Source organism: Agrobacterium sp. 22-214-1 (assembly GCF_053522465.1).
On record NZ_JBNWCK010000002.1, the window covers coordinates 283,221 to 512,438 of the forward strand.

207 protein-coding genes, 1 tRNA gene and 8 pseudogenes (2 of these 216 running past the window's edge) are annotated in these 229,218 nt (G+C 59.4%); 145 read left to right on the forward strand and 71 right to left on the reverse strand.

The genetic code is table 11. The annotated features are described in order from the left end of the window. The 4 genes from ACQZ5G_RS11090 to ACQZ5G_RS11105 all read right to left on the reverse strand — a co-directional run. Positions 1 to 1,155, reverse strand: partial view of a polysaccharide biosynthesis tyrosine autokinase gene (locus tag ACQZ5G_RS11090; protein ID WP_448737687.1) — the 5' portion only. The gene continues 1,104 nt to the left of window position 1, outside the view; only the first 1,155 of its 2,259 coding nucleotides appear in the window; its start codon is at positions 1,153 to 1,155; its stop codon lies off the left edge, out of view. A gap of 131 nt (positions 1,156 to 1,286) precedes the next feature. Continuing rightward, positions 1,287 to 2,138, reverse strand: a complete 852-nt coding sequence (locus tag ACQZ5G_RS11095) for a hypothetical protein (RefSeq protein ID WP_448737686.1) — start codon at positions 2,136 to 2,138, stop codon at positions 1,287 to 1,289. A gap of 181 nt (positions 2,139 to 2,319) precedes the next feature. Further along, positions 2,320 to 3,432 (reverse strand): acyltransferase family protein, encoded by a 1,113-nt coding sequence (locus ACQZ5G_RS11100; protein ID WP_448737685.1) that lies wholly within the window; start codon positions 3,430 to 3,432, stop codon positions 2,320 to 2,322. 144 nt (positions 3,433 to 3,576) lie between these two features. Further along, positions 3,577 to 4,905, reverse strand: coding sequence for a hypothetical protein (locus ACQZ5G_RS11105; protein ID WP_448737684.1), 1,329 nt, complete (start codon positions 4,903 to 4,905; stop codon positions 3,577 to 3,579). Positions 4,906 to 5,399: 494 nt separating this feature from the next. Here ACQZ5G_RS11105 and ACQZ5G_RS11110 point away from each other — a divergent pair, with 494 nt between their 5' ends. The 4 genes from ACQZ5G_RS11110 (at position 5,400) to ACQZ5G_RS11125 (ending at position 10,819) form a co-directional block, all read left to right on the forward strand. Further along, positions 5,400 to 6,635 carry a glycosyltransferase family 4 protein gene (locus ACQZ5G_RS11110; RefSeq protein WP_448737683.1) on the forward strand — a complete coding sequence of 412 codons (1,236 nt, stop codon included), beginning with the start codon at positions 5,400 to 5,402 and terminating at the stop codon, positions 6,633 to 6,635. 152 nt (positions 6,636 to 6,787) lie between these two features. Next, entirely contained in the window at positions 6,788 to 8,266 is a 1,479-nt protein-coding gene (locus ACQZ5G_RS11115) for a lipopolysaccharide biosynthesis protein (RefSeq protein WP_448737682.1), read from the forward strand. Then, positions 8,259 to 9,596 (forward strand): polysaccharide pyruvyl transferase family protein, encoded by a 1,338-nt coding sequence (locus ACQZ5G_RS11120; protein WP_448737681.1) that lies wholly within the window; start codon positions 8,259 to 8,261, stop codon positions 9,594 to 9,596. The genes ACQZ5G_RS11115 and ACQZ5G_RS11120 overlap by 8 nt, the downstream gene beginning before the upstream one ends. Beyond that, positions 9,593 to 10,819, forward strand: coding sequence for a glycosyltransferase family 4 protein (locus tag ACQZ5G_RS11125; protein WP_448737680.1), 1,227 nt, complete (start codon positions 9,593 to 9,595; stop codon positions 10,817 to 10,819). Before ACQZ5G_RS11120 ends, ACQZ5G_RS11125 begins: the two co-directional genes overlap by 4 nt. 70 nt (positions 10,820 to 10,889) lie before the next feature. On the opposite strand, the gene ACQZ5G_RS11130 is transcribed toward ACQZ5G_RS11125, so the two are convergent. From ACQZ5G_RS11130 to ACQZ5G_RS11140, 3 genes are all read right to left on the reverse strand, one after another. Next, the gene (locus ACQZ5G_RS11130) at positions 10,890 to 11,681 is read right to left on the reverse strand and encodes a metallophosphoesterase family protein (protein ID WP_080854411.1); all 792 of its coding nucleotides are present in this window, start codon (positions 11,679 to 11,681) and stop codon (positions 10,890 to 10,892) included. A 195-nt stretch (positions 11,682 to 11,876) separates the two neighbouring features. Beyond that, positions 11,877 to 12,482, reverse strand: a complete 606-nt coding sequence (locus tag ACQZ5G_RS11135; protein WP_003520892.1) for a transglutaminase-like cysteine peptidase — start codon at positions 12,480 to 12,482, stop codon at positions 11,877 to 11,879. A gap of 152 nt (positions 12,483 to 12,634) precedes the next feature. Continuing rightward, the gene (locus tag ACQZ5G_RS11140; protein ID WP_080854883.1) at positions 12,635 to 12,934 is read right to left on the reverse strand and encodes a hypothetical protein; all 300 of its coding nucleotides are present in this window, start codon (positions 12,932 to 12,934) and stop codon (positions 12,635 to 12,637) included. 349 nt (positions 12,935 to 13,283) lie between these two features. Here ACQZ5G_RS11140 and ACQZ5G_RS11145 point away from each other — a divergent pair, with 349 nt between their 5' ends. Further along, a complete protein-coding gene (locus ACQZ5G_RS11145) occupies positions 13,284 to 13,841 on the forward strand; it encodes an HNH endonuclease (RefSeq protein ID WP_003585610.1) in 558 nt (185 codons plus the stop codon). A gap of 30 nt (positions 13,842 to 13,871) precedes the next feature. Here the strand turns inward: ACQZ5G_RS11145 and ACQZ5G_RS11150 are convergent, their stop codons facing one another. Next, positions 13,872 to 14,387: a disulfide bond formation protein B gene (locus ACQZ5G_RS11150; protein ID WP_035264342.1), complete on the reverse strand. Its 516-nt coding sequence runs from the start codon at positions 14,385 to 14,387 to the stop codon at positions 13,872 to 13,874. A gap of 506 nt (positions 14,388 to 14,893) precedes the next feature. Here ACQZ5G_RS11150 and ACQZ5G_RS11155 point away from each other — a divergent pair. From ACQZ5G_RS11155 to ACQZ5G_RS11180, 6 genes are all read left to right on the forward strand, one after another. Further along, positions 14,894 to 16,306, forward strand: coding sequence for a tyrosine-type recombinase/integrase (locus ACQZ5G_RS11155; protein WP_448737678.1), 1,413 nt, complete (start codon positions 14,894 to 14,896; stop codon positions 16,304 to 16,306). Positions 16,307 to 16,670: 364 nt separating this feature from the next. Continuing rightward, positions 16,671 to 17,039 (forward strand): type II toxin-antitoxin system RelE/ParE family toxin, encoded by a 369-nt coding sequence (locus ACQZ5G_RS11160; RefSeq protein ID WP_448737892.1) that lies wholly within the window; start codon positions 16,671 to 16,673, stop codon positions 17,037 to 17,039. 1 nt (position 17,040) lies between these two features. After that, positions 17,041 to 17,403 (forward strand): XRE family transcriptional regulator, encoded by a 363-nt coding sequence (locus tag ACQZ5G_RS11165; protein WP_448737677.1) that lies wholly within the window; start codon positions 17,041 to 17,043, stop codon positions 17,401 to 17,403. 105 nt (positions 17,404 to 17,508) lie between these two features. After that, positions 17,509 to 18,747 carry an SIR2 family protein gene (locus tag ACQZ5G_RS11170; RefSeq protein WP_448737676.1) on the forward strand — a complete coding sequence of 413 codons (1,239 nt, stop codon included), beginning with the start codon at positions 17,509 to 17,511 and terminating at the stop codon, positions 18,745 to 18,747. Beyond that, positions 18,747 to 19,277, forward strand: a complete 531-nt coding sequence (locus ACQZ5G_RS11175) for a hypothetical protein (RefSeq protein WP_448737675.1) — start codon at positions 18,747 to 18,749, stop codon at positions 19,275 to 19,277. Before ACQZ5G_RS11170 ends, ACQZ5G_RS11175 begins: the two co-directional genes overlap by 1 nt. Then, positions 19,274 to 21,334: an AAA family ATPase gene (locus ACQZ5G_RS11180; RefSeq protein WP_448737674.1), complete on the forward strand. Its 2,061-nt coding sequence runs from the start codon at positions 19,274 to 19,276 to the stop codon at positions 21,332 to 21,334. The genes ACQZ5G_RS11175 and ACQZ5G_RS11180 overlap by 4 nt, the downstream gene beginning before the upstream one ends. A gap of 42 nt (positions 21,335 to 21,376) precedes the next feature. Here the strand turns inward: ACQZ5G_RS11180 and ACQZ5G_RS11185 are convergent, their stop codons facing one another. The 3 genes from ACQZ5G_RS11185 to ACQZ5G_RS11195 form a co-directional block, all read right to left on the reverse strand. Next, complete coding sequence (locus ACQZ5G_RS11185) at positions 21,377 to 22,045, reverse strand: hypothetical protein (protein ID WP_448737673.1); 669 nt, start codon at positions 22,043 to 22,045, stop codon at positions 21,377 to 21,379. 138 nt (positions 22,046 to 22,183) lie between these two features. Next, the gene (locus ACQZ5G_RS11190; protein ID WP_448737672.1) at positions 22,184 to 23,920 is read right to left on the reverse strand and encodes a phospholipase D-like domain-containing protein; all 1,737 of its coding nucleotides are present in this window, start codon (positions 23,918 to 23,920) and stop codon (positions 22,184 to 22,186) included. Then, entirely contained in the window at positions 23,917 to 27,207 is a 3,291-nt protein-coding gene (locus ACQZ5G_RS11195) for a DEAD/DEAH box helicase (protein WP_448737891.1), read from the reverse strand. Before ACQZ5G_RS11195 ends, ACQZ5G_RS11190 begins: the two co-directional genes overlap by 4 nt. A gap of 518 nt (positions 27,208 to 27,725) precedes the next feature. Between ACQZ5G_RS11195 and ACQZ5G_RS11200 the strand changes: the two genes are divergently transcribed. The 35 genes and pseudogenes from ACQZ5G_RS11200 (at position 27,726) to ACQZ5G_RS11370 (ending at position 55,803) form a co-directional block, all read left to right on the forward strand. Further along, entirely contained in the window at positions 27,726 to 30,038 is a 2,313-nt protein-coding gene (locus tag ACQZ5G_RS11200; RefSeq protein ID WP_448737671.1) for a ParB/RepB/Spo0J family partition protein, read from the forward strand. 116 nt (positions 30,039 to 30,154) lie between these two features. Next, positions 30,155 to 30,493: a hypothetical protein gene (locus ACQZ5G_RS11205; RefSeq protein WP_448737670.1), complete on the forward strand. Its 339-nt coding sequence runs from the start codon at positions 30,155 to 30,157 to the stop codon at positions 30,491 to 30,493. Continuing rightward, entirely contained in the window at positions 30,490 to 30,861 is a 372-nt protein-coding gene (locus ACQZ5G_RS11210) for a DUF2958 domain-containing protein (protein ID WP_448737669.1), read from the forward strand. The genes ACQZ5G_RS11205 and ACQZ5G_RS11210 overlap by 4 nt, the downstream gene beginning before the upstream one ends. A 395-nt stretch (positions 30,862 to 31,256) precedes the next feature. After that, positions 31,257 to 31,496: a hypothetical protein gene (locus ACQZ5G_RS11215; RefSeq protein WP_448737668.1), complete on the forward strand. Its 240-nt coding sequence runs from the start codon at positions 31,257 to 31,259 to the stop codon at positions 31,494 to 31,496. A gap of 332 nt (positions 31,497 to 31,828) precedes the next feature. Next, entirely contained in the window at positions 31,829 to 32,026 is a 198-nt protein-coding gene (locus ACQZ5G_RS11220; RefSeq protein ID WP_448737667.1) for a hypothetical protein, read from the forward strand. A gap of 233 nt (positions 32,027 to 32,259) precedes the next feature. Then, positions 32,260 to 32,571: a DUF736 domain-containing protein gene (locus ACQZ5G_RS11225; protein WP_448737666.1), complete on the forward strand. Its 312-nt coding sequence runs from the start codon at positions 32,260 to 32,262 to the stop codon at positions 32,569 to 32,571. 370 nt (positions 32,572 to 32,941) lie between these two features. Beyond that, a complete protein-coding gene (locus tag ACQZ5G_RS11230; protein WP_448737665.1) occupies positions 32,942 to 33,784 on the forward strand; it encodes a DUF932 domain-containing protein in 843 nt (280 codons plus the stop codon). A 312-nt stretch (positions 33,785 to 34,096) separates the two neighbouring features. Then, positions 34,097 to 34,357, forward strand: a complete 261-nt coding sequence (locus ACQZ5G_RS11235; RefSeq protein ID WP_265613942.1) for a helix-turn-helix domain-containing protein — start codon at positions 34,097 to 34,099, stop codon at positions 34,355 to 34,357. A gap of 156 nt (positions 34,358 to 34,513) precedes the next feature. After that, positions 34,514 to 34,777: a DNA -binding domain-containing protein gene (locus tag ACQZ5G_RS11240; protein WP_153315321.1), complete on the forward strand. Its 264-nt coding sequence runs from the start codon at positions 34,514 to 34,516 to the stop codon at positions 34,775 to 34,777. A gap of 106 nt (positions 34,778 to 34,883) precedes the next feature. Then, a complete protein-coding gene (locus tag ACQZ5G_RS11245) occupies positions 34,884 to 35,198 on the forward strand; it encodes a transcriptional regulator domain-containing protein (RefSeq protein WP_448742664.1) in 315 nt (104 codons plus the stop codon). Further along, positions 35,101 to 35,640, forward strand: a complete 540-nt coding sequence (locus ACQZ5G_RS11250; RefSeq protein ID WP_448737663.1) for a DUF2285 domain-containing protein — start codon at positions 35,101 to 35,103, stop codon at positions 35,638 to 35,640. Before ACQZ5G_RS11245 ends, ACQZ5G_RS11250 begins: the two co-directional genes overlap by 98 nt. A 132-nt stretch (positions 35,641 to 35,772) precedes the next feature. Continuing rightward, positions 35,773 to 36,060 (forward strand): helix-turn-helix transcriptional regulator, encoded by a 288-nt coding sequence (locus tag ACQZ5G_RS11255; protein WP_153315323.1) that lies wholly within the window; start codon positions 35,773 to 35,775, stop codon positions 36,058 to 36,060. A gap of 12 nt (positions 36,061 to 36,072) precedes the next feature. Then, the gene (locus ACQZ5G_RS11260) at positions 36,073 to 37,266 is read left to right on the forward strand and encodes a replication initiator protein A (RefSeq protein ID WP_448737662.1); all 1,194 of its coding nucleotides are present in this window, start codon (positions 36,073 to 36,075) and stop codon (positions 37,264 to 37,266) included. Further along, positions 37,263 to 37,916 (forward strand): ParA family partition ATPase, encoded by a 654-nt coding sequence (gene parA, locus ACQZ5G_RS11265; protein ID WP_448737661.1) that lies wholly within the window; start codon positions 37,263 to 37,265, stop codon positions 37,914 to 37,916. Before ACQZ5G_RS11260 ends, parA begins: the two co-directional genes overlap by 4 nt. Further along, positions 37,913 to 38,671 (forward strand): DNA-methyltransferase, encoded by a 759-nt coding sequence (locus ACQZ5G_RS11270; protein WP_448737660.1) that lies wholly within the window; start codon positions 37,913 to 37,915, stop codon positions 38,669 to 38,671. The genes parA and ACQZ5G_RS11270 overlap by 4 nt, the downstream gene beginning before the upstream one ends. Further along, positions 38,668 to 38,925 (forward strand): ribbon-helix-helix protein, encoded by a 258-nt coding sequence (locus ACQZ5G_RS11275; protein ID WP_448737659.1) that lies wholly within the window; start codon positions 38,668 to 38,670, stop codon positions 38,923 to 38,925. The genes ACQZ5G_RS11270 and ACQZ5G_RS11275 overlap by 4 nt, the downstream gene beginning before the upstream one ends. Further along, positions 38,922 to 39,440: a DUF2840 domain-containing protein gene (locus ACQZ5G_RS11280; protein WP_448737658.1), complete on the forward strand. Its 519-nt coding sequence runs from the start codon at positions 38,922 to 38,924 to the stop codon at positions 39,438 to 39,440. The genes ACQZ5G_RS11275 and ACQZ5G_RS11280 overlap by 4 nt, the downstream gene beginning before the upstream one ends. After that, the gene (locus ACQZ5G_RS11285; protein ID WP_448737657.1) at positions 39,437 to 39,979 is read left to right on the forward strand and encodes a S26 family signal peptidase; all 543 of its coding nucleotides are present in this window, start codon (positions 39,437 to 39,439) and stop codon (positions 39,977 to 39,979) included. Before ACQZ5G_RS11280 ends, ACQZ5G_RS11285 begins: the two co-directional genes overlap by 4 nt. 48 nt (positions 39,980 to 40,027) lie before the next feature. Continuing rightward, the gene (locus ACQZ5G_RS11290) at positions 40,028 to 40,363 is read left to right on the forward strand and encodes a DUF736 domain-containing protein (protein WP_448737656.1); all 336 of its coding nucleotides are present in this window, start codon (positions 40,028 to 40,030) and stop codon (positions 40,361 to 40,363) included. A 5-nt stretch (positions 40,364 to 40,368) separates the two neighbouring features. Continuing rightward, positions 40,369 to 41,289, forward strand: a complete 921-nt coding sequence (locus tag ACQZ5G_RS11295) for a lytic transglycosylase domain-containing protein (RefSeq protein WP_448737655.1) — start codon at positions 40,369 to 40,371, stop codon at positions 41,287 to 41,289. Between the two features lie 243 nt (positions 41,290 to 41,532). Continuing rightward, positions 41,533 to 43,272, forward strand: coding sequence for a relaxase/mobilization nuclease domain-containing protein (locus ACQZ5G_RS11300; protein ID WP_448737654.1), 1,740 nt, complete (start codon positions 41,533 to 41,535; stop codon positions 43,270 to 43,272). A 28-nt stretch (positions 43,273 to 43,300) separates the two neighbouring features. Beyond that, on the forward strand, positions 43,301 to 45,286 hold the full coding sequence (locus ACQZ5G_RS11305; RefSeq protein ID WP_448737653.1) for a conjugal transfer protein TraG: 1,986 nt from the start codon (positions 43,301 to 43,303) through the stop codon (positions 45,284 to 45,286). A gap of 4 nt (positions 45,287 to 45,290) precedes the next feature. Next, positions 45,291 to 45,755, forward strand: coding sequence for a CopG family transcriptional regulator (locus tag ACQZ5G_RS11310; protein WP_448737652.1), 465 nt, complete (start codon positions 45,291 to 45,293; stop codon positions 45,753 to 45,755). 165 nt (positions 45,756 to 45,920) lie between these two features. Continuing rightward, entirely contained in the window at positions 45,921 to 46,922 is a 1,002-nt protein-coding gene (trbB, locus tag ACQZ5G_RS11315; RefSeq protein WP_448737651.1) for a P-type conjugative transfer ATPase TrbB, read from the forward strand. Between the two features lie 89 nt (positions 46,923 to 47,011). Next, entirely contained in the window at positions 47,012 to 47,308 is a 297-nt protein-coding gene (locus tag ACQZ5G_RS11320) for a TrbC/VirB2 family protein (RefSeq protein WP_448737890.1), read from the forward strand. Continuing rightward, positions 47,308 to 47,589, forward strand: a complete 282-nt coding sequence (locus ACQZ5G_RS11325) for a VirB3 family type IV secretion system protein (protein ID WP_448737650.1) — start codon at positions 47,308 to 47,310, stop codon at positions 47,587 to 47,589. The genes ACQZ5G_RS11320 and ACQZ5G_RS11325 overlap by 1 nt, the downstream gene beginning before the upstream one ends. Positions 47,590 to 47,600: 11 nt before the next feature. Next, positions 47,601 to 50,057: a conjugal transfer protein TrbE gene (gene trbE / locus ACQZ5G_RS11330; protein WP_448737649.1), complete on the forward strand. Its 2,457-nt coding sequence runs from the start codon at positions 47,601 to 47,603 to the stop codon at positions 50,055 to 50,057. Continuing rightward, positions 50,054 to 50,806, forward strand: a complete 753-nt coding sequence (gene trbJ, locus ACQZ5G_RS11335; protein ID WP_448737648.1) for a P-type conjugative transfer protein TrbJ — start codon at positions 50,054 to 50,056, stop codon at positions 50,804 to 50,806. The genes trbE and trbJ overlap by 4 nt, the downstream gene beginning before the upstream one ends. A gap of 11 nt (positions 50,807 to 50,817) precedes the next feature. Further along, positions 50,818 to 51,111 carry a putative entry exclusion protein TrbK-alt gene (trbK-alt, locus tag ACQZ5G_RS11340; protein WP_448737647.1) on the forward strand — a complete coding sequence of 98 codons (294 nt, stop codon included), beginning with the start codon at positions 50,818 to 50,820 and terminating at the stop codon, positions 51,109 to 51,111. A 3-nt stretch (positions 51,112 to 51,114) separates the two neighbouring features. Then, positions 51,115 to 52,488: a P-type conjugative transfer protein TrbL gene (gene trbL / locus ACQZ5G_RS11345; protein ID WP_448737646.1), complete on the forward strand. Its 1,374-nt coding sequence runs from the start codon at positions 51,115 to 51,117 to the stop codon at positions 52,486 to 52,488. Next, positions 52,485 to 53,174 (forward strand): conjugal transfer protein TrbF, encoded by a 690-nt coding sequence (gene trbF / locus ACQZ5G_RS11350; protein ID WP_448737645.1) that lies wholly within the window; start codon positions 52,485 to 52,487, stop codon positions 53,172 to 53,174. The genes trbL and trbF overlap by 4 nt, the downstream gene beginning before the upstream one ends. Beyond that, entirely contained in the window at positions 53,171 to 54,190 is a 1,020-nt protein-coding gene (trbG, locus tag ACQZ5G_RS11355; RefSeq protein WP_448737644.1) for a P-type conjugative transfer protein TrbG, read from the forward strand. The genes trbF and trbG overlap by 4 nt, the downstream gene beginning before the upstream one ends. Beyond that, positions 54,187 to 55,356 carry a TrbI/VirB10 family protein gene (locus tag ACQZ5G_RS11360; protein ID WP_448737643.1) on the forward strand — a complete coding sequence of 390 codons (1,170 nt, stop codon included), beginning with the start codon at positions 54,187 to 54,189 and terminating at the stop codon, positions 55,354 to 55,356. Before trbG ends, ACQZ5G_RS11360 begins: the two co-directional genes overlap by 4 nt. Before the next feature lie 7 nt (positions 55,357 to 55,363). Further along, positions 55,364 to 55,480, forward strand: a pseudogene (locus tag ACQZ5G_RS11365) (DUF2274 domain-containing protein); the annotation flags it as partial. A 32-nt stretch (positions 55,481 to 55,512) separates the two neighbouring features. Next, complete coding sequence (locus tag ACQZ5G_RS11370) at positions 55,513 to 55,803, forward strand: DUF2274 domain-containing protein (RefSeq protein WP_448737642.1); 291 nt, start codon at positions 55,513 to 55,515, stop codon at positions 55,801 to 55,803. On the opposite strand, the gene ACQZ5G_RS11375 is transcribed toward ACQZ5G_RS11370, so the two are convergent. From ACQZ5G_RS11375 to ACQZ5G_RS11390, 4 genes are all read right to left on the reverse strand, one after another. After that, positions 55,734 to 56,162: a hypothetical protein gene (locus tag ACQZ5G_RS11375; RefSeq protein WP_448737641.1), complete on the reverse strand. Its 429-nt coding sequence runs from the start codon at positions 56,160 to 56,162 to the stop codon at positions 55,734 to 55,736. The genes ACQZ5G_RS11370 and ACQZ5G_RS11375 overlap by 70 nt on opposite strands. Further along, positions 56,159 to 57,916 carry a hypothetical protein gene (locus tag ACQZ5G_RS11380; protein WP_448737640.1) on the reverse strand — a complete coding sequence of 586 codons (1,758 nt, stop codon included), beginning with the start codon at positions 57,914 to 57,916 and terminating at the stop codon, positions 56,159 to 56,161. The genes ACQZ5G_RS11375 and ACQZ5G_RS11380 overlap by 4 nt, the downstream gene beginning before the upstream one ends. A gap of 369 nt (positions 57,917 to 58,285) precedes the next feature. Further along, positions 58,286 to 60,106 (reverse strand): hypothetical protein, encoded by a 1,821-nt coding sequence (locus ACQZ5G_RS11385; protein ID WP_448737639.1) that lies wholly within the window; start codon positions 60,104 to 60,106, stop codon positions 58,286 to 58,288. Continuing rightward, positions 60,103 to 61,644, reverse strand: a complete 1,542-nt coding sequence (locus ACQZ5G_RS11390) for a tyrosine-type recombinase/integrase (RefSeq protein ID WP_448737638.1) — start codon at positions 61,642 to 61,644, stop codon at positions 60,103 to 60,105. The genes ACQZ5G_RS11385 and ACQZ5G_RS11390 overlap by 4 nt, the downstream gene beginning before the upstream one ends. A 49-nt stretch (positions 61,645 to 61,693) precedes the next feature. Between ACQZ5G_RS11390 and ACQZ5G_RS11395 the strand changes: the two are divergent. Next, positions 61,694 to 61,825: pseudogene (locus ACQZ5G_RS11395) on the forward strand (DUF2274 domain-containing protein); the annotation flags it as partial. On the opposite strand, the gene ACQZ5G_RS11400 reads toward ACQZ5G_RS11395, so the two are convergent. The 3 genes from ACQZ5G_RS11400 to ACQZ5G_RS11410 all read right to left on the reverse strand — a co-directional run bounded on the left by ACQZ5G_RS11400 (position 61,822) and on the right by ACQZ5G_RS11410 (position 65,425). Then, complete coding sequence (locus ACQZ5G_RS11400) at positions 61,822 to 62,772, reverse strand: LysR family transcriptional regulator (protein ID WP_448737637.1); 951 nt, start codon at positions 62,770 to 62,772, stop codon at positions 61,822 to 61,824. The pseudogene ACQZ5G_RS11395 and the gene ACQZ5G_RS11400 sit on opposite strands and share 4 nt — an antisense overlap. A 162-nt stretch (positions 62,773 to 62,934) precedes the next feature. Continuing rightward, positions 62,935 to 64,056, reverse strand: coding sequence for an NAD/NADP octopine/nopaline dehydrogenase family protein (locus tag ACQZ5G_RS11405; protein ID WP_448737636.1), 1,122 nt, complete (start codon positions 64,054 to 64,056; stop codon positions 62,935 to 62,937). Positions 64,057 to 64,243: 187 nt separating this feature from the next. After that, positions 64,244 to 65,425 carry a M24 family metallopeptidase gene (locus tag ACQZ5G_RS11410; protein ID WP_448742665.1) on the reverse strand — a complete coding sequence of 394 codons (1,182 nt, stop codon included), beginning with the start codon at positions 65,423 to 65,425 and terminating at the stop codon, positions 64,244 to 64,246. Between the two features lie 135 nt (positions 65,426 to 65,560). On the opposite strand from ACQZ5G_RS11410, the gene ACQZ5G_RS11415 reads away from it, so the two are divergent. The 6 genes from ACQZ5G_RS11415 to ACQZ5G_RS11440 all read left to right on the forward strand — a co-directional run bounded on the left by ACQZ5G_RS11415 (position 65,561) and on the right by ACQZ5G_RS11440 (position 71,622). Next, positions 65,561 to 66,619 (forward strand): LysR substrate-binding domain-containing protein, encoded by a 1,059-nt coding sequence (locus ACQZ5G_RS11415; protein WP_448737634.1) that lies wholly within the window; start codon positions 65,561 to 65,563, stop codon positions 66,617 to 66,619. A 346-nt stretch (positions 66,620 to 66,965) separates the two neighbouring features. Beyond that, on the forward strand, positions 66,966 to 68,018 hold the full coding sequence (locus tag ACQZ5G_RS11420) for an ABC transporter substrate-binding protein (protein ID WP_448737633.1): 1,053 nt from the start codon (positions 66,966 to 66,968) through the stop codon (positions 68,016 to 68,018). Then, a complete protein-coding gene (locus ACQZ5G_RS11425; RefSeq protein WP_448737632.1) occupies positions 68,015 to 68,914 on the forward strand; it encodes an ABC transporter permease in 900 nt (299 codons plus the stop codon). The genes ACQZ5G_RS11420 and ACQZ5G_RS11425 overlap by 4 nt, the downstream gene beginning before the upstream one ends. Next, positions 68,911 to 69,714: an ABC transporter permease gene (locus ACQZ5G_RS11430; protein ID WP_448737631.1), complete on the forward strand. Its 804-nt coding sequence runs from the start codon at positions 68,911 to 68,913 to the stop codon at positions 69,712 to 69,714. Before ACQZ5G_RS11425 ends, ACQZ5G_RS11430 begins: the two co-directional genes overlap by 4 nt. 16 nt (positions 69,715 to 69,730) lie before the next feature. After that, positions 69,731 to 70,801, forward strand: coding sequence for an ABC transporter ATP-binding protein (locus ACQZ5G_RS11435; protein ID WP_448737630.1), 1,071 nt, complete (start codon positions 69,731 to 69,733; stop codon positions 70,799 to 70,801). 35 nt (positions 70,802 to 70,836) lie between these two features. After that, positions 70,837 to 71,622 (forward strand): SDR family oxidoreductase, encoded by a 786-nt coding sequence (locus ACQZ5G_RS11440; RefSeq protein WP_448737629.1) that lies wholly within the window; start codon positions 70,837 to 70,839, stop codon positions 71,620 to 71,622. 416 nt (positions 71,623 to 72,038) lie between these two features. Here ACQZ5G_RS11440 and ACQZ5G_RS11445 read toward each other — a convergent pair whose 3' ends face one another. From ACQZ5G_RS11445 to ACQZ5G_RS11455, 3 genes are read right to left on the reverse strand one after another with little or no spacing between them, the layout of a single operon-like run. Next, a complete protein-coding gene (locus tag ACQZ5G_RS11445) occupies positions 72,039 to 73,151 on the reverse strand; it encodes an NAD(P)/FAD-dependent oxidoreductase (RefSeq protein ID WP_448737628.1) in 1,113 nt (370 codons plus the stop codon). Then, positions 73,148 to 74,551 (reverse strand): FAD-dependent oxidoreductase, encoded by a 1,404-nt coding sequence (locus tag ACQZ5G_RS11450; protein WP_448737627.1) that lies wholly within the window; start codon positions 74,549 to 74,551, stop codon positions 73,148 to 73,150. The genes ACQZ5G_RS11445 and ACQZ5G_RS11450 overlap by 4 nt, the downstream gene beginning before the upstream one ends. Beyond that, the gene (locus tag ACQZ5G_RS11455; protein WP_448737626.1) at positions 74,548 to 74,997 is read right to left on the reverse strand and encodes a (2Fe-2S)-binding protein; all 450 of its coding nucleotides are present in this window, start codon (positions 74,995 to 74,997) and stop codon (positions 74,548 to 74,550) included. The genes ACQZ5G_RS11450 and ACQZ5G_RS11455 overlap by 4 nt, the downstream gene beginning before the upstream one ends. Here ACQZ5G_RS11455 and ACQZ5G_RS11460 point away from each other — a divergent pair. After that, the gene (locus ACQZ5G_RS11460) at positions 74,996 to 75,919 is read left to right on the forward strand and encodes a LysR substrate-binding domain-containing protein (RefSeq protein WP_448737625.1); all 924 of its coding nucleotides are present in this window, start codon (positions 74,996 to 74,998) and stop codon (positions 75,917 to 75,919) included. The two genes, ACQZ5G_RS11455 and ACQZ5G_RS11460, sit on opposite strands and share 2 nt — an antisense overlap. A gap of 188 nt (positions 75,920 to 76,107) precedes the next feature. On the opposite strand, the gene ACQZ5G_RS11465 is transcribed toward ACQZ5G_RS11460, so the two are convergent. Next, positions 76,108 to 77,220: an ABC transporter ATP-binding protein gene (locus ACQZ5G_RS11465; RefSeq protein ID WP_448737624.1), complete on the reverse strand. Its 1,113-nt coding sequence runs from the start codon at positions 77,218 to 77,220 to the stop codon at positions 76,108 to 76,110. Positions 77,221 to 77,650: 430 nt separating this feature from the next. Between ACQZ5G_RS11465 and ACQZ5G_RS11470 the strand changes: the two genes are divergently transcribed. The 7 genes from ACQZ5G_RS11470 to ACQZ5G_RS11500 all read left to right on the forward strand — a co-directional run bounded on the left by ACQZ5G_RS11470 (position 77,651) and on the right by ACQZ5G_RS11500 (position 84,430). Continuing rightward, on the forward strand, positions 77,651 to 78,424 hold the full coding sequence (locus ACQZ5G_RS11470) for a DeoR/GlpR family DNA-binding transcription regulator (protein WP_448737623.1): 774 nt from the start codon (positions 77,651 to 77,653) through the stop codon (positions 78,422 to 78,424). 55 nt (positions 78,425 to 78,479) lie between these two features. After that, positions 78,480 to 79,748 carry an ABC transporter substrate-binding protein gene (locus ACQZ5G_RS11475; protein ID WP_448737622.1) on the forward strand — a complete coding sequence of 423 codons (1,269 nt, stop codon included), beginning with the start codon at positions 78,480 to 78,482 and terminating at the stop codon, positions 79,746 to 79,748. Next, entirely contained in the window at positions 79,745 to 80,713 is a 969-nt protein-coding gene (locus tag ACQZ5G_RS11480) for a carbohydrate ABC transporter permease (RefSeq protein WP_448737621.1), read from the forward strand. Before ACQZ5G_RS11475 ends, ACQZ5G_RS11480 begins: the two co-directional genes overlap by 4 nt. After that, complete coding sequence (locus ACQZ5G_RS11485; RefSeq protein ID WP_448737620.1) at positions 80,713 to 81,534, forward strand: carbohydrate ABC transporter permease; 822 nt, start codon at positions 80,713 to 80,715, stop codon at positions 81,532 to 81,534. The genes ACQZ5G_RS11480 and ACQZ5G_RS11485 overlap by 1 nt, the downstream gene beginning before the upstream one ends. Before the next feature lie 73 nt (positions 81,535 to 81,607). Continuing rightward, positions 81,608 to 82,438 (forward strand): glycerophosphodiester phosphodiesterase, encoded by an 831-nt coding sequence (locus ACQZ5G_RS11490; RefSeq protein WP_448737619.1) that lies wholly within the window; start codon positions 81,608 to 81,610, stop codon positions 82,436 to 82,438. Positions 82,439 to 82,597: 159 nt separating this feature from the next. Further along, entirely contained in the window at positions 82,598 to 83,377 is a 780-nt protein-coding gene (locus tag ACQZ5G_RS11495; RefSeq protein WP_448742666.1) for an inositol monophosphatase family protein, read from the forward strand. Positions 83,378 to 83,392: 15 nt separating this feature from the next. Further along, a complete protein-coding gene (locus ACQZ5G_RS11500) occupies positions 83,393 to 84,430 on the forward strand; it encodes an aldose 1-epimerase family protein (RefSeq protein ID WP_448737617.1) in 1,038 nt (345 codons plus the stop codon). Between the two features lie 49 nt (positions 84,431 to 84,479). Here the strand turns inward: ACQZ5G_RS11500 and ACQZ5G_RS11505 are convergent. Then, positions 84,480 to 84,564 (reverse strand) — tRNA-Leu (locus ACQZ5G_RS11505). A 381-nt stretch (positions 84,565 to 84,945) separates the two neighbouring features. Here ACQZ5G_RS11505 and ACQZ5G_RS11510 point away from each other — a divergent pair. After that, positions 84,946 to 85,230: pseudogene (locus ACQZ5G_RS11510) on the forward strand (acetyl-CoA C-acetyltransferase); the annotation flags it as partial. Positions 85,231 to 85,377: 147 nt separating this feature from the next. Continuing rightward, positions 85,378 to 85,770 carry a LysR family transcriptional regulator gene (locus ACQZ5G_RS11515; protein ID WP_448737889.1) on the forward strand — a complete coding sequence of 131 codons (393 nt, stop codon included), beginning with the start codon at positions 85,378 to 85,380 and terminating at the stop codon, positions 85,768 to 85,770. A 139-nt stretch (positions 85,771 to 85,909) separates the two neighbouring features. On the opposite strand, the gene ACQZ5G_RS11520 is transcribed toward ACQZ5G_RS11515, so the two are convergent. After that, positions 85,910 to 86,506 carry a TetR/AcrR family transcriptional regulator gene (locus ACQZ5G_RS11520; RefSeq protein ID WP_149622362.1) on the reverse strand — a complete coding sequence of 199 codons (597 nt, stop codon included), beginning with the start codon at positions 86,504 to 86,506 and terminating at the stop codon, positions 85,910 to 85,912. Positions 86,507 to 86,719: 213 nt separating this feature from the next. Between ACQZ5G_RS11520 and ACQZ5G_RS11525 the strand changes: the two genes are divergently transcribed. The 3 genes from ACQZ5G_RS11525 to ACQZ5G_RS11535 are packed head-to-tail and all read left to right on the forward strand — an operon-like array spanning position 86,720 to position 91,395. After that, the gene (locus tag ACQZ5G_RS11525) at positions 86,720 to 88,396 is read left to right on the forward strand and encodes an FUSC family protein (protein WP_448737616.1); all 1,677 of its coding nucleotides are present in this window, start codon (positions 86,720 to 86,722) and stop codon (positions 88,394 to 88,396) included. Continuing rightward, positions 88,389 to 89,861, forward strand: a complete 1,473-nt coding sequence (locus tag ACQZ5G_RS11530; protein WP_448737615.1) for an aldehyde dehydrogenase family protein — start codon at positions 88,389 to 88,391, stop codon at positions 89,859 to 89,861. The genes ACQZ5G_RS11525 and ACQZ5G_RS11530 overlap by 8 nt, the downstream gene beginning before the upstream one ends. Positions 89,862 to 89,904: 43 nt before the next feature. After that, the gene (locus tag ACQZ5G_RS11535) at positions 89,905 to 91,395 is read left to right on the forward strand and encodes a carotenoid oxygenase family protein (RefSeq protein WP_149622365.1); all 1,491 of its coding nucleotides are present in this window, start codon (positions 89,905 to 89,907) and stop codon (positions 91,393 to 91,395) included. 216 nt (positions 91,396 to 91,611) lie between these two features. Here ACQZ5G_RS11535 and ACQZ5G_RS11540 read toward each other — a convergent pair. The 5 genes and pseudogenes from ACQZ5G_RS11540 to ACQZ5G_RS11560 all read right to left on the reverse strand — a co-directional run. Next, positions 91,612 to 91,800 (reverse strand): annotated as a pseudogene (locus ACQZ5G_RS11540) (substrate-binding domain-containing protein); the annotation flags it as partial. Then, positions 91,797 to 92,021: a hypothetical protein gene (locus ACQZ5G_RS11545; protein ID WP_448737904.1), complete on the reverse strand. Its 225-nt coding sequence runs from the start codon at positions 92,019 to 92,021 to the stop codon at positions 91,797 to 91,799. The gene ACQZ5G_RS11545 and the pseudogene ACQZ5G_RS11540, both read right to left, overlap by 4 nt. Positions 92,022 to 92,637: 616 nt before the next feature. Then, on the reverse strand, positions 92,638 to 94,194 hold the full coding sequence (locus tag ACQZ5G_RS11550) for a carboxylesterase/lipase family protein (RefSeq protein ID WP_448737614.1): 1,557 nt from the start codon (positions 94,192 to 94,194) through the stop codon (positions 92,638 to 92,640). Between the two features lie 54 nt (positions 94,195 to 94,248). Continuing rightward, a complete protein-coding gene (locus ACQZ5G_RS11555; protein WP_174056017.1) occupies positions 94,249 to 95,658 on the reverse strand; it encodes a neutral/alkaline non-lysosomal ceramidase N-terminal domain-containing protein in 1,410 nt (469 codons plus the stop codon). 156 nt (positions 95,659 to 95,814) lie between these two features. Then, a complete protein-coding gene (locus tag ACQZ5G_RS11560) occupies positions 95,815 to 97,479 on the reverse strand; it encodes a carboxylesterase/lipase family protein (RefSeq protein WP_448737613.1) in 1,665 nt (554 codons plus the stop codon). Between the two features lie 381 nt (positions 97,480 to 97,860). Between ACQZ5G_RS11560 and ACQZ5G_RS11565 the strand changes: the two are divergent. Beyond that, positions 97,861 to 98,522 (forward strand): annotated as a pseudogene (locus tag ACQZ5G_RS11565) (IS5 family transposase); the annotation flags it as partial. A 240-nt stretch (positions 98,523 to 98,762) separates the two neighbouring features. On the opposite strand, the gene ACQZ5G_RS11570 reads toward ACQZ5G_RS11565, so the two are convergent. After that, positions 98,763 to 99,488: a response regulator gene (locus ACQZ5G_RS11570; protein ID WP_149622370.1), complete on the reverse strand. Its 726-nt coding sequence runs from the start codon at positions 99,486 to 99,488 to the stop codon at positions 98,763 to 98,765. Between the two features lie 225 nt (positions 99,489 to 99,713). On the opposite strand from ACQZ5G_RS11570, the gene ACQZ5G_RS11575 reads away from it, so the two are divergent. The 4 genes and pseudogenes from ACQZ5G_RS11575 to ACQZ5G_RS11590 all read left to right on the forward strand — a co-directional run. Next, on the forward strand, positions 99,714 to 100,469 hold the full coding sequence (locus ACQZ5G_RS11575) for a hypothetical protein (RefSeq protein WP_153315393.1): 756 nt from the start codon (positions 99,714 to 99,716) through the stop codon (positions 100,467 to 100,469). 225 nt (positions 100,470 to 100,694) lie between these two features. Beyond that, positions 100,695 to 101,345, forward strand: a complete 651-nt coding sequence (locus ACQZ5G_RS11580; RefSeq protein WP_149622372.1) for an invasion associated locus B family protein — start codon at positions 100,695 to 100,697, stop codon at positions 101,343 to 101,345. Positions 101,346 to 101,609: 264 nt separating this feature from the next. Next, on the forward strand, positions 101,610 to 103,094 hold the full coding sequence (locus ACQZ5G_RS11585) for an efflux transporter outer membrane subunit (protein ID WP_336509900.1): 1,485 nt from the start codon (positions 101,610 to 101,612) through the stop codon (positions 103,092 to 103,094). A 220-nt stretch (positions 103,095 to 103,314) separates the two neighbouring features. After that, positions 103,315 to 104,002, forward strand: a pseudogene (locus tag ACQZ5G_RS11590) (transposase); the annotation flags it as partial. 117 nt (positions 104,003 to 104,119) lie between these two features. Here the strand turns inward: ACQZ5G_RS11590 and ACQZ5G_RS11595 are convergent. After that, complete coding sequence (locus ACQZ5G_RS11595; RefSeq protein WP_448737612.1) at positions 104,120 to 106,219, reverse strand: TonB-dependent receptor; 2,100 nt, start codon at positions 106,217 to 106,219, stop codon at positions 104,120 to 104,122. Positions 106,220 to 106,489: 270 nt separating this feature from the next. Between ACQZ5G_RS11595 and ACQZ5G_RS11600 the strand changes: the two genes are divergently transcribed. Next, positions 106,490 to 107,266, forward strand: a complete 777-nt coding sequence (locus tag ACQZ5G_RS11600) for an IclR family transcriptional regulator (RefSeq protein WP_448742667.1) — start codon at positions 106,490 to 106,492, stop codon at positions 107,264 to 107,266. A gap of 339 nt (positions 107,267 to 107,605) precedes the next feature. Here the strand turns inward: ACQZ5G_RS11600 and ACQZ5G_RS11605 are convergent. The 4 genes and pseudogenes from ACQZ5G_RS11605 to ACQZ5G_RS11620 form a co-directional block, all read right to left on the reverse strand. After that, positions 107,606 to 107,740: pseudogene (locus ACQZ5G_RS11605) on the reverse strand (IS3 family transposase); the annotation flags it as partial. A gap of 82 nt (positions 107,741 to 107,822) precedes the next feature. After that, on the reverse strand, positions 107,823 to 108,815 hold the full coding sequence (locus ACQZ5G_RS11610; protein WP_236762486.1) for a Bug family tripartite tricarboxylate transporter substrate binding protein: 993 nt from the start codon (positions 108,813 to 108,815) through the stop codon (positions 107,823 to 107,825). Between the two features lie 32 nt (positions 108,816 to 108,847). After that, positions 108,848 to 110,353 carry a tripartite tricarboxylate transporter permease gene (locus ACQZ5G_RS11615; protein ID WP_448738246.1) on the reverse strand — a complete coding sequence of 502 codons (1,506 nt, stop codon included), beginning with the start codon at positions 110,351 to 110,353 and terminating at the stop codon, positions 108,848 to 108,850. Next, the gene (locus ACQZ5G_RS11620) at positions 110,346 to 110,996 is read right to left on the reverse strand and encodes a tripartite tricarboxylate transporter TctB family protein (RefSeq protein ID WP_448738245.1); all 651 of its coding nucleotides are present in this window, start codon (positions 110,994 to 110,996) and stop codon (positions 110,346 to 110,348) included. Before ACQZ5G_RS11620 ends, ACQZ5G_RS11615 begins: the two co-directional genes overlap by 8 nt. Positions 110,997 to 111,098: 102 nt before the next feature. On the opposite strand from ACQZ5G_RS11620, the gene ACQZ5G_RS11625 reads away from it, so the two are divergent. Continuing rightward, positions 111,099 to 112,013 carry a LysR family transcriptional regulator gene (locus ACQZ5G_RS11625; protein ID WP_149622378.1) on the forward strand — a complete coding sequence of 305 codons (915 nt, stop codon included), beginning with the start codon at positions 111,099 to 111,101 and terminating at the stop codon, positions 112,011 to 112,013. A gap of 28 nt (positions 112,014 to 112,041) precedes the next feature. Here the strand turns inward: ACQZ5G_RS11625 and ACQZ5G_RS11630 are convergent, their stop codons facing one another. The 3 genes from ACQZ5G_RS11630 to ACQZ5G_RS11640 form a co-directional block, all read right to left on the reverse strand. After that, positions 112,042 to 112,932, reverse strand: coding sequence for an amidohydrolase family protein (locus ACQZ5G_RS11630; RefSeq protein WP_448738244.1), 891 nt, complete (start codon positions 112,930 to 112,932; stop codon positions 112,042 to 112,044). Next, complete coding sequence (locus ACQZ5G_RS11635; RefSeq protein ID WP_448738243.1) at positions 112,932 to 113,954, reverse strand: amidohydrolase family protein; 1,023 nt, start codon at positions 113,952 to 113,954, stop codon at positions 112,932 to 112,934. The genes ACQZ5G_RS11630 and ACQZ5G_RS11635 overlap by 1 nt, the downstream gene beginning before the upstream one ends. Before the next feature lie 148 nt (positions 113,955 to 114,102). After that, complete coding sequence (locus ACQZ5G_RS11640) at positions 114,103 to 115,380, reverse strand: LysR substrate-binding domain-containing protein (RefSeq protein ID WP_448738242.1); 1,278 nt, start codon at positions 115,378 to 115,380, stop codon at positions 114,103 to 114,105. Between the two features lie 292 nt (positions 115,381 to 115,672). Here ACQZ5G_RS11640 and dctA point away from each other — a divergent pair, with 292 nt between their 5' ends. The 4 genes from dctA to ACQZ5G_RS11660 all read left to right on the forward strand — a co-directional run bounded on the left by dctA (position 115,673) and on the right by ACQZ5G_RS11660 (position 119,906). Then, positions 115,673 to 117,019, forward strand: coding sequence for a C4-dicarboxylate transporter DctA (gene dctA / locus ACQZ5G_RS11645; RefSeq protein ID WP_423752644.1), 1,347 nt, complete (start codon positions 115,673 to 115,675; stop codon positions 117,017 to 117,019). A gap of 41 nt (positions 117,020 to 117,060) precedes the next feature. Continuing rightward, positions 117,061 to 117,732, forward strand: coding sequence for a 4-carboxy-4-hydroxy-2-oxoadipate aldolase/oxaloacetate decarboxylase (locus ACQZ5G_RS11650; RefSeq protein WP_448738241.1), 672 nt, complete (start codon positions 117,061 to 117,063; stop codon positions 117,730 to 117,732). Then, the gene (locus ACQZ5G_RS11655) at positions 117,725 to 118,789 is read left to right on the forward strand and encodes a 4-oxalomesaconate tautomerase (protein WP_448738240.1); all 1,065 of its coding nucleotides are present in this window, start codon (positions 117,725 to 117,727) and stop codon (positions 118,787 to 118,789) included. Before ACQZ5G_RS11650 ends, ACQZ5G_RS11655 begins: the two co-directional genes overlap by 8 nt. Before the next feature lie 106 nt (positions 118,790 to 118,895). Beyond that, positions 118,896 to 119,906 carry a Bug family tripartite tricarboxylate transporter substrate binding protein gene (locus tag ACQZ5G_RS11660; protein WP_149622383.1) on the forward strand — a complete coding sequence of 337 codons (1,011 nt, stop codon included), beginning with the start codon at positions 118,896 to 118,898 and terminating at the stop codon, positions 119,904 to 119,906. A 25-nt stretch (positions 119,907 to 119,931) separates the two neighbouring features. On the opposite strand, the gene ACQZ5G_RS11665 is transcribed toward ACQZ5G_RS11660, so the two are convergent. The 7 genes from ACQZ5G_RS11665 to ACQZ5G_RS11695 all read right to left on the reverse strand — a co-directional run bounded on the left by ACQZ5G_RS11665 (position 119,932) and on the right by ACQZ5G_RS11695 (position 126,684). Then, positions 119,932 to 121,134: a LysR family transcriptional regulator gene (locus ACQZ5G_RS11665; RefSeq protein WP_448738239.1), complete on the reverse strand. Its 1,203-nt coding sequence runs from the start codon at positions 121,132 to 121,134 to the stop codon at positions 119,932 to 119,934. Next, entirely contained in the window at positions 121,131 to 122,015 is an 885-nt protein-coding gene (locus ACQZ5G_RS11670) for an NAD(P)-dependent oxidoreductase (RefSeq protein ID WP_149622385.1), read from the reverse strand. The genes ACQZ5G_RS11665 and ACQZ5G_RS11670 overlap by 4 nt, the downstream gene beginning before the upstream one ends. Before the next feature lie 91 nt (positions 122,016 to 122,106). After that, on the reverse strand, positions 122,107 to 123,279 hold the full coding sequence (locus tag ACQZ5G_RS11675; protein WP_448738238.1) for an ABC transporter substrate-binding protein: 1,173 nt from the start codon (positions 123,277 to 123,279) through the stop codon (positions 122,107 to 122,109). Between the two features lie 40 nt (positions 123,280 to 123,319). After that, positions 123,320 to 124,030 carry an ABC transporter ATP-binding protein gene (locus ACQZ5G_RS11680; RefSeq protein WP_448738237.1) on the reverse strand — a complete coding sequence of 237 codons (711 nt, stop codon included), beginning with the start codon at positions 124,028 to 124,030 and terminating at the stop codon, positions 123,320 to 123,322. Continuing rightward, on the reverse strand, positions 124,023 to 124,778 hold the full coding sequence (locus ACQZ5G_RS11685; RefSeq protein WP_448738236.1) for an ABC transporter ATP-binding protein: 756 nt from the start codon (positions 124,776 to 124,778) through the stop codon (positions 124,023 to 124,025). The genes ACQZ5G_RS11680 and ACQZ5G_RS11685 overlap by 8 nt, the downstream gene beginning before the upstream one ends. Then, entirely contained in the window at positions 124,775 to 125,830 is a 1,056-nt protein-coding gene (locus ACQZ5G_RS11690; protein WP_153315403.1) for a branched-chain amino acid ABC transporter permease, read from the reverse strand. The genes ACQZ5G_RS11685 and ACQZ5G_RS11690 overlap by 4 nt, the downstream gene beginning before the upstream one ends. Next, complete coding sequence (locus ACQZ5G_RS11695; RefSeq protein WP_448738235.1) at positions 125,830 to 126,684, reverse strand: branched-chain amino acid ABC transporter permease; 855 nt, start codon at positions 126,682 to 126,684, stop codon at positions 125,830 to 125,832. The genes ACQZ5G_RS11690 and ACQZ5G_RS11695 overlap by 1 nt, the downstream gene beginning before the upstream one ends. Positions 126,685 to 126,920: 236 nt before the next feature. Between ACQZ5G_RS11695 and ACQZ5G_RS11700 the strand changes: the two genes are divergently transcribed. The 11 genes from ACQZ5G_RS11700 (at position 126,921) to ACQZ5G_RS11750 (ending at position 139,342) form a co-directional block, all read left to right on the forward strand. Next, entirely contained in the window at positions 126,921 to 127,655 is a 735-nt protein-coding gene (locus tag ACQZ5G_RS11700; RefSeq protein ID WP_448738234.1) for a PIG-L deacetylase family protein, read from the forward strand. 21 nt (positions 127,656 to 127,676) lie between these two features. Next, positions 127,677 to 128,630, forward strand: coding sequence for a VOC family protein (locus ACQZ5G_RS11705; RefSeq protein WP_149622392.1), 954 nt, complete (start codon positions 127,677 to 127,679; stop codon positions 128,628 to 128,630). A 415-nt stretch (positions 128,631 to 129,045) separates the two neighbouring features. Then, positions 129,046 to 129,345, forward strand: coding sequence for a hypothetical protein (locus ACQZ5G_RS11710; RefSeq protein ID WP_448738233.1), 300 nt, complete (start codon positions 129,046 to 129,048; stop codon positions 129,343 to 129,345). Positions 129,346 to 130,020: 675 nt separating this feature from the next. Further along, positions 130,021 to 131,382 carry a CapA family protein gene (locus ACQZ5G_RS11715; protein WP_448738232.1) on the forward strand — a complete coding sequence of 454 codons (1,362 nt, stop codon included), beginning with the start codon at positions 130,021 to 130,023 and terminating at the stop codon, positions 131,380 to 131,382. A gap of 98 nt (positions 131,383 to 131,480) precedes the next feature. Next, a complete protein-coding gene (locus ACQZ5G_RS11720) occupies positions 131,481 to 132,494 on the forward strand; it encodes an ABC transporter ATP-binding protein (protein WP_448738231.1) in 1,014 nt (337 codons plus the stop codon). Beyond that, positions 132,491 to 133,435, forward strand: a complete 945-nt coding sequence (locus tag ACQZ5G_RS11725; RefSeq protein WP_448738230.1) for an ABC transporter ATP-binding protein — start codon at positions 132,491 to 132,493, stop codon at positions 133,433 to 133,435. Before ACQZ5G_RS11720 ends, ACQZ5G_RS11725 begins: the two co-directional genes overlap by 4 nt. 4 nt (positions 133,436 to 133,439) lie before the next feature. Beyond that, on the forward strand, positions 133,440 to 134,393 hold the full coding sequence (locus tag ACQZ5G_RS11730; protein WP_149622397.1) for an ABC transporter permease: 954 nt from the start codon (positions 133,440 to 133,442) through the stop codon (positions 134,391 to 134,393). Further along, on the forward strand, positions 134,390 to 135,340 hold the full coding sequence (locus tag ACQZ5G_RS11735) for an ABC transporter permease (protein ID WP_149622398.1): 951 nt from the start codon (positions 134,390 to 134,392) through the stop codon (positions 135,338 to 135,340). The genes ACQZ5G_RS11730 and ACQZ5G_RS11735 overlap by 4 nt, the downstream gene beginning before the upstream one ends. A 21-nt stretch (positions 135,341 to 135,361) precedes the next feature. Then, positions 135,362 to 137,062, forward strand: a complete 1,701-nt coding sequence (locus ACQZ5G_RS11740) for a peptide ABC transporter substrate-binding protein (RefSeq protein WP_448742668.1) — start codon at positions 135,362 to 135,364, stop codon at positions 137,060 to 137,062. Between the two features lie 52 nt (positions 137,063 to 137,114). Then, entirely contained in the window at positions 137,115 to 138,092 is a 978-nt protein-coding gene (locus ACQZ5G_RS11745) for a D-2-hydroxyacid dehydrogenase family protein (protein WP_448738228.1), read from the forward strand. A gap of 47 nt (positions 138,093 to 138,139) precedes the next feature. After that, positions 138,140 to 139,342 (forward strand): MFS transporter, encoded by a 1,203-nt coding sequence (locus ACQZ5G_RS11750; protein ID WP_448738227.1) that lies wholly within the window; start codon positions 138,140 to 138,142, stop codon positions 139,340 to 139,342. Here ACQZ5G_RS11750 and ACQZ5G_RS11755 read toward each other — a convergent pair. Then, positions 139,339 to 140,250, reverse strand: a complete 912-nt coding sequence (locus tag ACQZ5G_RS11755) for a LysR family transcriptional regulator (protein ID WP_149622401.1) — start codon at positions 140,248 to 140,250, stop codon at positions 139,339 to 139,341. The genes ACQZ5G_RS11750 and ACQZ5G_RS11755 overlap by 4 nt on opposite strands. A 123-nt stretch (positions 140,251 to 140,373) precedes the next feature. On the opposite strand from ACQZ5G_RS11755, the gene ACQZ5G_RS11760 reads away from it, so the two are divergent. The 8 genes and pseudogenes from ACQZ5G_RS11760 to ACQZ5G_RS11795 all read left to right on the forward strand — a co-directional run bounded on the left by ACQZ5G_RS11760 (position 140,374) and on the right by ACQZ5G_RS11795 (position 147,274). Continuing rightward, a complete protein-coding gene (locus tag ACQZ5G_RS11760) occupies positions 140,374 to 140,574 on the forward strand; it encodes a rubredoxin (protein ID WP_448738226.1) in 201 nt (66 codons plus the stop codon). Between the two features lie 25 nt (positions 140,575 to 140,599). After that, a complete protein-coding gene (locus ACQZ5G_RS11765) occupies positions 140,600 to 141,811 on the forward strand; it encodes an NAD(P)/FAD-dependent oxidoreductase (RefSeq protein ID WP_448738225.1) in 1,212 nt (403 codons plus the stop codon). Between the two features lie 34 nt (positions 141,812 to 141,845). Beyond that, positions 141,846 to 142,586: a hypothetical protein gene (locus tag ACQZ5G_RS11770; RefSeq protein ID WP_448742669.1), complete on the forward strand. Its 741-nt coding sequence runs from the start codon at positions 141,846 to 141,848 to the stop codon at positions 142,584 to 142,586. A gap of 46 nt (positions 142,587 to 142,632) precedes the next feature. Next, a complete protein-coding gene (locus tag ACQZ5G_RS11775) occupies positions 142,633 to 143,361 on the forward strand; it encodes a transporter substrate-binding domain-containing protein (protein WP_174057913.1) in 729 nt (242 codons plus the stop codon). A gap of 85 nt (positions 143,362 to 143,446) precedes the next feature. Continuing rightward, on the forward strand, positions 143,447 to 144,181 hold the full coding sequence (locus ACQZ5G_RS11780) for a PIG-L deacetylase family protein (RefSeq protein ID WP_149622406.1): 735 nt from the start codon (positions 143,447 to 143,449) through the stop codon (positions 144,179 to 144,181). 22 nt (positions 144,182 to 144,203) lie between these two features. Then, entirely contained in the window at positions 144,204 to 145,166 is a 963-nt protein-coding gene (locus ACQZ5G_RS11785) for a VOC family protein (RefSeq protein ID WP_149622407.1), read from the forward strand. Between the two features lies 1 nt (position 145,167). After that, a pseudogene (locus ACQZ5G_RS11790) lies at positions 145,168 to 145,431 on the forward strand (RraA family protein); the annotation flags it as partial. Positions 145,432 to 145,591: 160 nt separating this feature from the next. After that, the gene (locus ACQZ5G_RS11795) at positions 145,592 to 147,274 is read left to right on the forward strand and encodes a carboxylesterase family protein (RefSeq protein ID WP_448738223.1); all 1,683 of its coding nucleotides are present in this window, start codon (positions 145,592 to 145,594) and stop codon (positions 147,272 to 147,274) included. A 474-nt stretch (positions 147,275 to 147,748) separates the two neighbouring features. On the opposite strand, the gene ACQZ5G_RS11800 is transcribed toward ACQZ5G_RS11795, so the two are convergent. Further along, positions 147,749 to 149,032 carry a HAMP domain-containing sensor histidine kinase gene (locus ACQZ5G_RS11800; RefSeq protein WP_149622556.1) on the reverse strand — a complete coding sequence of 428 codons (1,284 nt, stop codon included), beginning with the start codon at positions 149,030 to 149,032 and terminating at the stop codon, positions 147,749 to 147,751. After that, a complete protein-coding gene (locus ACQZ5G_RS11805) occupies positions 149,032 to 149,721 on the reverse strand; it encodes a response regulator (RefSeq protein ID WP_448738222.1) in 690 nt (229 codons plus the stop codon). Before ACQZ5G_RS11805 ends, ACQZ5G_RS11800 begins: the two co-directional genes overlap by 1 nt. Positions 149,722 to 149,869: 148 nt before the next feature. Here ACQZ5G_RS11805 and ACQZ5G_RS11810 point away from each other — a divergent pair, with 148 nt between their 5' ends. The 4 genes from ACQZ5G_RS11810 (at position 149,870) to ACQZ5G_RS11825 (ending at position 156,962) form a co-directional block, all read left to right on the forward strand. Beyond that, positions 149,870 to 151,318 (forward strand): efflux transporter outer membrane subunit, encoded by a 1,449-nt coding sequence (locus ACQZ5G_RS11810; protein ID WP_448738221.1) that lies wholly within the window; start codon positions 149,870 to 149,872, stop codon positions 151,316 to 151,318. Further along, complete coding sequence (locus tag ACQZ5G_RS11815) at positions 151,318 to 152,391, forward strand: efflux RND transporter periplasmic adaptor subunit (RefSeq protein ID WP_149622411.1); 1,074 nt, start codon at positions 151,318 to 151,320, stop codon at positions 152,389 to 152,391. The genes ACQZ5G_RS11810 and ACQZ5G_RS11815 overlap by 1 nt, the downstream gene beginning before the upstream one ends. Then, positions 152,388 to 155,450, forward strand: coding sequence for an efflux RND transporter permease subunit (locus tag ACQZ5G_RS11820; RefSeq protein ID WP_448738220.1), 3,063 nt, complete (start codon positions 152,388 to 152,390; stop codon positions 155,448 to 155,450). The genes ACQZ5G_RS11815 and ACQZ5G_RS11820 overlap by 4 nt, the downstream gene beginning before the upstream one ends. A gap of 243 nt (positions 155,451 to 155,693) precedes the next feature. After that, positions 155,694 to 156,962, forward strand: coding sequence for a patatin-like phospholipase family protein (locus ACQZ5G_RS11825; protein ID WP_448738219.1), 1,269 nt, complete (start codon positions 155,694 to 155,696; stop codon positions 156,960 to 156,962). 31 nt (positions 156,963 to 156,993) lie between these two features. Here the strand turns inward: ACQZ5G_RS11825 and ACQZ5G_RS11830 are convergent, their stop codons facing one another. After that, complete coding sequence (locus tag ACQZ5G_RS11830) at positions 156,994 to 157,521, reverse strand: MarR family winged helix-turn-helix transcriptional regulator (protein WP_149622412.1); 528 nt, start codon at positions 157,519 to 157,521, stop codon at positions 156,994 to 156,996. A gap of 158 nt (positions 157,522 to 157,679) precedes the next feature. Between ACQZ5G_RS11830 and ACQZ5G_RS11835 the strand changes: the two genes are divergently transcribed. The 16 genes from ACQZ5G_RS11835 to ACQZ5G_RS11910 all read left to right on the forward strand — a co-directional run bounded on the left by ACQZ5G_RS11835 (position 157,680) and on the right by ACQZ5G_RS11910 (position 174,778). After that, complete coding sequence (locus ACQZ5G_RS11835) at positions 157,680 to 158,228, forward strand: flavin reductase family protein (RefSeq protein WP_448738218.1); 549 nt, start codon at positions 157,680 to 157,682, stop codon at positions 158,226 to 158,228. Positions 158,229 to 158,275: 47 nt separating this feature from the next. Further along, positions 158,276 to 159,568: an acyl-CoA dehydrogenase family protein gene (locus tag ACQZ5G_RS11840; protein WP_448738268.1), complete on the forward strand. Its 1,293-nt coding sequence runs from the start codon at positions 158,276 to 158,278 to the stop codon at positions 159,566 to 159,568. A gap of 56 nt (positions 159,569 to 159,624) precedes the next feature. Further along, positions 159,625 to 160,947 (forward strand): MFS transporter, encoded by a 1,323-nt coding sequence (locus tag ACQZ5G_RS11845; RefSeq protein WP_448738217.1) that lies wholly within the window; start codon positions 159,625 to 159,627, stop codon positions 160,945 to 160,947. Then, entirely contained in the window at positions 160,944 to 162,356 is a 1,413-nt protein-coding gene (locus ACQZ5G_RS11850; RefSeq protein WP_448738216.1) for a carbohydrate porin, read from the forward strand. Before ACQZ5G_RS11845 ends, ACQZ5G_RS11850 begins: the two co-directional genes overlap by 4 nt. Positions 162,357 to 162,388: 32 nt before the next feature. Next, complete coding sequence (locus tag ACQZ5G_RS11855; protein ID WP_149622415.1) at positions 162,389 to 162,796, forward strand: nuclear transport factor 2 family protein; 408 nt, start codon at positions 162,389 to 162,391, stop codon at positions 162,794 to 162,796. Between the two features lie 37 nt (positions 162,797 to 162,833). After that, on the forward strand, positions 162,834 to 163,436 hold the full coding sequence (gene gstA / locus ACQZ5G_RS11860) for a glutathione transferase GstA (RefSeq protein ID WP_448738215.1): 603 nt from the start codon (positions 162,834 to 162,836) through the stop codon (positions 163,434 to 163,436). Between the two features lie 194 nt (positions 163,437 to 163,630). Then, positions 163,631 to 164,530, forward strand: coding sequence for a VOC family protein (locus ACQZ5G_RS11865; RefSeq protein ID WP_149622417.1), 900 nt, complete (start codon positions 163,631 to 163,633; stop codon positions 164,528 to 164,530). 58 nt (positions 164,531 to 164,588) lie between these two features. Beyond that, positions 164,589 to 166,145, forward strand: a complete 1,557-nt coding sequence (gene mhpA, locus ACQZ5G_RS11870) for a bifunctional 3-(3-hydroxy-phenyl)propionate/3-hydroxycinnamic acid hydroxylase MhpA (RefSeq protein WP_448738214.1) — start codon at positions 164,589 to 164,591, stop codon at positions 166,143 to 166,145. Then, positions 166,123 to 167,277: an MFS transporter gene (locus ACQZ5G_RS11875; RefSeq protein ID WP_448738213.1), complete on the forward strand. Its 1,155-nt coding sequence runs from the start codon at positions 166,123 to 166,125 to the stop codon at positions 167,275 to 167,277. Before mhpA ends, ACQZ5G_RS11875 begins: the two co-directional genes overlap by 23 nt. Before the next feature lie 36 nt (positions 167,278 to 167,313). After that, entirely contained in the window at positions 167,314 to 168,207 is an 894-nt protein-coding gene (locus tag ACQZ5G_RS11880) for an acetoacetate decarboxylase family protein (protein WP_153315413.1), read from the forward strand. A 13-nt stretch (positions 168,208 to 168,220) separates the two neighbouring features. Further along, a complete protein-coding gene (locus tag ACQZ5G_RS11885; RefSeq protein WP_448738212.1) occupies positions 168,221 to 169,069 on the forward strand; it encodes a fumarylacetoacetate hydrolase family protein in 849 nt (282 codons plus the stop codon). Positions 169,070 to 169,080: 11 nt separating this feature from the next. Then, positions 169,081 to 170,526: an aldehyde dehydrogenase gene (locus ACQZ5G_RS11890; protein ID WP_448738211.1), complete on the forward strand. Its 1,446-nt coding sequence runs from the start codon at positions 169,081 to 169,083 to the stop codon at positions 170,524 to 170,526. 183 nt (positions 170,527 to 170,709) lie between these two features. Then, positions 170,710 to 171,426 (forward strand): CoA transferase subunit A, encoded by a 717-nt coding sequence (locus ACQZ5G_RS11895; RefSeq protein WP_149622422.1) that lies wholly within the window; start codon positions 170,710 to 170,712, stop codon positions 171,424 to 171,426. Position 171,427: 1 nt separating this feature from the next. Next, positions 171,428 to 172,072, forward strand: coding sequence for a 3-oxoacid CoA-transferase subunit B (locus tag ACQZ5G_RS11900; protein ID WP_448738210.1), 645 nt, complete (start codon positions 171,428 to 171,430; stop codon positions 172,070 to 172,072). Between the two features lie 480 nt (positions 172,073 to 172,552). Next, positions 172,553 to 172,909, forward strand: a complete 357-nt coding sequence (locus ACQZ5G_RS11905; RefSeq protein ID WP_448738209.1) for a hypothetical protein — start codon at positions 172,553 to 172,555, stop codon at positions 172,907 to 172,909. A gap of 108 nt (positions 172,910 to 173,017) precedes the next feature. After that, complete coding sequence (locus tag ACQZ5G_RS11910; protein ID WP_448738208.1) at positions 173,018 to 174,778, forward strand: methyl-accepting chemotaxis protein; 1,761 nt, start codon at positions 173,018 to 173,020, stop codon at positions 174,776 to 174,778. Between the two features lie 578 nt (positions 174,779 to 175,356). On the opposite strand, the gene ACQZ5G_RS11915 is transcribed toward ACQZ5G_RS11910, so the two are convergent. From ACQZ5G_RS11915 to ACQZ5G_RS11930, 4 genes are all read right to left on the reverse strand, one after another. Continuing rightward, positions 175,357 to 176,862 carry a tripartite tricarboxylate transporter permease gene (locus ACQZ5G_RS11915; RefSeq protein WP_210247477.1) on the reverse strand — a complete coding sequence of 502 codons (1,506 nt, stop codon included), beginning with the start codon at positions 176,860 to 176,862 and terminating at the stop codon, positions 175,357 to 175,359. A 13-nt stretch (positions 176,863 to 176,875) separates the two neighbouring features. Continuing rightward, on the reverse strand, positions 176,876 to 177,346 hold the full coding sequence (locus ACQZ5G_RS11920) for a tripartite tricarboxylate transporter TctB family protein (RefSeq protein WP_149622426.1): 471 nt from the start codon (positions 177,344 to 177,346) through the stop codon (positions 176,876 to 176,878). Between the two features lie 30 nt (positions 177,347 to 177,376). Next, entirely contained in the window at positions 177,377 to 178,453 is a 1,077-nt protein-coding gene (locus ACQZ5G_RS11925; RefSeq protein ID WP_149622427.1) for a tartrate dehydrogenase, read from the reverse strand. 113 nt (positions 178,454 to 178,566) lie between these two features. Then, the gene (locus ACQZ5G_RS11930) at positions 178,567 to 179,535 is read right to left on the reverse strand and encodes a tripartite tricarboxylate transporter substrate binding protein BugD (protein ID WP_448738207.1); all 969 of its coding nucleotides are present in this window, start codon (positions 179,533 to 179,535) and stop codon (positions 178,567 to 178,569) included. A gap of 148 nt (positions 179,536 to 179,683) precedes the next feature. On the opposite strand from ACQZ5G_RS11930, the gene ACQZ5G_RS11935 reads away from it, so the two are divergent. Next, complete coding sequence (locus ACQZ5G_RS11935) at positions 179,684 to 180,427, forward strand: GntR family transcriptional regulator (RefSeq protein WP_149622429.1); 744 nt, start codon at positions 179,684 to 179,686, stop codon at positions 180,425 to 180,427. On the opposite strand, the gene pyk is transcribed toward ACQZ5G_RS11935, so the two are convergent. The 4 genes from pyk to ACQZ5G_RS11955 are packed head-to-tail and all read right to left on the reverse strand — an operon-like array spanning position 180,424 to position 185,535. Beyond that, complete coding sequence (gene pyk / locus ACQZ5G_RS11940) at positions 180,424 to 181,854, reverse strand: pyruvate kinase (RefSeq protein WP_149622430.1); 1,431 nt, start codon at positions 181,852 to 181,854, stop codon at positions 180,424 to 180,426. The two genes, ACQZ5G_RS11935 and pyk, sit on opposite strands and share 4 nt — an antisense overlap. A 7-nt stretch (positions 181,855 to 181,861) precedes the next feature. Beyond that, positions 181,862 to 183,130, reverse strand: a complete 1,269-nt coding sequence (locus tag ACQZ5G_RS11945) for a glycerate kinase type-2 family protein (RefSeq protein WP_149622431.1) — start codon at positions 183,128 to 183,130, stop codon at positions 181,862 to 181,864. After that, positions 183,127 to 184,215, reverse strand: a complete 1,089-nt coding sequence (locus ACQZ5G_RS11950; protein ID WP_149622432.1) for a tartrate dehydrogenase — start codon at positions 184,213 to 184,215, stop codon at positions 183,127 to 183,129. The genes ACQZ5G_RS11945 and ACQZ5G_RS11950 overlap by 4 nt, the downstream gene beginning before the upstream one ends. 21 nt (positions 184,216 to 184,236) lie before the next feature. Then, a complete protein-coding gene (locus ACQZ5G_RS11955) occupies positions 184,237 to 185,535 on the reverse strand; it encodes an MFS transporter (RefSeq protein ID WP_448738206.1) in 1,299 nt (432 codons plus the stop codon). A 118-nt stretch (positions 185,536 to 185,653) separates the two neighbouring features. Between ACQZ5G_RS11955 and ACQZ5G_RS11960 the strand changes: the two genes are divergently transcribed. From ACQZ5G_RS11960 to ACQZ5G_RS11990, 7 genes are all read left to right on the forward strand, one after another. After that, complete coding sequence (locus ACQZ5G_RS11960; protein ID WP_149622561.1) at positions 185,654 to 186,568, forward strand: LysR family transcriptional regulator; 915 nt, start codon at positions 185,654 to 185,656, stop codon at positions 186,566 to 186,568. A gap of 137 nt (positions 186,569 to 186,705) precedes the next feature. Then, positions 186,706 to 187,725, forward strand: a complete 1,020-nt coding sequence (locus ACQZ5G_RS11965) for a LacI family DNA-binding transcriptional regulator (RefSeq protein ID WP_149622562.1) — start codon at positions 186,706 to 186,708, stop codon at positions 187,723 to 187,725. Between the two features lie 49 nt (positions 187,726 to 187,774). Then, a complete protein-coding gene (locus tag ACQZ5G_RS11970) occupies positions 187,775 to 189,010 on the forward strand; it encodes an ABC transporter substrate-binding protein (protein ID WP_448738205.1) in 1,236 nt (411 codons plus the stop codon). A 94-nt stretch (positions 189,011 to 189,104) separates the two neighbouring features. Beyond that, on the forward strand, positions 189,105 to 190,025 hold the full coding sequence (locus ACQZ5G_RS11975) for a carbohydrate ABC transporter permease (RefSeq protein ID WP_448738204.1): 921 nt from the start codon (positions 189,105 to 189,107) through the stop codon (positions 190,023 to 190,025). After that, positions 190,022 to 190,885: a carbohydrate ABC transporter permease gene (locus ACQZ5G_RS11980; RefSeq protein WP_448738203.1), complete on the forward strand. Its 864-nt coding sequence runs from the start codon at positions 190,022 to 190,024 to the stop codon at positions 190,883 to 190,885. Before ACQZ5G_RS11975 ends, ACQZ5G_RS11980 begins: the two co-directional genes overlap by 4 nt. Positions 190,886 to 190,899: 14 nt before the next feature. Continuing rightward, the gene (locus ACQZ5G_RS11985) at positions 190,900 to 192,855 is read left to right on the forward strand and encodes a glycoside hydrolase family 127 protein (protein WP_448738202.1); all 1,956 of its coding nucleotides are present in this window, start codon (positions 190,900 to 190,902) and stop codon (positions 192,853 to 192,855) included. A 10-nt stretch (positions 192,856 to 192,865) separates the two neighbouring features. Next, positions 192,866 to 193,948: an ABC transporter ATP-binding protein gene (locus ACQZ5G_RS11990; protein ID WP_448738201.1), complete on the forward strand. Its 1,083-nt coding sequence runs from the start codon at positions 192,866 to 192,868 to the stop codon at positions 193,946 to 193,948. A 191-nt stretch (positions 193,949 to 194,139) separates the two neighbouring features. On the opposite strand, the gene ACQZ5G_RS11995 is transcribed toward ACQZ5G_RS11990, so the two are convergent. Then, positions 194,140 to 194,718 carry an FCD domain-containing protein gene (locus ACQZ5G_RS11995; RefSeq protein ID WP_149622439.1) on the reverse strand — a complete coding sequence of 193 codons (579 nt, stop codon included), beginning with the start codon at positions 194,716 to 194,718 and terminating at the stop codon, positions 194,140 to 194,142. Positions 194,719 to 195,227: 509 nt separating this feature from the next. Here ACQZ5G_RS11995 and uppQ point away from each other — a divergent pair. Continuing rightward, positions 195,228 to 195,863 carry a polysaccharide biosynthesis GNAT family N-acetyltransferase UppQ gene (uppQ, locus tag ACQZ5G_RS12000; protein ID WP_080819305.1) on the forward strand — a complete coding sequence of 212 codons (636 nt, stop codon included), beginning with the start codon at positions 195,228 to 195,230 and terminating at the stop codon, positions 195,861 to 195,863. A gap of 54 nt (positions 195,864 to 195,917) precedes the next feature. Here uppQ and ACQZ5G_RS12005 read toward each other — a convergent pair whose 3' ends face one another. The 5 genes from ACQZ5G_RS12005 to secA all read right to left on the reverse strand — a co-directional run bounded on the left by ACQZ5G_RS12005 (position 195,918) and on the right by secA (position 203,701). Next, the gene (locus ACQZ5G_RS12005) at positions 195,918 to 197,189 is read right to left on the reverse strand and encodes a GNAT family N-acetyltransferase (RefSeq protein ID WP_080819304.1); all 1,272 of its coding nucleotides are present in this window, start codon (positions 197,187 to 197,189) and stop codon (positions 195,918 to 195,920) included. An 8-nt stretch (positions 197,190 to 197,197) separates the two neighbouring features. Then, positions 197,198 to 198,613, reverse strand: a complete 1,416-nt coding sequence (uppV, locus tag ACQZ5G_RS12010) for a Wzx-type polysaccharide biosynthesis protein UppV (protein WP_448738200.1) — start codon at positions 198,611 to 198,613, stop codon at positions 197,198 to 197,200. Positions 198,614 to 198,670: 57 nt separating this feature from the next. After that, positions 198,671 to 199,873, reverse strand: a complete 1,203-nt coding sequence (gene mdoC / locus ACQZ5G_RS12015) for a glucans biosynthesis protein MdoC (protein ID WP_448738199.1) — start codon at positions 199,871 to 199,873, stop codon at positions 198,671 to 198,673. A gap of 81 nt (positions 199,874 to 199,954) precedes the next feature. Next, a complete protein-coding gene (locus ACQZ5G_RS12020; protein ID WP_448738198.1) occupies positions 199,955 to 200,848 on the reverse strand; it encodes a DMT family transporter in 894 nt (297 codons plus the stop codon). 135 nt (positions 200,849 to 200,983) lie between these two features. Continuing rightward, entirely contained in the window at positions 200,984 to 203,701 is a 2,718-nt protein-coding gene (gene secA / locus ACQZ5G_RS12025; protein ID WP_003520900.1) for a preprotein translocase subunit SecA, read from the reverse strand. Between the two features lie 242 nt (positions 203,702 to 203,943). On the opposite strand from secA, the gene ACQZ5G_RS12030 reads away from it, so the two are divergent. From ACQZ5G_RS12030 to ACQZ5G_RS12055, 6 genes are all read left to right on the forward strand, one after another. Next, positions 203,944 to 204,807, forward strand: coding sequence for a peptidylprolyl isomerase (locus tag ACQZ5G_RS12030; RefSeq protein WP_035237262.1), 864 nt, complete (start codon positions 203,944 to 203,946; stop codon positions 204,805 to 204,807). A gap of 85 nt (positions 204,808 to 204,892) precedes the next feature. Beyond that, positions 204,893 to 206,134 (forward strand): bifunctional glutamate N-acetyltransferase/amino-acid acetyltransferase ArgJ, encoded by a 1,242-nt coding sequence (gene argJ, locus ACQZ5G_RS12035; RefSeq protein ID WP_448738197.1) that lies wholly within the window; start codon positions 204,893 to 204,895, stop codon positions 206,132 to 206,134. Between the two features lie 18 nt (positions 206,135 to 206,152). Beyond that, positions 206,153 to 206,929: a GNAT family N-acetyltransferase gene (locus tag ACQZ5G_RS12040; RefSeq protein ID WP_448738196.1), complete on the forward strand. Its 777-nt coding sequence runs from the start codon at positions 206,153 to 206,155 to the stop codon at positions 206,927 to 206,929. Next, positions 206,926 to 207,339 (forward strand): 8-oxo-dGTP diphosphatase MutT, encoded by a 414-nt coding sequence (mutT, locus tag ACQZ5G_RS12045; RefSeq protein WP_003522547.1) that lies wholly within the window; start codon positions 206,926 to 206,928, stop codon positions 207,337 to 207,339. The genes ACQZ5G_RS12040 and mutT overlap by 4 nt, the downstream gene beginning before the upstream one ends. A 170-nt stretch (positions 207,340 to 207,509) precedes the next feature. After that, complete coding sequence (locus ACQZ5G_RS12050) at positions 207,510 to 207,824, forward strand: hypothetical protein (protein WP_003522548.1); 315 nt, start codon at positions 207,510 to 207,512, stop codon at positions 207,822 to 207,824. Between the two features lie 94 nt (positions 207,825 to 207,918). Beyond that, a complete protein-coding gene (locus ACQZ5G_RS12055; protein WP_003522549.1) occupies positions 207,919 to 208,107 on the forward strand; it encodes a Flp family type IVb pilin in 189 nt (62 codons plus the stop codon). A gap of 18 nt (positions 208,108 to 208,125) precedes the next feature. On the opposite strand, the gene ACQZ5G_RS12060 is transcribed toward ACQZ5G_RS12055, so the two are convergent. After that, positions 208,126 to 209,007, reverse strand: coding sequence for a methyltransferase domain-containing protein (locus ACQZ5G_RS12060; RefSeq protein ID WP_304983644.1), 882 nt, complete (start codon positions 209,005 to 209,007; stop codon positions 208,126 to 208,128). 143 nt (positions 209,008 to 209,150) lie between these two features. On the opposite strand from ACQZ5G_RS12060, the gene ACQZ5G_RS12065 reads away from it, so the two are divergent. The 4 genes from ACQZ5G_RS12065 to ACQZ5G_RS12080 are packed head-to-tail and all read left to right on the forward strand — an operon-like array spanning position 209,151 to position 211,575. Then, on the forward strand, positions 209,151 to 209,942 hold the full coding sequence (locus tag ACQZ5G_RS12065; RefSeq protein WP_448738195.1) for a ComF family protein: 792 nt from the start codon (positions 209,151 to 209,153) through the stop codon (positions 209,940 to 209,942). A gap of 60 nt (positions 209,943 to 210,002) precedes the next feature. Continuing rightward, entirely contained in the window at positions 210,003 to 210,257 is a 255-nt protein-coding gene (gene grxC, locus ACQZ5G_RS12070; protein ID WP_003522552.1) for a glutaredoxin 3, read from the forward strand. Between the two features lie 32 nt (positions 210,258 to 210,289). Further along, positions 210,290 to 211,150: a carbon-nitrogen hydrolase family protein gene (locus ACQZ5G_RS12075; RefSeq protein ID WP_448738194.1), complete on the forward strand. Its 861-nt coding sequence runs from the start codon at positions 210,290 to 210,292 to the stop codon at positions 211,148 to 211,150. Further along, complete coding sequence (locus tag ACQZ5G_RS12080) at positions 211,147 to 211,575, forward strand: DUF1178 family protein (protein WP_003522554.1); 429 nt, start codon at positions 211,147 to 211,149, stop codon at positions 211,573 to 211,575. The genes ACQZ5G_RS12075 and ACQZ5G_RS12080 overlap by 4 nt, the downstream gene beginning before the upstream one ends. Positions 211,576 to 211,613: 38 nt before the next feature. Here ACQZ5G_RS12080 and ubiG read toward each other — a convergent pair whose 3' ends face one another. Further along, positions 211,614 to 212,366, reverse strand: coding sequence for a bifunctional 2-polyprenyl-6-hydroxyphenol methylase/3-demethylubiquinol 3-O-methyltransferase UbiG (gene ubiG, locus ACQZ5G_RS12085; protein WP_003522555.1), 753 nt, complete (start codon positions 212,364 to 212,366; stop codon positions 211,614 to 211,616). Between the two features lie 257 nt (positions 212,367 to 212,623). Between ubiG and ACQZ5G_RS12090 the strand changes: the two genes are divergently transcribed. Continuing rightward, the gene (locus tag ACQZ5G_RS12090) at positions 212,624 to 213,430 is read left to right on the forward strand and encodes an SH3 domain-containing protein (RefSeq protein WP_035239323.1); all 807 of its coding nucleotides are present in this window, start codon (positions 212,624 to 212,626) and stop codon (positions 213,428 to 213,430) included. Between the two features lie 66 nt (positions 213,431 to 213,496). Here the strand turns inward: ACQZ5G_RS12090 and ACQZ5G_RS12095 are convergent, their stop codons facing one another. Continuing rightward, the gene (locus ACQZ5G_RS12095) at positions 213,497 to 213,754 is read right to left on the reverse strand and encodes a DUF2934 domain-containing protein (protein ID WP_020809610.1); all 258 of its coding nucleotides are present in this window, start codon (positions 213,752 to 213,754) and stop codon (positions 213,497 to 213,499) included. 284 nt (positions 213,755 to 214,038) lie between these two features. On the opposite strand from ACQZ5G_RS12095, the gene ACQZ5G_RS12100 reads away from it, so the two are divergent. The 5 genes from ACQZ5G_RS12100 (at position 214,039) to ACQZ5G_RS12120 (ending at position 219,084) form a co-directional block, all read left to right on the forward strand. Continuing rightward, positions 214,039 to 215,109 (forward strand): enoyl-CoA hydratase/isomerase family protein, encoded by a 1,071-nt coding sequence (locus ACQZ5G_RS12100; RefSeq protein ID WP_448738193.1) that lies wholly within the window; start codon positions 214,039 to 214,041, stop codon positions 215,107 to 215,109. A gap of 169 nt (positions 215,110 to 215,278) precedes the next feature. Beyond that, positions 215,279 to 216,265, forward strand: coding sequence for a thiosulfate ABC transporter substrate-binding protein CysP (gene cysP / locus ACQZ5G_RS12105; protein ID WP_035264351.1), 987 nt, complete (start codon positions 215,279 to 215,281; stop codon positions 216,263 to 216,265). Between the two features lie 57 nt (positions 216,266 to 216,322). Next, complete coding sequence (gene cysT, locus ACQZ5G_RS12110) at positions 216,323 to 217,162, forward strand: sulfate ABC transporter permease subunit CysT (protein ID WP_078053429.1); 840 nt, start codon at positions 216,323 to 216,325, stop codon at positions 217,160 to 217,162. Between the two features lie 3 nt (positions 217,163 to 217,165). After that, positions 217,166 to 218,053, forward strand: coding sequence for a sulfate ABC transporter permease subunit CysW (gene cysW / locus ACQZ5G_RS12115; RefSeq protein WP_448738192.1), 888 nt, complete (start codon positions 217,166 to 217,168; stop codon positions 218,051 to 218,053). 5 nt (positions 218,054 to 218,058) lie between these two features. Next, positions 218,059 to 219,084: a sulfate/molybdate ABC transporter ATP-binding protein gene (locus ACQZ5G_RS12120; RefSeq protein WP_003522562.1), complete on the forward strand. Its 1,026-nt coding sequence runs from the start codon at positions 218,059 to 218,061 to the stop codon at positions 219,082 to 219,084. Positions 219,085 to 219,091: 7 nt separating this feature from the next. Here the strand turns inward: ACQZ5G_RS12120 and ACQZ5G_RS12125 are convergent, their stop codons facing one another. Beyond that, a complete protein-coding gene (locus tag ACQZ5G_RS12125; protein WP_003522563.1) occupies positions 219,092 to 220,189 on the reverse strand; it encodes a DNA alkylation repair protein in 1,098 nt (365 codons plus the stop codon). A 272-nt stretch (positions 220,190 to 220,461) separates the two neighbouring features. Next, entirely contained in the window at positions 220,462 to 221,898 is a 1,437-nt protein-coding gene (locus ACQZ5G_RS12130) for an NAD-dependent succinate-semialdehyde dehydrogenase (RefSeq protein WP_448738191.1), read from the reverse strand. Positions 221,899 to 222,515: 617 nt separating this feature from the next. Between ACQZ5G_RS12130 and ACQZ5G_RS12135 the strand changes: the two genes are divergently transcribed. The 4 genes from ACQZ5G_RS12135 (at position 222,516) to ACQZ5G_RS12150 (ending at position 226,907) form a co-directional block, all read left to right on the forward strand. Then, complete coding sequence (locus tag ACQZ5G_RS12135) at positions 222,516 to 223,022, forward strand: putative pterin-binding protein (protein WP_003522565.1); 507 nt, start codon at positions 222,516 to 222,518, stop codon at positions 223,020 to 223,022. 21 nt (positions 223,023 to 223,043) lie between these two features. Continuing rightward, a complete protein-coding gene (locus ACQZ5G_RS12140; protein WP_003522566.1) occupies positions 223,044 to 224,966 on the forward strand; it encodes a putative bifunctional diguanylate cyclase/phosphodiesterase in 1,923 nt (640 codons plus the stop codon). Positions 224,967 to 225,127: 161 nt separating this feature from the next. Beyond that, positions 225,128 to 225,823 carry an FkbM family methyltransferase gene (locus tag ACQZ5G_RS12145; protein WP_003522567.1) on the forward strand — a complete coding sequence of 232 codons (696 nt, stop codon included), beginning with the start codon at positions 225,128 to 225,130 and terminating at the stop codon, positions 225,821 to 225,823. 247 nt (positions 225,824 to 226,070) lie between these two features. Next, a complete protein-coding gene (locus ACQZ5G_RS12150) occupies positions 226,071 to 226,907 on the forward strand; it encodes an alpha/beta fold hydrolase (protein ID WP_448738190.1) in 837 nt (278 codons plus the stop codon). Between the two features lie 55 nt (positions 226,908 to 226,962). Here ACQZ5G_RS12150 and ACQZ5G_RS12155 read toward each other — a convergent pair whose 3' ends face one another. The 3 genes in view from ACQZ5G_RS12155 to ACQZ5G_RS12165 are tightly spaced (at most 3 nt apart) and all read right to left on the reverse strand, a layout consistent with a single transcriptional unit that may run on beyond the window. After that, positions 226,963 to 228,345 (reverse strand): FGGY-family carbohydrate kinase, encoded by a 1,383-nt coding sequence (locus ACQZ5G_RS12155; RefSeq protein WP_448738189.1) that lies wholly within the window; start codon positions 228,343 to 228,345, stop codon positions 226,963 to 226,965. Then, complete coding sequence (gene rhaM, locus ACQZ5G_RS12160) at positions 228,342 to 228,665, reverse strand: L-rhamnose mutarotase (RefSeq protein ID WP_448738188.1); 324 nt, start codon at positions 228,663 to 228,665, stop codon at positions 228,342 to 228,344. Before rhaM ends, ACQZ5G_RS12155 begins: the two co-directional genes overlap by 4 nt. A 3-nt stretch (positions 228,666 to 228,668) precedes the next feature. Beyond that, a protein-coding gene (locus tag ACQZ5G_RS12165; protein WP_448738187.1) for an ABC transporter permease crosses the window boundary here: on the reverse strand, positions 228,669 to 229,218 show its 3' portion. The gene runs 461 nt beyond the window's last position; 550 of the gene's 1,011 nt are visible here — the last part of the coding sequence; the start codon falls outside the window, past its right edge — the gene reads right to left on this strand; it ends in the stop codon at positions 228,669 to 228,671.

A 229,218-nucleotide genomic window follows, 5' to 3' on the forward strand; every position in this document is an offset into this window, starting at 1 on the left:
GGCCGAGTTGCTGATGTCGGTCGCTTTGGCGACACTTTCGGCGAGCGACTTTTCCCTCGCTTCCGAGACTTCCAGATCGCTTTTGTAACTTTGCGCGATGCGGCTGATTTCCTGGAACATCAGCCGTCGGTATTCCTGCATTTCATTGCGCAGACGTACCGCCTGAATGTGGTTGCTGCCGAGCCGGCCGGTGATTTCCGCCTCGATCTTGGAAGCTTCTAGATATTTTTTGCGCAGGTCGTTGGCGACCGAGCTGTCGAGAATATCGGTAACGACCGCATCGACATCGTCGGTGGCGAGAATATGTTCGATGCGTTGCACCCGCGCTCGCGCCCTGGCGGTTTCCGACTGCGCCAAAATCAGCGCGCTGTTGGATTCCGCCAGCTGCTGATCGGAAAGCAGGCTGTTATTGCCGGTCGAGATCAGATTATGTTCGGCGCGAAACTTCTGCACGGCCAGATCGGTTTCGAGCGCCCGCTGGCGCAGCTCGGCAATACGGTCGGACAACCAGTCGCTGGCCCGTCTCGTTGCCTCATATTTGGAATTCAGCTTGTCCAGCAGATAGGCCGAGGCCACGGCATTGACGATCTGCGCGGCGAGAACCGGTGATGTCGAATTATAGGTGAGTTCCAGCGCGTAGGTTCGGCCGATGCGCTTGACGCTGAGGCCGTTGAGCAGCTGGTCCGACAGCGATCTCTTCAGGGTTCCATCGTCAACCACCGCCTCTTTTTTCTTCGCTGGCGAGAACCATTGCGAAACATTGACGAGTGAACGGATGGTACCGAATATTGAACTCAGAAGCGACGCACGTGTTGCCCTGAATTCCTGATTTTCCGTGAGATTGAGACTATCGACAACGGCAAGCCCGATGGTTTCCGATTGCAGCACCTCGACCTGGCTGAGAATGGAAGCCTCATCCTCTATGACGCCGCCGATCGTCGAAAGCTGTTCGACAATCTGGCTGTTGTTGCGGTCGATCAGCAGCGTCGCCGTCGCCGAATAGATCGGAACGGCCGTTGCGGCAAAGGCGAGGCCGATTGCCCCGGCGACTGCGACGGCGGCGAGCACGATGCGCCACTGCCGGCGGATCATCGCAAGAACGGCGTCGATATCGATAAATTCGGCCGTCAGCCCGTTTTTATCGTAGTCAGCCATCGTCAGGGGGTCGTGCCTTTGTAACAACTGTCAGCCTCGCTCTTTTCGGCGGGCGCAGGGCCCGCCAAGTCACGGTTGGATCACAGAACTGGCGGCAGCCTTCCCCCACGGGAAAGGCGACAAAGCCGAACTCAAACGGGACTTGTGCTCGTCGTCGTGCTGGTGCTGCCGGTCGAGAGCGATCTGCCGCGGCCAGCCGGCGGGCTTCCGCCACCCGCCTGTGCGGTGCCGCCTGCGGCACCTGCCGTTCCCGAACCGCCGATGCTGTTGGCGCTTGCCGGCGAGGAACCGGCGCCGCCGATCGGCGAGGCCGCTGCTGCCGCCGCCGCAGGGGCGGCCGGACCGGCAGCCGTTCCTTCGATATTTTCGCTAAAGGCGATCAGGAGATCGGCGGGTACGTTGGCGCCCTTTGTCTGCAACTGGATGGCGGCTGCGAGTATCGTATTGCCGTTCCTCATCGCGGTGGCGTGGGCAAGCGCCAGGCCTTCGCCGACGACTTCGGAGAAGTCCTTGTTGCCGACCTTCTGGGCCAGTGCGACGATAGTGGGCAGCTGGCCGGAGTCACTCAGGATGAGGCCGGAAAGCTGTTCGGAGAACTGTGCCGCGCTGGTGGAGACGGCGATGATCGGAAACCCGCTCGTCACTTTTCCGGTTACGTCGGCCGTTGCCGCATCCGTGCTGGAAGCGATGGTGACCAGATCCCTGATCATGCCCTGCGTCGGAGACTGCTTGAACAGTTCCGCTGCGGCAATCGAAACCGTGTCCGGATTGGTGGTGTTGACGCGGCTCAGAAATGCAGCGGTGGTTTCATCGGCGGCCTTGACGGGTGCGCCTGTTGCAGCGCTCTCAACCGAGGGCGCCTGTTGCGGTGCGGCCGGCGGTGTGGTTTCCACGTTCTGTGCGTTGGCGACAGCGGAAAAGAGACCCATGCTGGCAATAAACATCGCACCAACGAGCATCGAGCCGTTACGAATGCGGGGCATCCAACTCTCCAAATCTTTTAAAATACGACTTTAAATACATCCAATGCCGGGCAAGGTTACCCAACATCTAAAATTTCTTTTTAAATCGCACAGCCCAAGCAAAGGATCAAGCGCTAAAATAAATCTGCGGCGGAAACCCTCAGCTATTGTTAACGGCCACCCTTGCCTTTCTCTGATTTGTTCATGACACGGCGACTTTCCGTGGCGATGTTATCAGCCGGTCACGCAGCCAGATATTGGCCGGCGTTTCGACAAGGACGTGGAAGGTGTGGGCTATGGCGACGGTGCTGACCACGATGACGAGATAAACGAGGTTGCTCCATTCGGGCGGGAACGTGACGCCGCCGAGCGCAATCTTGAAGCCCCGGAAAATAAACGGGTGCAGCAGGTAAAGCGCATAGGATGAATCTCCGAGTTTTGCCAGCGGCTGTGCGAAACGGGGCAGGGAGATGTCTCTGGTCAAGGTCGCTGCCGCCATCAGCAAAATCGCGCCGCCGCCGAAAACGAGCAGCCGCGAAAACGAGTAACAGCCCGGATCGCACTGGAACCCTATCCTGCTCAGATCGGTCAGCATCCAGATCGCCAGGCCGCACAGGGCCGTTGCAAGCCCGAGCAGGGGCGGCAGGCGAACGCCTCGCAGGAAGAGGACTGCAATGAACATGCCCGCGACGAATTCGAGAATGATCGGCTGAAACCAGAAGCTGAACGGCAGGCCGAGATCGAAGGCGGAGCCGATCATGACGGCGGCAAACAGCACGCCGGCTGTCGTGAATACCGCGCGCTCCAGCGGCAGGAAGATGAACGCGGCGAAAACGATATAAAAGAACATCTCGTAATTCAGCGTCCAGCCGAGATCGATCAGCGGAAACGGATAGGCGTCGCCATAACCCATGCTGTCATAGGGAATAAACAGGTAGGAGGTGAGGATCGACTGTAACGGTGGAAAGGCCTTCGCACTGATAAGGGTCACGCTGGCGGCCATGGCGAGCCGCAGGGTCAGTACAAACCAGTAAAGCGGGACGATGCGGAGAAAGCGGCGCAGCAAAAACGCGGAACGACCGCCTGTCGCTGCGAAATAGGGCCGGGACGCATAAACGATGACGAAGCCGGAAATGACGAAAAACAGGTCGACACCGCCGCCCAGCCGCAGCAGATGAAGTGGAAAAAGCGTGAATTGCCAGTTCACGTCCGCGTGCAGCGCAACAATCATGGTTGCCGCGACGGCGCGCATCACCTGAAGAACATCAAGACGCTGCGCCCCGGCAGCGGGCGCTTCTTTAAAGTTTTTCATCATCGTCAATCTATAAAAATAAAGATATATTTAGTATTATATTACGCCCGCTTTTGCGGGGCGGAAGTTCAGTATTCAAGCAGGCTATCATGCAATAACGCGACGCGATACACACAATTTTGCGATGCGGCATTTCCTCCGCGCCATTCAAAAAACTTCCAGAACCGTAAGCTGGTCGCTGACCGAAAGCCGGTATTGCCCGCTTTCCTGCGTGATTGTCTGTTGGCCCACGGAGCCGTCATCGCGGAAACGGTGCGCGATAACGTGACTATGCTGGCCGGCCACCGAAAATGTCGCAATCCGTTCGGCGGGCGGGTTTTCGATGCGGGCCGGCCATTGCCAGCCGGAAATTCCAAGCCAGACGGGCACGAGCAAAGCACCGTCCGTCCTTGTAAGATGAAGGGATAATCTTTGGGAATCGGTGGTGAGGAAATCAAGCTGTCGTTGCTCCGGTCCGGTTTGCCGTTCTGCCCTGCAGAGGGAAAGAAGGGCGCGAACGGCCTCGAAGGCCGGGGTGCGGCTCAGATCGTGGCGCAGGAGGCCGAAGGAGGATTCCGGGTTTGTCTCATCGGCGGCGAAGCTTGAAACCATTTCATAGATGTAGGACCGGCGGATACCGCTGATGAAGCACCAGAGCAGCATGCGCGGCATATAGCGCGCCTTGATGCCTTCGGTGACGGGGAAATGAAATGTCTTGGTTTGCAGCGAGGTATGGTAGCCCATTTCCGTGGCGAGCACCGGCCTGCCGGCCGCTATATGCGCCGAAGCGGCGACGGATTTCGAGAGTGCCCCCGGACCGGTCGTTTCGGGATGCTCCATCCCGGCGTAAGCGTGGATATTGCCGTAATCGCAGGCATTTTTCAGGTCCAGCGCCAGCGCTCTGTTCGACAGGACATAACTTGGCGCCGCGACGGGCACCGCACTCAGGCGCGGAACCGAGCGGATGGTGTCGTGCAGCGCCGCCTGATGCTCCGCCGAAATACGCGGAGCATTTTGCGGGTCCTTCGTCAGGTTAGGCTCATTGCTACCCTCGAAAATATCGATACCCGCGTCGCACCAGTCGTAGAAATCCGCCAGCCTGTCGAGCGGCGTGGAAACGTAAGGGTTGAGATTGTCGTAACAGATGATGGTGAGGCGAACGCCCGCCGCCACGATGCGGCGCAGCCGCCGAAAGACGGGGCTGTCGCGACTGTCTCTCGCGGTGATCAGCCCGTCATCGCGCAGATGCCGGACACCCAGTGCTTCGAGTTCGGGCACGATCCGCTCGAACTGTTCCGGATAGATGCCCGTGGGACGGGTGAAGTGACCGCACACTCCTACGCTGTCCAGAAAGGCTTCGGTACTGGCTGAAGCAACTGTCTGCGCCCGTGCGGGCATGGCCCGCAAACCGGAAGCGGCGACCAATGCAAATGGCGCGGCTGAAAGCAGGTTGCGCCGTGTCAGGCTGCCCATGGCTATCGGCGTTTTTCCGCTCATCTGCGCCTCCTGGTGTGTCCGGAGAAAATATAAGCCAGACGTCATCACATGGACGTCGCCGTTTAAATGGCGATGATGTCTCTCAACACGTCGAGATCAGAATGTCCTGGAAGTTTTCGGCATCTACAAGCGCCCTGAAATCCATGTGTTTGAAATAAAACGGATATTATAAACTGGAATATGATCACAAGCTGCAACGCAACCGATTTCTCCCGATTGCCTGCACTTTAAAGTGGCTAAACCGTAACACGAGACCGGTTCTTTTCGCAACACCGCATGGCTTTTGCCGCGCCGCGAAAAAAATCACTTGAAATAGCGCCGATTCCCGTGCTTTTTGAAAAGTAGATTTTGGTAATTCATATTTTCAAACATTAGTTCTGCTCCGGCTCTTTTATTTTTGCAGATGTCTCACTGGTCTCCTGGAATGAGGGGAGACGAACGAGCCCGGGATGGACGCCATAGATTTTCGACGAAGGAAAACAGAGCGTATCCGCATGAGAATTCTCCATCTTAGCAGCCTTTATCCGCCGCATATCGTTGGTGGATGCGAACGCTCGGTCGAACATCTCGCCGAGGAACTTGTCTCCATGGGACATACGGTCGGTGCCGCCTGTATCGAGCGGCAGGCCGAACCGAAAACCATGCGCAACGGCGTCTCCGTCTACCGCATGTTCCATAATAACGATTTCTGGCTCGAGGACTGGCCGCAATATTCGCCGCAGCAGCGGCGCATGCAGAAGCTCAAGCAGCAGTGGAATTTCGACGTCGAAAAGCAGTTCGAGGCCGTTCTCGACGATTTCAAGCCTGACGTTCTCAACACCCACTCGCTTCTGGATGTGACGACGCTGGTATGGCGGGCGGCGCATAAGCGCGGCATTCCGATCGTTCACACGATCTGCGAATATGATCTCCTGTGTGGCAACGCCGCCATGTTCAAGGGCGGCAAACCCTGTGAGCACATCCATCTCGGCTGTCAGGCGGTGAATTTCACCAAGAAATTCACCCAGCGTTATATCGCGGCTGTCGCAAGCGTCGGCACGGAAATCCTCAAGACGCATGTCAATCACGGGCTTTTCCACCACATTCCGGAAAGCCTGCGCCGCGTCATCTTTTATTCCTGCACGGTTCCCGAGGGCGATCCCGTCGCCCGCCGGCAGATCGACCGCACTGGCCGGCCGCTGACCTTCGGTTATATCGGGCGCATCAATACGGAAAAAGGCGTCGGCAACATGGTCGATGCCTTCAAGGAAATCGGTCACGGCAACTGGCGCTGTCTGGTCGCCGGCCATGCGATGGACGATTCCATCGAACGCTTCACGGCTCAGGCCGGCGATCTGCCGATCGAATTCGTCGGCTGGGCGAAACCGAAGGAGTTTCTCGAAGAGATCGACGTGCTCATCGTTCCTTCCTTCTGGGCGGAACCTTCGCCACGCACGATCTACGAGGCTTATGCCATGGGCGTGCCGGTCATCGGCGCAGCCTCCGGCGGCATTCCGGAGCTGATCGGCGAGACCAACCATGACTGGCTGTTCGAACCGGGCAACGCCACCGACCTTGCCGCCCGTATCCGCCGGGTGCTGACGCTCTCGCGCGAAGAATTGCCGACGGAGGCCGATTTCGGAAACATCGTCGAGGAATCCACCTCGCGTCGGGTCGGCGAAAATTATGTGAAACTCTATGAGGACGTCCTGACGCGCTACAGGCAAAGCCGAACCCTGCGTGCATCTTAACCGGCAACGGACCCGGTCCGTTGCTGCGGTTTTCTTCGAAGGAGAGAGCATATGGTGGGAAGCAATAAGGGCAGCCTCCGCTTTCACGGTCTGGGCGTCGAGGTCGCTGCGCATGTTGCGTCGACGCGGCCGGCTTTACGGGTGGTGGATTGATGTCCGAAGCTACGTCGATAGGCAATGCCGCCCTGAAAGGCGTGTTCTGGTCCATCGTCCAGAACTGGGGCGGCAAGCTTTTCACCTCCATTCTCTTCATCGTTCTGGCACGTTTCCTCAGCCCTACGGATTACGGCATGGTCGCCACCGCCGGGCTGGTGCTGATGCTGATCCAGATGGTGTCGGAGTTCGGATTCGCAGATGCGATTGTGCAGAAACGCAACCTGGAACCCGGCGACGTCAATCTGCCCTTTTATGCCTCGGTTGTGGTTGCAACGCTGCTGGCCATTGCCGTCTGTGTGTTCTCACCGGAACTGGAACGTTGGTTTGAGGTCGAAGGGCTGGCGCCGGTCATCGTGGCTATCTGCATATTGCTGCCGCTGAACACGGCTTCGATGTTTCAGGAGGTGAATTATCGCCGCGCACTGGCTTTCAAGCCGCTGGCAATCAGAACCTTCATATCGAACATCGTCGGCGGCGGCGTGGCGATTGTTTTCGCGATCATGGGCATGGGCGTCTGGAGCCTCGTCGTCCAGACCTATGTTGCCACCATCGTCACTCTGATCTGGCTCTGGCGAAAGCCGCACTGGCTGCCGGGCACCACTCTCAATCCCGGCACCTTCGTCGAACTGCTTCGCTTCGGTTCGTCGGCGCTCGGCCTTCGCATTGTCGATTTCGCGGCCACGCGCCTGATCGATTTCATGATCCTGGGGCGTTACGGGGTCGCGCTCTTTGGCCTCTACACCGTCGGCAGCCGCCTTTATCAACTTCTCATGCAATTGCTTCAGTCGGCACTTTATGACGTGTCGCTGACGGTGCTTTCGCGCGTCTCGCACGAGCGCGAACGCATGGCGGAACTTTACAAGCAGTTGATCGCAATATCCGCAATTGTCTCGACACCAGCCTTCGTGCTTTTTGCCGCATTGACGCCGGAGATTTGCCGCGTTTTGTTTGGGGCGCAGTGGCAAGGAGCAGATGAGATCGCGAGACCCCTGCTGCTTCTCGGTGCTTTACAATGTGTACAATTTCAAAACGGCCCGTTTCTCTCCGCACGCGGCAGCCCGAACAAGGTATTGATTGCCGGCGCCGTCAAATCGATTGCCACAATTCTGATGATTGTCTTCATACCGACAAGCAGTATCGATGAACTCGTCATTGTTTACGTATTTGGCCAGCTTGCTTCCACGCCCTTTACGTTCTTTTATGTTTCGCGCGAATTGGGCGTGCCGCTCCGAAGAATAATGTCTCTGCTTCTGCCGAGTTTTGCCACCAGCGGTCTCTGCTTTGTCATTGTTCAATGGATGCGCCCTGAAATTGCCGCCCTGGGGTTAGGCGATTTCATGTCTGCAATACTGCTCGGATCCGTTTTCGTCTTAACTTATTTTTTGCTCATAGCGCTGGTTGCCCGAACGCAGGCGCGGTCGGCCGTTCTTTTCGTCACGAGCAAGGTACTCCCACGGAAGGAAGTGAATGCGTAAGCTCATAAAAAAAATCATTCCCGCGCCGCTGCATCGTGAATGGGTGAAGTACAATGAACGCCGCAATCAGGATGTTGCCATTCGTCACTTCTTTCACGCGTTGCAGGAAAAAAAGCGACGTATAAAAAGACTCCCCGGTGGGGATTATGTAAATCGGGTTTTGATTGTCGCCTGCGATCCCTATTCCGTTTTTGGCTCTATCGGCGACGATGCAATGATCACCGCGACCGTTCAGCATGCCCGAGCAAAAAATCCTGATGTTGAAGTCGATATTATGGTGGAGGGAGCAGGTGCCTCGGATTTAGTTCGCCAGAGGGGATTTAATCCCGTGGATCTCTTTGGCGAAATTGATTTTTCCGGAGCACTTCTAAATCACTTTGAAGCGCGGCGATACGATTGCGTCGTGGTGGTTGGGGCGGATGTCATGGATGGATATTACCATCCGTTGGTCAGCGCAAAACTTTTGGCAAGTGCTGATTTGGCTGCGGCTGCCGGGATAAAAAATGTCATCCTCGGTTTCAGTTTCAATCAAGCGCCTCATCCCGCTCTGGCTATGTTTTATAGCGCCCTGCATCCTGACGTCTCGATTAATGTGCGCGATCCGGTTTCCCTCAGCCGCCTGCAATCCTTCGCCAGGACAAACGCGGTACTGGTCGCCGATTCGGCGTTTAGCCTTGTTGCCTCAGAACCGGATGAAGACACCGTCTCCTGGATCAAGCGGAAACGTGATGAGGGATACAGGGTGATGGGCTTCAACCTGCATCCCATGCTGTTCAAAAATGCTGACCGCAGCCAGGTCGATACCATCATCAAGCGTGGAGCTGAGGCATTGCACTTTGTGGCGGATGCACGACCGGTCTGCTGGCTGCTTATGCCGCATGATTACCGGGAGGGATTCGGCGACCAATTTTGCCTTCAGGCGATTGCCGGGCAGGTTCCAGATTCACTGGCAGATAGGGTTCGATATCTGAACGGCAAGTGGTCCGCGTCCGTTCTCAAGGGCATTGCAGCGCAACTGGATGGAATTGTCAGTGGGCGCATGCATCTCGCCATAGCAGGGCTGGGTAAAGGCGTTCCTGTCATATGTATCGCCTATCAAGGGAAATTCGAAGGGCTATACCAGCATTTCGCCCTATCTTCGTCGGAACTGCTCGCTCCCTCCGCCTTTTATAGCGATGACGGTATCAGGAATGCTTTGATGGAGTTCGTTGACAATGTTGATGACCTTCGCGAGCAGGTCCAGCGGAAAGTGCCTGATGTTCTCAGCCTGTCAAAAAATAATTTTCAGATTTTCGAGTCTTTTCCAAAACAGAATCAATCGTTCTCATGAAAGTCGCTTTCGTCTCAGCCATTCCCGCCGTTCCTGCGGCCGAGGGTAACCGCAGCCGTATTCTCCAGCTGACACGTGCCGTTCGCAGCCTGGGACATGAGGTGCATTTCGTCTATATTGATACCCCGATTGCCGCCGATTTCGATCCGGCCGCGCATGAAGCAGAATTCGGTTCCGGACGCCTGCATTTCGTATCACGGCAGCGGAGCCGTTTTAAAACACGGCTTATCGGGGATTTGGGTTTCGAAGCTGAAGTGATCGCGTTTCGAGCCGTTCGAAAGGTCCACCGCCTTCTCGGCCGCGACGGCGCCTTCTACAACCATCTGGACGAGTTCTATTACCCGGAAATCGGCTGGCAGGTTCGGGACCTTCAGCGCCGGCTTGGCATCGATGCCGTCATTGTCGAATATGCCTTTCATTCGCGGGCGTTCCTGGGGTTGCCGAAGGGTGTGCTGCGCATTCTCGACACTCATGATTCCTTCGCCGACCGACACAAGGCTTTCGTCAACACCGCGAACAAATATGGATACTGGTTCTCCGTTCCGCCGGCCGTGGAGAGCAAGGCTTTCCGCCGTGCGGATGTGGTTGTGGCCATTCAGGAGGAAGAGGAGCGGACGTTCAGGCAGCGGCTGGGGGCAGAGCCGCCGGTTGTTGCGACCGTCAGCCATATTCTCGATCTCGGTGGAAGGGTGGAAGACTTCACACCGAGCGACTTCTTGTTCCTCGGTTCCGGCAACGACGCCAACATCATTTCCCTGAAGGGGTTCCTGCAAAATGTCATGCCGCTGGTCAGGGCTGCCCGGCCGGATATTCGTCTGGTTCTGGCGGGCGGCATATGCGGTAAGATCGAAGACGGAGAGGGCATTCTCAAGCTCGGGCGCGTGGATAATCTGAAGGACGCCTTCGCGCGCGCGCCGCTCTCCATCAATCCCATCACGCTCGGAACAGGCATCAATATAAAACTGCTCGATGCCCTGGCCACCGGTGTTCCGACGATCAGCACCCGGACAGGTGTGAGGGGACTTTCGGAGCGATACCGGCGCGGCGTGGTCATCGTGGAGGATAATGACCATCGGGCTTTCGCCGACGCGATCCTGCAGCTCGCCTCCAGCCGCGATCAGCGGCAGGAGTTGGGAAACAGGGCGTTTGAGGACGCCGTTGAATGGAATCGCCAGCAAATGGCGGTCCTCGATGATATTCTAAGCGGCAGGCAGGCTGGTTGAAACTAAGCCCTGACGCCGCTATCGGGCCTTGTTCAGTTAGTGTGGACTGATGCGGGTGGGCAACGCGCACTCAACCGATCAAGTGCAAACCCGCATCCGAAAGCCTGAGAACGGTAAGTCTACCCGTGGTGAATGCACCTGTGTCGATGCCGATCCGTTGTGGGCCGGTTTCCGGTTCCGTTACCGGCGTGTGGCCGTGGATGACGACGAGGTCCAGCCCGGCCCCCTGCGACAGGAACGGTTCCCGGATCCAGAGCATGTCCTCATCCGTCTGCGCCTCCAGCGGCAATCCCGGTCTCAAGCCGGCATGCACGAAAATATAGGGTCCTATTCGGGCGTAGATTGGCAGGCTGGATAAAAGCTGGCGGTGGGTCTGCGGAATTGCGCCGAGCAGGGCGTCCCTGAATGGCTGCAGCCTCAGGCGGCCCTTTTGCAGGAAATAGTCGATATCGACGCCGTAGGATAAAAGCGTCTGGCGGCCACCGAAGTCCAGCCAGTGCATATTTTGCTGCGGATTTTCGAGAAAGTCATGGAAGAGCTGCTCATGGTTGCCGCAAAGCGCAATGCGGCGCAGCGGCGCGGGCGGCGGCTGCAGCAAATGTTCGAGAACGCCGCGGGAATCGCGCCCGCGATCGACATAATCCCCGAGGAGAACGACCAGCGCGGGAGAAGGGTCAGGCCCCAGATCGGCAAGGATTTTCCGCTCCGCCTGCAACAGCAGGTCGAGGCTGCCATGCACGTCGCCAATGGCATAGATGGGAAAGGAGGCCGGCTTGTCGCCAAGGTCAATTCTGCGCCGCCTCCGGTCGTCGCGGGAGGCTGGTTGTTTACGACCGCGAATCCAGTTGAGCACCTTGGGCATAGCTGCCGATACTGTCTCTCCCGCACAAGGTCAAGAGCGTTGAAGGCGGCTGTCGCATCACCCGCCAAAGCTGCGTTGACGCGCCGATTCTGTGGGGAAAGAATACCCGCTTTGATGGTCGAAAGATACGTTGTCTTAAACCGGCAATCGAAATGCCTGCCGTCCGAAAGGGCGGCTTCAGCCTGAAACCGTGTTCTAGAGTTTCAGCCAGACACGCGGGTCCTCGTGCGACTGGATCTTGATCCATTTCAGATCCACCGCTTTCCACGGCTTGACGACATTGGTGCGGTTATCCAGCACCAGATCGCCCTGGCTGGTGCTGACGACCAGAACGGCATGTCCTATGCCATCCGTCGTGCGGGCTGTGGCGATGCGCAGGGCGCCCGAGGGCCAGCCGGCGCGCAGGAGGCGTTGCCGCTTGGTCACCGCGAAATCTTCGCAGTCGCCGCTTGCCGGGTTCAGTTTCCAGTCGTCTTCGCCGTCCTGTTCGCTGGCATAGATTATCGAGGTGTTGATCTCGGCGTTGATGCGCTGGAGTTCCGTGCGCTTCTGCTTGCTCAGTTCCACTGTATCGCGGTCGCCAATCCGGAGGCACTGGTCGGCGGCGCTTTCACAGAATTTCGCGAAGGCAATGGGTGCGATGGTGGGACGGCTCGTGGTCATGAACTGGCCGGGCCGCGAGGCGCCGGGCTTCTGGGCAAGGCCACCGAGCTGGACGGCGGATGCCGTTGTCGCAACGCTTGCCGCCACGCCGGCAGCGACGGCAAAAATCTTTGCCAGACGGATTGTTCTCTTCGCCATGTCCTTGCCCCTGCCCCTGCACAATTGTCTTCTCTTGTGCCTGGCACCATAGCGACCCATTCTTGCGGGCCGTTTAAGTCGATAGATTGCATTTTAATGAAATCTAATTTTGTTACAGCGCGCTGAAAACAGCCGGAAAGCCGGGTTCGCGCTCACCTGCAGCGGGTCCTGCCCTCGGTGTCGACAATACAGGTCTGCTGCGGGACAGCCCGCCTGAGTTCACGCCGGGTCTCGGGGGAGGCGCGGCTTGCCGGCGGCCGGTCGTAATTCCGGTAAACTTCGAAATTGCGCCCGCCGATCGTTCCCTGCGCCCCGCCGCGGCCATCCGGCGTTACTTCGAAATTCTGATACTGCTGGGCATGGGCACCCGCAGAGAGGCAGATCATGGCGGTCAGGACGCCAGCCGCCAGGCCGCCCCGCAATGCTGCCGCTTGCTGCCTGCCCAACCTCATGACCGTTCCTCCATTGACGGAAATGATGAATGCTGCCGCCGCACATTTGCCATGCCCGGCGCGCATTGATTTTCCAGTCGTCCGTCGGGGGTAATCATATCACCGATAGTGCATCCGGTGTGAGAAGGATTTGTGCCTGGCAAAGGCCCGAATCGCCTTCCTGCCGCATCGGCCAGCGGTGTCACAACGCCAGGAGGTGTCACCGTGCCATTCGATCGTCAGGAATGCGAAAAAGGCCATTCTACGGCTCAAAAATTAAGCTCTTCGCCGCTGCATTTATAGGCTTCACAATCCTGTAACAACGGACCTAATATACAAGTGCAGATGCCGAATCGCTCAGGAGAAGCCCTTGACGATTGCAGTTTCACCACAGGCCCTGCCGGCGCTCGTTCTGAACGCAGACTACAGGCCACTGAGTTATTATCCCTTGTCGTTATGGTCCTGGCAGGACGCGATCAAGGCCGTTTTTCTAGACCGTGTGAACATCATTGCAGAATATGATCACGCGGTGTCGTCCCCCAGCTTTTCCATGCGGCTGCCGAGCGTCGTCAGCCTCAAGACCTATGTGCAGCCCACCCGCAACCCCGCCTTCACCCGCTTCAACGTTTTCCTTCGGGACAAGTTCGAATGCCAGTATTGCGGCACGCGGGACGAATTGACCTTCGACCATGTGATTCCCCGCGCGCATGGCGGTGAAACCACCTGGCACAATGTCGTTGCGGCGTGCTCTCCCTGCAACCTTAAAAAAGGCAGCAAGCTTCCCAAGCAGGCGGGCATGTTCCCGGCGCAGAAGCCCTTCCAGCCGACGGTTCAGGATCTGCACAATAACGGGCGGCTGTTCCCGCCCAATTATCTGCACGAAAGCTGGATGGACTATCTTTACTGGGATACCGAGCTGCAGCCCTGATCTTTCGAGGACTGCAACGCGGTTTTCCGCTTACCGGCTTTTACGGCTCGCGCCAAAAAAGGCGACTGCCGCAAGTGCAACGCTTGCGATGACATTCCAGCCCGCGAAGGAAAGGCCGAGCACCCGCAAGGCCGCGTCGTTGCAGGAGGGGGCCTTGATGGCGTTCAGATTGCCCAGCAGATCGCCGGCATTGGTGGTGATGGAAGGCGCCCCGGTGGCGCAGGTGATCGGCCCTTCCCAGAAACCCCATTCCACACCGGCGTGATAAACACCGAGCCCGGCGCCGATCAGCATCGCCACGCCGATAAGGGCAAGCAGCAGCCGTGTAATCTGAACCGGCAATTTGAAGATGCTGGTCGCAATGGCCAATATGCCCAGCGGAATGGCGTAATAATAGGGATCGCGCTGCAGCAGGCAGAGCGCGCAGGGCGTATAACCGCCAATATGCTGGAAACCGAGGGCAGAGCCGACGGTGAAGATCATTCCCGCCGTGACGCCGAGAGCGGCGAGCGTGCGGCTATTGTCGGCGGTGGTCGCATTGGCCATGTTGTTTTCCTCAAACTTCGCGAAGAAGCAGATATCCCGGACGGGCTTTCAAAAAGGCGGGCGTGATGGCGAAATTAAGTCGCCGGTCCTCACGGGGTGTAACGGGATTCGTCTAATCGAGTCCGCCGCATCTGGCAAATGAAAGCCCGGTAATACTCGGGAGCGCGCAAGCAAAGTTTCGTGAGCTTGTCGGCGGCGTGAGGCCATTAGAGAATTCACCGGCACGTGCGGGGCAAAGCCTAGAGAAATCAATGCGCTTTTGGAAATGGTACCCCAAGCCGGGATCGAACCAGCACTCCTTTCGGAACCGCATTTTGAGCCCGCAAAGAACGGCTAATCTCAACCCCGCCGTTATGCATCCGCAAATGCGAAAACCTACTACGATCAATAATTTAGCTTGATCTCGATGGCTTTCAAAATGCTCCATGCTTTCCGGCAATCGCCGGGAGCCGTCCCTCTCAATGCCCCTATTCGGCTCCCAGAACCTTGTGTGTTGGAGACGATGGATGGCCAAAATCAAGCTAACCAAGACGGTGGTTGACGCCGCTGCTACGAAAGATCGCGACTACGAACTCCGGGATACGATCGTACCCGGCTTCCTGCTGAAAGTCACGCCAGCCGGCGGCAAGATCTTCATGCTGCAATACATGACCAATTCCGGTATTCGCCGGAAACCCGCCCTGGGTCGGTTTGGCGAGTTGACTGTCGATCAGGCTCGCAACCTCGCTCGGGATTGGCTTGCCGAAGTACGGCAGGGACGCGATCCCGGCGCCGAAAAGACGGCGGCTCGTGCTGCGCCGACCATGAAGGAGATGTGCACCAAGTTCATCAACGAGTATTCGACGCTGCACAACAAACCGAGAACCGTCGAAGGGAACGAGACAAATATCAAGAACCATATCGTTCCGCGCCTAGGGCGGTTGAAGGTTCACGAGGTCACGCGCGCCAACATCTCGGAATTCATGACCGCCCTGGCCGATCGACCGATCATCGCCAACCGAACGCTTGCTCTTTTGCGTAAGATGTTCAACCTCGCCGAACTGTGGGGGTATCGGCCTGATGGCTCCAACCCCTGCCGGCATGTCCAAAAATACACGGAAAAGGGATCCACACGCTTCATCACCGACGAAGAGATGCGAAAGCTATATGCTTATCTCGATCGAGCAGATCGCGAGGGCCTCGAGCATCCTTTCATCCTCCTCGCAATCCGCCTGCAGTTTGAGTTTGCTGCCCGCAAGTCCGAGGTTCTTTCTCTCCAATGGGCATGGATTGATCTCGATCAGCGCAAGGTGACATGGCCAGACAGCAAAACCGGTGGCATGACCAAACCGCTCGGTGCAGAAGCGCATCGGCTCTTGAGCGAAGCTCCGCGCTTCGACGAATCGCCCTTTGTCTGCCCATCGATCTTCGATCCCTCGGTACCTATGACCGACAATACCTACTCGCAGGCATGGCGGCGCATTTTACAGCGCGCCGGCGTCCCTCATGTCGGCACACATGGCATTCGCCACCGCGCTGCCACCGACATCGCCAACTCTGGCGCGCCAATCAAGGTCGGCATGGCGTTGACCGCACACAAGACGGTCACCCAGTTCATGCGTTATGTCCATACCGAAGACGACCCTGTCCGATCGGCTGCCGACGCAGTCGCAGCAAATCGGCGCACCGTCACCGGTAGCGGTGCCATCATCCCGTCCCCGATGGACTCCTCCGACAGTTACGTTGAAGAGGAGGGAGTTGCACCGGTGGTGGCCGTCCCGGAGGCTCAGCGACCAGTTCCTCCTCCCGGCCTTGAGGACGGTAAGTACACCTCCAGGACAAAGCTCGGGAACTATCGCCCGTTCAGGCACCGGGCAGGCGACAACCGCGCGGTTCCGCCGGGCACGCGACGCGTCGAGGAGACGGAGTCTGCCGGATAAGCTCTGTCCGACAGTTCCGCAAACACCCAAAGAAATCAGAAAGGAACGCCCCATGGTACGTCCAAATAATCGGGCTAAGTGGCCATCTGCTCAACTTCTCACGCGTGCGGTTCTCGTGGATGAAGCAGGCCCCGTCCGCTTCGTCGATACAGAAGCGGCCGCGAAGTATCTGGCGCTTGAGCCGCATACGCTCGCCTGCTACCGCTCCTTGGATACCGGCCCTGCCTTCTACAAGTTTGGTCGCTACATCCGCTATGCTGTCGCCGACCTAGACGCTTGGGCAGACAGTTGCCGCCGCTCGACCTCGGTCTCACCGGTCGCTCCGCGGGTGATGCCCGTTGACGCCTCATAGCTTGGAGGCTATATAATGTGGGAAGTCCAATTCCACGCAGCCTTCGAAGCAGAGGTTTTGGCCTATGAGCGGGATGTTCGTATCGCCTTGATCGCCGTAACCAAGCTGCTGTCCGACTACGGACCGCAGCTTGGTCGGCCCTATGCCGACACGCTTAAAGGATCAAAACACTCCAATATGAAGGAGTTGCGCTTTGAAGCAGCCGAAGGCGAATGGCGCGCAGCATTCGCCTTCGATCCACAGCGACGAGCAATTCTACTCGTCGCAGGCGACAAATCCGGTGGAAGTCAGAAACTCTTCTATCGTCGTATGATCGCAAAAGCGGATTTCAGGTTTTCCGAACATCTGGAAAGCCTGAAAACCGGAAAGAAGGGAAAGTGAGATGGCTCGGAGCCTGAACGATATCATCGCCGACCTTCCTGTGGATGAGCGGGAAGAGATCGAAGCGCGCTATCAGGACCTCAAGCTGGAAGTGGAAGGACTTCGCGAGCTTCGCCAGATCGCCGGAAAGGCGCAGGAGGACGTCGCGGCCGCCCTTAAGATCAAACAGCCCTCGGTTTCCAAGATCGAGAAACAGGCCGACATGTACCTGTCCACGCTGCGCGGCTACGTAGAGGCGATTGGTGGTAAGCTGGAGCTCACCGTCAAGTTGCCGGAGCGTCCGCCGGTCAAGATTCAACATCTGGGCGATCTCGCTTTTTCGGGCGGACCGAAGGAGACTCGTCGCGCGAGCTCAAAACGATAAGCGTAATGGCTGGGGGAATGGAATTTGAGTCCGGAGACGTTAGCGCGACTTCTTGCATCAATGAATGCTGGCCGCCTTCTGGTTGTCTGTGGTGCGGGCCTTTCGATGGCGCCGCCGAGCAGCCTGCCGTCGGCTCGTACCGTCGCGGAACGGTGCTTCGACAAGTACCGGCTTGAAGTCGATCCTGGGTGCGATATCGGTCTGCGCGATAACCTTGAAGCGCTGGCCGAGCATTTTGCCGCCACAAACACGCTCCAATCTGTTTTCATCGACCATCTGGTGCCTTGGGACTCATTCGTTCGACCGTCCAACGCCGGCCATGCCGCCATCGCGGATTTTCTGGTAACGCGGGCGGCCGCAGCAGGCATATCAAGCAACTACGACATCCTAATAGAACGCAGGGCCTGGGATTACGGAGCCGCCTTCCGCGGCTCCCTCGACGGCGACGAGGCCAACGTCGATGCCGTGCGTCGGTCGCCGCTCCTGAAGTTTCATGGTTGCGCGCAACGCGATCCTGCTTCGACGGTCTGGGCGCCCTCCCAGCTTGAAGACCCGGTCATTTCGGCCCGCATCGAGCGAAGCAAGACGTGGATGGCAGCCAATCTGCGACAGAAGGATTTGCTTGTCATCGGCTTCTGGTCCGACTGGGAATACCTCAACGCCGTAATCGGTGGTGCTCTGGTGGACGTTCAACCGCTCTCTGTCACCGTCGTCGATCTTTCTCCGACCGACGCTCTGGAAGAGAAAGCGCCGCAACTCTGGCAGATCGCGCATGCCGAGAACGTGCATTTCGAACATGTTCGCGAGTCGGGCGCCGATGTCCTCGATGAACTGAGACGGACGTTCTCAACGAACTACCTTCGCCAGGTGCTGGCGGCCGGAAGAGCCGTCTTCGAAGCGTCGACGGGCGTCCAGTGCGATCCCGGCTGGCTCGAGGTTGCCGTTTTCGACAGCGAGACCCTGTATGGGCTGCGCAGAGATGCCGAAGGCGTTCCTGCCGGGCAGCCCGCCACCCGGATCCGCCCGGGCAATGTAGAGGCCTTGGGATACTTCCATCTGTTGCTGCGTCAGGCCGGGGCGACGCAGCGTCCAGGCGGCTACGATTTAAACGGTCGCAGCATCCGGGTGATCAATGGAGCTGAAGCGGTTCTTGGCTCGCTGCGGGCCAAGTTCATCGAACCGCCCGTTGCTGTCACTTCTGACATTGTCGTCGCGGTGGGTGCCACCGATCTCGGCCTTCCCAGCAATGTCGTCAGGGGTGGTCGAAGCGGTGACCTCATACGCCCCGATGCCGCCGGAAATTGGTTAGACCTTAATGGTGCAAGAGCGGAGCTGAACATCTAATGGACATCTCGACTCAAGCCGAAATCGTGCTCCGCAACGCACATTATGAAACCTGGTCCTGGTCTGGTCAGAACGGCCCAGTGACATGTTTCGAGAGCGCTGCAATCATGGGCTTTGTACATGTCTTCGAAAGTGCCGAAGCGCTTATGTCCGGGTGGCAGACCAGTCAGAAGATCGCGCTGGCCCGTCACGCTGCCTCGCTTCGGGGTGCGGGCACCAAGGCATGGAACGTCTATTCGGTGTTCCTAACCGCTGATCGCGCGCCTTTGCTCGCTCGAGCCATTGAACGGATCGAAGAGGACTTCACGCTCACCCGCAAGATCGCTCGGACGTCCATAACGACGGCTGAAGACCTGGAAAGGTCGCTCCTTCCGTTGATGGCAATCCGATCGCAACCGATGCTGGGCGCTTCGAACTTCGAGGACCGGCTTCGCAGTCGATTGAAAGATGTGCCAGCCGACGCCGTTACGGCGTTCCTGAACGACACGCCCGCGTCGGATGTCGCCCGTATTCTGGGGGCCAAGTCATGAGGCTCGACTATGTGGAGGTTTGCGGCTTCCGCGGCTTCCGAGACAAGGTTCGGATCGATTTCGGCGGTGGCTTCACGGTGATTACGGGCCGCAACGGCGTCGGCAAGAGCACGCTTTGCGATGCGGTCGAATTTGCCATAACCGGCCTGATCGAAAAATACACCGTCGAAAAGGCGGCCAAAGAGACCCTCGCTGACTATCTCTGGTGGCGCGGTGCAGGAGTTCCGAAGGCATACTATGTTACGGCCTCGTTCATCCGCGACGATGGCGAGCCATTCACGGTCACGCGTACCCGCGAAGGCGGCGCCGATCGGACTCGAGAGGAAATCGAGGCAGCCTTGTGCAGCGGGCCTGCGCCCGACGACGCGCTGGGGCAACTGACACGCACATCCATCATTCGCGACGAATGGATCGCCGCGTTAAGCCTGGATTTGTCCGAGACCGACCGCTTCGATCTCGTCCGCTCTGCGCTCGGCGCGCTTGAAGGATCGGAAGCTGCCGCAAAAGCCAAGGAGGTGGTGACCGCGGCGGACGCCACGCACAAACGCAACGAATCCACCTATGAAACCGCACGTGCGCGGTTGGGTGAACGCCTGACCCAGCAGTCAGAGATACAAACTTCGCTTAGCCGCTCGGGTGATGTCACGGCCGCTTTGGCAACGGTAGCCACCGCCGTTCCCGATGCTCCAGCGGAGATAATCGCACGCCTTGAGGCCGCTCGAGGCGCTCTTGCTGACGGGCGCACTCGAGCCGCTCGAATGACCGAAGCGGTCGAGGCCGGGCGAAAACTCCTTGCGCTCCAGCAGACCTTCAATGCACCGGATGCCGTGGCGGTGCGTCAAAGCGCGATTGCGGAGCTGGAAACTGCAAGAGAGGCAAAGGATATGGCCTACGAGGCGGTCGCCGCCGCCGAGGCGCTACTGGCGCGAGAAGAGGATGCTGATGCAGTGGCAGCCTCACTCGCCATTCTGGTCGAGCATGGCGAGAGCCTTGGGGTTCATGACGAACACTGCCCCCTATGCGCTGCCCGAAGAACGTCTGAGGAATTCGCCGCGGGCCTTGCAGCCGCGCGGCGGCGCATATCGAACCTTTCCTCCGGCGTACAGGAGGCGCGGAGGACTTTGGCTGCGGCCAGTGACGAGGCCCATGAACGCTCCACGACCTTCGCTACGGCGGAGGCAGACGTCCTCGCTCACCAAGCCGAGGAGCACACCTTACGGGAGGCAGAAAAAACACATGCGGCTTTCCTCGATCGCTGGAATATAGACCAACGCTTCCTGAACGACCCCAATGGCCTCGAAAGTCATCTCGAAGCCGAACGCGACAGATTGATCAACCTCGAAAGGGCATTGCTCGTGCTCGAGGCGTCCCAATCGATTTCCCGCATGGCGTCGGTCGAGAAAAATATCGAAGGATTGCGCGAGGAACTCGACAAGCTCGCCGATGCTGTCAGCCAGTCGCAGGCCGCTGCATCCTTCGCCCGCGATATCGAGCGGTCAGTCAAACGTGTCAGCGCCGAGATCATTGACGAGCGACTGGCCCAGATCAGCCCCTTGCTCAATGAACTCTACCAGCGTCTGCGTCCGCACGCGGATTGGCGGACCATCGAGTATAGCATCCGCGGTGATGTAAAACGCTTCCTGAGCCTGAAGGTAGGAGATGGTCTGAACCCTCAGTTCGTGTTCAGCAGCGGTCAGCGACGCGCGGCGGGGCTGGCGTTCTTGCTGTCCGTTCATCTGGCCCGCGCCTGGACCCCGTTCCGCTCCCTCCTTCTTGATGATCCTGTCCAGCACATCGACGACTTTCGAGCCCTCCATCTCGTTGAGGTGCTTGCCGCGCTCCGCCTCGATCACCGTCAGATCATCTGCGCGGTCGAGGATCCGGCCTTGGCCGATCTACTTTGCCGACGCCTGGTCAGCACGACCGACGAGCCCGGCCGCAGATATGACATCGAACTTGGGCCTGAAGGCGCGACAAGCGTCGTGACTGCTGAGGATGTTCCACCTATGCCAGTTGGCGTATTGCGCGGCGGGCTCCAGGTTGTCGGTGGGACCTGAAGTGAAAACACCAGACCTCCGATGAAATACATCGCTGGTGTACTAACTGTACTTCCCTACCCAATCTGGCGCGGCACCAACAGGGAATTTCCATTCCAAGCCAGTTTTGGCCTTCAACCGGCCGAGGATTTTCTGGAGGCGTTCGTGCATATGCGCGTCCAGGAAGGTGACGAGCTCTTCCCACTCGTTTCTGCCTCCCACGTAAAAACCCAATCTCGCCCCCAAGTTTACACGGACTTCCGTGTCGTCAACATCGATCTGGATACCGCTGCCAATTGTTTCATGCCCGCCATTATGGGCATAACGCTGATGGCGGATCTCGAGTATGTCATCGTGAACCGCCCGAAGATGGACAGGTATATTATCCCTGGAAACTCCGCTCCCACCATTTCCGCTTACGAACAGACGCGAGTAAGTCACCACAAACGCTGTCGTCAGCATTTCCTGCTCCATGACAGCTTCCATAGTCGCATCGAATTTAGCGGTCCGCAGCCGATGATAGATGTAGCTCAGGCTTGATGTCGTGGGGATCGCGTTGGCCAGCCGGACGAGTTTTTTGATGTCTCTGTCTGCGATTTGCAACATGTCGCTACCTTGCTGCTTACGCGCCTCAAAGGCATCGCGATATTCCGGCGGCAGGTGCTTAAAGAGCTCTTCGGGAATATAAACGTAATCATCATCTTCCCAAATTGTCGGCGGTAAATTTTCCATATCGAGAAACCTCTAAGTAAGGTAGCTGCGAGTCACTCTAGCGTTGTTCTGGTTCAAAAAGTTGCACGATCGAGCAAGACCCGACAACGAAGCGTCGGCCACGTCGTCGCCTCAACCCACCACGCATGGCCCCTCGCATCACCACACCGTCTCGAATTTCTTGAGCAAAGACGTCGCGAGGTCTGGTCCTTCCAGATAGAGGCCGATTTCATCCAGCGGATTGTTTTCCAAACCCGATTGTGATCCCCAATTCAAACTGCTGACGACAACATGGTCGCTGTCCCAAGCCAAAAACTTCGCATGTAGCTGTGGATCGGGCACACCAGTGACCTCAACTATGCCGTTAAGCCGCTCTCGATGTTTCGAGATGTGACCGCGTTTCACCGGGCCAGAACGGCGCGAATAGTAAATCCGGACATCGCTCAGCCGCCGGCCTGCAACCTCGGCTGGGTCGAAAAGCGCCGGCACCATGTTTGCACCCATCTTGTTCGTACAACAGACAAAGCGTTGTTGCGCATCATGGGCGGCGACGCGAAGCAGACGTTCATGATCAGCGGCATGTAGAATCGTCAGCTTAGCAGCCGGGGGCTGCGCTTCCCTGGAGGACGACAGCATATTTCGCTGACGCCGGAGTTCGGACCCCATGAACTGCAGCGTTTCCACGGATCGGCTAGCATTAGAGAGTTTGGAGACAATTTCGCGGAGCAGATCAAGCCCTTCCGCCACCGCATTGGGTTCTCTGAGCTCTGCCGACACTTCGACGGCCGAGAACGGGGAGTGGAGCCAATTGCACGATCCCATCAGCACGATCGCACCATCGTGACCATCGTCGGCGACGAGAAACTTTGCATGACTGTCGACAGGATCCCTCTGCACCTGAAGATATCCCCTAGTCAGCCTCGCGGCCGATAGACGGACAAAGATTTCCTGCATGGCCGCAGCGTTCTTCGCGCGATCAAGCGAAGTACCGAAGAAAAGATGACATCTGACACCTCGCCTGCACGCATCTTCCAAGGCGCGCAAAATGCGTTCCCGGCGTTCCCTGCCTTTTTCGTCGGATAGTGAGGCCACGAAAGTGGATAGGACAAAGATGTTGGATTTGGCCGCCGCCACAATCTGCTCGAAGCGCTGCAAATGCTGTTCAGCACCGACGATTAGCTGATCGGCGTCAAAACGCGTCTCAATGGTTACGGACCGCCCGGGCGGCGGCGTCGTAGTCTTCGGTAGAATACCAGTCTTGACCGTTTCCTTGAGCGCTTCGACAAGTTGATCGCTTGCTCCTTGCGGAAAGACGCCAGCGCCGATCTCGTCGAGATTAAGCACGAGAAATCTTGGCTCTAGGAAGGAACTATTCGCCTGCACGCCGCGTAGCCATTCACCTGGCCTAAGCAACCCTACCATGAATTCATTGACACGCCGCATCATCGAGTATTGCGTCTCTGGCGGCTCACCTTGTGGAAACGCAATGATCGCTCCTTTGGCAGGAAGTTTGGTGACGGGAATCGTATCAACATCCCTAGTCCTGAAAACGGACAGCCCGACCTTCTCGTAGACGACGCTGATGCCGATTTCGCGATCGGTCGAGCGCTCAGGAAGCGCGCGCCCTGTGCGGATGAAATCATGACCGACGCCGCTGGTGGACAGTACAGGTTTCGGTGACAGCCGGACCTCGACAAGTCCGAATTGCATGAGTCGGGCCACGGTCGAACCGACGACCTGTCGAGGGATTTTGAGCGTTTGGGAGACATCATTGATCGTGCCCGGGCTTCGGTCGAGTGACAGTAGGATCATTTCCTCGACAGGGCTCCATCCCCAAGTCCGCTGAACGATGCCTGGTGCCCGATAATGCCATGACGGGATGTATATGTTGTTCACCGGCAGAACCTCCCCTGCTGATCGATGGGGATGACGGTGACGCCCCTGCCGACGTCCGGAAAGTCGGTCTCGGACAAACGGTCGATTTCGTCCAACATCGTTCGCAGAAAGCCGAGTTCATCGTTGACCGCATCCGGATCGATCCCCTCCACGGCATTGCGGATAAACTGCCGGCTGGTTGCGAGGACCAGCTTCTGCTTGGCGCGACTGAGTAACACGTTCAGACGTTGAGGGTTCTTGATGAAGCCAAGGGCTCTCGAGCCCACTAGGACGTTGTTGCGCACTAAGCTGGCAACCACCAAATCTGCCTCACCGCCCTGGAAACTGTCGCTCGTGTAGACGAACTTTCCGTCACCTCGCGGGCTGGCGAATCCAAACAGCGTGCCTGCGGTCACATCGATCTGAGGCTTGAGTAGTCGTTCGAGGTGATTGACCTGGGCCAGATACGGGGATAGTACCACGAGCGTTGGCACCCTGGTATCGTGGGCAATAACAGGCCGCAGCTTCGCCACCGCGGCCAACAACGCGGTTGCCTCAACCTCGTTGCGATAAGAGCGTTTAGCGTTTTGCTCGAAAGATCGTCTTTTGACCACGCTCAGCGAGGGTAGGTCCAGAAGCACGATTGGAGAAGCGGGAAATCCGTCGATGCACTCTACGGTTTGCTTGCGAGCCTTCACCCGTTGCGAAGAAACCAGTTGTCTTTTGTAGAACGTGTTGGAAACCAGGTCGGATATGGCGGGATGCATCCGGCTCTGTTCGCGCAGCGTGTTGACGATTGAGCTTGGGCGTCCGGTGTTGCCCGTCCTGACCTCTTCTCGCTCGGCAATCGTTCTGAAAGGCTCTTCAAGTCGAGACGCGATGGCGAGAACATCGCTGAGCAGTAAGGGATCTGTCTTCAGCGCCTCGAGAGCGAACTCGACCTCGCTCGGCAGGTCGGAGATCGCCGCGAGCTTCTCCTTGGCATCACGCAAAAGTTCGGTAGCCCGCGTGGCATCGTAGAATTTTTGACGATCCGTTGCGTCGAAGGGCGACAGCTGATTGTGGTCGCCGATCATCACCCTGCGGTTACCCAGGAGTAGAGCACCGATCAGTTCGGCGCCGTTAGCGCGCGCAGCTTCCTCAATGAACACCCAGTCGAACTGCTCGCCATCGGCAATCATCTCTTCAAGAATATGCGATGATGTGGTGGCAAGTGTCACATCAGATGAGCGGAGCATCAAATTGTCGGTGTCGCGCAGGGCGCGGTCGGCGATCGACTCCTCCGACGTATCAACCGGTGTGATCGCTTGGATGATCTGGTTGAGTTGGTTCGCCATGATTGCTGCGTTGGCCGGGTCCGGTTTGGACACGGAGCGCAGCAAGGAATGCGAGCTCCGCCGCAGCGTGCTCTCTTTTTCGCTGGAGCGGGATCGCTCGACGCGAACGATGATGGTGGTGTTGGTCGGGAGGAACTTGCGAAGCTCGTCTTCCATGTGGACAAGCGTCTCATGGTTCTGAGCGGACACCAGGATTCGAGCATCGCGGGTTTTATGCAGGATGCTCTTTACAAGATGCGAGATCAAAAAGGTCTTGCCGACACCGGGCGGCCCGACAACCACATTGATGGATCTCCCGCCTACGATCGATTCCCATGCATCGATTTTGGTTCGTTCCATGTCGGCGTCGGCAGGGGGCGCACCGGGGGTCGCGATGTCGCGCAATACCTCATCCATCGCAACCTGCGCCGGATCATCCAATGCTCTCAGGAGCTCGACATTCGACCTCGCAGCGACGATATTCTGGAGCCTCCGGCGGATGGCCCGCTCGGCACCCGTGTCCCTGCGAGGCCTAAGGAAAAGCCGCTGTCCTGTGCTGATCGGCAGGTTGGTTCCGAATGCGAACGCAGTTTTCCCTTTGATAAGGCCGCTGCCCTCGTAGTTGAGTTCAGGCACACGTTCGCGCCCAATGGCGAGGCGCGCCGTTTGTGACAACGTCCAGTTCGCTTTTCCGTCGTCGTGTTTCAGTTCGCGCCTGAGGGCGTCAGCCGCCGGGCGCAGTCCCATTGTCTCACGCTGGGTATCACGCTCGGCGTCATCGCTTGGCGTCACCCACACGACGTTTGATTCTGCCTCGTGTGCGGTCAGCACATCGACGGGATAGAGTCGAAACTGTTCCCTCAAGAGCGTGAAGGCTTCAAGGAGGATAAGAGCAAACCATATTGGAACATCGGCTGTGCTCTCGGCAGAGCGGACAGGCGCAAGGAGATCGCGCCAGCGTTTGGCGCCGGGCCCGAGGTTTTGAACCCGCTCTTCGGCGCCGGCGCGATTCCTAGAGAGGTGCAGTCGATGAACGATGTCGACCGCGCCTTGTATCCATTCGTTTGCGCGACGCAGGTGCGCTCCTTCAATCATCCCGACGGAGTCGCTCACAATCCGCACATTGTAGATAGCAAGGTCGGTCATGAGACGTGCAGTGTCCTGTCCGCCAGGGATGAGGCGGACACCGGCCGAGAGCAGATCGTCGGCGACAAATTGCATGATGGCTGCCCCATCCGCTGCGGGTATCGTGCCGGAAGACAGTGCCGGCAAATCGCTCTGAACCACGCCCCTCGACGGATAAAGAACCAGTTCCCCATCAGAGCTCGAACCGACCCTATCCAGTTCAACCACGACGTTTCGCAACTCATCGAGGACGACCGAGCCATCGAAGAGTTGGAATTGCGGTGGACTGGCCAGCCGCTCCAGCATTCGGCGCTCGACAGAAAGAAGTGCAGGAGGGTTGTCATCCTCAAGACCGATAATTGAACCGGCAACCGCAGCCAAGTCGATCCAGTCCTGTCGGAAGGACACCGCGGCGGAGCCCCGAAGCAGGTGTCCCGACTCTCCCAGATCGCCGTCTGCAATATGAACGCATGACTCGACGCCCCCGAGCCGATAGTCGGCACTATCGTCTCTGTGCGAAAATATCGCATTCAGACTGACGCCACCGTGCACGATACCTGCGTCGTGGCATAGGGTCAGCGCTTCCGCAACGCGGAGTATATTCCGCCAGAAGACACCACGACTTGCACTCGTTAGATAGCGTCCCTCTTTTGTCCGCCGGCGATGTGATGCTCCGGAAATCGGACTACCGGGATCCAACATGACAATAGCGAGTTCGTGCTCATCTTCCGCGATTTCGAGCACCTCAACGAGGACATCTTGAGCACGTCGTGACGATAGCACACGCCGAATTCGCCTTAGCCCGCGGGCGACAATCGCTCGCAAATCGTCATCGAGCGCCGTGCCCGTCTTCTTGAACAAGCGCAGGAGGTACTTTTCGCCGTCCGTGATGCTGACAGCGGTTCGAAGGTGAGAGTCCCATCCCCCTGTCAGACGCGCAAATGAGTCCTCCGCAAATGTGAATCGTGAATCTAGCGGTGAGTTACTCTTCTTCTTAACAGCAGTCATGTAGTCCAAGCCCGTGAATACTTGTCTGCATAGCAGATTCGTATCCGCTTTGCCGTACGAATTGGCAAAGGCTCGAGGTTAGACGACGGGCCGATAGCCGATTGCCAACATTATGCTTTTCGGTTTCCAGTCCTCACAATGGGGAGAGATGGTTTCGGCCATCTCTCCCCCGCGACCGCCGCCTGCGCATGGCAGGACCGGCGCGCTCGCAAAGCGACCAATAGCCCTCACTGTCAAAACGGCCACATCCGCCTCGCTCGCCGCGCAGCCCGGCCATGCTCGCCGGCAGCCGCCCCCCTCTCTGCCGAGCGCTCACGCGCCCCCGGGAGGCATGTCGGAGACATGCCTCCGGCATTAACGGAGAAAGGATTGGAACAATGGCAAGGACAGCTAAGAAGACGAAGGCCCTCACTGTTGCAACTTCGGACAAGGTTGCGGCCGATGCGGAAATGCGCGATGCCGGAGAAGCGGCGACGGACGTGATGGTGGCATCGCCCGCGCTGGATGCGGCCAGCACGGCGGCGGAAGCCGCAAATGGTACGGAAATGGAGACCGTAGCGGACACCGTAACCGGCAGGGAAGTTCTCATTCCGCTTAACAAGCTCAAGAAGTCGCCCCGCAATGCGCGCAAGACCCCGCACAGCGAGGAGACCGTCGAAACCTATGCGGCCAGCATCGCCGCTAAGGGTATCCTGCAAAACCTAGTGGTGGAGCCGGAGCTTGATGCGTTGGGAGTGCCGACCGGATTCTATTTCGTGACCATCGGCGAAGGCCGTAGGCTGGCGCAGATGCTGCGGGCAAAGCGCAAGGAAATCAGGAAGACAGAGGCCATCCGTTGCGTCATTGACACCGCAAACGACCCGTTCGAGATCAGCCTTGACGAAAACGTATCGAGGACCAGCCTCTCGCCCGCCGATCAGTTCGAGGCTTTCCTTCAACTCTCGCAGGATCGCGGATGGGGTGCGGAGGAAATCGCCGCCCGCTTCGGCGTCACCGCCCATGTGGTGAAGCAGCGGCTCAAGCTCGGCGCGGTCAGCCCGAAGCTGATGCAGGTCTACCGCGACGGCGAACTGACCCTTGAGCAGTTGCAGGCATTCGCGATCACTGACGACAACGCACGGCAGGAGCAGGTTTATGCGGGTCTCGGCTATAATCGCGAGCCGTGGATCATCCGCCGTGACCTGACGCGGATGCATGTGCAAGCGAATGATCGCTTGGCCGTCTTTGTCGGGCCGGAAGCCTATACGGAAGCAGGCGGCGCTATCGTCCGCGACCTCTTCACCGAGGATCGCGGCGGATACTATGACGATCCCGCATTACTGGACCGACTTGTCCTCGAAAAGCTGGAGGGCATCGCCGCCGAGGTACAGGCAGAAGGCTGGAAATGGGCGGAAGCCTCCATCGACTTCCCGCACGCCCACGGCTTTCGCCGCGTCTATCCGCATCCGGTGGGGCTTTCCGAGGAAGATCAAGCCGCCCATGCCGCTGCACAGGACGAGTTCGATCGCCTGACGGGGGAGTGGGAAAACACGGACGACGATCTTCCCCCGGACGTGGATGAGCGCTTCGCGGAGCTTGAAGTGGAGATCCAGCGCATCGACAGCCTGCGCCATGCCTATGACCCGGACGAGATCGCGCGCGGCGGCGCATTCGTGGTGTTGAACCATGACGGAACCGCCCGCATCGAACGCGGCTTCATTCGTCCCGAGGACGAGGCACCGGAGCCGGAGAAAGACGCGGACGGCGAAACCGTCATCGACGGCATGCGCGTCAACGCCGATGGCGAGATCATCGAGGATAGCAACCATGACGAGGATGGAAACCATGTTTCCGCGCTCGATGCCGAGGATGAGGACGCAGAGAACGACGACAGGCCCATTTCCGACCTCCTCACCCGCGATCTGACCGCTCACCGGACGCTTGGCCTTCGCCTCGCGCTTGGCGAGCAGCCGGACATGGCCGTGATCGCCGTCACCCATGCGCTCGCCGTGCAGACCTTTTATCGCGACGCAAACGCTCATGCCCTCGAAATCCGCCCGAGCAGTGTGCAGCTTGGCGGGCATTCGGACGGCCTCGAGGACATGGCGGCGGCGAAGCTTCTGGCGGACCGCCATTCCGGATGGGCTTCGGACATGCCGCAGGACGTGGCCGACCTTTGGGACTTCATCGCCGCTCTCGACCCCGTGAGCGTCATGGCACTGTTCGCGCATTGCGCCTCGCTGACCGTCAATGCCCTCAAGCTGCCGTGGGAGAACCACAAGCGCCGCGCCCATGCGACCGCCGACAGGCTGGCGACGGCGCTGGTGCTGGACATGAGCCAGCACTGGACACCGACCGTCAGCACCTATCTCGGTCGCGTCACCAAGGCCCATATCCTTGCGGCCGTACGGGAAGCCGTTGGCGACGAGGCGGCGGAACGCATCGCGGCCATGAAGAAGCAGGCGATGGCGGAAGCTGCCGAGCGGCTTCTTGCCGGAACCGGATGGCTCCCGCCGCTGCTGCGCACTGAGCGGCCCGCGTGGCTGGACGCACCAGAGGTGGAAGCTGATGCCGATGCGGTTGCAGAAGCCCTGGAGGTGGCCGAGCCGGATTCGACCGACGCCGCAAAACCGGAAACGGTGGACCTTGGCACCATCGAGGGCGGCAACGCGGTAGAGGAAAGCGAAACCTTCAACGTCGCCGCCGAGTGAACCGTCATGGCCGGAACCGCGTCAGTGGTTCCGGCCAATCTTCTGACAACAGCGAGGGCAAGTCCGGCCGCGCCAGCGCGGCCGGAACCCTCGACCGCACGACAGGACCAAGACCCATGAGAAGCTATTTCGAGCAGCGGGCGATGCTGGCCCGCCTGGAGGCGGCGCGCGCGGAGACCGAGCGCCGCATCGCCATCATAGAACGGCAGATCGCCGTGCGCGCCGAGCGCATGACAACCAGCAGCCGCGTCAAAGCCCGCCAGTTCGGCCATGCCTCGACCACCGGGACACGCGTCGACGAGCGTGATGTTCAGGCGAATATCGCAGCGCTTCGCTTCGAGCGGCGCGGCGAGATCGAAGCGCTCGACCGCAAACTGGCACGGCAGGCTGGTGCCGTCGCCGCCTTTCGTGTTCGCTATAGGATCGGCGAGCCGGAGCGGGAGGCAGCGTCATGACACGGCGATTTCCCCGCACCGAACCGCTGATCCCCGACGATCTGCGCGACCGCCTCATCGAGAACGGTCGTACCGGCGAAGTTCACGACGGCTTCGATCCGTTCCCGGTCGTTAAATTGTTCACGCCGGACGCGGCGGCGACGTGGCTGTTGACCGAAGCTATTCCCGAAGGCCCTGACATAAGGCTGTTCGGGTTGTGTGACCTCGGTTTTGGCAGTCCCGAACTCGGCTATGCCATGCTCAGCGAGATCGAGGATGTGCGCGGCAGCCTTGGCCTGCCAGTTGAACGCGACCTGTATTTCAAGGCCGAACACCGGCTCAGCACCTACGCGAAGATCGCCCGCCACGCCGGCATGATCGTCACCTGAAACCACGAACCGGCGCTGCAACCTTTGCCGCGCCGGTTCGCCCTTTCAGCCCCGCAGGAAACGAGATGGGGATGATTCCACTCCTGACACGCTGCGCTCTCCAACCCTGCGCCTTGCCGTCGCACTTGTTTTCGCGATCCCCGCCGCCATCGCGGGTTATCCCCTTGTGCATGGTGCGACGCGTGAAGCCGTTTCCTCCGAACTCTGGCGACAGGTCTTCTGCATAGCAGGCGGTGCCTGCACCGGGATGTCTGCCTTGGCGCGACTTGCGAACTACCCTTCATCGGGCGGCGACTAAGTGCCATCTGCCAGAACCACTGCAGATCTGCAGATTTATCGCGCGGGACGTCCGTCATATTCAAGCTGCTGTATTCGAGACCTTGGAGACAGCGACGATGAGTGAACCCTGCATAATCTACACCTACACGGTCCATCGCGACGACCCGGACTTTGATCGCTGGGAACATGTCGACTTTCCGGATGGCATACCGACGATCCAGATCGAAAGGATCGAGACGCTACCCATCACACAGGATTCCTTGCTGCTATTGCTCAACAAAGGGTTCAGGCCCTTCATCACCGACTATCACATCCTGGAAATCATAGCCGATGACTTTGGGTCTATGGGTGGCTGACGGGCGTCTCCTTCGGGCCGGGCTCGCGGTCTTCACCCATTGGGGCTATGATCTCTGACGCAAGGGTGGCGGCGGACATCTCGCCCGGAAAGCCAGCGCCTCCACGAAACTCGGCCGATTGGGTGTTCAGTTGACGGCACAGCGGCAGGGACCAGATCAGCGCCAGTTCCTCGGTGTCCGCCCCGAACCTGCCTGCATGGAGACGATCGGAGCGGGCAAGCTCGGATCGTCCAGCTTCACCAAGAGGTAGGCATTGCCTAGCCCCGGCAGACGTCTCCTTCCACACTGCACTGAACACGGCGGTTCATAAGGGCGAATTACTGGCGAAAGGAGTGGGCGTTTCGGTTGCCGACCTCGATATCGGCGGGGAACATCATAGATATGACGTTGAGGTAAGGGACTTGCGTGGCGCGCTGGCAAAGCCGTTGTCGGTGCTCGATGAGAAAGCGCTGAACAAGCGCAGCCATCTTGAATTCCTTTCTCCTTCCGACCAAACAGCACCCAACGCGAACTCGATTGATCAGGTCTGACCGAAGACCGGCGACGCAAAGCGCCGCCTCGATCTCAATCCCGCAACGTCCGCCGCCCTCTTTTTTCCGCCACCGGCCTGAAGGCCGGCTTTGCAGCGCGAAGCAAAAAAGCGTTCGCCGGCCGCCCTCCACTTCATTCCGGCCCATGAAGGGTGCGGGCCGATCGTCCCCGGTCAATCGACCATCATCGAGATCGCGATGGGCGCGGTCCGATCAACAGAAGGAAATTCAAGATGGCTACGATCGGCACTTTCTCCCGCACCGAAAACGGCTTCTCCGGCGCTGTGAAAACCCTCAACCTCAACGTCAAGTCGGTGAAGTTCTTGCCCGTCGAGGGCGAAAACGAAAACGGCCCCGACTTCCGCGTGCTCGCCGGAACCACCGAATTCGGAGCGGCTTGGAAGAAGCAGTCCGACAAGGGCAATTCCTACCTCTCGGTGAAGCTGGACGATCCGAGCTTCCCCGCTCCGATCTATGCGAGCCTGGTCGAAACGGAGACCAAGGAACTGGCGCTGATCTGGTCACGCCGCCGCGCCGCCAACTGAACAGGCAATCGGCTGAGCCCCGCGAAAGCGGGGCTTTGCCATGCTCATGTCCGCCGCCATCAGAGAATACGGAGCGCTGCGCGCGCTTTGTCATGATCGGCTGCGGCCTGAGACTTGCCGATCAAAGGGGAAGCCAAGGGAAACTTTTCCCCTTTCTCCCCTCAAACGCCGCCGGCGCAGTGGCAGGTCCGCCGGTTCGCAGAACAGCCGACGATCCTCATGCTTCCGATCCTCTGCATTCCGTCCTGCTCACGCTGGCAGGCCGGCCATGCTCGCCGGCATTTGCCCCCTCCCATCCCCGCGCGCTCTCGCGCCCCCGGAAGGCATGTCGAGGACATGCCTTCGGCATCAACGGAAAGGAGCAAGGACCATGAATTATCATCTCGCCACACGGTTTGGCCGCAACAGCCACCAGATCAGCGGCCGCGAAGCCCTCGACAACGAAGCGCTTTATCGGCACGTCCCATCCATCTTTGCCCGCGAAGCTCACGACAGCCGTTCGGAGCGTTACGTTTACGTCCCCACCATCGACATCGTGGAGGGGTTGCGCCGGGAAGGATGGTTTCCGTTCTTCGCCGTGCAGGCGGTTCCCCGCGACGGCGACCGCATGGGCCACGCAAAGCACATGCTGCGCTTGCGCCGTGATGACGGCATCGGCAAGCCCGAGGCGGCGGAAGTCATCATCGTCAACAGCCATGATGGAACGAGCAGCTACCAGATGTTTGCGGGAATGCTGCGTTTCGTCTGCACCAACAGCCTTGTTGCGGGTGAGCGGTTCGAAGAGGTTCGCGTCCCCCACAAGGGCAATATCCAGCATGATATCATCGAAGGCGTCTATACCGTCGCGGAGGACTTTCCGCGCCTCATCGATGCCAGCGAGACGATGAAGGAAATCACGCTTTCGGAGGATGAACGCCATGTACTGGCGGAGGCGAGCCTTGTCGCGCGCTATGGCGAGGAAGAAAGCCCGATCTGCCCGGACCAGATCATCCAGCCGCGCCGCCGCGAGGATGCCGGTAAGAGCCTCTGGACCTCCTTCAATCAAATTCAGGAGCACTTGACGAAAGGCGGGCTACACGGGCAGCGACGGAATTCCGAAGGCCGCATCCGGCGCAGCCAGACCCGCGCTATCAACGGTATTGACCAGAACGTCACCCTTAATCGTGCCCTTTGGACGCTGGCAGAAGGGATGCAGCGTTTGAAGATGCGATAACCGCACCATCGTAGAGCCGGAAAGCCGGCTCTACGGATTTCCGCTTTTCAGGTTTTGTGCCTTCCCAATTTTTACGCCGATCCGGCTTCGCGGCTGCGCGCCAACGCGGCCGCCGCTCGCCGGGCTCCGCCCGGCTCGCGATACAAGGGCACCACAATTGTGACTGTAGCACCTCGTGGCCGAATCGCCTGAAGCCGCGATCCGGTCTAAATGCGGGGGACAAGACGTTTATGGGTGGTATTCTCCCAAAGAACGATTATTATCATCGTAGTTCTGGCTTCTGCGCCGCGACTTGTGGCGGTGATCCCCTTCATGATCACCGCCCGTCAGTCACGGGCCGCACGAGCGTTGCTTGGCTGGAAACAGGAGACGCTTGCCGACAAGGCCCAGGTATCGTTAACCGCACTCAGACGCCTCGAATCCGAGAATGGTCTGCGTGTCTATGAATCAACCCGCGATCAGGTGCGGCGTGCGCTTGAGAGCAATGGCATCGTCTTTCTGACCACGGACAGGGGAGAAGGCGTGATGATCATGGATAACAGTAGTCTGTCGAATTCCGGAAAGCGGTCGTGAACATTGGCGCGTTTCGTCGTTTTCAAGCTACTTGACGTCGCCTGTGCAAACTTCATTCGACCACGACGTCATCATCCTGGCATGCATCCACTCGACAATGATGGTCGTTCACATATTGCCCGATGACAGATATAGATTTCCCGTTTGGGAGGATGAATGACGGAACCGGGATTCCTGGATGAGCCACCGCATAGTGCCGTATTGACGGATTACGACCGGTCTCACATGAAGGTCTATATGCGCGTGCTCGACGCCGCGGCGGACGGTGCTGACTGGCGTGAGGCGGTTTCCATCATTTTCGGAATTGACCCCGACGCGGAGCCTGAACGTGCCCGGCGCGTTCACGACACCCATCTCGCTCGCGCCCGCTGGATGACCGAGCACGGCTATCGGCTGCTTCTTCGCGACGGTCGCCGCTAGACCGAGGCGATGCGCCGGCGGCATCGCCTGGCGCCTCCGCAGGACCTTCCCGCTTGCCTATATCTTGGGCATGGTGCCACTCCACGTTGCGGCACGGGGAAAAAGGATGACGGCAAAGATATCGCGCTGGCGATCCTCGGAAATCTATGACTACCTGGACGACCTCGACTCTCCAGACCTCGCCTGGGAATGGCTCAGGCGTAACATGGACTATCAGAAGGACTACGCCCGCGCCGACAGCCCCTCCCTAAAACGGGAGCTTCGTCGGAAGTGGGGATTGCAGTTTTTTCGTCCCGCCGTCGGTGAATGCTGGAGAGCGTCGCGTGATCTGGTCCGCGGAGGCGGACACCAGCACCGTGTTGCTCACCCAAATGCCCATCGTTCTACCGGCGGCCGGCAATCTCTACTCCGGGCTGCCTGACATTGCCGAGCGCGCGGACGACGACGGAACGCATTTTGTGTTCGAAGCCGGCGGTCAAACGATCCGGCTCCTGCGGCTTGCCGGCATTCCGCCCGAAACGCCTTTGGCGGCGCTCGTGCCGCTCAATGCTGATGGCTTCGACCGCACAGAGGCGATCGACCGTTTGCTGCGCGCCTTGCTGGGACGCGCCGTCCCAGACGACCGTCGCTTGACTCCGCAGCAGAAACGCCGTCATCGGCACATGCTGCAGGCCACCGACGGGCGCATGAACGGCGCCACCTATCGCGATATCGCCGGTGTCATTTTCGGCGTCGATCGCGTCGCCTCCGAACCTTGGAAAACCTCCGCTCTCCGTGATGCCACGACAGCCCTGGTCAAGGATGGGCTTGCGATGATCGCCGGTGGTTATCGCATGCTGCTGCGCCATCGCCGCCGGTCCTGACACTGGCCCGCAGGGGTGAGAAATAGCGCCCCCTAAATTCCCCCTCCCTCCAGCCGATCGATCTTCGCCACCGTAGTCGCAGTCCGCCGCTCCTCACCAGCGGCCACACGCAACGCCACGGAGGCCCGACCCATGCGACCCGTTCTTCCCACCGTCCCGCCGCGCTTCCTGCGCACCAAGGAAGCCGCCGAGTTCCTGAGCCTTTCCGCCCGCACCCTCGAGAAGCATCGTACCTATGGGACTGGCCCGGCCTATCGCAAGCTCGGCGGCCGCGTCGTTTACGCCATTGACGATCTTCAGGCATGGGCCGAGCGCGGCTCCGTCACTTCGACCTCCGATCCTCGTGGCTCCGTATTGCCCGCCAAGCGCCAGACATCCGCAGTCTCGCCCGCCTACGGCGGCGTGCTGCGCCATCGCTGAGGCGGACCCGGCATGCAGCGCCGCCGCCTTATCACCCCCAGCGAGCGCACCACGCTCGATCCGTTCGTCGTGGCGACCGGCGACGCGAAACCGCGCGACCAGCGCGATCTAATGGAACGTCCATTTTTCTCGCTGGCCAAGGCCAAGCGCGTCATCCCGATCCTCTATGAGACCGGTGACGTTCGCGTTGAGGTCCTCGCCGTGGAGCAGCACGGAATGGCGACGATCTGGGACGCCGACGTGCTGATCTGGGCCGCCAGCCAGATCGTCGAGGCCGAGAACCTGGGCCTTCGAACGTCTCGCTTCCTGCGCTTCACGCCCTATCAGCTTTTGACCGCAGTTGGTCGCGAAACCGGCGCGCGTGACTACAGGCTCCTGAAGGGTGCGCTCACCCGGCTGCAATCCACCGTCATCCGCACCAATATACGCCAAGGCGAGAATTGGCGCCGGCACCAGTTCTCGTGGATCAACGAATGGGACGAACTCACCCGTGCCGACGGCCGTGTCGAGGGCATGGAGTTCGTCCTGCCTGACTGGTTCTACCGGGGCGTCATCGATCGCTCGCTGGTTTTGACGATCGACCCGGCCTATTTCAGGCTGACCGGAGGGATCGAGCGCTGGCTGTATCGCGTTGCGCGAAAGCACGCCGGTCGCCAGCCGGGCGGCTGGCTGTTCGACGTTCCGCATCTCCATGAAAAATCCGGCAGCCTGGTGCGTGTCTCCGACTTCGCGCTTCAGCTTCGCCGCATCGTTCTGCGTCAGCCGCTGCCAGGCTACCGCCTCCGGATCGAGCGTGAGGGGCGCCGGGAATTGCTCAGAATTCTTCCCGCCGGCCCGTCACTTGGCCCTGTGGACAAGGCTGTGGAGACACTCGGGACTTCGCACGCAGGGCTATCGGGATTTCGCACGCAGACGGTATCGGGACTTCGCACGCAGAAACCACAGTTAAGCCTCTGGCCCGAAACGACGATTCCGGACCTTAACCTAGAGTCTAATACAGAATCTAACCTTGAAGAGCGCGCGCGCGATGTGGAAAACCTCATCCGTAGCGCGGCAAAAAGTCTGGATGTCGCTTCGCCAAGGGCAAAACCCGGACAGGGATTGCCGGTCAAGCCGGATACGTCTTTCCGTAAATCCTCCTTTACGACCGGGAACACGTCAAGTGTCCGGGCGTCCCGATCCCGCAAGCCGGGGGATGCATCATGATCGTCGCTGTCCTCAATCAAAAGGGGGGCGTCGGCAAGACGACGATCGCCCTCCATCTTGCCGGCGAATGGGCCGGGCGTGGCCTGCGCGTCACCCTGATCGACGCCGATCCGCAGGGATCAGCGCTGGACTGGTCGCAGCAGCGTAGCCATCAGGGAATGCCACGGTCCTTCGGCGTCGTCGGCCTGGCGCGCGACACGCTCCATCGTGAAGCGCCGGAACTCGCCCGTGACGCCGATCATGTCATCATCGACGGGCCGCCGCGTGTCGCCGGCCTTATGCGCTCCGCCCTGCTTGCCGCTGACCTCGTGCTCATGCCGGTGCAGCCGTCGCCGTTCGACGGCTGGGCCTCGGCGGAAATGCTGGCGCTTCTGACGGAAGCGCGCATCTACCGGCCCGAACTTTCCGCCCGCTTTGTCCTCAACCGCTGCGCCGCCCGCACGATCATCGCCCGCGAGACGGCTGAGACACTGGCCGACCATGATCCGCCTGTCTTCGCGACCACAATCGGTCAGCGTGTTGTCTTCGCCGATGCGGCGCAGACCGGGCGTCTCGCTTCGGAGATTGCCGCCGACAGTCCGGCAGCGTGTGAGATTTCGGCGCTTGTATCAGAGATCGACCGGCTCCAGATCGGGAGGACCGTGTTATGACGGGGCTCTCCGAAACCGTTCTGGCTGGCGACTGCCGCGAGCTCATGCCTCGGCACGCCCCGTTCGATATGATCCTCGCCGACCCGCCCTACGGCGACACCTCGCTTGCCTGGGACCGGCGTGTTGACGGTTGGCTGGCGCTTGCCCGCGCGTCGCTTGCTCCGGCCGGTTCGCTCTGGGTCTTCGGTTCGCTTCGATGCTTCATGGCGACCGCCGATCGTTTCGCCGATGCGGGGTTGCGCATCGCGCAGGAGATCGTCTGGGAGAAGCAGAACGGTACCGGCTTCCACGCCGATCGGTTTAAAAGGGTGCATGAACTGGCCGTCCAGTTCTATCCAGCAGAGACACTCTGGCGCGACGTCTACAATGACGTCCAGACGACGCCCGACGCGCTGGCACGGACGGTACGGCGCAAGAAGCGCCCGCCCCACACGGGTCATATCGACGCCGGTCATTATGTCAGCCATGACGGAGGACCGCGCCTCATGCGCTCCGTCATCTACGCACGCAACGCGCATGGCCGTGCAATCCATCCGACCGAAAAGCCGTCCGCGCTCCTCGAAATTCTGATCCGCACAAGCTGCCCGCCGGGCGGTCTCGTCGGCGATTGGTTCGCGGGATCGGGCGGGGCCGGCGAAGCCTGCCGGCTCTCCGGCCGCCGCTATCTTGGCTGCGAGATCGTCGCCGAAATGGCCGCGCGCGCCCGCGCGCGCATCGCCTCCGTGCTGCCGTTTGACGCCGGAGGCGCGTCATGACGGCGCGCACGGAAAAGCGTGGCTTCGCGGCCCGGCCGGGCGACGCAGAAGGCTGGATCAAGGCCGCCGAGCCGACGCCGGCCCGCAGCGGCACATCCATCGCCGCCTTCACCGCGCGCCTCACTATCGACATCACACCCGAGCTGCGCGGCCGCATCAAGATCGCCGCGTTCCGGCGCGGCGTCACCGCCTCCGACATGCTGCGCGAGTTGCTCGAACGCGAATTCCCCGACCGCCAAGGAGACACACCATGACCAACAATGCGGCGCTCCGCATGCGCGGCCACCCGTTGCCGGACGGGCCAGCGCCCTTCACCACGCTCGTAGAACTCACCTGGATCGAGAAGCGGATCGAGAACTGGATAAGATTTGGCCGCGCAAGCTACGATCAGAAACTCGACAAACACAGAAGGCTGGTCGGCTTCTCGCCCGAGATGATCTTCTGCCTCGTCCGCTGGGCCGCAAACGAATACGGCACGATCATCTCGCGCATCGACATCGTGCGTGCCGTCGACCGCGGCGAGCCGTTCCAGACACTTCCGTTTGTCCGCCCCGGCGGTGAGATGCTTCTCAAGATTGGTGGCTGGCCGAAGGTCGAGCGCGTACTCGGGATCATCGATGCGATCGAGGCGCAGGATGTCGAGCCCGCCGAAGTCTCGCCTGATCACTGGCGGCATGTCCATAACCGGATGACCGCCGGCGATGAGCCACGTGCCTACAGCGCCAGCCAGCACAAGGCGTTCCTCCTGCGCCGGAAGGTAGAGCCATGACGCGCCTTGGCTACGTCCTGACAACGTGCATTGCGGCGCTGGGCGCTTCCGCTTCGACAGTCATCCCGACATCCACGAAACTGATCTGGAACGCGACCGCCAGCGCGCCGATCGGCTTCTACACCGTCGAGCTGGCCGAGGCGATCGAGGTGCCCGAACTGGTTGCCGTCCTGCCGCCCGAACCGCTCGCCGAGTTCATGCTTTCGCGTGGCTATGTCGGGCGCGGCGTGCCGCTCCTGAAGCGCGTGCTCGGGTTGCCGGGGCAAAAGGTCTGCCGCATCGGCCGCACCATCACGGTCGATGCAATCGAAATGGGCGAGGCGCTGGAGCACGATCGAATGGGCCGCGACCTCCCCACCTGGCAGGGCTGTAGCGTGATCGCCGAAGGGCAACTCTTCCTCATGAATTGGGAAGTCCGCGACAGCCTCGACGGCCGCTATTTTGGCACGCTTCCCGTGTCGGCGGTCATCGGCCGCGCCGTCCCTCTCTACACCGACGACGGCGATGGCCGCTTCGTCTGGCGTGCCCAAACACGTTGAAGGGCGCACTGGCACCTTCCATCCACTCGCAACAGAAGGAGATACCCCATGGCCAATATCGGCGCATTCCAGAAAACAAAGATCGGTTATTCCGGCCGCATCCACACGCTTGTCATCGATGCCGAAGTAGTGCTCGTCCCAGCCAAGAAGTCCGACGCGGAGAACGCGCCGGACTTCCGTATCCATATAACCGACAAGGACGGTCCCGAAGTCGGGGCCGCCTGGAAGGAGACCGGCGAGAAGGCAGGCGACTACCTCTCCCTGCAGTTTGACGATCCAACGCTCGCGCAGCCAATTCGCGCGAATCTCTTCCGGTCGGACGACGATGAAAGTGCTTGGTCGTTGCATTGGAACCGCCCGAAACCACGCGATGGGCGGGACTGACAGCCATGCGGTCCGGTATCGTACTCGCGTTCAAAATCCTCATCCCGTTGTTCGCGGAAAGGCCGTCTCATCCCGTCGCCCCGCTCGGCCGCAGGACGGCCGGCGCGCGCAACGTAGGTCAGGGGCGGCCTCCGGCCGGCGCTTGCGCCTTGCCCTTGACCGCAGCGAGCACGCTGGCAGGCTTGCGGTGCAGCGGAGGCAGGGCGCTATTCCGTTATGCGGTTGTTGTGGCGGTCGCCGCGCTCTCGCTCGGCAGCGGATCGAGCGTGGCGATCGCGCAATCCACGCCGGGCGTACACTCGGTTGCCGCTGATCCCCATGCAGCGCATATCGCCGAAGCCTCGAAGCGCTTCGGCATTCCGGAGCGCTGGATCCGCGCCGTGCTGCGCGCGGAAAGCGCGGGAGACGTGCGCGCCGTATCCCCGGCCGGTGCGATGGGTTTGATGCAGGTCATGCCTGACACATGGGCCGAACTTCGCGCCCGCTATGGTCTCGGCCCCAGCCCCTACGATCCACGCGACAATATCCTCGCTGGCACGGCGTATCTGCGCGAGATGTGGGATCGCTACGGCGACATGGCCGCCATGCTTTCCGCCTACAATGCCGGCCCCGGGCGTTATGATGAGCATCGTGCGAAAGGCCGGGCTTTGCCGGCAGAGACGGGCGCTTACGTAGCTTCGCTCGCGCCCGCGCTACGCGGCGCGCGTCCTTCGATGAACGGTTCGACGCTCGGCCGACCGTTCGATTGGCGCGAGGCGGCGATCTTCGTCGGGCGCGATCACGGCGCTTCGCCTGTCAATTCCGCGTCTCCGGATCGCTCGTCGGACGACGCGCTTTCACCCGTCACGGCGACGCAAGATGCACTGACCTACGCAAAGCCGCACGAACTATTCGTCGCCCGTGCTGCTGCAGGAGACCTGCCATGAGCGGCTCTGCGGCAAATCGCATCCCATCGTGCTCCGGCGTGTCATGGAGAGCGCCGGGGGTGGTGGCAGGCACAACAACCGGACGATGGCAGGATAAAAGGGCGCACATTGCGCGGCGGTCGGGCGGTTCTTTTTGTTTGGGTTTCTGGCCCGTTCAGCACATTGCCCGGCTTTGCCGCAATGTTCCTCAACCACCCAACCCTCTGTCTCTACGCGATTTCTTGAACATTGCAGGGCTGCGCCATGGTCGATGAACGCGAGTTCCGCGTCCGTCCTGGGCGCATCCGCTCCAGCAGAGCGCAATCGGCGCGACCCTTCATTGCGCAGGCGCTCGCCGCTGCGAAGAAAGCCGGCGGTGGCGTATCGCGTTCCGGCCGTGTCGTTCCGGGCAACCGCTCGCGCTTCGGGCACGGCCAGCGCGCCAGCATCCAGGCTAATCGACTGATTTCGTCGCGCTCGCGTAGCGCCGTCGTCAAGGCACGCGTCGTGCGCCATTCGGCGCGCACAGCACCGCTCGGCACCCATCTCAATTATCTGCGCCGCGAGGGCGTGACCCGCGACGGGGAGAAGGCCCGCTTGTTCGGGCCGGGAACCGAGAATGCCGATGCCGCCGCCTTCGCCGAACGCTGTGAGGATGACCGGCATCATTTCCGGTTCATCGTTTCACCGGACGACGCCGTGGAAATGACCGACCTCAAGTCCTTCACCCGCGATCTCGTCCGGCAGATGGAGAAGGACCTCGGCAGCCGGCTTGACTGGGTGGCCGTTGATCACTGGAACACCGAGCATCCCCATGTTCATCTGCTCGTACGCGGCGTCCGCGACGACGGCCAGGATCTCGTCATTTCGCGCGACTACGTCAAGGAGGGGATGCGGGACCGGGCGCGCGATCTCATCACCCAGGAGCTGGGGCCGCGCACCGACCTCGACATCCGCCGCACGCTGGAGCGCCAGATTGAATCGGAGCGATGGACCCAACTCGACCGCCAGCTTGTCCGGGATGCAGGCAAGTCCGGCATCATCGATCTTGCCCCGCATGCTGACCGTCAGCCAGACGAATTCCATGCCCTGAAGGTCGGCCGGCTGCGCACGCTGGAAGTCCTTGGTCTTGCCGGACAGGTCGGCCACTCGCAATGGTTTATCAAACCGGAAGCCGAGGCGGTGCTGCGCGAACTCGGGGAGCGCGGCGACATCATCAAACGGATGCACAAGGCGCTGACGGACCGCGGCATCGAACGCGGCTCGGCCAACTATGTGCTGGCCGGTGAAAGCCTTGATGCGCCGATCATCGGCCGGCTGGTCGATCGCGGTCTCGACGACGAGCTGAAGGGGTCCGCCTATGCCGTGGTCGATGGGGTCGACGGACGCACCCATCACATCAAGTTGCCCGATCTCGATGCGGCGGGCGACAGCGCTCCGGGCTCGATCGTCGAGCTGCGCAAATTCGATGACGCGCGCGGTGAACGCCGCGTCGCGCTCGCCGTTCGCTCCGATCTCGACATCGAGCGACAGGTCACGGCATCGGGTGCCACCTGGCTCGACCGGCAAGCGGTCGCCAGGGAGCCGCTGTCTCTCTCCGACGGCGGTTTCGGCGCCGAGGTGCAGCACGCGATGGATCGACGTGCCGACCATCTTGTCGAACAGGGCCTGGCCGAGCGTCAGGGACGTAGCGTGGTGTTTGCCCGCAGGCTGGTCGACACCTTGCGCCGCCGCGAGCTGGATGCGCTCGGCGAGAAGCTCGCCACCGAGACGGGCCAGCCGTTCAACCGTGCTGGCAGCGACGAATATGTCGCCGGCACCTATCGCCAACGCTTCGCGCTCGCCTCCGGCCGCTACGCGATGATCGACGACGGCCTCGGCTTCCAGCTCGTGCCGTGGTCGCCATCCCTTGAAAAGCAGCTCGGCAAGCACGTCTCCGGCGTCGCCCGCAACGATGGCGGCATCGACTGGAGTTTTGGCCGCAAGCGGGGGCTCGGCTTCTAACGCTGATATCGGAGAAAGGACCAACGCCATGTCCGCGACGAAAATCCTCTGGGGCCAGATCCTCACCGTCCTCCTGATCGTGCTCATGACGACCTGGGGGGCGACACAGTGGACGGCCTGGCGCCTCGGTTTCCAGCCCCAGCTTGGCCAGCCCTGGTTCGAGGTGGCTGGCTGGCCGATTTATTACCCGCCGGCCTTTTTCTGGTGGTGGTATTTCTACGATGCCTATGCGCCGCCGATCTTCGTCGAAGGCGGTATGATCGCGGCGTCTGGCGGCTTCATCGCCATCGCGGTTGCGATCGGCATGTCTGTCTGGCGCGCGCGCGAGGCCAAGAATGTCGCGACCTACGGATCGGCGCGCTGGGCCGAGCCGAAGGAAGTGAAGTCCGCCGGTCTGCTCGACCAGGACGGCGTTGTTCTCGGCAGGCTCGATCGGGCGTATCTGCGGCATGACGGGCCGGAGCACGTCTTATGTTTTGCGCCCACGAGATCGGGCAAGGGCGTCGGCCTGGTCGTGCCTTCGCTGCTCACCTGGCCGGGTTCGGCGATCGTCCACGACATCAAGGGCGAGAACTGGACGCTCACCGCCGGTTTCCGATCCCGGCACGGCCGCGTGCTGCTGTTTGATCCGACCAACGCGAAGTCCGCCGCCTACAATCCGTTGCTGGAGGTCCGGAAGGGGGAATGGGAAGTCCGCGATGTCCAGAACATCGCCGATATCCTCGTCGATCCCGAGGGTTCGCTGGAAAAGCGGAACCATTGGGAAAAGACCTCGCACTCTCTCCTGGTCGGCGCGATCCTGCATGTCCTCTATGCCGAGAAGGACAAGACGCTGGCCGGCGTCGCGGCATTCCTGTCCGATCCAAAGCGGCCGATCGAGTCGACGCTCGCCGCGATGATGAAGACGGCGCATCTCGGTGAAGCCGGGCCCCACCCGGTCATCGCGTCGGCGGCGCGCGAGCTGCTGAACAAGAGCGACAACGAGCGGTCCGGCGTGCTCTCGACCGCCATGTCGTTCCTGGGCCTCTATCGTGATCCGGTCGTCGCCGAGGTGACGCGCCACTGCGACTGGCGCATCACCGACATTGTGGGCGAGAAGCGGCCGACGACGCTCTACCTCGTTGTACCGCCGTCGGACATCAATCGCACCAAGCCGCTCATCCGCTTGATACTCAACCAGATCGGCCGACGCCTGACCGAGGATCTGCACGCGAAGGGCGGGCGCCACCGGCTGCTGCTCATGCTGGATGAGTTTCCGGCTTTGGGAAGGCTGGATTTCTTCGAATCGGCTTTGGCCTTCATGGCGGGCTACGGCCTCAAATCATTCCTGATCGCGCAGTCGCTGAACCAGATCGAGAAGGCCTATGGGCCGAACAACTCAATCCTCGACAATTGCCATGTGAGAGTGTCGTTTGCCACGAATGACGAGAGGACGGCGAAAAGGGTCAGCGACGCACTCGGCACCGCCACCGAGATGAAGGCGATGAAGAACTATGCCGGGCATCGGTTGTCGCCCTGGCTCGGACACCTGATGGTGTCGCGTTCGGAAACCGCGCGCCCCTTGCTCACCCCTGGCGAGATCATGCAGCTTCCGCCGGCCGACGAAATCGTCATGGTCGCGGGAACGCCGCCGATCCGGGCGAAGAAGGCGCGCTACTACGAGGATGTCAGGTTTCAGGAGCGAATCTTGCCGCTGCCCGAACTCGTCCGCCCTGACTGGCCGCGACCGGACGACTGGAGCCGTCTGCCGATCCCGGTCGTTCCCGTCGCGGCCGAGGCATCTGCGGGAACGACTGCGGAAGACGAGGACCCGACCGATTCCGAGCGTCGGCATCAACCCGAGCTGAACCGCGTGAAGCCCGTCGAGAAGAAGGAGCCGATCGAAAACGAATTCGAAATCGAGCCGCACGATGACATGGAAGAGGAGGCCACTCGAAACCGGCGTCTGTCCCGCCTCATGCAAGGCGTGGCGCGGCAGGTCTCGCTCGACCCCAACGACGGAATGGAGCTGTGACGCCATGACAGGCAAAATGAAGAAGGCGCAGGTTTCCGTCTATCTCGACCCGGATATCATGGCGATGCTTTCGGACTATGCCGTCCGCCGGGAACGGCCGATGTCCTTGGTGGTGGAGGCGGCCGTAGCCTCCTTCCTGTCTCCGGACGACGCCGAGCGGCGCGAGGCGCTGATCGCCAAGCGCCTCGATCAGATTGACCGCCGGATGACGCGGCTGGAGCGCGATGTTGGTATCTCCGTCGAGACGCTTGCCGTATTCATCCGCTTCTGGCTCACCACGACACCCGCCTTGCCGGAACCGGCCGCGCAGGCGGCGCGGGCCAAGGCCAGCGAGCGCTATGACTCATTCGTCACGGCGCTCGGCCGCCGGCTCGCCCAAGGGCCAAAACTGCGGCAGGAAATCTCCGAGGACGTTACCGACTCATCCAATGGACAGGTCACGCCACACGCGGGCACATCCCACGAATAGTCGTCGCCTCAGTGGGTCGAGGAGATAGCTCCATCGCCGTTTCCCTGTATTTGCACGCTACACTACTACGACGCCAATTCCTTGTTGAATCGCATGAACTACCGGCTCTTTTAATCATCCCCGTCCGGGGACCGTCTGATTTCCCCGACGAGAAACGGGGATCGGATGGCAATCTCGCATCGAAATTCGGAAGGCTTTGCGCGTGGCGCACGGATGCTGCGCACCGCACTGGGTGCTGCCATCGCGCGCTTTCTGGAAGATCCCGGTGTTGTCGAGGTAATGCTCAATCCCGACGGGCGGTTGTGGATCGACCGGCTCTCTGAGGGCATGTCCGACACCGGTGAGCGCATCTTGCCGGCGGATGGCGAACGCATCATCCGCCTGGTCGCCCACCATGTCGGCGCGGAGGTTCATGCCGGCGCCCCGCGTGTTTCGGCCGAACTGCCCGATAGTGGCGAGCGCTTCGAAGGTCTCCTGCCTCCGATCGTCACGGGTCCCGCCTTCGCCATCCGCAAGCCGGCGATCTCGGTGTTCACCCTCGACGACTATGTTTCGGCAGGAACGATGAGCGTCGATCAGGCGGCATTGCTGCGCGAGGCCGTTGCCGCACACGCCAATGTCCTGGTCGCCGGTGGTACGGGTACGGGCAAAACAACATTGACGAACGCGCTGCTGGCTGAAGTCGCGAAGGGGCAGGACCGGCTTCTCATCATCGAGGATACGCGCGAGCTTCAAAGCCAGTCCGAGAACAAGGTGCCGATGCGCACCAAGGACTTTATCGCCAATCTGACTGATCTGGCGCGCTCGGCCATGCGTTTCCGGCCCGATCGCATCATCGTCGGCGAGGTGCGCGGTCCCGAAGCCCTCGACCTGCTCAAACTGTGGGGAACGGGACATCCCGGCGGCATCGGCACCATTCACGCCGGCACCAGCCTCGGCGCGCTCCGCCGTCTCGAACAGCTCATTCAGGAAGCTGTCGTCACCGTCCCCAAGGCACTGATCGCCGAGACCATCGACATAGTGGCGGTTCTCTCCGGTCGCGGCTCCGCGCGCCGGCTCTCCGAACTCGCTCGTGTCGAAGGGCTCGGCCCCGACGGCGATTACCGCGTCACCCCCGCACGCTTTTCCCCCGACCGCCAACAGCTCCTGAAAGGAGAACAGTCATGACCCTCTATGTTCTGCCAATCCAGTCCACGACGCCGGAGCAGGCGAATGCGCTCACGCCGTCCGTCCTGAACAGTATCAGTCGCCATCTCATGCGCCCGATAACGCTCGCCACCATCATGACAATGGCGGCTGTGCCGGCTTACGCTTCCGGCTCTTCGATGCCGTGGGAGGCGCCCCTTCAGTCGATCCTCGAATCCATCGAGGGGCCGGTCGCCAAGATCGTTGCCGTCATCATCATTATCGCCACCGGCCTCGCGCTCGCATTCGGCGACACAAGCGGCGGTTTCCGGCGGCTGATCCAGATCGTTTTTGGCCTGTCGATCGCTTTTGCGGCCAGCTCCTTCTTCCTCAGCTTCTTCAGCTTCGGCGGCGGGGTACTGATCTGATGGCCGGGGCGCTCTCACGGACTGACGATGGGGCGGGGTTCAATGTCCCGGTTCATCGGGCGCTGACCGAGCACATCCTGCTCGGCGGCGCTCCCCGCTCGATCGCTATCATGAACGGGACATTGGCCGGAGCAGTCGGCCTCGGCCTGCGCCTATGGCTGGTCGGCCTTGCGATCTGGGCGGTCGGGCATTTCGCGGCGGTCTGGGCGGCGAAACGCGATCCGCTTTTCGTGGAAGTCGGCCGCCGCCATCTGCGCATCCCCGGTCATCTTGCGGTCTGAGGAGTGCGGCCATGATGAATCTTGCCGAATATCGCCGCACCGCCAGCCGCCTTGCCGACTTGCTGCCCTGGGCAGCACTCGTCGGTGAGGGTGTCGTTCTCAACAAGGACGGATCCTTGCAAAGGACCGCACAATTTCGCGGTCCGGATCTGGAATCCTCTGTCGCGGCCGAACTGGTCGCCGTCGCCGCACGGCTGAACAATGCCTTCCGGCGTCTCGGCTCCGGCTGGGCGATCTTCGTGGAAGCACAGCGCCAGGAGGCCGCGACCTACCCCGACGACCGTTTTCCCGATCCGGCCTCGGCCCTGCTCGATGCCGAGCGCAAGGCCGATTTCGAGGAACAGGGCAGCCATTTCATTTCCAGCTACTTCCTCACCTTCACCTATCTCACGCCCGCCGAGGACGCGGCCCGTACAGAGGCGTGGCTTTATGAAGGACGCGAACGCTCCGGCGTCGATCCGAACGAGATTCTGCGTGGCTTCGTCGATCGCACCGATCGCGTGTTGGCGCTACTCGACGGTTTCATGCCGGAATGCAACTGGCTCGACGACAGCGAAACGCTGACCTACCTGCACTCGACCGTTTCCACTAATCGCCATCGCGTCCGCGTTCCGGAAACGCCGATCTATCTGGACGCGCTGCTGGCCGATCAGCCCCTGACCGGCGGGCTGGAGCCGCGCCTTGGCAACACCCATCTGCGCATCCTTACGATTGTCGGTTTTCCGACGGCGACCACGCCCGGCATCCTCGACGAGCTGAACAGGCTCGCCTTTCCCTATCGCTGGTCGACACGCGCCATCCTGCTCGACAAGACCAACGCCATCAGGCTGCTCACGCGCATCCGCCGCCAGTGGTTTGCCAAACGCAAGTCGATCGCCGCCATCTTGAAAGAAGTTATGACCAACGAGGCATCCGTCCTCGTGGACACCGATGCCTCGAACAAGGCGGCCGACGCGGACATCGCGCTTCAGGAACTCGGCGCCGACTATGCCGGCATGGCCTATGTCACGGCAACCATCGCCGTATGGGACACAGATCCCCGCCTGGCCGACGAAAAGCTCCGGCTTGTCGAAAAGGTCGTGCAGGGGCGCGATTTCACCGCGATGCCCGAAACCATCAATGCTGTCGATGCCTGGCTCGGCTCGCTGCCGGGGCATGTCTATGCCAACGTGCGCCAGCCGCCGATCTCGACGCTCAATCTCGCCCACATGATCCCTCTCTCTGCCGTGTGGGCGGGACCGGAACGGGATGACCACCTGGGTAGCGCCCCCTTGCTCTTTGGCAAGACCGAGGGAAGCACACCGTTCCGGCTTTCCATCCATGTCGGCGACGTCGGGCACACGCTCGTCGTCGGGCCGACCGGCTCCGGCAAGAGCGTGTTGCTTGCCTGCATGGCGCTCCAGTTCCGGCGCTACGCCCAGGCCCAGGTCTTCGCCTTCGATTTCGGCGGTTCGATCCGGGCCGCGGCCCTTGCCATGGGCGGCGACTGGCATGATCTCGGTGGTGACCTCACCGCGGGGGATGCCTTTTCCGTTTCGCTCCAGCCGCTTGCGCGCATTCACGACGTGCCGGAACGCGCCTGGGCAGCCGATTGGATCGTCGCCATCCTGGCGCGCGAGAGCATCGCGATCACGCCTGATGTCAAGGAGCATATCTGGACGGCGCTGACCTCGCTCGCCTCGGCACCGGTCGAGGAACGCACCATCACCGGCCTGACGGTGCTGCTGCAATCAAACGATCTGAAACAAGCCTTGCGTCCCTATTGCATCGGCGGCCCCTATGGCCGGCTGCTTGATGCCGAAACCGAGCACCTCGGCAGCGCGTCGGTGCAGGCTTTCGAAATCGAGGGCCTGGTCGGCACGGGTGCTGCTCCGGCCGTCCTGTCCTACCTGTTCCACCGCATCGGCGATCGGCTCGACGGCTCGCCGACCTTGCTCATTATCGACGAGGGTTGGCTGGCGCTCGATGACGAAGCCTTTTCCGGGCAGTTGCGGGAATGGCTGAAAACGCTCCGCAAGAAGAACGCATCGGTCATCTTCGCCACGCAGTCGCTCTCCGACATCGACAATTCGGCGATCGCCCCGGCGATCATCGAAAGTTGCCCGACGCGCCTTCTTCTCCCGAACGAGCGCGCCGTCGAACCGCAGATCACCGCGATCTACCAGCGATTTGGCCTGAACCCGCGCCAGATCGAGATTCTCGCGCGGGCCACCCCGAAGAAGGACTACTACTGCCAGAGCCGCAGGGGGAACCGGCTGTTCGATCTCGGCCTGTCCGAGGTCGGTCTGGCACTGACGGCCGCTTCCTCGAAATCCGATCAGTCCGCCATCGCCCGCATCTTTGCCGAACACGGCCCGGACGGCTTCCTTGCCGCGTGGCTGCGCCTGCGCGGCGCCGATTGGGCAGCCGACCTCATTCCCGACCTCGCTAATCTCATTCCCCAGCCCGACAAGGAGGCTCTATCATGAAGACCCGACGTTCCCGTTCGGCACTGCTTGCCGCCTCCATACTTTCCCTCTCAGGACCGCCTTCGCTGATGCTGGTGCCGCCGGCTTCCGCAGCCTGGATCGTCTACGACCCAACGAACTATTCCCAGAATCTGCTGTCCGCCGCCCGCGCCCTGGAGCAGATCAACAACCAGATCACCAGCCTGCAAAACGAAGCGCAGATGCTGATCAACCAGGCCCGTAATCTCGCGAGCCTGCCGTATTCGTCACTCCAGCAGATTCAGCAGTCGGTCAGCCGCACGCAGCAGCTCCTGTCCCAGGCGCAGAACATCGCCTTCGACGTCGGTCAGATCGATCGGGCGTTTCAGTCGAAATACGCCAGCGTTTCGCTCACGGCCACCGATGCGCAGCTCGTTTCCGATGCCAAGGAGCGCTGGAGGAACAGTGTCGGCGGCCTCCAGGACGCCATGCGTGTGCAGGCGACCGTCGTCGGCAATATCGATACCAACCGTACCGAGATCTCACAACTGGTTGGCCAGAGCCAGGGCGCGACCGGCGCACTTCAGGCCACACAGGCAGGCAATCAGCTTCTCGCGCTCCAATCGCAGCAACTCACCGACCTGACTGCCCTGCTTGCCGCCAATGGTCGATCCACCGCGCTCACAGAAGCCGAGCGCGCCGCCGCAGCCGAACAGGGGCGCGTCCAGCGCCAGCGCTTTCTGACGCCAGGCGCCGGCTATCAGTCCGGCAGCGCCAAGATGTTCAACTGAGGGCGTTGGCCATGGACGGCAAGATGCTGGCCCGCCTGGGCGCCATCGCCTTTGTCGCCGTCGCGATCACCGCGACGGCGACCGAGATGCTGAGAAAAAGAGAGGCTCCCGCGCCATGGACACGATCCACAGCCGCCATCGGATCGTCGGCGGATCCCCTCCGGCTCGGCCAGCGCCGATGCCAGCAGCTTGGGCAAGTTGCCACGAGCGATCCCGAATGCCTGCGCATCTGGTCGGAAAGCCGCGATCGCTTCCTTGGCAGGACGCCGGTGCCGGCCGCCCCACAGACCATCGAAGGGCAGTGAATCATGGGCGGCAGCGGCGTCATCGACAATTTCCTCGGGGTCTTCACCTCTTATATCGACAGCGGGTTCGGTCTCCTCGGCGGCGAGGTGGCCTTCATCGCCACCACGCTGATCGTCATCGACGTGACGCTGGCGGCCCTGTTCTGGAGCTGGGGCGCCGACGACGACATCATCGCTCGCTTGGTGAAGAAGACCCTGTTCGTAGGCGTCTTCGCCTACCTGATCTCGAACTGGAACAATCTTGCCCGCATCATCTTCGAGAGTTTTGCTGGCCTCGGTCTCAAAGGGTCGGGCACCGGCTTTTCGACGGCGGATCTCCTTCGCCCCGGGCGGGTGGCGCAGGTCGGTCTCGACGCGGCCCGCCCGCTGCTGGAATCCATTTCCGACCTCATGGGCTGGGTCGCGTTCTTCGAGAATTTCGTCCAGATCGCCTGCCTTCTGTTTGCCTGGGCGCTCGTCCTTTTGGCGTTCTTCATTCTGGCCATCCAGTTGTTCGTCACGCTGATCGAATTCAAGCTGACCACCCTGGCCGGATTTGTCCTTATCCCCTTTGGGCTGTTCGGAAAGACGGCCTTCATGGCCGAGAGGGTTCTCGGCAATGTCGTCTCTTCCGGCATCAAAGTGCTGGTGCTCGCCGTCATCATCGGCATCGGCTCCACCTTGTTCAGCCAGTTCACTGCCGGCTTCGGCGGCGGCACACCGACCATCGACGATGCCATGGCCGTCGTTCTCGCCGCACTGTCTCTCCTGGGCCTCGGGATATTCGGTCCCGGCATTGCCAACGGTCTCGTTTCCGGCGGCCCGCAGCTCGGCGCAGGTGCTGCCGTTGGCACCGGCCTTGCCGTCGGAGGTGCTGCACTTGCCGCAGGCGGTGCGGCTGGCCTGGCCTTGCGCGGCGGCGCCGCAGCCCTGTCCGGTGGCGCTGCCGCTGTCCGGGGTGGAGCAGCGGGGGCGGGTGCCGCCTCGACTGCCTACAATCTCGGATCGATGGGACAGACCGGCGTCGCGGGTGTGGCGTCCGGTCTCGGCGGTGTTGCGCGAGAAGCAGGCTCCGCCGCCGTCTCGCCTCTGAAGCGCGCGGTCGGCCGTGCATCCGAAAGCGTCAAATCGAATTTCTCCGACGGTGTAAAAGATGGCTTCAGCGCGACCGGCGGCTCTTCCACGCTTGGCACCGTCGGCGGCGCCGATGCCGCCAATGACGATTCCTTTGCCGCCGCCCCGGCGGCCTCGCGCGATGGTCCTCCCGATTGGGCCAAACGCATGAAACGCAGCCACCACGTCAGCCACGGCGTTTCCGCCGCCGCCCATGCCGTTCGGTCTGGCGACAGCCATGGTGGCGGCTCTTCCGTCAACCTATCCGAAAGTGACCGTTCATGAGCTTGTTCAAACGACCGGCAGCGCACTACGGCAAGACGCCGCAACCCGAAACACCTTATCAGAAGGCCGCACAGGTCTGGGACGAGCGTATCGGCTCGGCCCGCGTGCAGGCGAGGAACTGGAGGTTCATGGCATTCGGAAGCCTGATCCTGTCGGCGGGCTTTGCCGCAGCACTCGTCTGGCAGTCCACGCGCGGGACCGTCGTGCCGTGGGTCGTTCAAATCGACAAGCTCGGTCAGGCCCAGACCGTCGCCGCCGCCACGGTCGATTATCGTCCCACCGATCCGCAGGTCGCATGGCATCTGGCCCGATTCATCGAGCAGGTCAGGAGTATTCCCGCTGATCCCATCATCGTCCGCCAGAATTGGCTGCGCGCCTATGACTGGACGACGGATCGCGGCGCGACAGCGCTGAACGACTATGCGCGCTCGAACGACCCCTTCACCAAGGTCGGCAAGCAGCAGGTCGCCGTCGAGGTATCGAGCGTTATTCGCGCGTCGCCCGACAGCTTCCGTATCGCGTGGGTCGAGCACCGCTATGAGAACGGCCAGCTCTCCACCACCGAGCGCTGGACCGCGATCCTGACCATCGTCATCCAGCCGCCTCGCGATGCCGAACGGCTCAAATCCAATCCTCTCGGCATCTACGTCAACGCGATTTCCTGGTCGAAGGAGATGGGCGAATGAACAAGCCGCCGATCCGCAAAGCCGGAAACCCCTCTTTCCGTAAAACCGCATCTGCTGCCGTGCTCTTGTCCGCTGCCGTACTTGCTGGCTGCACCACGCCGCAGAAGCCGCCACAGATCCGCTACGACGCCGACGTGCCGGCACTGCCGGCCGTTCCTACGGTGCTGACCGATGATCGTCCGAAGCCCCTGCACATTCCGCCTGCCTGGGGGGCGGCGCGGGGAGGGGCCACCGCAACCACCCCGACCGGGCGGATTCAGAATGCCAATGACGCGGCCCGCGTCGAGCCGCGCCGGGAGGGCTACTACAACGCCATCCAGATTTATCCCTGGAGCGAAGGCGCCCTGTATCAGGTCTATGCCGCACCTGGCCAGATCACCGACATCGCGCTCGAACCCGGCGAAAGCCTGACCGGAGCCGGGCCGATCGCCGCTGGCGATACCACGCGCTGGATTATCGGCGATACCGAGAGCGGCAGTGGCGCCACCCGGCGCGTGCATGTGCTGGTGAAACCCTCACGTCCCGACATCACCACCAACCTGGTGATTTCCACCGATCACCGTACCTACCTGATCGAACTACGGTCCGGGGAAAAACCCTATATGCCGTCGGTTTCTTGGTCTTACCCGCACGTACCGGGCTCGCGGCAGTCCATTCCCGACACGCCGGCTATTCCGGCCATCGCGGCGAGGAACTATCGCTACGGTCTCACCGGCGACATGCCGCCCTGGCGGCCTGTCTCCGTCTATGACGATGGTCGCAAGGTTTATGTCGAATTTCCGCGCGGCATCGTACAGGGGGAATTCCCGCCGCTCTTCGTCATCGGCCCGGAAGGTGAGGCGCAGATCGCCAATACCCGCATCTATGGGAACATCCTGATCGTTGATCGCCTCTTTGGTGCGGCGGAATTGCGCCTGGGCAGTGGCAAGCATCAGCAGACTGTGAGGATCGTCCGCACAAGTGGAGTTGTGCAGGCGCCGACAGCCCAAACCAAGGAAGGAGGGCGGTCGTCATGAGCGAGGCCGACAACCGCGAAGATGCAACCCAGGCCCCCGGTCCTGTTCCACCCATGCGCTTGCGAGCAGAACCGCCGCGCGTCACCCGGCTATCGCGCAAGGTGCTCGCCGGACTTGGCCTCGTCGCGTCGCTCGGTATCGGTGGCGCATTGATTTATGCGCTTCAGACCCGAGATCGCGGCAATGGTGGCGAAGAGCTTTACTCGACCGAGAACCGGACCACTGCCGACGGTTTGGCAGGCTTGCCGCGGGACTATACCGGTCCCATCCTCGGGCCAGCTTTGCCGGGAGATCTCGGCCGTCCGATCCTCAGTGCGCGGGATCGTGGTCAGCCTGTCGTTGTGCCGACGATGACGACGCCGAACGTCGATCCGGCCGAGCAACGACGCCTCGCCGAGGCGGAAGCTGCCCGAACCAGCCGCGTGTTCTTCCAGACAGAAACGCGCACGACGGCAAGCGCGATAACGCCCAACGCGAATACGACGCCCAATCTTGCCGGACTCGATCAGGCCGGCACTCCTACGGCACAGGACCGGCAGGCCGCTTTCCTCAACGCCGCCGTTGATCGCCGTACCGTAGCAGCCGATAGCGTGATGCCGCCCGCGTCGCCCTATGTGCTGCAGGCCGGTTCGGTGATCTCCGGAGCGCTGATCACCGGCATCCGCTCCGATCTCCCCGGCCAGATTACCGCGCAGGTCACCGAGAACACCTACGACAGCCCGACCGGCCGTATTCTGCTGGTGCCGCAGGGCGCCCGCATCATTGGCCAATACGACAACAATGTCGGCTTCGGGCAGCGGCGTGTTCTCCTGGTCTGGAACCGGCTGATACTCCCGAATGGACGATCCATCGTCCTCGAACGACAGCCTGGCGCCGATACGCAAGGCTACGCCGGTCTCGAGGATGGCGTCGATTACCATTGGTGGGATCTGGCGAAGGCCGCCGGTCTTTCGACGCTGCTCTCAGTCGGCTCGGAGCTTGCCATGGATGACGAGGATCGGCTGATCCAGGCTATCCGCAATGGCGGCCAGGATACGATCAATGATGCCGGCCAGCAGATCATCAGCCGCCAGTTGCAGATCGCGCCCACGCTGACCATCAGACCCGGTTTCCCGGTTCGGATTGTCGTCACTCGTGATCTCGTGATGGAGCCCTACAGAGGTTGACCCAACAATGGCAAAATTGAAACTCGGACCAATTACTGACGATAAACCCGTTAAAGTCACGGTAGAGCTACCCGCCACTCTTCACCGGGATCTGGTCGACTATGCGGATTATCTGAACAGTCAACATGTCTTTGTCTCATTCGCGGGAGAAATCGCATGGCGCAATTGAGACTTGGGCCGCTGCCGAAGGTCGGTGTCGTTCGGCTGACGATCACGTTGCCGGAGCCGCTGAAGGAAGAACTCGACCAGTATGCGGCCGAGCATGGCCGCCTCTACGGGCCGGTGGAAACGGCCGCGCTGATCCCGCACATGCTGGAAGCGTTCATCCGTTCCGACCGCGGCTGGCGCAGCCGCAAGGCCAAGGCCGGCAGCGCGCGTCAAGGTGGTTTGTCCCTTCCGGCCAGCGGCACGACCCGCGGCGACCCCGATGGCGACGCTTCCGCCTGAAGCTGCCCGATCCTGCGGTTCAGGTCTCGCACGAGAAGGCTGAGGGCCTGGATGTGCTGCGCCATATTCCGGTTTGCCGCTCTGAGCGAGCGCAGTTCATCGGATTCATGCCCCTTCATCTGCGCCACAGCAGCTTCCAGTTCACGAACGCGATCCGTCCGGGTCAAGGGCGCCTCGCGCCCGGCATTCAGTTCGCGCAGCCGCCGCAGGAGTTCCGGCGCGCGATAAAGCGTGGCGCGGGACACGCCAGCTTCGGCGGCGAGGCGCGCAGCGGAGAGCTTGCCGGTTTCGGGACTCCCGGCGAGGCGGGCAAGCGCCTTCTCGATGGCCTGCGCCGAGATGTTGCTGATCGGCTTCATGGAGCGGTTCCTTCCAGAAGAGGGGCGATCAGACGGCGCATGCGCTCGATATCCCTGGTGAGCGCAGTGAGCTGAAGCGCCGACAGCCGGTGATCGGCAAGCAATCGTTCGGCGTCGGCAATGGACGCCTGCCACGGTGGAAGGTGGCGACGGACGATGCAGGCGTTGGGGCATCGATCGGGTCGGCACTGCGCCAGCGCTGGCATGAAGTGATCGAGATCGTCATTGTCCTGGTCGAGACAGAGCGCCGTGTCGGGATCGAAAAAGCAGTCCGCCAGAACCCCGACATGCAGGGTGCGGCCGAGATGAGCGAGCATGGCGCGCAGCCGTTGCGGATCGACGATCCGGCCCGGCAGATCGCCCAGTTCATCCCTGATCCGTGCGAACTCCGCGCGCAGGCGCGCGGCTGCGGGGCCGGCGGGTGGAAGGTCCGCCTTCACGGCCTGTTCATAATATTCCACCACATCGTCGAGCTGGCCGAGCGCGCGTTCCTGCTCGACTTCCTGCCGAAAGCCCGATGGGCTGCTGCCGGAATAACCTTCGAACATCGCGATTGAAGCGTGCTTGTACTGGATCTTGCCGGCCACGGTTCCGAACGGGCGATTGGCGATATGCCATGCAAGCGTGCGGCGGAACTGGCGTGTCGTGAACCGCCATGGAGCGCCGTCGACCTGCGGAATCAGATGGTCATCGGCACCCATGCTGTCGATCTGGTCACGAAACTCGTTGATGAGCCGGCCGATCCCTAACCGCAGTTCGCCGGAAGCGGGATTCGTCATTGGCAGGATCTGCCAGATCGTCTCCACGCCGCGCTTTGCGCGCTGGCGCTCGCTCAGCTTCTCGGCGGCCGCGACCGCGCGGGTGACAGGCGCGACGGTGATCCACTCCGCTTCCTCGCCGGTGAGCTCGCGCATCTTGTAGACCACGCTCCTGATCCGATGGCGCTCGACGAGGCCGTCTGCGCTGCGGCCTGTCGTGCAGCATCCGACGCGCATCGCCTGCAACTCGCTGTCGCGCATGCCGGTAAGGTAGGCGCAAACGACATAGGCGGCGGCCTGAAGCATGCGCTCCTCTTGGGCGATGCTGTCCTGATCGAACCGTTCCCGCCACGGACGCCCGGTATCCGGATCGATCGAAACGTTGCTGTCCATGCCGCCGACTTCCGGACCAATAAGCGACAATGCGCGTTCGAGCCGTTCGCGTCGCGCAGGCCACATGAGGCTCGCGGTCTTGCAACGGAGCTGCATCGCGATCAGGTCGAAGTTGATGCGCTCCATCGGAGAAGGCTGGGAATGGCCGCCCGTGTTCGCCAGGCGTATCGGAATCCCCCGTCCGATCGCGCAACGGCGGCCGATGTAGAGATCGAGCCTGTCGGTCAGTTCGTCACCGATGAGCTGATTGTCGGGACGCGCTCGTCTGAGCGCTTCCAGATCTTCGCGCGCGGCGAAGATATCGGTGGCGAACAGATCGACGTACTTCAGCGACCACCGCAGCAGCGTGCCAATGACCGGCTCAGGTATGCGCGGGGTCCGGTTCTCGACGGTGAGCGGTTTGCCGGAAAGGCCCGCCACCTGTGATTGCGAGCGGCCACGCCAGGGACGGCAGGAAAAGCCGCCGAGCGTCAGATACGGGCCGTAGCGATCGAGCAGGATCGGATAGGCGAGCATGTGGGCAACACGCTCCTTTGTGCGCCCCGGCTTGCTCTTCACTTCGGCAAGGTATGCGTCGAGCAGCGGCTGATCGACGGCCTGCATCGTAAAGCCTCCGCATTCCCGCGCGACAAAAGCCATGAAGCCCGCGATCCCCACCATCGCGTTGCGGGCGGATGCAGGAGCCAGTCGCGCCTGTGTGGGGTGGGGGCGACGGCGCGTTCATGCGCGCCCAGATGAACTCCTTGGCAGTCAGCCGCTGGAGATGATCGTCGATGATGCCGAAGTCCATCCATGTCAGCCCGAATGAGACGTTCTCGCGGAAGATCGCTGGGCGCAGGTCCCAGCGGTCGTCGCCGAACCGCGACAGCCGTTCGGGATCGGCATCGGGCCTGAGCGTGTGCGTGGCGAGAACCAGTTCGTCGGTGCGACGATGCTTCGACCAGGGCGTTGTCGCGAATCCCAGATTGGCCGTCATGTGGCGACCACTTCCGCAGGCAAGTAGATCAGGTCGCTTGCCGACGCGGCGTCCTCCCGGGCGGAGGCGACGACTGCGGTCGGAAAGGCCGGCAATATCTGCTCGCGGATGCGCCGCCACGCGCGGCCGAACCTAGCCTCCCAGTCGGCCTGGGACAAAGCCTCGCGCTGTCTGGCCATGAAGGTCTCGAAGGTGATCAGCGCCGGCAGCTTGCGAGCGGTTATGACGGCGTTGCGGCATTCCAGGCATGTCCAGAAGGGTGACGGGCACGCTTCGCCCTGCCTTCCGAACGGGCTGTCGTAGAAGCTCGCGCAGCCTGCCAGCCAGACATCCTGCTCGCCATCGAACAAGGCGGTGAAGCCCTGCGGCCCGAGTGCGGCAGGAGCGGCAGGAACAGCGCTCCCGTCGCCGGCGGCCCGGATACGCGCCTCTTCCGCCGGATCGATGATCCTCGGCGCGGCAAGCTCCGTCGCTCGCATCGCGTCTTCGATGGCCGCCACGACGGTCGCCTCGTGGAGTGGGCGCAGCGCCGGAATATCGGCGTAATGATCGGCGGCCACCTCGGCGGTATGTCCCCGCGCGAAATCTTCGAGCTGGCCACCGGTCTTCGCGTACCACTTCGCCTTGTAGGTCTTGCGCAACCGCGACAGCTCAAGGCGCAACGACGTGCCGTTCTCATCGACCAGGCCGTGCTCGCGCACGAAGTAACGGCCGATCAGACCCCTCGACGCGACCCCCTGCATCAGTCCGACGAGGGAGCCCCAGACCCACAGGCGATCCGAGCCAGTCCGTTTGCGGCCGCGTTCGGTCAACCGGATGGCCAGTCTGATGAGCCCTCCCGGCGTGGTCAGTCCGCCGTCGCGCACGCGCAACGTCTTCCATTCGCTCCCGTGCGCCCGGCGCTTGAAATAGGCAATATCGACGAAGCCCCTGGCGCGGTTGCCGAGGCAATCCGCCTTCAGCTCGAAGATGCACTCCATCTCCATCCCCGTCGACAGCGACAGGAGGATCGTGAACCCGATAAGGTCGACGATCGTGAGATAGAAGCGCGCGTGGGTCGTCGGGCAACTCAGGTCCCTGCGCCGACGCGCGCCATGATGAATGGCGCGCTGGCGCATGCTGTCGAAGATCTGGTCCTTCGAGAAAGCCCAGCCATCGCGATCGATCGCCTCCAGCAAGGTCTGATAGGCTTCCGCGACGCCAGGGTGCAGCCCTTCGGGCACGGCGGGAAGCGTGCCATCCGGGGCGATACGCCGGGCGGCATCGACCACTTGCCTGCGCGCGGCCCGGCGAATGCTGGCGGCGACCGCATCGCTGTAGGCGTCACGAGGGCGGCTGTTCTTGTAGGGTTCGAGGCTCAGATAGGTCAGGCGCGTCAGCAAGGCGGGAGCCAGCGTGCCCGGCGTCTCCTCTTCCATGCGACGCAGCAGAAGGATCGGTCGAGCCAGCAGATGGCGTCTATGGATCGCACCGGCGTGGGTATGCCGCTTCAACCATGTCTCATAACGGTCGAATAGGCCCGGCTCGATCGCTTCGATGGCATCGGCCGTCTCTCCGGTGCTGTCGATGAACGTGAGGAAGCGGCGGAGCTGATCGGTCTGCGAACGGACCTTCGCCGGTGTGCAGACAACGCCGGGCGCCGTGAGGCTGTCGTAGAGCGCCGAACCGAAGGCACGCGCCAGCTTCGGCCGTGAATAGTCTCGCAGCGTCACCGTGACGTGGCCGCCGTCCTCCACCGGAATATCGAAGCGAAGCGCGCCGAACGGCCGGGGCGGAGCAGTCTGGGGCTCTGGAAAGGTGGCGCGGCGTCCCTTCATGTGACGCCATCCAGCGCCGCGCTCCATCGTTCCGATGCGGCCTCGACAAGCTCCCGGCTCTCTTCGAGGGAGTCGAGATAGATGTAGGTGCTGGCGATGCTGGCATGGCCCAGCAGGCGTTGCAGCTTCTGGAGCGGGTCGCCGATCATACGCCTGTAAACGGCCGATCCCGGATCGCCGGGCGAACCGCTGGCCAGGACAGAGCCGATCTGCTCCCGGATGAGCATGGACAGCATATGGGTGGCGAATGTGTGCCGCAGCGCATGAGGCGTCACGACCAGATCGAAACCGGCTCCGCGGCATCGGGCGCTCGCCCGCCGGAACACTGCCGCCCATGCCGCCGGCGTCATGGGGCAGCCGGCCTCGTTCAGCCACAGCGCAAGCGGCTCTCCCGCCGGAGAGACGATGCGCTGACGGTGCAGCGGCGTCAGTGTGTCGAGCCGCACCGCGCTGACAACGCCGTCGTCATCGGCAATGCCGATCGCGTTCATGTTGGCCGTGCTCACCGCGATCATGGGCCGGAATGGAAGGCGTCTGATCCCGGTAAGCGCGTTCGCGCGCTCGATCCCGGTATAGTCATGAAGCCGCCGCAGCAGCCTGACGGGAATCCTGATCTCCCTGGACCGTCCGCCCTTGGCGATTGCTCCCGGCAGACGAAACGGTATCGACCTTGTGCCTGATGGAAGCTGCTCAAGCGCCGGCAGTTCGACCGCCAGCAGGCTTGCGGCCTCTTCGAGCCGCAGCCCGGTCGTGACCAGAAGCTCAGCGAAAAGCGCGTTGCGCTCGTCGTGCCGCCCTCTCCAATCTTCATCATCCCGGCCGTCGTCCATGCGCCCGCGCAGGCCGACGTCCCGGAACAGCAGGAACAGGTCGAGACCGATGAAACGAAGATTGCCCCTGCGTGCACCCGGCTCTCGTGCCCGCGAGGTGCTGACGGGACCATACCGGCCTCGTCCCATCGGTCGGAGTGCGATTCGCGATCCGAACGGCGAGACGTCGATCAATCCTTCTTCGGCAGCCCAGCCATAGAACTTCTCCAGCGCCGCGACGCCGCGGTTCCACGAGGCGGCCGAAATACGATGCGGAGGCTCGGAGCGCCGCCTTGCGGCATGAAACGCGGCGACATCCTCCCGGTCCGCGCTCCACACGCTCTTGCCGTCCTGCCGTTCCAGAAGGAACCGCATCCAGACAACCAGATCACGGGCATATGCCCGCAGGCTGTTGGGCGAACGCACGCCCATCGTCGGACAGGCCCGGAAGAAGCGGTTCAGATCGTGATCGTAGCCACCGTCGTCGCCGAGGATGAAGGGAATGCCGTCACTGAGCCCCGATCGGCGCGCCACCGCGATCGCGGCGGCGCGCAGATCGGCATCTTCTCCAGCCTCGGTGAGTTCCAGAAGAGACGCCAGATCGGTGAAGTAAAGCTCCGGGATAAGACCTCCTTCGGCGACGTTGATCGCCGGGACGGGCTCGAGCCCGCCCCGGCGATCAACGTCACCGCAAACCTCGTCATCGTGCGCGTGTTCGGCAATCGTCATAGCAACCAGACATCACAGGCGTGAGACAGCCCAATAAAGTCTGGATAATGCCGACGTGCTTGCACGTGAGACTGGGCAGCCGGCAACTGATCCCATGAAGCTGATCGTGCCGATGCTTGTGCGCTTTATATCGACAGACCGGGGGTTCGCGCGTGCGCGAAAAGGCGTGTCAGGGGTCTAAACCCTTCCGCGCGCCGTCGCTCGCGGCATTGCAAGCCGTTCTTGCGCAATGTCAAGGAGGCTCCGCAGTGCGGGATTCGGGTTGGAATCCATCCAGATCGCCCACACTGATATCGCGCTCCTGCCCGCAAGGGGAATAAAGACAACACCATCGATGGCGGCGCGGGTCCGACCGACGGCAATCGTCACGCCAAACCCCGACGCCACCATGTTGATCAGGTCGCATTGATTGGCCCGGTGCAGTTGCACCCGCGGTTCTGTGCCCGACTTTGCCATTCGGCGGGTAAGGTAATCCCTGATATCGGGTCCCAGACCGCTTGCACTCAGGATGAACGTCTCCTGCTGAAGGTCATCGATGCTCAATCTGCGCGCACTGGCCTGGGGGTGAGATCGTGGAAGAACTGCCAGCATGGGCTCATCGCCGAGATGCAGCGATTGGAACCCTCCGTTCTCATGGAGTTTCGCTACAATCGCCACGTCCACGCGCCGCTGCTGCACCAGAGCCGAACTCGCACTGGTGGTGCTCTCCACGATTTCCAATTCGACACCGGCATGTTTCTCGCGGAAGCGCTCAAACAGTTCGCCGAACAGGGTGAATGGAATGCTGGCGCCAACCGTAAGCTCGCCGTCTTCACCACGTTGCGAGGCCACCGCCTGCCGCATGGCGCGTCTCAAGTGATCAAAGCCCAGCGCAGCTTCCCGCAAGAACCGATCGCCAGCGGGCGTCGGACGAATTCCCGCATGGCTTCGTTCGAAGAGTTCTGCTCCAACGCGATGTTCGAGGTTTCGGACACCTCGGCTCACCGTAGATTGCTGAAGGTTCAGCGCAGCTGCCGCTCGACGAAAACTACCGTATTCGGCAGAGGTCAAAGCGTACTGAAATAATCGGAAGTCAACCACGTATTTCGGCATGAGCGTCACCTCAGCAAGCAGAGTTTTCTTCTTCATCTCGTGCGGGCTTCGCATGGTCAAACCACAGGAACGGCCGCTCCCTTGGCCTTGTCCATGCCGACTTCGGTTCCAATCGTGACCACTTGCGAACACACGCGGTAAGTTATTCGCTCATCCGATCTGCATCATTTTGCCGAAGACCTCATGCCTCCAACGCCCTCAGGTGTGGCCATTCGAAAGAAGTGTACCAATTGTGTCCACCTCGACACCGGCGAGGCCAAGTTTTTCGAGGCTCCAACCAGATTTCCAGTAATCGCATCCATGCATAGCGTTCGCGAAAACGACCGTTGCTTCGAGCAAGGGAGTGTTGACGCCAAGGCTGCGTGCTAGGGCGATAGCTGGCACGAGTTGCGTCGGAATATCTTCGCTTAGATAGCGATAGCCGAGGCCGGGAGGGCTCTTGACCTGCCTATAGGCAGGCACGTTATGAACTACTTCGTAGAAGTTATGCCCGATAACGCCATATGATTCTTCCAAAAGCTCAGAAAATGTCTTCACTTTTGCCCCTACCGCGCGCTGAATGTCTTGCCATTCTGCGTCCACGGCTTCGATGACACGCGCGACAGTCGGTGTGATCTCGTAACCGTCATAGATGTAAGGTCCATTGGCCTCGATTCGAGCAGCGTTCATGATCATGGGAATCGGATGAAGGCCAGGCGCTGCGCTGGCGAGGCCGCATTCGAGCGCATTTGCGGTAGGACTCAATTGCGGGAAATCGCTTTTCAGTCGATCGAGAAGCTCTTGCGTGCGGCGGGCTGGATAGACCCCAAAAGGCAAAGTGCCCTTCTTGCTGACAATGCGCAGAGCTTGGGGGCCGATGCTCTGTCCGACAATGGGCATTGAAGCAGTCTGCCCCACAAGAATACCTTTAGCTCCAGCGTCGGCGGCAAGCCGGCTCACCAGCATGGCCCCGCCCAGCCCGCCGGGGCAGAGCAAGATAATCTGGTCATCGCGAAGTGAACCTGCAAGGGTGCCAAGCAATTCTTCATAGGCGGTCTGAGGAGTCATCAGGATAATAACGTCCGCCTTGGACGCGCCCAAGGCGAGATCGCGGGTAACCTCAATTCCCGTCACCAGGACTTGCTGCTTCCCACCGACAAAAGTCTCGATCCTGCAGTCGACCTGAATCCCTGGCGCCGCGAACAATTGATCGATGGTATCGCAGCAAGCCTTACGGTCAGAAAGAATAACCCGGTTTCCTGCCAGACGAAGCTCTGCGGCCAGTGCGAGTGCCCCTTCTGACGTTCCTATTACGGCGTAGGTGTGGGGATTGATGCTCAACTCAATATCCTATTTCACGTACTAGCCGTTGGTTCGGCATGTGATGCGAGTTCGCCGATCGTCACCCGCTTGGACGGCGATCGGACTTTGTCGAATCCCACGTCGCTAGAGAGGTGGTTTGCGCCGGCGGCAAGTACGGGCGTCGCGGCATGGCCGCACCGTCCTCGCTGGTGGCTGCGTCTGTGTTTCAGCGCGTCAGGACGTTAAGCTCTCTGGGGCAGCGGGTAAGAAGTTCTGCTCCATCCTCCGTAATCAAATAAGTGTCCTCTGGATGGGCTGAAAAATTGGGCAAATATATACTGGGCTCGATTGTCACAACCATCCCGGCTTGGAGGGGCAGCTTGTCGCCTGCTCCGATTTCCGGAAGTTCAGCGGCCTCGATTCCGACCCCTCGGCCTGTGCGATGGGCAAACGTCTCTCCGATCCCCGCCTTGTCGAGCATCTCACGCGCAACTAGATCGGGGACCTCTGCGGCCACACCCGGCCGTAGCACCGAAACCGCCTTGTCATAAGCGTCGAGAACGGTCTGGAACATATCTTGTTCGGTTGAATTCGGTTTGCGCATTGCAACGTTTCGCGCAAAACCGATCCGGTAATTCTGGAATTGCGGGATGCGGCAGAAATCCAGCAGGATCATGTCGTCAGGCTCGATAGCACGCGTCGAGGCCAGCGCATGCACCATGTCACACCGTGGGCCAGACGTGATGATTTGGGAGGTTTCCGCCAAAGGATGGTCTAGTGTACAGCCGCAGTTGCGATGATCGCAGTGCCAGGCAAATTGATGTGCCGCGTGGTCGCGGCCGATCATGGCGATCTCGTATTCCCGGACCCCCGGACGTATGCTGGCACATTCCGCGTAGTACTCCTGAACTGCCATTTTGCCGCTGATACGCAGGATGTCGATTTCTTCCGCGCATTTTATGATTCGCATTTCCTCGACAAGGCCGTTGCTCGCCACGATCTCGGACGCGGGAAGTTCGCCGTCGAAGAGATCGTAAAGCGCAGCGGAGATGAAATTCTTCTCGACGGCAATTTTCTTTCCGCCGAGGCCCTTCTCTCGGAAAATTGCATTCAGCAGGTTCAACCCGCCAAAAGTCTCCGTCTCGCTTCCCCATTCGACATGATAGCGTATATCCGATAACCAGGATCGGCGCCGGGCGAAAAAGTATTCGAGCTTCGGCACGATGAGGACCGGTTCGCCAACAGCTGGCACGATTGCACAGATCAGGCGGCGCGGCATAGCGTATTCGCTGCGGCTACTATATCCCCACAGACCGGTAACGTATCGGACGTTTTCAGGCTTGATTACAAGCAGCGCATCAAGCCCACGCCTGCGGATCCGCGCCTGCAGATCCATTACGCGGCTCATATAAGTTTCCGTGCGCATTCAGTTACCTTCCCAATATCGACGAATGATCCGCACATCTTCAAGTGCTCAATGTATCAGGTCAAATAAGGACTTTTTGGTTTTGTATGTCCTAGACTTATGAATGGAGCTCATCTTATGATTGCTCCCGCCCGTTTGGCGATTGAATGCATTCGCCGGGGTCGGCAGCGCGTCAGCGCAGAATTCGTTCAGACGAGCCAAGGCGGGGAGTTCGACCTCTCCTTCGTCAGTGCTCGCTATCAAAGGGAGTCCGCATTGCGAATGAACGTTAAGCAAGTGGAGGCATTCCACCAGGTTTTCGTCACGGGAAGCATTACTGTGGCGGCGCAGCGATTGTACGTTTCTCAACCGGCGGTAAGCCGCTTAGTGGCGGATCTGGAGCTGGCTATCGGCTTCAAATTGTTCGAGCGCAAGCATCGTCGGCTCATACCTACGCCAGAGGGCCATATGCTTTTCAACGAGATCAAGAAAACATTTGTTGGTCTCGAGAAGATCGCATCGCGTGCCGAAGAAATTCGATCGTTTCGAGCAGGTGCGATCCGTATCGCGGCTATGCCCGCCCTTTCGTTCAGCATTTTGCCCCCTTTGATAACCGAGTTCATGTCAGCCTATGAGGGCATACATATTTCGCTCAACGTCCGGACCTCCGATACGGTGTTCGACTGGTTGGGCTCCGATCAGTGGGATATTGGAATTGCGGCGCTCCCTGTTGATAAGACCGTAGCACAAATCGAGTTGCTACCGTCACCAGCCTGCTACTGCGTCCTTCCGCCCGGCAGTCATCTCACCGATCACGACGTCATTACTCCCCAGGATCTCAATAACCAGCCGTTCATCTCGCTCTTTGCCAACAGTACAATCCGCTTGCGAACCGATGCAGCTTTTCAAGCCGCGGGTGTGCAACGAAAAATGATTATGGAGACTCCCTACTCGTTCAGCGCGGTGCAATTCGCAAAGCTTGGTTTGGGAGCCACCATCGTCGATCCGTTTTCCGCAACAAGCTTGGTCGACAACCCCGCCTTAGCCAAGCCGTTTCTGCCGGCGATTCCTTATGAATTTGGGCTGTTGTATCCTGGACTGGCGCCTCTCTCGGGCATTGGTAGTAAGTTCCTTGATGCACTGAAGAGCAAACTTCAGTCGTTTAACGACCGCCTATCGAAAGACTATCGTGAATAGACTTGCGCAGTGCAACACACGCGCATCATCGTGGCGGGAGAACGCAGGGCGAGGACAACTGGTTCGACGCGCTCGAATCGAGCCGATTCGCAGCGGTCGCCGCTCGATATTCCTCCCTCGACAGTGTCTTCGGGGAGCAAATGCATAACCTGGGTGAATGAATTTCCGAATTTATATCATTTGACGGAAAGCATCCATCCTATGCAGATAGTTTTTCATAGATCGAGTTCGACCGATCTAAATAACGACGGAGGCACAGGCGTCTTCCCCGCAGCTCGAGGGGTCTCACGCTCCCCCTCGTGACGAGCTATCGCAATTACAACCAAAATAACAAAGGGAACTGATTATGGTTTTCATATCGAAACGCAGATTTGGTGGTTTCCTCGCCGCGGCTCTGTTCGCGACGACTTTGCCGGCGGTTACGACCGCGCTTGCGCAAGAGACCGTTGTATTCGCGGGATTCGGAGGCAGCATCGAGGCCGCTCAACGCAAGGTCTACTTTGATGCCTTCGAGAAAGAGACGGGCATCAAAGTGATCGACGTCCCCGATTCCGGCCTTCCCAAAATCAAGGCCATGGTGAATAGCGGCAACGTTCAATGGGACGTGGCAAACGTGCTTGGCATGTGGGTTCCGCTCGGCGCAAAAGACAATCTTTGGGAGAAGCTGGACTACACCGTTATAAACACCAGCGGCATCCCAGGCGAGTTCCGGAGTGAATATGGAATCGGAAACGCTGCATATGGCCAAATCCTTGCCTATAACTCGAAGCTGAGTGGCGGAGAAAATGCTCCGAAATCCTGGGCTGACTTTTGGAATGTTAGCGGAAAGCCAGGTCAGCGAGGACTATTCGACGGCCCGAGATATGTTCTCGAATTCGCTCTGTTGGCGGACGGGGTTGCGCCAAAAGACCTCTATCCACTTGATGTTGATCGTGCCTTCGCCAGTCTCGACAAAGTGAAAAGCAAGGTGTCCGTTTGGTGGAAGCAATGGCCCCAAGTGCCGGTCCTGCTGTCGTCCGGCGAAATCAATATGTCGAACACGTCGCATGCCCGCATTCAGGACATTGTCGCTGCCGAGAAGGTGCCGCTAGAAATTGTTTGGAACCAAGGTCTCATGACTGTTGACTGGCTCGCTGTGCCGCGTGGAGCGAAGAATTCGGCGAACGCAATGAAACTCATTGCATTCATGAGCCGCGCGGACTTGCAAGCCAAGTTCGCGAAAGAAACTCGCATCGGACCGGTCAACAATGACTCTCTTTCGATGATGACCCCTGAAGAACAGCAGCAGCTGCCGAGCTTCCACTATAAAAACGGTGAGATGGCGCTGGTCAACGACGCCTGGTGGGCCGAGAACAGCGACAAGATGATTCAGCGGTGGGACAGCTGGAAGCTGAAATGAAATCGACGGTTACACAGAGCGGCGCGCTGGCGTCGCATGATCTCAATCCGAAGCGAGCTAATCGCTCGCTTCGGCCCAGCGCCATTTGGCTCGTCATTCCCGGAGTAGCATTTCTGGCAACCGCATTCGTGCTGCCGCTGGTTATCTTGCTTTCGCAGAGCGTCTACGATGAGGGATTCACGCTCCGCTATTTTGAAATGATCTTCACGACGCCAAGTTATCTGACGGTCGTTTGGATCACCTTCAAGACGGCAGTTCTGGCGACGGCGGCTACCATGCTGCTTGCCTATCCAGTGTCTTGCTACCTGATGGTCGCCAAATCCGCGACGCGGTCGATTATGATGGCGTTGATCATCATCCCATTCTGGACGAACATCCTCGTGCGCTGTTACGCCTGGATGGCCATCCTCCAGCGTCGCGGACTCGTGAACACGTTTCTTACCGATCAGGTGGGTGTGCTCGATCGGCCGATTGATATGGTTTACAATCTGTCAGGAGTGCTGATTGGTATGACGCACTACCTGCTGCCACCGGCCATCCTCATTCTCTACAGCATCAACCACAACATCGATCTTCGCCTAGTCGGCGCTGCACGCAGTCTTGGTGCAAGTTCGTCACGCGCATTCCGGCACGTCTTCCTACCGTTGAGCATGCCAGGGGTACGCGCTGCCACGTTGCTGGTCATGATTCTGAGTCTCGGCTTCTTCGTTATACCGGCCTTGCTTGGTGGGTTGAGTGACACGACGCTGGCGACCCTGATCAACATACAGTTCACTGAATCGGTAGATTGGCATTTCGGCGCGGCCCTTTCCATGGTCCTGCTGGCGATGACGCTTATCGGAATCGGGGTTTACTATCAGGCCCTCTCGAAAGCCAAAGGAGGGAAGCAGCCGTGAAATATATCCGCCACATAAATCCGTTGGCGATCGCAAGCTGGGTGGTAGTTGCCTTCCTGCTTCTGCCGTTGGTCGCCATCATTCCGATGTCGTTCAGCAGTTCGTCGCTGTTGAGGTTGCCGCCGCCCGGATATTCTCTCCGGTGGTATGAAGCGTATCTGTTCGATACCGCTTGGATGACTGCGACATTGAACAGTGTATTTGTTGCGTGCGCGACTGCTGTGCTTTCTGTCATCCTCGGCACGGCGACCGCCTATGGTCTTTCGCGCAGCAAATGGAAAGGAAAGGCTCTCCTGCAGGCTCTGATCCTTTCTCCGTTGCTAATCCCCGGTATCGTGATCGCGGTTGCGACCTATTCAATCTTTTCCATGTTGAAGCTTAACGGAACTTTCGCAGGCCTTATTATTGGCCATACGATCATCACGTTTCCCTACACGGTCGTAGTGATAACAGCCGCACTGGAACGTTTTGATCCACGCCTGGAGCAAATGGCTGTGAGCTTAGGTGCGTCGCCCATCAGAGCATTCATGTGGGTTACACTGCCGATTATCCGGGCGGGTATCATCATTGCATCGCTTTTCGCTTTCCTCCACTCCTTCGACGAGGTGGTGATGGCCACGTTCATCGCCGGTCCAGAAACAAGGACGTTGCCCTTGCGCATCTGGGATGGAATTCGCTTTGAGCTGACACCTGTTATCGCGGCCGTTTCGTCCATTCTCATTCTCGTTTCCTGCGCCGTTATTGGCATAACCGAGGTATTTAACCATCGAAGCAGGACCATCGTAGGCGCAAAGCCCTAGAATTATTGGAGTTCACATGAATCCTGCAGTTGAATTTAACAACGTTAGCAAGCACTTCGGCGATTTTGTCGCGGTCCAGGACTTCTCTCTTACTGTCGAGAAGGGGCAGTTCGTAACCCTTCTCGGATCGAGCGGCTCGGGAAAGTCGACTTCGCTGATGATGCTGGCCGGCTTCATGACGCCGACCGGTGGCAACATCTGTATTGATGGCCGTGACGTAACAGAATTACCACCGCACCGGCGCAACATCGGTCTCGTCTACCAAAACTATGCACTGTTCCCGCACATGACGGTCGCTGCGAACGTGGGCTTCCCGCTGAAAATGAGACATGTTGCAAAGGCTGAGATCGCCCAGCGGGTAAGAAGCGCTTTGCAGAAAGTTCGCCTCGATACGTTTGCTGATAGGCTCCCGGCACAGTTGAGCGGGGGCCAACAACAGCGTGTTGCTCTTGCAAGAGCAATGGTGTTCGAGCCAGCTATTCTGTTGATGGACGAGCCTCTTGGTGCGCTCGACAAGAACCTTCGCGAGGAGATGCAGGTCGAGATTAAACGCATCCAACGCGATGTCGGCATCACCACGATCTACGTCACCCATGATCAGGAAGAGGCGATGTCGATGTCCGACAATGTTGTCGTCATGAGTAAGGGGATGATCGAGCAGGCGGCACCGCCCGCGGAACTTTATGAGCGTCCGCGGAACGCCTTCATCGCCCAGTTCATCGGATCGGCGAACGTTATTCCCGGCGTTCTCAAGCTTGCAAACGGTGGAAAATCTTTTCTTTCCGATGCAGGTGCGGTGATCCCGCTAGGAGAGGAGGATATGGGCGCGGATGGAACACGCAAGGCCGCCATTGTCCGGCCCGAACGGATCAGATTCGGGGCTGCGGGTGATCCGATGGCCATTCCCGCAAGTATTGAATCAGTCCTCTATGGCGGTACGATGATCCGTTATTCGACGCGGGCAGGCAACCAGCGGATCGATGTCGTCGCGGTCAATAACGGAGGCATGCCTCATCAGACAGGTGAACCTGTTCACCTCACCTGGGATCCCAAAGATTTCCTCCTCGTGGAAGCACCGGCGAACTAGCAGGGTAGCGACCAGGCGGTCGGCGGGAGGAGCATATGTCGGATTGCAACAAGGCTCCCGTCGCACTTGTGACCGGGGCAAGTCGCGGCATTGGGGCGGCAACGGCCAGATTGCTGGCACACCGCGGCTACCGTCTCGCACTTATGTCGCGATCGGCGTGTGGCGAGGTCGCAAGCGAACTGGGAGCCTGGCATTATTCGGGCTCGCTCTCAGACGAAGGGGATATAAGGTCATTCGTCGATGGCGCGGCGGCACGTTACGGTAGGGTCGATGCGCTGGTTGTAAGTACTGGGCGATATTCATCGATCCTGGATAACGCTGATGTGCCCCCGCCCGCGGAACCCGGTGGTCTTGGTTACGATCCTGGTTTCAAACCCGACATCTTTTCTGTGCCGCGCGCGGCCTGGCACGATGCGCTGGATCTTCTCGTCCTGAGCACAGTCAGTCTTGCCAAGTTCGTGACGCCGCATCTGCTCGCCGCCGGAGGCGGCGCCATCGTGGCAGTTTCAGGCATGGAAGCTGCTGAACCACAGCTTCGATATCTGCTAAGTCCAGTTCGGTCCGCGATTCACGGGTTCGCACGGCTTTATGCGGATCGGTACGCGGCCAATGGTGTCCGCATGAACTGCGTATTGCCCGGGATGCTGGAGAACGCAGCCCAACATTCGGATTCAGAGTTGTTGCGGTCTATCCCGGCCGGGCGAGCGGGGACTCTGGGGGAAATCGCCGAGACGATCGCTTTTCTGGCGTCTCCCGCCTCGTCCTATATCACAGCTCAGACGCTGCTGGTCGACGGGGGCTTGAACCGCGGGCGAGGTTAGAGTCGGAGAATCAAGCTGGCGACAATTAAAACGAAACTTCGGCGATCCTGTTTTTGAGCGAGGTCAGTGACAGGAGTTGGCCGTCCACGCTCGCAGAAGCCTTTCCCGCGTTTCAGGTCGACACGGCTGAACGACACCAATTCCGCAACTACCAAGCGCGTTGCCAACAGGTCGTAAAGAACTTGACGAACCTTCTCGCGCTGAACGTCAAGGTCGAGGCGTCGCGCGCGGGCGAGGCGGGACGAGGACCTCATCAGTGCGTTTACCTCGACCCAGGCAGCGCTTCTACCGTGATCCTCTTGGACACAATTTGCGGAAGCGTTCGCATGTAAGGCTAACGGCATTTTTCTGATGCCGGGCGCGCGTGACGAAAGGAGGCCCGCTCTTCTCATGCTAGAAGGCGAGACAGTGCCCGATCAAGTGAAACGGGTAATGCTGAATGGCTCGATCGGTGCATTGGTCGCGCCGTTGGTAATCAGTTCGGCCATAATTTCTCCCACGGCTGGACCCATCTGGAAGCCGTGTTCTGAAAAACCGAAGGCATGAAACAGGTTTTCCTCAGTGGAAGAGGGCCCGATCACGGGTATACGGTCGGGCATCAGGGCTTCGATTCCCGACCACGATCGCACGATGTTCGCAGATGCCATGATCGGAAAGATATCGATTGCTGTCTTCGCCGACCGGCGTAGTTCGTGGAAGTACATGTCGGTGATATTGGTGTCCGGCTCAGCCTTTCCACGCGTACCGCCGCCTACGACGACAGTGCCATTGGGCATCTGTTTGAACGAAAGCGGCCTTCCCGCAGCACCCACGACGGCATCGCAGAAGTGTGGCATGCGCTGGGTGACGAGCATCATCGGTGCCACAGCTTCAACCGGAGCCTTTTCTCCGGCTTGGCGGGCGAATTCTCCGGACCATGCCCCGGCACAATTCAGAAGGTAGCGTCCCGCAAAGACTTGATCTCCCATGCACGACAATTTCCAGTTTCGCCCATCGCGGACGATCGTCAGCGCCCTCGTACCTTCATAAAATCGCACGCCAAGCGCCTCCGCCTTGCGCTTGAACGCGAAAGTAGTCTGGAAGGGGAGTGCAAAACCATCCTCCAAGCTTGCCAACGCCCCGACACAATGCGGCGCAACCGCGGGCAGATAGCAGCGCAACTCCTTCTGATCGAGCATAACCTCGTGATTGAAGCCAAGTGCCCTCACATCGGCGGCTCGCTTTTCCTGAGCCTCAAGGTCCTGCTCAAACTCGATGACCCTGATTTGGGGAGCAACCTGAAAGCCGCAATCGTCATCGACCAGATCCCCGATTTTGCGCCAGATCTCCATCGAGCGGTTAGAGATCGGAATCTCTGCAAAATGCCGTCCGAGGCGCCGCACTCCGCCTCCGTTGACGCCTGAAGCGTGCCGCGCGACGGTATCCTTCTCGACGACGATGACCGAAAAACCACGCATGGCGGCGTGAAGGGCCGCAGAGCAACCGTGGAGACCCCCGCCAATAACAAGCAGATCTGCAGTTCCGCTCATCGCTGTTCCTCCTGCTTCAACGACGTCGGAGACGCTCCGGTGGCTCCCAAGTTGGCGAGCTCGGTCAGGCGTAGCGGCTTGAGCGGCGGCCTTACTCGATAATATCCCACCGTTGAAGGTTCCTCCCCCGTACATTCGGCCACGATTTCCGAAAGCGTCAAACCGCAGAAGCGGCCTTGGCATGGACCCATGCCAGTCCGAAGGAGCGATTTGACCTGGTTTGGTCCCGGCACTCCGGACGCCACAGACGCTCTGATCTGGCCTGCCGTAATCTCTTCGCATCGACATACCATCGTCCTGTCGTCCGGCTCACGGATTTCGGTTGAAGGGGCGTAGAGCATTTCGAGAAACGGACGTATCGACAACTCCTTCCGTAGCCTGGCTTCCAATGCGAAGGTGTCGGCCCGCGAGGATTTACCTGCTTTTTTGGCGATACGTAACGCGACAAGCCGTCCCTGCATGGCGGCAACCTTTGCGCCACCTATCCCGGCCCCGTCGCCTGCCACGTATACGTTCGGAACGCTTGTCTCGCCGTATGCATCGAGAACCGGCAGGAAACAGCGTTGGCTTTTATTCCACTCATGACTGCAATGCAGAAGCCGTGTGATCTGCTGGTTCGGCACGACGCCTTGATGTAGCGCGACGGTTTCGGTCCCAAGGTGATGTGTCCGCCCTGCGCTCACAAAGGTGACGGCTTCGGCGCGAGTTTCGCCCTCGATAGCGATCTGCGTCGCATCACGATAAACAGGAACGCCCGCTGCTCTGACCGCATACATCATCGCCACGCCTTTTTTGAGATATTGCATCACGGCGAGGTTCAGACGCAGCTTCGGAAGTGCCTCAATGTAACGTCTGCGGGGCACTGTTTCGACGATTGCCGCGGGCTTTGCTCCGGCAGTGACCATCTGTGCCGCGATCAGCCAAATCAGCGGACCTGAGCCGACGAGAACGGCATTGTCGGCAACCAACCCATGAGCCTTCAACAAGATCTGGCACGCCCCCGCAGTCATAACTCCGGGGAGAGTCCAGCCGGGCAGCGGCGTCGGTCGTTCGATAGCGCCGCTTGCCACGATCAATGCGCCAGCGGAGACCTCATGAGAAACGCCTTCCTTCGAATACGCAAGTCTGATATCGCGGGTAACGTTCCAGACCGTCGCGCCCGGAGTATAGACGGCAGGACAGATGCGAAACTCCGCAGCCAGTTTCCGTCCGTTGGCGTAATCCGGGCCAAGAATATCCAGGCGCTTGGAATCCGCATCCTCTATCGATCGGTAGATTTGTCCCCCGGGGGCAGCTTGCTCGTCGAGGAGAATAGTGGAAAGTCCGGCTCGTGTGCTTTCGATCGCAGCGGACATCCCTGCTGGCCCGGCGCCGATGATGGCTACGTCATAATAGGTCATTGTTGTTCGACCTCTTCGGCGCCACATTGCCGGCGAACCACCATTCCGTCTCTCACACGCGTCATGCACGCTTGGCGGTTTGCGACATCATCGATCTCGACAAGACATTCGAAGCACACACCCATCATACAGAACGGCCCCCTGGGAGCGCCGGAGACGGGTGTTGAGCGAAAAGTTGCCTCGCCAGCCGCAAGAAGAGCGGAGGCAACGGTATCGCCTGCGGCTGCACCTACTCGCCTGCCGTCAAACTCGAACACTATTTTTGGGCTGTCCTCGCCCTTGATGTGCCTCAGCATCACATCTCCTGACAAAAAGACCGTGACAGGATGCCGCTGGATGCAGGCTTGTGACCTATCCGGTTCAAAATATTGATTAAACGCTTCCTTTTGCCACTCAAATGAATTTATATGGGCCGCGTATAACCCACGGTTATTCGGTGATCTCATGCCGCGCCCCAATGTTCGCCAGATAGAAGCCTTCAATGCCGTCATGAAGAGCGGAAGTGTGACCAAAGCGGCGGAAGCCCTGTTCATCAGCCAGCCGGCTTTGACCAAGCTGATCCAGGCTTTCGAACATTCCTGCGGCTTCAAACTGTTCTTCCGGAATACAGGCCGGCTTCTGCCAACTCCGGAGGCACATCAGCTGTTCGTCGAGACCGAACGCCTTGAAATCGGTGTTGACCGTGTTCAAAAGACTGCCAATGCGATCCGCGATCTCGAACGCGGCGATATTTCCGTTGCGGTCTTCCCTTCTCTTGGCTTGCAATTCCTCCCGCGGCTTGTCGCTAAATTCCTGTCGACGAGGCCGAGCGTAATGGTGTCTCAGGTGACACGACCGTCGAGGACTATTGAAGACGCCGTAGTTACTCGAGAGGCAGATTTCGGCTTGACTTTGGTCAAGTCTAACAGCGCGGCGGTGCGGTGCGAGCCGTTTCAATCCATCCCCATGGCGTGTGTACTGCCGAAAGATCATCCGCTTGCGGCAAAGCAGGTCATCGAATATCGGGATCTGGATGGCGAGCGTTTTGTCGCGCTTGGTCGGGAGGATCTGTCGCAACAACTCGTTCAAGCCGCTCTGGATGCCGAAGGCGTGAACGTTGATGTAACCGCCGAGGTCCAGTTGGCGCAGGCTGCGATCGCGATGGTGAGCGCTGGCTGCGGCATTAGCATTGGGTCGCCGCTCAGTCTGCTAGGATTAGCCGATGAGAACGTTGTTTTCCGTCCGCTGCGAACGCCGATCTTGTTACCGGTATGGCTTGTCACTCCAAAGTTTTCGGAGCCGTCCATGATATGCCGCACATTGATCGACGATATCAAAGCATCTCTTGAAGCCTTGTGTGAAGGTTATGTCATCCCACCTAGGGTCTGAGCAATTAGCCGCAATCACAGAAGGGCCATCGGCCACCGCAACATGCGGTCCGCCAGTCGGCGACCAATGGCCCTTCCTCCGGGAGGACTGCGGGTCAGAAACTCCGGCCCACAGATAACGGCCGCGAAAGCCGTTATGACGATATCCGTGCGAGAATCTGCCGGATTGCGTGCCTCAGAGGGAAACGGTCAACGGGTGTCGAGCACGAGCCGCAGGCCGCTTTCCGCATCGAACAAATGGATCTTGTCGGCCTCGGGCGCCACGTAGATTGTATCGCCCGGCCTGGCGGAGATCCTCTCGCGGAAGACGCAGACCAGATCCTGATTTCCTTCTGCGGCAGGATGGGACCTTGCATTCGGATCGCGCACGACCACCTGCGTTTCCGATCCCATCGGCTCGATCACGACGACTTCGACCGGAACGCCGTCGGCCGCGTCGGCACTCGTGAGGCGGAAATGTTCCGGGCGCACGCCATAGGTCGTGGCCCGCCCTTCGAATGCTTTGGCGGTTGCTTGTGGTAGTGGCAACCGCAAACCGCTTTGGGTCATGAATGTGCCGGCGTGGATCTTGCCTCGCACGAAGTTCATCGACGGGGAGCCTATGAAACTCGCTACAAATAGATTGCGTGGGCGATCGTAAAGTTCCAGTGGCGCACCGATCTGCTCGACGACGCCGTCATGCATGACAACGATCTTGTCGGCCATCGTCATGGCCTCGACCTGGTCATGGGTGACATACACTGTCGTGGTTTTCAACCGTTGGTGCAGTTCCTTGATCTCGGCGCGCATGGCGACGCGCAGCTTCGCGTCGAGGTTCGACAGGGGTTCGTCGAAGAGGAAGACCTGCGGATTGCGGACGATTGCCCGGCCCATCGCAACGCGCTGGCGTTGACCGCCGGACAATTGCCGGGGGAATCGGTCGAGATATTTTTCGAGACCGAGAATGCCTGCCGCGTTCCTGACCCGGGCGGAAATCTCCGCGGAAGGGACTTTTCGCAGTTTGAGCGAATAGGCCATGTTGTTGGCGACGGTCATATGCGGGTAGAGCGCGTAGTTCTGGAAAACCATCGCGATATCGCGCTCTTTCGGTTCTACGTCGTTGACGACGCGATCACCGATGCGAACCTCTCCCCCCGAAATATCCTCAAGGCCGGCGATCATCCGCAGCAGCGTCGATTTTCCGCAACCGGACGGGCCGACAAGGATGACGAATTCTCCATCCTCGATGTCGACCGATACCCCGTGAAGCACGTTCAACGCGCCATAGGTCTTTCTCACGTTGTCGATTGCTAATCCTGCCACTTTAACGCTCCTCCGCGGCCAACTGTTTCTGTGATCTTCATTCTGCCTCCTCGTTGCGGGTTGAGTGGCCGGTGGACAGCCTGGGAGGAGTGCTGTCCGCCGGCGGCCGACGCGTTCCCGCGGCCAGAAAAGCGATTGAATTCCTTCTTCGCAGGCCATCCCCCAAACCGGCGTCTCACGCGCTTCCGATTGGCCTCCGGACCTCGTGGCTCGAACTGCACATCATGGAAGCGGCGTGGTGAATGATATGAACGAAATCGCTCATTGGCAAGGCTGTCGCGAAAATACTTCGCAAATGCCCGAAGATCAGCGCATTTATAACGGTAGCGCACAAACGCACCGTCACAAAACCTTCATATCTTGGTGACTTGACAACGAAGGGATTCGCTCGCTATGAGCGATATATGTCATTCAGCAAATTGGAAACGCCGTGCTCAATACTGCCGAAGATCGCCAGGAGAAGATCGTCGACCTGCTTCGCGAGGAGCTGTTCCTCGATATCAAGACGCTGACGAAGCGATTTGATATTTCGGTCGCGACCGCCCGGCGTGATCTTGTCGAGCTTGAAGAGGCGGGTCTCCTGCGACGCACCCATGGCGGCGCGGTCAGCATATCCCAGGTAGCGCATGATCCGGCCAACGCGACGCGGGCGGTTTCTCAGCGAGCGGAGAAGAGAGCCATCGCGGAAGCCGCGGCCGCAATGATCGCCGACGGAGATGTCGTTCTTCTCGATGCGGGTACGACCGCGCTGGAAGTCGCCAAGCTGCTCGTCGGCCGCAAGGGTCTGACCTTCATCACCAACGGCGCCGACATCGTCGCCGAGCTGATCCGGCACGACGCAGCGAGCGTCTATTCCGTCGGGGGAGAGTTCGCGGAGATCAACCGTTCTTTCCGCGGACCTCTGGCCGAACATTTCATCCGGCAGTTCAATGTCGACAAGCTCATTCTCAACGCCGCCTCGATCGATCTCGGCCGGGGCCTGATCTTTACGGGATCGCCGGTCAACGCCAGCATCCAGAAGGCGATGATCGAGGTGTCGAGTCGCACCATCGTTGTGGCTGACCACACCAAGTTCACGAAATCGAGTTTTTCCGTCACTGCGAAGATCGAGGATGTCGGAACGATCGTTACTGATGTCGCCGCCAAGGCCATCATCGAAACCGCGCCGGAGAAACTCAGGAGGAAATTCGTCATCGCAAGCTGAACCGCGATGCCGCGACTGCCAACAACAGCTTCGAGAGAAAGCAAGGGAGGACCCCATGTTTACTGCCAGCAGAAGACATATCATGTTCGGTACGGCCGCGATGATGCTTGCATCGCTGTCGGGTGTCGACAGCGCCTGGAGCGCCGGCGACGTCAACCTCAGTCTGATGATCTGGGATCCGGCCCAGAAGGCCGGCGTTCAGAAGGCGGTCGACGCCTTCCAGACGGCCAACCCTGCCATCAAGGTTTCGCTCGTTCAGGTTCCTCCGGATCAGTATTACACCAAGCTCGACGCCTCGCTTGGCGCGGGCGAGGGGCCGGACGTCATGTGGCAGAGTTCCAGGGCGTCCTACTATGTCGAGGGCGGCGCCCTGGAGCCCCTGACCGCCTACATGAAGAAGGATAACCTGTCGCTCGACGGCTACAACAAACAGATCGTCGGCCTTTACAATATCGGCGGCGAGCAATACGGCGTGCCGAAGGACATGGATGCCTGGACGTTCATCTATAACGCCAGCGTCTTCAAGAAGCTTGGCGTCGAAGCCCCCAAGCCCGACTGGACATGGGAGGACATGGTCCGCATCGCCAGGGAACTGAAGGCGAAACAGGCTCCCTCCGACGTTCCGCTCTATTATAACTATTCCTTCAACAACGGTGTCGCGAGCCTCGTCCACGCGCTTGGCGGCAAAGTGATCGACAACGGCAAGAGCGCGATGTCGTCACCGGCCGGCATCAAGGCGCTGGAAATGGTCAAGTCTCTCCAGGACGACGGCCTCATCCTCAAGGTCGCCGACTCTTCGGACTTCAACCCGGTGTCCTCGCTGATCTCCGGCAAGCTGGCCATGGCCGAAATCCCCTCGTGGAACCTCAGCCTCCTTTCGAAGGCCGATCTCCCGGCCGGCACGTTTCAGGCTGTCCGGATGCCGTCGGTCAATGGATCGTGGACGACGGACACCAATGGCCTCGTCTACGTGATGAACACCAATTCGAAGCATAAGGACGAGGCGTGGACGCTCATCAAGTTTCTGACGTCGGATGAAGGTGCTGTGCTTCATGCCGAGGGCGGCGCTGGCCTCCCGGCCAATACCGCCAAGGCGACGCTTTCGGCTTTCGTGAAGGCGAACGAGAAGCTTGGCGGCCTGGAGGAGGCCCTGTCGGTCACGATCGACAAGAGCTACCTTCGCACCACCACGCGATATCCGAAGATCATCACAGCCAACAGCAAGATCAACAGTGCGGTGATGGGGCCGTTCTACGCGGGGTCGGTCTCGGCTTCCGATACCGCGAAGAAGATCGACGAGGCATTGGATGAGGCACTGCGGTGACCAGCGCCGTTCCTCTCCAGATCAACCACGCTGAACAGCAACCCGGCCGCACGACATCGCGGCTCGGCGGCTTGAAGTGGCGGCAGGCGCGGGCGGGATATCTCTTTCTGGTCCCGTTGTTTGCCGGGCTGATTGTCTTCCGGTTCTATGCGTTCGGCTACAACGTCTGGCTTTCGTTCACGAAGGCGGGGGCATTCGGCCCGCCGCGATTCGTCGGCCTCGACAACTACCGGCGGCTGCTGTCCGACAGCCAGCTCGTGGTCGCGCTCTACAACACCGTGAAGTTTGCCCTGATCGCCGTACCGGGCGTCGTGATCGTCTCGCTGCTCTGCGCGTTGCTCATGCAATACCGGTTCCGCGGCGAGTCGGTGTTCCGGGCGATCGTCTTCCTGCCGGCGGTCTGCCTGCCGACGGCGATCATCCTCGTCTTCGGCTGGCTGTTCCAGACGCAATACGGTCTGATCAATGCCGCGATCCAGGTCGTCGGGTATTCTCCGGTCAGTTGGTTTGGAAGCGAAGCCGGCGTCACCGTTGTCGTTTCGATGATTGTGGTCTATCTCTCGTTCAGCGTGCCCGCGATCATTCTTTATGCCGGGATGCAGGATATCCCATCCGATGTCTATGAAGCCGCCATGCTCGATGGCGCCGGCCCCGTGCGCCGGTTCTTCACGATCACCCTGCCGCTTTTGACGCCGTCGCTGTTTTTCGTGATCCTGACCTCGACCATCGGGATTTTAAAACTGTTCGACACGGTCTACATCTTGCTGCCACCTGTCGACCATTCCGTCTCGACGAACTACGGCCTGACGCTGGTCTACTATTATTACTACCTCGCATTCGTCGACGCCGGCCAACGCGGCTATGCGGCAGCCGTATCCCTGTTTCTGCTCATCCTGATCCTCGGCGTCTCGCTCGTTCTGCTTCGTCTTCAACGCCGGTTCGTGCATTATGGGGAGGACGGCTAATGGTCATTCAATACCGTGTCCAATGGTGGACCTATCTCGCGGTCGCCGTCGTCGGAGTGCTGATCCTGGCACCATTCGCCTGGATGGTGTCGACGGCCCTGATGACGACGGCGCAGACCCTTCAGGTCCCGCCCAGCATCATACCGTCCCCGGTCACGCTTGACGGCACGCATGAGGTGTTCAACCGGCTTCCTTTCGCCATCCTGCTGTCAAACACGGTGATCGTCTCAATCGGCCGGGTAATCGGCACGATCGTCATCTGCTCGATGGCGGCCTATGCGCTGGCCATCGTCAAGGTTCCCGGCGCGAGGTTCATCCTCCTGATCATCCTGGCGCTGATCATGGTCCCGGGCGATATCTTCATCATACCGAGCTATTCGATCATCACCTCGATGCGCCTGACCGATACGCTGGTGGCGCTCGCGCTGCCGTCGCTGTTTGACGTGTTCGGCGTCTTCCTGCTCTATCAGTTCTTCCGCGGTGTCCCGAAGGAACTGATCGAGGCGGCGAGGATGGATGGCGCCTCCCACCTGCGCATTCTCGCGACGATCGTCGTGCCGATCGCGCGCAGCGGCATCATCTCGCTGGCGATCCTGACGACGCTCGCTGAGTGGAAGGAGTTGCTGTGGCCGATCGTCGTCAACCGATCGATCGACAAGATGACACTGGGTCCTGGTCTTGCCTTGCTGCGCGGCGAATACACAACCGACTGGAACGTGTTGATGGCCGCGGGCGTGCTGGCAGCGCTGCCCATGGTGGTCATCTTCCTGATCCTTCAGAAGCGGTTCATCGCCAGCTTTGCCCGAAGCGGGCTGAAATAGCCCGATTCGATCGCCTTCCGGCAGGTTCGATCTCCCGTGCTTTGCGGAGAACCTGCTTCCAACGAATGAGGAAATGATGCTCGATCTTTTGCCCTCGCGCTCCGGGCGCGTTCTGGTTTGCGGCCATCGCGGCCATTCCATCGAAGGCCATGAGAACACACGGCCGGCCTTGCAGCGGGCCGCGGAACTTGGTGCCTCTCTCTGCGAGATCGACCTGCGGATGACCCGCGACGGCCGACTGGTCGTTTATCATGACGACATTCTCGATAATGCCTCGACCGGTGCCGGCCTGATTTCCCGGCTCGACTATGCCGATATCGCCGGGCTGCGGACGAAGAACCGGAACGGGATCGCCATCGAGGGCCAGCCGATCGAACCGTTCGAGGACATCCTTGCCTTCAGCCGGGATCTCGGCCTGGCGCTGATCGTCGAGATCAAGGACAAGTTCGAAGGCAACGCGTATCTGGAGGAGGTCATCCGGTTGCTCGGTCAGACAGGTATGCTCGACCGTGTTCTGATCAGTTCGTTCGACTACGTCGTTCTGCGCGATATCAAGCGTCTTGCGCCCGGCATCCGCACTATGGGCATCAACTATCACCGGCTTGTCGAGCCGGCGGCGGCTGCCCGTTCGGCGGCGATGGACGTCATGAACACCGACTATCCGCAATTTGCGCCTGACATCGCCGAGGGGCTGCATGCTGCCGGCGTCTGCGTCAGCCATTACCTTCCGCCGCCCCAGCACTTCGCCCTCAGAGGTTCCTACGGGCTGGATTATCTCGACCAATTGCAGACCTGGATGCGCGCCGGGCTGGTCGACATGCTGGTCTGCGATGACGTCGCCTGGATCGTCGAGTTCATCAAAACCTGCGGCCTCGAGCCCACCCGGCTCGACTTCGCGAAATAGCGCTCCGTGCGGACAGTCTGGTCAATCAGCCGGTGGTCCGCACGAAGTTTTTTGAAAGCAGTTTTCGCCATCCCGCTTTTGAGGTGACGATGTTTGCATGATGAGGAAATAAGGCCAATGGCTGGAACCACGAAAAGATCGACCGTGCCCGATCGCGATATGGAGGCTGTCGTTGAGGCGATCGCACGCAGGGCAGGCAATATTGCCTTATCGTATTTTGATGTGCTGGCAACGCTCCCCGTCGAGAGAAAAGGTCACCTCGATCTCGTAACCGACGCGGATCGCCAGGTGGAAGAGTTCCTGATCGAGAATTTGCGGCAAGCATTTCCGCAAGACGGTATCTACGGTGAAGAGGGGGGCGACGTTGCGGGTGTCTCCGGACGCACATGGATTATCGACCCCATCGACGGCACGTTCAACTTTGTTCGCGGCAGCCAGAACTGGGCGATCTCGATCGGCCTGTTCGAGAAGGGCAGGCCGGTCTTCGGTGTCATCTTCGCTCCGGCCCGTCACCTGATGATCACGGGGGGAGAGGGCATCGAGGCGAAGATCAACGGCGAGCCGCTCGCGGCGCTTCCTCCTTTCGATATTGCGCGCGCCTCGACCGGTATCGGTCTTCACCCATCGGTCGCGACAGACGATCGGCTGGAGGTTTTGCGTTTCATCTCTGACGAGCTTCGCATCAATTTTCGATGCTGCGGCTCATCCGCCCTTTCGCTGGTCGAAGTCGCGATGGGGGAAACCGATGGCTACGTCGCGCTCGGTGATGCCACCTGGGATGTGATGGCCGGTCTGCCGATCCTCGTCAGCCTGGGCGGCTCACATACTATCGACTGGAGCCGCATCGATCTGCAGGACAAGCTCCGGTTCGCATGCGGAAGCGAAGCGTTCCTTGGCAAGGTGCGACCGCTGCTCGACCGCGTTTCGGCGGGATCGTGAAGAGGCGGTGAAGTCATGACCGGATCTCCCTGCAGGCTGTCGCCGACGGAGTTGCGCAAACGGACGGTCGATGGCAGGGGCATCGCCGACATCCGCCTCGTGGAGATGGAAGACGGTCCCGGCCGCGGCCAGCGGCTGTTTCTCGTTCGCAATGCGGCGGGCATTGCATTCGAGATCGCCGTCGATCGCGGCTTCGATATTTCCAGCGCCACCTGGCGCGGCATCAACATCGGCTGGAACAGCGCGAACGGACTTCCCTGGCCGCCGAACTCCGTCGATGCCGAGGATGGTATTGGTTTCTACCGAAACCTCGACGGTTTCATCGTCACCTGCGGGCTGGATCATTTCGGCGCCGCAAGCCGCACAGACGCTTCGCATTTCATGCACAAGCACCGGAGAGAGGTTTTCCATCCCCTGCATGGCAGGATATCGAGCCAGCGAGCCCAGATCTCGGGCTACGGCATCGATTGGGACGCTGAAAGTCCGGTTATCCAGGCGGAGGCGATCGTTCGGCAAAGCGCGGTCTTCGGCGAAAATCTGCTTCTGCGCCGCCGCATCAGTGTCCCTGTGTTCGGCGACACAATCCGCATCGAGGATGTCGTCGAAAACCGCGGCTTTCGGCCGACGCCGCATGCGCTCCTCTATCATGTGAATTTCGGGTACCCGTTTCTGGATGAGCAGACGAAACTGTCGGGCGATCTTGATGCGAGTTTCGTCGCGGCGTTCAATGCCGAGGACAAGCAGCCCCGCGACGATTTCGTGGACTATTTCCAGGAAGTGGCGATCGCATCAGAAACCGCCACGGCTTCGATCGCTCTGACGAATGCTGTTTTGATGGACGGGATCGAGGTAAAACTCCGGTTTTCGCCCGCGGCGCTTCCGGACTTCGGCGTATGGCGAGCGTTCCAGTCCGGGGTTTATGCTCTCGCCCTTGAGCCGGTGCGCCGCGGCAACGTTAACAACGCGGTCAACGAGTGGCCGGGCATGCTGTCGCCTGGTCAGGTTGCAAGCTCGTGGCTCGAATTGCAGCTGTCGTCGATTGACCGAAGCTGACCTCAGCCTCTCATCGCGAGGCCGTCGGTATTAGATTCATGAAACAAGATGGTGCGGGTGGTCGGGCTCGAACCGACACTCCTCTCGGAACCGGATTTTGAATCCGGCGCGTCTACCAATTCCACCACACCCGCACGGTGCCGATCTCCTGCGTGCGTAGCGCCTGAGGGTAGCCGACCGCTCCTATACAGCACATGCGCAGTGATTTCCAGAGCAAAGTTGCGCTGTGGAAAAACAGTAATTTCAGCGCTGTAGCGAACGCTGTCGAACCAATTGCTGCCTTTCCTTCAACTCGTGCCCCTGTTACTCGGGAACACATACAACCTCGGGACTGACCACATGCGGCGACGACGATCATGTCGGCGCTGTGGTGCACTGCCTCCACGTTCAACTCGGCAGGGATCAGATCGGAAGGCCGAAAATGGGCTCGCATGCGCTGATTCTCCGTCAGAAACGGCCAGTAGAATCCGAAACGACATCGAGAATGAGTCAGACCCCGTTACGACGCCGATTGACAGGCACTGGACAAGGCAGGGTGGAAGGTTGAAGACCTCGATCTGGTGGAAGCGAATGAGGCATTTGCTGCACAGGCATGCGCCGTAAATCAAGAAATCGGTTGGGACCCGGGCATTGTAAAGGTCAACGGCGGAGCGATCGCTCTCGGGCATCCGATCGGTGCATCTGGTGCACGCATCCTAGTTACGCTTCTCCACGAACTTGCCAAAAGAGACGGACATAAAGCACTGGCAACGTTGTGCATAGGCGGTGGAATGGGGATCGCACTGACAATTGAACGCTGACTATATGTCAGTCCCCGGATGGCTCAACGCAGATTTGGTTAAAAATCAAATTGGCAATTCGTAGAGTTCCGTAATCAGCCAGCTAAAAAGGCGATTGTCTGAGATCGTGTCTCCTGTTCTCAACCACATTCAACTGGTCAGGCGCTCATCGTCGCCGAGGAAGGCAGCTTTATTCGTGCCGGAAGAAGGCTTAACACGCATTACTTCCTGGTGAGCCGCAAAATTCGCTACCTTGAAGAGTCGGTGGGGATAAGGTTATTTACCCGCGGTGGAAGCGGTGTGACCCCTACGCCCGATGCAGCCCATTTCGCGACGTTCGCCAGATCATCACCGACCTCGAAACTGTTCTCAACCTCGGGGATAATGGTCGTCACAACCAGCGGCAGCCTCTCCGTCGGCGTGCATGTGTCCATGCTCGATGGTGAACTTTACAAAAGCCTTCACCAATTCGTCACCGAGAATCCGGATTTTTCCCCGCAATATCTCGACGCGCCCCGTGTTGAATTGATAATTGCCGCGAATGCTGGCGATCGGCAGTAGTGGTCCTAAGCGTCTTGGTGGCCGCCTCAAACAGGATCGAATAGACTTGCCGCTTGTTCTGGTAGGCTCGCGTCTCTCCATAACGTGCGGGAAAATCGATCACCACGCCCGCGGCCGGGGAGCTCTCCACGTTCATCGCTTATCCAAACGCCGCCAGAAACACTTCCGTCGCCCTTTCGACTGCGGACTGACGAACTTGGTGATCGGGTTGGTCATCCAGTCCCCATAGCTGACGCTCGACAAGTCCAGCCTCACAAAGGGACTTGAAGTAAAGGCTGGCCTCGCGGAGGTCGGATCGTTGAAGCTTGCCCGCCTCCATCAGCGCGGCAATGATTTCACTGATTGCGATGAGGGTTTTCCGCGGTCCGTTCTCATAAAAGATGCGGCTTAGCTGTGGCTGTCGTCCGGCCTCGCCCATGATCAGGCGATTTGCCTCGATGACGTCAGGGCGCGTGACAAGATCGAGATAAGCAGTCCCGAGCTTTCGAAGAATTTGCTCGACATCGTCGCCGCGTCCCGCAGCCTCGATTTCCTCGACGCCGCCTTTCCCCGCCTCGTTAACAAAGGCCTCAAAGAGTGCCTCCTTGCTTGGGAAATAACCGTAAAGCGTAGCCTTCGACGCCGTGGCCTCAGCCGCTACCGCTTCCATAGTCACCGCGCCGAAGCCCCTTTCGATGAACAATTTCCCGGCGGCCTTCACAAAACTCAACCGCCGATCCTCGGTCTTTCTTCGCATCGCGTCATTCCCGTTTCGCATCAGGCTCAACGCCCGCCGTCATCATAATTAAACGATATCGTACAGGAATATTGACAATGAACAAGTCAGGTTATATCTAAACGCTAACGTTCAATTATGGGTGCCTCTGTGAGCGCTAAGCCGGAAATGCTTGAAAACGAAAAAGGCTGGGGGCGATCCGGCCCCTTGGCTCCATGCGCTGTGGGAAAGCCGATGGACAACCGGCCCGCTGCCGATCCACCTCGTCATCCGATCGCGTTCGCCTTGCACACCACCATTGCTGCACTCATGGCGCTCGCCCTAGCACACGTGCTCGCCATCCATCATCCATGGTGGGCGGCGATGACCGTTTGGCTGGTCGCTCAGCCGACACGCGGCCTTCTTGTGGAGCGCAGCGCCGCGCGCCTCGTCGGAACGATCTGTGGAGCCGCCGCCGGCGCATCGATTCTGCTCGTCCATGCATATCTGCCGGTCACTCTGATCCTGCTTGCCTTCTGGCTGGCTTGTTGCGCTGGGCTCGGCACGATCTTCCGGCATTTCCGCAACTACGGCTTTGTTCTTGCCGGCTACACTGCGGGGATCGTCGTCCTGTTTGGGTTGGGCGACGGACATGCGGACAGCGTGTTGGCGCAGGACAGGGTTCTGTGCACGCTGATCGGCATCGTCTGTTCGATGCTGTTGTCCTTCAGAGCCCTGCCGTCGCGAAAGGCGGATGCACAGGCACGGGCCAGGAACCTTCTGGGTCGCGTTTTGCAGCGGATCAAAAACCGGCAGGCCGACAAAGAAGCGCATGCGGACGCTTCGTTGATCGCCGAGATAGCGGCCTTTGACCGAGCCATCGACGAGCAGTCCGCAGGATCGATCCGCGGACGTGCCGACGCCCGGCGCCTGCGGCACATCTCCGGCATATTGCTGGAACTTCTCGCGATGGGCGGAAGTAGGAACACGGCTCTCGACAGACCCTTCGCGCCTGACGATCCGTTTCAGCGGGCGCGGCGTATGGCCAGGGATGCCGCAGCACACGGTCACGTGGTGCTGGCGGGCGCGCTGGAGGATCTTGCGAAGGCGCTGGAGCCCGGCCGTCTGTCTGCACTCGGTTATTTCCGGTTCGACTTCGATCGCGTCGCCTCGTATCGCGCCGCCATGCGGCCGGTGGTTGCACTGGCAGTCGCGTCCGCGATCTGGCTGGCCGCAGGCTGGCAGGCTGGCTCCATGATGGCGATGACAGCGGTCCTGTTCACCTCGCTGTTCTCCAGTCACGACCATGGAAACCATATGGTTGTTCAGGTATTGCTCGGAACCCTCGCCGGCGCCGCGATGGGACTGCTTGTCCGGCTGCTTCTGCTGCCGCATGCCGAAGGTCTGCTGACGATACTAGTCTGCGTCACGCCGTTCCTGTTGGTTTCAGCGTGGCTCATGCGCAAGACCGTCACCGCCAAGATGGCCATAGACATGGCCATGACATTCCTGTTGACCGCCCAGCCGGGAACCGCGCCAGTAGCCGCCGAGACCGCCGTTCTGGAAGCCCTGGCAATCGTCTCGGGCGTGGTCATAGCGGTGGCGATATTTTGGCTGGTCCTCCCGTCGACGCCGGATGTACGCCGCAGGCTTCTCGCCCGCCGTATTGCAACCTTGACGCACCGCATCGCCTGCGGCGCCGACGAAAAGACACTGGCATCCCATCATGAGACGTTGCGCAGCGCGCAGGTGCAACTGCTCGACGTCACGGAGGTTGAGTCCCCGCTTTTCAAAGCAGCACAGGCCTGCCTGGCCGCCGCCGCAGAAAGCCGCCGCCTCAAATCGGCTACCGCAAGAGAGGCTTCGATCAAGGCGAGCGCGGCGCTCGATGCGCTGGCCACTTCAAACACAAGGAGGAAAAACAATGCCTGATACTCAGATCCAGCGTCAGTTCACCGGCCAGTATATTGATGGGCGCTGGCGAACCGGTCGGGCTCCAACATCGCTTAGCGATCGCAACCCGTACAACGGTGAAGTCTTAACCGAAATCGGTTGCGCCTCCCACGATGATCTCGACGACGCCTATCGCGCCGCAGCGAGAGCCCAGCTCGACTGGGCGCGGCTCCTGCCAGGAGAACGGGCTGCGGTCATGCATCGCGCAGTCGCCGTCATGGACCGCCGCCATGCCGAGATAGTCGACTGGCTGATCGCCGAGTCCGGCAGCACCCGCATGAAGGCGGAAATCGAATGGGCGGCCGTTCGTGCCGGCACGCTGGCTGCAGCATCCATGCCCGCGCGTGTGATGGGACGGATACTGCCCATCGACATTTCCGGGAAGGAGAGCAGAGTTTATCGCCGGCCGTTGGGTGTCGTCGGCGTCATCAGCCCCTGGAACGTTCCGATGCATCTGTCGAATCGTTCGGTCGCTCCGGCGCTCGCACTTGGCAACGGTATCGTGCTCAAACCTGCCGAGGACACGCCGGTCACCGGTGGCCTTCTGCTTGCCAGCATCTACGAGGAAGCGGGACTGCCCGCCGGCCTGCTCAACGTTGTCGTCGGCGACGTAAGGGAAATCGGCGATGCGTTCACGCTGCACGAAATTCCCAAGTTCATCTCGTTTACAGGGTCTACGCGAGTAGGACGGCGTATCGGCGAACTGGCGATGACCGGCGCCACGTTGAAGCGCGTAGCGCTCGAACTGGGTGGCAATGCGCCCTGTGTAGTGCTGGACGATGCCGATCTCGACCATGCGGTTTCCGGAGCTATCGTCGGTCGCTTTCTGCATCAGGGGCAGATCTGCATGAGTACGAACCGCATCATCGTCGAGTCGCGACTTTATGATCGCTTCGTGGAGGCGTTCATCGAGCGAGCACGTTCATTGAAGGTCGGTGACCCGAACGAACCGGACACGGTGATCGGTCCGCTCATCAATGAGAGGCAGCTCAAGGCAGCGCTCGGTCATGTCGACAAGGCGAGGGCCGCCGGCATTCACCAAGTCCTGAGCGGTGAACCCTCAGGACAGGTTTTGCCGCCTCAAGTCTTTGTCGATGTCGCTAATAATTCCGTTTTGGCGCAAACCGAGCTGTTCAGCCCGATCGCGCCTCTGATCCGCGCTGCCGATGAAGCCGACGCGTTGCGCATGGCCGATGCCGTCGAATTCGGCCTGTCGAGCGCGGTCTTCACCACCGATGCCGCGCGCGGACTGCGCTTTGCCAAAGGCATCGAGGCGGGCATGACCCACATCAACGACATCTCTCCCAATGACGACCCGAACACAATGTTCGGCGGCGAGAAGAACAGCGGTCTCGGCCGCTTCAACAGCGACTGGATCATCCAGGAACTGACCACCGATCACTGGATCAGCGTGCAGGACGAACCGCGCGTCTATCCGTTCTGACCTTACCCCCCAGCAACCGGGCCTAAACAGAAGGAAAGACAAAATGAGCATGACCTTCCCGGAAATTCCAGAATTCACTGGCCTCTACGAGCCCAGTCGCGTCGAAACGCAGATCTTCGATCTCGAGGTCGAGGGGACCGTTCCTCCGACGATTGCCGGCACCTTTTTCCAGGTATCCCCGGATTCCTATTATCCGCCGATGCTCGGTAAGGACATCTTCTTTAACGGCGATGGACTAGTCTCGGCCTTCAGGTTCGAGAACGGCCATGTCAGTCTGCGCAGGCGCTATGTCCATACAGACCGGTTGGCGGCGCAGTGGCGCGAGCGGCGCTCGCTCAACGGCGTCTATCGCAACGTTTTCACCAACGACCCGCTGGCAGCCGAAAACAACACGACAGCGAACACGACGGTACTCTGCCATGCCGGCGTATTGCTCGCCATGAAGGAGGATGCACTTCCCTATGCGCTCGACCCCGAGACGCTGGAAACGATCGGCGTCTGGGACTTCAACGGCCAGATCAAGTCGGCCACTTTCACAGCCCATCCCAAGGTCGATCCTGACAACGGCGACCTCCTTTGCTTCGCCTATGAAGCCAAGGGCGACGGCACGCCCGATATCGCCTATTTCGAAATCGACGCCTCGGGCAAGCTCAAGAAGGAGATCTGGTTCAAGGCTCCCTACGCCGCAATGATCCACGATTTCGCCATCACCGCCCGGCATGTCGTCTTCCCGCTCATCCCTCTGACCGTCGATATCGAACGCATGAAGGCGGGCGGGCAGCATTTTGAATGGCAACCGGATCTGGCGCAGCTCTTCGGTGTGCTGCCGCGAGACGGCAGCGCTGAGGATGTCATGTGGTTCGAGGGGCCGAAGGACGGATTCCAGGGGCATACTCTGAACTCGTACGAGGAAGACGGCTTTCTGCAAGTCGACATGCCTGTCACCACGGGGAATATCTTCTACTTTTTCCCTCAGGCAGACGGGTCCGTACCGCTTCCCGAAACCCTCAGTTCGCAGCTGATGCGCTGGTCGTTCAATCTCAATGGTCCTGGCGAACCGGGTGCGGCCGACTATGCTCTCCAGCCGCGCCCCATCACATCTTTCCCGTGTGAATTCCCGCGTTGCGATGAACGGTTCACCGGCAAACCCTATGAGCATGGTTTCGTGTTGGCCTTCGATCCGACACTACCTTTCGATGAAAGCCTGGGGGACCGACCGTTCCAGTTCTTCAACCAGCTTGCCCATGTCAATGTGAAGACAGGTACGACTGATGCCTGGTTCCCCGGTGATGGACAGTGCTTCCAGGAGCCGATCTTTGTGCCGCGTTCGGACGATGCTCCTGAAGGCGATGGATATGTGATTGCGTTGCTGAACCATCTCAACGGCGACAACACGGAACTGGTCGTGCTCGACTCGTTGAATATGGCGGCCGGCCCAGTGGCCCGCATCAAGATCCCGTTCCGCCTGCGCATGTCGCTGCACGGCAACTGGACGCCCGCGAAGGCGCTCGAAGCGGTCCGCAAACAGGCCTGATCCGCAAACACGCAACCGTGCGTCGGGATACGTCCCGGCGCAAGGGATCCAGAAAGTTCTGTCTGATTTCAACCATGTGTCCGAATCTCGGCGCAGGGTCGCTGGCGGCTCACGCCTGCTGAGTCCGTCCATTCCGACCGTCGAAGATGCCCCTGCCGTCGATTGACGCACGACCAGTTCCGGTTGGAAGACAACTTCAGCCGATGGTCGGGTTGGCGCAGAAAGATGGGCAATCAAACGGTCGACTGCCGTCTCCGCAATTTGTGACAAAGGTTGGCATATGGTGGTCAGCCGCGGCGTCGTCAGGCGAGATAAGACAATATCGTCTATTCCAACCAGGGAAATATCATTCGGGATCGAGATGTCGCGCTGGCGTAGTTCCGAGAGGATGCCCACAGCGATCATATCATTGAGCGCAACGATTGCCGTTGGCCGCGGTAACGTCTCCAGCAAGCGCCCCGCCGCACGCCGCCCACCTCGAACAACTCGATGTCCGAATAGCTGATCGCTTTTTTATCAGAGTTTTCTTCGAAGACAGGGCACTCCGCGGGGTTAATTTCAGCAACCGCAGCTCGGAAACCCTTGAGGCGCGAGGCGCGGGCAAAGGTGAATGATTTGTCCGTCACGTAGGCGATCCGGGTGTGCCCGAGGCCGCGCTATAAACGGCGTTTGCGGCTTCAAATTCTTTGGTATCGCGCACACCGGCCCCATTGAGGACAATGCGCCGCCCAGAGATGGTAACAAATCGACTTGACGGTTCACGTCAGTTGCGACGTTTAATGTCGAGGCCCGTTGAGGACGTTTGCCGGCTTGGGGTGATATCTCGGCGATCGCACGACGAATCGGGATTACGCCCTCTTAACTCTACCGCAACCGCCCGGTTTGGACCGCGTGCCGCCTGAGGGTAGATACCCATCTGATCGCCCACGACGGAGATGACCGTCCCTGAGGTGTCTCTCGTGAGCAAGGGGGCGGCCGAGACCTCGCACCAGCGTAAGCTGAACAGCAAAACCCAGGCGACTGCGGGAACGGCAACGCACCTTGCGAGGCCTTCAACCACCGGATACTTGCACTCTCTCAAAGTCTTATTGTCGACGGCCTAGCCGCAGGAGAGGGCCTCCTCCCGTCAGGGGCAAAGGCCGCTCCGCTGACCAAAGGAGATCGTGACGACTGACAAATCCAACGCAAACTATGTAACGACCGAGTACGACATCCAATCATGCCTGGCTGGACGATGCCTGACTATTTTGCGGCCTGCCACAGGTCACAACGATGATCGGCGCGATACTCATCTTCGCTGATGACTTTCGTAATGCCGTCTTCCAGAAACGCCAGACGCTGGGGGTTTTCCACGGTAAACCGAGGCCATTCGGGCGGCATTCCTTTGGGATCGGCGAGCGCCGAAAAATAGCGACGCATCACCTCGGCGAGTTTCAGTTGCCGAATCGTCAAGCCCGCAGGCACCATGCTTTCTCCCCACAGATAGGAAATCTCCGAACTATGGCCGCTTCCTACGGCGAAGGACTGTGGAACGGAGGCATAGGAACGCAACGGCGCCGTTTCGTCCCTGAACTCGTAGGCATAAGTGGGGGTCCAGCGGGCAAGTGCCGTAACAAGCTTTGTCGTCGGGCAGGTAGAGCCGCGGTCGGTGCTATAGTCGGCCAGCGCGGCTCCGGGAGCGGTCTTTTCGATCGCCGAATAAGCAGCGAGGATTTTTTCCGCCTTGTCTCCTTCGTTCTTGCGGACTTCGGCGCGATACTGTGCCTGACTGACCGGTTGATCCTTCAGATCGTTGGCCTCATAGACGAATATGCGCGCTTCGTTTCGCGTATTGCCCACAATGACCGGGACCCGGTTGAATTCTCCGGTCTCGAATGCCTCTAAAGGCGGTTTCGGCATGGCGTAGCCGCCGGAAACCGTTGGGAGAGTCAGCGCGGACTTTTCCTGAGCATCCAGGATTTCGTCTGGGCTCTTGCCGCGAAGGCAGGCGAGGCGGGTTGCCTTGTCCGCACAACCGATTGCAGCCGCGAATTTCTCCCCGCTTTCCACCGCCTTTTCGTTCGGCGTGCTCGGGCAGTCGCGTCCACTTTCTATGATCGCTCCATGAAACAGGCCCTTCGCTTGCGGCGACGCGACGATGAAGCATACGCCTCGGGCTCCGCCCGATTGTCCGGCAACCACGACCCTTTCCGGATTGCCTCCGAAAGCGGCGATGTTCTTCTTGACCCATTTGAGAGCCTCGATCTTGTCGAGATCACCGAAATTCCCACTGCTCTTGCCATCCTGAGATTCCGCATTCAGTTCCGCAAGCGCGAGATAACCGAGAGCTCCCAGTCTGTAGTTCGCGGTTACAACGATATTCCCGCGCCTTGCAATCTCCTTCGGGTCCCAGTCGGTCTTGGCGCCATTGCGCGATCCACCGCCATGATATCCCACGATGACGGGCAAATTTCCCGCATCGCCCTGCGGCCGGTAGATGGTGAGCGTCAGGCAATCCTCGGTCCAGCTTGCCCCTTTGTCCGGACGCCAGAACACCGCGTGTTGGACGCATTCGTTGCCGGGCACATCTGCGACAAAGGGTTGCTTGAACGGCTCCGCTTCCCGAGGTGGAGCGAAGCGCAAATCACCTATCGGCGGTCGGGCATAGGGTATACCCTGATAGACAAGCAGATCGCCCTGTTCTTGTCCGACGACTTCGCCGATCGGCGCGGAAACGGGTTGAGTGACGGCATGCGCGGCGGGTACTGCGAACGATAGCAGCATGACGCCGATCATCGTGGGGCGATGTGCGAACAACATTCGTGTTCCTCCTGATATAGGGTCTTCAGTTTGCTTCGGGGCCTTTGGCGCACATCAGTTCGTGCGCTTGCGTTCGATGTGGTCGCTGACCATGCCGGCAATGCCCTTTGCAATGCCCTCTTCGGCGCAACCCGGCTTCAGCCGCGAACCCAGAACCTGGAACGTCTGATGTTCGAACGACTGGTCGTCCGGAATATAGCCGGAATTGGCGCGACCGTTCGCCAGGGTGATCAACACGGTTTTCGACAGCGGCGACATCTGTTTCGCGCGTTGGCCGATACGGCTATAGATCTCGGCGTTGACGGTCGAGAGCGCGATATCACCGATGCCAACGGCCCCTAGCCGGATGTCGACGTCCTTGCCGTCTTCGTATTGACCGGCCGCACCCTCGCGCACTTTGTCGAGTCGCGTCCGGCCAGGGCAGGTCAGCGTGGTCTGCGCCGCCCAGATTTCCGGCGATGCCATCCATCCATCCGTATGAGACATAACGCGGATGACTTCCTCGCCGAGAATCACACCGAGGGCCTGCATATAGTCGGCAAGCTGGTGCGCTCTTTTCGGATCGAGGGGGCCGTCCACCACCTGCTTGTTGCGCAACGGCGCCTCGACATCCTCGCGGCTCATCTCGTAGCCGGAGATCGGTACTCCGGTTTTTGACGCGAGCGTGTTGGTGCCAGTCCTCAGCCAGCGCGGGTTCTGATCACCGGATGCTCCCTGGGTGAATATCGCCACGACATCATCGCTGAAATTGCGCTCGATATAGCGGCTCGTGGCGGCGGCGAAATCTCCGCTGACAAAACCCGAGAGATAGCCGTTCACAGGATGCATCGCATAGTTGACATAGGTCGCGATCGGCTCGCCACTCGGCTTGATGACGGAAAGGACGCTTACGGTCTTGTCGGAATAGGCATTGAAATTCGCTGCCTGCGTCCACAGATGCGTCCGCGGATTGATCGCGTCGCGGTTGACGTTGAGATAGGCTTCTCCGGTGGAATAGCCGACCTTTGCCGGTTGCAATGCGGAAACGGCCTTTTTCACCGCATCGACCGCAACATTCGACACGAAATCGCTGCCGTAGCGCGGCTGGCCAGGCGCCGTGGTCGCATTGGCCGGCCAGTCGCTATGGGTATGGGTGGATGACAGGACAACGTTCTGAGGCGGAATGCCGAGGGTTTCGCCGACGCGCTTGCTGGCCTCGGCCCAGACTTCCTCGTTTATGCCGCCGAGATCAGCACCGATGAGCGCCATCTTCGTCTTGCCGTTGTCGATGACGATCACCCGAAGATAAAGCTTCTCGTGATCGTATTCGTTCATCGCCGGGTAAGCCGGGCTCGCTGGTGGTGTGATCTCGATGCGCGCAGCCCCAGCACGGAGCGTTCCCGTTGCACTCTGCGCCGCGGCAGGGGCCGCCGCCAGGGCAGACACGCTCGAAGCGATTGCGAGGCTAATAACTGTCTTTTTCATGCTTTCCTCCAATGGAATAAATGAAAAGAAATACAGGCGCCTGTTCTTGTGGCGCGCCGGCTGGACATCCCGTGACATTGCGTAAAGGCCAGCCGCTCTTCCGGCGACGGCACCGCCGGAAGTTTGTCACTCATCAGGAATGGAACGAGATGCGGGCTACAACACGCCGGCGGCCTTGAGCAGCGGCAGGTCGTGATTGAACCGGACTTCGCTCTTGTTGTCGAAGATCATCGTCGCACGCTTGTCGGCGGCATAAGCCGGCCATTTAGGCAGGCCAGGATGGTTCGGATTGCCGGATTTCGCGAAATTGATCCATGCCTCGCTCATCTTGTCCTGCAAGGCAGCAGCCTCTGGCCCGCCGCCTGTGGCCTGCGAGACAAGTTCGGCATTGGCAAAGACATAGGGAATTTCCGAGCAATGCCAGGCGCCGCCGATTCCGCCCATGGCAGGCGATTCACGCGTGAAGACGTAGGAATAGACCGGTGCGCCGCCCTGCTTGGCCTTCATCTGAATGTTCTTCAGCGTGCCGGTGCGGCCGGTCAGATCGACGAAGGCGGCATCCGCCAGCTTCTTTTCAGGATAGGCCTCCAGAAAAGCCTTGCCGATAGCATTCGCCTTGTCGCCGAAGCGTTGCTTCAGTTTGGCGTCGGTCTTTTCAGCGTTCCATTCGTTCTTGTTGTCGGCATAAAGGATCGCCGGGTTGACACGGGTGACGGTCTCTTGCTCGTTGAGCACGGTACCTATCAGCAGCGGGATATCCTTGGCCTGATCCACCCAGCCATCACCTACCGGATCGCGCGGCAGATATGCGCCATCGACAACCGGTGCCCAGCGCGGGTTTTCGATGCCTTCTTTCTTGGCATCCTCCAGTGCCTTCGTACCGGCCTCGACAAGTTGCTCGACGGGCACCGTCTTGAGGTGGTCGACCTGAGAGGTTTCGATACCGAGATTCTTCAAGGTGAGTTCCGCAACGCGGCGTGCCGACCTCTGGCTGGTGACCGGCGAGGTCGTCGCGCCGCTCTGAACGATCGCCTTGCCGAACAGGCCTTTTGCCGCCGGGAGCCCCATCAGCGTGCGCACCTTGCTGCCGCCGCCCGACTGACCGAAGATCGTCACATTGCCCGGATCGCCGCCGAACGCTTCGGCATTGTCCTTGACCCACTGCAGCGCCGTGACGAGGTCGGCGATGCTGGCATTGCCCGATTCCTTGTATTCCGGCCCATAGGCGGAAAGATCCAAGAATCCGAGCGCGTTCAGGCGATGGTTGAGGGTGATCACCACCACATCGCCCTTGCGCGACAGGTTTTCGCCGTCATAGGAGACCTGCTCGATCGAAGAGCCGTTGGTGTAGCCGCCACCATGCAGCCAGACCATCACAGGCCGCTTCTTGCCGTCCTTCAGGCCGGGCGTCCAGACATTCAGGAACAGGCAATTCTCGCTGGTCGGCAGGTAGCGATGCGGATTGAACAACTCGTCGCCCGCGACCGACTTCATCGTCGGGATCGGGCATGTTTCGCCGAACGCCAACGCAGGCCGCACGCCCTCCCAGGGCGCGACCGGTTTCGGCGGCACGAACCGCTCGGCGGTCGCATATTGAACGCCGAGATAGCTATAGACGCCGTTGCGTTCGGCCCCGACGATCTCGCCAGCCTTGGTATCGACGACGGCCGCCTTGGCGCCTGACACGTAACCGTCGGCATAAACCGTCGAGGCAGTACTCACACCTGCGAGAAGAATTACCGAGGCCATGGCCAGGTGGCGCGGCGTTTTGTCGATGGCAAAATAAAGGCCTTTGGATATTAACGATGGTTGGTAACGCATCTGCTATTCCTCCAATTCATGATGACGTTCGGGAGCGAGAAATCGTCGAGGCTGACGGTATCCTCACACAACCGCGTGCAGCTTCCTCCAAAGCCGCACGATGCCCTCCCGTCCAGAGGACCTGCGTAAAGTCGAACATAATCGATTTAAGTCAATCCTTGCGGGCGGCATAACTGATAGAGCAAAATGCAATATAAAAGCAGAGCAAGCGATTTGAGATGCTCAGCGAGCGCTTCGCACAATTCCGTCCGCAATATCCAGATGCGTTGTGCGTTTCGTCGCCGAGCGGCTTCAAGCAGCACCGGTCCGTCCGGCATTACCAGTGCTTGATGAGATGTGATTCACGTTCTCCGAGAAGGAGGCCGTGATGGGTGATTTGTTCTGCTGAGCGAGCGCCAGATTGCGCGAATATCGCCGCATTTCCCGCTTTCGCATGGTATTGCGCGGGTCGATGACCGGCGCGTGGTAAGCGGCATCGTCTATGTGATCAGGAACGGGCTGCAGTGGAAGAAAGCGCCGGCTGACTACGGTCCGCACAAGACGCTCTATAACCGCTTCATCCGCTGGAGCCGCCTCGGTGTTTTCGACCGTATCTTTGCGGGGCTTGCGGGTAAAAGGGCGAAACCCGAGCGCATCATGATCGACGCGACGCATCTGAAGGCCCACCGCACGGCAGCGAGCCTGTTTAAAAAGGGGATGTTCCCCGTCGTATCGGGCGAACCAAGGGCGGGCTGAACTCGAAGCTCCACACCGTTTGCGACGGTGACGGACGGCCAATCATCCTGCTCCTGTCGGAAGGCCAGATGAGCGACCACAGGGGCGCTCGTCTCGCGCTCGACGCGTTGCCTCCCGCCGATCATCTGATTGCCGATCGAGGATACGACAGCACTTGGTTCCGCGAGGAACTCGGAGCCAGAGGCATAGAGCCGTGCATCCCGTCCAGCCGGAGCCGCAAAGTTCCATTCGCCTACGACAAGGTCCTCTACCGTCAGCGCCACAAGGTCGAGAACCTCATCGGAGCGGTTCGGGATATGGGCAATATTCCGTCGGTTCCGATCAATTGACTCGCTTTCAAGCTTGATGAAGGCCGTTACAACCGGCCCGTACCGCGTCTAACGCTCACGTCTCCACCGCGCCATTTGAGAAAGCGGATCTGGCCGACGATTGGTTCTACTTGATATTCCAACTGCGGGGGTGCAGACCATATTGACCGCGAAGATTGCCAAGTCAACGACGGTGACGATTGTCAGGATCGTAGTGCGACGATAGGTTTTATAGTGAATTCATCTTGTAATCACTGACACCTTCACCGGCACCATGAGCTGATAGCCGCCGTTGCGGATTGTCTTGAAGAGCGGTCCGGTTTTGCTTTCGCCTAGCTTGCGACGCAGTCTGCTCACCAGGACGTCAATCGAGCGGTCCATATGATCACGAGAGCGTCCCTGCGTAAGTTCAAGAAGCTGGTCGCGTGACAGGGGCCGACCGGGCCGCTCAAGAAATACCCTGAGAAGCTCGAACTCGGCACGGGTGAGATCGACGGTGTCGCCATTTTCGCGTGACACGTGGCGCTGCTCGGGATCGGCTTCCAGTCCGGCGAAACTGTAGATCCTCGCTTCAGCATCGGGCGGATCGTTTTGACCCGAGCGCCGTAATGCGCTCTTGATGCGGGCAACCAGTTCCTTGGGGTTGAAGGGTTTGCCGAGATAGTCGTCTGCATCGATCTCCAAACCGACGATGCGATCGACGTCTTCCTTCAGCGCCGTCAACAGGATGACGGGTATGGGGGAGCGGCGATCACGCAACCCACGGCAAATGTCCAGACCCGAGCCATCTCGCAACATGGCATCGAGAACCAGAAGATTTGGATTGGCAACCTGCATGTGATGTTCGAATTCGCGCTTGTTCGATGCGACGGAGGCACGAAACCCCTGTCCGCTGAGATAACGCGCAAGCAGGGAGCGAATTTCAAGGTCGTCATCGACGATTAATATATGAGCCTGACTGTTCATCTCCGATGCCCTCTTGCATGGCGGAATTATAGAGATCACACCCGCGCGCAGCTGAGAATTTTGTAAAAAATCTTTTCTGCTTTAGAGTTAGCAACCTTTCTTTGCAAATTTTGCGGGCTGGGAAACCTTCCCAAATATGCGGACCAATTCGGGATACGCTCGCTGCTTATGGTCATCAACCGTGAACACTGACATTGGAAGGAAGACGTCATGAGAGGCTCCCTCATGGTTACGGGGCTCCTGTCGGCAGCTTTGGTGATATTGATAAGCGCGCCCTCCCATACGCAAGATCTCAGCGGCGGAACTTCGGAAGAAAGGGAATTGAGGATCCCAATCGTTGCGGGCAATCCAGGCAAGCCGAAGAAGGACGGATCGGCCGCCACCGGAATGTTGCGTCTTCCCATGCCAGGAGGCGGTGACGGTCCTGGCTTGCCTCCGCCCTGGATCCACGGTGAATATCCATTTGCCCAGCCAATCCGACCGCACGAGGATACTGGTCTGCCACCAATCGGCGCGGGGCCTGGTGGCGATTGGCCCGGTGATCCCGCACTTAGTTTTGCAGCGCAATTGTCGGCGTTAGAACTGTATGTCGGTATCGGCGCCGCGCAGATCGATGCTTGGCGCGCCTATACATCCGCATTTATCGCCTTCTTGGAGCCCCCGGCTGTGCCTTGGGTGATCATCGGGCCTCCTTCGCCTCCAGCTACCGGTCGGCCAGCAATGCCGGCTGAAGATCAAAGGGCAGTACCGCTTTTTGCCGAAATCCTCGCCGACGGTGCCATCGTACGTGCGAAGAAGGCCAGGTCCTTGAAGCAGGCGATCGACATCTTGCAAAAGACGCTCCGACCCGAACAGCTCGACAAGCTCGCTAAAGCCGACCACCCTTTTGGTCCGCTTCATCTTTTTGCGCCGCCGCTCCCCCCGGAAATTCTTCCGAGTCCGGGCGGCGACGCCCTGCCTCTGCCTCTGCCGCTGAGGTGAGACACCCCCCCCATGTCAGCTCCCAGGACGAATGGCGATGAGGCCGGAAACGGCTGTAACTTGGGGTACCCAAAAAACTTCATTGTCGCCCCGGTCCCAACCGTATCAGACAGCCTCTTCTGAGAGCGGCGCTTCCCTCAATTCGAAGATGTGCCGGTCGCAGCGGATTGGGCGCGCAGCCACCGGCGGTTCAGAACGGGCCAGCCACGGAAAACGACGACTGAAATGGTAAACACGAAGATTTTGAAACGAATAGCTTGGTTCGCCCCGTCCCTTCTTTTGCTTCACGGCGTTGCCGGCGGCACAGTCTCGGGCGGAGCAGTCGATTGGTTGGTCCTGGGACCGTTGATGCAGCTGGCGTCCGAGAGGATGCCCGGGGCGAGCGGCGAGGTTGATATCCCCTCGGTTACGGCGGAGGATGAGCCCGCGCCGCATTATAGCGCCAATTCCGTTAGGGAGGGTTTTGAGGACTGGGCGGTCGAATGCAAGATTATCGAAGCAGCCCGAAGATGTTCGATGGGGCAATATCATGAAGATAAGAAAACGGGCAGAACGATCATCGCGATAGCGATTTTCCCGCCTGCAGACGGATTAACGCGTGTTCTGGTACTGATGCCGTTTGGTCTTTCGCTGTCGCAGGGAATTCGGCTGAAAATGGATGGTCAACCAGCTGCTCAGATCGCACCCTTTGCGACTTGCGTCGCGGATGGTTGCCTCGTTCCAATGGTCTTTTCAGGGGATAGCATCGATGCTCTGAAACACGCCGGGACCCTAGCGATCGCTGCCACGGTTCACGGCACGTCAACAGAGCAGATGTTCGAGATTTCGTTAAAGGGATTCGCAGCTGCTTACGGGCGGCTAATCAGTTTGAAATGAGAGCCCGTGACGACGTGGTTGGTCGTAAGCAGGAACTGCACGTCATGCCTGCGCGGCGGGAGTGAGAGGAGCCGAAGAGCGGTGTCCTTCACCACGAGAGCGTTCTTTTGCTCCACGGCACTCAATGCACTAGGCCCTGTTCGTCAGGCGACCTCGAAGCAATTTCATCCCGAGTCACCCTCGCGGGGCAGGATAGGGGCTCCAACGAGCAGCAACGACGGCTTCGTCAGTCCAGCCGAATGGTCTATTTTAAAGGAGGTCATCGTGCCGAAAACGATAATTAATCAAGGCCCCCTACTTGGTTGCGTCCGTCTTTCCGTTATCGGGACAATGGTTGCGACACTTGTCGGGTGCGTCGTCGGGCCTGACTATCAGACGCCGAAAACGGTCCATCTCGCCTCATGGGCCAGTGCAAAAAAGGCCGAACGGGCCAAGCCGCCGGAGCTGACTCAATGGTGGCGAAAGTTGAACGACCCGCTCCTCGACGATCTCATAGCGCAAGCCATCGAGAAGAATTTGGATGTGGCAAGCGCCAAAGCCCGGGTGAGGGAAGCAAGAGCTGCATATCGCCAGCAGACGGGGGCGCTCCTCCCCACACTTGACGGTTCGGCTTCGACAACACGGAGCAAATCCAAGTCGTCCGACGAAAACACGATCTCCACCGAATATCAGATCGGCTTTGACGCGAACTGGGAAATCGATCTGTTCGGCGCAAACCGCCGCGCCGCCGAAGCCGCACGCTATTCTGCGGAAGCAGCGGACGAAGATTTGCGCGATGCCTATGTCACGCTAATCGGCGACGTTGCCTCATACTATATCCAGGCACGCGAATATCAGGCTCTGATTACCTTGGCCGGACGTACGGCCCGATCGCAGCGCGAAACCGCCTCTCTCACGCGCAAGCAGCAGGAAGCTGGCGATGCAACGAGTGTGGATACTGCGACGGCTGATGCTCAGGCTGCCTCCACGGAAGCCGATATCCCATCCTATCGGATTTCCTATCAGCATTCCGTCCATCGGCTGAGCGTTCTTCTCGGCAACACACCTTCGGCGCTACAGCAACTCATGGATAAACCCGTCCAGATTCCTTCTCCGACATATCCGGTAAACGTCGGCATTCCGGCCGACGTACTGCATTCGCGTCCGGATGTGCGATCGGCGGAAAGACAGTTGGCGCAGTACACGGCAAAGATCGGTCAGGCTGAAGCCGCTAGATATCCCACCATCAGCCTGACGGGCGACATCGCGTCATCGGCAGCAAGCATTTCCGATCTCGCCCAGAAGTCGTCGATCAGTTGGTCGTTCGGACCGACTATTTCGATCCCTCTTTTCAAGGGCGGGCAATTGAAGGCCGCCGTCGACGTGGCAAAGGCACAAAGAGACCAGTATTTCGTTGCCTATCAATCTGCCGTCCTCTCAGCCATGGAAGATGTCGAGAATGCCATCGTCGCTCTCAACCAGTCGCAGCAGCGCCGGGCAAAGCTGTCGGCGTCGGTCGCTGCCTATCGGCAGGCGGTGCAATTGGCGCATGCACTCAACAAGGCCGGGATGGAGGATCTTCTGGATGTATTGGAATCGGAACGCGATCTGTACTCCACCGAAGAAGACCTCATCGAGAGTAAAGCGAATATAGCAACCTATTATGTCTCCCTCCACAAGGCCTTGGGTGGCGGATGGGAAGGGAATGCCCGCGTCGAAAAACCCGCAGTTGTGGATACGGATACAGGACCCAGGATTGCCAGCAGGTGAGCTCAGTCATTGCGGTTTCGCCGATCAGATAGCGCCACATGGGCCGTGGCAGGCGGCCGCCCCGAATTGCTGGCCCATCCTAAAGGCAACAACTCCCCGCACGGTATGTTCTATTATCGAGGGACGTATCTATTAAGCCTTTGGGGGTGAACTGCACCCCCTTTCGACCGGACAGTCGGCATAAGCAGAAAGGCTCAAGCACGGGCTTGAGGACAGGCTTATGTCTAACGAGTATCGACATGTTGAATTGCTGACGGGTGATATCCGCCGGAGGCGGTGAACAACCGAGCCGAAGCTGACAATCATTGAGCAGAGTTTCGAACCAGGCGAGACGGTATCTTCGACCGCTCGCCGCCATGGCGTTGCGCCCAATCTGCTTTACCGGTGGCGCAGGCTCTTAAGTGAGGGAGGTGCCGCCGCCGTGGATTCAGACGAGCCGGTTGTCGGCAATTCGGAAGTGAAGAAGCTTGAAGACCGCGTCCGCGAGCTGGAGCGGATGCTGGGCCGCAATGGAGGTCGAGATACTCCGCGAAGCCCTTTCGAAAGCAGACTCAAAAAAACGGATATCGCGGCCGATCTTGTTGCCGAAGGACGGTTCCCGATGAAAGCCGTCGCAGACACGCTTGGGGGTGTGCCGTTCCAACCTCGTGGAGCGGTTGAAAGGCAGATCAAAGCCGCGCGGGCCCTATCGGAAGGCTGAGGATGCAGAGCTTCTGCCCGCCATTCGCAGGTTGGTGGATCAGAGGCCAACCTATGGCTATCGGCGGATCGCCGCGCTCCTCAATCGCGAAAGGCGAGCCGCCGATAAGCCTGTCGTCAACGCCAAACGGGTTCACCGCATCATGGGCAACCACGCCATGTTGCTGGAGAAGCATACAGCCGTTCGCAAGGGCCGCATCCATGACGGCTTCGCAAATCCGAATGAATTATAACTACTTGAACCACTCAACTATTTTAGAGAGGACACTTGGGCTCGTGGATGAGTTCCAAGCCTGCCGAGCGTCGATAGTTGGTGAGGCGATGGCTCAGAACGTGCCTCGGACGCCGATGCCAAACATGCGCGGTTCGGTCATGCTGGCCTCGATACCACCAATGCCGCGGTTCTGCTGCATATAGGTGGGCGCGCGCTCGTCGAAGACGTTCTTGACGTAAGCGTAGAACTCAAGCTCGTCCTGGAACTTGTAGCTCGCCCGCACGTCCGCGATCGTATAGGGATCGATCGCATAGGTGGCCGTATTGGCCGTATCGGAATAATAACCGTCGATATGGCGCACCTGTCCAGAAACGGTGAACTTGTCGGTCACATCCCAGCTTGCGCCGATACTAAACATGTAGCCCGGCGATTTTGCGAATTCATTGCCGGCATAGCTGGTGTTGCTGGCGATCTCGTCGATTTCGGTCTTCAGCAGACCGGCGCTGGCCTTCAGCGTCAGATTGTCGAGAACCTGATAATCGGCGCCAACTTCCAGACCATAGGCGTGAGCCTTCTGTGCATTGATCGTATAGGACTGGGTAACACCCGAAGAGATGACGACCGGAATGTTAAATTGGGCATTCGTATAGTCCATGTAGAACAGGTTGCTGTTAAGCACCAGCCGGTCATCTAGCAGACTCGCGCGGGTGAACAACTCATAGTTCCAGATCTTTTCCTCCTCGAAGGTCATCCATTTGCCCGAGGAGATATTGAGTGACACCCCGCCCGGATTGTACCCGCGGCTGATCATGCCACCGACAGTCCAGTCGTCGTTCACCGCATAGGCAAGCGTCGCCTTGGGTAGCAGTTCGGAGAATGTTTCGTCAAAATCCACGGACTGAGCCGAATAGACGGAACGGCCGGTACGCTGAATTCGGTCCTGCTGGTAGCGCAGCCCGCCGGTCAGCGTCCATTGGTCCGTTAGGCGATAGCTCAACTCGCTGAAGATACCTAAGTTATCTTTGGTGTCGTCGAACGTCGAAAGACTATTGTTATATCGCCCCGTAAGTCGAAGAAGCTCGTCAGCCTGAGTATGAGCGTAATAAATACCCGCGACACCGCTCAGCACGTCTTCCTGATCACCGAAGGTCACGCGTGTTTCGTGGGAAGTGTTCGTCTGGTCGATATCCGCATCGCCGTTATTCACGACGCCAACCCGGCGTCTGGCATCGGAAGCCGAGAACTGCGTCTGGTTGAACAGTTTCACGCCGTTTTCGAAATCGTAATTGATGTCGAGAATACCGGTGTGGGTGTTCTGGCTCCAGCTTGGCATGGTGGTGGTGACGTGATTGAGATCCTCGAAAGGACGCGACGCCGCTTCCTGGCTCGGCCGGTTGGCGGCATTATAGGAATAGGTCAGTTTGGTCGTCAGCCCGGGAATCTCCGGCGGTTCCCACAGAAGCTTGAAACGCGCGTTAAATTCCTTGAAGTCCTGATCCGTTCCCTCATGGGCGAATGCGGAATTGATGTAATCGATGAAGGTGTCGCGGCCGGAATAATCAACCGCCAGACGCGCCGCCAGCTGATCCTCGACAAGCGGGCCCGAAAGCGCAAATGAAGCCCGCTTCTGGTGGTAATTCCCGATTTCCGCCTGATAGGAGGCTTCCGGCGTGAATGTCGGATCCTTCGTGTTGACGATGATCGCGCCGGCAATGGCGTTGGCACCCTGCGAGGTGGTCTGTGGGCCACGGAAAACTTCGATGCTTTCGACATCCCAGATGGAGGTGGCACCATAGATGAATTCGTTATAACCGAGATAATGGCCGTCTACATTGATCGTGGCGCGTGGCACGGTGCCGGCAAAAAATGCCGTCGCGCCCGTATTCGGACCTTGCGTATCCAGACCGCGAATGATCGGGGCGCTGACATTGTCGGTGTAAACGACGTTCGGAATATCCTTGATCGCTTCCGATACGGTCGGGTCGCCGGTCTTTTCCTTCTTGATTTTATCCCCGGATATGACCGAAACGGACGACGCCGTGTTCTTCATGTCGCGCGCCACTTTTTCACCGGTCACGACGATCGGCTTTAAGACGGTGGTGCCCGCCGTCGTCGCCTGCTGATCCTGACCGAGAACCGGCGTCACAAACATTGTCGCCAGCGTCAGAGCGCTGACCCCGCTCATCAAACGACCGTTAAAGCTAAACCCCATCACACACCCCTAATAAACATGAGTATTAAAGTCATATTCAAGTAACGGAAGCGTTATCCGTTTCGCAATAGAGAATGCGTTCTGTATTGCGGACAAAAAGGCTTCCGTAACGGGATGTGCCATATTTACAACAAAGTTTACCGACCGCCGCTTGCTCACCCGCAGCGTTTCGAAAGGGAACAGCATGGTTCCGTCCGCAGAAATCGATTCCGATTTCCGGCCCGATGCGTTAGGCATGCTCAACAAACGGGGGGAACGCGCTTGAACGCCATGGGTGACGATTCGGACAAACTGCCGGAAAACGAGGGCGAAAAGCGCTCGGCCCTCATTCAGTCGGTGTCGATCGCGGCGCGTTTCCTCAATCTTCTCGCCAGATCGGACAGGGCGCTGGCACTTGGCGAACTGGCCAAACGCGCCGGCACCGGCCGCTCCACCGCGCATCGCTACATGCAAAGCCTCGTGCGGGAGGGGCTGGTGGTACAGGACCCCGCAAGCGGCAGTTACGATCTCGGACCTGCGGCGCTCGGAATAGGCATCAGCGCGCTCAGGCGAATCAATCCGGTCGAAACCGCCGGCCGCCAGATGAATGCGCTTGCCTCCGAGATCGGCGCCAGCTGCGGCGTGGCGATCTGGACCGAACGCGGCCCGACCGTGGTGCGATGGGCGAGAAGCGCCAGCTTTTCCATCAGCACCGTGGCGCTCGGCGATGTTCTGCCGCTGGACAACAGCGCCTGCGGGCTGGTTTTTCAGGCCTACCTGCCGCCGGACAGGATAGCCGCCGTGCGCAGGCTGCAACCGGCCGCCTTTCGCGGTTCCCGTCCCGATGCCGGCATTCTGGAAACCATCCGCGAAGCGGGTGGCGCGGAACTCAATGAACATCTGTTCTCCGCCCTGACGGGCAAGGCCGCGCCGGTTTTCGACGCCCAGGGCGAACTCTGTTGTGTCGTCACCACCGTATCCTTCGTGGCCACCGCCGAGACCGAACGGCATTTTTCCCGATTGATCGAAGCCGCCAGACAGGCGACGGCCGAATCCGGCGGCGCATAAGCCTATTCGGCCAGATGTTCCGCAAAGGTGCGGCACGAGGATAGCTTGGACTAGTGTGAGTACCGGATCCGCCACACCAGCGACGGTCGGCTTCCGATTAATAACTTCTTCCTGGAACGCTATCAGGCCGTTTTGTACCCGACGGAAGGGAAGCTTCGCCGCAGCTGGCAAGTAGTCTTTGGGCGGATCTGCAGTTGCCCAGCCGTGCCCTTGCCCCCTTTATCAAGGGAGTCTGACCCCGCCCCCAAGTTTTATCCGGTTTTTGAGTTCGCTCGCGCGGTTATTGAGGTGCTCCCCGATTTAGGGCCAGCGGGAGCTGGAATTTTCCGGGGTTAAGGCTCAGTTCGGCGGAGGTGCCGATGAGCCGTTCATGAGCGAAATCGGCACCTTGTTACCGATAGCGCTGTGTGGCGGGAACTCATCATAGTCTCTACGCCAATCCTCACGGCACGATTTTGGAACAGCGAGGTTGACGGGGGTCGATTCTCTCAAGATCTTCACAGTGGAGGCTTGGAATTTCATTAGCCCCGCCACAAGCGGGGCTGAATTTTTTCGATCAATCGAGGCGGATACCGGCTTTGTTGACCAGCGCTCCCCATCGGTCGATTTCGGTGGCAATGTGCTGACTGTAGTGGGACGGACTGTTCGTCCAAACATCTGCACCCTCGACCGAAAGGCGATCGCGGATTTGACTGTCTGCCATGCCTTTCACGATCTCGTTGTTCAACGTCTCGATGATTTCTTTGGGAGTTCCGGCGGGTGCCGAGATGCCATACCACTGCGACGCCTCAAAGCCTGAGAAGGTCTCCGCGACGGTTGGGACTGTCGGAGCAGAGCGAAGACGCGTTTCACCCGACACGGCGAGCGCTTTAAGCTTTCCGGCCTCGACATGTTGGAGGAGGTTCGGCGCGCCGGTAAAGGTTAGTTGTACCCTACCGCCAAGAAGATCAGTAACAGCCGGCGCCGTCCCCTTATACGGAACGTGGGTCATCTTGACGCCAGCCTGCTCATTAAGTGCGACCATCGCGATATGCGCTGCACTGCCATTGCCGCCGGACGCGTAGTTCAACTTGCGGGGGTTTTGCTTCGCATATTCGATGAGCTCTGCGAGAGTGTTTACCGGTACATCGGGATTGACGACGAGCATATTGTGAACCTTAGCGATCCCGCTGACATGCTCGAGGCTCTTCAATGGGTCATAGGATAGCTTCGGATAAAGGGCAGGTGCGACGGCAAGCGTACCAATGTGCCCCATGACCAAGGTATATCCGTCGGGCTGTGCCCTGGCCACGGCCGCTACCCCGACCGTTCCACCTGCTCCGGGTCGTGACTCAACGATGACGGGCTGTTTCAGAGCTGTTTCGAGTTTCTGGCCAAGCAAACGCGCGAGAATGTCGGTCGACCCTCCCGGGGTAAACGGAACGATCAACGTGATGTTCCGGCCTGGGTAGGTTTGCGCCTGAGCGCTCAATCCCGGTAAAGCCGTCGCGGCAGCCGCAGCCGTCCCGATGAGCATCGTGCGCCTGGTAATTCTTATGTCTTGGTTCATGTGCATTCTCCTCCAAAGATGCGTGGTTTTTGTTAGTCGTCCGCGAAAACCTCATCGCGCCCGCGCCGAATGCTCGGTAAAAGGGCGAGAACGAGTGTCACTGCTGCGAGCAAAAGCAACGAGATACTGATCGAGCTTTCTACTAGCGTAGCTAGCGAACCATGGGAGATCAGCAGCGCCCGCCGGAAGTTTTCCTCGATGAGATCTCCCAGCACAAAGCCGAGAAGCAGCGGGGCGGGTTCGAACCCGAGCCGCGTCAATGCGTATCCGAGCAGGCCGAAGAAGCCGATGAATAGCACGTCGGTCGGCATTGAGCTGATCGTGTAAATGCCAATACAGCAAAACAGCAATATCGCCGGGAACATCAACCGGTACGGGACCGTCAAAAGCCTGACCCAGATCCCAACCATTGGGAGATTGATCACAAGCAGCATCAGGTTGCCGATCCACATGGACGCAATCATTCCCCAGAATAGGTCAGGGCTCTTCGTCATGACCTGCGGACCTGGCACGATGCCATGAATGGTCATCGCACCCACCATCAGCGCCATAACTGCGTTAGAGGGGATACCCAGTGTCAGAAGCGGTATGAACGATGTCTGTGCTCCGGCATTGTTGGCTGATTCTGGCCCCGCGACACCTTCGATGGCTCCATTTCCGAAGCGATCGGGCGTCCTGGATATCTTCTTTTCCAATGTGTAAGAAGCGAAGGGACCTAGGATCGCCCCGCTTCCTGGCAAGATACCGAGAATGGCTCCAATCACGGTGCCACGAAGGACCGGCCAACTGGATGCTTTGACGTCGCTCCTGTTCGGTAGCAAACGCCCGATCGCCTTTTTCACGGTATCGCGTGTTTCTGGCGCGTCGAGGTTCCTAAGAACTTCGGATATGCCAAATAATCCCATGGCGAGGACCGAGAAATCAATGCCGTCTGCCAGGAACGGCAATCCGAACGTCATCCGTTCTTCGCCGGTCTCAAGGTCTGTCCCCACCGTCGAAAGCAGGATGCCGACCAGGATCATGGCGACAGCCTTGATGACGGACCCTCTTGCCAGAACGACAGCGAAAATTAGCCCCATCACAACCAGTGCAAAATATTCCGGAGCGCCGAACATCAGGGCTATACCGGTAAGTGGACCGCTCAAGGCCGCGATGACAATTGTCGCGACCGTACCGGCAATGAACGATCCGATTGCGGCGACGCCGAGGGCGACGCCAGCTCTGCCCTGCTTCGCCATCTGATGTCCATCAAGCGCCGTCACGACTGATGAGGCTTCACCTGGAATGTTGACGAGGATTGCTGTTGTGGATCCGCCGTATTGGGCACCGTAATAGATGCCTGCTAACATGATCAGGGCACCGGTCGGATCGATGCCGAATGTAATTGGCAGCAGCATGGCTATAGTGGCGATAGGGCCAACGCCTGGCAAGACACCAATCAGGGTGCCAACAAGACATCCGATGAATGCTAAGCCAAGGTTGACTGGGGTGAAGGCGATTGAGAACCCAAAGGCGAGATTAGCGAATAGGTCAGGCATTGTTCGCCTCCGCTTTTTTCGATGCTGTCCCGTCCGCTTTTGCTGATACGACATTGGAGGAGATGTGCGCTGTTATGGCGAGAACTACCAAAAGACCAGTCGTAACCCTCAGCACCAGCTTCGCCGAGATCCCTGACAACACGACGTTCAGAATCTTTGGGAAGACCGGAAGCGGGAGGTTCAAGACGTCCGCAAACAGCAGGATGCTGAATGCCGTCAGTGAAAAAGCGATTATGAGCAGTTCGCGAAGATTTGTCTCAGGCGATGCATAGCCGGCGATAAGCACCGTTGTTGGGCCGGCAATGAGCATGCCGAGACCCGGGGTCGTGACGAGACCAAGGTCGAATGGGCGGATGGTCAACGCAAAGACCGCCACAGAGAGTGAGACCAATGCGAGCCCTCGCCAGTTTGTACGGCCAAAGCCGCTCGCGGGGGGTCGCAGGCCCGCAGCGAAAAGCACTGCACCGAGGACGCTGATCGCCATTCCAAGGTATCGAGGCAAGAAGCCCGCGCCCATCGACGACAAGTTGCCCTGGCTCAAATCGCTTGTGAGCCAGATCGCAAAACATCCGAGTGCGATCAGAAATGCGCCCGCAAATACGTTTTCATTGAGCGACGGAGTCGCTTTTCTCCCTAAAGTCATATGCACCTCCCTTGCATACTCTGATAGATCGTGCATTTTTCCCGATGAAACAAACGAATTTAATGAACCATCAGATGATCTAGATTCACTAGGAGTGTAGAGATGAGCATTGTTTCGCGCATGGATTTTCTTGGCCTTCAGGCGTTCGTGGCGATCGCCGATCGAGGTAGCTTTCGCGAAGCAGCACAACACCTTCATTTGTCTCATACGGCGATAAGCCACCGTATTCGAAAGCTTGAAGACGAGGTCGGCCAGAAGCTGTTCATGCGTAGTAGCAAGGAGGTAAGCCTTACCCAGGCGGGGCTGGAACTGCTTCCCAAGGTCAAGGAGATGCTTGCTGTCCTAGCGGCAACGATCGACGACTTGAAGCTATCTGGGAACGCGCGCCGCGAACGAATTGCAATCGGTTGCCTCCCGACATTCGCCGCCGGCCGGCTTCCCGAGATTTTGAAGAGTTTCAGCGCTGCCAATCCTGACGTTGTCGTCCACATCTTCGACAAGTCAGCAGCGGAGATCTCAGACTTGCTCGCAAAAGGTCTCATCGAGTTCGGCATTACCATCATCACCACCAACCGTTGGGACTTTGATGCTGAGGTCCTTGTCGAAGATCCTTTTGTTCTTGTAGCTCCTTCTGATCATGCCTTGGCTCAGCCCATGGCGGTAAAGTGGCGTGACTTGGAGGGTTTCCCGCTTATCCGTGTCTCTCAGCATTCCGGAAACCGCCTCATCATCGACGATGCGCTGGCCGGCTCCGATTTCGACTTGTCGTGGCAATTCGAGGCACAACATCTTCAAACAGCGATTGCGATGGCGCGGGCAGGAACGGCGTTAGCTGTGGTTCCTCGCATGGCTTTTGATGCAACGGCCGACACCGCGCTATCGCTCCAGGTCCTTACCGAGCCGAACGTCTCCCGCGAAATCGGCATCATCACCCGTAAGAGCGGTTCGCTGTCCGCCAATGCGGAAAGACTACGAAATCTTATCCGGCAGTCTTTCGGCTATGTGGGAGACGCATAAATTGCTCGACGATCGCTCGAGCTGCTCGTTAGTCGTTCCAATAGATGCGCATCGGGTTCTCGACGAGAAGCTTTTTCTGAAGTTCGGCAGTCGGCGCTATGCGCGGGATGATGTCAACCAGGTGACCGTCGTCCGGCATGTGAGTGGTCATGTTGGGATGAGGCCAGTCCGTGCCCCAGAGCACGCGATCGGGAAAACGTTCGACCAGCATACGGGCGAAGGGAACGACGTCGTCGTAGCCTGGTGCTCCCGTTTTTGACAGACGCTCCGGGCAACTGACCTTGCTGACGACGTTTTCGTATTCCGCCATCAATTTCACGAAGCGGCCGAATTCCGGACCGTCGACAGGCTTGCTGACGTCCGGTCTTCCCATGTGGTCGACCACGACAGTCGTCGGCAGCGAGGTGAAGAACTTCCATCTTTCCTCAAGGTCTGCTGCTTCGAAATAGATGACGACATGCCAGCCCAACGGTGCGATGCGGTCGATAATGGTGCGGTAATAGGCGTCCGGTTTGGGATCTACGAGGCGGCGGACAAAATTGAAGCGTACGCCCCGGACTCCGGCTTCGTTCAGTTGCGAAAGCTCATCGTCGGAAACTGTGTCGCGTACGGTCGCCACGCCGCGTGCCTTGCCGTTAGAGGCTTGCAGTGCATCGACAAGCGCACGGTTGTCTGCGCCATGGCAGGTTGCCTGTACGATGACGTTGCGGTCGAAACCTAGATAGTCGCGCAACGCGAATAATTTGTCCTTACCGGCATCGCAAGGCGTATATTTACGCTCATCTGCATATGGAAAAGCGTTGCCCGGGCCGAAGACATGACAATGCGCGTCGACTGCGCCGGCCGGCGGACGATAGCGCGGTTTGCTGGGATCAGGATCGAAACATAACCAGTTCGGGTCCATCGTGAATGTCGTCATTACAATCCCCTTACCTTCAGTTGTGCGTCGAGACGCGGATAGACGCGACGGGCATTCAGTTCGAACACCTTTTTCTTGTCGGCATCCGAAATATCGAGAGCATCGACATAGCGTTTGGTGTCATCGAAATAATGGCCGGTCTGCGGGTCGATTCCGCGGACAGCGCCCACCATTTCCGAGCCGAACAGGATGTTGTCGACGTCTATGACCTCGAACAGCAAGTCGATGCCGGGCTGATGATAGACGCAGGTATCGAAGAACACGTTTTTCATGACGTGCTCGTCGAGCGGTGGCCGTTTCAGCATGTCCGCCAGTCCGCGATAACGCCCCCAGTGATAGGGGACAGCGCCACCGCCGTGGGGAATTATGAAGCGCAGATCCGGAAAGTCCTTGAACAAGTCACCCTCTAGGAATTGCATGAAGGCAATCGTGTCCGCGGCAATATAGTAGGCGCCGGTGGCATGCATGGCGCAATTGCAACTCCCGGAGACATGGATCATCGCCGGGACATCGAGCTCGACCATTTTCTCGAAGAACGGATACCAGGCCTTGTCCGTCAGAGGCGGTGTATCGAAACGTCCGCCAGACGGATCGGGGTTTAGATTGCAGCCGACAAATCCCAGTTCCGAAACGCAGCGTTCCAGCTCTTCGATCGAGGTGGAAACGGAGATGCCGGGTGTCTGCGGCAGTTGGCAAACACCGACGAATGTCTCCGGATAGAGGTCGACAACGCGCTTGATCAGATCGTTGGAACGCCGTGCCCATACTTTTGCCGCAGACTGGTCGCCGACGTGGGGCGCCATCGCCGAAGCGCGTGGTGAAAAGATCGTCATGTCGGCGCCGCGCTCGCGCAAGAGCCGCAACTGGTTGGCCTCGATCGTCTCTCGGATCTCGTCGTCGGAAATTTCGGGATAAGCTGGATTGATATCGCCACCGCTTTTGATCGCGTCTTCTTGACGACCACGCCATTGAGAATGAGCGGCGGGTGCAGTTGTGTAGTGGCCGTGGCAATCGATAATCATGACGTCCGGGTTCCTCCTGTATTTTTAAGCGTCCTGAAAGCGCGAAGCTGCGGCCGCATCCATGACAAGCGGAAGGAGTTTGGAACGTGATCAGACTTGGTGAGCGGTTCTCCTCCCGGCTCATTGCGTTATAGCTGGCAAGCCGATATCAGCCGTATCGGAATGAGTTACTCTCCATTCGTTTTTCTGAAGTCCAGTCAACACAAGCTCGGCGGAATTCTGCTACGAATGCGGCTTGTAGACGGGTCGGTTGCCAGTCGCTGCGGAACGTCAGGCCAATCTTCCGCTGTGAAGAGAAAGCGCTGGGGATTTCGACGAGAAGGCCGGCAAGCCTTTCAACAACGAACTGGTCTCGCGACATCAACGTTAGCCAGTCATCGTTGAGCATCAAGCCGCGACTGATCGTGACCGAATTGCTTTCGATCCGCATCGGCGGCGGGTCAATACCATGCTCCGTGAATATCGATTCCCATTTCAAGCGCATTGGCGCCCCGCTGGATGCAGTGATCCACGGGAAATCTCTCAGGCTCGTAAAGTCGACCTCTTTGCGCCGGGCCAGAGGGTGTTCCTTGCGTGCAACGATGACCAAGTCATCGTCAAACAATTCCTCTTGCACCACGTCCTTCACGGGTGAGGGATCACGAACGGCACCAATCAGCACATCCATTTGGCCATTGCGAAGATTGACGAGCAGGTCTGCGTACGGCCCTTCAACGACGGCGATACTGGCAGCTGGATTGGCACTGGAAAAACGAGCGAGAGCCCGTGGGAGCAAGATCGTCTGCGCCATGGGTAATGTTCCGATCGTCAGTCGGCCAGCACCATCACGATGAAGCGCCGCCAGTTCATCGAAACCGGCTTCAATTTCGGCAAGCGCCAGGCGTGCAAAGCGTAAGAGATGTGAGGCCGCGTGGGTTGGCTGAACTGTCCGCCCATGTCGCGTGAGAAGCAATACGCCAAGAAGCTGCTCGAGCTCTCGGGACGATCGATGCAAGGCAGGCTCTGATAGTGCGGTCATCTTTGACGCCAACGCAAAGCTGCCTGCCTGATCGACAGCGGTGAGTGCGCGCAACTGTCCGAACGTGATGCGACGTTCGATATTCGGCAATGCAGGCAAGCGGGCTGAGCGACGAACTCCCTGTCCGCCTCTGATAATGTAGGCGAGCGCCCGCTCTATTCGCTGCGTCATGAGGTGGCCCGCCTGGGTCATAACCACACCGCCGGGCTGTCGTTCAAGAAGAATATGCCCAAGCTGAGCTTCCACCTTGGCCACTGCCTGGGTCACGGCCGGCTGCGATAGGTTCATCGCGTTTGCGGCGCTGCTGATGCTACCTAAACGGCCGGCAATCGCGACGGCTTCGAAGTGACGAAAGTTGATCTCACGCTGCCAGGTCATATCGATACTTAACCAGAACTTATGGGCCATGCGCAAATCCATTTTGCCTTTTCAGGCGCTTTGTCCCTTAATTTGGGTCGGAGGTTGAAGAGGAGGTCTTCTACAAAGCCCAACGGGAAAGGTGACCTCTGTGTCTGGCCTTGCAACGGGATCGCGGGAGCGGGCCGGGTTGCTTTCCCTTCATCTCCATGGAGTTCGGATATCGAGCGAGCACAAGCGCGTGCTTGATGTCCGGGGAGTGGCATAGCGCCAATTATGTGCCGAGACCGCAATCCGAGACCCTGTCGGGGTCGGAGCTGAGGTTTCGGGAGGAGAATATCGCGTGACTTATTCAGGAATAAGCAGTCCTGTGCCGACAAGGCCGGGCAAGGTCGGCGAAAGCAGCCGGTTTGGCATTTTAGGGCAGCTCTGGTTTCAGGTTCTCGCCGGCACGGTGATCGGCATCCTGCTCGGCCATTTCGCACCGGAAATAGCGATTGCGATGAAGCCGTTCGGCGATGCTTTCATCAAGATGATCCGAATGATGATCGGGCCGATCATCTTCGTCACCGTTGTTCACGGCATCGCCGGCATGAACGACATGAAGAGCGTTGGCCGGGTTGCTTTGAAGTCGATCTTCTATTTTGAAGTCATTACCACACTTGCCCTGGTTTTCGGCCTTGTTGCCGTCAATCTATGGAAGCCCGGTGCAGGCATGAACATCGATCCGACGACGCTTGATGCATCATCGATCAAATCGTATGTCGCAACGGCGCATGATCAGTCAATGACCGCCTATTTCATGGGTATCATTCCTGACAGTTTCGTTAGCGCCTTCACGGAAGGGCACGTCCTCCAGGTACTGTTCATCTCCGTCCTCTTCGGTATTGCCCTGGCTTCTATCGGCGAGCGCGGCCGTCCGGTCTTTCATGTCATCGAGAGCGCGTCGCAGGGCTTCTTCAAGATCATCGGCTACATCATGTATTTCGCGCCGCTCGGCGCATTTGGAGCCATCGCATTCACCATCGGGCAGTTTGGTACGTCCTCACTCTGGTCGCTGGGTTCGCTGATTATCGAGTTTTTTGCGGTCTGTGCGCTCTTTACCGCAATCGTTTTCGGGATGATTGCGCACTGGTGCGGTGTCAGTCTGTTCCGGTTGTTCAGCTATCTGTGGGATGAAATCATCATTGTCGCAGCCACCACGTCGACCGAGACGGTGCTCCCGCGGCTCATCCAGAAAATGGGTAAGGCTGGTTGCGAGGAATCCGTCGTCGGGTTTGTCATTCCGGCAGGCTATTCGTTCAATCTCGACGGGACGTGCCTCTATCTCACGACGGTCGCGGTGTTTCTCGCCCAGGCAACGAACACGCCTCTCACCATCTGGCATGAATTGAGCCTCATCGGCGTGCTTCTCCTGACATCGAAGGGGGCTGCGGGCGTTGCGGGTGCGGCATTTGTCGTTCTTGCAGCCACGCTCAACACGACCGGCGCCATCCCTGTCGCGAGCATCGCTCTGATCCTCGGCATTCACCGCATTCTGGCCGAAGGGCTGACTTTCGTGAACCTCATCGGCAATTCCCTGGCATCGATTGTCATCGCCAAATGGGAAGGCAAGCTCGATGAAAAGATGCTGGCAGAGACGGTTGGCAATGTTCGCTTAAGACGCGCTCAAGGCGTTGTTGCCGCGTGAACCTCTCGCAGACTTTCTCATAGGTAAAAGGACTTATTGAAATGGGTATCGTTGTTCAAAATATCGAGCGGGTCGAAGCCGACATCATCAGGCGTCTTGGCGCGGCTGGTGTCGCTACGGTGCATGAGGCACAGGGCCGGAAGGGAATGTTGGCGAGCTACATGCGCCCGATCTATGCCGGTGGTCAGGTCGCTGGGTCGGCGGTCACCATTTCCTCGCCTCCTGGCGACAACTGGATGCTGCATGTTGCAATTGAACAGTTGAAGGACGGGGACATCCTTGTGTTGGCGCCAACCTCCCCCTGCGACAACGGTTATTTCGGCGATCTTCTGGCGACCTCGGCAATGGCCCGCGGCTGCAAGGGCTTGGTCATCGACGCGGGCGTACGTGATATCCGCGACCTGACGGCAATGGGTTTTCCGGTTTGGTCCAAGGCAATCTCCGCGCAGGGGACGGTGAAGGAGACGTTGGGCTCCGTCAACGTGCCGATTGTCTGTGCCGGTGCACATATAGAGGCCGGGGACGTTATCGTCGCCGATGATGACGGCGTATGCGTTGTCAAGCGCATCGAGGCGTCAACCGTACTCGCCGCTGCGGAAAAGCGGCTTGCGAACGAAGACGCCAAGCGCACCAAGTTTGCTGCCGGAGAACTCGGCCTGGATATCTACCATATGCGCCCGATGCTTGAGCAGAAGGGTCTCAAATATGTTTGAAGAAGGCATTCCGTGCCTTTGGATGCGCGGCGGCACATCCAAAGGGGCATATTTCCTCGGGCAACATATACCCGGTGAGCCGCGCGCGCGCGATGCATTGCTGCTCGCCATCATGGGATCGCCGGACCCGCGCCAGATCGATGGTATAGGCGGCGCCGATCCACTCACGTCGAAGGTCGCAGTTCTTTCACCTTCGACGCGCAATGATGCGGATGTCGACTACCTATTTCTGCAGGTTTTTGTCGACCAGGGTCTGGTGAGCGATGCGCAAGGATGCGGGAACATCTTGGCGGGGGTTGGCCCCGCCGCGATCGAACGCGGGCTCGTCACGGCAACAGACGGGGTCACCGAAGTCCGCATCCACATGGTCAACTCAGGGGAGGTGGCTGTGGCGAAGGTCTCTACCCCTGGTCAGCGCGTGGACTATCGAGGCGAAACCGAAATCGCCGGCGTACCGGGTCGCCACGCGGCTGTGCCGCTATTATTCGAGAACATTGCTGGATCGATGTGTGGATCATTGCTGCCCACCGGTAATGAAGCGGATGTTATTGATGGCATCTCTGCAACCCTCATAGACAACGGCATGCCATGCGTCGTGATGCGCGCCTCGGATTTCGGCCTGAGCGGCTCGGAGACGCGCGAACAAATTGAAGCCGATGCGGAACTGAAGCAGCGTATCGAAACGATCCGATTGAAAGCCGGGCCTATGATGAACCTCGGGGACGTCACAGCTGCTTCGGTTCCAAAGATGACTTTGGTCTCAAAAGCGTTCGATGGTGGAGCAATCTCCACCCGCAGCTTCATTCCCCATCGCGTCCATGCGTCGGTTGGCGTTCTGGCAGCCGTGACCGTCGCCACTGCAACGCAGCTAGCCAAGAGTCCGGCTGCGGAACTCGTCACGAAGCCAGACAATGGCCGTTACAGGATCGAGCATCCCACCGGCGCCATGGAGGTATTTCTCGACATCGATGCTGACGGAAAGATCAAAGCGGCTGGCACCGTGCGAACGGCGCGCAAGCTTTTCGACGGGTTAGTGTTTCCTGCACCGATGGACTGACGATCACAACCGCTCATCACCGATGGAAGAGGAGCCTCGGCGGTGAGCGCTATCCAGGATCATCCAAAAACCAAGCTGCCCTGCGGCTTAAATGGGAGGAGAAGACATGAGACTGTTCGTTCGTAAGATCGCTGGTGGTTTTTGTAAAGCTAGGAGGTTCACCATGGCGGTTGGAGCATTTGCGTTGGCAGGTGTGTTTCCTAACTTTGCTGCGGCACAAAGTTACCCGGAGCGAGAGATCACCCTCGTTTTGCCTTTTGGTCCTGGAGGGATCGCCGACATAACTGCGCGCATCGTGTCGGATGCACTCGGCAAAAAGCTCGGACGTCAGATCATAATCATGAACCAGCCTGGAGCTGGTGGAGCGTCCGCGGCACGTGCCGTTCTCAATGCTGAGCCGGATGGCTACACGCTTGCCCTTTTTTCGAACGGAACGGCGATCAGCGTGCCGCTGTTTAAAAAGTTACCCTTCGATCCAGTTGCCGAGTTCGTACCGGTTTCCAGCCTTGCTTACTTCGATTTCGTTTTCGTCACCAAGGCGGGTAGCAAGTTCAACTCGCTGAAGGATGTTCTGGATGCCGCAAAGGCAGATCCGGGCGCGTTGAACGTTGGGACGATCAACACAGGCAGCAGCCAGAACCTCGCGGCTGAACTATTCAAATCATCCGCCGGGATAGATTTCACAATCGTTCCTTACAAGGCCACTCCTGACCTCCAAGTCGCATTGTTGGGAGGCGAACTCGACATGATCATTGACAGTCCATCGGCGTTAAAGGCCGCGTTGCAACAGAACAACGCCATTGCGATTGCTTCTTCCGGAGCTCAGCGATCAAGTCTTACAGGAGATGTTCCCACGGTCGCGGAGGCGGGTGTTACGGGCTTCGAAGTCACTTCGTGGAATGCTGTTTTTGCGCCCAAGGGGACGCCGCGAGAGGTATTGGATGTCCTCAATGGGGCCCTCAAGGAGGTGCTTGCGGACGAAGGGATAAAAAAGCGCTTTGCAGACTTGGGCGTTGAGGCACGTTCGAGCGAACCGCAGGAAATCGGAAAGCGGCTAGCAGATGATATCGCGAAATGGTCGTCGGTGATCAATCGTGCGGGTGTGCCGAAGCAGTGAAAAAATGGGTCGGCTTGGGTGCTCGCTATTCCATATCGGCTTTGGAATACTTGTCTACAATTTCAAGAAATTGGCGTTGAGGCGCGGTGGGCACCCAGTTGGCTCGAGTGGTGAGACCTATCGGGCGAGCCGTTTGCTCAAGGTCCAGCGATATGGATGAAATGAGGCCGCGCGACAGCTCTGCTTGAGCTTGGCGGTATGAGATGCATCCAAGGTGATCGGTTGTCAGCAGCAGTTCCCGCATTAGGATAAGCGAAGCCGATTCCACGATGCTGTCCGGACGACAGTTCCACCGTTCGAACATGCGATCGAACTGGGTACGAATTGGCGTTCCGGGCAGGCCGACGATCCAGGGGTATTCCACGAGCCTATCAGCTCGCACGGGCATATCTCTCAGTATCGGATGAGATTTCCCGGCAACGATCACAATTGTGTCGCTGAAGAGAAATGTTTGCTTAACGTCGGCAATCGGAAGTGGGTCGCGAAGGGCGCCGATCAGGAAATCGATCTCACCTCGACGCAGGCCGGCCAGAAGTTCGGCGTAAGGTCCGTCGACAATTTGAATTGTGATCTTTCTGCGCCAATTGCGAAATTCGGCGATGGCTCTTGGCAGTAAATACGAACGCGACAAGGGTAGCGCACCAACAACGATCTTGCCAACCTCTTCCGACCGCGTTTCCGCCAGATCGACTTCCGCCTGTATAAGTTCGGCAAAGGCGAGCCTTGCTGCCTCGGCAATGCTGACAGCCTGTTTCGTGGCTATGATGCCGTAAGATGTCCGCTCGAACAGTGGCTTGGCGGCCTCTGCCTCCAATTGTGTTACGGCGCGATGGACGGTGGGCTGTGCCAGACCGAGCCTACGAGCCGCCAGCGTAAAGTTGCCGGCTTCCTTGACCGCGATCAGCGCTTCAAGCTGGGATGTGGTTGCGATAAGTTTTAGCCGTGGACTGAGCTCGGTGAGGGCTGGATCGAGAAAATCGAAGGCGCGCCGTACGCGCCGCTCCAGAACCTGGCCTTCGGTATTGGGAAAAAGCCCCTGCGCCGTGCGCTCGAATAGCGGCGTCTTCAAAATGCGCTCGATCTTCGAAAGTGCCTGGGTGACTGCGGGCTGCGACAGATAGCAAAGCGCTGCCGCCCGGGTTACCGAATTGGTGTCGGCAACCGCGAGGAAGACCCGCAGATGTCGAAGATTGTGTTGAACGTTCGATGCGGTCTGAACCAGGGTCACGTCGGGAGGGATTTCAATATTGCATCTGCCCGCCCGGTCAGGCTGGCGTCGGTGATTTCGGCGTCGAGTTCGCCAAGTTGGCTTTGCCAGTCCACGGTGGCAAGGGCCATGCGATTGGGCAGGTTCAATTCGCTCAACGTCATCGCAACCTCGCGCATCTCAGCGGCGCGCCGTTTTCCATGGACCAGCATTCTCTCCAGATTGTATGCGGAACGAGCGGTCCAGTCTATGCCGGGGTCGGACGCCTGAAGCGAGGCGAGCACTTGTTGCTCGACGCCGGCGCGCCGAGCAGCCAGCATGCATTCTGCAGTTAGCGCCTCAAGCCCCTTGATCATCACCGAGCGAAGCATTTTGATCGAAGATGCCTCGCCGACGTTCTCGCCGGCAATCCGGGCCTTCATGCCGAGATCGGCCAGCAAAGCCAGCGCACTCGGTGCATTTTCACCCGAAAGCAGGAGCGGCGTGCGATGCCGGCCGGGATGGACCGGAGACATGACAGCGACGTCGACATATCGGGCGCCCGCGCCTTCGATCAGCGCGGCGGCGGCTGACTTGGTCGCAGGGGAACAGGAATTGCAGTCGAGATAAAGGCTGTTTTCTTCAAGAAAGGGCAGGGCTGCTTTTGCCGCCTCCAACGCGCAGTCGGCCGTGACGAGGCTGAAGATCGCCGAACTGTCCTTGAAGGCTACTGCCCGCGTCTGAGCGCAGGTGACGTCGAGCTTTGCGCAGGCATCGATGAGCACATTATGTTGCGCCTTGTCCTCGATCTTGATATCGAAAGTTGAAACTAGGCCCAGTTTTTGCGCATCGATTTCGCTTCGCCAGCCGGAGACGAAGGCCTGAGCCGCTTCACCGAAGCCCAAAGTCGCTATTTTCAACATGATCTCTCCCGAACCGCGCGCCAACCCAATCTAATGTCCTGTGCAGGGGCGCGCGATGTCGCGCCCCTATTTTGTGCAAGTGATCAGGCGCTTACTGTGCCGGATCCTTCACTTTTTCAAAGGTCTTGAACTCAGTGTTGTAGAGCGCGCCTTCAACGCGCTCTACCTTGCGCATGTAGATATTCTGTACGATGTCGCGGGTGTCAGGGTCGATCGAAATTGGCCCGCGTGGGCTGTCGAGTTGCATACCCTTGGCCGCATCGATAAACTTATCGCCGCTGGTATCGCCCTTGGTCTTGTCGAGCGTCTTGTAGATAAGATCCAGCGAATCCCACGCAGCGGCAGCCACCATATTGGGGCGCATCCCGTCATTGCTCTTCTTGAAAGCTTCAACGAAGGCCTTGTTCTGAGGAGAATCGTGGTTGGTCGAGTAAGGTCCGCCTGTGATGACACCGATCACGGGGTCGCCCATGCTGTCGAGGATGTCGTCATCGGTGACGTCGGCCATGGCGATGACCTTGATGCCGGACTTGTCGAGACCGCGTTCGACGAACTGCTTCATGAAGGCAGCGCCTGCGCCGGTTGGCACGAAGACGAACAGCGCCTCAGGCTTTTCGTCGGCCGCACGCTGCAGGAAGGGGGCAAAATCCGGGTTAGCCAGCGGTACCTTGAGTTTCGATACGACCGTGCCGCCATTCGCTTCGATCGCTTTCACGAACCATTCCTCTGCATCCTTCCCCGGACCGTAATCCGACACCAAGCTGACGAATTTCTTGGCGCCGTTTTCCGGCGCCCATTTGCCGATTACGCTGGCGACCTGAGGGATGGTCCAGGAGGTGCGCAGGATATATGGCGAGGCCTTCATGATCGACGAGGTCGCTGCTACCATGATGACCTGCGGGACCTTTGCGCGTTTGGACAATTGCGCCACGGAAAGTGCGGTCGGCGTATTGCCGAAACCGGTCAGGATCGAAACCTTGTCATTGGCGACAAGCTCCTGTGAAATTCGCAGCGCGTTATCCGGGACGCTGCCATCGTCCTTGACGATGAATTCGATCTTCTTGCCGCCGGCAGTCTCGCCATGGGTCGCCACATAGGCCTTCAACGCTGCGTTGATCTGGCGGCCATTTGATTGGAAACCACCAGTCAACGGGATGACCACACCAACCTTGACACTGTCATCGGCGTGCAGCGTGGAGGCTCCCCCCGCCATCAGCGCAACCGCGGCCATCGTGCCTGTCAGGAACTTGTTCAATCGTTTCATTCTCTCCTCCTGTGTTTTGGTTTTCATTGTCCTGTGGTTTTTAAACTTGCGCGCCGACCCCCAGAAACCGACCCAGAGTCTGGTGATCGGCCGCAAGCGTCGAGCTTTGGCAGGCATGAGCGACCCTGCCCCGGTCAAGAATGATCGCCTCATCCGTGATGGAGAGGATCTGCTGGGCATGCTGCTCTACGATGATTGCCGCCATTCCTTCGTCGCGAACGATCTTCCTGATCGCAGCAAGAAGTTCCTCGACGATGATCGGCGCTAATCCTTCGGTCGGCTCATCAAGCAGAAGGACTTTCGGATTGAGGACCAATGCGCGGGCGATAGACAGCATCTGTTGCTCGCCTCCCGAGAGCTGATTGCCGAAATTCGAGCGCCGTTCTTCCAGCCGGGGAAAGAGCGCATACATGGAAGCAAGCGTCCATTTCCCCCGTCGCGCGACCGCCGTGATGTTCTCCTCGACGGTCAGCGAGCGGAAGATGCCGCGTTCCTGCGGCACCCAGCCGAGACCCGTCTCGACGCGGCGCTCCGGCATCATCTTCGTCACATCAAGGCCGTCGAGCGTGATCACTCCGCCATGGTGACGGGTCAGGCCCACCATGGTGTTGAGCAGTGTCGTCTTGCCGACGCCATTGCGCCCAAGCAGGGCCAGGGCCTTGCCACGTTCGAGTGTAAGATCGATGCCGTGGATGACGGTCGCCTTGCCGTATCCGGCCGAAAGCGATGTTATGCTGAGCAGTTCACCCATGCTCTGCGCCTCCAAGATAGACTTGCTTGACCCGCTGGTCTTTCGAGATTTCCTCGACGGAGCCCTCCGCAAAGAGCGCACCGGCCACGAGAACGGAAATGCGATTGGCAAAATTGAAGACGAGATCCATGTCGTGCTCGATCAACAGAATGGAGACCTCGTTGGGAAGGGCGGCAATCCGCGCCATCACCTCCTTGCGATCGGCCTCGGGAACGCCGGCTGCCGGTTCGTCGAGCAGCAGAACCTTCGGCTTGCAGGCGACGGCTAGTGCGATCTCCAAGAGTCGCTGCTTACCATAGGGAAGAGAGGAGCATTTCTCGTCGAACACCGTGTCGAGTCCGAAGTCTTTCAGCAGTTGTGCGACTTCCGTTTCGGTCCCGGCAAACTTCGCCGCGGATCGCAAGCAGTTCCAGCCGCGCCCTTCGCGTTCAGTGATCACCAGCATCAGGCTTTCCACGACAGTGAGGCCCGCAAAAAGCTGGTTGATCTGGAAAGTACGCACGAGCCCACGATGAACGCGGCGTTCGCGGTTCAGCCCCCTCACGCTCTCGCCGTCAAGAAGTACATCACCACTCGAAGGGCGGATAACACCTGTTAGAAGGTTGATGAAGGTCGTCTTGCCGGCACCGTTCGGGCCGATTAGTGCATGGCGAGCGCCCTTGGCGAGACGAAAGCTGACATCGGTGGTCGCTTTCAACGCACCGAAGGTTTTGTTGAGATTTCGGGTTTCCAGTGCGACAGCCGTCATGACGCCTTGCCTTCGCTATTGAGGTTTCGGGACTGTGCGACGGTACGTTTCCTGCGCGTCAGCCTAGCGGTGAGTATTTCCACGGTTTGGCGTGGACGATCGCGTCCGATGATGACAAAGGCGATCAGCAGAAGTCCGAGCCAAAACTGCCAGTATTGCGGCGTGAGCGACGATAGCGTGTCCTGGATGAGTTTATAGACCAGGGCACCAACGATCCCGCCATACAGATAGCCGGTCCCACCGATCACGAGCACCATCAGGCCATCGGCAGATTTCTGAAACGATAGGACATCGAGTGAGATGAACTGCTGGGTCTGGGTAAAAAGCGCGCCGGCGATGCCGGCATAGGCACCGGAGAGTGTATAGACGACAATCAGGCGCGCCTTGACGGGAACCCCAATTGCAGATGCGCGCAGGGGATTGTCACGGATCGCTCTCAGCGAATAACCAAAGGGAGAGGCGACGATGAAGCGGGCGATGACGAACAGAACGAAGAGGACGGCGAGACTGTAGGCGTAGCCAGTATGACCATAAAAATCGAACTCGAAGCGTCCAAACAAGGGTTCGATCGTGATCCCTTGAAGTCCATCAGCGCCGCCGGTCAGCCAACTCGCCTGGTTGGCGATCTCATGCAGGACCGCGGCGACGCCGAGCGTGACCATCAGCCGCGTCAGATCCGCCCCGCGCAAAAGGAGCAGGCTTGTCGGCAAAGCGACTGTCGCTCCAGCAAGGGCAGCGATCAGGAGCCCGGTCAACGGTTCACCAGTGACATAGATCGAAAACAGTCCGCTCGCATAAGCGCCAACGCCAAACATTGCAGCCTGGCCGAGCGTGACGATACCGGCATAGCCGAGTACGAGGTCGATCGACAGCGCAAGGACGGCAAAGCCGACAATCTCGGTCAGGATCAGATGCTCACCTGGAGCTAAGAACCATGCGGCCACGGCGCAAACCCAGAAGATGATCTCGAGCGGCGACCAGCGAGTTTTGCGCCGCATGCCGGCATCGATGTTAGCGGGAATGACGGGGGCTTCTGTTTTGCTGTGCGGCATTAGTTCGCCCTTGCGAAAAGGCCCTGCGGGCGCACGACCAGCACCGCGACGAGGACGATATAGATGATAAAGCCGCCAAGCGACGGGACGTAATATTTGCCGAGCACGTCGGCGACGCCGAGAAGGATCGAGGCGACCAGGGGGCCGGTCATGCTGGATGTGCCGCCGACGGACACAACGATCAGGAAATAGACCATGAACTTCAACGGAAAGGTTGGGTCGAGGCCCAAGATCTCAGCGCCGAGCGCGCCGCCAAGGCCGGCAAGGCCGGAACCAACGGCGAAGGTCACGGCAAAGATCGTGTTGACCCGGATGCCAACTCCACGGGCGACGCGCCGGTCATCAACCGACGCCCGCAGTCGGCTGCCAAAACGCGTGCGGGCAAGAACAAGCTGAAGTGCGACAGCAAGAATACCGCAGACGACGATCAGAAAGGCGCGATAGACCCCGATGCCGACACCGAATATCGTCAGGCGGCCGTGTAGGTATTCCGGCAGTCTGAGGATCTGCTGCTGCGATCCCATGACGTAGTCGATCCCGGCTACGGCGACAAATACGATGCCGATCGAAAACAGCACCTGGTCGAGATGGCTCTTGTCGTAAAGGCGGCAATAGAGCGTCTTCTCCAAGAGCCCGCCCACAAGTGCGGTGACGAGGAAAGCGGCTGGCAGGGACAAAAGAAAAGGCACGCCCAAGCGGTTGGTCAGGATGACCGTGACATAGCCGCCGGCCATGGCGAAGGCACCGTGGGCGAGATTGATAAAGTTCATGAGCCCGAGGGTAACGGCCAGTCCGCATGACAATACGAACAGCAGGATCCCATAGGCGAGCCCATCGAATAGAAGGGTCAGCATTTTTCCTCCCGATAGATGCCCTCCTCCTCAGAGCGGCGCCAGTTCGAGGCCCAAGGCTTACGCCAATGTTGGATAATGCCTATTTCAAATTGGCGTGGTCATCATAAAAAATAGCTATAGCTGTCTGTTTTTCGGAGCCGGTGCCTATAGCAATATCTTATGGATTTGAGCGGAAATCCAAATTGGCAAATCGGCCTTCGAAGCATGGAATCTCTGCCAAGAGGAAGGAGATCATCATGTCTGAGAAAAAGACGGCGCTTGTCATCAGCGCGCATGCCGCGGATTTCGTCTGGCGCTGCGGCGGCGCAATCGCGCTCCATGCGGAAATGGGATATGACGTTACTGTCGTATGCCTGTCATTCGGCGAGCGTGGCGAGTCCGCCAAGCTCTGGAAACAGCCTGGAATGACCTTGGACCGGGTTAAATCCGCGCGTCGAACGGAAGCCGAGCAAGCAGCCAGAACGCTTGGCGTTCATAACATCATCGGTTTCGAGCTCGGGGATTATCCGCTTCGACTGACGGACGAGGACAAGTATCGCCTGGTCGATGTGATCAGGGATGTGCAGCCGTCCTTCATGCTCAGTCATTCGCAATATGATCCCTATAATACCGACCATATGTATGCGACGCAGGTTACACTGGAAACCCGAATGATCGCCCAGGCATGGGGCCATAATCCTGGCGAAAAAGTTCTTGGTGCGCCGCAACTCTACCTCTTCGAGCCGCATCAGACCGAACAGATGGGCTGGAAGCCGGATGTATTCCTCGATATCACCTCTGTCTGGGAGAAGAAGCGCGCGGCGATCGAATGCATGGAGGGCCAAGAGCATCTGTGGGAATTCTACACCCGCGTCGCTCAGAACCGCGCCAATCACTTCCAGCGTAATTCCGGCGGCCAGTCGGGCGGTCGGGCAGCACAATATGCAGAAGGCTTTCAGTCCGTCTTCCCGCGAACGGTCGATGAACTCTGACAGGCCTTGGGGAGGAAAAAAATGGAGCAGTGCTTTGATATCGCGCATCTGGCGCATGTCGAGATGTATTCGGACAGGTTCGAGGAAAGTCTCGATTTCTTTGTGACCGTCTACGGTCTGACCGTGACCGACAGGGACGAAAACTCGGCCTATCTGCGGGCTTGGGATGACTACGAGTTTCACACGCTGAAACTGACGCGCCACACGACTACGGGTGTCGGCCATATTGCCTATCGAGCGAGTTCCCCGCAGGCACTGGAGCGGCGGGCAAGCGCCATCGAGGCGAGTGGCTACAAGGTAATCGGCTGGGTCGACGGCGATCTTGGGCACGGCCGGGCGTTTCGTTTCGAGGATCCTTTCGGTCATGTGTTCGAGATCTATTACGACACCGTTCGCTATCGGCCGCCACTCGAGGAAACGCCAAAACTCAAGAATTTGGCACAGCGTTTCCATGGACGCGGATGCCACCCGCGTCGCCTCGATCATCTCAATCTTCTCGCATCCGACGTTTCTGAATTTCGCGGGTTCATGGAAACCTGCCTCGGCTCGAGGGTGACGGAGATGATTCAGTTGGACAATGGCAGGGTCGGCGGATGCTGGTTTACCGTCAATAACAAGACCTATGATCTTGCCTGCACGGAAGAGCATGGGCGCGCCGATGGCCGTCTGCATCATGTCACCTATGCGACCGACACGCGCGAGGATATCCTGCGTGCCGCCGATATATTCCTGGAAAACGGCGTGCATATCGAGACTGGCCCGCACAAACATGCAATCCAGGGCACCTTCTTTCTCTATGTCTGGGAGCCGGCCGGAAATCGCGTCGAGCTTGCCAACGCTGGTGCACGGTTGATCCTGGCGCCCGACTGGGAGCCGGTCGTGTGGACGGAGACGGATCGCAAGAAGGGCCAGGCCTGGGGTCTCAAAACCATCGAGACATTTCATACCCACGGCACGCCGCCGTCGGACAGATAAGGAAGCAATATGAAGAAGCTCTGCGTCAGCGGAAGGCCGCTGACGCTTGAAGGAGCGGTGCGCGCATCCAGCCAAACTCCTTCCGTTTCGGGCGGATTCAGTCTCGGTGGCTTGGGTATGGGGACAGCACTCTCGAGCAGATCATTGCGGGTGCCAATCAAGCCATGTGCAAATTTCTTGATCACTTTCGATAGCATATCTCATGATAGTGAAGTTTCCCGACCAAAGAACGGACGAAAGGAATTTGAAAGGGTGAACTGTGTAATCGTCGATCTTATCAAACTGAACCGCGGTTTGTGCGCGGTATCGGTTACTGCTGGTCGATGACATCGGATGTGGCTCGATATCTCAGATCGCCGCCCACAGCGGTCCCTTTATGGGAAACGCCGCAAAGTCGTGATTGATGGTGTCGAGAATGGCGGTTGCCCGCAATGCGAGCCAACTCGTCAAAACAGGAGATATAGAACCATGCTTTCGGGCGACCCTTGATGCATTTGATCGGCGGATCGACGTTCAGCAGCGTCCGCCAGAAGCTCGGCGCGAAGGAAGCCGGCCAAACGTTGTTCAATCGATTGCGCGAACTATTCTGGAAATTTTTCTCCATTATCTGGCTGATGATGGCCGCATCGATCGCGGATTGCTCACATTCAGCGTGCTACTCAATGTTAGCGCCATTTCCGAGGACATCGCGCCAGCGACGGGTCTTTTCCCTTGATGTTGCGGAGCGATTGCTTTCGCGAGAGAGATTAGAACAGTAAAGGCTTGCGCACGCGCGGCCAAGGCCGCGCCTCAGCCCGTTGGTCTAACGGTCTCTTCCATTGGCCGGCGACCGCTTATCAAAGCGTCGTTGATGCAAAGAGTGTCCGCAGCGTCATCGTCATCGCGCAGGAACCGGGGCCGTCTGGCTTCACGAAGGGCAAGAGTATTATCGCCTGAGCTTGCGGATATTCCGGCCATTTTCCCGCGGCAGCGATGCAATGCAACTGCACGAAACGGCTTGGCCTTGCCTAGCCATCACAAAGCAGGAGATCGAGCGGCATTGTGTCGTGTTTGGGCATCAACAGCTGCTAGACGCTGTCACTCTGGAGATTCCAAGGCAGACCGTGTCCGCAAGAGTGCGGTTGATAAGAATGACAAACGGAGGCGCGCAGCGATTTCCGGAAAGCGCAGTCTCGACGTCCACCCGCGAGCGGGATTCTATGCCGAAAAGGTATATCTGAAAGCAAAGTTATGAAACTAGTGATATCGGGGGAGAGTGATATGGTTGGGATGCGATGGGAGTGAGGCATCGTCGCATTGCGAGATTTTCTAACTTACGAATTACACGAAAGCGGCGGTCGCGCGGCATCGGCACTTCGGTGTATCTGCCCGTGCCGGCTCAGGAGGTTTTATGGTATCGACACGAAACTGGAAAGTAGCACTGGCGGGCGAATGCATGGTGTGTCGCCCCTTCTCCATGCATGACGAACCCGAATTCAAGGAAGTTTGGGATGTCCTGAAGGAGGCCGACGTCACTTACGGCCATCTGGAAATGAATTTTGCCGATTACGATGAGCTCAAGTACCCGGCGCGCGGTCAGGGTATCGGCAGTTTCATGATGGCGGACCCGGAGATTGCCAAGGATCTCAAGTGGGTCGGCTTTGACATCATGTCTACGGCGCACAACCATAGCTTCGATTTCGGGGCTGAAGGTCTAATCGCAACCAAGAAGCATATGAAGGCCGCTGGCATCGTCACCGCAGGCACCGGCGCGGATCTTGAGCTCGCAAGCGAGCCGGGGTACGTCGAAAAGAAAAACGGTCGCGTTGCGCTCGTTTCGACCAGCTCGGGCAACCAGCATTTCATGTGGGCAGGCATGCCGAAGGGAGCCCTCAAGGGCCGCCCCGGCGTCAACCCCCAACGTTTGACCTTCGAATTCATGGTTGATGCGGAGACTGCCGGAAACCTCAAGGATTTCGGCAACAAGCTCAACGTGATGAAGAAGCCAAAGCATGGTCGCGAGGGCTCCTTCGGCATCCAGATCCCCGGCGCGCAGCAATGGGGCGATCCGGAATCCTTCTTTGTCGGCGATCGTTGCGAGATCATCAGTCGTTGCCACAAGCGCGACCTGGAGCGCAACCTGCGTTCGGTCCATGAAGCGCGATCGATGGCGGACCTGGTCATCGTGGCGCATCACTTCAGCGTCTCCGACGGCCCCCGCGGAGATACTCCGCCCGGCTTCGTCAAGGAATTCGCGCGTGCGGTCATCGATGGCGGCGCCGATGTCTATGTCGGCCACGGCTGGCACCGAACGCTCGGTATCGAAATTTACAATGGAAAGCCAATCTTCTACGGTATCGGCAATTTCTTTGCGCAGTCCGAATTCATACAGCGCGTTCCCTACGACAGCTACGATGCCTGGGGTCACGATGTGGATCGTCTGTCTACGCTGACGCCCGCTGCCCATCCGCTTCATCCGGGCCTCGATACGCCTTCCGACACCTGGTGGAGTTCTGCGATTATCAAGCTTGAGATGGAGGGCGAAAAGCTGAGGCGCATCCTTCTGCATCCGGTGGAAATGGGGCGCGACTCGTCGCCCGAGGTCAAGCAGACTCGACGCACCGGCAATGGTGATCACCACAATACCGAAGGCCGGCCAATGGCGGCAAAGGGAGAGGATGCCGTCCGTATCATCGATCGCTACCGTCGTCTCTCCGAGCCGTTTGGGACGAGGATCGAGATCAGGAATGGCGTGGGCGTCGTCGATCTCTAATCGGGACCTGCTTGCAGCGGCTTGTGCCGCTGCAAGCAGCTAGAAGAGAACAATAACTGAGCCTTTGAAAGGCCAGGCATTCGAAAGGGAGGTGACGAATGCTTTATGTCAACGACGTCATTGTTGGTGACGGAGCTGCGTCGATCGCGGAGGGCCCCACGCCTTTGCTGGACGTTCGCGACCTGACGGTCTCCTTTCCGGGGCCAATGGGCTCTTTGCAGATCGTAAGAGGTCTGAGCTACAAGATCCCGCGCGGCCAGACCCTGGGCATTGTCGGGGAAAGCGGCTGCGGCAAGACCATGACATCGCTTGCTCTACTCGGTCTGGTGGCGGGCGGGGGCAAGGTTGGCGGGAGGATCGATTTCACCGGCAAGAACCTTGCCAGCTTCAGCCAGCGCCAGTGGCAGCAGGTCCGCGGACGAGAGATCGCCATGATCTTCCAGGAGCCGATGACTGCCATGAACCCTGTCATGCCGGTGGGCCGCCAGATAGCCGAGGTGCTGATAAAGCACGAGAAGCTCGGTAAGGGCGAAGCGCAAAAGCGGGCGGTGGACCTGCTTGCGCAGGTCGGCATACCGTCGCCGGCGCGCCGTGCGGAGGACTATCCGCACCAACTCTCCGGCGGCATGCGCCAGCGCGCGATGATCGCCATGGCGCTCGCTTGCCGCCCCCAGCTTCTGATCGCCGACGAACCGACGACCGCACTCGACGTGACCATCCAGGCGCAGATTCTCGACCTCATGCTGACGCTGCAGGAGGACGCACACATGTCGATCCAGTTCATCAGCCATAACCTCGCTGTCGTCTCCGAGATCGCCCATGCGATCATGGTGATGTATGCCGGCAAAGCGGTCGAATACGCGCCGGCCGACACACTGTTCGCCAATCCGCTGCATCCCTATACGCAAGGATTGATCCAGACGTTGCCGGACCCTGACAAGCGGGTCGATCGTCTCTACGTGATACCCGGACGTGTCACCTCGGACGTCACCGCAGGATGTCGTTTCGCTAAACGCTGTCCTTATGCGGACGAAACGTGCCGGCAGATAGAACCGGACCTTCTTGAAGTTGTCCCCAACCATCACGTCGCCTGCCACAGGGTTAAGCCATGACCGAACTGCTAAAGCTCGACCATATCAACGTTGATATTCCAATTGGCGGCGGGTTCATGAAGCCTGCACTCTGGCTTCAGGCCGTAAACAACGTGTCGCTGAGCGTTGCCAAGGGCGAAACGCTGGCGCTCGTCGGAGAAAGTGGCAGCGGAAAATCGACGCTTGGCTATGTCGTGGCCGGCCTGCGCAAGCAGACCGCAGGCTCCGTAACGTTCAACAGTGAGAGGCGCGATAGCAACACGGGTGCCGCGGTGCAAGTCATTTTCCAGGATCCATTTTCCGCGCTCGATCCGCGCATGGTGGTCGGGGAGATTGTTGCCGAGCCTTTGAGGCTCAAGGGCGTGCCGTCGGACCAGCGGCAGGCGAGGGCAATCGAGGTGCTGGGGCAGGTGGGGCTGCCGCCGGACGCCGCGCGGCGTTATCCGCACCAATTTTCCGGTGGCCAGCGCCAACGTATCGCGATTGCCCGCGCGCTTATCGCCGAGCCGGAATTGATTGTCGCCGACGAGCCGCTTTCGGCTCTCGATGTCTCGATCCAAAGCCAGGTGCTCAACCTGCTGGACGACATCAAGAAGCAACACGGCATCAGCTACCTCTTCATCAGCCATGATCTCGGCGTCGTTCGCCATCTGGCGGACAGGGTCGCGGTTCTCTATCTCGGCCGATTGATGGAAGTGGCGGCGTCCGAAGACCTGTTCGTCACGCCGAGTCATCCTTATACGCAGGCCTTGCTTGCCGCCGTGCCGCGCATCGGCAGGGGGCGCCGGAAGAAAGAGCAGATCCTTATGGGTGAAATTCCGTCACCCTTGGCGCCACCTTCCGGCTGCGTCTTCCACACCCGCTGTCCGAAAGCACAGGATATCTGCAAACAGGAGCGCCCAGCGCTTCTGCCTGCACCCGGACGGGCCACCCAGCTTTCCGCGTGCCACTTCAAGGAGTGAACTGATGTTGAGATATACGATTTCGCGTCTTCTCCAGGCAGTTCTCGTCACTCTCGTGATGTCGCTACTGTTGTTCATGCTGATCGGCCTGATGCCGGGCGATCCAGTCGAGAACATGCTGGAAGGAAACCCGGCGCTGACCCCGGAGACGATGGCGCAGATGCGGGCGCTTTATGGAATGGACCAGCCTCTCTATACCCGCTACGGCCATTGGCTCTATTCCGCGTTCCAGGGTGACCTCGGCTACTCAAGTGTCTATTTCAGGCCAGTTCTGGACGTTCTATGGCCGGCGGTGATCCAGACCGCAAAGCTGCTTGTCGCGACGGAACTGATCAGCATTCCGCTCGCGATGCTGCTCGGAGCGCTTGCCGCTCGCAAGCCCGGCGGCTGGACGGACAGCATTATTAGCCTGCTTGCTTTCGCCAGTATCTCCCTTCCGGGCTTCTGGACATCGCTCATCCTGATTATCGTGTTTTCGGTAAAGCTGGGCTGGCTTCCGGCGAGCGGCACGCCTCTGATGAGCGACGCGGCGATCGGCGAGCAATTCGTCCATCTGATACTGCCGGTGACAGTCCTGACCTTTTTCCATGTCGGGCCTCTGGTGCGGTACGTCCGCGCCTCGATGATCGAGACCCTGAACTCGGACTTCGTCCGCACCGCGCGGGCCAAGGGTCTTTCGGAAATCACCGTCGTGATGCGTCATGCGCTGCGCAATGCCCTCATTCCGATGGTGACCGTGCTGGCACTGGGCTTCGGCTCGCTGTTTTCCGGCGCGCTGGTCGTCGAGACGATCTTCGGCATGCTCGGCATGGGTAAGGTCATCTATGACGCGATCAGCAATATCGACTTTAATCTGGCTCTCGTTGGCCTGCTGCTGGCGACTATCGTCACACTGTTCTCAAGCCTTCTCGCTGACCTCGCCTATGCATGGCTTGACCCGAGGATTACCCTGAAATGAGCACCGTCACCGCCGACAAAGCACCGGCAGACGCCGGATCGAATTCCGTCTGGAGTAAGCGCTGGGAGCGTTTCCGCCACAACAAGCTTGCGATGATATCGCTAGTGTTCGTCGTCATTCTGGCGCTGGCCTGCGCCATGGCCGGTTCGATCGAGTATCTGACGGGTATCGACGCCAATGCGACAAACCTCTTGCGGCGGTTCCGACCACCGTCGGCGCAGCATTGGCTCGGCACCGACGAACTCGGACGCGATGTGTTGCTGCGTTTGCTTTACGGTGGACAGGTATCCATCGCTGTCGGGCTGCTCGCCACGTTCATCACCGCGATTATCGGTATCGCGATCGGTGTCACAGCCGGCTATATTGGCGGTCAGTTCGACAATATTCTCATGCGAATGACGGACTGTATCATTGCCCTGCCGCTCATCCCGGTGCTGATCGTTCTGGGGGCAGTGGACCTGACGAAACTCGGGCTGAGCCAGACCGCGGCAACGTCGCCCACGGCAGTCTTTCTCCGGATTGTCATCATCATCGCGCTGGTGGACTGGACGACGATCGCCCGAATTGCGCGCGCTGGCACGATCAGCCTTCGGGATGTCGACTATGTCCGTGCGGCGACCGTCAGTGGTGCCAGCGGCCGCTACAATGTCTTCATCCATGTGTTGCCGAACATCGCCACACCGCTCATCGTCGCCATGACGCTATCGGTCGGGCGCATCATCCTGTTCGAGTCGACGCTCAGCTTCCTCGGCTTCGGCATCGTTCCGCCGACACCTACCTGGGGCAACATGCTGACCAACGCGCAGCAACTGATTATCTCGGCGCCCATGCTCGCCGTTTATCCGGGTCTTCTGATCTTCGCCACGGTGATGGCCGTGAACTTCGTCGGCGACGGCGTTCGATCGGCGTTCGACCCTCGTTCGGAAACACGTTCCGGATCGCATTGAACCAACTCAAACAGAAGTCTGATGGAGGAGAAAATGACGTCTGTAAGATCGAAATTGAGGAGATTCGCCAAAACCGCGCTGGCCACAGTGGCCCTCACCTCGTTGACCATCGTCAGCGCGATGGCTCAGTCGAAAGACCAGCTCGTCGTCGGCCAATTGCAGTTTCTAACCAATTTCCACCCGTTGGTACAGGTCAACAATACGAAGCGACTGGTCGTGAACTATTCCCTTCGCCCTATCACCGCCTTCGACGAAAATGTCGTCAACCAGTGCGTTCTCTGCGAAAGGCTGCCGACCGTCGAAAACGGTCTCGCAAAGATCGTGGACCTGCCTGGTGGCAAAAGAGGAATGAAGGTAACGCTGAAGCTGAAGGAGGGTCTTGCTTGGGGGGACGGCAAGCCGGTGACTTCGACGGACATCGAATTTACCTGGAAGATGGCCCGCGATCCGAAGATCGGCTTTTCCAACTATAATTCCTGGACGCGTGCATCCGAACTCGAAATATTGGATCCGCAGACCGTCATTCTGACGATCCCGCAAATCTTGTCCAGCTACAACTCTTGGGATCAGGTAATTCCGGAGCATCTGGAAGGGCCAGTCTACGCCGCCAATCCAACGCTGGACACCTATGTCAAGCAATCGCTCTACAATACCCAGCCTACAAATCCTGGCCTGTGGAACGGCTCGTATTTGCTCAGCGACTACCAGATCGGTACCCGCATTGTCTTCACTCCCAATCCGAATTGGCCGGGAACCAAACCACACCTGAAGAGGATCGTCCTGAGCTATCGCGATAATTCATCCTCATTGCTGCAAAATCTGCTCGCCGGTTCGGTTGAAGCTGTGCCGGTCAGCCCGGGTGGAATCAGCTTCTCGCAGATGCTGGACTTGAAGAACCAGCAGCCGGAAAAGTTTACGTATCACCTCGATTACGGCACCAACGTCGAGCGCATCGCGGTGAACTTCGACAACCCGATCCTGAAGGACAAATCGGTGCGTCAGGCGATCCTCTACGCGATCGACCGGCAGGCGATCAGCGACCAGCTTTTTGGCGGTCTCCAGCCGGTTGCCAACGGCATTCTCAGCAACGAGAACGCTTATTACAACAAGGATATGACCCTCTACGCCTATGACGCAGACGAGGCGAAGAAACTCTTGGAAAGCGCAGGATGGAAGCCGGGGAGGGACGGGGTCTGCGTGAACGACAAGGGGGATCGTCTTTCTCTCGAACTCGTTTCCACGGCCGGCAACCAAACGCGCGAGCAGATTGCCCAAGTGATCCAGAGCCAGCTCAAGGAGGTGTGCGTCGAGATTACCAACCACTTCGTGCCGCTGCAGGAATTCAACGGCGAAATGGCCCGCAAGCGTAAGTTCAAGGCGCTGATGATGTCGTCGATAGACTTTTCTCCCTCGGTTTCTCCACGCATTGCGCTGGGTTCGGACGCCATTCCGAAACCTGAGAACAACGGCGTTGGCAACAATTTTTCCGGTTATGCCAGCCCGGCGATGGACAAGGCCATTTCCGAACTCGAAACGGCGCTCGATCCCCAGATGGCGAAGGAAAAATGGGCAGAGGTCCAGAAGATTTTTGCCGAAGACCTGCCGATGCTGCCGCTCTATTTTTATCCGCGGGCCTACGTGACAGTGACCGACCTCACCAACTTCCGGCAAGGAACGCTGGACCCGCTGCAGATCTGGTCGGAGGAATGGCAGCGCAAATAGGCCGGAAACTCGGTCAAGCCTTTAGAACAGTATCGCGCGGGGATTTATGAACATGAACATCGCCATTCTCGACGACTATCTGGGAATTTCTCAAGTGGTCGCTGACTGGAGAGACTTGAAGTCCCGCGCCAATGTCGTCGTCTTTGACAAACCGTTGCCCTTGATGGAAGAAGCGGCAAGAGAACTTGCCGACTTCGACATCATCTGCACGCTGCGGGAGCGGATGCCGATCCCGGAAGAGCTGATTGCCCGTTTGCCGCGGCTTAAATACGTCGTCGTAACCGGCAAACGTTATGATACTGTGGATGTCGCAGCGGCGGCCCGTCGCGGCATTCTGGTCTCCAATACGCCGGTAAGCGGCGGCGGTGCCGGCGGGGTCGCCGAACTCGTCTGGGGCCTCATCCTCGCTTCAACCCGGCATATTGCTTCCGAAGATCGTATGATGCGCAGCGGCGGCTGGCAGCATCAGGCCGGCACCACCATCGGCGGCAAGACGCTGGGCATTCTGGGGCTCGGTGGACTCGGTCGGCGGGTGGCTGAAATCGGCCGTGTCTTCAACATGGAGATTCAGGCGTGGAGCCAAAATATGACCGCCGAACAGGCGGAAGCCGCCCATGCTCGCCTTGTGTCGAAAGAAGAGCTGTTCGCCAGCAGCGATATCATCACCGTCCATCTGGCGCTCAGCGACCGGACGTGCGGCATCGTCGGCGCTCCCGAACTGCGAGCGATGAAGAAGACCGCCTACCTTATCAACACCGCCCGCGGGGCGATCGTCGACGAGACCGCGCTGATCGACGCCCTGCGCTCAGGTTCGATCGCCGGCGCCGGTCTCGATGTCTACGAGAAGGAGCCGCTTCCGGTCGACCATCCCTTCCGCAGTCTGCCGAACGTGGTAATCACGCCGCATCTTGGCTATTTCACGCACGAGATGCTTGGGACCTACTACGGCGATGCGATCCGTCTGATCGGCGCCTTCCTGGATGGGCGCCCGCGGCGCGTGGTCAACTCAAGGCCGGATACCGGTCCTTGAGGGTGTCGTCGCTTCTTCCGAAGATAGCACGTTCGCGGCTGGTACGATTGCTGACCAAGGGGCAGTTCGCGGCTTATACCGCGGGTAACTGCCTCTCACTGCTCGGTACGTGGATGCAACGGATAGCCTGCAGTCTCGTCGTCTGGGATATGACGCATTCGCCGTTCTGGCTGGGGGTTCTGGCGGCTGCCGACCTGTTGCCGACCGTGTTCGTCGGACCGATCGGTGGCGCTGTTGCCGACCGATGGGATGTACTGAAGCTGAATAAACTGTCGCAGCTTGCGATTGCCCTCACCGCGGCGTTGCTGACGTTATTCATGTATTTGGATCTCCTCACTCTGAGTGCGTTGATTTCGATCGTTGCACTGCAGGGTTGTGTTATCGCGCTTGGTCAGTCGGCGCGTATGACGATCGTTCAGGAGCTCGTGAGCCGGGACGATGTCTCGACCGCAGTCGCCATCAATTCCATGAACGTCAATCTCGCCCGATTGGTTGGGCCGGCTCTCGCCGGGCTTCTGATCGTCCAGTTCGACGTGATCTGGGTATTCCTGCTGAACACGCTCGTCACCATCGTCTTCGTCGCCGTGCTTCATCACCTTGCTCCGGCCGTCACGATATCGAAGACGAGGCCGAGCCGAAACGTGCTCGCTGAGATCCTGGACGGATTTCGTTACGTGGGGTCGAACCACAGCATTCGGGCAATGCTGCTTTTGCTTCTGGCAGGCGGTGTGTTCGTCCGCGCGATTGCAGAAATGCTTCCGGCCTTTGCCGCCCAGTTTTCTGCGGTGCCGACAACCGGCCTCGCGGTGCTGACATCGTCTATGGCATTTGGATCGATAATGGCCGGACTCACCATGAACACCTATCTCTCCACCTCAAGGCTTCCCCATCAGGTCACGCTGGGGTGGTTTCTCTCGGGCTGCGCGGCCATGGCGTTTGCTCTCGGAAGCTCGATCTGCATTCTGGCCGTTTTCGCTATGTTGATGGGCTATCTGTCCTCTGTAAGTCTCATCGCCACTCAGACATTTATCCAGTTGGCTATTCCGGCAGCGCTGAGGGGGCGTGCGCTCAGCGTGCATGGCCTTATATTCCGCGCCAGCCCCTCGCTCGGAGCACTGGGACTCGGCATGGCTTCGGACATCTTTGGCCTCGCTGCGGCGGCCTTCGCGAGCGCCGCCGTCGTGATCGTAATCACAGGCATTTTCCTGCCATCCGCATCCCGAATGAGCTTTCGGCCGGACGACGATTAAGCCGGCTGCGGACGAAGAAGCTTCAGACTCAGATCTCGCATAATGCGGAACGCTGCTTCGTGCAGTCTGTTTGAAAGTCTCCGAGCCGGTCGAACAAGCTGGACGGCAAGGATGAGTTCCGGCCCGACGATCTTGCGCAGCTCCAATCCTTGCTCAGCCTTCGGCCCTTTCGACGCTAGAGTGCGTATAGATGCGACAGTGAATCCATAACCATCCCTGACAAGGTCGAACATGGTGTCGAGAGGGTCCAACTCAAAGACGATATTGAGCTTCTGTCCGAGCCGTGCCAGTTCCGAATCGAGCACGACCCGTGTGCTGTTTGGACGACATGCGATCACCATCGGTACCGCCGCAAGGGATTCCAGAAGCACCGGTTTGTCGTCCTCGAAAGCGCCTTCGCGGCCGATAAGATGAAGATTCTCGTCCACAAGCTTGTGGATCTCTAACATAGGCGAGGAGGGGGCATCATACATGATCGCCATATCCAGTCGCCCGGATAGGATCCATTCCTGCAATTGATTGGACCGACCGTGGACCAGCATGACCTGCGCGTCGGAAAGCTCTTCTCTCAGTTTGCGGATCAGCGCTGTTGCGATGCCGGTGGAGATAGTAGCGGGCAAACCGATCGCTACCTTGCCGGACTTCCCGGTGCGGGAATTTTCGATGTCCTCGTAGGTGCGCTCAATTTGTCTGAGAATTCCACGAGCATTGTCGAGCAGCCGCTCACCTGCTTCCGTCAACTCAACGCCTCGTCCGTTCCGGATGAGCAAACGTTCCTTAAGCTCCGTTTCAAGGTTTTGAACCTGTCGGCTGAGTGCGGGTTGGGCCACGTGTAAAAATGCCGAGGCCCGACTAAAACTGCCCAGTTCCGCCACACGGACGAAATATCCCAGTTGCCGAATGTCCATATTTTCTCCTCGATCATCTGATATGCCAAATCGGCATGTCTGTTAGTATGGCAGATCATCTAGTGATAACCAAGATGACATTGTAGATTTGCCGAGATGCATTTTTTCTTGGAGGAGAAAACCTTGCGCTCTGCAGAAGCCACTGAGCGGCCCGATTTTAAAGTATGGCAATGCGTGCTTTGCGCCTATGTCTACGACGAGTCGGTTGGTGATCCCGATGGGGGCGTGCCGGCAGGCACCCGCTGGGAAGACGTGCCCGATGACTGGGTCTGTCCTGAATGCGGCGCCCGCAAGAGCGAATTCGATATGGTTGTCGTCGGATGAGCGCGATTAACTCGTTGAGCCTGTCATGTCCGGTGTTCTGATCCTCGGTGCTTCCCATTCGGGTGTCGCGACGGCGGCAGCCCTGCGTAGCGCAGGTTACGACAATCCGGTCGCGCTGGTAACTCAGGAAACCATACTGCCGTACCACCGTCCTCCTCTTTCAAAGGAGGCGCTCTCCAAAGAGGACTACTCTCCGACCCTGCTGAGGCCGGAGAGTTTCTATAAGTCGAACCGTATCGACCTTATACAAGGTGTGCGTATTGTCAGCCTCGATCTGGACCAGCGTTACGCGCTGTGCGAGGACGGTGCGCGCTATCCGTACGAGCGACTGATCCTCGCCTGCGGGGCGGAACCGCGCCGCCTCTCTGCCGCGATCGATCCTGAGGGGGTTGCTCGCTATCTGCGGACATACGAGGATTTCAGCGAACTGAAAAGCCGTCTTGCACATGCCACGTCGGTCGCCATCATCGGCGGCGGACTGATCGGCGTGGAGATCGCTGCCATGGCGGTGCAGAAGGGGCTGCGTACCACGGTCATCGAGGCGGGCGCGCGGCTGATGGAGCGCACCGTCAGCAAGTCGATCGCGAACTATGTGCTCGACCGCCATCAGGCCAAAGGGCTAAATGTGAGGTTCGGGGCCGTTGTGACGGCGATCAACCGAAACGAAGCGCGGAATGTGGACATCGTCACCCTGAATGACGGTGAGGCAATCGAGGCGGACCTTGTCGTCGTAGCAATCGGCGCGGCGCCGAATGACGCACTGGCACGCGCGGCAGGGCTGAAGGTCCGTAACGGCATTCTCGTTTCCGAAGAAGGTCAGACCTCGCGCCCCGGCGTCTACGCGGTCGGCGACTGCGCCGCATGGTACGATCCGGCGCAGGGTTGCCATGTCCGAAACGAAGCCGTCAACCCCGGACAGGATCAGGCCAAAGCCGCCGCTGCGGCGATCGCCGGGACGGCGCCCCCGCCGAAGCGCCTGCCGCGCTACTGGTCGCATCAGGCCTCCATCCAGATCCAGATGTCCGGCGATGTGCACGGTGCCGATATGGAAGCGGTACTGAACGCACCAGCCAGTGGTGCATTTTCGCTGCTGGGTTTCAAGGCGAACCGTCTTGCCGCGGTCCAGACAATCAACGCGGCGCAGCAGTTCGGGAGGTTGCAGGAGATGATCGGAATGGATCGCGATGCGCTGGCGGCAGCGCTCGATGTTGAGTTCCCGCCGCCGCATCGCCACTGAATTACGCCGGTATCAGTTTAAGGAGGATCACTTAATGCAGGCCGCTTCCTATACGGAAAAGGAACCGACGCGCTTTCGCCGCGGGCAGTCCTGGAAAATAAACATGTTTGGCCAGAACTCGGATATTGCCGCGCCCGATCCACAAGCCTTTCGGCTTGACCTGAACGCCCACCAGAAGCTCGACTCTCACTTCCACATTGTCGACCAGTTCCAGGTGTTCATCGCCGGCAGTGGCACGATCGGCCGTGATGAGGTGCGGCTCGTCACCGTGCATTATGCGGACCATCATACCGGTTACGGTCCGCTGATTGCCGGTGCGCAGGGGCTTTCCTATCTGACGCTGCGCAGCAAGACCGATGCGGGGCTCGTCTATCTGACCACGCCGAACGTCCGCGAAAAGCTGAGGCCGACCAAACGCCGCCATCGCACGTCGGATGCCGTGGCGCTATCGATTGAACCCGTCCTTCGCAATCGCACCGACCTAACCGTCGACACCGTAATCGAGGAACAGCCCGGCGATGACGGCATGAATTGCAAGGTTCTCCGGCTCGGTCCGAACATGACCGCGCAGACTCCCGATCCGGCCCAGAGCGGTGGCCAGTACCTGATCGTGCTCAACGGCAGCCTGGTCTATCAAGGCGAGACCTACAAACCGTTCTCCCTGCTCTTCGTCCGGTTCGACGATCCGGCACCAATCATTTCGGCTGGCGATGGCGGTCTTGAGCTGATGGTGACGCAGTTTCCCACCGAGGACGACTGGATGAAGTCCATCTAGTCTCAAGAGGCCGATGAAGGCTAGGTCGGCAGGGAGGAGGAAAACCGTGACCGAGTTCGATATCGAGACGATCCGCAACGAGATCGCGCCATCTGGCATACTGGTATGCGCCCTCAACCACGGCAATGTCGTGCTTGTCAGTCGCGGACAAACTGACGACACGCCAACCGGAGTTTCGGTGGACCTTGCGAGGGCTCTGGCTGAAAGACTCTCGCTGCCGATCCGCTTCCGGCACTACGAAAAGGCCGGGGCGGTGTCCGGCAGCGCCGACACTGGGGAGTGGGATATCTGTTTCCTGGCTATCGATCCAGAGCGTGCTGAGCGGATTGCCTATAGCGAGCCCTATGTCCTGATCGAAGGTGCTTTCCTGGTGCGCTGCGTGCTCGACGTATCAAGTTTGCCCGACATCGTACGGCTTCGATTGAAGATCGGCGCAGTCAAGGGCAGTGCCTACGAACTCTTTCTGTCTCGAAACGGTGGTGCCGGCGAGCTGATTCGGTTCGACAGCTTTCCGGAAGCACGCGATGCGCTGGAGGCGGGCGAACTCGACGGTCTAGCCGGAGTCAGGCAGGCCATGCAGAAAGTTGCCGGCGATCAGCCCGGATACGAAGTGACGGCAGAACCGTTCATGGCGATTCCCCAAGCAGTGGGCGTCAGCGTAAGCAGACCTCTGGCAGCGGCGTTCGTAAAAGCGTTTGTTGATGAAAAGAAGGTGGCTGGCTTCGTGCGCACCGCGCTCGACAGGTCAGGCCACCCAGACGTTGTTGTTCCTTAAATGCAACAGTTTCGTACACTCTCGTCTGTGAAAGGCTTCCACTGAAATTTTGTGCGGAAGCGGGTCAGTAAATAGGAGAAAGAAGTTGTTAGTTCGAAAAGCTGCTCTCGTCATCAGCGCCCATGCTGCAGACTTCGTCTGGCGTTGCGGCGGCGCGATCGCCGTGCATGCTCAGAAGGGCTACGAGGTCACGGTTGTCTGCCTTTCCTTCGGTGAGCGGGGCGAGTCCGCCAAGCTCTGGAAGGAACCCGGCATGACGCTCGAAAAGGTCAAGGCGGCTCGCCGCGTGGAGTCGGAAAAGGCGGCGAAGGCGCTCGGCGTGCACAACCTGATCTCCTTCGATCTCGGTGACTACCCGCTGCGCCTGACGGACGAGGACAAATACAAGCTGGTCGATGTCATCCGCGACGTGCAGCCGGCATTCATGCTCAGCCACTCGCATTACGACCCCTATAATACCGATCACATGTATGCGACGCAGGTGGCGCTGGAAGCGCGCATGATCGCCCAGGCCTGGGGCCACAACCCCGGACAGAAGGTGCTGGGCGCGCCGCAGCTTTATCTGTTCGAGCCACACCAGACCGAGCAGATGGGCTGGAAGCCGGACGTCTTCCTCGACATCACCGAAGTCTGGGACAAGAAGCGCGCCGCCATCGAGTGCATGGAAGGCCAGGAGCACCTTTGGGAGTTCTACACTCGCGTTGCCCAGAACCGCGCCAACCACTTCCAGCGCAATTCCGGCGGTCAATCCGGCGGCCGCGCTGCCAAGTATGCAGAGGGTTTCCAGTCCGTGTTCCCGCGGACGGTCGACGAGCTCTAGGGCCTGTCGGGAGGTGGTGGAAATGGAGCGCTCGTTCGATATTGCCCATCTGGCGCATGTGGAAATGTATACCGACAGGTTCGAAGAAAGCTTGGATTTCTTCGTGCGGGTCTACGGCCTGACGATTTCCGGCCAGGACGAAAACTCGGCCTATCTGCGCGCCTGGGATGACTATGAGTTCCACACGCTGAAACTCACTCGCCATCACTCGACAGGCGTCGGGCACATCGCCTATCGCGCGGCTTCGCAAGAGGCACTGACGCGGCGGGTGAAGGCGATCGAGGAAAGCAAGTACAAGGTGATCGGTTGGGTGACGGGCGACCTCGGCCATGGCAAGGCGTTCCGTTTCGAAGACCCCTTCGGGCATCTCTTCGAGATCTACTGGGACACGGTGCGCTACGAGGCGCCGGCGGAGGAAAGGCCGAAGCTCAAGAACCTCGCGCAGCGGTTCCATGGGCGCGGCGCTCATCCCCGCAGGCTCGACCACCTCAATCTTCTGGCCGGGGACGTCACGGAGTTCCGTGCCTTCATGGACACCTGCCTTGGCTCGCGCGTCACCGAGATGATCCGGCTCGACAACGGGCGTCTTGGGGGCTGCTGGTTCACGAACAACAATAAGACTTACGATCTTGCCTGCACGGAAGAGCATGGTGGGGGTGAGGGGCGGCTCCACCATGTTACCTACGCCACCGATACGCGAGAGGACATTCTGCGCGCGGCCGATATCTTCCTCGAAAACGGCGTGCACATTGAGACCGGCCCACACAAGCACGCCATCCAGGGCACCTTCTTCCTCTATGTCTGGGAGCCGGCCGGCAATCGCGTGGAGCTCGCTAATTCGGGAGCGCGCCTTATCCTGGCGCCGGACTGGGAGACCGTCGTCTGGACCGAGAGCGAACGGAAAAAGGGACAGGCCTGGGGGCTGAAGACAATCGAGACGTTCCACACGCATGGTACTCCGCCGGTTAAGAGAAAAGGACACTGACATGGGAATTGTTGTGCAGACGGTTGCGCGGACCGAACAGTCCGTCATCGACAGGCTGAGGGAGGCCGGTGTTGCCACGGTCCACGAGGCGCAGGGCCGCAAGGGGATGCTGGCGAGCTACATGCGCCCGATATATGCCGGCGCGCAGATTGCCGGCTCGGCGGTAACGATTTCCGCGCCTCCCGGCGACAACTGGATGTTACATGTCGCCATCAAGCAATTGAAGCAGGGCGATACGCTTCTTGAAGCTTGTTGCGGACCCGCAGTTTTATCTGAATTGCTTGCGTAAACCTTACAGAGGGCAGCCTCAATCTATCAAATGTCACTAGGCCCACCGGTTTCTGGGTCGTCTCTTTACGGAAAATCTTTCCGCTAGGATTCAGAATGCCGATCGGCCGCGTGATCTAATCTGGGAGGAAAGTACCATGACGACGAATTCCAAGCGCAGATGGCGTGTAAGCGGCGCGATCGGCATTCTGGCCGCTGCTTTCGTTTGGGCGCAGGGTTTTACCGAATTTGCGCAGGCGATACCTCTGACGGAAGCCGTGATTACGGGTGGCAAGGTGCAAGGTGTTCCAAGCGACACGTCAGGTGTGATGCAGTTTCTGGGCATTCCTTTCGCCGGTGATGTCGGCGGGGAAAATCGCTGGAAACCTGCACCACCTGTGAAAGGCTGGGAGGGAACCCTGTTGGCAGACAAGTGGGGCAATCAGATGCTTCAGGACCCCAACGTGCTTAGTGACGCGCCCGTCAGCGACAATGGATTGAACCTTGCCATATGGACACCGGCCGAAAGTACTGAGGAAAGGCTGCCGGTCTACATGCTGATCCATGGCGGTGCGAACCGGCTGGGCTCGAGTGCAATGAAGGATATTTATGCCGCGGAGTTGGCCGCGAAAGGTGTCGTTGTCGTTTCAGTTCAGTATCGCCTCGGAGCGCCGGCCTGGCTGGCGCTGCCGGAAATGGCAACAGAAAATCCGGATGGGCCAAAGGGCAACTTCGGCGTTCTCGACCTTGTCGATGCACTCCATTGGATCCGGAACAATATCAAGGCCTTTGGTGGCGATCCGGCCACGGTTACGATCGGCGGACAATCGGCTGGCGGCGAAAATACTGTTGCGCTGCTTCGGACGCCGTTGGCGAAAGGGCTCTTCAAACGAGCGTTCATCCAGTCCAGCTTCACCGGCTTCCTGCCAGGAAAGGTGGTGGATTTCGCCAAGAAATCCAAGCAGAACCAAGAGGCGATCAATAAGCTGTTCGATAAGGAGATGACGCTTGCGGATCTGCGCGCTATCGATACGAAGACCTGGCTCGAAAAATGGCAGGGAGGAAAGGAAACACTCTACGGCGCCATGGCCGGCGCCGTCGCAACGAATCAGTTCTATACGATCGATGACTACGTCTTCACCAAAGATTCGGTGAACTTGCTGCAGCCGGGTGATTTCGACGAGCTCGACATCATGATCGGGCAGACGGCCGACGAATACACCAGCCTGCGGCCGAACGACTTGAAGATGACCGCGGAGGAACAGCACCATGCGATGCTTACGGCGATCCGTCCGCATCAGGCTGGGAACGTGGATGAAGACGTCTTCCCGCTCTATGCCACGGACGATCCGGTGGAAGCCTATCGTCTGTCGCTACGCATGCTCAACGATTTTATGTTCGAGTATGTTCGGGTGGGAGCCGAGTTTGCCAAGACGCATAGCAAAGCCAATGTCTACCTCTATTATTGGGATCATTGGCCGCCGGGCAAGGATCAGGGTTTTCGCCGTGCCTGGCACGCTGGTGACAACTGGTACTTCAATGGTTCCCTCCGTCCGGACAACCACAATCAGCTACCCTGGACCGATCCTGACCTCTCAATGCGCGATATCGCGGTGACTTATCTTGCGAATTTTATCAAGACAGGGGATCCGAACGGCCATGATGTTCCACATTGGGGACAGGTGGCCTCTCAATCCGGCGGCCAGTTCATGCGCTTCCACGAGGGGCAGGCGGAAATGCGGACTTCGACGGTCTACCCCACGCGGGATGCCTACCTTCGCAGCAAGATTCTTCAGGGCATCGGCATCACGGAAGCCGATCTTCGAGGTGCCAGCAAATAATACCGAGGCGACCAATGTCATGATCCGCAGCAACGTCTTGGAACGGGCCAGGCAATTCTACGACGCGAGTTCGTTGCATCGGGACGCAAGCGCGGGCCATCTTCTTGTGTGGTACAAGACCGGCATCGCGCACGGTGCACGCCGATCGAGAGCCTTCCCGCGGAACGTCCGAACGGGTCGTTCGTAGACTGTCTTCGATCCGGAGGCAAATTAGCTCACCGCACGATCTCAGTCGACGAAGTGAGATCGGTTTCAGCGACACCTGCGATTGTTGTCCGCTCGTACGGATCCGCTAGCAAGCGGACCGTCCGCAGCTGAACCCCTGCCAATTCTTAAGCGCGCAGTGCAGGAAGATTCATCAGCTTATCGTGCGATAAACATCGAGCGAGCTCACCAGACCGATATCAGGATCATGACGTGGCAGGGTATCGCCCGCCACTTCGTGATCGGACTGTCTCCATCCCTGCTTCAATCTCACCGCCGTTCCAATTTTTGAGCGGCCGGCTTGGGAATCTCCAGCATCACTGCCAGCCCGCCACCGGCCGCTGTCGATGCCGAAACGCGGCCGCCATGCTGCTCGACCGCGTGCTTTGTGATGGCGAGGCCCAAGCCAAAGCCGTTTGGCGCAGCCGTGTCGCTTCCGCGCGCAAACGGCTGGAATATCCAGTCGACTTGAGGCGCAGGCACACCTGGCCCTTCATCCGTGACCGTCACGCGAAGGGCTCCATGAATAATCTCCGAGCGAATGGAAACGCGAGAGTTGTCGGGGGAATATTTCAGGGCGTTGCGGATGACATTCTCGAAGGCGCGATAGATCAGCTCCCCGTTGACCTCGGCGATGAAGGTGGCGGAGCCGTCATGGGACACAGTAATCCCACGCGCCTGTCCCTCAAAAGCCGCGTCTTCGATGATTCCGTTCAGCAGATCCATCAGATCGAGAGTTTGAACGACGTTGCTACCGGAGCCGGCGGTCAATCGCGCGAGGGTAAGTATCTCGCCAACCAGCCCGTCGATGCGCTCGATCTCACGGTCCATGCGCTCCATCATTATCTCAAGCTTCGAAGGATTCTGCCGCAGCACCCCAATCGCCGCCTGAAGGCGGGACAGCGGCGAGCGCAGTTCATGGGACACGTCGTGAAAAAGGCGCTGTTGGACCTCCTGAAGTTCCTGCAGGCGCGCGGCGCTGGCATCGAAGTCATGAGCCAGAGCCGTTACCTCGTCCTTCCGACCGTCCATTTTGTCACCGATGCGGACGTCGAATCGGCCATGAGCGAGAGCGCTCAGGCCGTGACGGAGATGGGCGACAGGACGAATGAGATAGCGAGCGAGCCAGAAGGCGGAGATCGCGCTTGCGATCAGGGCCGATGCCCAGGGCACCAGCTTCGGCCAGGTCTCCGCGATAACCCCCGGTTCCTGCGCGATGATCGTCGCGCGGTAGCAAGCGTCACCCACAACGACGTTGCGCATGTTCGTTGTAGCGACATCCGGGCAAGCACTCGCCGGACCGATGTCGGATATGGAAAGGTCGACCGGCTGAGGCACTGCCCTTGCGGCTCGCGCGAACGATTTGGCAGCTTCCTCCTCTTCTAGCGCCAGCAACTGTTGCGCTACGTCAAGCGCGAAAACCCGCTGCTGGCGGGCGATGTCCTGAGAGAGCGGGCCGACATCGAGCATAGCGCTGATTGCAAACAAACCTGCGATTGATGCAGCCATCATCAACCATGTGATGGTGAAGAACTTCCAGAACAGGCCACGCATCATCGGTCTTGCAGGAGTTGATAGCCCTGTCCCCGCACCGATTGTATCCAGGATTGGCCGTCATCCCTGGTGCCGAGCTTCTGGCGGACGCTGCTCAGGTGAACGTCGATCCGCCGGTCAAACGGCGTCAGGGGGCGTCCGAAGGCGTGCTTCGATATTTCCTGCTTGGAGACGAGCTGACCGGCATTACGGGCAAGCACCTCGAGCAGGGTAAACTCGGTGCCTGTCAGTTCCAGACGCTTTCCACGCCATTCCGCCGTCCTGTTTCCCGGATGCATGGCCAATTCGCCAGCCCGGAGCACTTCCTGCGAGATGCCGGCGCCAGAGGAGCCGGCCCGGCGCAATATGGCCTTCAGCCTTGCCGCGAGCTCGCCGGGTGAGCACGGCTTTGGTACATAATCATCGGCGCCGAGATTGAGCCCCGCGATCCGGTCGACGTCATCGCCCTTGGCCGTCAGCATCAGGACGGGCACCGGACTCGATCGTCTGATGCGCTGCAGGACATCAATGCCGTTCATATGCGGCATCATGATGTCGAGGACGATGATGTCGACGGTGCCTGATGCAGCCTGAACGATCGCGGCGCGCCCGTCCTGCGCGGTCGCTACGTCGAAGCCCTCCTCGGAGAGATACTCCTTGAGGAGTGTCGTGAGATCGGCGTCGTCGTCGATAAGAAGAACCTTTGCCATTCGGAAGCCTATCATTCGTTCAGAGGGCAGCCATACAGGACAAATCCCTGTCGGACAGTGAATTTTACCTATCTTAACACCGGCTTGACCGCACTTGACGTTAGATCCGCTACGGACAGGCAAATTCTTCGCTAGTCCGGGCAGGTCAATGAAAATTGTATTCAGAAAAAGATCCAATCCGCCTTTGGCGGTCACGCTCTGCCTGCTCCTGTCCGGTTGCGCGACATTCGTGGAGCTTCAACCAGCCGACGTCAAGATCGCAAGTGTCTGGCATGCGACCGTGCCGCATGGCGGCAAGACATCCACCCTCGTGTCGTGGTGGTCAACCTTCAACGATCCTTCGCTGACTTCTCTCATCGGCTACGCCCAGGAGCAGAATCCGAGCCTTGCCTCGGCCGCCGCCGACATCGACAAGGCGCGCGCGACATTGGCTTCCGCACGGTCGAGCCTGTTTCCGAGTATGGACGGCTCGGCCTCCGTCGCGCGTTCCGCCACCGATGGCGACGCCACCAACCGCGTCGCCGCTGCGACGACATCGAGCGGCGGCCTTGATGCCTCCTGGGAGATCGACCTGTTCGGCAAGACGCGGCAAAAGAGCGAAGCGGCTCAACTCCGGGTCCAAGAGCAGATCGCCAACTGGCACGACACCCGGGTATCACTCGCCGCCGAGGTCGCCGACTATTATGTACAGTACCGGGCCTGCCGGCAGCTCGAGAGCGCCTACAGCGTCGAACTCGCCTCACAGCGCGAAACGATACGGGCGACGGAGACCGCCGCGACATCGGGCTTCACCTCCGCCGCCGACCTTGCATTAGCACGGGCAAGTGCTGCTTCATCCTCATCGACGCTGACGGCGCAACAGGCCGAATGCGCGGTGCTGGTGAAATCGCTCGCCCAGGTCACCGGCACTGACGAGGCACGGGTCCGGCAACTGTTGGCGAAGGGCAAGACAGACATTCCGACGCCGAAGAACTTCAAGCTCGCGGCCGTGCCGGCAGAAGCGTTGCGGCAGCGTCCGGACATCGGCGCGCTCGAACTGGAGCTTGCCGCTTCCATCGCTGATGTCGGAGCGGCGAAGGCCGATCTTTATCCGAGCCTAAGTCTTGATGGCTCGCTCACGATCAGCAGTTCGACCCTGACGGGCGAATCGCTGCCCTGGTCCTTCGGTCCGGCGCTAACGATTCCGCTTTTCGACGGTGGATCGCGTCACGCCGCCGTCACAAGCGCTATCGCCGATTACGATACGGCGGTCGCCAACTACAAGTCAGGCGTGCTGAGCGCGGTCGCCGAAGTCGAGACTGCGCTTGTTCGGGTGGACAGCACCCGTAGACGGATCGGTGACGCCGGCAGCGCGGCGCGCAACTACAGGACCTATTTCAATTCGGTTGATGCCAACTGGCGGGCGGGTGGTGTCAGCCTGCTCGACCGGGAGGAAGCCCGGCGCTCTGCGCAATCGGCAGAGATTTCGCTCATCGAAATCCGGCGCGACGCGGTGCGCTACTGGATTGCCCTCTACAAGGCGCTCGGTGGAGGCTGGAACGCCGATCCCGTTACCCCGGCACAGCGCCAGACGAAATCACAAGGAAATTCTCTCTGATGCGAACAGCCCCGTTTTTTGTTGCTCTCTTCGCGGGGGCAAGCCTTGCCTTTTCCGGTCAATCTTCGCTCGCGCAGCAAGAAGAAGCTGCGGCCCTCACCGTAGCCGTCGTGAAGCCGTCTGAGCGCCAGTGGGCGGAGACCGTGCCGGCGAGCGGCTGGCTGAAGCCATGGCACGAGGCTATCATCGCATCAGAAATCAGTGGGCTTCGCATCACCGATGTTCTCGTCGATGTCGGCTCGGTGGTCGCGAAGGGTCAGGCGCTTGTTCAACTGGCGGACGAAACCGTACTTGCGGATTTGCGCAAAGAGGAGGCGTCGGTCGAGACCGCCAAGGCAGACCTCGCCAAAGCGAAGGCGAATGCCGACCGCGCGCGGCAGGTTCGTGGCAGCGGCGCGCTTTCGGACGAGAAGGTCACTGAATACCTGATCGCCGAGCAGACCGCCGAGGCGAGCCTCAAGTCCGCCGAAGCCGCGCTGGACAGCCAGAAGATCAAGGTCAGTCAGACCAAGATCGTCGCGATCGATGACGGGCTGATCACCTCCCGCTCCGCGCAGCTTGGCGCAGTGGTCTCCTCAGGAACAGAGCTGTTCCGGCTCGTCCGTCAGCAACGCGTTGAATGGCAAGCCGAGGTCTCAGCCCGATATTACCCTCACATCAAGGAGGGCCTTGCTGCAGCGATTGCCGGCCCTGGCGGCAGGCGCATCGAGGGGAAGGTAAGGCTGGTCGGACCGACGGTCAGCACCGATACGGGCCGCGCGATCATTTATGTCACGCTGCCACCGGAGGATCATCCTCCGGTCGGCATCTATGTCACCGGACAGATCGAGCTGCAGTCGACCAGCGCCCTCACGGTGCCCGAGACCGCGCTCGTGTTCCGCGACGGCATCAACTATGTCTTTACGGTCGATAAGGATCGGCGCGCCTCTCGCGTGCGTGTCGAGACCGGACGCCGCAATGGTGGCGAGGTGGAGGTTCTGTCCGGCATCGATCGATCAACCTCGGTTGTGAAATCCGGTGGCGCCTTCCTCTCGGATAAAGCGCTGGTACGGGTTGAAGGAGAAGCGCAATGAACTTCTCCGCCTGGTCGATCCGCAATCCCGTTCCATCCATTCTGCTTTTTGTTCTGCTGACCGTCGGCGGTCTGCTCGCCTTCGAGCGGCTCGCCGTCCAGAACTTTCCAGACATGGACCTGCCAACGGTGAAGATCACCGCGACGCTCGAGGGCGCGGCTCCGACGCAACTGGAGACCGAGGTCGCCCGCAAGATCGAGGACAATCTCGCCTCGCTTAGCCTGCTCGACCATATCACCACGACAATCACGGACGGGTCCGTGTCGATCAGCGTGTCTTTCGAACTGGAAAAGGACAGCGAGGAGGCTCTCAACGAGGTCCGTAACGCAGTCGACAGCACGACGGATCTGCCGGCCGACATGGAGTCGCCGAGCGTCACCAAGGTCACAGTCCAAAGTTCACCGCTGCTCACCTACTCCGTCCGCTCGACCCGGCTCAACGAGACGGAACTTTCCTGGTTTGTCGACAACGACATGACAAAGGCCCTGCTTTCCGTATCCGGTGTAGGCGAGGTAAGCCGAGTTGGGGGGATCGACCGCGAAGTGCATGTCGATTTGAACCCGCAGCTCATGGGATCGCTGGGAATTACGGCCGCGACGGTTTCGTCCCGTCTCAAATCCGTTCAGGCGGACAGTTCGGGCGGACGCGGCGAGATCGGTGGTAGCAGGCAAACGATCAGGACTCTCGGCGCCGTCGCCTCGGTCGAGGAGCTTAAGGCGCTCGCGATCCCGCTGCCGAGCGGCGAATTGGTGCGTCTCGATGAAATTGGCACCGTGACGGACAGCTTCTCCGATCGCTCGTCGCTTGCCTATCTCAATGGGCAGCCGGTGATAGGCGTGCAGGTCAAGCGCTCGAACGGCTTTTCGGACACGGGCGTCGCAGCCGACATCCAGGCCGCGATGAAGACGTTCGCGGCCGCCAATCCCGATGTGGAGATCGTAGAGGCCTACAGTACGGTCGGGCCGATCATCGAGAATTACGACGGCTCCATGCACATGCTCTACGAAGGCGCGATTCTCGCCGTCGTCGTGGTCTGGCTGTTCCTGCGCGACTGGCGAGCAACCTTCTTGTCCGCGGTGGCGCTGCCCCTGTCGGTTATCCCGACTTTTCTGGCGATGTATTTCGCGGATTTCAGCCTGAACACCGTAACGCTTCTCGCCCTTTCCCTGGTGGTCGGCATCCTCGTCGATGACGCCATCGTGGAAGTCGAGAACATCGCGCGCCACCTCAACATGGGAAAATCGCCAATGGACGCGGCACTTGAGGCCGCCGACGAGATCGGCCTTGCCGTCATCGCCACGACCTTTACGCTCGTCGCCGTGTTCCTGCCGACCGCCTTCATGAGCGGTATTCCCGGCCTCATCTTCCGCCAGTTCGGTGTCACCGCAGCCGTCGCGGTGCTGGCTTCGCTGCTGGTCGCGCGCCTGCTGACACCAATGATGGCCGCCTACATGATGAAGGCGCATCCGACTGAGGAGAAGGACGGACGCATCATGCGCACCTATATGGCCATCATGAAAGCCTGCCTCAGCCACCGGAAGCTTACGGTTCTCGGTGTCTCCGTCTTCCTCGGACTTTCATTATCGGCAATCCCTCTTCTCAAATCGGGATTCCTGCCGGCCTCCGACGACGCACAGACGAAGGTAACGCTCACACTGCAACCGGGGAGCACCATCGAGCAGACAGACGCTGTGACGCGCCAGGCCGCGGACATTATCGCAAAAATGTCGGACGTGACCCACGTGTTCGCAGCCGTCGGCAGCGCCTCCTCGGGGGGCGGCCTGGAGTCCTCAACAACAAATGACGTCACCTCGGCAACCCTTGTCGTTGATTTGACATCGATCGGCGATCGCGACCGCAAGCAGTCCCAGATCGAAAATGACATCCGGCAGGCGCTCGCGGCGTTGCCCGGTGTGAGGGTCGAAGTCGGAACGGGCGGCAATGGAACGACGCTTGAGATCACGCTTGCCAGTGACGACTCCAATGCCCTCGATCAGGCGGGCAACGCGCTTGAGGAGCAGTTGCGCACGCTTAAGGGCATCGGCGCCGTTACCTCCAGTGCCTCACTCCAGGCGCCAGAAATCCAGATCGTTCCTGATTTTACCCGGGCAGCCGCACTTGGTGTCACATCGGAAGCGATCTCCGAAGCGGTCCGCGTCGCGACCAATGGTGACTATTCCTCGTCAATGGCAAAGCTCAATCTGCCACAGCGGCAGGTATCGATCCGCGTGCGGCTCGATCCCGACAACCGAACGACGCTGGACGACATCGCCAATCTCCGCGTCAGCGGCGCGAACGACAGCGTAGATCTCGGTTCCATCGCCGCGATCGGCATCGGCGGCAGCCCGTCGGAGATCAATCGCATCGATCGATCGCGCAACGTCACGCTCTCGGTCGAACTCAACGGCCGGATCCTTGGTGACGTCAACCGTGAAGCCCAAGAACTGCCTGCGCTGAAGAACCTTCCACAGGGCGTCCACCTTGTCGAACAGGGCGAACTGCAGCGCAGTTCTGAATTGTTTGAAAGCTTCGGTATTGCCATGGCTATCGGTGTGTTCTGCATCTATGCCGTGCTGGTGCTTCTCTTCCACGATTTCCTGCAACCCCTCACCATCCTCATGGCATTGCCATTGTCGCTCGGTGGAGCACTTCTGCCGCTCATCGTCACCGGCACGAGTTTCTCCATGCCGGCGGTGATCGGACTGCTCATGCTGATGGGCGTGGTGACGAAGAACTCCATCCTGCTGGTCGAATACGCCATTATGGCACGGCGCGGCGGTATGGAGCGGTTCGATGCTCTGGTGGACGCCTGCCACAAGCGGGCGCGGCCCATCATCATGACCACCATCGCCATGGGATGCGGCATGCTACCCGTTGCACTCAGCCTCACTGGCGGCGATGCGAGCTTCCGCCAACCCATGGCGATCGTCGTGATCGGTGGGCTGCTGACCTCCACATTCCTTAGCCTGCTCGTTATCCCGGTCATCTTCACCTTCGTCGACGACTTCCTTGACCTCCTCAAGCGGCCATTCCGCGGCAAGCAGAAGGAAAAGGCATAGCCTATGCCTGCAGAATCTGGCTAACCGGCTGGGAGATAAGAGCATGAATTGCGTTAGGCCAGGCACGATCATTGCTTCGAACGGCTCAATTGGACCGGATCGCCACCGTCAGAGACCACAATTTGTCGCCATCAAAGGAGATGGATCGACACTCTGACCGATCTGGCAGCAACGGCGTTCTCTATTCCGAATACATCGGGACGGATCATTGAGTGCTATCGCAGTTTTCAGCAAGGATGCCGAATGGATCCACGTTTCGCCTTCAGATGGTTCGCATTTAAGCGTTTGACGCTGTCAGCTTTGGCCGAGTTGGCACGTGTTGATGGCTCGCTTTCCCGTTCAGTTACGCGAAAAATGAGCAAGCCACGGACCAGCGTGCTTCCCTTTATCCTTGTCATCGCTATCTGCATGCCTGTGTACGGCTGCGTGACGACAACCCGGGCTGTCTATTCCGCCAGCGAAGCGGCGGTTGCCGAAGTCGATGGTTTCGATAACATTCGTGCTTATGCCGATGCTCCCGAGGGCAGCATTGGAGACGAGACACAATGGTTGCCCCGCACGACCGACAAGAACCTCAACGTTCTCTGCGTTTCGGGTGGAGGTTCTGGAGGAGCATTTACGGTTGGCGTTCTGTCCGCCTGGAGCAATCAACATACACGGCCAGTATTCGACGTTGTCACAGGTGTCAGTACAGGTGCGCTGATAGCACCTTATGCATTTCTCGGTCCCGCATACGACAAGGCGCTCGCCGATCTTTACACTGGTGGCCAGGCGAGAGAGCTCGTGGATATGAGGTGGATGGGTACCGGCCTTTTGGGGACGAGCATCCTCAAGGGGGAGCGCTTGCGGCAGATGGTCTCCGACTACATAACGAGCGATATCCTGCAAAAGATTGCAGCCGAGCACCGCCGGGGACGACGGCTGTTCGTTCTTACGACCAATCTCGATTCGCAGCGCGGTGTGGTCTGGAACATGGGCGCTATTGCAAACAGCGGCCGGCCGGATGCGCTCGGGCTTTTTCGGGATGTCCTGATCGCCTCCGCCAGCATACCGGGCGTCTTTCCGGCGGTGACAATCAAGTCCAAATCCGGGTCCCGGCAGATCGAGGAGTTGCATTCCGACGGCGGCTCATCGATGCAGTTCTTTGGCTTGCCCGACGCTGTGCTCGCCTCGCCGGGCAGACAGGCGCCGCTTAACAAGCGCAATCCAGACATCTACGTGATCGTGAACAACGCCCTGATGCCGGAGTTCGCCGAGACGAAGAATTCGACGATCTCGGTGGCCGGACGGTCCTACGCAACGATGGTTAAATCTCAGACCAAACAGGCTTTGCTTGCCCTCTATAACCATAGCCAAAGAACCGGCAGTCGATTGAGGATCGCATGGATCGACAAACAGATCCCCTATTCAATGCTCGATCCCTTCAATACCAACTATATGCGCGCTGTTTACGCGGACGGTTACAATCAGGCGATGGTCGGCACGGTATGGAAGAACGCGCCGATCTTTTGAGCCGGGCGTCACGACAAAAGGCGGTATCTGGTCAGGAAGGCAGAAGAGAAATCAACTTTGTCAGGGTTGCAACCAGATCGCGCCGTTCTGAGATGTCGAGAACACGAATGCCCTGGAGCAGATGAGATGACCTTGCAACTTCTTCCCTCGTCCTGCTCAAAAGCTCCCGACCTGCCTTCGTGATTTCAACGTATATCGTTCGCTTATCTGAAGGATGCGGTACGCGCTTAAGGTAATTTCGCTGCTCCAGTTTGGTTAACCGCCCCGTGATGGCGCCTGTCGTCACCATGCAGAGTTCAGCAAGATCACTCGGCCGAATCGGGCGACCCTCTGGACGTTGAGCAAGGTGGGTCAGGACATCGATATCACCCACTCCGAGACCAAAAGGCGTGAGAATTGCCTGAAGAGATTCCTGATCCAGCTGATAAAGGTGCCGTATTCTCATTGCGATCGCTATCGGAGAGCTGTCTTCACCGGGAAAATCAATCTCCCACTGTCGAACGAGTTCATCGAACACCTTTTGGGTCTGAGATACAAGGCGATCGCTGCTGTCTAACATGTTGAAATCCAATCCCATGGGCTTAGCCACTACTTACCAAAGCCAGGCATGATGCGCAAAGGGGTCCACGCGTAGCCGCGTCCAACACTAATCATCCAGGACCCTTGACACAAGATAATTTAGATCTAAGATACCTCTAAACGATATGGGAGGTATCGATGAAATTTAATGCTGTTACTGCTGCGCCGCCACTTCCTTGTTCGCCACAGGTACAAGCTTACCCGAGCCGGAACGCGTTGAAGGACGTCTTTGGTCGTCTCCCGTCCGGAGTGGTGATCGTCACAAGTATTGCAGAAGATCAACTCACGGGCGCGACTGTCAGCTCCTTCAGTTCGCTATCGTTTGACCCACCTTTGGTCGTCTTCGGCCTCGCGCAAAAGTCAAAGACGCTACAGGCGATTTTGCACTCGAGGAAATTTGCTGCTCACATCGTTTCCGAGCCCAACCGCGAGCTCGCCCTCCGGTTTGCATCCGACGCGCATGACAAGTTCGAAGGGTTGGCATGCACACTATCTCAGAACGGAGTTCCTCTCCTTCCAGGGTTCGATGCGTCCATCGAATGCTCCTTGGACAGTACACAGACTATCGGAGATCACCAACTCCTGATCGGCAGGGTTCTTGCCACCTTGATCAATGATGAAGTCAGCGCGCCGGTGGCGTGGTTTCGCCGGGACTTTCATTCATGTGTCCCCTTTGCCGCCCCGTGAACACAGGGCACCATCAGCTCCAAAAAATAAGGAATTTCAGCGTGGACATGAACTTGAAGCTGTTTAGGGAGTCGCCCACGAACGTGCTTGAATCGCCTTACTCCAGTGAGATCGGACGCGGCGTTCGGGAAAAAGCCGCTGATCTCGTTCCCCTGTTGCGCAAGAATGGGTTGGAGGGTGAGAAGCTCGGCGCCCTGAGTCGGGAAAGCCTGCACGCGCTTAACGATATCGGCGCATTTCGTCTTACGCTGCCGACGGATTTCGGGGGTTATGCACTCGGAGCGCGTGACGTGGTCGAGATTGTCAGCGAAATCGGTCGCGGCGATGGTGCCGCGGGCTGGATCGTGTTCGTGGCGGGTGGCCTGCGCAATATTATCTCCTTTCCGGACGATGCGGTCCGCGAGATCTTCGGCGAAGGGCAGAATTGGGTCGGACCGCTTGCCGCGGGAGCCTCAATCTTTGCGACCAAGGTTGGCTCCGCCCGCCGCGTCGACGGGGGCTGGATGCTCCGTGGCTCATGGCACTTCGGCAGCGGCTGCAAGCATGCAAAATGGATTGCCGTTGGCGTCGATTACGAGCGTGCCCCGGGACAGATGAGCCGTGCAATGGCCATCCTTCAAGCAAACCAGGTCGAGATCGTCGACAACTGGCATGTGATGGGAATGAAGGCGACCTCATCGAACAGTCTCACGGTAGAAGAAGAGCAATTCGTTCCCGATCGACGCTTCATGGACATGCGTGATTTCCCGATGAGGATGGATGAAACGCGCCGTCGCTATAATGGCCTCGCCAGCAAATTCGATGCGCGTGGCCTCATGCTTCTCACCAACCTCACTCACATGGCGATTGTGCTTGGGATGGCTCGGGGCGCATTCGAGTGCTACGTCGAGATGGCCAAGAAGCAGCAACCCTTCAATTTGCCTTATGCAAAAGTTGCGGAAATGGCCTCGACGCAGGTCTGCGCGGCCAAGGCCTACGCCATGATCAAGATGGCGGAGGCGGTTGCCTACCGCAGCGCCGACATTCTCGATCGCCACGCACTCGAAGGCATCGAAATCACCAACGGCCAGGAACAGGCAATGATGATGGAGTCCGTCTACGCGACGAACTCCCTCGATGCCGTCCTCAGCATGCTTCAAATCAGCATCGGGTCGGCGACCGCGAGCGAAAACAATCCAGTGCAGCGATTTGCCCGCGATGTGCGCGTCGCTCTGCTGCATGGTGCGGTTCGTCTCGACCCGACGGCAGAAATTTTCGGGAGGCAACTTATGGGGATTGAACCATTTCCGATGTTCGCGGGCGGTCTTCCAGACCGGTCGGCACCCGCATCGGTCGCATAAATTCGGCGCTTGTGCGGTAGGAGGCCGCGCAAGCAGCAACTCGGGAGGAGTGAGTTTTGGAACAGGGAGTAGGAGCGCGCGCGGTCGGCAGGCCGCCTGCGGCGCGTGGATTTGAATACAGCGCGGACGCCTGGAGGGTTCTCGGCGCACTTTGGCTGGTCGTGCTTTTGGTGGTGGCGGTGCCAAGCGCTGGCATCGCCGTAATTAACGCCCGCATGATCGCAGATCTCGATCTCGATCGTTCAGTCTTTGGTTTGGGATTCGGACTGTTCGTTATGATGATGGGCTTCCAGGGGCCGGTCGTGGCGATATTCATTCAAAAGTTCGGATATCAACGCACCGTTACGTTCGGCTGTTTCGTCCTGCTTATCGGGTCCGTTGCAATGGCGTCAGTAGTCAACACCGGCTGGCAGTATGTCATCGCGTTCGGAGTGGTCGTCGGGACCGGCGTATGCGTTGCCGGCATGCTGCCTGCGCAAGCGGCTATTGCGCGGTGGTTTCATGTCCGCCGCGCCCTGGCAGTCTCGGTCGTGCTTTCGGCCATCGAGTTTGGTGGGTTCCTGTCGCCGCCGGCCCTTGACCGCCTTCTGGCGGTCTCGGACAATAACTGGCGCCTCGGCTGGTGGGTGATCGCAGGCCTCGCCGCCGTCGCCTTGCTTACCGCCCGGTTCGCCCTGATCGAACGCGATGTTGAGCGGCTTGTAGCTGAGAACCCAACGACCGTTCAGACGAGGGGGGAGACTGCTGTTTTCAAGAGCCAGATCCACTGGCCCCTGAAAGAGGCGGTCAGAAGCAGGGCATACTGGCTTATCCTTGCCTACATGAGCGTCGCCGGCGTGGCTTGGGTTTTCCTGATGGCGCACGGCGTAGTCCATCTCCAGGACATCGGCTATTCGTCGGCGGACGCGGCTATGGCCATGGCCATCACAATCGTCGCTTCCTTCATCGGCAATATGACGGCTGGTTTTCTGGGGGACCGCATGTCACCGGCAATCATCGCTGCAGTTAGCATGGTGCTCGTCACGCTTGGCTTCTTTCTGCTGAGCCATCCGGAGGGCTTTGCTGGGATACTGCTTTACGCCGTGCCTGCGGGGATCGGTTACGGTGCTTCGCAGGTCTGCATCATGGCACTTCTGGGAAACTACTTCGGGCGAGAATCCTTCCCGTCGATGTTCGGTTCGATGATGCCGGTTTCCACGCTATGCGCGGCATCGGGAGCGGCTGGCGCCGGAGCGATTTTTGACCGGACCGGATCTTATGCGCTGATGTTCAACATCATTATCGGCCTTTGCGTCGTTGGCGCGCTCTCGGTGCTGCTGGCCTCGCCGCCCAGGCCGATGAGCATTGAGGGAGATCGTGCCGGGGGAGCAGGCCGATGAGAGAATTTATCGACATGTGGGAGGGGAAAATGCGCATTCGACTTGGTTGTGCCGCCTCGATTGTTCTTATGACTGCAGCTGTCGCTTGTGCAGACGACGATGGTCTTGCCATCGCGGTTCCGCCAGTTAATCCGATCGGCAGCGCCCAGGAACCCATATTCGTCGGACCATTGTCGGACGCCGGCAAATGGCTCCACGACAGTGGCATCGATATTCACCTCGATTATGTGGACATCTACCAGAACGCACCATCTTTTGGATTCGAGGGAGGATCTTCCGCAAATTACGGAATGTTCGTCTTCGGGGCCACGGGTAACCTGACGCCTGACCTGAGGATCAAATGGGTCGAAACAATCAACTACCCATCATACAACACCGACAATTATCTCTTCGATCTGTCGAACGCGTTTTTTCCGGTACCCGTTGTGGATTCACGGACTGATCTGACGCGCCTGACGGTCGAAGCCGATCTCCTTGATGACCGGCTTCAGATCGAGGCGGGCAGAATGGGACTCGGACAAGACTTCATGACGCGGGGTTTTTGCGGGGGGCTCGGATGTCTGAACTCGACGCTGGCAACAACTCTCAATATGCCGGGGGAAGCGCTTTCGGTTTGGGGTGCGCGCGCAGGCTATCATTTCACGCCCAATACCGCGATCGGTTTCGGGATCGTTGAGGACAATCCAGACAACTGGCAGGAGGGAAATGGCTGGGACTGGGGCAAGGGTGATGCCGAGGGCGTAATTGCGATCGCGAACCTCACACACCAGGAGTCGTTTTTTGATAATCCGAATCCATTGAAATTTGAGCTTGGTGCCTATTATCGCTCGACGCGTTATGAGGATGCTCTCTACAATTCTGGCTGGGGCAACCCGACCTTTGGGCCGGCACCCACCATCGTCGAACACGAAGGCACGACCGGCGTCTACGGACAGGTCCGTAAAGTCGTCTGGAGCGCGCCGGGCGCTGGGCCCGTTCCGGAGAACATCGCGCTCTATGGCGGATTGTTTCACACCTTCGGCGATGGTCAGGCCTATCCTTGGGAGGCCTATGCGGGGATCGAATATTCGGGCTTCTGGGCAGAAAATCCGGTCGCCACGATTGGCGCGTCGATTCATTACATCGGGCTGAGCGAAAAGCGAGCGGAATACGAGAGGAATGCGCGGCTGTTCTTTTCCGGCATAGATGAAAAGCAGCCGCGGGATACGTTCATGTTCGACGTCCATGGAAGCGTTGGACTTTTCGAGCACGGTGTTCTCGATCTCGGCGCCGCCTATATCGTCAACCCCAACACGTCTGTGCTCGCAGATTATTCCTCCGGCCGACAGAAAGACGGCTTTGTCTTCTATGCCACCCTTGCCTTCGACATCAGCGGCGGCCTTGGACTCTCCCCGTTGCGCCGGCCGTGAGGACGTCGTTGCTGACCACAAAGGACAATGTCATGGAACATGAAAACAAAGAACAGCTGGAACGCAACAAGCATCTGGTTCGGGAATTCTATCGTCGGGTCTTCGATGGTCAGAACCCTGATGCTGTGAAGGACTTCGTGACTGAGGACTACCGCCAGCACTGCGACCATATACCCAGCGGTCTGTCTGGGCTCGAAGGTTTCGTGAGGACGATTTTCCCGAACGGGCCGGTGCCAGAACCCGCGGAGATGCTTATTCCTCCGGCATTCGTCGTCGCCGAGGGAGACATGGTTGTTGTCGCTGCCTGTTTGCCTCAACCGGAACCGGACGGCAGCGGCAAAACCTACGATTATTTCATTTTCGATGCCTTCCGCGTTCGTGGCGATAGGCTTTCCGAGCACTGGAGCAGTGTGAACAAGATCGCACCCCCCAAGCATTGATACCACGCACAACAGCCTCGATTGGGAGTACCAACATATGAAGCTTTACCAAGTCCCCGGAACCTGCTCGACCGCATCACGGATCGTTCTGGAGGAGGTAGCCATTCCGGTCGATCTCGTGGACGTCGATCTGCAGACCAAGAACCTGCGGGACGGAATGAGCTATCTGGACGTCAATCCCAAAGGACAGGTTCCGGCGCTCGTTCTCGACAGCGGCGAGGTCCTTACCGAAGGCGCGGTGATCATGCAGTATGTCGCCGACCAGGCACCGGCTTCCGGGCTTTTGCCGCCACCGGGCGATTTCAACCGCTATCGTGTGCTCGAATGGACGAACTACATCGCAACCGAGTTGCACAAGACCTTCTCGCCGCTCAATCGGCCCAACACGCCGGTGGAATATCGCGACTTGACGAAAACGACCTTCCTGCCCCGGGTTTTAGGTGTCATCGACACTCGTCTCGCCAGTAGCCCTTATCTGGCCGGGGAAGCGTTCACGATCGCCGACGCCTACGCGTTTGTGGTGCTGGGCTGGGCGAAGAGAGCCGAACTTGATCTCTCGGCCTGGCCGGCAATCGTCGCTTATTTAAAGCGCATCGGCGAGCGTCCCTCCGTCAGAAAGGTACTGAACACGGCGACCTGAGGCCCGACACAATTCCGAGCAGCGAGCCGCAAGGCTCGCGACCCGGCTACATGCAGGCAGAACCTGCATGCTTCGAACATCTTCGACAAGTTTGTGGTCTCCGCACAGCAGGGTGCGGGGAGGGTTGTTTTGCAGACTCGAACGCGAAGAAGCACCACGGGAAAAAATTCATTCATTCAAGAGAAGGAACCGGAATGACATACCTAATTCGACAGATGGGACATGTGGTCATCTCTTCGCCCGATCCGGTCGGCGCTGCGAAGGACCTTTGTGACGTCGTCGGTCTTCGCATCACCGAGCAGGAAGGTGACAGGGTTTATCTCTCAAGCAACGACCGGCATCACGAGGTGACCTACGTCAAGGGCGACGGCAAGGCGATTGCCTGCGGGCTGGAGGCCGTCAGTCCAGATGCGGTCGACGAAGTCAAGCGGAGAGCCCTGTCCGATGGACTCACCGTGCTCGACGACACACCGCTCGGCAAGCACTACGATAAGGCCGTTCGCCTGATCGCGCCGGGAGGTAGTATCTTCGAGGTGCATACGCCGATCGCTCGCAATCAGCCACGTCGTTATAACTATTCGACGCCCGGTGCACGGCCCCGCCGCATCGAACATATCAACTCATTTGCGCCGGATACCCAGGCCTTCGGCGAGTTTTGCGAGAAGGTGCTTGGCATGAAGCTGTCGGACCAGACCGGGGAAGATGGCCTGCGTTGGTATCGAGCCGAGGACGGGTTTCACCACACCATCGCCATGGGGCCGGGGGAGAGCGGCCTTCACCATTACGCCTTCGATCTCCACTCGCTCGAGGATCTGGCGGCAATCGCCGACAATCTCACCCTTAAGGACAGGGCGCTGGTCTGGGGCCCGGGTCGGCACGGCGCCGGCGGCAACATCTTCACCTACTACGCCGACCCGCATGGCTGCCTGGTCGAAAATTCGATTGAGCTGGACCGCATCGATAATGACGCAACCTACGAGCCACGCACCTGGGACATTTCCGAAGGTCTGGCCGGTCGCTGGCTCAATCTGTGGGGCACACCTCCCACACCGGAGTTCCTGCGTCCGGGCATCGCCTTCGACCCGGATTTCTGAGCGTCTGGATTTCAGAAGCGGTCGCCGGTTGTTCATGTGCGGTTGAGGGAGGAAAGTCATGACAGAATACGATGTCATCATTATCGGCTATGGACCGACAGGCAAGGTACTTGCCCGGCAGCTTGTCGACGTCGGGCACACTGTGGCGGTCGTGGAGCGCTGGCCGCAGGCCTATCCGTTGCCGCGTGCGATCGGCTACGACCACGAGATAAAGCGCATTTTCCACGCTCTTGGCATATCCAGTGAAGTCGCCGCCATCTCCCGGGAGATGGGTCATTACGTCTGGTACAATGAAGACTGGAAAGCGTTGATCGATATCGACGAGACCCGAGAATCGATCTCCGGCGGCCCGACCGGATATACGTTCAACCAGCCCGACCTTGAACAGATCCTTCACGAGGATCTTCTGCACCGCGACGGGATCTCCTATCACCTCGGCATGGAGGCCGTCGCAGCACACGACGCAGATGATCATATTGAGGTCGAGCTGGCCCGATTCGACGCGCAGACCCTGACCATCGATCATTCAGAAACACGAATGCTGACCGGCCGCTATCTGGTTGGCTGCGACGGAGCCAACAGCTTCGTACGCAAGATGATGGATGTATCCGTTATCGACCATGGGTTCGACGAATCCTGGCTCGTCGTCGACGTCAGGCCACACGATCCGGACAAGCTCTCCATTCCCAATGCGGCTCAGTGGTGCAACCCGGCACGCCCCACCACGATCGTGCCAAGCGGTTTGCGCAACAGGCGCTGGGAATTCATGCTTCGCTCCGACGAAACGCCCACGCAGATGTGCGAACCCGACAGGGTTTGGGAACTTTTATCCCCATGGCTTTCACAAGAAGACGGCGAGCTCATCCGCAGCGCGAGCTATCGATTCCGCTCGCTGCTTGCGGGTGGCTGGCGGAAGGGCCGGATGCTGATTGCCGGTGATGCCGCCCATCTCATGCCACCCTTCATGGGGCAAGGCATGTGCGCCGGATTGCGCGATGTTTGGAATCTCGGTTGGAAGCTCAACCGGGTCCTCGACGGTTCCGCGCCAGAAAACCTGCTCGACACCTACGAAGCCGAGCGTTCTCCCCATGTGGACGCCGTCATCAGAATCTCGATGGCGATGGGACAGGTGATCTGCGTCCCCGATCCCGAAGCAGCTCGCCGCAGGGATGAGGCCTTTTTTGCCGGAAACCTGCCGCCACCGCCGGCTTTCCCGCCGTTGTCCGGTGGCATCATAGCGCGAGACGGTGATGGTAAGCCCATCGGCGGCGCCGGTGAACTTCTCCCGCATGACGATCTGGCGCGCGGCAATATTCGGGTTCGTCTCGATGATCTGGTCGGCCGGGATTTGGTCTTGGTCACACGCATTGCGGTCGATGACGGGCGACTGGAAAGACTTGGCATCCGCCAAATCTTTCTCGGCGAAGCCGGCTGGCGGGATATCAACGGGCGCCTCACTCACTGGCTCGATAGCCGTGGTGCTGTCGCCTACCTCGCGCGACCGGATTTTTACGCTTTCGGCACCGCTGCCAATACCGATGAGATCGATACCTTGCTTGAGACCGTTGAAGGCATGTTGGGGGGAAGAGAGCATGTTCTCAATGAAGTCGCATAGCGCCACCGTCGCACTGATATTTGGGCATATCGCCGGGATGATCGATCTTGCGGCCTTGCCAGTCTGGGTGGGGACGCTCTCGGCCGGCTTCGGGTTCGGGAACACGCATGCGGGCGGACTGGTTACCGCATTCCTGCTCGGCGTCGTGCTGGCAAGCCTCGGAGTAGCGCGAATGTTCCACAAACTCGCCGGCCATTTGCTGGCGCCGGGTGGCTACGGCGCAAGTGCAGTCTGCTTCGTTTTGATGTCACAGCTTCCGCCGGGGTTCGGAACGTTCCTCGTCCTGCATGCCCTTGCCGGTATGGCCACGGGAGCGGCGCTTTCGTCAACGCATGGAACAATGGGACGGACGGCCAATCCTTTGCGGATCTTTGCGCTCGGCTCGGCCGGATTCGGCGTCTTCGCGCTCGTATTTCTCGGGACCGCGCCAGCGGTCATCGCCCAAAGCGGGCCTCCAACCTTTTTTATGATCCTTGCCGCGATCATGGGAACGGCGGCGCTCGTGACGTCGATATTCTTCCCCAGGCAGCAGGCGGGGACGGAAGTCCAGCACTATACGGCCGCTCGCATCCCTGCCGCCGCTTGGCTTGTAACCATTGGAGTGATGCTGATGAACTTCGTCCAGGCCCTGACCTTTTCCTATGTGGAAAGGATCGGCATGGCGAGGGGCTACGGCGAGGGAGAGGTTCAGACAGTCCTCCTGTCGATCGGGATCGTCAATATGTTCCCGGCATTGATCGCCGCCGCGCTCCAGAAGCGGTTACCGCCGCTTGTAGTTGGCATTGCCGGCGCCGCCGTTCAGGCTCTTCTTTCCGTTCTCATCACCGGGTCGAACGATTTCCTGCTGTATGCAGTGCCGTCGCTCTTCTTCGCTGCGGTTATGATCTTCACCCACACATTTCTGTTTGGCTTCCTCGCCAAGGTCGATCCCTCCGCTCGGGCTGCGGCCGCTACGCCTGCAATGACGATGGCGGGCTCTGCGATCGCGCCTCTCCTGGGTGGCGTCCTGTCGGATGTGATCGGCTACCATGCCATTGGCCTAACGGCCGCCGTGGTCGCCTGCGTGACCGTGGCGCTGTTCGCCCGGGCCCGTCTGTCCACGCGCGTGATCCAGCAGGCCGGGACAACGTGACATTTGCTGCCTAGACGCTTTCAAGGAGATCAAAACATGGGCTTCACACCAAACCCCGATCATCGCTACCGAATGCCTGTCGTTTTCGGGCCGGCGGTAGGTCCCCGCCAAAGGCCCGGCGGCGGCATGTGGTCACTGGAAGAAACCGGCACGATGAATGCGGAGTGGATGGCGATCACCTATCGCACCGACCCCGAGAAGCTGGCGGCTCTTCTTCCGCCTGGCATGAGCTTGCGAGGCGAACCACTGCTCAGCGTTTCCTGCGCCTGGTTCAAGAACCTCTACTGGCTTGCCGGTCGAGGTTACGGAATTCTGTCGCTTGATTTTCCGGTTACTTATCAGGGTAAAACCGAGACCCTTGATGGCTCTTTCTGCCCGGTGATCTGGGAGGGCCAACCTGAGGCGATCCTGACCGGCCGCGACGAGATGGGCTTCCCGAAACTCTTTTGCGACATGCCCGAAATTGCCTGGGACCGCGAAAAGGGTACGGCTTCATGCGAGACGTCCTGGTTCGGCTTCAAGTTCTTCGATATCGCGCTCACGGATATGGTGGAGGATGATGCCCCCCCGAGCCTGCCCGGTTCGGGCGGTGGCGCGGCCATGTACTATAAATATGTGCCCCGCACGAACCCGCGCAAGGGGGGTGGCGCCGACGTCGCCTATGTCACCACACCGGCGCCGCGGCCAGGCGAAGGGCGTCCCGACGCCATCAGTTTCGAGGGCTACGACTTCAAGCGGTGGAGGGCCAACGGCAGCTTCAATTGGCACCGCGCCACGTTCGAGCAGCTCCCGACGACCTTTCACATCGTCAACACCATTGCAGACCTCCCATGTCTCGAAATCGTCAGAACCGAGATGGTCGCCTTTTCGGGCCCTGGCATCGGTGTATCCGTAAACAGCATCCGGCCGGTCGAACCGGCGACAGAGTAAACAGGAAAAAGATATGAAACTCGCCAGATTTGCGGTCGAAGGAAAAACCAGGCTCGGGAGGGTCGAAGGCGACTATGTCTTCGATCTCACGAATGTCGCGCCAGACCTGAATGGCTCCATGAAGCTCTTGATCGAAAGGTTGCACGAACTGCGATCTGCCATTCAGTCCGTGAATGCGCCCTGTTTCCAGCTATCCGAAGTACGTTTGCTTGCGCCGATCGATGATCCCCGCAAGTTTCTGGCCATCGGGATGAACTACAAGGCTCATGCGGAGGAGGCTGCCGCCGCAGGGATCGCGACGCCGAAGTCGCAGCTCTGGTTCAACAAGCAGGTCACCTGCATCAATGGGCCCTTCGACGACATTGTGATCCCGAACGTCTCCGAAAAAGTCGATTACGAGGCCGAACTGGGTTTCGTCATCGGAAGACGGTGCCGGCATGTCAGCCGCGAGGACGCCCGGTCCGTTATTGCAGGCTATTTCGTCGCGAACGACGTCACGGCGCGTGACTGGCAGTTCCGCTCGCCCACCTATACGCTCGGCAAGAGCTTCGACACGCACGGTCCGATCGGCCCGTGGATCACCACCGACGACGAGATCGCCGATCCTCACAATTTGACCCTTACGCTCTCCCTCAATGGTGAAGAGCGCCAGCGGACCTCGACTGGCGACATGATCTACAACATCTGGGATCAGATCGCCTACCTCTCAACCGTGATGACCCTCGAACCGGGCGATATCATCGCAACCGGAACGCCGTCGAACGTGGGAATTGCGACAGAAACGTTCATGAAGCCGGGGGACGTCGTGCGAGTGGAGGTGAGCGGCCTCGGTGCAATCGAAAACCACTTTGTCGCCGAATGAGGAGAAACGACATGAACGTAGATCTTTTGATTTCCGGAAGCAGCGTGCTCGCGTCACAAAACAAGACGTTCCAGCGGCTTAACCCCTATAATAACGAGGTCGCTTCAGTTGTAGCCGCCGGCTCACCGGAAGACGCGATCGCCGTGGTGCGCGCTGCACACGGGGCCTTTCCTGCTTGGTCTGCAAAAGGTCCGCATGAGCGACGAAAGCTCCTTCTCAAGGCGGCGGACCTTATGGAGCAGCGCTCCGGTGATTTCATCGCGGCTACCACCGAGGAAACGGGTGCGACTGGACCTTGGGGCTCCTTCAACGTTGCCGTTGCTGCGAAGATGCTGCGAGAGGCGGCATCAATGACGACCCAGATTACCGGGGAAATCATTCCCAGCGAGAAGCCCGGCAGCATGGCAATGGCTGTCCGCCAGGCAGTTGGAGTGTGTGTTGGCATCGCTCCCTGGAATGCCCCGGTCATTCTTGGTACGCGCGCAATCGCCACGCCTTTGGCCTGCGGCAATACGGTGGTTCTCAAGGCATCCGAGATGTGCCCCCGAACCCATCGGATGATCGGTGAGGTGCTGAATGATGCAGGAATTCCTGCAGGTGTCGTGAATGTCATAACGAATGCTCCCGAGGATGCCGCCCGCGTCGTCGAAGCGCTTGTTCGGGCGCCGGAGGTGAAGAGAGTGAATTTCACGGGTTCGACGCGCGTCGGCCGGATCATCGCAAAGCTGTGCGCGGAGGAGCTCAAGCCTTGCTTGCTGGAACTTGGTGGCAAGGCCCCATTCATCGTGCTTGACGATGCGGATGTCGAGGCTGCGGTCAATGGGGCGGCGTTCGGGGCTTTTATGAACATGGGCCAGATATGCATGTCGACGGAGCGCATAATCGTCGTTGAAAGCATCGCTGACCAGTTCACGAAGGCGCTAGCTGAGAAAGCCGATAAACTGCCCGCGGGTGACCCCAATGGCCCGAATGTTTTGGGGGCGTTGGTGAGTCTCGAGGCTGCGTTGAAGATGGACGCAATCATTGCGGACGCTTTGGACAAGGGCGCCAAAATCGTCGCTGGCGGCAGGCGGAATGGGGCCGTGGTCGAAGCGACTGTCCTCGATCATGTCACACCGGCGATGCGCATATATAGCGAGGAGTCCTTCGGACCGGTCAAACCGATCATCCGTGTGAAGGATGTGGAGGAAGCTGTCGCAATCGCAAACGACACTGCATATGGTCTTGCCGCTTCGCTCTATACGAACGATGTCACGGCCGGCTTGAGAATCGCGGCGCGCATAAAATCCGGCATTTGCCATATCAACGGACCTACAGTTGCCGATGAGCCGCAGATGCCTTTCGGCGGCGTCAAGGAATCAGGCTGGGGACGGTTCGGCGGCAAAGCCGCGATCTCAGAGTTCACGGATCTTCGGTGGATCACCATCGAAGATCCGAAGCAAGGCTATCCATTCTAATTAAGCCAGACCGCATTCCACGTGTTTGCTCGGCCGGTGCCTGGCCCGCATCGCGCAGGCTGCCGGACTATTTGCCGGCCGACCGGGACGGCTTGGTGACCGAGAGGTCGCTGAGCCGGACCCAAGCCACCCGCTATGACGTTGTTTCGTTCGCAAAGGTACCGCCCAGATCCGGAGAGGGAGATGAAAAAAGTCGTTGTAAATCCACAGGAAGCTCTGGCCGATACGTTGTTCGATGGAATGACAATTCTGGCCGGCGGCTTCGGTGTCTGCGGTATTCCCACCGTTCTTATCGAGGCAATACGTCAGTCGGGCGTGAAGGACCTCACAGTTATCTCGAACAATGCCGGCATCGACAATTTCGGACTCGGCATCTTGCTGGAAAGCGGTCAAATCCGAAAGATGATTTCTTCCTATGTCGGCGAGAACAAGCTGTTTGCCGCACAGTTCCTGTCCGGCGCACTCGAACTCGAATTCAACCCCCAAGGAACCTTGGCCGAACGGATTCGAGCAGGCGGTGCCGGAATTCCTGGGTTTTACACGAAGACAGGCGTTGGAACGGTTGTTGCTGAAGGCAAGGAAACGCGGATGTTCGGCGATGCCGAGTATATTTTGGAAACCAGCCTGACCGCGGACCTCGCTATCATCCATGCGTTCAAAGGGGATACCGAAGGTAACCTCGTCTATCGAAAAACCGCGAGGAATTTCAATCCCGTGATGGCGACCGCGGCTAAAGTGACCATTGCGCAGGTTGAGCACCTTGTGCCTGCGGGGACTATTGATCCCGACGGCGTCCATACACCCGGCATCTACGTACGGAGGGTACTGCAGGTGCCGAATCCTGAAAAGCGGATCGAACAACGGACCGTTCGGCCCAAATCGCACAAGGAGGTTGCCTGACATGGCGTGGACCCGCGAACAGATGGCTGCGCGAGCCGCGCGTGAACTGAAAGACGGCTTTTACGTGAATCTTGGGATCGGTATACCCACACTGGTCGCAAACTTCATACCGCAAGGGGTGCGGGTGACGCTCCAGAGCGAGAACGGAATGCTTGGGATGGGGCCGTTTCCCATCGATGGAGAAGAAGATGCCGATTTGATCAATGCCGGCAAACAAACCATCACAGAGGTCCCAAACAGTAGTTACTTTTCGTCGGCTGAGAGCTTTGCAATGATCCGGGGCGGTCATATCGACCTGTCTATCCTTGGTGCAATGCAAGTGTCCGAAAGGGGCGATCTTGCCAATTGGATGATTCCGGGCAAGATGGTGAAGGGCATGGGTGGCGCCATGGATCTCGTTGCCGGCGTCAAGCGCGTGATCGTATTAATGGAACATCAGGCTGGTGGGGTGCCCAAGCTTCTGGAGGAATGCACGCTCCCGCTCACAGGGCGTCGGGTTGCCGATCTGGTTATCACCGATCTCGGCGTCTTCGAAATCGATCGAAAGGGTACAGCGGGGATATGCCTTATCGAGTTGGCACACGATGTGTCCCTGGCCGAAATTCGATCAAAAACGCCCCCGTCGTTCCACGTTCGCCTCACTTAGCAGCACCGTTCATATCCGCAGGTTTACTCGGCGCCAAAGATTTTCGGAATCGTCTTGCGGCTATATATGCGGCGGCGTCCGCATGATCATATGTGGCCGGGACTGAGAAAAATGGCTTTCGGCTGGAGATAAATCATGTCCTGGTTTCATAAAAGCCGCCAACGCAAACCAAACGCAGCAGCCGGATGTCTTCCGTTCGAAAACTAAGTCGCAACTCGCGATTCAAGCTCCAGAGCTGCGATCTGGTGTCGTCGCTCAGGTAGTGGAGATCAGCTGAACCTCCATACGTCGAGCTCCATTTCTTCGAGGCCCACACCCCAACGTGGCTAGGTCCCATCAACGTTTAGACGCCGAATGCTCCGTGCCTTGAGGTAGTGCCAGGCGGAGATCCACCGGTGTGCGAATACTTCGGCTAACGTGTTAGCACAGTCTTATCGTTTCGAAGCTAAGCTGTACCACTGACGAATTGGGGGGGTATTCATGCTGTCGATCAGGAACGTTCTCACAATGGTGTTTTTACTATTCAGCCTTGCACTGTGTATACTTTGTGGCAGCGCGCTGAACGCTTCCTATTCCAGTTTCCGCACCTACAGCACCGTGTCAGCCTATACAGCCGTCAACCGCGCGGTTTTTGACATCCTTCTTGGTTACCGTCTGGAGCGGGGTCACAGCGTGACGGTTCTCGAGGCGACGCTTGAGCAACGACGCGCCCGACTTCAGGATGTCCCGGTCGATCGCGCAATGGTCGATCAGGGAATGACGGCTCTCAGAATGGCTGAAGCTGCGATACAGTCGGCCGAACTCGCCGGTTCCTTGAAGAAGATCAACTATTTCTAGGGAGAAAACGAAACCCTCCGCAAACGCGCCGATACGCAGTTCGTTACCGAGCTCGCTCAGCGGGATCAGGCTGTTGGTAAAGCCTATACGAGCTTCGGCCAGGAATTCTTGAAAGAGCTTGAGATTGCCTCTGCCATCACCGAGAGCAATATACGCTCGCTAGACAACAAACTTGTCGATCTGTTGCAGATCCGCGCCGGGGCTTGGGCTACTCGCGCAGCCGTTGGTGCGGCTTCCATCGTTCTGAACAAGGCGGCTACCACTCAACAGCCTCTCGCTCAAGACGATCTTGTAACGTTGATGATGCAGAACGGCCGATCCTTCGCGAACTGGGATCAAGTTCGCAATCTTGTCGATCATCCCACGACCGACCGCTCTCTGAAGGACAGTTTCAACACGGCGGAAAACACCTATTTCAAGGGTCCGCTTTGGGACCTTGTTAACTCGATGCATGTGGATCTCACTGACGGTCGCAGCGCGATGGTCGACCTGAAGGACTGGCTGCCTGCGAGCAGCAAGGGCCAGGCCAGCGTTGCGGATGTTGCCCTGGTGGCGATGAAACTTCTTGATGAAAAGGCACAGAGCCTGGCGCAATCCGCTCTCGTGGGTGTTGCGTCATACCTGGCCATCCTGCTGGGCGCGATCGCCATGACGATCGTCGGAATGTTCATCGTCATCCGGCGCGTCACCATCCCCATCACCCACCTAATTGGGTGCATGAATAGCCTAGCGCAGGGGAACCGCGACGTGACCGTTCCGGGTGGAAAAAGGACCGACGAGATCGGCGGCATGGCGCGGTCGGTCGAGGTTTTCCGGCAGGCCGCCATCCGAAACGCCGAACTTGAAGCAGAAGCGATAGAGAACAGCCGCAGAGCGGAAGCCGAGCGTCTGGCCATCGAAGAGCGCGCCGCGGCCGAAGCGGAAGTCCGCCTTAACAACGCCACCGGCGCGCTGGCCAAAGGGCTCAGAAAATTAGCGTCGGGAGATATGCTTTGCGAGATCAAGGAGGAGCTCGCGCCCCAGTTCGAAGCACTGAGAATGGATTTCAACTCGTCCGTTGCTCAACTGAGGGAGGTGTTGATGGCTGTTGCCGATTCGTCCGGCAACGTTCATGGAGGTTCCAGCGAAATCTCTGGCGCATCGAACGATCTTGCGAAGCGAACGGAGAGCCAGGCGGCCTCACTGGAAGAAACTGTGGCTGCGTTGGAAGAGATTACAGTGAACGTCCAGACAGCGTCCGTCCGCACTTCCGAGGCTCGCGATCTGGTCCAGGGCGCACGGAAAAAGGCCGATCATTCCGGTGAAGTGGTCGGAAACGCCGTCGAGGCCATGGGACGGATCGAGCAGTCATCCAGGCAGATCATTCAGATCATCAGCGTCATCGATGAGATCGCCTTCCAGACCAATCTCCTTGCCTTGAACGCCGGGGTCGAAGCTGCCCGAGCCGGCGAGGCAGGCAAGGGCTTTGCCGTCGTAGCGCAGGAGGTCCACGAACTCGCCCAACGTTCCGCGCACGCAGCCAAGGAGATAAAGACCCTTATCGCTAACTCTGAAGCGGCCGTTTCGGAAGGCGTCAAACTTGTCAGGGAGACAGGAGGAGGGCTGGCCGATATCGTCGATCTCATCCAGGCGATCAACCAACATATGGACGCGATCAGCATAGCCGCCAGGGAGCAGGCGTCAGGGTTGAAGGAGATCAACTCGGCAGTAAACCACATGGACCAGGCGACGCAACAGAACGCAGCCATGGTCGAAGAGATGAATGCCGCGAGCTTCGGCCTTGCGCAAGAGTCAGAGAAGCTGGCGCAGTTGCTTTCCACTTTTCGAACCTCCGGGAGCTCTGCGGAAAGAAATCGTCAGGCGGCTTGAGCTTCACGCCTGATGGCAATCCCCTTCCTCAGGGTCGGTCGGCACCGGGGGCTGATCAAATGTCATTGCCACTCAGCTGACCAGCTTCTTTTATTGTTTCGGCGGCGATCTCACGAGCCTTAACTATGTCTTTCTTGGTGGCGAAGATGTTCGCAATGGTCTTGCCAGATAGACAGGCGGCGTTGCAGCATGATCATTGTGGCTGTGGCTGGCTGAGAAGAATGACTTCCCGCGAAAGATAAACCTCTCCTTGCTCACGAGAGGCGTCCTGCAGGCTTCACTAACCACCGGGTGTAAACTTACCCATGAAGAACACGCGCCCCTCCAACGCGATAGCAAAGTCGGATTCGGAGGCCACGAGAAAGTCGCTTTACCTCCCGGGTAGTGCCCCGGTTTGCATTGACGTTCTCCAGCCCGAAAATCTTCTGGCGTGCCGCGACCGACGGTCCAATATTCACCGTGCGTGATGTAAGAATAGATGCGGCGGAATGCACATGATTGGTTGCGTTCGTTTTATGATAATTGTTCGTAAGCTTTGAACTGTACTGTTGGCCAAAGCGGCTGATCGAACCGTCTGCTCAATCGTCCTCAACGAATACCTGGTCGCGCTTCGAACGGATGGATGGTAGCAAGGCGGCAATCACGCACAGCAGCCCTATCGCCAGAAGAGAGGCGGCAATGGGGTTTGTGACAAATACCGTCGGATCACCGCGCGAGATGATCATGGCCCTGCGTAAGTGTTCCTCAAGCAGCGGTCCAAGCACGAAGCCGAGCAGTAGCGGCGCCGGTTCGCAGCCGACGCGGATGAGGACATATCCGAGAACGCCAGAAGCAATGATGGCGTAGACATCGAACGGGTTGTTGTTAATCGAATAGCAGCCGATCGAGGCAAAGATGACAATCGCCGGGAATAGCATTCGATAGGGGATCGTCAGCATTTTCACCCATAACCCGATAAGCGGGAGATTGAGGATGACAAGCAACAGGTTGCCGACCCACATGGACGCGATAATGCCCCAGAACAGGGCGGGCTGACTATTGATCACATCAGGGCCGGGCGTGATCCCCTGAAGAATAAAGGCTCCCACGATCAGGGCCATGACGGGATGTGCAGGGATGCCGAGAGTGAGTAGCGGGATGAACGACGTCTGGGCGGCAGCGTTATTGGCGCTTTCTGGACCGGCCACGCCTTCGATTGCGCCATGACCGAACTCTTCCGGCGTCTTGGAGAGGTTCTTTTCCGCAGAATAGCTGGCGAACGAGGCGAGCACATGTCCGCCGCCGGGGAGGACGCCCAGGATCGAGCCGAGCGCAGTGCCTCTCAAGACCGGACCCGCGATTCGGCGGAAGTCCTGTTTGCTAAGCCACAGATTAGTCACTTTATTTACACCCACTTCACGCGTGTACTCGTGCTGCAGATTGCGGAAGATTTCTGCAACGCCGAATACGCCAACGGCGATCGAGACGAAGTTGATGCCTTGCGACAGTTCCAGATATCCGAAGGTGAAGCGTTCTTCGCCGGTGTAGATGTCCTGCCCGACGGTGCCCAGCAACAGGCCGACGATGATCATCCCTAGCGCCTTTAGCACAGAACCATGAGCAAGAGAGATCGATACCAGAAGGCCGAGAACGATCAGCGCGAAATATTCCGGCGCGCCGAATTCAAGTGCGACCGCGGCAAGAGGCGGCGCAGCAATCGCCAGCAGCATGGTTGCCACGCATCCCGCGAAAAAAGACCCAAGGGCTGCCGTGGCCAAAGCCTGACCCGCCCGTCCTTTCCTTGCCATCTGATAACCGTCGATGGCGGTCACCGCCGAGGAACTTTCCCCCGGCAGATTGATGAGGATCGCCGTCGTCGATCCGCCGTACTGAGCGCCATAATAAATGCCGGATAACATGATGAGCGATGTCACGGGCGAGAACGTGAAGGTTATCGGCAGCAGCATTGCAATCGTCGCAGTCGGCCCGATGCCGGGCAACACACCAACCAGTGTGCCAAGCAGCACGCCGACAAAGCACCAGACGATATTGACAGGCGTCATCGCCGTTTCGAAGCCAAGCGCGAGATTGGAAAACAGATCTATCATAGAAGCCACCTCAGAAGCCGAGAGCCGGACCGAAGGTCGGCAGCGATACGGCAAGACCGATCTTGAAGATCACGTAGCACAGGACGGACATGACGAACGCGCTGACCAGGGCGGACAGAGGCGCGTTCTTCCGCGAGGCTTGGGCCGCCATGAAGGTACAGAGGAAAACGACCGGAATGAGCCCTAGAGAACGAGCCCCGGCGCCAAAGACCGCAAGCGCCAGGCACACGAGGATGAGACCGCGCCAGGGCACGGCGCCATCGACTGGCTCCGGCGGCTTGCGCAATCCATCGATCAGGATCAGCATTCCAAATATGGAAAGTGTCACGGCCAGCACGATCGGAAAAAAGCCCGGGCCCATCTGCAGCGCGGTTCCGAAGTCGTAACTCGAACTCTGCACGATGAAGAGGGCCGCGATCCCGATGAATATACCGCCCGCAATCACGTTGTGGCGGCTGTACTTGACCGACGAGTCTTCCATTTTTTCCCTCCCGAACCTCGACACGAACTGTCAGAGGATATTGGACCCTGCGATAGCCTCGCAGACGGCGTCGGTGACCTGCTGCGTATTGGCCTTGCCTCCGACGTCTGGTGTGAGGATGCCGGCTTCTGTGACGCGTTCGACCGCAGTCATGAGCCGCGCGGCGGCATCCTTTTCACCGAGATGCTCGAGCATCTGGGCTGCCGTCCAGAAGGTGGCGATGGGGTTTGCGATGCCCTTGCCGGTGATGTCGAAGGCCGAGCCGTGGATCGGCTCGAACATCGACGGGAAGCGGCGTTCCGGATCGATGTTGCCGGTCGGGGCGACGCCGAGCGAGCCTGCCAGCGCGCCGGCAAGGTCCGACAGGATGTCGGCATGCAGGTTTGTGGCAACGATCGTATCGAGGCTCTTCGGGTTCAGCGTCATGCGCACGGTCATCGCGTCCACCAGCATCTTGTCCCAGGTGACGTCCGGGAATTCCTTCGACACCTCGGCGGCGATCTCGTCCCACATGACCATGCCGTGACGTTGTGCGTTCGACTTTGTGACGACGGTGAGCAGTTTGCGCGGGCGCGATTGAGCCAGCTTGAATGCATAGCGCATGATGCGGGTGACCCCGACGCGGGTGAAGATCGCCACTTCCGTGCCGACTTCTTCCGGCAGGCCCTTGTGGGCGCGCCCGCCATGGCCGGAGTACTCGCCTTCAGAATTTTCGCGCACGATAACCCAGTCGAGATCACCCGGGCCGCAATTGCGCAGCGGCGGGGTGATGCCCGGCAGGATCTTGGTTGGGCGCACATTCGCATACTGGTCGAACCCCTGGCAGATCGGCAAACGCAGGCCCCACAAGGTGATGTGGTCGGGCACATCCGGCGCACCCACAGCGCCGAAATAGATTGCATCGAATTTCTTGAGCGTTTCCAGCCCGTCCGCCGGCATCATCACGCCGTGCTTCTTATAGTAGTCAGAGCCCCAGTCGAAGGTTTCCGAGTGGATCTTGAAGTCGCCGCTGCGCTTTTCCAGCGCTTCGAGAACCTGAAGACCCGCAGCAATCACTTCCGGCCCGATGCCATCCGCAGGAATGGCAGCTATCTTGTATTCACGCATAAGAAACCTCGAAACATCGATTGAGAGCAAGCCGTGTCCAAAAGGACACGGCAAATGGTCGCCCGGAACGTTCGTTCCGCCGATCCCTTGCAGGGACCCGCCAGCGGGATGCCTTATTTTCCCGTCTCGCTGACCAGTTTCGTAAGGCGATCTACTTCGGCCTTGAACTTTTGATCGAGGGCCGCAGGCGTTGCGAGATCCGGCGAAACCGGCGACGTTCCGAGACTTGCGAACCGTTCGATAACTACGGGATCCTTGAGGGCGCCCCGAAGCGCCTCGGCCAGCTTGTTGCGAATAGGCTCGGGCGTATTCTTCGGTGCCCAAAGTGCATGCCAGGCGCTCAGTTCAAAATTCTGGATGCCGCCTTCGGCAACCGTGGGGACATCGGGCAGTACGTCTATTCGTGCCTTCGTCGTTACGGCATAGGCATGAACTTCGTTTGCCTTGATCTGTTGCACCGTATTGGTCGTCTGGTCGCATGCCAGATCGATGCGTCCGCCGATGAGATCGGTCATTGCCGGTCCCATGCCCTTGTAGGGGACAAGCGTGATCTTGGTGCCGAGCGCGTCCTGAATAAGACGTCCACATAGATCGGAAACCGCGCCGGTTCCTGCCGTTCCGAACGTCACCTGAGGGCCACTCTTCTTCACGTAGGCTACGAGTTCGGCAAATGTCTTCGGCTCGAAATTTTTCCTGCCGACGATCGTCATCGGCACTTCGGTGATCAGCCCGATGCTCGAGAAATCTTCAATCGGCTTGTACGTCAGCTTCGGATAGAGAGCCGCGAAGGTCGCGACGCCGATGTGGTAGAGCAGAAGGCGATATCCGTCTGGATCTGCCTGAGCCACGGTCGCCGCTCCGAGCGAGCCGCCGGCTCCGCCCATATTTTCCACGAGAACCTGCTGTCCAAGAGATTTCGACATGGATTGAGCGACAAGTCGGGCGACCGTGTCGCTGGGGCCGCCCGCCGCAGCGGGGACCATGATGGTAATCGGCTTTTCTGGATAGTTCTCCTGGGCGTGGGCCAGAACGCTCGACGTTGCCAGAAGGGCGCCTGTGAGCGCCACAAGCATTTTCTTCATCGCGACTTCCTCCTCAAGTGCGCGCCAGAGTGCCTCCACACTCTGTTCCATGCTTACTTGCATGCAAGATGGAATGTATCGAAGTATCCGTGTTTGTCAATTGGCTCGATCGTCACTATAAAGGATGCTGAATAATCGAAGGTTCGTTATGATTACAGCAAACGATGTCGCCGGCGTGATTCCGCGAGATGTGCCTCAGGACGCCCCAGACAGTGGCGTTGATACGGCGGGCGCCGGTCGCGTGACCGCTGCTTACAGTGCGATCAAGGAGGCAATTCGGTCGAATGTCTTTCCTCCCGGGTACCAGGCGGCGGAGATCGAGATTGCCCGTCAATTGGGAATGAGCAGAACCCCGGTCCACGAGGCCATGGCACGGCTTCAGGAAGACGGGCTGGTTCGTATCCTTCCCAAAAAGGGTATCATTATCTGTGCGCTGTCGCCTGCTGACATTGAGGAAATCTATGAAGTGATTATCGCTCTGGAGGGAGCAGCAGCAGCACGCCTCGCACAGTTACAAATGAAAGAACGAACCCCTGTCGTGCAGATACTGCAATCAGCGACCGCCTCAATGGTCGGGGCACTGGCGGAGAATGATCTGGAGGCTTGGGCGGCAGCTGACGAGCGATTTCATGAGGAGTTGGTTGCCAGGAGTGGCAATCGACGTCTCATGCGTATGGCCGGCACGGTTGCGGATCAACTGCATCGCGCCCGAATGTTCACTCTCAATTTACGTCCCCTTCCAATCCACTCTTCAGATGAGCACTGGGAGATAATCCAGGCGATTGACAAAGGGGACGCGGAAGCCGCCAGTCGCGCCGCACGATCACACCGCCAGCACGCGCACGACGCTCTCGTCCCCCTAATCGCAAAGTTAAACCTGCGGAATCTCTAGCATTTGCCGATTTGAGCAACGCGAAGGTTGTTGGTGCTTCCAGATTGGGAGAAAGGAAAGCCGGTCACGACGACGATCAGGTCATTCGCTCTGGCAAGGTCTGTATCGATTGCTGCCTGCTCAGCCCGCTGGATAGATTGTTCGTAAGTGACGATATCTTGCGAACGCAAGCCGACGACACCCCAGAAGAGGCTGAGTTGCCGAGCCACCTGTTCAGAAGGCGTCAGCGCCATGATTGGCAAAGCAGGGCGCGCCCGCGATATTCTTGCTGCGGTCGTTCCGCTTGCGGTATAGGCGACGATTACAGGCGCCTTGACTGCCACAGCCACGTTTGCTGCTGCGGTCGCTACCGCATGCGGCGGCGACTGTGCGATCTCCGGCTCGGTTGCTTCCATAATCGGACGGTAGAGCTTGTGCTTCTCGGTCTTTTCTATGATGCGGTCCATCATCTCTACAGTTTCGATCGGATAGGAACCGGTGGCAGATTCTGCCGACAGCATCACTGCGTCCGCGCCGTCGTATATTGCGCCGGCGACATCCGAAGCCTCTGCCCGTGTCGGGGTCGGCGCCGAAACCATGGAATCCAGCATCTGCGTTGCGACGATCACCGGCTTTGCCGCCATCCGGCATGCGCGGATGATCTCCTTCTGCTTGCCGGGGACGTCTTCGGGCGGGATTTCGACGCCCAGATCGCCCCGTGCAACCATGATCGCATCCGAAAGTGCGACGATATCGTCGATCTCGTCCAGCGCAGATGGCTTCTCGATCTTGGCGACGAGCCCGGCGCGGTTGCTGACTAGCGAACGTGCCTCGATCATGTCACGCGCTTTCTGGACAAATGAAAGCGCGACCCAGTCGACCCCAAGCTCAAGGCCGAACTCGAGGTCTTTTCGGTCCTTTGTGGTCAGCGGCGATATGTCGAGTACCGCGCCCGGGACATTGACACCCTTGCGGTTGGAAATCGGGCCACCGACAATCACCTCTGCATCGAGATGCTCGTCATCGATGCTAATGGTGCGTACCCGCACCCGGCCGTCATCGATCAGCAGATCATCGCCCGGCTTGACGGCTGCAAAAATCTCGCGATGGGGGAGCGGGATATCCATCAGGCCCTTGCCGGGCTCTGTGCTGCAGACGAAGCGGATGGCAGCGCCCTTCTGGAGGTCGAGACGCCCATCCCCCAGTATGCCAATACGGATCTTCGGTCCCTGGAGATCCTGCAGTATGCCGATCGCCGTGTCTAATTCCTTCTCCATCGCCCGGATATGGCGATAGACAGCGGCATGATCGTCGCGGTTTCCGTGGCTGAAGTTGAGCCGGAAGGTATCGACGCCTGCATTGAAAAGCGCCTTCAGAATTTCGGGCGAGTTGGAGGCGGGCCCGACCGTTGCGACGATCTTGGCCCTGCGATTGCTGCGAATGAACATGGTGTTTCTATCCAATCAGGATGGCACGAATGTCGTTGACATTGGTAAGCGTCGGCCCGGTGACCACGAGGTCATCGATCGCCTTGAACGCGGTGTAGCTATCGTGGCCCGAAAGGGCCGCGCGCGGTGTGATGCCGGCCTGGCGCAGGCGGGACAAGGTTGTCGGCGTAACGATGGCTCCGGCGGCGTCCTCGACACCGTCTATCCCGTCCGTATCGCCCGCGATTGCCCAGATGCCGTCTGCTTCATTCAGGCCAATGGCGAGACTTAGCAGGAACTCGGTGTTGCGCCCGCCGCGACCAGTGGCGTCAGGCGGAAGCGAGACAGAGGTCTCGCCGCCGGACAGGATGACTGCCGGACCGGCAATCGGGTTGCCATTCTGCCTCGCAGATAGCGCGATCCCGGCAAATACGGTTCCAACTTCTCTTGCTTCCCCCTGTAGCGCATCACCAAGAATCAGGGACGTCAGTCCGTAAGAGCGGGCGGTTTGTGCTGCGGCAAAAAGCGCCATGCCTGGTGAGGCGATCATCCTGACCTCAGAATTCCGGTTGTCCCGACCTGCGGCTGCACCGCCATTAGCCAGGACCTCAACGGCTGTCTCGGGAAGGTTCAGCCGATATCGACTGACGATTTCCCTGGCGTCATCCACGGTCGTCGGGTTTGCGACCGTGGGGCCGGAAGCGATTTCGGATGGGCCGTCACCCGGCACATCGGAGATGACCAGGCTGACGACACGGGCTGGATAGGCAGCCTGTGCGAGGCGGCCACCCTTGATCCCGGAAAGCTGTCTACGCACGGTGTTCATTTCGGAGATCGTGGCGCCGCTTGCCAGAAGTACCCTGTTGACCGTCTTCTTGTCATCGAGCGTCATGCGTCCGGCAGGGGAAACAAGAAGCGAGGATCCGCCGCCGGAGATCAGGGCAATCACCAGATCGTCTGATCCGAGGCCGCTCACAGCTGCCATGATGCGGGTTGCTGCCTCGACGCTCATCTCATCAGGAACCGGATGGGATGCTTCGATGATTTCGATACGCCCGGCGGGTACGGCGTGGCCGTAACGGGTTACGACGATTCCGGTGAGATCCACATCACTCCAGGCGGTATCGAGAGCCGCGGCCATTGCGGCCGAGGCTTTGCCGGCGCCGATGACGACGCAGCGGCCCTTGGGCCGTTCCGGCAGGTGGGATGCGACCACCTTGGCCGGATCGGCGCTCGCAACCGCTGCGTCGAAGATTCGACGCAGCACATCGCAGGCGGACGCATCGTTCCAGATCATTCTGCGGCAACCAGAATATTGGACCCTGCGATAGCCTCGCAGACGGCGTCGGTGACCTGCTGCGTATTGGCCTTGCCTCCGACGTCTGGTGTGAGGATGCCGGCTTCTGTGACGCGTTCGACCGCAGTCATGAGCCGCGCGGCGGCATCCTTTTCACCGAGATGCTCGAGCATCTGGGCTGCCGTCCAGAAGGTGGCGATGGGGTTTGCGATGCCCTTGCCGGTGATGTCGAAGGCCGAGCCGTGGATCGGCTCGAACATCGACGGGAAGCGGCGTTCCGGATCGATGTTGCCGGTCGGGGCGACGCCGAGCGAGCCTGCCAGCGCGCCGGCAAGGTCCGACAGGATGTCGGCATGCAGGTTTGTGGCAACGATCGTATCGAGGCTCTTCGGGTTCAGCGTCATGCGCACGGTCATCGCGTCCACCAGCATCTTGTCCCAGGTGACGTCCGGGAATTCCTTCGACACCTCGGCGGCGATCTCGTCCCACATGACCATGCCGTGACGTTGTGCGTTCGACTTTGTGACGACGGTGAGCAGTTTGCGCGGGCGCGATTGAGCCAGCTTGAATGCATAGCGCATGATGCGGGTGACCCCGACGCGGGTGAAGATCGCCACTTCCGTGCCGACTTCTTCCGGCAGGCCCTTGTGGGCGCGCCCGCCATGGCCGGAGTACTCGCCTTCAGAATTTTCGCGCACGATAACCCAGTCGAGATCACCCGGGCCGCAATTGCGCAGCGGCGGGGTGATGCCCGGCAGGATCTTGGTTGGGCGCACATTCGCATACTGGTCGAACCCCTGGCAGATCGGCAAACGCAGGCCCCACAAGGTGATGTGGTCGGGCACATCCGGCGCACCCACAGCGCCGAAATAGATTGCATCGAATTTCTTGAGCGTTTCCAGCCCGTCCGCCGGCATCATCACGCCGTGCTTCTTATAGTAGTCAGAGCCCCAGTCGAAGGTTTCCGAGTGGATCTTGAAGTCGCCGCTGCGCTTTTCCAGCGCTTCGAGAACCTGAAGACCCGCAGCAATCACTTCCGGCCCGATGCCATCCGCAGGAATGGCAGCTATCTTGTATTCACGCATAATGTTTCTCCAATAATCGTATCAGTGTTGGATGGAAGCAGTTCGCCCGGTCTGACGCGAAGCACCGCGCGCAAGTAGCAGGGTGACGACGGCCGAAACGATAAGCAATGCGGCGACGAAATAGAGACCCCCGGCGAAGCTTCCGGTCATATCCTTGATCCAGCCGATCATGGACGGGCCGACGAAGCCCCCAAGGTTGCCGATCGAGTTGATCGTCGCAATGCCCGCAGCAGCGGCCGGTCCCGACAGGAAAAGGGTCGGCATGCTCCAAAGTGGTGGTTTTGAGGCGCTGATGCCGATGTTGACGAGCGTCAGGGCAGCCAATACCGCGAAAACAGTCGTTGCGCCGGTCGCCAGGGCAAGTCCGGCAGCAGCGAGTAGGCAAGCGCCGACAACGTGCCAGGTGCGCTCGCCGGTCTTGTCGGAGTGGCGAGCCCAAAGGATCATGCCGATGACCGCGAAGACAGCCGGGATGGCATTGATAAGACCGACCTGGAAGGAGGAAAGTCCAAATCCCTTGATGATTTGCGGTGCCCAGATGCCGAGCGTGTACAGGCCAGCGGACGTGCCAAAGTACACCAGCGACAGCGCCAGTACCCGCAGGTCTGCCAAGCCTGCCCAGACGCTGTGGCTCGCCTTGGGCTTGCCAGCCTGCTCCTGCTCCATAGTCTTCACCAGCCAGGCGCGCTCGTCGGCGGAGAGCCAGTTGGCCTTTTCCGGACGATCAGTCAGATAGAACAAAACCACGACGCCAAGGATCAGAGCAGGGATAGCCTCGATGATGAACATCCACTGCCAGCCTGCGAGGCCCCAGATGCCGTGCATCTCCAGCAACGCACCGGAAATCGGCGAGCCTATCGCTGTCGCAAGCGGGGCGGCTGCCATGAACATCGCCGTTACGGCGGCACGCCTGCGCGCCGGGAACCAGTAGCTCAGATAAAGGATGATACCCGGGAAGAAACCTGCTTCAGCAACGCCCAGAAGAAAACGAAGCGTGTAGAAGCTTGTCGTACCCTGCACAAGCGCCATGGCGCCGGAGACGATGCCCCAGGTGATCATCACCCGCGCAATCCAGATGCGCGCGCCAACCTTGTTCAGGATCAGGTTTGAAGGCACTTCGAAGAGAAAATAGCCAAGAAAGAAAATGCCGGCGCCGACGCCAAAGACAGTCGATGAAAACCCGAGGTCCTGGTTCATCGTCAGCGATGCGAAACCGATATTCACGCGATCGATGAAGGCGATGAGATACAGGACCATTATGAATGGCACGATGCGCCACGTAATCTTGCGCAAGACGCGCGTTTCCAGTTCGCTGGTCATAGCGAGCTCCTCCCAAAAATTCTGACGCCTCCTGCGTCACTACAAAACAATAGCTGGGGCTTGCATCGGATCACATCCTCATACAATTATATAAAAAAATGAAATAATGGAGATCAGGGTGGAGCTTGAGCAACTGAAATGTTTCGTGGCGGTCGCGGAAGAACTGCATTTTGGACGGGCTGCGCAGAAGGTGGGTCTTCTGCCCGCATCTTTGGGCAGGCACGTCAAACTGCTGGAAGAGGCGCTGGGGGCACCTTTGCTGGAGAGAACCACGCGAAATGTTTCGCTGACGGAGGACGGGATCGTTCTTCTGGAAGAAGTGCGTCCCATTCTCGGCCGCCTTGACGAGCTGGAGCAGCGGTTCAGGGCCGAAAGGCATCGACCAAGCACTGTTCTCCGGATTGGCGCCATAGACAGCGCGGCGGCCGGCCTTGTTCCTCAAGTGCTTCATGATCTCAGAGAGGAAAAGCCGGACCTTGTCACGCAACTTGTCGAGGACAAATCAATCCGGCTTATTCCCAAGCTGTTGGCCGGCCGCCTAGACCTCATCTTCATTCGTCCCAGGGAAGGGATGAGCCGCAATCTGGGCGTGAGGTTGCTCCTGGAGGAAACGCCCGTGGTGGCCGTGCCGGAAAGCCACATGTTGGCGGACCTGTCGGAGGTCACGGTTGCGGATCTGCTGGACGAGCCGCTCATCGTTCCGGAGCGCCGGTCCCGGCCCCACAGCTACGACCTGACACTCGACATCTTCGCACAGGCCGGAATTCATCCGCGTATCGCCCAGGTGGCCGATGAGAAGCAGACGATCATCAACTTGGTGGCCGCCGGCATAGGATGCGCGGTAGTGCCGCGCTGGACCTCTAAGCTTACTGTTTCCGGCGTCCGTTACATTCCCTTGAGATCGCTTGACGGTCGCCCGTTGAAAACGCTGCCGTTGGCCGTCGCGTGGGTTAAGGCAGTGCGCCACCAGGCAAGGGACGCGGTGCTGGATCTGCTCGACCGCTACGCCGATCGATACGCTGCCCTATCGTGACGTCGTCTGTCACTACTCGGACGAGCGAACTTTTTCAAATTCAATATCATCATCGATTTTTCTGAGAAAAGCTTTTCTCATATTGACATTCGTCTTGCGAAAAGGTTTTCTCACCTCCTATCGAAGAGGAGGTGGGACTGAGCAACCAACGCACCAGAGCAGGACGTATCACGATCCACGATGTTGCTCGTGCCGCCGGCGTCAGCGTTTCCACCGTCTCCAAGGCGCTGAATGACAATGGTCGGATGGCGGCTGCGACGCGTGCCCGAATAAAGCAGGTGGCGGAGAGTGTCGGTTTCCGCCCCAATGCCCTGGCGCGGGGCCTGCTCTTTAACCGCTCCTTCACCATCGGCCTCCTGACGAATGATACCTATGGCCGCTTCACCCTGCCAGTGATGGCGGGCGTGTCCGAAGCGTTGGTGGATCAAGGCGTCTCGGTCTTCCTCTGTGCGATCGAGGATGATCCGGCCCTGGGAAAAATCCACGTGAACGCCATGATGGACAAGCAGGTGGACGGCATCATCGCCACGGGAAAACGCATCGACCGATCACTTCCGGTCGATCTTACCGGGCTTCCTGTTCCAGTCGTCTACGCGTTCACCGAAGGCGCGCCGGATAGCGTGACGCTAACGTCGGACGATGGGCATGGGGCAGGTCTTGCCACCGATTGGCTGCTCGGCCTCGGTCGGCGGCGGCTGGTGCATGTCACCGGGCCGGAAAGCTTCGCTTCGGTCCGCGAGCGCGCCTGTGCCTTTCGCGCCAGCGCGGGTGAGGGGGCGGAAGTGCTCAGCGGCATCTGGGCGGAGAGTTGGGGGCATGAGGCCGTCGGCCGCCTCTGGTCGCAGGCAGGAGAAAGGCCTGATGGCATCGTCTGCGGCAACGACCAGATCGCGCGCGGCGTAATCGACGCACTGCGCGAGCGAGGGATCCGTGTGCCGGAGGACGTCGCCGTCGTCGGCTTCGACAACTGGGAGATTATGGCCGCCCAGGCGCGCCCGCCGCTGACCTCGGTGGACATGAACCTGAAAGAACTGGGCAAGGAGGCGGGCCGGACCGTGCTGGCGCTTGCCGAAGGCAAGTATATCGAGCCGGGGCTGCGCAAACTGCCGTGCCGGCTTGTCGTGAGGCAATCCTGTGGAGGCAGGCCGCCTGATTGAAGTGAGGAGACGGAGTAGTCGATGACGCTCCGCGATATGGAGGAAAGTCATGCTCAGAAAATTATTGGCCGCGACATGCCTGTTTTCGGCTGCGATGCTGTCGTCCGCGTCAGCGGAAACTGTCTCTATGTGGGTTCGCTCGGGCATCGGCGATTCCTTCAAGGAGGTAGTCAAGGCGTATAACGCCAAGGGTGGCGACAGGGTCGAACTGACCGAAGTGCCTTTTGCCGAGCTGGTTCAGAAATACGCCACCGCAATTGCGGGCGGACAAGCGCCTGACGCGCTCTCCCTCGACTTAATCTACACGCCGGCCTTTGCCGCGGCTGATCAGCTCGAGGACATGACGGACTGGGCGAAGTCGCTGCCCTATTTCAATTCGCTCTCGCCGGCCCATGTGAAGCTCGGCACCTATGAGGGCAGGATCTATGGTTTGCCCCTGTCGGTGGAGACCTCGATCTTCGCCTGGAACAAAGAACTCTATAGGAAGGCCGGACTGGATCCGGAAAAGGCGCCGGCAACCTGGGAAGAGATCGCCGCCAATGCGGAGAAAATCCGTGTGCTGGGCGGCGACACCTACGGCTTCTACTTCTCCGGTGGCGGCTGCGGCGGATGCATGATCTTCACCTTCACGCCGCTCGTATGGGGTGCAGGCGCCGACATCCTGTCGGCAGACGGCAAGACGGCGACCCTCGACACGCCTCAGATGCGCAAGGCAATCGACGTCTACCGGAACCTGATCGCTAAGGACACGGTTCCGGCGGGTTCGGCGAGCGACAACGGTGTTAATTTCCTGTCGATCACCAATGGCAAGATCGGCCAGCAGAGTCTTGGCGCCTTCGCAATCGGGACGCTGGTCACGCAACATCCCGAGATCGATTTCGGAGTGACTCTGATTCCGAGTGTCGATGGCAATCCCTCCTCCTTCGCCGGCGGCGATAATTTCGTCGCGACCAAGGGCACCAGACGGATCGGTAACGTCAAGGCCTTCCTGGAGTACATCTATTCTGTCGACGGCCAGAAGATCATGGCGAAGTTCGGCAGCCTGCCGACGCGTTCGGATATTGCCGACGAGGTGCTTGCCGGCCTCGATCCCCGCCTCGGCGTCGCCATGAAGGCGGTATCGGTCGCCAAGACGCCCTATACGCTGCAGTTTAACGACCTCATCAATTCGGCGAACGGCCCCTGGGCGACTTTCACCAACGCCGCGATCTACGGTGATGATGTCGACGGCGCCTTCGCCGACGCGCAGTCGGACATGCAATCGATCATCGACGCGGCACAATAAGTAGCGCCGAGCGGAACGGACCACTCTCCCGCCCAAACCGCAGGAGGAGCAGAAAGGCTCCTCCTTGCTCCAGCCAATCGAAAGCGAACGTACCATGACGACGCCCCACGTCCCATCCCGGCCGCCCCGTGCGCTGCGCAAGCGAAGCAGATCAGGCCTGTCGGGCCTTATCTACATTGCGCCGGCTATGGCCCTGGTCACGTTGTTCTTTGTGATCCCCGTGCTGTTCACGCTCTGGATGAGCTTTCACCGCTGGCCGCTGCTCGGCGCGCCCCGCTGGATCGGGCTCGGAAACTACGCCCGCATGCTGACGGATGCGCGCTTCTTCACCGCCCTCGGCTTCACTGCCCACTACACGGTGGTGGTCACGATCGCCATTTTCGCAATCGCCTTTCCTCTCGCCTTCTTCGTGGAGAAGCAGAGACGGTTCGTTTCAATCTATCGCACCATCATCTTCCTGCCTGTCGTCGTCGGCCTTGCCTCGGCGTCGCTGCTATGGGTGTGGCTCGCCAATGTCGACAGCGGGCTTTTTGCGCCCTTGCTCCAAGCGCTCGGCCTAACGTCCAGCCGGGTGAACCTGCTCGCGACTTTTGACATGGCCTTCCTCACCGTCATCATCATGGTGGTCTGGAAGGTCGCGGGCTTCACCATGATCATTCTTCTGACCGGACTTCAGGCGATTCCGGCCGAACTGACGGAGGCCGCGCGCATCGATGGTGCCCGCCGCTGGCAGCGCTTCCGTCATCTGACGCTTCCGCTGATGCGCCGCACACTGGCGCTGGCGCTGATCCTGTCGATCACCGGCTCGATCCTTGCCTTCGACCAGTTCTACATCATGACGTCCGGTGGGCCGCAGAACCGGATGATTTCAGTGGTCTACTACATCTTCAACCAGTCCTTCGTATCCTTCAATCTTGGCTATGGCGCAGCGCTGTCCATCGCGCTTCTGGCCATTCTTGTCGCCATCAGCATCGCACAACTCCGGCTGCTCAAAGTGGGAGACGACCGTCCATGAAGACCCGTCGGAATATTCGAGCCCGCAAGGTGTTCTTGAGCCGCATCGCCTATCACGGCGTCGGTATCGGAACGGTATTCTTCTTCCTTGCGCCGTTCCTTGTCAGTTTCCTCGCCTCGTTCCGGTCGAACAGTGAAAACGGGCAGCCGCCGCTACCGCCGTGGCCGATCAACGGCATCAGCATCGATGCGTACCGGACGCTGGACGGGTTTGGCTCCGGCGTTTGGCAGCACACACTCAATTCGCTTGTCGTGTCGCTGGGCACCGTTGTCCTGACCGTGGTGGTCAGTGTGCTTGCCGGCTACGGTTTCTCGCGCTACCGCTTCCCGTTGAAGAACGCGCTCTTCGTGCTGATCATCACCACGCTCATGATCCCGTTCCAATCGATCCTCACTCCGCTCTTCATCATTCTGGCGAAACTCGGCCTCAACAATTCGCTGTTCGGGCTGATGCTGATCTACGTGACGCTGCAACTGCCCTTTTCCGTCTTTATGATGCGTAACGCCTTCGATGCAGTGCCTAAGGAAATCGAAGAGGCTGCCCGTATTGATGGAGCACGGGATTTGAAGCTGATTTTGCGCGTCCTGACGCCGCTTGTGATGCCCGGCATCGCGACGGTCTCCATCTTTGCCTTTCTCAATGCGTGGAACGAGTTCTTGGCCGCACTCGTACTGCTCTCCAGCAACGAGAACTATACGTTGCCGGTCCTGATGACGGCAGTTCGTGCCGGGCGGCTCGGCGCGATCAACTGGGGAGCCGTCCAGGCCGGCGTCACCGTCATGGTCGTGCCCTGCCTTTTCGTCTTCCTTCTCCTGCAACGCTACTACATGCGCGGCCTGATGGCCGGGGCCGTGAAATGAAAGAGAGTAAGCCCATGAACAATACCCCCAAAACTCGCCAGTTCCGCCCTGTCGCCGTCCCGGATGTCGAGGTGGGAGGCCTCTTTGGCCAGAAACAGGACGCAATATGTCAATCCACCGCCGCCACGCTTCTGGATCGCTGCATTGAAGCGGGCATGCTTCGTCAGATCGATATCGACCAGCCGGGCCCCGGTGTCGTCATTCCTTACCATAGCATGAGCCCGACCATGCCGGCCACCGAGAGCAAGGCGCGGGTATCCACACAGATGTTCTGGGACAGCGATTTCGGCAAGTCGATCGAGACCGCCGCCTATTCGCTTTATCGCAAGCCCAATCCCGAGCTTGAGGCGCGGGTCGATGCCATCATCGATCTTTACGAAAAGCTTCAGCGGCCGGACGGCTATCTCAATTCGTGGTATCAGCGTATCGTCCCCGGCCGGGAATGGACGAACCTGCGCGATACGCATGAACTGTATTGCGCGGGTCATCTGATGGAGGGGGCTGTTGCCTACTTCCAGGCGACAGGAAAGCGAAAGCTGCTCGACATCATGTGCCGCTATGCCGACCACATGATCGCTGTGTTCGGGCGCGGCGAGGGCCAGATCGCCGGCTATTGCGGCCACGAGGAAATCGAACTCGCGCTTGTCAAGCTTGCGCGCGTTACGGGAGAAAGGAAATATCTCGGCCTCTCGAAGTTCTTCATCGACGAGCGCGGCACCCAGCCGCATTACTTTGATATCGAGGCGCGCAAAGACGAACGTGATCCGAAGAACTTCATCTTCGGAACCTATGAATACAACCAATCCCATGTGCCGGTGCGCGAGCAGCGGAAAGTCGTTGGGCACGCGGTGCGGGCCATGTATCTCTATTCCGGTATGGCTGACATCGCCACCGAGTATAACGACGATACGCTGAGCACGGCACTCGACGCGCTTTGGGAGGACCTCACCGCCAAGCAGATGTACATCACGGGCGGGATCGGTCCGGCTGCGGCTAACGAAGGTTTCACCGACTACTACGATTTGCCGAATGACACGGCCTATGCGGAGACCTGCGCCTCTGTCGGGCTTGTTTTCTGGGCGAGCCGGATGCTTGGACGCGGCCCGAACCGGCGTTATGCGGATATCATGGAGCAGGCGCTCTACAACGGCGCCATGTCGGGCCTTTCCATTGACGGCAAAACGTTTTTCTACGAGAACCCGCTGGAAACGACGGGCGGGCATCACCGGTGGAAGTGGCATCACTGCCCCTGCTGCCCGCCGAATATCGCCCGCCTCCTGGCCTCGGTCGGTTCCTACATGTACGCGGTAGCCGATGATGAGGTCGCCGTGCATCTTTATGGCGAAAGCACCTTGCGCTGCACGCTCGCCAACAGTGCAGAACTGACGCTGAAGCAGGCCACCAACTATCCCTGGGAGGGCAGCATCGCGTTCAACGCAGCGCTTGCCGCGCCGGCGCATTTTGCGCTTTCGTTGCGCATTCCGGCATGGGCCGAGGGGGCGACACTCAGCATCAACGGGGACATGCTGGATCTGCGTGCCGTCACCGTCGACGGCTATGCCCGTATCGAACGCGAATGGGCCGACGGTGACAGGGTGGCTCTTTTCCTGCCGCTGTCGCTGCGGCCGCAATACGCCAATCCCAAGATCAGACAGGATGCCGGCCGCGTTGCGTTGATGCGCGGGCCGTTAGTCTATTGCGCCGAAGAAGTCGACAATGGCGGCGATCTGAACACCTTCTTCGTGCCGGCCAAACTATCGCAGGAGAAGACCGAGATGCTGGCGGACCTCGACGGCGCGGTCGCCGTCGATCTCGCCGTCGAGCGGGAAGACGCTTCCGGATGGGGCGATGCACTCTATCGCACGGCGCCGGCCGAGCGCAAACCTGCCTCGCTGCGCCTTGTACCCTATCATCTCTGGGACAACCGCGCGCCGGGCAGCATGCTCGTCTGGCTGCGGGCGATGAAATGAGGTGGCCCCAATGACGAACGATGCACGGGCCACGAGCCTGACGCTGACGGCGGTGCGCAAAAGCTACGGCAGTCTCGATGTCATTCACGGTGTCGATCTGACAATCGGCGAGGGCGAGTTTGTCGTCTTCGTCGGGCCTTCCGGATGCGGGAAATCCACGCTGCTTCGCATGATCGCCGGGCTGGAAGAGGTGACCGACGGCGAAATCGCCATCAAGGGGCGGGACGTCACGGATCTCGATCCTTCGGACCGCGGCATCGCCATGGTTTTCCAGTCCTATGCGCTTTATCCACACATGAGCGTGCGGGACAATCTCGCATTTGGCCTTAAGATGTCGCGGACCGATGCGGCGGAAATCCAGGCTCGAGTCGCGCAGGCTTCCGCAATTCTCAAGATCGAGCATCTTCTGGGCCGGCGGCCGGGTCAGCTTTCCGGCGGGCAGCGGCAGCGCGTGGCGATCGGCAGGGCCATCGTGCGCAAGCCTGACGTCTTTCTGTTCGACGAACCCCTGTCGAATCTGGACGCGGAGCTGCGCGTCTCGATGCGGATCGAAATTGCCCGGCTGCACCGAAACCTGAACAATACGATGATCTATGTGACGCATGACCAGACGGAAGCCATGACGCTTGCCGACCGGATCGTCATCCTGCGGGATGGCCGGATCGAGCAGGTTGGCACGCCGCGGCAGGTCTACGAGGACCCGGCCAATACGTTCGTAGCCGGATTCATCGGCTCGCCCCGCATGAACCTGCTGGAAGGGCAGTGTGCGCAAGGCGGCGTTCGCATAGGCGAGGCGCTTCTGCCGTTGCCATCACTTCATGTCGGTCTTGCAGAACAGGCCCCTGTGACCCTCGGCATCCGGCCCGAACACATGCTGATCTCGGAAGACGCCGAAAAGGGCATTCCAGCTGTGGTGGAGTTCACTGAGTATCTCGGCGGCACCTACTATATCTACTGCCGCTTGGCGGGAGGGCAGAGCATTACCATCGAAAGCCAAGGCGACCTGCAGCCCACCAACGGGGAGCGAATAAGGATCGCTTATCCCGCCGCGCGTAGCTTCGTCTTCGACGACAAGGGCCGCCGCGTGAGGTAACGGTAAAAACGCGACGATGAGCTGCTCGCCGGGGCAACAACAGCATTCGATTCGACCTCGATGTTGCACGGCGGCGCAGGTTCGCAAAGGCCCGCTCGAAAGCATAGCGCCCGTCGGAGTGTCTCGACAGTTTATTTTCGTCCGTAGGTGCCGGATCTGGCTTTTCAAATGCTCAAAGCAAGTCTGTAAGGTCAACGGGTCAAAAGACGGTGGAGGACGTTCTTCAAATGGCGGTGGAGCGCCTCGATGGCGCGATATACGTCCCGATCTTTCAGCGCCACGACGACGTCCACATGTTCCTCCGTTGACCGTATCGTGTTGACGGTGTTGACGGCGTCGCGGTTGAGGAGTCTGAGAAGATACATCTTCTGACTAAGACGTTGATAATAGGCGGTAATTTGCTCGTTGTCGAAAGCCGCCACGAAGCTGCCATGAAAGAGTTCCTGGAGTTCGCGAACCGGCGCAACCAAATCCGAGGACTGCCCGAACCCTCTGACAAGCTCGATGATATCGGCATGCGCCTGCGGCATATCGTTGATCCAGGCCGGAGAAAGGCCTTCGGCAAGCCGACGAAGACCTTCCGATTCCAGTAGTTCGCGGAACTGAAATTTGCCGCCAACGAATTTGACATTGGGATAGAATATCGTCGCCCCGAGACGTTTGCGACAAAAGCTCTGACGGCATTCAAGGGAGGCAGGCGACGGGAGGGTCAATAGCGACTTTCTAGGCGGGAAGAGCTTGGCTGATCGTGAAGGGTCGCACCAGTTCAAGTTACGTTGCCGCTTGCCGTCAAATAACGCCGTCTTTTCGCTTCCGTTCCGCTCCTATCCTGTACCTAGCCGCATTTCGCGTTCATCAGGCGACTTTGAGCCTCATCAGTAAGCTACTGAAAATATGACGTAAATTGGCGGATAAATTTCTGTGGATAGGGTAGACAAACCTCTTTTTGAGTGCGGCGCGTCTACCAATTCCGCCATTGGGGCAACGGTGGTAATGCCACGGCGTCTATCATGGTCAAGGCCATGCGTGCAACCCCAAAGCTGACTTATCCTTTTGAATTGCGCGTGTTTGCGCGCGCGTTTTTCCGTCTTTGCTGGGCCGCCGATCAAAAATGTTGCGGAGGGTGGCTGTGCCGGATCGCGACACCTGCAGTTGCGGCATTAGGGTAATATTAGGGACCTCTAATAAATTAGAATATACGCAATTACTAATTGAATTATGATGTTAGCGTGGAGTTTCCACGCGGGGCGGGAATGGCCAAACTCATAGGGAGGAAATTATGAGGGCTTTTTCTCGCAATTTATTACTGTCCGCCTGCCTGATCCTGCCGATCAACGCTCATGCGCTGGATATCGGGATCGGAGGCGAGAATGGGGTTAACGCCAGTGTTGGCGACAATGGCAGCGGCGGGCTCGGGGTCGATGCCTCCGTTGGCGGCAGCAGTGGCGTTAACGCCAGTGCGGATGTCGGTGGCAGGAGCGGCGGCGGGCTGGGTGCGGATGTCAACGCATCGGTCGGCGGCAGCAATGGGGTCAATGCGGATGTCAATGCATCCGTCGGCGGTTCCAGCGGCGTCAATGCGGGCGTGAACGCTTCCGTTGGCGGTTCGGATGGCATCAATGCCAATGTCGGGGCCAATGTGGGCGGCTCGAGCGGTGTCGGTCTCGGCGTCGGCGTCGGTATCGGCGGCTCCGGTTCGACCGGCACGCCCGGAAATCCCGGCGGCAGCACCACCAATCCGGGCGGCTCGGGCACGGTGTCTCCCGGCGCGATGCGCAATGCCCTGCAAGCCTATAACGATATGTCGCGGACCGAGCAGATCAAGCTCGCCCGCCGTTGTGTCGATATTCTGGGCGGCGGATACGATGCGGCGCTGACGCAATTGTGCAAGATGATCCGGACGGCCTCGCGCTGAAGCAGGCTTTGCCCGTGTCGGAAACTTCGAAGGGCGCCACCGGCGCCCTTCGGATCAATTGCCCTTGCGTCCGAAGGACAGGATCTTCTGCCGTAGGCTGCGGGCGAGGTTGCGGGTGTTGCGGTACATGTCCACCTGCGTGGAAACCTGCCGCACGTCCCGGTCGCTGTTCTGGGCAAGCCCGACGACCAGCGTACCCATTTCCTGACGCTCCTGCCAGAAGCGGCTCATGATCGGATGATCGGGCACGGCGCAGCTGTCGCTGCGCAGAATATTGGCATCGTCCAGATGCCAGTCGGTCAGTTTCTGCACCAGCAGCTTGCCGGGAGAAAATTGCGCATAGCTCTCGTCGAAAGCGGTCTTCCACGTATAGGCCTCGCCCGCCGTGATGAAGACGACCATGGAGGCGATGGCGCTGCCATTGAGATCGATGGTGTGGATACGCACCGCATCCGCTTCGGCCAGATTGGTGATCGCCTCGCGGGCGAAGGCGGCGCGATAACGGTCGTTGACCAGCGCGGTGCGCTTGCGGCCTTTCCAGCCGCTCGCCTCCAGTGCCAGAAACTCCTCCATGCGGTAACGCACGTCCGCTGGTTGCCGGGTAACGGTATAGGAGAGGGGCCCAAGTTTTTCGAGCTGACGCCACTGCCTGTTCATTTCGCGCAAATGGTGCGGCGCAAGGGCGTTTCGCAGATAGGCCTTGCCATCGAGAAGGCTTTCCAGCATCGGCCGGTAATAATTGCCCGTCGTCGTCACCGGCAGGTTGCGGCTGAGCGCGATGGCTTTGAACATGCGGGCAAACGGCCCTTCCAGCCGAACATCCGGCAGAACCAGAACATTCGGCAGACGCATGTTGCTGTCGGAAAGCGCATCGAAAAGATTGTCGAGGGTTTCGGCGGCGCCTTCGGTGTCGACCAGCGGCGTGCCGAGCGGCCCGAATGGATTGGCCCAGACGCGAATGATGGAGGGACCGATGGAAAAGCCCGGCTTTTCCACGGTAAAGGGCATCAGGAAGCGCATGCGGCTCCTGGCACCATTCTCATCGCGAATGAGGGCGAAGCGCACGGACTTGTCGTCGATGCGCGGCATGGCGGGCGCGAGAAGCCTTCCGGTGAAGAAGACATTCGCCTCCATGACGCGGTTGGACAGAAAGTCGAGTTCTTCCTGCATGTCATAACCGAGCTGACCCGGATAGATGCAGAATTCCCGGCCATCGCGGCCCACGCGTCGGCTGCTGTCGGCCACGGGGCGGTCACGCTCCGCAGACGCCATCAGTGCCGCGATGCGCGGGTCCTGAAAATCCGGATTCTTTGGATCGCTGGACATGCTTATCGTTACACCGCCTTCCCAGTGTTTTGACCCGCCCGGGGATCGTTGAAGGCAAAAAGGACGATCCCGAGTGTGCGGCGAATGGCAATATGCAATAGCACAGCTTCTATGCACATGGCTATTGCCACCGCTGCCGCGGCCCCTGCCAGACCATAGACCGGAATGAGCGCCATGTTGAGTGCAATGTTGCAACCGAAGATAATAATATAAAGGACGACGCACAATTTTTGTTTGCCGGCCATATTCAGCAATGTTTCTCCCGGGCCGATCAGCGCCTTGGCGAGGAAACCGGCGAAAAGGAAGAACATCAGCTCATAACCCTGAACGAAGCCGGGACCGAACAGCGACAGCAGGAACGGGCCGGCCAGAAGGACCACGCTGCCGACGCCGAGCGATGGCCAGAAGGCCCAGCGCGCGGCCTGGCTGGCGAAACCGGCGAGCCCCTGCCGGTCATTGGCCGACATGAGGGCGGCCAGGCGCGGGGCGGCGGCCGCCTGCACCGAGAAAAACACGAATTGCATCAGCACGATGGTCTTTGCCGCGGCAAAATAGATGCCGACCTGATCCGGCGGCAGATAAAGCCCGACGATCACCACATCGGAATTGGTCATCAAAAAACCGATGCCGTCGATCAGGAACATCGGGAAGGCGAACCTTATCCAGTGGCGGAAATGCACCCTGCGGGCCGTGCTGCGGAAATGCCGGTTGAGCCGGCGGTTCATGAAGGCGAAATGGAAGAGCGTGGTGACATAGGTGGCAAGAAGGGCCGTGAGCATGGCCGTCGTTGCGGTTTTTTCCGCGCCGAGACCGATTGCCACCAGCATGAACAGCAGGATCAGCACCGGGCGAACGATATAGGTGGGGCTGAGTGCGGAGACCGCCCAGCCATTGGCGCGCGCGGTGCCGTTCAGCACATCGCCCAACGCCACCATCGGCAGGGTGAAAAGCGCGAGCGAAACGGGAATGAGATAATAGGAGGCGATGCGTTCGCCGAAGAAATACAGGAAAACGAAACCGAAAATCGCAAGCGCGCTGGCGGAAAGCATGGCGAAAACCCGCGCCGTCGAGGTCAGCCCCATGATCTTGTCATGGGCATCCTCCAGACGATAGCCGGGTAAAAAGCGGATGACGGTGGTGTGAAAACCGAGACAGGAAAGATTGCCGAACAGGATCACCAGAACCCAGACGAAGGCGAACAGGCCATATTCGAATTCGCCCATCAGGCGGGCAAGGATGATCTGGGAAATGAAGGCAATACCGGCGCTGACGATACGCACCGCAAACGCAACCAGCGCCATGCGCTGCGCGCGGGAGACCTCATCTCCGCCGGAAAGAACAACGGCGACTTTCGCTACCAGCGGCGAAAGCTTCGCGCGCAGGCCTGCGGGTAAGGCTTTTTCCGCCGTGTTGAGGATAGCCATGATCCACACGCCATCATTTCCAGTTGAATAGGCAGGCCGATCATACGCGCTTCATCCTTAACGAAGGGTTTGGGACGCGCCGGCCTGTGTGCCAATATCGTCCGCCACGCGTGGCTTGCGAATGCCGTTGAACAGGAAAAGGGCGAGCGGGCTGAGGCGTATCGCCTGATGCAGCATATAGGCCGTCGCCGTGGTGGCCGCGACGATGATGGTGAATTCCACGACCGGCGGCAGCGCAATGAGGATGAACAGCGTTCCGAAGGCGTAGATCAGCGGATGGTGAAACAGGTAGATGGTGAAAGACGCATCCGTCATGCGTCTGGCTAGCCGGTTCGGCCTGTCGAAATAGCGGCAGGCGAGGTCTATCAACAGACGGCTTGCCGTCACCGCCGCAATTGCCGACACCAGCACCAGCAGGGCCGAATTCGAAAAGGGATATTGCAGGCGCAGGGTCACCGCCGTCGCGATGGCGCCCGCCGCGATGACGCCGGTGAGAAGGCCCGTCTGACGAAAGCGGTGAAAGAGGGCGCGGTCACGATGCAGCAGCGCGCCGATGAGGAAGAATGGCAGGTAACGCGCATAGGGATCGGAAGCGCGTTCATAGAGAAGAAAGAGGCCGCTTCCGCTCTTTGCCGCAAGCAGGCCGGATCCGTAGATCATCAATTCCCACACAACAGGTATGAGGCAGAGCATTGCGAAAAACAGGGTGGTATGCCGCTGCCGCAGGCTGCTGAACCAATCTTTCACATAGGCCAGTGGCGGGCGTTCCGCGAGAAACAGCAGGCCGGCAAGCAGGATCGAATAGAAGATAAGGGCCGGCAGGAACCATAGATGCATGATCCACTGTTCGCTCGGGCGCAGCAGGCCGGGCAGGCTCTCAAGCAGTCGGTCGACCGGGATATCGCCTTTGGCGACGCCGGCCAGTTGCAGCAGGAAAAGCTGCAAAGGCCCGAGCAGAAGAATGGCGACGATGAAGGGCACGCCGAGGCGCAGGAAACGTTGCCTCAGCCAGCGCATCTTGCCCTTCTTGCCGATGACCATGGTGGAAAAATAGCCCGCCACCAGAAAGAATGCCGGCATGCGGAAGGTGACGAGTGCGGCACCCAGCGCGCTCAGAAGCGGGCTGGTGCCGAAATCCTTGATGTCCCATGGCAGGGCATGGCTGTAGAGGAGGGAGGCGTGATAGGGAATGCCAAGCAGCATGAGGAGCGCCCTTAGCGGGTCCCAGTAATGCTCGTAGTCAGATTTGCCCGGTTGCATTTTTCCCTCGCGCCGTAGGCGCGATCCCGTATGATCAGCAATGACCAGCACGACTATTGGTGGAAAACGCTAATAAACCCTTCACGCCCCGGAGGGTGTGGGCGGAGCCTTTTTCCTTGGCATGAGATCGAGGACCAGCGCACAGCCCAGAATGATGATGCCGGCGCCGAAAAGCTGGGGAAGCGAAAGCGGCTCATCCAGCACCAGCGCGCCGACGAGGACCGCAACGACGGTCACGGCGAATTCCACGCTGATCGCCCTGGTTGCGCCGATTGAGGAGACAAGCTTGAAATAGGTGATGTAGGTGAGGCCGCTCATGACCACCGCCTGTACGAGAAGATAACCGTAGTCGATGAGGCGTGGTGTTCCGGGCAGGGGCACGGCCAGAAGAAGCGGCAATGTCATCAGCCCGCCCGTGAGAAAGGAGCCGATGGTAATTTCCCACGAACCCACGCCCTTGAGATAGCGGCTGGCATAGTTGCTGCCATAGGCGGCGCAGATGCAGGCGGCGAGAGCGGCGGCACAGCCGATGATGAAGCCGGTCGTGACGGGCACAGCGGGGAAGCCGACAAGCAGCAAGATGCCGCTAAAGCCGATGACGAGGCCGGCAAAGCCTTGTTTCGTGAGGCGTTCAAGCCCCCAGACCTGCGATATGAGCATGGAAAAGAGCGGGATGGTGGCCACCAGAATGGCCGCCATGGCGGTGCCGACCAGCGGCGTCGCATAGGAGAGGCCGATCAACTGTCCCGCGACCGTTGTTGCGCCGACGACGGCGAAGGCGCGCCAGCTCGCGGAAAATGCAAGCTTTCGGCGCGCCGCAATCGCGATCAGAAACAGGGTGATGGCGGTGACCAGCGAACGGAGCGTGACCGCACCGATCCAGCCGAAGGCCTCGACGACATGCAAAAGCAGCAGGAAGGACATTCCCCACGCGAGTGCGAGAAAAACATAAGCGGCAAAGTCGCGAGGGGCCATGAAAGCTTTTTCCGGAAGACGATCCGGCTCCCATATTGGAAATTGCCGATATCCGTCAACAGCGATCGAGGGGTGTAACGAAAATCGCCCGCAACCGAAGGTGCGGGCGATGTCGTTTGTCTGTCAGGAACTGCCTCAGGCCTGTTCGTAAACGCCGTGGCAGTGCTTGTATTTCTTGCCGGAGCCGCAGGGGCACATTTCGTTGCGACCGATGCGACCCCAGGTGGCGGGGTTTTCCGGATCGCGATCCTCGGCCGGCACGAAGGCGGCGGGCGCGGCCTGCTGGCCCAGCGCCATTTCGTCTTCGCCCGTATTGGGGTCGAGATGATGCGCCGTCATTTCCGGCAGTTCCGGCTGCTGCGGTTCCTGCTGCACCAGTTCCACGCGCATCAGCTGGGCGGTAACGGCCTCGCGCAGATTGGCGAGCAGCGCCTGGAACAGTTCGAAGGCTTCCGCCTTGTATTCCTGCAGCGGGTCGCGCTGGGCATAACCGCGGAAACCGACGACCGAGCGGAGATGGTCGAGGTTGACGATATGTTCGCGCCACAGATGGTCGATCGTCTGGAGAATGACCGAGCGTTCCACATAGGTCATGATCTCGGGGCCGAAACGTTCCGCGCGCTCGGCGGCGTATTTATCGGCGGCCTCGGTGACACGCTGGAGAATATCGTCCTCGGCGATGCCTTCTTCCTTGGCCCATTCCTCCACCGGCAGGTCGAGGTTGAGGAACTGGGCGATGCCGGCCTTCAGGCCTGCAATATCCCACTGTTCGGCATAGGCATTTTCCGGAATATGCTTGGTGACGAGCGTTTCGATCACTTCATGGCGCATATCGGCTGCGGTTTCGCCGATATTGTCGGCTTCCATCAGCTCGAGACGCTGCTCGAAGATCACCTTGCGCTGGTCGTTCAGCACGTCGTCATATTTCAGCAGGTTCTTGCGGGTCTCGAAGTTGCGGGCTTCGACCTTCTTCTGGGCGCGTTCCAGCGCCTTGTTGATCCACGGATGGACGATTGCCTCGCCTTCCTTCAGGCCGAGCTTCTGCAGCATCGAGTCCATGCGCTCGGAACCGAAGATGCGCATCAGGTCATCCTGAAGCGACAGGTAGAATTTCGAACGGCCCGGGTCGCCCTGACGACCGGAACGGCCGCGCAGCTGGTTGTCGATGCGTCGGCTTTCGTGGCGTTCGGTGGCGATGACGTAAAGACCGCCGGCGGCGAGCGCCTTTTCCTTCAGAACCTTGATCTCGGCGCGGATCGCCTGTTCCTTGGCGTCGTGTTCCGGACCCGGCTCCATGCCTTCGAGCTCGCGCTCAAGCCGCATGTCGACGTTGCCGCCGAGCTGGATGTCGGTACCGCGGCCAGCCATGTTGGTGGCGATGGTAACCGCACCCGGAACGCCGGCCTGCGAAACGATATAGGCTTCCTGCTCGTGGTAACGGGCGTTCAGGACCTGGAAATCGGAGAAGCCGGACTGACGCAGGAGATGCGCCAGAAGCTCGGATTTTTCGATGGAGGTCGTACCCACCAGAACCGGCTGGCCGCGTTCATGCGCCGCCTTGATCTCGGTGATGATCGCCTGGAACTTCTCCTCGCCGGTGCGGTAAACTTCGTCGTCCTCGTCGATACGCTGGATCGGCAGGTTGGTCGGCACTTCGATGACGTCGAGGCCGTAGATGTTGCCGAATTCTTCCGCTTCCGTCGCCGCCGTACCGGTCATGCCGGCCAGCTTTTCGTACATGCGGAAATAATTCTGGAAGGTAACGGAGGAAAGCGTCTGGTTTTCCGGCTGGATCTGCACCTTTTCCTTGGCTTCGAGAGCCTGATGCTGACCTTCGGAATAACGGCGGCCCGGCATCATGCGGCCGGTGAATTCGTCGATGATGACGATTTCGTCGTTACGGACGATATAGTCCTTGTCGCGGGTGAAGAGCTTGTGGGCCTTCAGCGCATTGTTGATGTGGTGAACGATGGCGACGTTTTCGACGTCGTAAAGCGATTCGCCCTTCAGGAGACCCGCCTGCCGCAGCAGGTTCTCGAGCTTTTCGGTGCCGTCTTCGGAGAAGTTGGCTGAGCGCTGCTTTTCATCGATTTCGTAATCTTCCGGCGTCAGCAGCGGAATGAAGGCGTCGATGGTGTTGTAAAGGTCGGAACGGTCGTCCAGTGGGCCGGAAATAATGAGCGGCGTGCGCGCCTCGTCGACCAGGATCGAGTCGACTTCGTCGACGATCGCGTAGTTGTGGCCGCGCTGAACCATCTGGGCGCGGTCATATTTCATGTTGTCGCGCAGATAATCGAAGCCGAGTTCGTTATTCGTGGCGTAGGTGATGTCGCAGGCATAGGCCTCGCGGCGCTGGTCGTCGTCCAGCCCGTGGACGATCACGCCGGTCGTCAGGCCGAGGAAGCCATAGAGCCTGCTCATCGTGGCCGCGTCGCGCTTGGCAAGATAGTCGTTGACGGTGACGACATGCACGCCCTTGCCGGCAAGGGCGTTGAGGTAGACCGCAAGGGTCGCCACCAGCGTCTTGCCTTCACCGGTCTTCATTTCCGCGATGGCGCCGCCATGCAGAATCATGCCGCCGGTCAGCTGCACGTCGAAGGGCCGCATATGCAGAACGCGGCGCGACGCTTCGCGGGCGACGGCGAAAGCCGGGATCAGCAGGTCGTCCAGCGTCTTGCCATCGGCAAGCTGCTGGCGGAACTCAGCGGTCTTGGCCGCCAGCGCTTCGTTGGAGAGCGCCTTGGTGGCTTCTTCCAGCGCATTGATGGCTGCGATCTTGCTTTTATAGGAGCGGACGCGGCGGTCATTTGCCGAACCGAACAACTTGCGGGCTATTCCGCCGAGACTGACCATCTTACTGGCCCTTTCTGAAATTCCGTTTTGCCGGGCGCTTTTCTCCGTCACGCCGATTTCAGCATAAATGACGGACTTCGCCCTTCAACGTATCTGGACGCGAGGTTGCGTGACAGATAAGAGGGGGGGCAAATGATGTCAACGGTTCCGCCCGTTACAGAATGGCCACAATCCGGTGTTTGGAAGTTTTTTCAGAGCCGGAAACCATGTCTGGAGCCGGCATTGTCCCCGAAAGGTTCAAAATGTTGCGCTATAATAAAATTGCGGCTGCGGTGATTGTGGCCACGCTCGGCCTCCAGCTTCCGGCTTTCGCACAGGAAGACAAGGTTGTCGCCAAGGTCGGCGATCTGGAAATCCACCAGTCCGAACTCGATCTCGCCATGAGCAACCTCGACCCGCAGCTCGCGCAGCTTCCCGATGAGCAGAAGAAGGTTGCAGCCCTTTCCGGCGCGATCGACGTCAAGCTTCTGGTGAAGAACGCCAGCGCCGAAGGTCTGGAAAAGACTGAAGATTTCAAGAAGCGCATGGAATTCATCCAGGACCGTGAGCTGCACAACGCCTATTTCCGCAAGCACGTGGTCGATGCCGTTACCGCTGACGAAGTAAAGGCCCGCTACGACAAGGAAGTCGCGGCCCTGCCGCAGGAAGAGGAAATCAAGGCCGCGCACATTCTCGTCGCCAGCGAGGACGAAGCCAAGGACATCATCAAGCAGCTTGATTCGGGTAAGGATTTCGCCGCGCTCGCCAAGGAAAAGTCGACCGATTCCAACAAGGATGACGGCGGCGATCTCGGCTGGTTCGGCAAGGGCCGCATGGTGCCGGAATTCGAAGAAGCCGCTTTCGGTCTCGAAAAGGGCGCCTACACCAAGGCTCCGGTGAAGACCCAGTTCGGCTTCCACGTCATCAAGCTGGAAGACAAGCGCATCGCGCCGCCGCCGGCTTTCGAGCAGGTCGAGCCGCAGGTTCGTCAGCTTGTCATGCGTGACAAGTACGTTGCCCTCATCGAGAAGGCAAAGGCCGACCAGAAGATCGAAATCATGGATGAGACGCTGAAGAAGGGCTACGACGAAGCCACGAAGGAACAGCAGGCTCAGCCGCAGCAGTAAAAACAAATGTTACGGGGCGGCTATGGGCCGCCCCGTTTCATCTCAGGCATTCCAGACCCCTTTTCCAGAATTTCAGGCGCTTCCCATGTCCGTTGCCGTTTCCCCGCTCGCTCCGAAATCCTATCCCGACATGCCTGCGCTGCGCGGCGTTCGCATGGCGACGGCTGCCGCCGGCATCAAGTACAAGAACCGCACCGACGTTCTGCTCATGGTGTTCGACAAGCCGGCAAGCGTCGCCGGCGTCTTCACCAAATCGAAATGCCCTTCCGCCCCGGTCGATTTCTGCCGCGCCAATCTCGGCGGCGGCGTGGCGCGCGCCGTGGTGGTCAATTCCGGCAATGCCAATGCCTTTACCGGCGTCAAGGGCAAGGCCGCGACCGAATTGACGGCGAAATCCGCCGCTGCCGCCGTTGGCTGTTCTGAAGGCGAGGTGTTCCTGGCATCGACGGGCGTGATCGGCGAGCCGCTGGATGCCTCGAAATTTGCCGGCGTTCTCGGCGACATGAATGTCAGGGCGGAAGCCGATTTCTGGCAGGAAGCCGCCAAGGCGATCATGACGACCGACACCTATCCCAAGGTTTCGACCCGCACCGCCGAGATCGGCGGCGTGATCGTGACGATCAACGGCATTTCCAAGGGTGCTGGCATGATTGCGCCCGACATGGCGACGATGCTCTCTTTCGTGGTGACGGATGCGGATATCGAGCCCGCCGCCCTGCAGTCGCTGTTGTCTGCCGGTGTTGGCCCGACATTCAATTCCGTGACGGTCGATAGCGACACTTCCACCTCCGATACGTTGATGCTGTTTGCGACAGGTGCTGCCGCTGAAGACGGTCAGGTGAAGGTAACGAGCGCCGATGACGAGCGCCTTGCCGGCTTCCGCACCGCGCTGAACGATCTCCTGAAGGACCTTGCCCTGCAGGTGGTTCGTGACGGCGAAGGCGCGCGCAAGATGGTGGAAGTCACCGTAACGGGCGCGGAAAACGATGCCGCCGCCAAGAAGATTGCCCTCTCCATCGCCAATTCGCCGCTGGTGAAGACTGCGGTTGCCGGCGAAGACGCCAATTGGGGTCGCGTCGTCATGGCTGTCGGCAAGTCCGGCGAAATGGCCGACCGTGACCGCCTCGCCATCTGGTTCGGCGGCGTGCGCGTAGCCGTCAACGGCGAGCGTGACCCGGATTATTCGGAGGCGGAAACCAGCGCGATAATGCGTCTCGAAGACATTCCGGTGAAGGTGGATATCGGTCTCGGTCAGGGCACTGCCACCGTCTGGACCTGTGATCTGACCAAGGAATATGTTGCGATCAACGGCGACTATCGGAGCTGACCGTTGGAGCCGAAGAGAATGCAGGACAATAAAGCCGTCAATCTGCCGCTGGTTCGCCGTCTGGAAGCCGTCAGCTTCCGGGCATGGCCTGCCTCGTCGGTGATTTATGACGGCAGCTGGCAAATCCGCCTGACGGGTTCGCACCCCTCCAAACGCATCAACTGCGTGGTGCCGCTGGACCCGTCCGATTACGGAAACAGCGCGGTGCGGCTGGAAAAAGCGCGCAAGCGTTTCGAAGATTTCGGCAGACCGCTGGTGGTGCGCGAAACGACGCTGATGCCGCCGCAGCTCAGGGATTTTCTGGCGAATGACGGCTGGTCCGTGTTCGAAGAGGTGACAGTCATGACGGCCGATCTCTCCGGCATGGAACTGCCCGAAACGCTGGTCAGCCTGCCGAGCCACGATATCGGCCGTTTTGTCGAGGCGAGCATCAAGGTCAGCGATAGCGACCCGGCGCTCCGTCCGGCGATTGCGGAAATCGTCAGCTCCATCAAGCCGGCGCTCGGCCTCTTCATCAATGAGGAAGTGGAAGGCAATCCGCTCGCGACCGTGATCTGTGTGCAGGATAACGACCTTGCCGGCATCATCTCCCTCGATGTCGAAAAGTCGCAGCGTAAAAAGGGCCTCGGCACGCAGGTTTTGTCGTCGGCACTGCGCTGGGCGAGAATCAGCGGCGCAAAAACCGCCTGGCTGCAGGTGGTTTCCACCAATGCGCCGGCGATCGCCCTTTATGAGAAATTCGGCTTCTCCGAGGCTTATCGTTATCGCTACTGGCGCAAGGGAGCCGGCGAATGAGCGAGGCTGGCAAAAAAATCCTGCTGGTCGCCGCCTGCGCCCTTCTCGATCAGGATGGCCGCATTCTTCTGGCGCAGCGTCCCGAAGGCAAGTCACTTGCGGGCCTGTGGGAATTTCCGGGCGGCAAGGTGGAGCATGGCGAGACGCCGGAGGAAACCCTTGTCCGTGAACTGGACGAGGAGCTGGGCATCAAAACCAAGGTCGCCTGCCTCGCACCGCTGACATTTGCCAGCCACACCTATGAGACCTTTCACCTCCTGATGCCGCTTTACGTGTGCCGCCGTTATGAGGGCATTGCGCATGGACGGGAAGGGCAGGCGATTAAATGGGTGAAGCCGCAGGCCCTGCGCGATTACCCCATGCCGCCGGCCGATGAGCCGCTCATCCCCTTCCTGCAGGACCTGCTATAAAATCGGGAAGCCCCCGAGGTCCTCGCGTATATCCCGTCACAGCTTCGTGAAAATGCCCCGTTTGCAGCGCTTTGCCGTGCCAAAACGGGGCTGTGTTAAGAGATCGTTCAGCACCCTCTGGCAGATTGTTAAGCTAAAGAAGCGGTAAACTGCGCGAGACGAGGTTGGTCATGAACGAGGATTTCTGGAAGACGGTGGAAGGTCGTCACTTGTATTCCGACAAATCCCGTCGCACCGGCGTGCTCAATGTGGCGCTGCTTTTCGGCACGGCGGTTATCGCGCTCTCACTCATCGTCACTCCCATGCTTGCTGGGAAATCCTCCACGCGGGTGGCGCAGTTTCCCGACAATTACGACATGATCAGCACGGGCTCCATCAAGAAGACCGATGTGGGCAAGACCTATTCCATCCGTCGCAGCATCACCCAGCCGATGCCGGAAATGCCCTGCGTGGTCACGGGTTATAGCAACGAGAGCGGTTGCTGATCGTTTACCATCAAAGGTAACGGATTCCTCACATCGCCGACCTAGGATAGAGTTGATTTCAACAGGGCAGAAGCCGGTTGTCGCAACGCACCGGATGGCGGATGGGGAATATCCTGTGCTGCATTTTTTCATCAATTTTTGCAAAAGCGAAGACGGTGCGACAGCGATTGAATACGGCTTGATCGCCGGGCTGATTTCCGCCGCCCTCATCGCTGGCGCAGGCAGCATCAGCAGCAATATCAATGCCGTGTTTCAGTTCATCGTAGACACTTTGGCAAGTTGAAGCCTTTCGGCTGATCGCTCAGGACAGCTTCACCTCGGTTGTCTTTAAGGCATCGGCAAGCCGCACCTTGGCGGAGCCGGGTTTCAGCGGTTTCTGCTGGCTTTCGTGAGGCGCCCAGCCTGATACATAGATGATGGAAAATGTCGCCCTTATCCGCCCGTCAGGATCGGAATATCGCTCGGCGTAAAGCTCCGCCGCGCGCAGGAAAAAGGCGCGGTTGAGTGGCTTTCTGCTGCGGCTTGCCAGCGGATTGGCCATGCCCATGGCGCGCAGGTCGCGCATCAGCGGGAAGATCGAATCGTAACGCACGGTGTAGCTTTCCGCATCGGTCACGGGAAGCGCAAAGCCGGCGCGCTGCAAAAGCGCACCGACATCGCGCACATCGGCGAAGGGAATGACGCGCGGGCTGGCGCCTCCGGTCAGCTCCGCCTCGGCGGTCAGCAGCACGTCGCGCAGTTCATGCAGGGTGCCGCTGCCCGGAATGGCGCCGAGAAACAGGCCGTCCGGTTTCAAAGCCCGCCGGATCTGGATCAGCGCGCCGGGCGTATCGTTGGTCAGATGCAGGGCAAGCGGTGAAACGATGAGATTGGCGGAGGCCTCTTCGAGCGGCAGATGCTCCATGGAAGCGGCGTCGGGAATATTCGCATCCGTCGCAAAACAGCTCTCGGTTTCGATACGGCGAATGGTATCCACCTTGCCGGTTTCCGCCAGCCGCCGGGCGGTGACGCCGGTGCCGCCGTGAAGTTCGATTGCGGTCTCGAACTGGCGCTCGACGATGGCAAGCCTGTCGGCCAGCTCTTCGGCCGCCATATCAAGAAGAAACAGGGCCTTGTCGTCGCGCCGGTTCCACGCCCGGCGACGGTTTTGTTCGATCAGGGCCTGGTCAAAGAGAATATCCATTGTCTTGCCTGCTCGGCCTCAAACGCCTTCGGGATCGGCGGGCCGTATCGTTGGTCTCATGCCGCTTGGGGCATCGTTTTCCCGGTGTCGGGAGGGAACTATCGCTCTCGCAAAGGCACCCGTTCGGCGGTAAAGTCAACCTCATGGGTGCTGGTGAAAGTCTGTTTTCAGGTTTGCTGTCGAAGTCTGCGGCCGTGCCGGCGGCGGCGGGAGACATGTGGCGTGCGGTCTTCCGTATGGTCTACCCGCCAACCTGCGCGGGCTGCACCCGCATGACCGGCGGCGAGGGCGCCTTATGTGCGGATTGCTGGCGCGATGTGGCCTTTATCGATCGCCCTTTTTGCGAGGTTCTGGGCATTCCCTTCGCGCGGGATCACGGAGACGGTTTCGTGAGCGCGCAGGCGATAGCCGAACCGCCGCCTTTTGACCGGCTGCGCGCCGTCGCAAGCCATGAGGGAACCGCCCGCAAGCTGGTGCACCGGCTGAAATATCAGGACCGGACCGATCTCGCCCGCCTGATGGCGCTGTGGATGCTGAGGGCAAGTGACGGAACGGTGGATGCCTGCGATTGCATCGTGCCCGTTCCATTGCATCGCAACCGTTTCCTGCGCCGCCGCTTCAATCAATCCGCCGAGCTGGCGCGGCATCTGGCCTGGGCCTCCGGCAAGCCCTTGCTTGCCGGCACGCTGCTGCGCGTGAAGCCGACAGAGCGGCAGGTGGGGCTTTCCGCGCTCGCCAGGCGGGACAATGTGCGTGGTGCTTTCGCGCTCGCACCCGGCCGGGAAACAGATGTCCATGGCAGGCGCGTGGTACTGGTGGACGACGTCTATACCACTGGCGCGACGGTGGGTGCGGCAAGCCGCGCCCTGGGCAGGGCCGGTGCCGCGGATGTGACGGTTTTGACCTTTGCAATGGCCATTTCCGGGCCTATATGAAACCTGAATGACATGACTTTATCGTGCGTTTTACCGCACGTTTACGAGGGCTTTGAAAACATGGCACCGGTGACGATCTATACGCGGGATTTTTGTGGTTATTGCGCGCGCGCCAAGGCGCTGCTGGACAGCAAGGGCGTGGATTATGCCGAATATAACGCCACGACGACGCCGGAATACCGGCAGGAAATGATCGAGAAATCCGGCGGAACGACGTTCCCGCAAATCTTCATCAACGGCCAGCATGTGGGCGGCTGCGACGATCTGCACGCGCTGGAGCGCGCCGGTAAACTGGACGCGCTGCTGGCCGCCTGATCGGCCGCGATCTTGCGGGTATGGAGGATGTGATGGGTTTCAAGGCTGCCGCCATTCAGATGCGCTCCGGCGTCGATCCGGCAAGAAACGCCGCCGATATGGACCGGCTGGTGCGTGCGGCTGCGGCCGAGGGCGCCGTTTATGTGCAGACCCCGGAAATGACGGGCGCGATCCAGAAGGACAGGCAGGCGCTGCGCGCGCAACTGCGTGATGACGATGGCGACATCATCGTTGCGACGGCCGCCCGTCTTGCCCGCGAACTCGGAATTCATGTCCATGTCGGTTCCACGGCCATTGCCCGCCCGGATGGCAAGATCGCCAATCGCGGTTTTCTCTTCGCGCCGGATGGTTCGCGCATCTGCAGCTATGACAAGATCCATATGTTCGATGTCGATCTCGACAATGGCGAAAGCTGGCGTGAAAGCGCTGCCTATCAACCCGGCGAAGTGGCGCGTATCGCCGAACTTCCGCTGGGGAAATTCGGCTTCGCAATCTGCTATGACGTCCGTTTCCCGCAGCTTTTCCGCGCGGAAGCGCTGGCAGGTGCGGAGGTTCTGACCGTTCCGGCGGCTTTCACCCGACAGACGGGGGAGGCCCATTGGGAAATCCTGCTGCGTGCCCGCGCCATCGAAAACGGCGCTTTCGTCATCGCCGCCGCGCAGGCCGGCGTGCATGAGGACGGGCGGGAGACCTTTGGCCATTCCATCATCATCGACCCGTGGGGTAAGATTCTGGCCATTGCCGGCGGCGCCGGAGAGGAAATCATCTTCGCCGACATCGACCCGTCACTCGTTGCCGCTGCGCGTGGCAAGATTCCCAATCTCCGCAATGCCCGCGAGTTCGGTCTGGACACGGTTATTCCCCTGAAACCTGCCGGAGGTGAAGCGGCGTGATCCGTTATGCGCTGGCCTGTGAAAAGGGCCATGAGTTCGAAGGCTGGTTTGCAGGCAGCGACGATTTCGACGATCAGTTGCAGCGCGGTTTCCTGTCCTGTCCGGTCTGCAATTCCGTGCAGGTCTCGAAGCTGTTGATGGCGCCTTCGGTTTCCACCGCCCGCAAGAAAGACGAACGCCAGACGCTGGCCATGGATACCGCCCGAAAAGAGGCGCTTGCGAAAATCCGCGAGGCCGTTGCCAATATCCGCGCCAATGCGGAAGATGTCGGCGATAAATTTCCCGAAGAAGCCCGCAAGATCCACTATGGCGAAGCGGATGAGCGCGGCATCATCGGCAATGCCTCGGCGCAGGACGCCAAGGCCCTGCTGGACGAGGGTATCGAGATCGCGCCGCTGCCCGTTTTGCCCGACGACGTCAACTGAACTTCTTTAGAACGACATCGCGCAAATAGCGTCCGGGTTTACCCCTGCGCCGGCCGCTTCGCCAGCATCATGTAGTTGACATCCATATCCGGCGAAAGATTCCAGCGATCCTGCAGCACGTTGTAGAAGACGCCGGTGCGGTGGATGATATCCATGCCGCTCGCCACCAGCGGCCGCTCGAGCTCTTCCGGGCGAACGAGCTTTTCATATTGGTGCGTGCCGCGCGGCAGCCAGCGCAGCACATTTTCGGCGGCGAAGATCGCCAGTGCCCGGGCTTTGAGCGTGCGGTTGATGGTGGCGGCGAACATCAGGCCGCCGGGGCGCACCATTTTCGCGCAGGTGGTGACGAAGAGATCGACATTGGCCACATGCTCGACCACCTCCATGTTGAGGATGACGTCGAAGGTTTCGCCGGCTTCCTGCAACTGCTCGGCAGTCACGGCGCGGTAATCGACGCTGACCCCGCTTTCGCGGGCATGGGTGGAGGCGATGCCGATATTCTTTTCCGAGGGATCGGCGCCTACCACATCCGCGCCCATGCGTGCAACGGGTTCGGAGAGAAGGCCGCCGCCGCAGCCGATATCTAGTATGCGCAGCCCTTCCAGCGGGCGGTGCGCCTTCGGGTCGCGGCCGAAATTCTCGCAGATGCGGTTGCGGATATATTCGAGCCGCACGGGATTGAACTTGTGCAGCGGGCGGAACTTGCCGGTCGGGCTCCACCACTCCGCAGCCATCGCGGAGAAGCGATCCACTTCGCTCTGGTCGACGGTCGTCTGTGCGGTTTCGCTCATGGTTCTGCTCCATATTGCTGTTGCATTGAAGTCGGATGATTGCCCCCCGAAGTCAAGACCGGCGGTCCATTCCTGCGGCGATTTATCGGGCGCTGATTGCCGCAGGTGGAACTGATTGGATGCCTCATTTGTTTCATGCTGCGTTCATGCAGAACCGCGTATTTTCCGGTCGTGGCAGTATGCGGAACGCATACTGGTCCATCGAACATGGTGGATGCCGACAAGGGCAAAGCGGGCCTTTGCTTGAGGAGAAAGAAGTGAAGAAAAAACTGTTTGGCGCAATTGCGCTGGTGGCCATGCTCGCCGCGCCGGCACTTGCCGAAGCTGCGACGCGGGGTTTCGCCACCGCGAATGTGAATATGCGCTCCGGCCCGAGCACGGCCTATCCGGCCGTCGTGGTTATCCCGAATGGCGCGCCGCTTACCGTGCACGGCTGCCTTTCCGATACGCCGTGGTGCGATGTTTCCTTCGTGGGCGGTCGCGGCTGGGTGGCCGGGCGTTATATCGCCACGACCTACCGGCAGAACCGGGTTTATGTCGAACCGCGTTATTACCGCGATCTCGGCGTGCCGGTGATCACCTTCGAAGTCGGCCGTTATTGGGACCGCTATTATCGTGACCGCGACTTCTACCGCGAGCGCGACCGCTGGCGTCGTCCGCCGCCTTCCGGCGGGTACTGGAACGCCCCGCCTCCGAGCGCCGGATGGGATCGTCCGCGTCCGCGTGACGAGTGGCGTGACGGACGCCGGGACGACTGGCGCGATGGTCGCCGCGACGAGTGGCGTGATCCCCGCCAGGGCGGCGGTCCGAATGACGGACGCTGGGAACGTCGTTACGGCGACTGGAACCAGGGTGACAGAAATCAGGACAGGCCGCGTCGCGACGACGACCGCCGCCGCTTCGAAGATGAAAGCCGCGACCGCAATCGCGATGGCCAGCAGAACCAGGATGAAGGCCAGCGTCGCCCAGAGCGTCGCCAGTGGGATGACCCACGCCGTGCGCCTGCTTCGGAAAATTTCCGCGATGGCTGCCGGATCGGCGATCCGGGTTGTGACCCGCGCTAAACAGACAAAGCCCGGCATGATTGTCGGGCTTTTTCATTTATGGCTTCAGCTTGGCTTTACGAGCCGTTATTTCGCGGCGGCAGCCTTGCGGGCACGGGCCTTGGGTTTTGCCGGGGCTTCCGCATCCGGTGCGGCTTCTGCAGCAGCGGCCTTGGGAGCGGCCTTCTTGCGCGTTGCGGGTTTCGTCGCTTCCGATGTCTTCAGCAGCGAAAATTCATGCTTGGCCTGTTCCCAATGGTGCGCGTCGCGCCCATGGGGGTGACCTTCCTTTTCCCAGAGTGTATATGCCCGTTTACTGATCCATTCGTGTTCCGAAACCTGCATGCTCGTCTCCCGTTGCTGTTTACAGCGCCTATGAGAAGGCGACATTCCGCTTTGGTCCGGCACACGCTCGACAGGAATCAATGCCGGCATTTCCAGAACCCATTACATGCCATGATTTTCCGGGCGTCAAGCAAACATGCTGCATTGCGAAAACGGATTTCTGGCATTTTCTGCCCGTTAAAGCGGTTTGAGCGAAAGACGTTCCCGCAGAACAAGATCAACGTTGCGTGATCGCGCCAGGGCCGCCAAGATGGCCGGATGAATGGGCAGCGGAGGAGGCGGTCTTGGAACAGAGAACGGAAGCGGATGCGCAGGTCATCGTCGAAAAACGGGGAGGGGCAGGCATCATTCGCCTCAACCGCCCGAAGGCCATCAACAGCCTGACCTTGCCGATGGTGCGCGACCTGTTTCAGGCGCTTCAGCGTTTCGAAGAGGATGTTGGCGTTTCCTGTGTGGTGCTGACCGGAGAAGGCGACAGGGGGCTTTGCGCCGGGGGCGATGTCCGCATCATTCACGATCTCGGCAAGGCGGGCGACCCGCAGGTGCTTGATTTCTGGCGGGAAGAATTTCCGCTCAACTATCGCATCGCCCGCTTCGGCAAGCCCTATATCGCGCTGATGGACGGCATCGTCATGGGCGGCGGTGTCGGCATTTCAGCCCATGGCAGCCACCGCATCGTCACGGAACGCACAAAACTCGCCATGCCGGAAACCGGCATCGGTTACTTCCCGGATGTCGGCGGCACCTGGCTTTTGCCACGGACGCCGGGCGAATGCGGCACCTGGCTGGGGTTGACGGGCAACGCCGTTACCGCTGCCGATGCCATCTATGCCGGTTTCGCCGACTATCTTGTTCCTTCGGACCGTCTCGACGGGCTGGTCCAAGACCTGTCGCGAGCCGCGGATACAGAAAGCATCGAGACGGCGATCGCGGCGCACGCCTTCGAGGCCGGTGAAGGCGTTTTATCCATAAATCGGGATATCATCGACGCGACATTCCGTTTCGACACGGTCGAGGAGATTTTCGCCGCGCTTTCGGCGCGCCAGGATGTGTTTTCGCGCGAAACCCTCGAGGTCCTGCAAAAACGCTCCCCCACCAGTCTGAAACTGACCCTGAAGCTGCTGCGTCTCGGCCGGGAAAGCGCGAGCCTCATCGAATGCCTGGAGCGGGAATTTGCCGCCGGCACGGAAATATTGCGCCAGCATGATTTTTACGAAGGCGTGCGCGCGGCGCTGGTCGACAAGGACCGCAATCCCCGCTGGCAACCGGCACGGCTGGAGGAGGTGAGGGAGGATGACATTACGCGTTATTTTGCCGCGCATTCCGGCAATCTGTTTCCCGATCATCGTCTTTAGGTCGACGCAAAAGAAATCCGGCTTCTTGCCGTATATGAAATCATCGCCTTTGGAGCCGATATTCTTTGGGTGAAATTTCCAATCCGCGCGCCCGGAAAGCATGGCTGTTTCTCGCGGGCGTTGCCGCCGCCCGCTATGTTGAGCACCATTCGAATTGCCGGGGGTATTCATGAAACGTCTTCTCATTATCGGTACTGCCATTGCCGCTCTTTTTGCAGGTGCGGCACAGGCGCAGTCTCCGACCACCATTCTCAACGCATCCTACGATGTCGCCCGCGAAGTTTTCGCGGCCGAGAACGAGGCGTTCATCAAGCTGCATCCGGGCGTCACCGTCGACCAGTCGCATGCCGGCACTTCCAAGCAGGCGCGTGCCATCGTCGAGGGTCTGGAAGCCGATGTCGTCACCTTCAATCAGGTCACCGATGTCGATTTTCTGGTGAAGCAGGGCTTCGTTTCCGCCGACTGGAAGAAGGATTTTGCGAACGACGCATCGCCCTTCTATTCCTTCCCGTCCTTCCTCGTGCGCGCCGGCAATCCCAAGGGTATCAAGGACTGGGACGATCTTGCCCGCGACGATGTGAAGATCGTTTTCCCCAATCCGAAGACCTCGGGTAACGCCCGTTACACCTATCTCGCCGCCACGGCTTACGCCAAGGAGAAGTTCAACGGCGATGACGCGAAGGTTCAGGCATTCGTCAAGAAAATCTTCGACAATACGCCGGTGTTCGACACGGGAGGCCGCGCCGCCACCACCACTTTCGTTGAGCGTGAAATCGGCGACGTGCTGATCACCTTCGAAGCCGAGACCCGCGGCATCGCCAAGCAATATGGCGCAGACAAGGTGGAAGGCGTCGTGCCCTCCGTCAGCCTGCTGGCCGAATTCCCGGTGGCCGTGGTGGACAAGGTCGTCGACAAGCGCGGCTCGCGCGATCTGGCGAAGAGCTATCTCGACTTCCTCTATACCGAGGAAGGCCAGCGCATCGCCGCCGAATTCGGCCACCGCGTCCACAATGAAAAGGTCGTCGGCGAATTCAAGGACAAGTTCCCGGCCATTCGCCTCGTCAACGTCGATGATGTCTTCGGCGGCTGGGACAAAATCCAGAAAGAGCATTTTGCATCCGGCGCGACGCTTGATACGCTTTACGGCAGCCGTTAATCACAGCGATACGCAACAGGTAAAAGACCCGGCGGGAAACCGCCGGGTCGCTTTTTGATGAATGGGGGGCGGGGTTTGAAGCGCAATGTTCTGCCGGGGCTGAAATTGTCTCTTGGCGTTACCCTGACTTACGTTGCCATCATCGTGCTTCTGCCGCTCTCGGCATTGGTGTTCAAGGCGGCAAGCCTTGGCCCTGCCGAATATTGGTCGATCATCTCCTCGCCGCGCGCCGTGGCCAGTTATCGTGTTACCGTGCTATGCGCCTTGGCCGCCACGCTGTTCAACGTCATCTTCGGGCTGGCGCTCGCCTGGGTGCTGACGCGTTACCGCTTTCCCGGCTGGCGCATCGTCGACGCCATCGTCGATCTGCCTTTTGCGCTTCCGACCGCCGTTGCCGGCATTGCGCTGACGACACTGTTTGCAGGCAATGGCTGGTTCGGCTCGGTGCTTTCGCAATTCGGCATCAAGGTGGCCTACACGCCGCTCGGCATCATGGTGGCGATGGCCTTTACCAGCCTGCCCTTCATCGTGCGTACCGTGCAGCCGGTGCTGGAAGACCTCGATCCGGCGCTTGAGGAAGCGGCGCAGTCGCTCGGCGGTTCCGATCTCGAAATTTTCCGCAAGATCATCCTGCCGCTGTTGACGCCGGCGTTGCTCGCCGGTCTGTCGCTCTCCTTCGCCCGCAGCCTCGGCGAATTCGGGGCGATCATCTTCATCGCCGGCAATCAGCCGTTTTCGACGGAAATCACGGCGCTGCTGATCTTCATTCGGCTGGAGGAATATGACTATCAGGCCGCCGCCGCCATCGCCTCCGTGCTGCTCATCACCGCCTTCGTGATGCTGGCGGTGACCAATTATCTGCAGGCGCGTGCGCTTCGTTATACGGTGAGGGGCTGAGAGATGAGCGCCGTTTCTTCACATCGCAAACCGCCACGCGTCGGCGACGCGCCTCTGGTTCGCCGCAGCCTGATTTCTTTCGTGCTGGTCATCGGCGCCCTGTTGGTCCTGGCGCCGCTTATCATCATCGGCGTCGAGGCCTTTTCGCAGGGCTGGAAGGCCTATGCGGCCACCATCACCCATCCCGATACCCGCCACGCCATCATGCTGACGGTGCTGACGGCGCTGATCGCCGTGCCGGTCAATACGGCCTTCGGTGTTGCGGCCGCATGGGCGATCACCAAGTTCGATTTCCCGGGCCGGCGCTTCCTGCTGGTGCTGATCGAAATACCCTTTTCCATCTCGCCGATCGTCGCCGGTGTCGCCTATCTCTTCGTTTACGGCCTGCAGGGGCTTTTCGGCCCGTTCCTCGATGCACATGACATCAAGATACTTTTTGCGCTGCCCGGCATCGTCATCGCCTCGATGTTCGTCACCGCACCTTTCGTGGCGCGGGAACTTATCCCGCTGATGCAGGCGCAGGGCCGCGATCTGGAAGAGGCGGCGACCTCGCTTGGTGCCTCCGGCTGGCGCACTTTCTTTTCGGTCACCTTGCCGAATATCAAATGGGCGCTGCTTTACGGCGTCGTGCTGTGCAACGCCCGCGTGATGGGTGAATTCGGCGCGGTATCGGTCGTATCGGGCAATATCCGCGGCCAGACCAATACGCTGCCGCTGCATATCGAGCTGCTTTACCACGATTACCAGACGGCCGGCGCTTTTGCCTCGGCCTCGATCCTCGCCACCCTCGCCGTCGTCACCATCATCGCCAAGGTGGCGCTGGAACGACGCGGCGCCGGGCGCGGGGCCAAGAAGACCAACGGCGATGCTGCCATCGCCACGGAGACCTGATTCCCATGAAAATCCGCCTCGAAAATGTGGTGAAGACCTTCGATACCTTCCGCGCCGTGCGCGATGTTTCGCTGGATATCGAAAGCGGCGAGCTTCTGGCGCTGCTCGGTCCCTCAGGCTCCGGCAAGACCACGATTTTGCGCATGGTCGCCGGTCTCGAATATAGCGATGGCGGCCGTATCTTTTTCGGCGACGAGGACGCCACCAATATTCCGGTGCGGGACCGCGGCGTCGGTTTCGTGTTCCAGCATTACGCGCTCTTTCCGCATATGACCCTGCATCAAAACATCGCCTTCGGCATGAAGGTTTCGAAGGTGAAGCGGGACAAGGCGGCAATCGATGCCCGCGTCGAAGAGCTTCTGCGGCTGGTGAAGCTCGATGGCCTGGGCGACCGTTTCCCGGCGCAGATTTCCGGCGGCCAGCGGCAGCGCGTGGCGCTGGCGCGTGCGCTTTCGGTCGACCCGAAGGTGCTTCTGCTCGATGAGCCCTTCGGGGCGCTGGACGCCAATGTGCGCCGCGACCTGCGCCGCTGGCTGCGCGAGATTCACGATTCGCTCGGCATCACCACGATTTTCGTGACGCATGACCAGGAAGAGGCGCTCGATCTTGCCGACCGTGTCGTCATTCTCAATCAGGGCGAGATCGTACAGCAGGGCACGCCGAAGGAGGTCTGCCGCCAGCCGAACAGCGCCTTCGTCATGCGCTTTCTGGGTGATGCCAACCGCGTGTCCGGCGTGGCGCGCGGCGGCAAGGTCTATGTCGGCGATAACGAGCTGCCTTTCTCCTATGCTCAAGGCGATGGCGCGGTGGACATCTATGCTCGCCCCGGCGATCTGGAGTGGGAAGATCTGCATGAGGGCATTCCGGCCTCGGTGGCGCGGGTTCTCGACCGCGCGGGCGAGCGCCGGGTGATTGCCAGCACCGATGGCGGCGACCTCCTGGAATTCGACGTGCCGCCGGAAAACGATGTCGCCGCTGGAGACCGCGGTTCCGTCATCATCCGCCGGGCGAAGATTTTCCCGGCGGCGTGAGCCGCTATCAGCCCAGAAGCTCGAAGGCGCTTTCAGCCACAAGCTTGCCGTTGATCGTCAGGTCGACCCTGTGGATGCCGGGATAGTGTTTGCGGGTCGTGAAATCACGGATGGCGCGGCTGATCGACAGCGCGCATGTCTCGCCCGGCTGAAGTTCGATCTCTTTCCACTTGAAGACTTTCGCGGAGGCATCGCCGCTCTTCTTCACGTAGTGCACCGCGTAGTCGATCACCAGTTTCTGAGGCCGTTTCGCCGTCGAGGTGAAAGAGGCTGCAATCCGCACCGGATTGCCGAGTGCGACCTTGTCCGGCGTAACCTGAAATGCCGCAAGGGAAATTTCCGCTTCCTCATGCGCGCCGAGATGGGCAAGTGCGGCGGCATCGCCCTTCTTGATCAATGTGCGCAGGGCCTGCCGCGTGATCCAGCGTGTATGCGGATTGTCCTTCGGCCATGTATCGATCAGCGCCAGCACGAAAGCCGGATTGTCCTTGGTGATGTCGTTCAGATGATTGGCGACGGATTTGCGCACATAAAGCGCCTCGTCGGCTTTCATGGCGTCGAGGATTGCGGTGACCGGCGAGGGATCGTCGATGAGAGGTTTGAGCTGGAACGACCATGGCAGGCGGGGCCGGCAGCCTTCGCTCGCCAGCCGCCGCACATGTTCGTTTTCGTGCCGCGACCACGTTTCCATCACGGCGAGGGTGGCGCCTAAGTCCTTTTGCAAAAAATGACGGATGGCGAATTCCGAAGAGCCGAAGCGGGTGAAATAATGCAGCGCTTCCATGGAAAGATCGAAATCATCGAGGCCGTAGAGCGCCACATATTCCGGCAGCGAAATGGAGGCGAAACCGTTGCCGATGCCCGGCGCTGCGGCGGTCAGGATTTCGATATTGCGGGCATAGTCGCCGGGAAGTGTCGCATGCAGGCTCGTCGCCACCTGCCGCATGCGCTGCATGATGCCCAGCGCTTCAAGGTTTTCGGTGGCGAGCGCCATGAAGGCGGAAACGTCAAATGGCGGATGAACGGCCTTGGTCTCATCGGCGATATGCCGCAGTTTCTCACGGTTGAAGATTTCCTTCAGTGCCGGTGCCGCCGCGTCGCTCATATCGCCCCTCAAAGTTCACTTTTTGTTCTTTTAGGGGATGATGCAGACGAAAGCAAGCAGGACCGGAGCAGCGAAAAAACGCTGTGGCCGATTTTGCCTGTTCTCAGATCAATAAGGCCTCTCTTCCGTCATGCCGGACTAGATCCGGCATCCAGCCGACGCACGTCTGCGCGGCGAATAGAGTCTTTTCAGCCCAAGGACTTGGGCTGGCTGGACCCCGGCTCGAGGCCGGGGTGACGAAGGTGCGGATGCTCCGGGTTCGCCAAAAAGCGTCAGCTCATCTGGCTGACGAATTTGGTCTCCAGATAGGCCTGAACCGCTTCCGAGCCGCCTTCCGTGCCATAACCGGAATCCTTGATGCCGCCGAAGGGGACTTCCGGAAGCGCAAGGCCGTTGTGGTTGATGGTCAGCATGCCGGCCTCGACCTGCTGGCCAAGTGCATGCGCGGTCTTGACCGAGCCGGTGAAGGCATAGGATGCAAGGCCGAAGGGCAGGCGGTTCGCCTCGGTGATGGCGTCATCGAAGCTCGAGAAGCGGTTGATGATGGCGACCGGGCCGAAGGGTTCGTCATTCATGATTTTGGCGGTGGTCGGCACATTGGCGAGAACCGTCGGCTCGAAGAAATTGCCCTTGTTGCCGATGCGGCGGCCGCCGGTCTTCAATTCTGCGCCATGGGAAACGGCGTCGTTGATGAGGCCTTCCAGCGCCGGAATGCGGCGCTCATTGGCGAGCGGCCCCATGATGACGCCGTCTTCCAGCCCGTTGCCGACCTTGATGGCCTTCGTCGCTTCCACGAAACCTTCAAGGAAACGGTCGGCCACGCCGTCCTGCACGAGGAAGCGGGTGGGGGCGACACAGACCTGACCGGCATTGCGGAACTTGGCAAGCGAGGTGACTTCGATTGCCTTGTCGATATCGGCGTCGTTAAAGATCATCACCGGCGCATGGCCGCCGAGCTCCATCGTGGCGCGCTTCATGTGTTTGCCTGCAAGTGCGGCCAGATGTTTGCCGATGGGCGTGGAGCCGGTGAATGAAATCTTGCGGATGACCGGATGCGGGATCAGATATTCCGAAATTTCCGATGGGACACCGTAAACGAGGCCGATGACGCCTGCCGGCACGCCCGCATCCACGAAGGCGCGGATCAGTTCGGCCGGCGATGCGGGTGTTTCCTCCGGCGCCTTGACGATGATGGAGCAGCCGGTGGCAAGCGCTGCGGAAAGCTTGCGGACGATCTGGTTGATCGGGAAATTCCACGGCGTAAACGCCGCGACGGGACCGACCGGCAGCTTGATGGCAAGCTGCGAAACGCCGGTCGCACGCGCCGGGATAACCTGGCCATAGGTGCGGCGGGTTTCTTCGGCGAACCAGTCGATGGTATCGGCAGCGCCCATGATTTCGGTGGCCGATTGCGCCAGCGGCTTGCCCTGCTCGCGGGTCATGATGTAGGCGATCTTGTCCTTGCGCTCGCGCAGGATATCGGCAGCCTTGCGCATGATCTTCGAGCGGTCGTAGGGGGAGGTGTCGCGCCACAGCTTAAAACCGCGCTCGGCGGCGGCAAGCGCCAGATCGAGGTCTTCCTTCTCGGCATGCGCAATCGCGCCGATGATCTCGTCGGTTGCCGGATCGGACACGGCGATCGTCTTGCCGGAAACGGCGTCTCGCCATTCGCCATCAATGAGAAGTTTGATGTCGGGATAGGTGTGCATAGGGGCTACCTTCATGATGCGGCCGATACGGCGAAATGCCGTCCGGCCCGGAGACGTGAACAGAATTTTCCTGGCCGGACGATATCCGGCATCGCGGCTTTCGCTGCGCGGAACATGTGTCTGGATATTTCCGACGGGGGCTTCTGGAATTGTCGGAAACGGAAACGACAGCCTTTATATTAAGGTCCGGGCGGTATGTTTCAACCGTGCGCTCCGGCAATCGCCACGATTTTTCCGTGACGCGGAATTTGCCATTCGTCATTTCAATCTGGCACGCGGACGGGGCGTCACTTATCCGGCTGCCTCAGGCGAATCAGATGAAGCTGTGCGACGACGGAAAGGCTCTCGCCACAATTCGGCCTTCGTCGCACCTGACGAATTATCGGGAGGGGTCTCCGGAGCTTGTCGCTTGTGTCATAATGGGACGCGTGGCCTGAAAAAATACAATAAGACGGAAAACTTATCCAAAGGGTTTACTCAAAACCTAGAGAAAATACGGATAAAATCTCACTAAGGATATAACATCCATTCCTGATATATATTGCTAGCGTCGGTTCCCTTGACCTTCAAAGGTTGGTGAAAACCCTCGACCTGAACGTTATCGATGGAGAAAAAGTATGAGTTTCGCCCGGGTACTTCTCAGTGCGTTCTTGTCGCTCGCGTGGCTTTCCTGTGCCGAAGCCGGCGAAATTGCCAAACCGCAAGGAAAACCGATATTAACCATATCCGGAAACATCGCCAATACGAATGGCGAGGGTGCCGCGGTATTTGATCGTGACATGCTGGAAGCGCTCGGCATGGTGACGGTGGAGACGACAACGCCCTGGCATGATGGCCGCGTCCGTTTCGATGGTGTTTCGCTGGCAAAATTGATGGATGTCGTCGGCGCAAAGGGCACCAGCGTCACGGCAGTCGCTCTCAACGATTATGTCAGCACGATACCGATTGAAGATTTTAAGAAATTTAACGTTATTCTGGCGATCAAGCTGGATGGCAATTACATGACAGTTCGCGAAAAAGGGCCGTTGTTCGTCATCTATCCCTATGACAGCGATCCGGAGTTGCAGAAGCAGACCTACTATTCGCGGTCCGCATGGCAAGTTGCCAAACTGATAGTGGAATAAAGGTGCCGTTTGCGAAAACTTGTGGCGGTGATCATCTGTTGCTTCGTCCTGGCAACGGGCTATATCGCTTTCGTCATTGCCGAGCGGCAGACCGCTCTGCAGAAATTTGCCCGCTACAATGATTCCTGGGCCGTCAGCCAGACCGTAGCCGAATATCTGCGCCTCCAGAACAAGCTGGCCGTGTTCGCGCTCAATCCCGGCAAGATCGACCGGGATGAGCTGCAACTGCGCCTGGATATCATGCTGAGCCGTCTTGAGCTTTTGAAGCAGGGCAATCTTGGGGCTTTCATCAATGAAAAACAGCAGTGGCGGGATCTCGTAACCCGCCTCGACGCCGTTCTGGCCCGTCTGGAGCAGCAGGTGAACAACCTCGATCCGGCCGAGGTTCCGGATCTGCTGGCGACGATGAGCGCGCTCGACGCGCCGATGACGACGCTTGCCTCGTCTTCCGTCGCTTATGACGTCAATCTGATCGATACGGCCCATGAGGATGTGCGCAAGCTGCATATCGTTTATACCGCGCTGGCGGGCGGCCTGATCCTGTGCGGTATCGCGCTTGTCATATTGCTGCTTCGCCAGAACGACCTCCTGAACCGAGCGCAGAAAAGCATGCGCGGCCTGACGGACGATCTGCGTGCCGCAACGCTGGAATTGCAGGCGAAGAATGTTCGGCTCGAACACGACGCCTATCACGACGCGCTGACGGGGCTGCCGAACCGCGCGCTGTTCCGGCAGGAACTGATCGAGAGGTTGCGCCGATCCTTCGGCGGGACCGGAACGACAGCCATCCTCCTGCTCGATCTCGACGGGTTCAAGGACGTCAACGACACGCTCGGCCACGATGCCGGCGATGCGCTGCTTCAGGCCGTGGCGCAGCGCCTTTCGGCGATCGGCGGCGATTATGACATGGTCTGCCGTCTGGGCGGCGACGAATTCGCGGTCGTCTCGGACGATCTGAACGAGGATGCCGCCCGCCGTCTTGCCACCAAGCTCATCGACCAGATCAGCCGCACCTACCAGCTGGGTGAGCAGGAGGTCAAAATCGGCACCTGCATCGGCATCGCCATATCGCACGGCGCCGTCGATGCGGATGAATTGTTCAAGCGGGCGGATCTGGCGCTTTATGAGGCGAAAGCCATCGGCCCCGGCCGGGCGAGCGTTTTCAAGGTCCGCATGCAGAAGCAGCTGACCGAGAAAAAGTCCTTCGAGGCCGACCTGCAGACCGCGTTGCAGAACGACGAGATGGAAGTCTATTACCAGCCGCAGGTGGCCACGCAGACACGTAAGCTCTGCGGCTTCGAGGCGCTGCTGCGTTGGAAACATCCGGTGCGGGGCGATGTGCCGCCCAGCGTGTTCATTCCCGTTGCGGAAAGAACCGGTCTCATCCATTCGCTCGGAAAATGGGTGATGGAGACCGCCTGCCGCGAGGCGATGGGCTGGGACGAGGACATGAAGGTGGCGGTCAATCTGTCGCCGGTTCAGTTCCACAGTACCAACCTCATCCAGAACGTCATGGGCGCGCTTGAGAAAAGCGGGCTGGAACCCAGCCGGCTCGAGCTTGAAATCACCGAATCGATCCTGCTCAACAAGAGCGATCAGACGATCAACACGCTGTCGCGCCTGAAGGCCGTCGGCATTCAGATCGCCATGGATGATTTCGGGACAGGTTATTCATCGCTCGCCAATTTGCGCGGCGTGCCCTTCGACAAGATCAAGATCGACCGCTCGTTCCTGCGCGATATCACCAGCGACCGCGACGCGCTGGCGATCGTGGAATTCGTGGTCGGCGTCGGCCGCAGTCTGCGGATGACGACGATTGCGGAAGGTATCGAGACGGAAGAGCAATATGAATGCGTCAGGCGTCTCGGCTGCGATCAGGTTCAGGGATATCTGATCAGCAGACCGTTGCCGGCCAAGGAGCTTGTGGCCTGGAGTTCCGTCTGAGACGCGCCTGTTTTGGTGCCTGCCGTATCTTGAATTTTTACCACGTCATAGTGTTGCTTGCGAAAACCGATACCGGTTGCCGCAACGATGCTGTAGAGCATTCCCGGTCGATATGGGATTGTTGAGACAAAGCGGCCGGGTTTTGCGAAAAGGCTTGAGACATGGAAATACTGGACGTGCATGGAGTTGCCCTTCCCCTCTCTTCCGATGAGGTGTCGCCGGTCATCTGGCAGGCGCTGACCGACGGCAGCTATGAGGCGAAAGAGGCCCGCAGCGTCCTGAAAGCTATCAAGCCCGGCGATCGGGTGCTGGAACTGGGCTCCGGTATCGGGATCATCACCTCGATCATTGCCGGCATCGAGGACGTTTCCGTCTGGGCTTTCGAGGCCAACCCCTCCACCGCGGCGCTGGCCGAGCGGGTGATCAAGGCCAATTGCCGTGGCAATGTCGTGTTTTCACAGGGGCTTCTTACCGCCGATGAGCCGAGCTCCTATCCTTTTTATGTCCGCAGGGATCTCTGGATGTCGTCCATGGACGAAAATCAGGGGCCCTATGAAAAACGCATCGAAATTTCCTCCGCCAATATCGATGAATTTATCGCCAGCCGGGGCATCACTGCGCTCGTGATGGATATCGAGGGTGCTGAACGCGATCTGCTCGGCAGGGCCGATCTGACCGGCGTGGAGCGGATATTCGTGGAGCTGCATGACCATCTTTACGGTCTCGCCGGGGTTCGCGATATCATGCAGGCGCTGACCGCCAAGGGATATGCCTATGATCCGCGCGGTTCACGCGGGCCCTGTGTCCTGTTCTCCAAGGACGAGAGCCCGAGGGAATACGATCCCGAAGTGGACTGAGGCAGCGCCGAATTCACGGAACCGTCCGCCGCTCATCCCCGTTCTCACATTTGCATGAGGGCGCGGAGCGGGTTGACACGTGTGCCGCAATGGTATGCGGGTCGAGAAGATAATTTCATAAACAGCAATTCATTCCCAATTATTGTTGCAATTGTTGCAACCGTTATACTGCGTCATCATCCCTCCATCACACCGGCGCACAACAGGCTGCGCCGGAGATGCCAACGCAACCGAAGGAGTAACGATCATGGGCTTTGTTAAGACGACAGACGGAACCGAAATCTTCTACAAGGACTGGGGCCCGAAAGATGCCCAGCCGATCATGTTCCACCATGGCTGGCCGCTTAGCTCCGATGACTGGGATGCGCAGATGCTGTTCTTCGTTTCCAAGGGTTTTCGCGTCGTCGCCCATGACCGCCGTGGCCATGGCCGTTCCGCCCAGGTTGCCGACGGTCATGACATGGATCACTACGCCGCCGACGCCTTTGCCGTCGTTGAGGCCCTCGATCTGAAGAATGCCGTCCATATCGGCCATTCCACCGGTGGCGGCGAAGTCGCCCGTTATGTCGCAAAACATGGCGAACCCGCCGGCCGTGTCGCCAAGGCGGTTCTCGTTTCCGCCGTGCCGCCGCTGATGCTCAAGACCGAGGCCAATCCGGAAGGCCTGCCGATGGAGGTTTTTGACGGCTTCCGCTCGTCGCTCGCCGCAAACCGTGCGCAGTTCTTCCGCGATGTCCCAGCCGGTCCCTTCTATGGCTTCAACCGCGATGGTGCGACCGTTCATGAAGGCGTTATCCAGAACTGGTGGCGGCAGGGCATGATGGGCGGCGCAAAGGCTCATTACGACGGCATCAAGGCCTTCTCGGAAACCGACCAGACCCAGGACCTGAAGAATATCAGCGTTCCGACGCTGGTGCTGCATGGTGAAGACGACCAGATCGTGCCGATTGCCGACTCTGCGCTGAAATCGGTGAAGCTGTTGAAAAATGGCACGCTGAAGACCTATCCCGGCTTCTCACACGGCATGTTGACCGTGAATGCCGATGTGCTGAACGCCGATCTTCTGGCCTTCATCAAGGGCTGATCCTTCTGCAAAATCGCAATGCGGCCGAGCGTTCGGCCGCATTTTGCGTTTCGCATCAAGCCATGTGGCCTCGCCAGGCATTGCGGTAAGAAGCGAGACCGGGAATATCGTGCGGCGTGAAATGGCGCTCGCGACCGGCAAGCGGCTTGATGCCGGTGAGCAGAGCCGCACCGGCGCTGGTGCCCGTGGACCCTTCGACCGCCGTTACTTCGGTCTCTGCAAAGCCGGCCAGCGCCTTCAGATAAAGGGTGTTGCTGGCGAAGGGGCCTTCCACAAGGATCGGACCTTTCCGCCCGATGAGCGAGAGGCTGCATTCCGTCATCAGGGCGAGATAAAGCGACGCCGCTGCGTGCCGTTCCGCGGCCGTAGCATTTTCATCGCCAATCCAGCGCACCGCCTTGTCCGGAAAGGGGCCGGAGCCGCTGACGACGCTCGGCAGCAGCATCATGCCCCTGGCAATCACGCCGCCGAGAGCCGCGTCCATCGCTTCGTCTTCCACAGCGCCGAATTGCTGCGCCAGCATTTCGTACTCCCTGCCGCCCATGAAGCGGGACGAGGGAACGGGACGGCCGAAAGCATCGACATTCAGGAGTGCGTCACGGGTGGGATCGAGCGAACCCGCCGCGCCGCCGATGGCGAAATTCACCACCCAGGTGCCGGTGGAGACAACCGAAAAATCACCGTCCCGGCGCAGAAGATGCGGCAGGAGCGACGCGTTGGAATCGTGGATGCCACAATAGACCGGCATATCGGGAGACAGTCCAGTTTCGACGGCCAGCGACGGGCGGATTGTTCCCAGCACATCGAAAGCGGAGCGAACCGGCGCCATCAACTGCTCGATACCGAGACGCGCGACGAGCGAGGAGAAACTTCTCCGGCGTGGATTCCAGAGATCCGTATGGCAGCCGAGCGAGGTCGTTTCCGTGGACTGAATGCCCGTCAGCCGTCCCGCCCAATATTGCGCATAGGTGACGATGCTGCGCACTCTGGAGAAATCATCAGGAAAGGCCGTTTTCTGGAAATGGATTTGCGCGCCAAGGTTCAGCCCGACGGGAAGCTGCGGTGAGCCGGTCTCGGCAAAATCGGGCCTGATGCCGCGATAGGCTTCTTCAATGGCTGCGGGATAGCCGTGTTCATAATCGAGCACCGGCATGGCGAGATCGCCGTTCCCATTGAGAAGTGCTGCCGAAGCGCCATGGGTGGTGATGGAAATCGCATCGAAACCGGGCTTCTGGCCGAAATGCTGAAGCGCGGAGAGAATGAAGCGCCAGAGCATTTCCACATCGTAATGCGGATACATCCCATCGCGAAGGACGGGGTTCGCCTGTTTCTCGCCGACAATCTCTTCGCCGCTGCCGGTGTCGATGACGACGACCTTGGCATTGGTCTTGCCGATATCGATGACCGCAACGCGGCCCGGTTTGATGCTCTCGCTCATGGCAGATGGAACACCGTCACCAGATCTTTTGCGACCGGCGAATTATCGGCATTGCTCTCCATGATATCGGCCATATGCGCCCACCACTTCTTCATCACGGGATGGTCGGGCAAGGCCGCCATGCCGTGGTTCTTCGGGCGCGTCAGCACGCCGAACAGGATGTTGGTTTCCGGGTCGAGATGAATGGAGTAATCGCTCACACCCGCATCATGCAGCAGCGCCACCAGTTCGGGCCATATCTCGTCATGGCGCTTTTTATATTCGGCCTCTTTTCCGGCAAAGAGTTTCATCTTGAAGGCGTGTTTTTCAAGTTCCGGCATGGCTCAACCTCTCATGGCCCGAAGGCGGCGGACGACGATGGGGATGGCGATGGTGACGATCAAAAGCAGGCCGACGAAGATCGACATGACGATACCAGGCACGTTCAGCAGCCCGAGACCAAAGGTGACAAGGCCCATGACGAAGGCGGCGATGACGACACCGGCAATGGTGCCGGAGCCGCCGAGGATGGAGACACCGCCGAGCACCACCATGGTCACCACCTCAAGCTCCCACCCTTGGGCGATGGACGGGCGCGTGGAGCCTAGCCGCGAGGTGAGGCAGACGGCGGCAATGCCGCTCATCAGGCCGGTGAGCAGGAACAGGATGAACTTCACCCGCTCGACGGGTATGCCGGAGAAACGGGCGGCGAAGGGGTTGTTGCCGATCACATAGACCTGCCGGCCGAAATTGGTGGCGTGCAGCAGAATGGCGAAGAGGATGGCCATGGCGATGAACAGCACGAATTCGAAAGAAATCACCCAGAAAACGTAACCCTGACCGAAATAGGCAAAATCTGCGGGATATTTGCCATAGGCCTGATCACCCAGCACC

Bases quoted from the DNA above. Each gene is read 5' to 3' on its own strand.
- ACQZ5G_RS11095 (WP_448737686.1), bottom strand. From the start codon at position 2,138: ATGCCCCGCATTCGTAACGGCTCGATGCTCGTTGGTGCGATGTTTATT.
- ACQZ5G_RS11100 (WP_448737685.1), bottom strand. From the start codon at position 3,432: ATGATGAAAAACTTTAAAGAAGCGCCCGCTGCCGGGGCGCAGCGTCTT.
- ACQZ5G_RS11105 (WP_448737684.1), bottom strand. From the start codon at position 4,905: ATGAGCGGAAAAACGCCGATAGCCATGGGCAGCCTGACACGGCGCAAC.
- ACQZ5G_RS11110 (WP_448737683.1), top strand. From the start codon at position 5,400: ATGAGAATTCTCCATCTTAGCAGCCTTTATCCGCCGCATATCGTTGGT.
- ACQZ5G_RS11115 (WP_448737682.1), top strand. From the start codon at position 6,788: ATGTCCGAAGCTACGTCGATAGGCAATGCCGCCCTGAAAGGCGTGTTC.
- ACQZ5G_RS11120 (WP_448737681.1), top strand. From the start codon at position 8,259: ATGCGTAAGCTCATAAAAAAAATCATTCCCGCGCCGCTGCATCGTGAA.
- ACQZ5G_RS11125 (WP_448737680.1), top strand. From the start codon at position 9,593: ATGAAAGTCGCTTTCGTCTCAGCCATTCCCGCCGTTCCTGCGGCCGAG.
- ACQZ5G_RS11130 (WP_080854411.1), bottom strand. From the start codon at position 11,681: ATGCCCAAGGTGCTCAACTGGATTCGCGGTCGTAAACAACCAGCCTCC.
- ACQZ5G_RS11135 (WP_003520892.1), bottom strand. From the start codon at position 12,482: ATGGCGAAGAGAACAATCCGTCTGGCAAAGATTTTTGCCGTCGCTGCC.
- ACQZ5G_RS11140 (WP_080854883.1), bottom strand. From the start codon at position 12,934: ATGAGGTTGGGCAGGCAGCAAGCGGCAGCATTGCGGGGCGGCCTGGCG.
- ACQZ5G_RS11150 (WP_035264342.1), bottom strand. From the start codon at position 14,387: ATGGCCAATGCGACCACCGCCGACAATAGCCGCACGCTCGCCGCTCTC.
- ACQZ5G_RS11155 (WP_448737678.1), top strand. From the start codon at position 14,894: ATGGCCAAAATCAAGCTAACCAAGACGGTGGTTGACGCCGCTGCTACG.
- ACQZ5G_RS11165 (WP_448737677.1), top strand. From the start codon at position 17,041: ATGGCTCGGAGCCTGAACGATATCATCGCCGACCTTCCTGTGGATGAG.
- ACQZ5G_RS11170 (WP_448737676.1), top strand. From the start codon at position 17,509: ATGGCGCCGCCGAGCAGCCTGCCGTCGGCTCGTACCGTCGCGGAACGG.
- ACQZ5G_RS11175 (WP_448737675.1), top strand. From the start codon at position 18,747: ATGGACATCTCGACTCAAGCCGAAATCGTGCTCCGCAACGCACATTAT.
- ACQZ5G_RS11180 (WP_448737674.1), top strand. From the start codon at position 19,274: ATGAGGCTCGACTATGTGGAGGTTTGCGGCTTCCGCGGCTTCCGAGAC.
- ACQZ5G_RS11185 (WP_448737673.1), bottom strand. From the start codon at position 22,045: ATGGAAAATTTACCGCCGACAATTTGGGAAGATGATGATTACGTTTAT.
- ACQZ5G_RS11200 (WP_448737671.1), top strand. From the start codon at position 27,726: ATGGCAAGGACAGCTAAGAAGACGAAGGCCCTCACTGTTGCAACTTCG.
- ACQZ5G_RS11205 (WP_448737670.1), top strand. From the start codon at position 30,155: ATGAGAAGCTATTTCGAGCAGCGGGCGATGCTGGCCCGCCTGGAGGCG.
- ACQZ5G_RS11210 (WP_448737669.1), top strand. From the start codon at position 30,490: ATGACACGGCGATTTCCCCGCACCGAACCGCTGATCCCCGACGATCTG.
- ACQZ5G_RS11215 (WP_448737668.1), top strand. From the start codon at position 31,257: ATGAGTGAACCCTGCATAATCTACACCTACACGGTCCATCGCGACGAC.
- ACQZ5G_RS11225 (WP_448737666.1), top strand. From the start codon at position 32,260: ATGGCTACGATCGGCACTTTCTCCCGCACCGAAAACGGCTTCTCCGGC.
- ACQZ5G_RS11230 (WP_448737665.1), top strand. From the start codon at position 32,942: ATGAATTATCATCTCGCCACACGGTTTGGCCGCAACAGCCACCAGATC.
- ACQZ5G_RS11235 (WP_265613942.1), top strand. From the start codon at position 34,097: ATGATCACCGCCCGTCAGTCACGGGCCGCACGAGCGTTGCTTGGCTGG.
- ACQZ5G_RS11240 (WP_153315321.1), top strand. From the start codon at position 34,514: ATGACGGAACCGGGATTCCTGGATGAGCCACCGCATAGTGCCGTATTG.
- ACQZ5G_RS11245 (WP_448742664.1), top strand. From the start codon at position 34,884: ATGACGGCAAAGATATCGCGCTGGCGATCCTCGGAAATCTATGACTAC.
- ACQZ5G_RS11255 (WP_153315323.1), top strand. From the start codon at position 35,773: ATGCGACCCGTTCTTCCCACCGTCCCGCCGCGCTTCCTGCGCACCAAG.
- ACQZ5G_RS11260 (WP_448737662.1), top strand. From the start codon at position 36,073: ATGCAGCGCCGCCGCCTTATCACCCCCAGCGAGCGCACCACGCTCGAT.
- parA (WP_448737661.1), top strand. From the start codon at position 37,263: ATGATCGTCGCTGTCCTCAATCAAAAGGGGGGCGTCGGCAAGACGACG.
- ACQZ5G_RS11270 (WP_448737660.1), top strand. From the start codon at position 37,913: ATGACGGGGCTCTCCGAAACCGTTCTGGCTGGCGACTGCCGCGAGCTC.
- ACQZ5G_RS11275 (WP_448737659.1), top strand. From the start codon at position 38,668: ATGACGGCGCGCACGGAAAAGCGTGGCTTCGCGGCCCGGCCGGGCGAC.
- ACQZ5G_RS11280 (WP_448737658.1), top strand. From the start codon at position 38,922: ATGACCAACAATGCGGCGCTCCGCATGCGCGGCCACCCGTTGCCGGAC.
- ACQZ5G_RS11285 (WP_448737657.1), top strand. From the start codon at position 39,437: ATGACGCGCCTTGGCTACGTCCTGACAACGTGCATTGCGGCGCTGGGC.
- ACQZ5G_RS11290 (WP_448737656.1), top strand. From the start codon at position 40,028: ATGGCCAATATCGGCGCATTCCAGAAAACAAAGATCGGTTATTCCGGC.
- ACQZ5G_RS11295 (WP_448737655.1), top strand. From the start codon at position 40,369: ATGCGGTCCGGTATCGTACTCGCGTTCAAAATCCTCATCCCGTTGTTC.
- ACQZ5G_RS11300 (WP_448737654.1), top strand. From the start codon at position 41,533: ATGGTCGATGAACGCGAGTTCCGCGTCCGTCCTGGGCGCATCCGCTCC.
- ACQZ5G_RS11305 (WP_448737653.1), top strand. From the start codon at position 43,301: ATGTCCGCGACGAAAATCCTCTGGGGCCAGATCCTCACCGTCCTCCTG.
- ACQZ5G_RS11310 (WP_448737652.1), top strand. From the start codon at position 45,291: ATGACAGGCAAAATGAAGAAGGCGCAGGTTTCCGTCTATCTCGACCCG.
- trbB (WP_448737651.1), top strand. From the start codon at position 45,921: ATGGCAATCTCGCATCGAAATTCGGAAGGCTTTGCGCGTGGCGCACGG.
- ACQZ5G_RS11320 (WP_448737890.1), top strand. From the start codon at position 47,012: ATGCGCCCGATAACGCTCGCCACCATCATGACAATGGCGGCTGTGCCG.
- ACQZ5G_RS11325 (WP_448737650.1), top strand. From the start codon at position 47,308: ATGGCCGGGGCGCTCTCACGGACTGACGATGGGGCGGGGTTCAATGTC.
- trbE (WP_448737649.1), top strand. From the start codon at position 47,601: ATGATGAATCTTGCCGAATATCGCCGCACCGCCAGCCGCCTTGCCGAC.
- trbJ (WP_448737648.1), top strand. From the start codon at position 50,054: ATGAAGACCCGACGTTCCCGTTCGGCACTGCTTGCCGCCTCCATACTT.
- trbK-alt (WP_448737647.1), top strand. From the start codon at position 50,818: ATGGACGGCAAGATGCTGGCCCGCCTGGGCGCCATCGCCTTTGTCGCC.
- trbL (WP_448737646.1), top strand. From the start codon at position 51,115: ATGGGCGGCAGCGGCGTCATCGACAATTTCCTCGGGGTCTTCACCTCT.
- trbF (WP_448737645.1), top strand. From the start codon at position 52,485: ATGAGCTTGTTCAAACGACCGGCAGCGCACTACGGCAAGACGCCGCAA.
- trbG (WP_448737644.1), top strand. From the start codon at position 53,171: ATGAACAAGCCGCCGATCCGCAAAGCCGGAAACCCCTCTTTCCGTAAA.
- ACQZ5G_RS11360 (WP_448737643.1), top strand. From the start codon at position 54,187: ATGAGCGAGGCCGACAACCGCGAAGATGCAACCCAGGCCCCCGGTCCT.
- ACQZ5G_RS11370 (WP_448737642.1), top strand. From the start codon at position 55,513: ATGGCGCAATTGAGACTTGGGCCGCTGCCGAAGGTCGGTGTCGTTCGG.
- ACQZ5G_RS11375 (WP_448737641.1), bottom strand. From the start codon at position 56,162: ATGAAGCCGATCAGCAACATCTCGGCGCAGGCCATCGAGAAGGCGCTT.
- ACQZ5G_RS11380 (WP_448737640.1), bottom strand. From the start codon at position 57,916: ATGCAGGCCGTCGATCAGCCGCTGCTCGACGCATACCTTGCCGAAGTG.
- ACQZ5G_RS11385 (WP_448737639.1), bottom strand. From the start codon at position 60,106: ATGAAGGGACGCCGCGCCACCTTTCCAGAGCCCCAGACTGCTCCGCCC.
- ACQZ5G_RS11390 (WP_448737638.1), bottom strand. From the start codon at position 61,644: ATGACGATTGCCGAACACGCGCACGATGACGAGGTTTGCGGTGACGTT.
- ACQZ5G_RS11400 (WP_448737637.1), bottom strand. From the start codon at position 62,772: ATGAAGAAGAAAACTCTGCTTGCTGAGGTGACGCTCATGCCGAAATAC.
- ACQZ5G_RS11410 (WP_448742665.1), bottom strand. From the start codon at position 65,425: ATGAGCCGCGTAATGGATCTGCAGGCGCGGATCCGCAGGCGTGGGCTT.
- ACQZ5G_RS11415 (WP_448737634.1), top strand. From the start codon at position 65,561: ATGATTGCTCCCGCCCGTTTGGCGATTGAATGCATTCGCCGGGGTCGG.
- ACQZ5G_RS11420 (WP_448737633.1), top strand. From the start codon at position 66,966: ATGGTTTTCATATCGAAACGCAGATTTGGTGGTTTCCTCGCCGCGGCT.
- ACQZ5G_RS11425 (WP_448737632.1), top strand. From the start codon at position 68,015: ATGAAATCGACGGTTACACAGAGCGGCGCGCTGGCGTCGCATGATCTC.
- ACQZ5G_RS11435 (WP_448737630.1), top strand. From the start codon at position 69,731: ATGAATCCTGCAGTTGAATTTAACAACGTTAGCAAGCACTTCGGCGAT.
- ACQZ5G_RS11440 (WP_448737629.1), top strand. From the start codon at position 70,837: ATGTCGGATTGCAACAAGGCTCCCGTCGCACTTGTGACCGGGGCAAGT.
- ACQZ5G_RS11445 (WP_448737628.1), bottom strand. From the start codon at position 73,151: ATGAGCGGAACTGCAGATCTGCTTGTTATTGGCGGGGGTCTCCACGGT.
- ACQZ5G_RS11450 (WP_448737627.1), bottom strand. From the start codon at position 74,551: ATGACCTATTATGACGTAGCCATCATCGGCGCCGGGCCAGCAGGGATG.
- ACQZ5G_RS11460 (WP_448737625.1), top strand. From the start codon at position 74,996: ATGCCGCGCCCCAATGTTCGCCAGATAGAAGCCTTCAATGCCGTCATG.
- ACQZ5G_RS11455 (WP_448737626.1), bottom strand. From the start codon at position 74,997: ATGAGATCACCGAATAACCGTGGGTTATACGCGGCCCATATAAATTCA.
- ACQZ5G_RS11475 (WP_448737622.1), top strand. From the start codon at position 78,480: ATGTTTACTGCCAGCAGAAGACATATCATGTTCGGTACGGCCGCGATG.
- ACQZ5G_RS11485 (WP_448737620.1), top strand. From the start codon at position 80,713: ATGGTCATTCAATACCGTGTCCAATGGTGGACCTATCTCGCGGTCGCC.
- ACQZ5G_RS11490 (WP_448737619.1), top strand. From the start codon at position 81,608: ATGATGCTCGATCTTTTGCCCTCGCGCTCCGGGCGCGTTCTGGTTTGC.
- ACQZ5G_RS11495 (WP_448742666.1), top strand. From the start codon at position 82,598: ATGGAGGCTGTCGTTGAGGCGATCGCACGCAGGGCAGGCAATATTGCC.
- ACQZ5G_RS11500 (WP_448737617.1), top strand. From the start codon at position 83,393: ATGACCGGATCTCCCTGCAGGCTGTCGCCGACGGAGTTGCGCAAACGG.
- ACQZ5G_RS11520 (WP_149622362.1), bottom strand. From the start codon at position 86,506: ATGCGAAGAAAGACCGAGGATCGGCGGTTGAGTTTTGTGAAGGCCGCC.
- ACQZ5G_RS11525 (WP_448737616.1), top strand. From the start codon at position 86,720: ATGGACAACCGGCCCGCTGCCGATCCACCTCGTCATCCGATCGCGTTC.
- ACQZ5G_RS11530 (WP_448737615.1), top strand. From the start codon at position 88,389: ATGCCTGATACTCAGATCCAGCGTCAGTTCACCGGCCAGTATATTGAT.
- ACQZ5G_RS11535 (WP_149622365.1), top strand. From the start codon at position 89,905: ATGAGCATGACCTTCCCGGAAATTCCAGAATTCACTGGCCTCTACGAG.
- ACQZ5G_RS11550 (WP_448737614.1), bottom strand. From the start codon at position 94,194: ATGTTGTTCGCACATCGCCCCACGATGATCGGCGTCATGCTGCTATCG.
- ACQZ5G_RS11555 (WP_174056017.1), bottom strand. From the start codon at position 95,658: ATGAAAAAGACAGTTATTAGCCTCGCAATCGCTTCGAGCGTGTCTGCC.
- ACQZ5G_RS11560 (WP_448737613.1), bottom strand. From the start codon at position 97,479: ATGCGTTACCAACCATCGTTAATATCCAAAGGCCTTTATTTTGCCATC.
- ACQZ5G_RS11570 (WP_149622370.1), bottom strand. From the start codon at position 99,488: ATGAACAGTCAGGCTCATATATTAATCGTCGATGACGACCTTGAAATT.
- ACQZ5G_RS11575 (WP_153315393.1), top strand. From the start codon at position 99,714: ATGGTTACGGGGCTCCTGTCGGCAGCTTTGGTGATATTGATAAGCGCG.
- ACQZ5G_RS11580 (WP_149622372.1), top strand. From the start codon at position 100,695: ATGGTAAACACGAAGATTTTGAAACGAATAGCTTGGTTCGCCCCGTCC.
- ACQZ5G_RS11595 (WP_448737612.1), bottom strand. From the start codon at position 106,219: ATGGGGTTTAGCTTTAACGGTCGTTTGATGAGCGGGGTCAGCGCTCTG.
- ACQZ5G_RS11600 (WP_448742667.1), top strand. From the start codon at position 106,490: ATGGGTGACGATTCGGACAAACTGCCGGAAAACGAGGGCGAAAAGCGC.
- ACQZ5G_RS11610 (WP_236762486.1), bottom strand. From the start codon at position 108,815: ATGAACCAAGACATAAGAATTACCAGGCGCACGATGCTCATCGGGACG.
- ACQZ5G_RS11615 (WP_448738246.1), bottom strand. From the start codon at position 110,353: ATGCCTGACCTATTCGCTAATCTCGCCTTTGGGTTCTCAATCGCCTTC.
- ACQZ5G_RS11620 (WP_448738245.1), bottom strand. From the start codon at position 110,996: ATGACTTTAGGGAGAAAAGCGACTCCGTCGCTCAATGAAAACGTATTT.
- ACQZ5G_RS11625 (WP_149622378.1), top strand. From the start codon at position 111,099: ATGAGCATTGTTTCGCGCATGGATTTTCTTGGCCTTCAGGCGTTCGTG.
- ACQZ5G_RS11630 (WP_448738244.1), bottom strand. From the start codon at position 112,932: ATGACGACATTCACGATGGACCCGAACTGGTTATGTTTCGATCCTGAT.
- ACQZ5G_RS11635 (WP_448738243.1), bottom strand. From the start codon at position 113,954: ATGATTATCGATTGCCACGGCCACTACACAACTGCACCCGCCGCTCAT.
- ACQZ5G_RS11640 (WP_448738242.1), bottom strand. From the start codon at position 115,380: ATGGCCCATAAGTTCTGGTTAAGTATCGATATGACCTGGCAGCGTGAG.
- ACQZ5G_RS11650 (WP_448738241.1), top strand. From the start codon at position 117,061: ATGGGTATCGTTGTTCAAAATATCGAGCGGGTCGAAGCCGACATCATC.
- ACQZ5G_RS11655 (WP_448738240.1), top strand. From the start codon at position 117,725: ATGTTTGAAGAAGGCATTCCGTGCCTTTGGATGCGCGGCGGCACATCC.
- ACQZ5G_RS11660 (WP_149622383.1), top strand. From the start codon at position 118,896: ATGAGACTGTTCGTTCGTAAGATCGCTGGTGGTTTTTGTAAAGCTAGG.
- ACQZ5G_RS11670 (WP_149622385.1), bottom strand. From the start codon at position 122,015: ATGTTGAAAATAGCGACTTTGGGCTTCGGTGAAGCGGCTCAGGCCTTC.
- ACQZ5G_RS11675 (WP_448738238.1), bottom strand. From the start codon at position 123,279: ATGAAACGATTGAACAAGTTCCTGACAGGCACGATGGCCGCGGTTGCG.
- ACQZ5G_RS11680 (WP_448738237.1), bottom strand. From the start codon at position 124,030: ATGGGTGAACTGCTCAGCATAACATCGCTTTCGGCCGGATACGGCAAG.
- ACQZ5G_RS11685 (WP_448738236.1), bottom strand. From the start codon at position 124,778: ATGACGGCTGTCGCACTGGAAACCCGAAATCTCAACAAAACCTTCGGT.
- ACQZ5G_RS11690 (WP_153315403.1), bottom strand. From the start codon at position 125,830: ATGCCGCACAGCAAAACAGAAGCCCCCGTCATTCCCGCTAACATCGAT.
- ACQZ5G_RS11695 (WP_448738235.1), bottom strand. From the start codon at position 126,684: ATGCTGACCCTTCTATTCGATGGGCTCGCCTATGGGATCCTGCTGTTC.
- ACQZ5G_RS11700 (WP_448738234.1), top strand. From the start codon at position 126,921: ATGTCTGAGAAAAAGACGGCGCTTGTCATCAGCGCGCATGCCGCGGAT.
- ACQZ5G_RS11705 (WP_149622392.1), top strand. From the start codon at position 127,677: ATGGAGCAGTGCTTTGATATCGCGCATCTGGCGCATGTCGAGATGTAT.
- ACQZ5G_RS11710 (WP_448738233.1), top strand. From the start codon at position 129,046: ATGGCGGTTGCCCGCAATGCGAGCCAACTCGTCAAAACAGGAGATATA.
- ACQZ5G_RS11715 (WP_448738232.1), top strand. From the start codon at position 130,021: ATGGTATCGACACGAAACTGGAAAGTAGCACTGGCGGGCGAATGCATG.
- ACQZ5G_RS11720 (WP_448738231.1), top strand. From the start codon at position 131,481: ATGCTTTATGTCAACGACGTCATTGTTGGTGACGGAGCTGCGTCGATC.
- ACQZ5G_RS11725 (WP_448738230.1), top strand. From the start codon at position 132,491: ATGACCGAACTGCTAAAGCTCGACCATATCAACGTTGATATTCCAATT.
- ACQZ5G_RS11730 (WP_149622397.1), top strand. From the start codon at position 133,440: ATGTTGAGATATACGATTTCGCGTCTTCTCCAGGCAGTTCTCGTCACT.
- ACQZ5G_RS11735 (WP_149622398.1), top strand. From the start codon at position 134,390: ATGAGCACCGTCACCGCCGACAAAGCACCGGCAGACGCCGGATCGAAT.
- ACQZ5G_RS11740 (WP_448742668.1), top strand. From the start codon at position 135,362: ATGGAGGAGAAAATGACGTCTGTAAGATCGAAATTGAGGAGATTCGCC.
- ACQZ5G_RS11745 (WP_448738228.1), top strand. From the start codon at position 137,115: ATGAACATCGCCATTCTCGACGACTATCTGGGAATTTCTCAAGTGGTC.
- ACQZ5G_RS11755 (WP_149622401.1), bottom strand. From the start codon at position 140,250: ATGGACATTCGGCAACTGGGATATTTCGTCCGTGTGGCGGAACTGGGC.
- ACQZ5G_RS11765 (WP_448738225.1), top strand. From the start codon at position 140,600: ATGTCCGGTGTTCTGATCCTCGGTGCTTCCCATTCGGGTGTCGCGACG.
- ACQZ5G_RS11770 (WP_448742669.1), top strand. From the start codon at position 141,846: ATGCAGGCCGCTTCCTATACGGAAAAGGAACCGACGCGCTTTCGCCGC.
- ACQZ5G_RS11785 (WP_149622407.1), top strand. From the start codon at position 144,204: ATGGAGCGCTCGTTCGATATTGCCCATCTGGCGCATGTGGAAATGTAT.
- ACQZ5G_RS11795 (WP_448738223.1), top strand. From the start codon at position 145,592: ATGACGACGAATTCCAAGCGCAGATGGCGTGTAAGCGGCGCGATCGGC.
- ACQZ5G_RS11800 (WP_149622556.1), bottom strand. From the start codon at position 149,032: ATGCGTGGCCTGTTCTGGAAGTTCTTCACCATCACATGGTTGATGATG.
- ACQZ5G_RS11805 (WP_448738222.1), bottom strand. From the start codon at position 149,721: ATGGCAAAGGTTCTTCTTATCGACGACGACGCCGATCTCACGACACTC.
- ACQZ5G_RS11810 (WP_448738221.1), top strand. From the start codon at position 149,870: ATGAAAATTGTATTCAGAAAAAGATCCAATCCGCCTTTGGCGGTCACG.
- ACQZ5G_RS11815 (WP_149622411.1), top strand. From the start codon at position 151,318: ATGCGAACAGCCCCGTTTTTTGTTGCTCTCTTCGCGGGGGCAAGCCTT.
- ACQZ5G_RS11820 (WP_448738220.1), top strand. From the start codon at position 152,388: ATGAACTTCTCCGCCTGGTCGATCCGCAATCCCGTTCCATCCATTCTG.
- ACQZ5G_RS11825 (WP_448738219.1), top strand. From the start codon at position 155,694: ATGGATCCACGTTTCGCCTTCAGATGGTTCGCATTTAAGCGTTTGACG.
- ACQZ5G_RS11830 (WP_149622412.1), bottom strand. From the start codon at position 157,521: ATGTTAGACAGCAGCGATCGCCTTGTATCTCAGACCCAAAAGGTGTTC.
- ACQZ5G_RS11835 (WP_448738218.1), top strand. From the start codon at position 157,680: ATGAAATTTAATGCTGTTACTGCTGCGCCGCCACTTCCTTGTTCGCCA.
- ACQZ5G_RS11840 (WP_448738268.1), top strand. From the start codon at position 158,276: ATGAACTTGAAGCTGTTTAGGGAGTCGCCCACGAACGTGCTTGAATCG.
- ACQZ5G_RS11850 (WP_448738216.1), top strand. From the start codon at position 160,944: ATGAGAGAATTTATCGACATGTGGGAGGGGAAAATGCGCATTCGACTT.
- ACQZ5G_RS11855 (WP_149622415.1), top strand. From the start codon at position 162,389: ATGGAACATGAAAACAAAGAACAGCTGGAACGCAACAAGCATCTGGTT.
- gstA (WP_448738215.1), top strand. From the start codon at position 162,834: ATGAAGCTTTACCAAGTCCCCGGAACCTGCTCGACCGCATCACGGATC.
- ACQZ5G_RS11865 (WP_149622417.1), top strand. From the start codon at position 163,631: ATGACATACCTAATTCGACAGATGGGACATGTGGTCATCTCTTCGCCC.
- mhpA (WP_448738214.1), top strand. From the start codon at position 164,589: ATGACAGAATACGATGTCATCATTATCGGCTATGGACCGACAGGCAAG.
- ACQZ5G_RS11875 (WP_448738213.1), top strand. From the start codon at position 166,123: ATGTTCTCAATGAAGTCGCATAGCGCCACCGTCGCACTGATATTTGGG.
- ACQZ5G_RS11880 (WP_153315413.1), top strand. From the start codon at position 167,314: ATGGGCTTCACACCAAACCCCGATCATCGCTACCGAATGCCTGTCGTT.
- ACQZ5G_RS11885 (WP_448738212.1), top strand. From the start codon at position 168,221: ATGAAACTCGCCAGATTTGCGGTCGAAGGAAAAACCAGGCTCGGGAGG.
- ACQZ5G_RS11890 (WP_448738211.1), top strand. From the start codon at position 169,081: ATGAACGTAGATCTTTTGATTTCCGGAAGCAGCGTGCTCGCGTCACAA.
- ACQZ5G_RS11895 (WP_149622422.1), top strand. From the start codon at position 170,710: ATGAAAAAAGTCGTTGTAAATCCACAGGAAGCTCTGGCCGATACGTTG.
- ACQZ5G_RS11900 (WP_448738210.1), top strand. From the start codon at position 171,428: ATGGCGTGGACCCGCGAACAGATGGCTGCGCGAGCCGCGCGTGAACTG.
- ACQZ5G_RS11905 (WP_448738209.1), top strand. From the start codon at position 172,553: ATGCTGTCGATCAGGAACGTTCTCACAATGGTGTTTTTACTATTCAGC.
- ACQZ5G_RS11920 (WP_149622426.1), bottom strand. From the start codon at position 177,346: ATGGAAGACTCGTCGGTCAAGTACAGCCGCCACAACGTGATTGCGGGC.
- ACQZ5G_RS11925 (WP_149622427.1), bottom strand. From the start codon at position 178,453: ATGCGTGAATACAAGATAGCTGCCATTCCTGCGGATGGCATCGGGCCG.
- ACQZ5G_RS11930 (WP_448738207.1), bottom strand. From the start codon at position 179,535: ATGAAGAAAATGCTTGTGGCGCTCACAGGCGCCCTTCTGGCAACGTCG.
- ACQZ5G_RS11935 (WP_149622429.1), top strand. From the start codon at position 179,684: ATGATTACAGCAAACGATGTCGCCGGCGTGATTCCGCGAGATGTGCCT.
- pyk (WP_149622430.1), bottom strand. From the start codon at position 181,854: ATGTTCATTCGCAGCAATCGCAGGGCCAAGATCGTCGCAACGGTCGGG.
- ACQZ5G_RS11945 (WP_149622431.1), bottom strand. From the start codon at position 183,130: ATGATCTGGAACGATGCGTCCGCCTGCGATGTGCTGCGTCGAATCTTC.
- ACQZ5G_RS11950 (WP_149622432.1), bottom strand. From the start codon at position 184,215: ATGCGTGAATACAAGATAGCTGCCATTCCTGCGGATGGCATCGGGCCG.
- ACQZ5G_RS11955 (WP_448738206.1), bottom strand. From the start codon at position 185,535: ATGACCAGCGAACTGGAAACGCGCGTCTTGCGCAAGATTACGTGGCGC.
- ACQZ5G_RS11970 (WP_448738205.1), top strand. From the start codon at position 187,775: ATGCTCAGAAAATTATTGGCCGCGACATGCCTGTTTTCGGCTGCGATG.
- ACQZ5G_RS11975 (WP_448738204.1), top strand. From the start codon at position 189,105: ATGACGACGCCCCACGTCCCATCCCGGCCGCCCCGTGCGCTGCGCAAG.
- ACQZ5G_RS11980 (WP_448738203.1), top strand. From the start codon at position 190,022: ATGAAGACCCGTCGGAATATTCGAGCCCGCAAGGTGTTCTTGAGCCGC.
- ACQZ5G_RS11985 (WP_448738202.1), top strand. From the start codon at position 190,900: ATGAACAATACCCCCAAAACTCGCCAGTTCCGCCCTGTCGCCGTCCCG.
- ACQZ5G_RS11990 (WP_448738201.1), top strand. From the start codon at position 192,866: ATGACGAACGATGCACGGGCCACGAGCCTGACGCTGACGGCGGTGCGC.
- uppQ (WP_080819305.1), top strand. From the start codon at position 195,228: ATGAGGGCTTTTTCTCGCAATTTATTACTGTCCGCCTGCCTGATCCTG.
- ACQZ5G_RS12005 (WP_080819304.1), bottom strand. From the start codon at position 197,189: ATGTCCAGCGATCCAAAGAATCCGGATTTTCAGGACCCGCGCATCGCG.
- uppV (WP_448738200.1), bottom strand. From the start codon at position 198,613: ATGGCTATCCTCAACACGGCGGAAAAAGCCTTACCCGCAGGCCTGCGC.
- mdoC (WP_448738199.1), bottom strand. From the start codon at position 199,873: ATGCAACCGGGCAAATCTGACTACGAGCATTACTGGGACCCGCTAAGG.
- ACQZ5G_RS12020 (WP_448738198.1), bottom strand. From the start codon at position 200,848: ATGGCCCCTCGCGACTTTGCCGCTTATGTTTTTCTCGCACTCGCGTGG.
- secA (WP_003520900.1), bottom strand. From the start codon at position 203,701: ATGGTCAGTCTCGGCGGAATAGCCCGCAAGTTGTTCGGTTCGGCAAAT.
- ACQZ5G_RS12030 (WP_035237262.1), top strand. From the start codon at position 203,944: ATGTTGCGCTATAATAAAATTGCGGCTGCGGTGATTGTGGCCACGCTC.
- argJ (WP_448738197.1), top strand. From the start codon at position 204,893: ATGTCCGTTGCCGTTTCCCCGCTCGCTCCGAAATCCTATCCCGACATG.
- ACQZ5G_RS12040 (WP_448738196.1), top strand. From the start codon at position 206,153: ATGCAGGACAATAAAGCCGTCAATCTGCCGCTGGTTCGCCGTCTGGAA.
- mutT (WP_003522547.1), top strand. From the start codon at position 206,926: ATGAGCGAGGCTGGCAAAAAAATCCTGCTGGTCGCCGCCTGCGCCCTT.
- ACQZ5G_RS12050 (WP_003522548.1), top strand. From the start codon at position 207,510: ATGAACGAGGATTTCTGGAAGACGGTGGAAGGTCGTCACTTGTATTCC.
- ACQZ5G_RS12055 (WP_003522549.1), top strand. From the start codon at position 207,919: ATGGCGGATGGGGAATATCCTGTGCTGCATTTTTTCATCAATTTTTGC.
- ACQZ5G_RS12060 (WP_304983644.1), bottom strand. From the start codon at position 209,007: ATGGATATTCTCTTTGACCAGGCCCTGATCGAACAAAACCGTCGCCGG.
- ACQZ5G_RS12065 (WP_448738195.1), top strand. From the start codon at position 209,151: ATGGGTGCTGGTGAAAGTCTGTTTTCAGGTTTGCTGTCGAAGTCTGCG.
- grxC (WP_003522552.1), top strand. From the start codon at position 210,003: ATGGCACCGGTGACGATCTATACGCGGGATTTTTGTGGTTATTGCGCG.
- ACQZ5G_RS12075 (WP_448738194.1), top strand. From the start codon at position 210,290: ATGGGTTTCAAGGCTGCCGCCATTCAGATGCGCTCCGGCGTCGATCCG.
- ubiG (WP_003522555.1), bottom strand. From the start codon at position 212,366: ATGAGCGAAACCGCACAGACGACCGTCGACCAGAGCGAAGTGGATCGC.
- ACQZ5G_RS12095 (WP_020809610.1), bottom strand. From the start codon at position 213,754: ATGCAGGTTTCGGAACACGAATGGATCAGTAAACGGGCATATACACTC.
- cysP (WP_035264351.1), top strand. From the start codon at position 215,279: ATGAAACGTCTTCTCATTATCGGTACTGCCATTGCCGCTCTTTTTGCA.
- cysT (WP_078053429.1), top strand. From the start codon at position 216,323: ATGAATGGGGGGCGGGGTTTGAAGCGCAATGTTCTGCCGGGGCTGAAA.
- cysW (WP_448738192.1), top strand. From the start codon at position 217,166: ATGAGCGCCGTTTCTTCACATCGCAAACCGCCACGCGTCGGCGACGCG.
- ACQZ5G_RS12120 (WP_003522562.1), top strand. From the start codon at position 218,059: ATGAAAATCCGCCTCGAAAATGTGGTGAAGACCTTCGATACCTTCCGC.
- ACQZ5G_RS12125 (WP_003522563.1), bottom strand. From the start codon at position 220,189: ATGAGCGACGCGGCGGCACCGGCACTGAAGGAAATCTTCAACCGTGAG.
- ACQZ5G_RS12130 (WP_448738191.1), bottom strand. From the start codon at position 221,898: ATGCACACCTATCCCGACATCAAACTTCTCATTGATGGCGAATGGCGA.
- ACQZ5G_RS12135 (WP_003522565.1), top strand. From the start codon at position 222,516: ATGAGTTTCGCCCGGGTACTTCTCAGTGCGTTCTTGTCGCTCGCGTGG.
- ACQZ5G_RS12145 (WP_003522567.1), top strand. From the start codon at position 225,128: ATGGAAATACTGGACGTGCATGGAGTTGCCCTTCCCCTCTCTTCCGAT.
- ACQZ5G_RS12150 (WP_448738190.1), top strand. From the start codon at position 226,071: ATGGGCTTTGTTAAGACGACAGACGGAACCGAAATCTTCTACAAGGAC.
- ACQZ5G_RS12155 (WP_448738189.1), bottom strand. From the start codon at position 228,345: ATGAGCGAGAGCATCAAACCGGGCCGCGTTGCGGTCATCGATATCGGC.
- rhaM (WP_448738188.1), bottom strand. From the start codon at position 228,665: ATGCCGGAACTTGAAAAACACGCCTTCAAGATGAAACTCTTTGCCGGA.